Origin of the sequence: Streptomyces sp. NPDC059452, assembly GCF_042750035.1 — a bacterium.
In the GTDB taxonomy this organism is placed as follows: domain Bacteria; phylum Actinomycetota; class Actinomycetes; order Streptomycetales; family Streptomycetaceae; genus Streptomyces.
Genome location: NZ_JBHYVE010000010.1, coordinates 56,325 through 226,183, shown reverse-complemented (window position 1 = coordinate 226,183; position 169,859 = coordinate 56,325). Strand labels below are relative to the sequence as shown.

114 protein-coding genes and 1 tRNA gene (1 of these 115 only partly in view) are annotated in these 169,859 nt (G+C 72.0%); 66 read left to right on the top strand and 49 right to left on the bottom strand.

Annotated features, from left to right (window positions below; translation table 11 throughout):
• Window positions 1-982, top strand: a 982-nt coding sequence (locus ACFW9Z_RS16285; protein ID WP_384640448.1) for a collagen binding domain-containing protein, incomplete at its 5' end; no start/stop codon positions are given.
• A 136-nt stretch (window positions 983-1,118) separates the two neighbouring features.
• Here ACFW9Z_RS16285 and ACFW9Z_RS16280 read toward each other — a convergent pair.
• From ACFW9Z_RS16280 to ACFW9Z_RS16270, 3 genes are read right to left on the bottom strand one after another with little or no spacing between them, the layout of a single operon-like run.
• A complete protein-coding gene (locus ACFW9Z_RS16280; RefSeq protein ID WP_384640445.1) occupies window positions 1,119-1,265 on the bottom strand; it encodes a hypothetical protein in 147 nt (48 codons plus the stop codon).
• A gap of 50 nt (window positions 1,266-1,315) precedes the next feature.
• Complete coding sequence (locus ACFW9Z_RS16275) at window positions 1,316-2,386, bottom strand: NAD(P)H-dependent flavin oxidoreductase (RefSeq protein WP_384640443.1); 1,071 nt, start codon at window positions 2,384-2,386, stop codon at window positions 1,316-1,318.
• Window positions 2,383-3,078, bottom strand: a complete 696-nt coding sequence (locus ACFW9Z_RS16270; RefSeq protein ID WP_384640440.1) for a flavodoxin family protein — start codon at window positions 3,076-3,078, stop codon at window positions 2,383-2,385. Before ACFW9Z_RS16270 ends, ACFW9Z_RS16275 begins: the two co-directional genes overlap by 4 nt.
• Before the next feature lie 112 nt (window positions 3,079-3,190).
• On the opposite strand from ACFW9Z_RS16270, the gene ACFW9Z_RS16265 reads away from it, so the two are divergent.
• Window positions 3,191-3,796, top strand: coding sequence for a TetR/AcrR family transcriptional regulator (locus ACFW9Z_RS16265; RefSeq protein ID WP_384640437.1), 606 nt, complete (start codon window positions 3,191-3,193; stop codon window positions 3,794-3,796).
• Between the two features lie 136 nt (window positions 3,797-3,932).
• On the opposite strand, the gene ACFW9Z_RS16260 is transcribed toward ACFW9Z_RS16265, so the two are convergent.
• Window positions 3,933-5,348 (bottom strand): LPXTG cell wall anchor domain-containing protein, encoded by a 1,416-nt coding sequence (locus ACFW9Z_RS16260; protein ID WP_384640435.1) that lies wholly within the window; start codon window positions 5,346-5,348, stop codon window positions 3,933-3,935.
• A 422-nt stretch (window positions 5,349-5,770) separates the two neighbouring features.
• Here ACFW9Z_RS16260 and ACFW9Z_RS16255 point away from each other — a divergent pair, with 422 nt between their 5' ends.
• From ACFW9Z_RS16255 to ACFW9Z_RS16230, 6 genes are all read left to right on the top strand, one after another.
• On the top strand, window positions 5,771-6,679 hold the full coding sequence (locus tag ACFW9Z_RS16255; RefSeq protein ID WP_384640567.1) for an LLM class F420-dependent oxidoreductase: 909 nt from the start codon (window positions 5,771-5,773) through the stop codon (window positions 6,677-6,679).
• Window positions 6,680-6,692: 13 nt separating this feature from the next.
• Window positions 6,693-7,478, top strand: a complete 786-nt coding sequence (locus ACFW9Z_RS16250) for an SDR family NAD(P)-dependent oxidoreductase (RefSeq protein ID WP_384640432.1) — start codon at window positions 6,693-6,695, stop codon at window positions 7,476-7,478.
• Between the two features lie 122 nt (window positions 7,479-7,600).
• Window positions 7,601-8,728 (top strand): LLM class flavin-dependent oxidoreductase, encoded by a 1,128-nt coding sequence (locus ACFW9Z_RS16245; protein WP_384640429.1) that lies wholly within the window; start codon window positions 7,601-7,603, stop codon window positions 8,726-8,728.
• A 178-nt stretch (window positions 8,729-8,906) separates the two neighbouring features.
• Window positions 8,907-10,646, top strand: coding sequence for an amidohydrolase family protein (locus ACFW9Z_RS16240; RefSeq protein ID WP_384640426.1), 1,740 nt, complete (start codon window positions 8,907-8,909; stop codon window positions 10,644-10,646).
• Window positions 10,643-12,109, top strand: coding sequence for an aldehyde dehydrogenase family protein (locus ACFW9Z_RS16235; protein ID WP_384640423.1), 1,467 nt, complete (start codon window positions 10,643-10,645; stop codon window positions 12,107-12,109). The genes ACFW9Z_RS16240 and ACFW9Z_RS16235 overlap by 4 nt, the downstream gene beginning before the upstream one ends.
• A 227-nt stretch (window positions 12,110-12,336) precedes the next feature.
• On the top strand, window positions 12,337-13,920 hold the full coding sequence (locus tag ACFW9Z_RS16230) for an APC family permease (RefSeq protein WP_384640421.1): 1,584 nt from the start codon (window positions 12,337-12,339) through the stop codon (window positions 13,918-13,920).
• A 174-nt stretch (window positions 13,921-14,094) separates the two neighbouring features.
• Here the strand turns inward: ACFW9Z_RS16230 and ACFW9Z_RS16225 are convergent, their stop codons facing one another.
• A complete protein-coding gene (locus ACFW9Z_RS16225) occupies window positions 14,095-14,823 on the bottom strand; it encodes a siderophore-interacting protein (protein ID WP_384640418.1) in 729 nt (242 codons plus the stop codon).
• Between the two features lie 124 nt (window positions 14,824-14,947).
• Between ACFW9Z_RS16225 and ACFW9Z_RS16220 the strand changes: the two genes are divergently transcribed.
• Window positions 14,948-17,920, top strand: a complete 2,973-nt coding sequence (locus ACFW9Z_RS16220; RefSeq protein ID WP_384640415.1) for a GNAT family N-acetyltransferase — start codon at window positions 14,948-14,950, stop codon at window positions 17,918-17,920.
• Window positions 17,921-18,084: 164 nt separating this feature from the next.
• Here the strand turns inward: ACFW9Z_RS16220 and ACFW9Z_RS16215 are convergent, their stop codons facing one another.
• Window positions 18,085-18,543, bottom strand: coding sequence for a sel1 repeat family protein (locus tag ACFW9Z_RS16215; protein ID WP_384640564.1), 459 nt, complete (start codon window positions 18,541-18,543; stop codon window positions 18,085-18,087).
• Window positions 18,544-18,691: 148 nt separating this feature from the next.
• Between ACFW9Z_RS16215 and ACFW9Z_RS16210 the strand changes: the two genes are divergently transcribed.
• From ACFW9Z_RS16210 to ACFW9Z_RS16195, 4 genes are all read left to right on the top strand, one after another.
• Window positions 18,692-19,537 carry an LLM class F420-dependent oxidoreductase gene (locus ACFW9Z_RS16210; RefSeq protein ID WP_384640413.1) on the top strand — a complete coding sequence of 282 codons (846 nt, stop codon included), beginning with the start codon at window positions 18,692-18,694 and terminating at the stop codon, window positions 19,535-19,537.
• A gap of 146 nt (window positions 19,538-19,683) precedes the next feature.
• Window positions 19,684-21,168, top strand: coding sequence for a peptidoglycan D,D-transpeptidase FtsI family protein (locus ACFW9Z_RS16205; RefSeq protein ID WP_384640410.1), 1,485 nt, complete (start codon window positions 19,684-19,686; stop codon window positions 21,166-21,168).
• A gap of 279 nt (window positions 21,169-21,447) precedes the next feature.
• Complete coding sequence (locus tag ACFW9Z_RS16200; protein WP_384640408.1) at window positions 21,448-22,584, top strand: PQQ-dependent sugar dehydrogenase; 1,137 nt, start codon at window positions 21,448-21,450, stop codon at window positions 22,582-22,584.
• 266 nt (window positions 22,585-22,850) lie between these two features.
• Window positions 22,851-26,351: a hypothetical protein gene (locus ACFW9Z_RS16195; protein WP_384640405.1), complete on the top strand. Its 3,501-nt coding sequence runs from the start codon at window positions 22,851-22,853 to the stop codon at window positions 26,349-26,351.
• Window positions 26,352-26,565: 214 nt separating this feature from the next.
• Here the strand turns inward: ACFW9Z_RS16195 and ACFW9Z_RS16190 are convergent, their stop codons facing one another.
• Window positions 26,566-27,357: an HAD family hydrolase gene (locus ACFW9Z_RS16190; RefSeq protein WP_384640561.1), complete on the bottom strand. Its 792-nt coding sequence runs from the start codon at window positions 27,355-27,357 to the stop codon at window positions 26,566-26,568.
• A 144-nt stretch (window positions 27,358-27,501) separates the two neighbouring features.
• Entirely contained in the window at window positions 27,502-28,341 is an 840-nt protein-coding gene (locus ACFW9Z_RS16185) for an alpha/beta fold hydrolase (RefSeq protein ID WP_384640402.1), read from the bottom strand.
• A gap of 248 nt (window positions 28,342-28,589) precedes the next feature.
• On the opposite strand from ACFW9Z_RS16185, the gene ACFW9Z_RS16180 reads away from it, so the two are divergent.
• Window positions 28,590-31,172 (top strand): bifunctional FO biosynthesis protein CofGH, encoded by a 2,583-nt coding sequence (locus ACFW9Z_RS16180; RefSeq protein WP_384640399.1) that lies wholly within the window; start codon window positions 28,590-28,592, stop codon window positions 31,170-31,172.
• Window positions 31,173-31,660: 488 nt separating this feature from the next.
• On the top strand, window positions 31,661-32,446 hold the full coding sequence (locus tag ACFW9Z_RS16175) for an NPP1 family protein (RefSeq protein ID WP_384640558.1): 786 nt from the start codon (window positions 31,661-31,663) through the stop codon (window positions 32,444-32,446).
• A gap of 52 nt (window positions 32,447-32,498) precedes the next feature.
• Here the strand turns inward: ACFW9Z_RS16175 and ACFW9Z_RS16170 are convergent, their stop codons facing one another.
• Complete coding sequence (locus tag ACFW9Z_RS16170) at window positions 32,499-33,683, bottom strand: LuxR C-terminal-related transcriptional regulator (protein ID WP_384640397.1); 1,185 nt, start codon at window positions 33,681-33,683, stop codon at window positions 32,499-32,501.
• 278 nt (window positions 33,684-33,961) lie between these two features.
• Here ACFW9Z_RS16170 and ACFW9Z_RS16165 point away from each other — a divergent pair, with 278 nt between their 5' ends.
• Together ACFW9Z_RS16165 and ACFW9Z_RS16160 are read left to right on the top strand one after the other, a co-directional pair.
• Entirely contained in the window at window positions 33,962-35,383 is a 1,422-nt protein-coding gene (locus ACFW9Z_RS16165; protein ID WP_384640395.1) for an FAD-binding oxidoreductase, read from the top strand.
• A gap of 17 nt (window positions 35,384-35,400) precedes the next feature.
• Complete coding sequence (locus ACFW9Z_RS16160) at window positions 35,401-36,843, top strand: MFS transporter (RefSeq protein ID WP_384640392.1); 1,443 nt, start codon at window positions 35,401-35,403, stop codon at window positions 36,841-36,843.
• Here ACFW9Z_RS16160 and ACFW9Z_RS16155 read toward each other — a convergent pair.
• Window positions 36,816-37,805 (bottom strand): GlxA family transcriptional regulator, encoded by a 990-nt coding sequence (locus ACFW9Z_RS16155; protein WP_384640390.1) that lies wholly within the window; start codon window positions 37,803-37,805, stop codon window positions 36,816-36,818. The two genes, ACFW9Z_RS16160 and ACFW9Z_RS16155, sit on opposite strands and share 28 nt — an antisense overlap.
• A gap of 132 nt (window positions 37,806-37,937) precedes the next feature.
• Between ACFW9Z_RS16155 and ACFW9Z_RS16150 the strand changes: the two genes are divergently transcribed.
• From ACFW9Z_RS16150 to ACFW9Z_RS16120, 7 genes are all read left to right on the top strand, one after another.
• Entirely contained in the window at window positions 37,938-38,870 is a 933-nt protein-coding gene (locus ACFW9Z_RS16150) for an NAD(P)-dependent oxidoreductase (protein ID WP_384640388.1), read from the top strand.
• A complete protein-coding gene (locus ACFW9Z_RS16145) occupies window positions 38,867-39,526 on the top strand; it encodes a maleylpyruvate isomerase N-terminal domain-containing protein (protein WP_384640385.1) in 660 nt (219 codons plus the stop codon). Before ACFW9Z_RS16150 ends, ACFW9Z_RS16145 begins: the two co-directional genes overlap by 4 nt.
• 41 nt (window positions 39,527-39,567) lie before the next feature.
• Entirely contained in the window at window positions 39,568-40,065 is a 498-nt protein-coding gene (locus ACFW9Z_RS16140) for a DUF2975 domain-containing protein (RefSeq protein WP_384640382.1), read from the top strand.
• Window positions 40,065-40,274, top strand: coding sequence for a helix-turn-helix domain-containing protein (locus ACFW9Z_RS16135; protein WP_384640380.1), 210 nt, complete (start codon window positions 40,065-40,067; stop codon window positions 40,272-40,274). The genes ACFW9Z_RS16140 and ACFW9Z_RS16135 overlap by 1 nt, the downstream gene beginning before the upstream one ends.
• 107 nt (window positions 40,275-40,381) lie before the next feature.
• Window positions 40,382-40,678: a hypothetical protein gene (locus ACFW9Z_RS16130; protein WP_384640377.1), complete on the top strand. Its 297-nt coding sequence runs from the start codon at window positions 40,382-40,384 to the stop codon at window positions 40,676-40,678.
• 78 nt (window positions 40,679-40,756) lie between these two features.
• Window positions 40,757-41,383 carry a hypothetical protein gene (locus tag ACFW9Z_RS16125; protein ID WP_384640374.1) on the top strand — a complete coding sequence of 209 codons (627 nt, stop codon included), beginning with the start codon at window positions 40,757-40,759 and terminating at the stop codon, window positions 41,381-41,383.
• Window positions 41,384-41,564: 181 nt separating this feature from the next.
• Window positions 41,565-42,683 (top strand): ADP-ribosylglycohydrolase family protein, encoded by a 1,119-nt coding sequence (locus ACFW9Z_RS16120; protein WP_384640371.1) that lies wholly within the window; start codon window positions 41,565-41,567, stop codon window positions 42,681-42,683.
• Window positions 42,684-42,718: 35 nt separating this feature from the next.
• Here the strand turns inward: ACFW9Z_RS16120 and ACFW9Z_RS16115 are convergent, their stop codons facing one another.
• The gene (locus tag ACFW9Z_RS16115) at window positions 42,719-43,501 is read right to left on the bottom strand and encodes an SDR family oxidoreductase (protein WP_384640555.1); all 783 of its coding nucleotides are present in this window, start codon (window positions 43,499-43,501) and stop codon (window positions 42,719-42,721) included.
• 106 nt (window positions 43,502-43,607) lie between these two features.
• On the opposite strand from ACFW9Z_RS16115, the gene ACFW9Z_RS16110 reads away from it, so the two are divergent.
• The gene (locus ACFW9Z_RS16110) at window positions 43,608-44,486 is read left to right on the top strand and encodes a hypothetical protein (RefSeq protein ID WP_384640552.1); all 879 of its coding nucleotides are present in this window, start codon (window positions 43,608-43,610) and stop codon (window positions 44,484-44,486) included.
• Between the two features lie 136 nt (window positions 44,487-44,622).
• Here ACFW9Z_RS16110 and ACFW9Z_RS16105 read toward each other — a convergent pair whose 3' ends face one another.
• From ACFW9Z_RS16105 to ACFW9Z_RS16095, 3 genes are all read right to left on the bottom strand, one after another.
• Window positions 44,623-44,829 carry a DUF397 domain-containing protein gene (locus ACFW9Z_RS16105; RefSeq protein ID WP_384640368.1) on the bottom strand — a complete coding sequence of 69 codons (207 nt, stop codon included), beginning with the start codon at window positions 44,827-44,829 and terminating at the stop codon, window positions 44,623-44,625.
• A gap of 327 nt (window positions 44,830-45,156) precedes the next feature.
• Window positions 45,157-46,014, bottom strand: coding sequence for a helix-turn-helix domain-containing protein (locus ACFW9Z_RS16100; protein ID WP_384640364.1), 858 nt, complete (start codon window positions 46,012-46,014; stop codon window positions 45,157-45,159).
• A gap of 343 nt (window positions 46,015-46,357) precedes the next feature.
• Complete coding sequence (locus tag ACFW9Z_RS16095; RefSeq protein ID WP_384640361.1) at window positions 46,358-47,077, bottom strand: GPP34 family phosphoprotein; 720 nt, start codon at window positions 47,075-47,077, stop codon at window positions 46,358-46,360.
• A gap of 193 nt (window positions 47,078-47,270) precedes the next feature.
• On the opposite strand from ACFW9Z_RS16095, the gene ACFW9Z_RS16090 reads away from it, so the two are divergent.
• From ACFW9Z_RS16090 to ACFW9Z_RS16070, 5 genes are all read left to right on the top strand, one after another.
• Entirely contained in the window at window positions 47,271-49,811 is a 2,541-nt protein-coding gene (locus ACFW9Z_RS16090) for a serine hydrolase (RefSeq protein ID WP_384640359.1), read from the top strand.
• A 194-nt stretch (window positions 49,812-50,005) separates the two neighbouring features.
• Window positions 50,006-51,919, top strand: a complete 1,914-nt coding sequence (locus ACFW9Z_RS16085) for an MFS transporter (protein ID WP_384640356.1) — start codon at window positions 50,006-50,008, stop codon at window positions 51,917-51,919.
• A 105-nt stretch (window positions 51,920-52,024) separates the two neighbouring features.
• On the top strand, window positions 52,025-52,966 hold the full coding sequence (locus ACFW9Z_RS16080; RefSeq protein ID WP_384640353.1) for an adhesin: 942 nt from the start codon (window positions 52,025-52,027) through the stop codon (window positions 52,964-52,966).
• 346 nt (window positions 52,967-53,312) lie between these two features.
• Complete coding sequence (locus ACFW9Z_RS16075; RefSeq protein WP_384640350.1) at window positions 53,313-54,173, top strand: aminoglycoside phosphotransferase family protein; 861 nt, start codon at window positions 53,313-53,315, stop codon at window positions 54,171-54,173.
• 205 nt (window positions 54,174-54,378) lie between these two features.
• Window positions 54,379-55,986 carry an alpha/beta hydrolase gene (locus ACFW9Z_RS16070; protein WP_384640347.1) on the top strand — a complete coding sequence of 536 codons (1,608 nt, stop codon included), beginning with the start codon at window positions 54,379-54,381 and terminating at the stop codon, window positions 55,984-55,986.
• 152 nt (window positions 55,987-56,138) lie between these two features.
• On the opposite strand, the gene ACFW9Z_RS16065 is transcribed toward ACFW9Z_RS16070, so the two are convergent.
• A complete protein-coding gene (locus tag ACFW9Z_RS16065) occupies window positions 56,139-58,037 on the bottom strand; it encodes a restriction endonuclease (protein WP_384640345.1) in 1,899 nt (632 codons plus the stop codon).
• Between the two features lie 422 nt (window positions 58,038-58,459).
• Here ACFW9Z_RS16065 and ACFW9Z_RS16060 point away from each other — a divergent pair, with 422 nt between their 5' ends.
• From ACFW9Z_RS16060 to ACFW9Z_RS16020, 9 genes are all read left to right on the top strand, one after another.
• A complete protein-coding gene (locus ACFW9Z_RS16060) occupies window positions 58,460-58,945 on the top strand; it encodes an HIT family protein (protein ID WP_384640343.1) in 486 nt (161 codons plus the stop codon).
• Window positions 58,946-59,096: 151 nt separating this feature from the next.
• The gene (locus tag ACFW9Z_RS16055; RefSeq protein WP_384640341.1) at window positions 59,097-60,485 is read left to right on the top strand and encodes a helix-turn-helix domain-containing protein; all 1,389 of its coding nucleotides are present in this window, start codon (window positions 59,097-59,099) and stop codon (window positions 60,483-60,485) included.
• 339 nt (window positions 60,486-60,824) lie between these two features.
• Complete coding sequence (locus ACFW9Z_RS16050) at window positions 60,825-61,505, top strand: toll/interleukin-1 receptor domain-containing protein (protein WP_384640338.1); 681 nt, start codon at window positions 60,825-60,827, stop codon at window positions 61,503-61,505.
• Window positions 61,502-63,739 carry a hypothetical protein gene (locus ACFW9Z_RS16045; RefSeq protein ID WP_384640335.1) on the top strand — a complete coding sequence of 746 codons (2,238 nt, stop codon included), beginning with the start codon at window positions 61,502-61,504 and terminating at the stop codon, window positions 63,737-63,739. The genes ACFW9Z_RS16050 and ACFW9Z_RS16045 overlap by 4 nt, the downstream gene beginning before the upstream one ends.
• Window positions 63,740-63,876: 137 nt before the next feature.
• Window positions 63,877-64,779 (top strand): hypothetical protein, encoded by a 903-nt coding sequence (locus tag ACFW9Z_RS16040; protein WP_384640332.1) that lies wholly within the window; start codon window positions 63,877-63,879, stop codon window positions 64,777-64,779.
• Between the two features lie 110 nt (window positions 64,780-64,889).
• The gene (locus tag ACFW9Z_RS16035; protein WP_384640330.1) at window positions 64,890-66,083 is read left to right on the top strand and encodes an OmpA family protein; all 1,194 of its coding nucleotides are present in this window, start codon (window positions 64,890-64,892) and stop codon (window positions 66,081-66,083) included.
• A 31-nt stretch (window positions 66,084-66,114) separates the two neighbouring features.
• Window positions 66,115-67,611 carry a hypothetical protein gene (locus tag ACFW9Z_RS16030; RefSeq protein WP_384640327.1) on the top strand — a complete coding sequence of 499 codons (1,497 nt, stop codon included), beginning with the start codon at window positions 66,115-66,117 and terminating at the stop codon, window positions 67,609-67,611.
• Window positions 67,608-68,033: a hypothetical protein gene (locus ACFW9Z_RS16025; protein WP_384640324.1), complete on the top strand. Its 426-nt coding sequence runs from the start codon at window positions 67,608-67,610 to the stop codon at window positions 68,031-68,033. The genes ACFW9Z_RS16030 and ACFW9Z_RS16025 overlap by 4 nt, the downstream gene beginning before the upstream one ends.
• A 188-nt stretch (window positions 68,034-68,221) precedes the next feature.
• Window positions 68,222-69,391, top strand: coding sequence for an acyltransferase family protein (locus ACFW9Z_RS16020; RefSeq protein WP_384640321.1), 1,170 nt, complete (start codon window positions 68,222-68,224; stop codon window positions 69,389-69,391).
• A gap of 76 nt (window positions 69,392-69,467) precedes the next feature.
• Here ACFW9Z_RS16020 and ACFW9Z_RS16015 read toward each other — a convergent pair whose 3' ends face one another.
• The 11 genes from ACFW9Z_RS16015 to ACFW9Z_RS15965 all read right to left on the bottom strand — a co-directional run bounded on the left by ACFW9Z_RS16015 (window position 69,468) and on the right by ACFW9Z_RS15965 (window position 88,491).
• Entirely contained in the window at window positions 69,468-72,044 is a 2,577-nt protein-coding gene (locus ACFW9Z_RS16015; protein ID WP_384640319.1) for an ATP-binding protein, read from the bottom strand.
• Window positions 72,041-75,226, bottom strand: a complete 3,186-nt coding sequence (locus ACFW9Z_RS16010) for a hypothetical protein (RefSeq protein ID WP_384640316.1) — start codon at window positions 75,224-75,226, stop codon at window positions 72,041-72,043. The genes ACFW9Z_RS16015 and ACFW9Z_RS16010 overlap by 4 nt, the downstream gene beginning before the upstream one ends.
• Entirely contained in the window at window positions 75,223-78,942 is a 3,720-nt protein-coding gene (locus tag ACFW9Z_RS16005; RefSeq protein ID WP_384640312.1) for an AAA domain-containing protein, read from the bottom strand. Before ACFW9Z_RS16005 ends, ACFW9Z_RS16010 begins: the two co-directional genes overlap by 4 nt.
• On the bottom strand, window positions 78,935-83,308 hold the full coding sequence (locus ACFW9Z_RS16000) for an AAA family ATPase (RefSeq protein WP_384640309.1): 4,374 nt from the start codon (window positions 83,306-83,308) through the stop codon (window positions 78,935-78,937). Before ACFW9Z_RS16000 ends, ACFW9Z_RS16005 begins: the two co-directional genes overlap by 8 nt.
• A 4-nt stretch (window positions 83,309-83,312) precedes the next feature.
• The gene (locus tag ACFW9Z_RS15995; RefSeq protein WP_384640306.1) at window positions 83,313-84,758 is read right to left on the bottom strand and encodes an esterase/lipase family protein; all 1,446 of its coding nucleotides are present in this window, start codon (window positions 84,756-84,758) and stop codon (window positions 83,313-83,315) included.
• A 334-nt stretch (window positions 84,759-85,092) separates the two neighbouring features.
• Window positions 85,093-85,165, bottom strand: a tRNA-Arg gene (locus ACFW9Z_RS15990).
• A gap of 165 nt (window positions 85,166-85,330) precedes the next feature.
• Window positions 85,331-85,453, bottom strand: coding sequence for a hypothetical protein (locus ACFW9Z_RS15985; RefSeq protein WP_384640303.1), 123 nt, complete (start codon window positions 85,451-85,453; stop codon window positions 85,331-85,333).
• 49 nt (window positions 85,454-85,502) lie between these two features.
• Window positions 85,503-85,841, bottom strand: coding sequence for a hypothetical protein (locus ACFW9Z_RS15980; RefSeq protein WP_384640301.1), 339 nt, complete (start codon window positions 85,839-85,841; stop codon window positions 85,503-85,505).
• A gap of 193 nt (window positions 85,842-86,034) precedes the next feature.
• Window positions 86,035-86,940, bottom strand: a complete 906-nt coding sequence (locus tag ACFW9Z_RS15975; protein WP_384640298.1) for a LuxR C-terminal-related transcriptional regulator — start codon at window positions 86,938-86,940, stop codon at window positions 86,035-86,037.
• A 159-nt stretch (window positions 86,941-87,099) separates the two neighbouring features.
• Window positions 87,100-87,780 carry a 4'-phosphopantetheinyl transferase gene (locus tag ACFW9Z_RS15970; RefSeq protein WP_384640295.1) on the bottom strand — a complete coding sequence of 227 codons (681 nt, stop codon included), beginning with the start codon at window positions 87,778-87,780 and terminating at the stop codon, window positions 87,100-87,102.
• 384 nt (window positions 87,781-88,164) lie between these two features.
• On the bottom strand, window positions 88,165-88,491 hold the full coding sequence (locus ACFW9Z_RS15965) for a hypothetical protein (protein ID WP_384640292.1): 327 nt from the start codon (window positions 88,489-88,491) through the stop codon (window positions 88,165-88,167).
• Window positions 88,492-88,748: 257 nt separating this feature from the next.
• Here ACFW9Z_RS15965 and ACFW9Z_RS15960 point away from each other — a divergent pair, with 257 nt between their 5' ends.
• The 13 genes from ACFW9Z_RS15960 to ACFW9Z_RS15900 all read left to right on the top strand — a co-directional run bounded on the left by ACFW9Z_RS15960 (window position 88,749) and on the right by ACFW9Z_RS15900 (window position 126,373).
• Window positions 88,749-94,220, top strand: coding sequence for an SDR family NAD(P)-dependent oxidoreductase (locus ACFW9Z_RS15960; protein WP_384640289.1), 5,472 nt, complete (start codon window positions 88,749-88,751; stop codon window positions 94,218-94,220).
• A complete protein-coding gene (locus tag ACFW9Z_RS15955; protein WP_384640286.1) occupies window positions 94,217-100,552 on the top strand; it encodes an amino acid adenylation domain-containing protein in 6,336 nt (2,111 codons plus the stop codon). Before ACFW9Z_RS15960 ends, ACFW9Z_RS15955 begins: the two co-directional genes overlap by 4 nt.
• A complete protein-coding gene (locus ACFW9Z_RS15950) occupies window positions 100,549-108,261 on the top strand; it encodes an amino acid adenylation domain-containing protein (RefSeq protein WP_384640284.1) in 7,713 nt (2,570 codons plus the stop codon). Before ACFW9Z_RS15955 ends, ACFW9Z_RS15950 begins: the two co-directional genes overlap by 4 nt.
• 9 nt (window positions 108,262-108,270) lie before the next feature.
• Window positions 108,271-108,492 carry an MbtH family protein gene (locus tag ACFW9Z_RS15945; RefSeq protein WP_384640281.1) on the top strand — a complete coding sequence of 74 codons (222 nt, stop codon included), beginning with the start codon at window positions 108,271-108,273 and terminating at the stop codon, window positions 108,490-108,492.
• On the top strand, window positions 108,492-110,708 hold the full coding sequence (locus tag ACFW9Z_RS15940) for a lantibiotic dehydratase (protein ID WP_384640278.1): 2,217 nt from the start codon (window positions 108,492-108,494) through the stop codon (window positions 110,706-110,708). The genes ACFW9Z_RS15945 and ACFW9Z_RS15940 overlap by 1 nt, the downstream gene beginning before the upstream one ends.
• Window positions 110,701-112,473, top strand: coding sequence for an ABC transporter ATP-binding protein/permease (locus ACFW9Z_RS15935; RefSeq protein WP_384640276.1), 1,773 nt, complete (start codon window positions 110,701-110,703; stop codon window positions 112,471-112,473). The genes ACFW9Z_RS15940 and ACFW9Z_RS15935 overlap by 8 nt, the downstream gene beginning before the upstream one ends.
• A complete protein-coding gene (locus ACFW9Z_RS15930; protein ID WP_384640274.1) occupies window positions 112,448-113,242 on the top strand; it encodes a thioesterase II family protein in 795 nt (264 codons plus the stop codon). The genes ACFW9Z_RS15935 and ACFW9Z_RS15930 overlap by 26 nt, the downstream gene beginning before the upstream one ends.
• A 71-nt stretch (window positions 113,243-113,313) precedes the next feature.
• Window positions 113,314-114,273: a zinc-binding alcohol dehydrogenase family protein gene (locus ACFW9Z_RS15925; RefSeq protein ID WP_384640272.1), complete on the top strand. Its 960-nt coding sequence runs from the start codon at window positions 113,314-113,316 to the stop codon at window positions 114,271-114,273.
• A gap of 5 nt (window positions 114,274-114,278) precedes the next feature.
• Complete coding sequence (locus tag ACFW9Z_RS15920; RefSeq protein WP_384640269.1) at window positions 114,279-119,411, top strand: amino acid adenylation domain-containing protein; 5,133 nt, start codon at window positions 114,279-114,281, stop codon at window positions 119,409-119,411.
• A gap of 39 nt (window positions 119,412-119,450) precedes the next feature.
• On the top strand, window positions 119,451-120,257 hold the full coding sequence (locus ACFW9Z_RS15915; RefSeq protein WP_384640267.1) for an HpcH/HpaI aldolase/citrate lyase family protein: 807 nt from the start codon (window positions 119,451-119,453) through the stop codon (window positions 120,255-120,257).
• Window positions 120,258-120,642: 385 nt separating this feature from the next.
• A complete protein-coding gene (locus tag ACFW9Z_RS15910) occupies window positions 120,643-122,112 on the top strand; it encodes an aminopeptidase P family protein (RefSeq protein ID WP_384640264.1) in 1,470 nt (489 codons plus the stop codon).
• A gap of 137 nt (window positions 122,113-122,249) precedes the next feature.
• Window positions 122,250-123,698: an aminopeptidase P family protein gene (locus ACFW9Z_RS15905; RefSeq protein ID WP_384640261.1), complete on the top strand. Its 1,449-nt coding sequence runs from the start codon at window positions 122,250-122,252 to the stop codon at window positions 123,696-123,698.
• Window positions 123,677-126,373, top strand: coding sequence for a LuxR C-terminal-related transcriptional regulator (locus tag ACFW9Z_RS15900; protein WP_384640258.1), 2,697 nt, complete (start codon window positions 123,677-123,679; stop codon window positions 126,371-126,373). Before ACFW9Z_RS15905 ends, ACFW9Z_RS15900 begins: the two co-directional genes overlap by 22 nt.
• A 119-nt stretch (window positions 126,374-126,492) precedes the next feature.
• Here ACFW9Z_RS15900 and ACFW9Z_RS15895 read toward each other — a convergent pair whose 3' ends face one another.
• The 11 genes from ACFW9Z_RS15895 to ACFW9Z_RS15845 all read right to left on the bottom strand — a co-directional run bounded on the left by ACFW9Z_RS15895 (window position 126,493) and on the right by ACFW9Z_RS15845 (window position 137,694).
• Window positions 126,493-127,845, bottom strand: coding sequence for a hypothetical protein (locus ACFW9Z_RS15895; RefSeq protein WP_384640255.1), 1,353 nt, complete (start codon window positions 127,843-127,845; stop codon window positions 126,493-126,495).
• A 61-nt stretch (window positions 127,846-127,906) separates the two neighbouring features.
• A complete protein-coding gene (locus tag ACFW9Z_RS15890; protein ID WP_384640252.1) occupies window positions 127,907-129,346 on the bottom strand; it encodes an amidase in 1,440 nt (479 codons plus the stop codon).
• Complete coding sequence (locus tag ACFW9Z_RS15885) at window positions 129,339-129,551, bottom strand: hypothetical protein (protein WP_384640249.1); 213 nt, start codon at window positions 129,549-129,551, stop codon at window positions 129,339-129,341. The genes ACFW9Z_RS15890 and ACFW9Z_RS15885 overlap by 8 nt, the downstream gene beginning before the upstream one ends.
• A 17-nt stretch (window positions 129,552-129,568) precedes the next feature.
• Entirely contained in the window at window positions 129,569-130,537 is a 969-nt protein-coding gene (locus ACFW9Z_RS15880; protein ID WP_384640246.1) for an ornithine cyclodeaminase family protein, read from the bottom strand.
• On the bottom strand, window positions 130,534-131,760 hold the full coding sequence (locus ACFW9Z_RS15875; protein ID WP_384640243.1) for an aminotransferase class I/II-fold pyridoxal phosphate-dependent enzyme: 1,227 nt from the start codon (window positions 131,758-131,760) through the stop codon (window positions 130,534-130,536). Before ACFW9Z_RS15875 ends, ACFW9Z_RS15880 begins: the two co-directional genes overlap by 4 nt.
• Window positions 131,760-132,719 (bottom strand): alpha/beta hydrolase, encoded by a 960-nt coding sequence (locus ACFW9Z_RS15870; RefSeq protein WP_384640240.1) that lies wholly within the window; start codon window positions 132,717-132,719, stop codon window positions 131,760-131,762. The genes ACFW9Z_RS15875 and ACFW9Z_RS15870 overlap by 1 nt, the downstream gene beginning before the upstream one ends.
• A complete protein-coding gene (locus ACFW9Z_RS15865) occupies window positions 132,716-133,606 on the bottom strand; it encodes a hypothetical protein (RefSeq protein ID WP_384640237.1) in 891 nt (296 codons plus the stop codon). The genes ACFW9Z_RS15870 and ACFW9Z_RS15865 overlap by 4 nt, the downstream gene beginning before the upstream one ends.
• Before the next feature lie 14 nt (window positions 133,607-133,620).
• Complete coding sequence (locus tag ACFW9Z_RS15860; RefSeq protein ID WP_384640234.1) at window positions 133,621-134,514, bottom strand: HpcH/HpaI aldolase/citrate lyase family protein; 894 nt, start codon at window positions 134,512-134,514, stop codon at window positions 133,621-133,623.
• A complete protein-coding gene (locus ACFW9Z_RS15855; protein WP_384640231.1) occupies window positions 134,511-135,476 on the bottom strand; it encodes an isopenicillin N synthase family dioxygenase in 966 nt (321 codons plus the stop codon). Before ACFW9Z_RS15855 ends, ACFW9Z_RS15860 begins: the two co-directional genes overlap by 4 nt.
• Window positions 135,473-135,976, bottom strand: a complete 504-nt coding sequence (locus tag ACFW9Z_RS15850; protein ID WP_384640229.1) for a MaoC family dehydratase — start codon at window positions 135,974-135,976, stop codon at window positions 135,473-135,475. The genes ACFW9Z_RS15855 and ACFW9Z_RS15850 overlap by 4 nt, the downstream gene beginning before the upstream one ends.
• Window positions 135,973-137,694: a 2-isopropylmalate synthase gene (locus tag ACFW9Z_RS15845; RefSeq protein WP_384640226.1), complete on the bottom strand. Its 1,722-nt coding sequence runs from the start codon at window positions 137,692-137,694 to the stop codon at window positions 135,973-135,975. Before ACFW9Z_RS15845 ends, ACFW9Z_RS15850 begins: the two co-directional genes overlap by 4 nt.
• Before the next feature lie 377 nt (window positions 137,695-138,071).
• Here ACFW9Z_RS15845 and ACFW9Z_RS15840 point away from each other — a divergent pair, with 377 nt between their 5' ends.
• Together ACFW9Z_RS15840 and car are read left to right on the top strand one after the other, a co-directional pair.
• Window positions 138,072-139,469 carry an MFS transporter gene (locus tag ACFW9Z_RS15840; RefSeq protein ID WP_384640223.1) on the top strand — a complete coding sequence of 466 codons (1,398 nt, stop codon included), beginning with the start codon at window positions 138,072-138,074 and terminating at the stop codon, window positions 139,467-139,469.
• Window positions 139,470-139,627: 158 nt separating this feature from the next.
• Window positions 139,628-143,176: a carboxylic acid reductase gene (gene car, locus ACFW9Z_RS15835; RefSeq protein ID WP_384640220.1), complete on the top strand. Its 3,549-nt coding sequence runs from the start codon at window positions 139,628-139,630 to the stop codon at window positions 143,174-143,176.
• A gap of 116 nt (window positions 143,177-143,292) precedes the next feature.
• Here the strand turns inward: car and ACFW9Z_RS15830 are convergent, their stop codons facing one another.
• Window positions 143,293-144,198, bottom strand: a complete 906-nt coding sequence (locus ACFW9Z_RS15830; RefSeq protein WP_384640217.1) for an LLM class flavin-dependent oxidoreductase — start codon at window positions 144,196-144,198, stop codon at window positions 143,293-143,295.
• A 223-nt stretch (window positions 144,199-144,421) separates the two neighbouring features.
• On the opposite strand from ACFW9Z_RS15830, the gene ACFW9Z_RS15825 reads away from it, so the two are divergent.
• Window positions 144,422-146,230 (top strand): class I adenylate-forming enzyme family protein, encoded by a 1,809-nt coding sequence (locus tag ACFW9Z_RS15825; protein ID WP_384640214.1) that lies wholly within the window; start codon window positions 144,422-144,424, stop codon window positions 146,228-146,230.
• A 20-nt stretch (window positions 146,231-146,250) separates the two neighbouring features.
• Here ACFW9Z_RS15825 and ACFW9Z_RS15820 read toward each other — a convergent pair whose 3' ends face one another.
• Window positions 146,251-147,528 (bottom strand): M6 family metalloprotease domain-containing protein, encoded by a 1,278-nt coding sequence (locus ACFW9Z_RS15820; protein ID WP_384640211.1) that lies wholly within the window; start codon window positions 147,526-147,528, stop codon window positions 146,251-146,253.
• Window positions 147,529-147,880: 352 nt separating this feature from the next.
• On the opposite strand from ACFW9Z_RS15820, the gene ACFW9Z_RS15815 reads away from it, so the two are divergent.
• Both ACFW9Z_RS15815 and ACFW9Z_RS15810 read left to right on the top strand, forming a co-directional pair.
• Window positions 147,881-148,543, top strand: a complete 663-nt coding sequence (locus tag ACFW9Z_RS15815) for a TetR/AcrR family transcriptional regulator (protein ID WP_384640209.1) — start codon at window positions 147,881-147,883, stop codon at window positions 148,541-148,543.
• Window positions 148,544-148,705: 162 nt separating this feature from the next.
• Window positions 148,706-150,274, top strand: coding sequence for an MFS transporter (locus ACFW9Z_RS15810; protein ID WP_384640207.1), 1,569 nt, complete (start codon window positions 148,706-148,708; stop codon window positions 150,272-150,274).
• Window positions 150,275-150,319: 45 nt separating this feature from the next.
• Here the strand turns inward: ACFW9Z_RS15810 and ACFW9Z_RS15805 are convergent, their stop codons facing one another.
• Window positions 150,320-150,832 (bottom strand): MarR family winged helix-turn-helix transcriptional regulator, encoded by a 513-nt coding sequence (locus ACFW9Z_RS15805; protein ID WP_384640204.1) that lies wholly within the window; start codon window positions 150,830-150,832, stop codon window positions 150,320-150,322.
• 181 nt (window positions 150,833-151,013) lie between these two features.
• Between ACFW9Z_RS15805 and ACFW9Z_RS15800 the strand changes: the two genes are divergently transcribed.
• On the top strand, window positions 151,014-151,796 hold the full coding sequence (locus ACFW9Z_RS15800) for a dioxygenase (RefSeq protein WP_384640201.1): 783 nt from the start codon (window positions 151,014-151,016) through the stop codon (window positions 151,794-151,796).
• An 85-nt stretch (window positions 151,797-151,881) separates the two neighbouring features.
• On the opposite strand, the gene ACFW9Z_RS15795 is transcribed toward ACFW9Z_RS15800, so the two are convergent.
• Window positions 151,882-153,009 (bottom strand): questin oxidase family protein, encoded by a 1,128-nt coding sequence (locus ACFW9Z_RS15795; RefSeq protein WP_384640198.1) that lies wholly within the window; start codon window positions 153,007-153,009, stop codon window positions 151,882-151,884.
• A gap of 464 nt (window positions 153,010-153,473) precedes the next feature.
• Between ACFW9Z_RS15795 and ACFW9Z_RS15790 the strand changes: the two genes are divergently transcribed.
• Window positions 153,474-154,475 carry an RNA polymerase sigma factor RpoD/SigA gene (locus ACFW9Z_RS15790; RefSeq protein ID WP_384640195.1) on the top strand — a complete coding sequence of 334 codons (1,002 nt, stop codon included), beginning with the start codon at window positions 153,474-153,476 and terminating at the stop codon, window positions 154,473-154,475.
• A 205-nt stretch (window positions 154,476-154,680) separates the two neighbouring features.
• Here ACFW9Z_RS15790 and ACFW9Z_RS15785 read toward each other — a convergent pair whose 3' ends face one another.
• Window positions 154,681-155,664, bottom strand: coding sequence for a helix-turn-helix transcriptional regulator (locus ACFW9Z_RS15785; RefSeq protein ID WP_384640192.1), 984 nt, complete (start codon window positions 155,662-155,664; stop codon window positions 154,681-154,683).
• A 62-nt stretch (window positions 155,665-155,726) separates the two neighbouring features.
• On the opposite strand from ACFW9Z_RS15785, the gene ACFW9Z_RS15780 reads away from it, so the two are divergent.
• A complete protein-coding gene (locus ACFW9Z_RS15780; RefSeq protein WP_384640189.1) occupies window positions 155,727-157,250 on the top strand; it encodes an MFS transporter in 1,524 nt (507 codons plus the stop codon).
• Window positions 157,251-157,296: 46 nt separating this feature from the next.
• Here ACFW9Z_RS15780 and ACFW9Z_RS15775 read toward each other — a convergent pair whose 3' ends face one another.
• Both ACFW9Z_RS15775 and ACFW9Z_RS15770 read right to left on the bottom strand, forming a co-directional pair.
• The gene (locus tag ACFW9Z_RS15775; protein WP_384640187.1) at window positions 157,297-158,043 is read right to left on the bottom strand and encodes a DUF6227 family protein; all 747 of its coding nucleotides are present in this window, start codon (window positions 158,041-158,043) and stop codon (window positions 157,297-157,299) included.
• A 788-nt stretch (window positions 158,044-158,831) separates the two neighbouring features.
• Entirely contained in the window at window positions 158,832-159,947 is a 1,116-nt protein-coding gene (locus ACFW9Z_RS15770; protein ID WP_384640183.1) for a P1 family peptidase, read from the bottom strand.
• A gap of 237 nt (window positions 159,948-160,184) precedes the next feature.
• Between ACFW9Z_RS15770 and ACFW9Z_RS15765 the strand changes: the two genes are divergently transcribed.
• The 6 genes from ACFW9Z_RS15765 (at window position 160,185) to ACFW9Z_RS15740 (ending at window position 165,816) form a co-directional block, all read left to right on the top strand.
• A complete protein-coding gene (locus tag ACFW9Z_RS15765) occupies window positions 160,185-161,324 on the top strand; it encodes an MFS transporter (RefSeq protein ID WP_384640180.1) in 1,140 nt (379 codons plus the stop codon).
• A complete protein-coding gene (locus ACFW9Z_RS15760) occupies window positions 161,321-163,648 on the top strand; it encodes a molybdopterin oxidoreductase family protein (RefSeq protein WP_384640177.1) in 2,328 nt (775 codons plus the stop codon). Before ACFW9Z_RS15765 ends, ACFW9Z_RS15760 begins: the two co-directional genes overlap by 4 nt.
• Window positions 163,649-163,654: 6 nt before the next feature.
• Window positions 163,655-164,257: a 4Fe-4S dicluster domain-containing protein gene (locus tag ACFW9Z_RS15755; RefSeq protein WP_015609150.1), complete on the top strand. Its 603-nt coding sequence runs from the start codon at window positions 163,655-163,657 to the stop codon at window positions 164,255-164,257.
• Complete coding sequence (locus ACFW9Z_RS15750; RefSeq protein WP_384640175.1) at window positions 164,254-165,078, top strand: Rieske (2Fe-2S) protein; 825 nt, start codon at window positions 164,254-164,256, stop codon at window positions 165,076-165,078. The genes ACFW9Z_RS15755 and ACFW9Z_RS15750 overlap by 4 nt, the downstream gene beginning before the upstream one ends.
• The gene (locus ACFW9Z_RS15745; RefSeq protein ID WP_384640173.1) at window positions 165,075-165,470 is read left to right on the top strand and encodes a hypothetical protein; all 396 of its coding nucleotides are present in this window, start codon (window positions 165,075-165,077) and stop codon (window positions 165,468-165,470) included. Before ACFW9Z_RS15750 ends, ACFW9Z_RS15745 begins: the two co-directional genes overlap by 4 nt.
• Before the next feature lie 121 nt (window positions 165,471-165,591).
• Complete coding sequence (locus ACFW9Z_RS15740) at window positions 165,592-165,816, top strand: hypothetical protein (protein WP_384640170.1); 225 nt, start codon at window positions 165,592-165,594, stop codon at window positions 165,814-165,816.
• Window positions 165,817-165,832: 16 nt separating this feature from the next.
• Here the strand turns inward: ACFW9Z_RS15740 and ACFW9Z_RS15735 are convergent, their stop codons facing one another.
• From ACFW9Z_RS15735 to ACFW9Z_RS15715, 5 genes are all read right to left on the bottom strand, one after another.
• Window positions 165,833-166,381, bottom strand: coding sequence for an MscL family protein (locus tag ACFW9Z_RS15735; protein WP_384640168.1), 549 nt, complete (start codon window positions 166,379-166,381; stop codon window positions 165,833-165,835).
• 113 nt (window positions 166,382-166,494) lie between these two features.
• Entirely contained in the window at window positions 166,495-167,307 is an 813-nt protein-coding gene (locus ACFW9Z_RS15730; RefSeq protein ID WP_384640166.1) for a hypothetical protein, read from the bottom strand.
• Between the two features lie 267 nt (window positions 167,308-167,574).
• Window positions 167,575-168,459 carry an S-methyl-5'-thioadenosine phosphorylase gene (locus ACFW9Z_RS15725; protein ID WP_384640163.1) on the bottom strand — a complete coding sequence of 295 codons (885 nt, stop codon included), beginning with the start codon at window positions 168,457-168,459 and terminating at the stop codon, window positions 167,575-167,577.
• A 106-nt stretch (window positions 168,460-168,565) separates the two neighbouring features.
• Window positions 168,566-168,919, bottom strand: coding sequence for an FmdB family zinc ribbon protein (locus ACFW9Z_RS15720; RefSeq protein ID WP_384640160.1), 354 nt, complete (start codon window positions 168,917-168,919; stop codon window positions 168,566-168,568).
• 66 nt (window positions 168,920-168,985) lie between these two features.
• Window positions 168,986-169,859, bottom strand: the 3' portion of a protein-coding gene (locus ACFW9Z_RS15715; RefSeq protein ID WP_384640158.1) for an MFS transporter. The gene runs 407 nt beyond the window's last position; the window shows 874 of its 1,281 coding nt (coding positions 408-1,281); the start codon falls outside the window, past its right edge — the gene reads right to left on this strand; it ends in the stop codon at window positions 168,986-168,988.

Here is a 169,859-nt window from a genome sequence, read left to right as displayed (position 1 = left end):
GTGCACGACTGATGCGGAGGGTGTGTGTTCCCGGACGGTGGAGACGGGGACGTATTACTGGCAGGAGACGGCGGCTCCGGATGGGTATGAGCTGCCTGATCCGGCTGTGTTCGGTCCGTTGGTGTTGACGGAGGAGAACGCGGAGGATGGTGTTTCGGTCTCTGCCGCGAACACGCGTACGCCGGTTGATCCGACGACGGGTGTGGTGGAGGTGGTGAAGACGGACTCGGAGTCGGGTGCGGTGTTGCCGGGGGCGTCGTTCCAGTTGTGGGAGGAGACGAACGGGGTTCCGGGTCTTCAGACGGGTGGTGCTGATCCTGACACGTCGGTCGGTGCTTCGTGCACGACTGATGCGGAGGGTGTGTGTTCCCGGACGGTGGAGACGGGGACGTATTACTGGCAGGAGACGGCGGCTCCGGATGGGTATGAGCTGCCTGATCCGGCTGTGTTCGGTCCGTTGGTGTTGACCGAGGAGAACGCGGACGATGGTGTTTCGGTCTCCGCCGCCAACACCCGTACGCCGGTTCCGCCGGGCACCGGCACCGTCAAGCTGCTCAAGACCGATGCCGACAGCGGCCGGCCGCTCCCGGGCGCGACGTTCGAGCTGTGGGAAGAGACCAACGGGCGTGAAGGCCTCCAGACAGGCGGCAGTGACCCCGACACCCGTATCGGAGCCGCCTGCACCACGAACGGCGCGGGCCGGTGCTCCTTCGGTGACCTGGACCACGGCACGTACTACCTGCGGGAGACCGGCGTACCGGATGGCTACGTCCTGCCCGGCGACCCGGTCGCGGGACCGTACGTCGTCAGCGGCGACCAGGAGGTCGTGATCGCGCGGATCGCCAACAGCCGCGAGGACAAGCCCTGTGAGGACACGGGCTACGGCTACGGCTACGGCTACGGCTATGGATACGGCTACGGAGACGGGGACGACGCGTACGGTTCGTGTCCCGACCGTAAGAGGCACGCCGGGGCCGCCTGACCGCCGTCGGCCCTGCGGTCCGGCTTCGAGTCCGGCGTACCCGGACATGAGCACGATCCCGCGACCGGTGCCACCCCTCCAGGTGGCACCGGTCGCGGCGCGAGCAGGGAGAACCCCCGTGCCGAAGGGACACCGGCTACGGCACAACCGACCAGGCCCCCGGCCTTGTACCCGTCATGACCAGGTCCACGACGCGATAGGACAGGGCCGAGTAGTCCTTGCGCCAGTCCAGCGTCCCGGACTCGATCCGCACGGTGAACACCGGGCGGCCGACGACCAGCACGCGGAGGTCCGCCCGGAGGCGCCGGGGCCGCGGTCCGCAGGGGAGGGGGTTCAGCTCGTCCCGGGGGTGGGCGACTGGCCTGTGAGTGTGGCCAGGTAGGCCTTCGCCGTCAGGGCGGGCCGGGTGAGCGGTGCGGACTGGCCTGCCCAGAGGGCTGCCAGGTCCGGGCGGTTCTGGGCTGCCGCCGCGGCCCGGACCGGTTGCATCAGGAGGCTCTGGAGCGGGTACGGCGCGACCGCCTCCTCGTGCGCCGCCATCTCCCGTACGAAACGGTTCGGGATGCCCCGGGCCGGGCGGCCCGAGTAGAGGCGGGTGAGCACCGTCGTACGGGCCTCGGCGCTGTGCAGGGCCCGCTTGTGGACGGCGGGTGCGCCGGACTCCTCCGTGGCGAGGAACCCCGTACCGACCTGTACGGCGTCGGCTCCCAGTGCCAGCGCGGCGGTCACGCCCCGGGCGTCCGCGATGCCGCCCGCCGCGACCACCGGCACCGCTACCGCGTCGGCGACCTGCGGCACCAGCGAGAACGTTCCCACCAGCGACTCCGTCACCGGCCGCAGGAACGCACCCCGGTGCCCGCCCGCGTCACTTCCCGAGGCCACGACCACGTCCACGCCCGCCGCCTCCAGCGCCACCGCCTCGTCCACCGTGGTCGCCGTCCCGAACAGCACGATGCCGCGCCGCCGCGCCTCCTCGACCACGCGGACGGGCGGCACGCCCATCACGAAGCTGATGACGGGCGGGGCCGCCGCGAGCAGGGCGTCCACCTGGTCGTCGAAAGCGGGATGCTCCGGCGCGGACGCGCTTGTTTCCAGGGCCAGTTCGGCTGCGTACGGGCGCAGTCTTTCGGCGTTCTGCGCCAACTCGCTTGCGTGGAAGGAGAATCGCTCGCCCTCCTGCGGGACCCAGAGGTTCACCGCGAAGGGGCGGGCCGTTGCCGCGCGCAGCTTCCCGACCACCTCCGTGATCGCGTCGGGCGCCATGATGTGTGCCCCGTACGAGCCCAGTCCGCCCGCCTCGCTGACCGCCGCCGCCAGTGCGACGGTGGAAAGGCCGCCGCCGAACGGGCCCTGAATGATGGGGTGTTGGAGGCCCAGCAGCTCGCCGATCCGCCCGGCGCTCATGCCGCGGCCAGACGTGCGGCGGCCTCGCGGCCGTGGGCGAGGTGGAGTGCGGTGCGCGCCACCCGGGCGCCGAGGTGGTGGGCCGTACGGAGGTCGGACTCGCCGGGCGCCCGGTCGGGGCCGAGGTCGGAGGGGGACTGGGCCATGGCGCCCAAGAAGCCGCCCAGGCGGTTGAGTTCGTCCGGGGTGCCGGTGGAGGTGTAGGCCCAGCCGGGCAGCAGTCCGAGGGAGACCCAGTGCATGCCGTGCTGTCCGGCCAGGACGGCCAGGGAGAGCAGCGCGTTGTCCTTGTTCCCGTTGAGACCTGCGGAGTTGGTGAAGCCTGCCGCCAACTTGTCCTGCCAGCCGCGTGCCGCCCAGACCGCACCGCTGGCCTCGGCGAACTGCTGGAAGACGGCGGAGGTCGCGCCCATGTAGGTCGGTGAGCCGAAGATGATCGCGTCGGCCGCCTCCAGGGCCGCCCAGAGGCCGGCGTCGAGCGTGGTCACATCCCGTAGATCCGCTGCCGCCCCGGTTACGGAGGTGACGCCCTCCGCCACCGCCGCCGCCTGGCGGGCCGTGTGCCCGTAGCCGCTGTGGTAGGCGATGGCGACGGAGACGGAGGCGGAGGCGGAGGTGGAGGCGGAGGCGGTGACCGGGGGCTCGGTGGGTGAGAGGGAGGGCTTGGGCCTGGGTGTGGAGTGTTCGGGCATGGGGGCTCCAGGGCTGACGGCGGGCTGGTCCCGCCACCTGTGGAGACTGTAGACGACCGGTCAACTAAAAAGGACCCCCCTTCGGTAGTTGACCGGACGTATACTCGCTGCCATGGGACGTACCAGCACCGCGAAGGAACGACTGGTCGGCGCGGCGGAGGAGCTGATGCGCGGGCGCGGTTACGGCAGCCTCGGCGTCGCCGAGATCTGTGCCAGGGCGGACGTCAGGAAGGGCAGCTTCTACCACTTCTTCGCGTCCAAGCAGGCCCTGACAGTGGCGGTGGTCGATGCCTACTGGGATGCCCAGCGCGCTTGTTGGCAGGGGGAGTTGGGCGGTGGTGGCCCCGCCCTGGACCGGCTGGAGCGGCTGCTGGCCGCGATGGCGGGGGTCCAGCGGCGGACCAAGGAGGAGTCGGGTGCCGTCGAGGGCTGCATGCTGGGGAACCTCGCCCTGGAGCTGAGCACCCAGGAGCCGGACGTGCGGGCCCGGCTGGAGGAGGTCTTCGACGAGCAGATCCGCCTGGTGGAGGCTGTGCTCACGGACGCGGCGGGGGAGGGGAGCATTCCCGCCGGGCGCGCCACCACGGAGGCGGCCCAGGCGGTGATCTCGCAGTTGGAGGGGGCGGTCCTCCTGGCCAAGCTCAAGAACGACCCCGCCGTCCTGGACGCGCTGTGGCCTCATACGTTGCTGCTGCTTCAGGCGGGGGAGCGGGCGTAGGGACCGCTCGGCGGCAGGAGGTCATAGGGGCCGCTCGGTGGCAGGCCGTGGGGCCTGCTCGGAAACGGAGGAGGGGGCCCACCGCAGCACACGCGGTCGGGCCCCCTCCCCTCCCCCCCGGGGAACGCCTCAGGCCTCAGGCGTCGGCGCCCGCCTTGCGGCGGCGTACGACGAACATCGCGCCCGCGCCGAGCAGCACGGCCGCGCCGCCCGCGAGGGCGATCTGCGTCGTGGCGTCGGACGAGCCGGTCGCGGCGAGGGTGCCGCCCGTGGTGGCGACCGGGACGCTCGAACCCGAACCCTGCGGGGTGACACCGGAGCCCGCGGCCGGGGTGGTCGCGGTGGGGGTGGGCGACGGCTTGGCGGCGGGCTCGGCCGCCGCCTTGATGTCGAACTCGTACAGGACGTCGTCGGGCGCGAAGCCGCAGGCGCCGTCCTCGTTGAAGTAGCCACCTGTGATCAAGGTCAGGCCCTGCCCGGCCGGGGCCTTGGCGTCGACGTCCAGGCGCAGCTTGATGTCCGCCTGGGCGCCGGGCTTCAGCGCGCCGACGGCGTCGAAGTAGCTGTCGTTGTCGGCGTCCTTCCACTCCGGTGACGCCTTGGTCGACCACTTCAGCTTCAGGTACTTGCCGATGTCCTTGAGGCCGGCCTTGTCGTCCCCGTGGACACCCGCGTACGTGAGGACCTCGTCCAGTTCCTTGTCGGTGCCGTTGGTCACCCGGACCGAGAAGGTGGTCCTGGTGCCTGCGGTGACCGAGGAGGGGAAGCCGGTCGCGACCGTGGTGAGGCGGGGTTCGTCCACGCACGTCCTGTCGCCGCCCTGGTCCTCCTCCTCCTTGGCGCGGGCCAGCGCCGCGTCGGCGGCCGTCTTGGCGTCCAGCGCGTCCTTCACGGCCGCCTTCACCGCGTCGTACGTCTTGTTCGCCTCGACCCGCGCGTCCTCGGCGAGCTTCCCGGCGGCCTTGGCGTCGGCGTCGGCGGTGGACTTGGCCGTCTCCGCCGCCTTTGCGGCCGTCTCGGCCTCGGCGAGGGTCTTCTCCGCGGCGGTCCTCTCCTCCTCGGTGGCCTCCTCGGTCAGCGCGTCGAGCGCGGCCTTGGCGTCCGTGACCGCCTTGTCGGCGGTGGTCTTCGCCACGGCGGCGTCGTCCGCGGCCTTCTGGGCGGCCTTGGCCGCCACCGTGAGGGGCGCGGTGTCGGAGAGGGCTTCCTCCAGCACCTTGTACGCGATCCTCTCGGCCGCGACGGCGTCGTCGTACGCCTTCTGCGCGTCGGCCGCCGCCTTTTCGAGCTCCTTGAGGGTCGGCTTGCCCTGCGCCTCCTTCTCGGCCTGAGCCTGCCCGGCCTCCGTCTGCGAAGCCGCCCGCGAGTCCGTCTGCGGTACCGGCCGGGCGTTCGGCTCGGTGGTCGGCTCGGTGGCCGGCTCAGCGTTCGGCTCGGCGGCCGGCTGGGTGACCGGCTTGGTGTCGGCGAAGGCCGGGGTGACGGAGAGCATGACGGCAGGCGTCGTCACCGCGACGGCGACGGCCGTGGCGAGAGTGCGGCGAATCTTCACATGGGCCCTTTGGTCCGGAGCAACGAATGAGGGCGGCCGCCCCTGCGACCCCTGCGGCACAGCACGACGCCGGTGGTGCGCAGGGTGTCAGTGGTGCGGGACACACGGGCGGCCTGGGGCGATGTTATGGCGAAAGTCCGGACATCCGGTCGGTTTTTCCTTGGCGAAGCGGCCGGGGAGACGGTGCCGTGAAGGGATATACGGCAGGAAAAGGGGCAGTTGCTCTCTCCCGCTGTGCTTTTCCTGTGATCAAGACCATGGGGCCCCTTGTCTGATGACCCGTCAGGTATGACGATGGCGGCCGTCACCCGGGACGGCGGGGATCGCCCCGGGCCGGGTCGGAGGAGAAGGAGGCCGCCGTGCCGCCACCGCAACCGCTACCCCCACCGCTCCCGTCGCCCGACGGGCCGCTGTCGTACGGAATGCAGCTCCCGGTCCAGTCGCAGAGTGCCCTCTACGCCGAACCCTGGGAGGCGGCGGCGACCCCCGCCGACCTCGTCCGCGTCGCCCGGGCGGCCGACCGGGGCGGCTTCGCCTACATCGCGAGCTGCGATCACATCGCCATCCCGCGCCGGCTCGCGGAGGGGATGAGCACGGTCTGGTACGACCCCGTCGCCACGCTCGCGTTCCTCGCCGGGGTCACCGAGCGCGTGCGCCTGATGAGCCATGTCGCCGTCGTCGGGCTGCGCCACCCGCTGATCACCGCCAAGCAGTACGCCACCCTCGACCACCTCAGCGGCGGCCGACTGATCCTGGGCGTCGGGGCCGGGCACGTACGGGAGGAGTTCGAGGCGGTCGGGGCGGACTTCGACGGGCGCGGGGGTGTGCTGGACGAGAGCATCGACGCGCTGCGGGCGGCGCTCGGGCCGGAGGAGTACCCGGAGTTCGCGGGGGAGCGGTTCTCCTTCGGCGGGCTGGGCCAACTGCCGCGCCCCGCCCAGGAACGGGTGCCGCTCTGGGTGGGCGGCTCCTCGCCCGCCGCCGTGCGCCGGGCCGCCGTGCGGGGGGACGGCTGGCTCCCGCAGGGCGACCCCCGCGACCGGCTGCCCGCGCAGATCGCCCGGGTGCGGGCCCTGCGGGCGGAGGCGGGGGTGGCGGAGCCGATCGTGATCGGCGCGATCACCGAACCGCTGTACGTCGGTGAGCCCGGGTGGCCCGTCGGGCGGCGGACCCTCGCCGGAAAGCCGGAGGAGCTGGCTGAGTCGCTGCGGGAGTACGCGGCCATCGGGGTGCACCAGATCCAGGTGCGGTTCCGGAGCCGGAGCGGGGACGAACTGACCGATCAGATGGCGGCGTTCGGTGCGGACGTGGCCCCGCACCTGGCCGGGTGAGGGAGGGGTGGGCATGGGCAAGCTGGACGGGCGGGTCGTCCTTGTCACCGGGGCGGCGCGCGGGCAGGGCGAGCAGGAGGCGCGGCTCTTCGTGGCGGAGGGGGCGCGGGTCGTCATCGCCGATGTGCTGGCCGAGCAAGGGGAGTCGCTGGCCGAGGAGTTGGGGGAGGAGGTCGCCCGGTTCGTGCGGCTTGACGTGGGGCGGGAGGAGGATTGGGCGGCGGCCGTCACCGTGGCCCGGGACGCCTTCGGCAAGATCGACGGGCTCGTCAACAACGCGGGCATCCTCCGCTTCAACGAGCTGGTCAACACCCCGCTGGCGGAGTTCCAGCAGGTGGTGCAGGTCAACCTGACGGGCGCGTTCCTCGGGATCCGGGCCGTGGCGCCGGAGATCGAGGCGGCGGGCGGCGGGACGATCGTCAACACGTCCTCGTACACCGGTCTGACGGGCATGGCGCTGGTGGGCGCGTACGCCGCGACCAAGCACGCCGTCCTGGGGCTGACCAAGGTCGCCGCCGTGGAGCTGGCGGGCAAGGGTATCCGGGTCAACGCCGTCTGCCCGGGGGCCGTCGACACGGCGATGAGCAACCCGGCGCTGCTCGACCCGGACGCCGACCTGAGCACGTCGGGTGCGGCGCTGGACGCGTACTACCGCAAGCTCGTGCCGATGGGGCGGATCGGGCGGCCGGAGGAGGTGGCCGCGCTGGCCCTCTTCCTGACCTCCGAGGACTCCTCCTACATCACCGGGCAGCCGTTCGTCATCGACGGGGGGTGGCTGGCGGGGGTGAGCCTGTTCTGATCGCGCCCGATCCACGCGGCCTGACGGGTCGTCGGCTATTGACGGGTCGCGGTGGCGGTGGAACAGTCGGTCGCATCACAATCTGACGATACGTCAGAAAAACTTGAGGACGGTGAACCTCCGTGGAATTCGGGCTCTTTGTTCAGGGGTACGTGCCCGCCGCGCGCGCCAAGGTGGACCCCGAGGCAGAGCACAAGGCACTGATCGAGGAGACCGAGTACGTCATCCAGGCGGACAAGTCCGGCTTCAAGTACGCCTGGGCCTCCGAGCACCACTTCCTGGAGGAGTACTCGCACCTCTCCGCCAATGACGTGTACCTCGGCTATCTCGCCCACGCCACCGAACGCATCCACCTCGGCTCGGGCATCTTCAACCCGCTCGCGCCCGTCAACCACCCGGTGAAGGTCGCGGAGAAGGTCGCCATGCTCGACCATCTCTCCGAAGGGCGCTTCGAGTTCGGCACCGGGCGGGGGGCGGGCAGCCACGAGATCCTCGGGTTCATGCCGGGCATCACCGACATGAACCACACGAAGGAGCTGTGGGAGGAGACGATCGCCGAGTTCCCCAAGATGTGGCTCCAGGACGAGTACGTCGGCTTCCAGGGCAAGCACTGGTCGCTCCCGCCGCGCAAGATCCTGCCGAAGCCGTACGGGGGTGCGCACCCGGCCATGTGGTACGCGGCCGGGTCCCCGTCCTCGTACGCCATGGCGGGGAAGAAGGGGCTCGGGGTGCTGGGCTTCAGCGTGCAGAAGGTCTCCGACATGGAGTGGGTCGTCGAGTCCTACAAGAACGCGGTCAAGGACGCGGAGCCGGTGGGGGCGTTCGTCAACGACAACGTGATGGTGACGTCCACGGCCATCTGTGCCGAGACGCATGCGGAGGCGGTGCGGATCGCGGTGGGGGGCGGGCTGAACTACCTCCAGTCGCTGCTGTTCCGCTACCACGACACGTTTCCCCGGCCGGAGGGGGTGCCGGAGTGGCCGCGGCTGCTTCCCGAGTACACCGAGGAGATCGTCGAACTCCTCATCGCGGAGGAGCTGATGATCTGCGGGGATCCCGATGAGGTGCTGAAGCAGTGCCGGCGGTGGGATCGGGCGGGGGCGGATCAGTTGAGCTTCGGGCTGCCGATCGGGATCAGTCCGGAGGACACGATGAGGACGATTCGGTTGATCGGGGAGCATGTGATTCCGCAGATCGATACGGACCCTGTGCATCGGACCTCGCGGTTCCGGGCGGCGGCCACCGGCTGAGGCCCACGTCGGGGCTCCCCCCCCGGGCCGGGGGTGTGGGGCGGAGCCCCCACCGGAGCCGGGCGGCGTCTTCCCGGACCGTCGCCCTGTGAGCCGGGGTACGTACCGCGGCCAAGGCGTGCGTACCCCGGCTGTCCCACCGGGACGGAAGAAGGAACCCACCAGAAGGGACACCGTCATGCTCGACCACCTCATCCGCCGCGCGACCGTCGTGGACGGCACCGGCGGGCCCGCCCACACCGCCGACGTCGGCATCCGCGGCGGCCGCATCGCCGTCATCGCCGAGCCGGGGACCATCAGCGAAGAGGCCGTCACCAGCGAGGACGCCGACGGGCTCGTCCTCGCCCCCGGCTTCGTCGACCCGCACACCCATTACGACGCCCAGCTCTTCTGGGACCCCTACGCCACCCCCTCCATGAACCACGGCGTCACCACCGTCGCCGGAGGCAACTGCGGGTTCACCCTCGCGCCCCTCCACCCCGACCGGCCCGAGGACGCCGACTACACCCGCCGGATGATGTCGCGGGTCGAGGGCATGGCGCTCAAAGCCCTGGAGGAAGGCGTCGACTGGTCCTGGTCCACCTTCCGTGAATACCTCGACGCCCTCGAAGGCCGTATCGCCGTCAACGCCGGGTTCATGGTCGGACACTGCGCCCTGCGCCGGTATGTGATGGGTGCCGATGCCGTCGGCGGACAGCCGGACCCCGCCCAGATGGACGCCATGCTCGCGCTCTTCCACGACGCCATGGACGCCGGGGCCTGGGGGCTCTCCACCACCCAGTCCGCCACCCACTCCGACGGTGACGGCGAGCCCGTCGCCTCCCGGCACGCCCGCCCCGAGGAGCTGCTCGCCCTTTCCCGGGCCGTGGGTGAGCACGAGGGGACCCAGCTCGAAGCGATCGTCGCCGGATGCCTGGACCAGTTCTCGGACGAGGAGATCGACCTCTTCGTCGACATGACCGCCGCCGCCGGGCGCCCGCTCAACTGGAACGTCCTCACCATCGACGCCGCCGTCCCCGAACGCGTACCGCGCCAGTTGATACCGAGTGAGCGAGCCCGCCGCGCCGGGGGCCGGATCGTGGCCCTCACCATGCCGATCCTCACCCCCATGAACATGTCGCTCGGCACCTTCTGCGCCCTCAACCTCATCCCCGGCTGGGGCGAGATCCTCGCCCTCCCCGTCCCCGAGCGCATCGAACGGCTCCGGGACCCTGCCACCCGCGCCGAGATGCTGCGCCGCGCCGACAGCAAGGAGGCCGGGGTCTTCCGGCGCCTGGCCGACTTCGGCCGGTACGTCATCGGGGACACGTACAGCCCCGCCAACGAAGGGCTCAGCGGGCGCGTCGTCGACGACATCGCGGCCGAACGCGGCCAGGACCCCTTCCAGTGCCTGGTCGAGATCTGCGCCGCCGACGACCTGCGTACGGTCCTGTGGCCGATGCCCACCGACAACGACCCGGACTCCTGGGCGCTGCGGCAGCGCACCTGGGAGCACGAGGACGTCCTGCTCGGCGGCTCCGACGCGGGCGCGCACCTGGACCGGATGTGCGGGGCCCCGTACACCACCCGCTTCCTCGGCGACTGCCTGCGCGGGCGGAAGCTCGTACCGCTCACCACCGCCGTCAAGATGCTCACCGACGACCCCGCCCGGCTCTTCGGGCTGCGCGAACGCGGCCGGATCGAGGAGGGCTTCCACGCCGACCTGGTCCTCTTCGACCCCGAGCGCATCGACGCCGGGCCCGCCACCCTCGTCCACGACCTGCCCGGGGACAGCCCGCGCCTGGACTCCAAGGCCATCGGGATCGTCTCCGTACGCGTCAACGGGGTCGAGACCCTGCGCGAGGACAAGGTGACGGGGGCGGTGCCGGGGACGGTGCTGCGCTCGGGCCGCGACACCCGGACGGTGAGTACCGCGTGAGCCCTGCCGGACCGCAGAAGCTGTTCATCGGCGGGGAGTGGGCCGAGCCCGCCCACGGCCACTACGAGGTCATCGACCCCGCCACCGAGGCCGTCGTCGGCCTCGCCCCCGAGGCGAGCCGCGCCCAGGTGTATGAGGCCGCGGCGGCGGCCAGGGAGGCGTTCCCGGCCTGGTCGCGCACCCGCCCCGAAGAACGCGCCGCGATCCTGGACCGTACGGCCGACATCGTCCAGCGGGACTTCCTCGTCCATGCCGAGGTCGCCCGGGCCGAGAGCGGAGCCACCGCCTCCACCGCCCGGGGGATGCAGGTCGGGGTCGGCATCGCCCGCTTCCGGCGGTACGCGCGCGGGGCCCTGGAGCCCGTCGAGGAGGCCATCCCCCCGCAGATCAACGAGGCCGGTCCGATGGGCCGGGCCGGGGTCTTCGGGGCGCTGGCCGTCCGCCAGCCGGTCGGCGTGGTCACCTGCGTCACCTCGTACAACAACCCCTGGGCCAACCCAGCGGGCAAGATCGCGCCCGCCCTCGCGATGGGCAACACGGTCCTCGTGAAGCCCGCCCCGCAGGACCCGCTCTCCGTCTACCGGATGGCCGCCGCCCTCGCGGAGGCGGGCGTTCCGCCGGGCGTCGTCAACGTCGTCACCGGGTCGGGCGCGGAGGCGGGGGAGGCCGCCGTGGACTCCCCGGACGTGGACATGGTCAGCTTCACCGGCTCCACCGCCGTCGGGCAGCGCATCGCGGAGGTGTGCGGGCGCGGGATGAAGCGGCAGCTGATGGAGCTGGGTGGGAAGGGCGCCGCGCTGGTGTTGGAGGACGCGGACCTCAGCTCCGCCGTCGCCGGGATCGGCACCACCTTCTCCTTCTACAGCGGACAGATCTGTACGGCTCCGACCCGCGTCCTGGTCCATCGGTCGCGGTACGACGAGCTGATCGCCGCGCTCGCCGCGTACGCCGACGCGCTCACCGTCGGCGACCCGGCCGACCGGTCCACCGTCGTCGGCCCCGTCATCTCCGCCGCCCACCGCGACCGGGTGGAGGCGTACGTGGAGCTGGGCCGGAAGGAGGGCGCGCGGGTCGTGACGGGGGGCGCCCGCCCCGCCCACCTGGACCGGGGCTTCTACGTGGCGCCCACCCTCCTCGCCGACTGCACCCCCGACATGCGGGTCGTCCGCGAGGAGGTCTTCGGCCCGGTCGTCGTGGTGGTCCCCTTCGACGACGAGGAGGAGGGCGTCGCGCTCGCCAACGACAGCGACTACGGCCTCATCGACTACGTCTGGTCCGGCGATGTGGCCCGCGCCTTCCGTATCGCCCGGCAGTTGCGCGCGGGCGGGGTCGGCGTCAACACGGTGGGCCGGAACATGGAAGCCCCGTTCGGCGGGTTCAAGAAGAGCGGCGTGGGGCGGGACGTGGGCTCGTACGCGCTGCACGCCTACAGCGAGACGCAGGCGATCGTCTGGCCCGGCTGAGGCCGTTCCCAGACGGCGCGGGAAAATTTTGAAACGGGACAAAGCGGACAGTGCTGCGATTACCGTACGTCGTCACCGTCGTGCGAGCGACATGCATTGCAAGGCTTCACGCTCATGTGACCTTGAATTGATGAAGTGTTCATGGAGAATCGGCCGGTGTAACCAAGGGTGAGACGTTCGAGTCTCACGCTCCGGATGTGGATATCGCAGCGCATAGCGTCCTCCTCATGACTCAGCTGGACGCGCGGCCACAGGCCGGAGACACGGTACGGGGAAGCGCCCCGGCCGACGCCGCCGCACGCGGGGGCGTACGCGGCAAGGGGCTCGGCGGGAACTCCGTCGGTCTGACGGGCAGCGCCGTCATCGGCATCTCCACCGTGGCCCCCGTCTACTGCCTGACCTCGACCCTCGGCTCCACCGCCGGGGAGGTCGGCGTGCAGATGCCCGCCGTCTTCCTGGCCGGGTTCCTGCCGATGCTGCTCGTCGCCTTCGCCTACCGCGAGCTGAACAAGGTCATGCCGGACTGCGGCACCTCCTTCACCTGGACGGTGAAGGCGTTCGGCCCGCGCGTCGGCTGGATGTGCGGCTGGGGTCTGGTCATCGCGACGATCATCGTCCTGTCCAACCTGGCGGGCGTCGCCACCTCGTTCTTCTGGCTGCTGGCGGGCGAGGTCACGGGCAGCCCGGCGGTCGCCGCCCTGGACGACAACAAGCTGGTCCACATCGGCACCTGTCTCGCCCTGATCGCCGTCGCCACCGCCATCAGCTACCGGGGGATGACCGCCACCAAGGGCATCCAGTACACCCTGGTCGCCCTCCAGCTCGCCGTGCTCGCGCTGTTCGTGACGATGGCCCTGAACAAGGCGGGCAGCGGCGGCGCGGACTTCGCCACCTCGCTCGACTTCTCCTGGTCCTGGCTGAACCCGTTCGCCGTCCAGTCCTTCGCGGCCTTCACGGCCGGTCTCTCCCTCTCCATCTTCATGTTCTGGGGCTGGGACACCTGTCTGACCGCCAACGAGGAGACCACCGGCAGCGACAAGACCCCCGGCCGCGCGGCCCTCATCGCGATGGTCGTCCTGGTCGGCGCCTACCTGGCCACCGCCGTCGCCGCCCAGATGGCCGTCGGCTCCGGCACCACCGGGCTCGGCCTCGCCAACCCGGAGACCGGCGAGAACGTCTTCGCCGCCCTCGCCGGACCGGTCATGGGCTCCGGGCTCGGCGTGCTGCTCTTCGTCGCCGTCCTCGCCTCGGCCGCCGCCAGCCTCCAGACCACGTTCATCCCGGTGGCCCGTACGGTCCTCGCGATGTCGACGTACGAGGCGATGCCCGCCTCGTACGCGAAGGTCCACCCCCGGTTCAAGACGCCGGGCCGGGCGACGATCGTGGCGGGCATCGGGACCGGCGTCTTCTACGCCGTGATGACGCTGGTCAGCGAGCACGTGCTGATCGACACCATCTACGCCCTCGGCCTGATGATCTGCTTCTACTACGCGCTGACCGCCTTCGCCTGCGCCTGGTACTTCCGCGCCGAACTGACCCGCTCCGGCCGCGACCTGGTCTTCAAGGGCCTCTTCCCGGTCCTCGGCGGTCTGCTCCTCGCCGCCGTCTTCGCCAAGACCCTCTACGACATGTGGGACCCGGCGTACGGCTCCGGCTCCTCGGTCCTCGGCGTCGGCTCGGTCTTCGTCATCGGGGTGGGGCTGCTGCTCCTCGGCCTGGTGCTGATGGTCGCGATGGAGCGCCGCAGCCCGGCGTTCTTCCGGGGCGAGGTACTGACGAAGGAGACCCCGGCCCTCGTGGTCGAGGACTGAGTCCCTGCCGAAGAGCGGCTTCCCGGGCCTGGTGGGCATCGGCGGGGTCCTGGTGCGCAGGTCGCTGCGGTCCCGGAACGCGTAAGGGGCCCGGTGCCCCCGGTGCCACCGGTCCCGGAACGCGTCAAGGGCCCCGGCGCGTGCCGGAGCCCTTCGTGGCGGGGCTGTCAGGTCCTACGGGCGCCAGTAGCCCAGCGCGTTCACCCGGTCCTTGGGCAGGCCCAGCTCCTTGCGGAGGTACGTCGACAGGGTCCGGGTGGTCGACGTGTCGCAGGCGACCCAGACGTACGCGTCCGAGTGGTCGTCGCCCAGCAGTCCCGGCAGGGCCGCCTTCACCTCGGCGATCAGGTGCGCCCCGTCCTCGCGGCGCTCCACGTGGTGGAGGGTGTGGTGGTCCTCGTCGAGCCGGAACGGCAGTTTCCGGTCGTCCTCGTCCGAGGTCTCGAACCAGATCGTCGCCGGGGTCTCCGGGATCGCTTCCAGCAGTGAGTTGATCGCGGGGAGCGCGGCCGGGTCACCGATCACGAAGAGCCGTTTCGGCGCCGGGTCGGGCAGGGTGAAGCCGGTGCCCTGGAGCGTCGCGTCGATCGTCTCGCCGGTCTTGACGGTCCGCGCCCAGTCGCAGGCGGGGCCCTCGTGAAGGGCGAATTCCAGACTGAAGGTCCCGGCCTCGGGGTCCGGGTCGACCAGGGTGTAGGCGCGCTGATGGGGTTTGCCGGCCTTCTCGAACCAGAGCCGCACCCACATCGTGGGGTGCGCCCCGCCGGTCGCGGCCAGCAGGCCCCCGTCGGTCAGGTGCACCCGGCGGAACCGGTCGGTGACTTGCTCCGCGCCGGTCACGGTGAACGTGAAATCCCGCCCCCGGAACAGTTTGAGAACGACGCCTTCCCAGCCATGACCCACGGTGTCTCCCACCTTCCCCTGGTGCCCCGGCCCACTGCCCAAAGGGTCACTTTGGTTAGGCTAACCTAAATTCCCAGGGCTGGGGAGTGGCTGAAAACCACCGGAGCAGGGGATGGGCAGAGCGATGACCGCTGACGTCGGCAGCGAGAGACCGGGCGCGAGCGCCCACGGCGACTTCGAGGTCTTCCGGGACGAGTGGGGGATACCCCATCTGCGGGCCGGCGGCGCGCTCGCGCTCGCCTTCGCCCAGGGCCACAACGCCGCCCTGGACCGGGCCTGGCAGCTGGAGACCGAGCGCCACCGGGTGCTCGGTACGACCGCCGCGTACCTGGGTGCGGAGGCCGTCGACTGGGACCGGTTCGCCCGGCGGGCCCGGCTCGCCGACACCGCCCGCCGCTGCTACGACCGCCTCGCGCCGGAGACCGCCGTGTGGGTGGATGCGTACGTCGACGGGGTCAACGCGGGCCTGGCCGAAGGGGCCGCCCGTACAACGGAGTTCGCCGCCGCCGGGATCGCCCCGGGGCGCTGGCAGCCCTGGACCCCGCTCGGCGTCTGGCTCTCCACGCACATCCTCTTCGCCGGGTTCCCCACCAAACTCTGGCGCGAAGAGGTCGCCCGCAGGCTCGGTGACGACCGCGCGACCCTCTTCGCCACCGACGGCCCCGGCACCTCCGGCTCCAACGGCTGGCTCCTCACCGGCGCCCGCACCACCACCGGGGCCCCGGTCATCGCCGGTGACCCGCACCGCTTCATCGAGGACCCGGGCGTCTACCAGCAGATCCGGCTCGCCTGCCCCGAGTTCGACGTGGTGGGCCTCGCCGTCCCGGGCGTCCCGGGCATCGCCCACTTCGGGCACGCGGGGGGCGTCGCCTGGGCGATCACCAACGCGATGGCCGACTACCAGGACCTGTACCGGGAGCAGGTGCGGCGCGCGGAAGACGGCGGCTGGGTGGAGGCGCTCGGGCCGGACGGCTGGTACCGGGTCCATGCCCACACCGAGACCATCGAGGTCGCGGGGGGAGAGCCGGAGACGGTCGAGGTCGTGGAGACGGACCGGGGGCCGGTGATCATCGGGGACGTACGCGATGGTGACGTACGCGATGGTGACGCAAGCGATGATCCGGACAGCGACGGGGGCCCGGACAGCGACGGGGGCGCTGCCTCGGCCGACGGGGTGCCCGCCGCGCCCGTCATCAGCCTCCGCTACCCGCCCCGCGTCACCGGAGACCTCGGCTTCGACGTGCTGCCCGCGCTGCTCCGGGCCCGTACGGTCGCCGACCTCGACACCGCCCTCGACGGCTGGGTCGAACCCGTCAACGTGGTCCTGGCCGCCGACACCACCGGGGCCACCCTGCACCGGGTCGCCGGGCACGTCCCCGTGCGCCCGCACGAGAACCGGCTGCGGGTCGTCCCCGCGCACGATCCGGCGTACGCCTGGCGGGAGGGCGCCGAGCCCCTGCCCCGTACCGAGGTCGACCGGGCCACCGGCACCGCCGTGATGGCCAACGAGCGCGGGCTCGCGGGCCCCCTCGGCATCGAGTTCGCACCTCCGCACCGGGCCGACCGAATACGGGAGTTGCTCGGTACGGGTGTGGGAACGGGCACGGATGCGGATGCGGGTGCGCGTACGGGAGCGAGCGCGGGCACGAGAACGGGCGCGGCCGCCGGTCCGCGTGCTCTCACCGGTCCCGCCTGGTCCTCCGCCGACATGGCCGTCGTCCACACCGACACCCACCTCGCCTCCTCCCGCCGGCTCCTCTCCCTGCTCGCCTGGGCCCCCGGCCTCGGCCCCGACGCCGAACACCTCCGGGACCGGCTGCTGCGCTGGGACCGTCACATGGACGCGGACAGCACCGACGCGACCCTCTACGCCCGGCTGCGTGCGGAGGTCGTCCACCGGCTGGCCGGTCACTCGGCGCTGCGGCCCGTGACGGGGGACGCCGACCCGTGGCGCTCGGCCGCGTACCCGGCCCTCTTCCGGCCCTGGCTCGCCGCCGTCCCTCGGATCGGCTACGCCCTGGAGACACTGCTCACCGTCGGACTCCTGCCGTACGAGGACCGGCTGGCGGTGGTCGCGGCCTCGGCCGAGGCGGTGGCCGCCGCCCACGCGGAGGGCGGTGACGCGCCGCGCCCCTGGGGCGAGGTCCACCGGGTCTCCCCGTGGCAGGCGCTGCCGGGCGCGACGCCCGAGGAGGTCTGGCCGGGGCTCGCGGGCGACCACGACTGCGTGCTCTCCACCTCCAGCGTTCCCGGGGTCACCGATCTCTTCGCGCGCGGCCCGGCCGCCCGGTACGTCTGGGACCTGGCCCGCCGCGAGGACAGCCTGTGGGTGGTGCCGCTCGGCGCCTCCGGAGTGCCGGGCTCCGCCCACCACCGCGACCAGACGGAGCTGTGGGCGAGCGGCCGGCCGGCCCCCGTGGTCACCGACTGGAACCTGCTGCACCGCACGGAAGACCCCACCGAACGCCGTACCCGGCTCCGTACCGAGGAGAGCACCGCCATGACCCCCGACCCCGACGCCTCCACCCTCCCCGCGCTCCGTCCGGCCGTGTACGAGCAGAAGGTGGAGGGCTTCGGCACCGTCCGCCTGGTCCCGGTCGACCCGGCGGCCGACGTCGACCTGCTGCACGGCTGGGTCACCGGGGAGCGCGCCCGCTTCTGGGGCATGGCCGACCACACCCCCGAACAGGTCCAGGAGACCTACGAGTTCGTCGGCTCGCTCCCCACGCACCATGCCTACCTGGCGCTGCGCGACGGCGTTCCGGCCGCGCTCTTCCAGACGTACGAACCGGACGCCGACCCGGTGGGCGAGTGCTACGAGGTCCAGCCCGGGGACTTCGGCATCCACCTGCTGATCGCGCCCGCCGAAGGCGACGGAGCCGTGAAGGGGTACACGGAAGCCTTCCTGACCGCCTTCATCGGCTATGTCTTCAGCGACCCGGCCCACCTGCGGGTCGTCGTCGAGCCCGACGCCCGCAACGAGAAGGCGATCGCCCGGATGATCCGGGTCGGGTTCGAGCTGGGGCCGGAGATCCAGAAGCCGGAGAAGACGGCCCGGCTGGCGTTCCTGACCCGGGCGGCGGTGGGCCTGGACTGAGGGGCTGTTCGCCCCTGCAACGGGCTCGCGTACGCCGACGCGATCCGTTCAGGGGCCGGCTGGGTCGCGTTCCTCCCGTTCACGAAGGTGGGAGCAACAAGAAGGCCGTCGGCAACAAATCGGTCAAGCCGACCCACGTCTACGGCAAGTTCTGAGCGAGAGCCCTACGGCGGCGGGCTCGTCCCGTCCGGGTTGAGCTCGCCGCCCGCCCGGAAGAGCCGCCGGGCGACGGGGTGACCGCGCCCGGCGGCCATCCGGAACCACGGCTCCGCCGCCGACAGCCCCTCGCGCTCCTGGACCAGCCGGCCCAGCTCCCACATCGACTCCACGTCACCGGCCTTCACCGCCTGCCGCAGCATCCGCTCGGCCGCGTCCGGCCGCCCCTGGCTCCGCGCGTCCAGGGCGAGCGTCCGCAGCCCCCGTACCGCACGGGCGTCCCCGGCCGCCGCGGCGGCGGCCAGTTGCCGCGGGTCCGGCGGGCGGCGGTAGCGCTGGGCGATCAGCAGCAGGACACCGGCCAGCCACATGAGCCAGCTCAGCCGGATGAGCGTGCTGTTGCCCAGGAACACCCCGGTCAGGCTCAGCACGCCCCCGGCGGGCAGCAGGAAGAACCCCAGTCCCATTCCCATTCCCGTCCCACGTCCTTCCCCGCAGCCCTGCCGACGGCCGACCGGCCTCATGCCGTGCCTCAAGCTACGGCCCACATGGTCTCGGATTTCACCGGCGCACGGCATACCTTGGCCCCCCGTACAGACGACGGAGGTGCTCTCGATGCGGATCGCCACAACGATCTTCCTCACCGACGAGACGGTGACGCCCGTGCGGCTGGCGCGCGAGCTGGAACAGCGCGGGTTCGCCGGGCTCTACCTGCCCGAGCACACCCATATCCCGGTGAGCCGCCGCACCCCCTACCCGGCGGGCGGTGAGCTGCCCCGCGAGTACGGCCGCACCCTGGACCCCTTCGTGGCGCTCGGCCAGGCGGCGGCCGTCACCGAACGGATCACGCTCGGCACCGGCATCACGCTGGTGGCCCAGCACGACCCGGTCGGCCTGGCCAAGCAGGTGGCGACCCTGGACCACCTCTCCGGCGGCCGGTTCACGCTCGGCGTCGGCTACGGCTGGAACGTGGAGGAGGCCGCCGACCACGGGGTCGAGTGGTCCACGCGCCGGGAGCTCGCGCGCGACCGGCTGGCCCTGATGCGGGCGCTGTGGTCGGCCGAGCCGACGGCGTACGAGGGGGAGTACGGGTCGGTGCAGGCGAGCTTCGCGTACCCGAAGCCGGTGCGCGGACCGCGCGGTCCGGTCGTCGGCCCGCGCACGCTGATCGGCGGCGGGGCGGGCCCGAAGCTGTTCGCCGCGATCGCGGAGCACGCGGACGGGTGGCTGCCCATCGGCGGCCGGGGCCTGACGGAGTCCGTACCGAAGCTGCGGGCGGTCTGGGAGGAGGCGGGGCGCGATCCGAAGGGCCTCCACGTGGTCCCGTACGCCGTCCTCCCGGACCCCGGGAAGCTCGCCCACTACGCGGACCTGGGCATCGAGGAGGTCGTACTCCAGCTGCCCCCGGCCGCCGAGCCGGAGGTGCTGCGGGTCCTGGACGGGTACGCGGCGTACCTCTAGGGCCTGTCGTCACCCGGGAAGCGCCCGCCCTGTGCAACCGCAGACGCCGACAAGGCATCCTTACCCTCGGGGGGATCGCATACGTGGGCACGGCCCGCACGCGCTTTCGTGCGTGCGGGCCGAGGCCCGCCCTGGTGGGGAGTGGAATGAACAGGCCGTTGCGGCACATAGCCATCTTCTGCGGGCTGCTGGTGCTCGCGCTGCTGCTGCGGGCGAACTGGCTCCAGCAGATCGAGCGCGTGGAGCTGTCCCAGCACGAGAAGAACGTCCGGGTGCGGTTCGAGCGGTTCGCCTCCCCGCGCGGCGACATCATCGTCGGCGGCAAGGCGATCACCGGATCGAAGGAGACGGACAGCAGGGACTACACGTTCCGCCGGACCTTCAAGGACGGCCCGATGTACGCGCCCGTCACCGGTTACGCCTCCCAGGCCCAGGGCACCTCGCTGCTGGAGCGGACGTACGACAGCGTCCTCAGCGGCCAGGACGACCGCTTCGCCTTCCGCCACGCCAAGGACGTCCTGATGGGCGAGCCCCGGCGCGGCGGCAGCGTGGTCACCACCATCGACCCCAAGGCGCAGAAGGCCGGTTACAAGGGGCTGACCGATCTGGGCGCCCGGGGCGCGGTCGTCGCCCTGGACCCGCGCACGGGCCAGGTGCTGGCCCTGGTCTCCACCCCCTCGTACGACCCCGGGGTCTTCGCCGGGATCTCGTTCAAGGAGAGCGACCGCTTCAAGGCCCTCCTGGACGACAAGAGCAAGCCGCTGGCCAACCGCCCGCTGCGCGAGACGTTCCCGCCCGGCTCGACCTTCAAGATCCTCACGGCGGCCGCGGCGCTGGAACACGGTGTGATCTCGGACGTGGACGCCCCGACGAAGGCGGTCTCGCCGTATCCGCTGCCGCTCTCCAGGAACAAGATCGGCAGCGAGGCGGGGGACGCGGTCTGCGGCAAGGCGTCGCTGAAGACCGCCATGCAGTACTCCTGCAACAACGTCTTCCTCGATGTCGCCGCCGAGCTGGGCGAGGACAAGATGCGGGAGACGGCGGAGAAGTTCGGCTTCAACGAGGACGTGTACGCGGAGGAGTTCGGCGACATGCTCGCCACGAAGAGCCTCTACCCGGAGAAGCTCGACAAGCCCGGCACGGCCCTCACCGGTATGGGCCAGGGCAGCCTCACCAGCACCCCGATGCAGATGGCGATGGTGACCGCCGCCCTCGCCAACGACGGCAAGCTGATGCAGCCGTACATCGTGGACCAGCTGCGCGGCCCGGACCTCGCCACGCTGGAGAAGAACGAACCGGCCGAGATGAGCCGGGCGGTCTCCCCCGAGACGGCGAAGAAGGTCCAGGAGATGATGGAGCACACCGCGAAGGAGGGCAGCGCCCAGCGCGCCCTGATCGACGGTGTGACGGTCGGCGGCAAGACGGGCACCGCCCAGCGCGGGGTGAACGTGCGCGATCAGGTCCCGTACGGCTGGTTCGTCAGCTACGGCAAGAAGGACGACGGCCGCTCGGTCGCCGTCGCCGTCTTCATCGACCCGACGGACATGGACATCTCCCGCTCGGACATCTCCGGCGGCCGCCTCGGCGCCCCGATCGCGAAGAAGGTCATGGAGGCGGTGCTGGGGCAGTAGGGGCCGGGCCGGATCCGCCGGGCCCGCACGAGATCCGGTCGAGGTCCGGCCGCGGTTCGGTCGGGGGCCGGTCGGGGGCCGGTCGGAGTTCGGCCGGGTCTTCACGGCATCGGACCGTGCATTGGTCTGGGCCAGGCCGCTCCCGTCCCCGTACCCTCATCCGTAGCCAGTGGCACACGCCCCCCACCCCGGTTGCGTACTGGCGCGGGCACCCCCCATCGCACTCTGCCCCGAGCAGCCAGGGTGAACTCCCCCACTCGCCGCCTCCAGGAGGCCACGGTGAAAGTTCGCACCAGAAGCTCGGCGATCATCGGCGCTCTTGTCCTCGCAGCATCTCTTACGCTGACCACGGCAGCGGCCCAGGAACCCCCGGCCACCGAGCCCCCGGCCGAGGTCGTCCTCACGGAAGTAGCCCGGGCGCAGACCCCGACGGCGGGCGCGGCCGGACCGGACGGCACAGTCTGGATAGCCGAACGGGCAGGCACAGTAAGGGTGTTGGGTGACGGCGGCCTCGGCGCTCCCGTTCTCGACATCTCCGCCGAGACCACGACCGACGGTGAACGCGGCCTGCTGGGCGTGGCGTTCGATCCGGAGTTCGCGCACTTCTACATCTCGTACACCGACCTCGAAGGCACCAGCACCATCGACGAGTTCGCGGTGCGGGACGGTCAACTCCGGCCGGAGACACGGCGTACGGTCCTCACCCAGGAGCAGCCGTACGCGAACCACAACGGCGGTGACATCAGGTTCGGCCCCGACGGCTACCTCTACATCGCGTTCGGCGACGGCGGTTCGGGTGGCGACCCGCACGGCAACGGCCAGAACCTCGGCACGATGCTCGGCAAGCTGCTCCGGATCGACCCGAGGGGCGGGGAGCCCTACGCCGTCCCGTCCGACAACCCGTTCGTGGCCGACGAGAACGCGAAGGACGAGATCTGGGCGTACGGGCTGCGCAACCCGTGGCGGTTCTCCTTCGACGCGGGCACGGGGGACCTGCTCATCGGGGACGTCGGCCAGAGCGAGTGGGAGGAGATCGACTGGGCCCCGGCGGACAGCCCGGGCGGCGAGAACTACGGCTGGTCCTCGATGGAGGGCAGCCACCCCTTCCGGGGCGGCACGGAGCCCGCGAACCACGTACCGCCGGTCCACGAATACGACCGCGGCGGCCTGGGCTGCTCGGTGACGGGCGGGTTCGTCTACCGGGGCGAGGCCGTCGCGGACCTGGTGGGGCACTACGTGTTCAGCGACTACTGCGACGGCACGATCCGCACGCTCCGCATCGAGGACGGCGAGGTGACGGGCGAGGGCGACCTCGGCGTCGAGGGCGGCGAGGTGATCTCGTTCGTGGAGGACGGTGACGGGGAGCTGTACGTGCTCGCCATCGGCGGCACGATCGCGCGCATCGACCCGGCGTGAGCCCCCGGCCTTCCATCTGATTCCGGAGCATTCTGGGCGGCCCGGCCCACCCCGGCTCGCAAGCCGGGGTGGGCCCCGAAATTGACATGCTCCGCAACCGCGCATCTGTGCGATCATCAGTGCGCTCTCTTCACAGGCTTCACAGGCTTCACAGGTTTTGCAGGTTTTGCAGAGCGCACACAACTTGCCGTGCCCAGAGGACCGCTGACCGATCCGTCGGCGGAGACCCGGCGCACACCTTTCACCGCTCCGGGGGGAACGGAACCATGTCACCACGCCCGTGTACGGCCGCGAGATCCGCGGCGTACACCGCTCTCCTGCTCGCCTTCACCGTCCTGCTCTCGCTGCTGGTCCCGGTGGGAACGGCCCAGGCGGGCACACCGGCCGCAGCCCCGGCCGCATCCCTGGCCGTAGCCTCCGCCGCCGAGGAGTGCCCGGTCCTCCCGCTCTCCGCGTTCGGCGAGGCCGCACCGGAGGGGAACACGCTCACCCTCCCCGCCGATGGGACGGCCTGCTACACCTTCACGGTCGAAAAGCCGGGAATGCACCGGCTCGTGGAGTCCGGCCCCGGAGCCCACAACGTGTACACGAGCGTTCGCGACGGCGAGGAGCAGGTCGACTGCTACGACCCGCTCTGGGGCGCCGGCTGGTGCAGGCTGGAGCGTACGGGCGAGTTCACGCTGGACCTGCTGAACAACTGGGCGGACACCAGCACGCTCACCCTCGCCATCGTCCCGCTCGCCACGGACGAGGGGTGCACGACGCAGGTCTCCGCCGACTGGAACAGCCCGCCCTTCGTCGCCCGGGCCGCCGGCCCCACGGCCGTGCAGTGCGCGCGGCTGGAGGCGAAGCCGGGCGAGCGGTTCACCGCCGCCGCCAAGACCACCAAGTACGGCCACGGCATCACCTGGATCACCGACGGGACCGGGGCCCGGATCTGCCCGCGCTCCAACGAGGACGACAGCGACGGCTGCGTACTTCCCGGTGACGGCCCCTACCGCGTGCTGACCTTCATCAGCGAGGCGGAGGGCGGCTTCCCGGCCGAGTACACGCTGAAGGTCCGCCGGATCTCCGACCCGGCCGGCTGCGCCCGCGTCCCGGTCAACACCTACAACTCCGCACCCACCACGGTGACCCCGGCGACCGGCTGCAAGATCTTCACCGTCCCGGGCCCGGGCCGGTACGAGGTGTACGGCGCCGACCCCTCCCGTACGAAGCTCAAGGTGTACGACCGCGCGGGAAAGACGGTCTGCGTCCCCTGGGAGAACTGCGAACTCCCCGCCGCCGGTGACTACACGGTCTACACCGACGACGCCACCCTGATCCTCGACCGCTCCTCGGCCGCCGGCTGCGAGAGCGCCGGACCGGGCCTGTACCGGTCCGCCTTCGCCTCGGCCGGTGAGATCGACTGCGTACTGCTGGCGCTTCCCACCGGAGCCCGGCTGGCCGCGCTGACGCCCCTCGGCGGGCCCCAGCCGCGCCCCGACCTGACGCTGTTCGACGCGGCCGGTGAGTACCGGTGCGACGAGTACAGCCTGTCGGCCGGTACGTGCGAGCTGGCCGGCGCCTCGCCGTTCCGGCTCCAGGTCACCACCGACGACGTCAACCCGGCGACCGGCCCCTACGCCATCGCGCTGCACCGCACCGACACCGCGAGCGGCTGCCCGGCCGCCCCGGCCGGTGACTTCACCGGGCAGGGCGCCTCGGCCCGGATCACCACGGGCGGGGGCACCTTCTCGCAGTGCCTGTCCATCCCGGCGGGCGCGCACAGCGCCTCGGAGACGTTCCAGCTCCAGGCGGCGCCCGGGACGACGGTCCCCGCCCGGTTCTCCGTGCTGGACGCGGACGGCAAGCAGGTCTGTTCCGTCAGCTCCTCGCTCAACACCTGGACGACCTGCGGCCTGACCCCCGGTGTCGAGCACACGGTGCTCGTCACCGGCCGGGACACCGCCGCCACGTACTCCCTGACCCGCCGGGACGTCACCGCCACGGCGAAGGGCTGCACCCCGAACCCCGCGACCAAGGTCGGCGGCGCCTCCTCGGGCGGCCGGACCGGCGCCCCGGGCGACCTGCTCTGCCGCCAGGTGACCACGGCCGACGCCCAGGACACCCTGCACATCAACGCCCGGGACGCCCTGGGCACGGCGGGCATCGTGGTCTACGGCGCCGACGGCACCGCCCTGTGCCAGTCCGCCCAGTCCTGCGCGGTCACCGGGTCCACCCGCTACCAGGTCCTCGTCACCGTACGGACCGGGCTGAAGGCGGCCCCCGAGTACCGCTTCGACGCCGTACGCATCGCGACCGCGACCGGCCCCGCCGAGGGCTGCGTACGGGTCCCCGACGTCAGTTACGGGTACGGACCCGTCACCGGCACCCTCGACGAGGCGCGGAACACCTTCTGCGCGGTGCTGCCCACCGCGTACCGCGACCGCTTCGACATGGAGATCAGCGACACGACCGGCGCCGAGGCGACGGCGGTGCCCGCGCTGTACGACGCGAGCCTCCACGACGGCTGCATGAGGTTCGTCCCCAGCGGCTACCAGTGCGCCGTGAGCGAGCCGTCCACGAAGGAGGTCACGCCGAGCACCCTGGTCCTCTCGCTGCCGGAGACCGCGTCGAAGACCTCGTACCGGGCCGAGGCCGTCTGCTCCGGCATCCGCTGCGGCACCGCACAGGTCACCATCGGCACGGTGAGCCCGGACACCGGTGCCAGCGGCGGCAAGGTCACGGTGAAGGTGACCGGTACGGCCCTGCACAAGGACGACACCGTCACCCTCTACCTCGGCGGCCGGGAGATCGAGGCGCAGACCACCGCCGTCTCCGCCGACCGCAGGACGCTCACGGCGGTTCTCGATCTGGCGGGGGTCCCGGCGGGCACCGGGCGCATCAGCGTCATCACCCACAACGGCTCGGAGTACCAGCGGGGTGCGTTCACCGTCACCACCGCCCCGCTGAGGAACACCGCGCCCCCGGTGATCAGCGGCCCGGCCAAGGTCGGCGCCAAGCTGACCGCGGGCACCGGGACCTGGTCCCCGGCCCCGTCCTCGTACGCGTACCAGTGGAAGGCGGACGGCAAGGCGATCGCGGGTGCGACCGCCGCCACGTACACCGTCCCGGCGAAGCTGCTCGGCACGAAGGTCACGGTCACCGTCACCGCCCGCCGCGCCGCGACCCCGGACGGGCAGAGCACCTCGGCGGCGGTCACGATCGCCAAGGGCGACGCACCGAAGTCGACGGCGAAGCCGGTCGTCTCCGGGAAGGTGAAGGTCGGTTCCAAGCTGACCGCGGGCAAGGGCAAGTGGTCCCCGGCCCCGTCCTCGTACACGTATCAGTGGAAGGCGGACGGCAAGGCGATCGCGGGTGCGACCGCCGCCACCTACACGGTCCCGGCGAAGCTGCTCGGCAAGAAGATCAGCGTCACCGTCACCGCCGTACTGACCGGACACGCCAACGGCAGCGCGACGAGCGCGGCCACCAAGGCCGCCAAGGGTGACGCGCCCAAGGCGACGGCGAAGCCGGTCATCTCGGGGAAGACGAAGGTGGGGTCCAAACTCACCGCGGGCAAGGGCAAGTGGTCGCTGAAGCCGTCCTCGTACAGCTACCAGTGGTACGCGAACGGGAAGGCGATCTCCAAGGCGACCGGTGCGAAGCTGACGCTGAAGGCGGCGCAGCGGGGCAAGAAGATCACGGTCAAGGTCACCGCGCACCGGACGGGCCACGCGAACGGCTCCTCGGTCAGCAAGGCGACGAAGCCCGTGGCGCGCTGACGCCTTCTTCCCTTCCCTTCCCTTCCCTTCGGCTTCGGCTTCGGCCCGCCCGGCATGCATGTCAGCCGGGCGGGCTTCGGCGTTTCGGGCCGGGAGGCCGCCGACCAGGGGGACGGGGTCGGGCGGCGCGGGCGCGGCCGGGCGGGACGGCCGTGGCTGTCTGGGCCTCAGGCCCGTGGGGCCGGACGTGCGGGACCGCAGTGGCCGTCCGGGGCTACCGGACCGACCTCAGCACCCCTCTCCGCACCCCCCGCGCTTCCTTCCCCGTCCCCTCCGCCCCCGCATCCGTATCCGCCCCCGCAGCCGCCCCCGCATCCGCCGTCGACTCCGACGGTTCCGCGGACGACGACGATGGCGCCGCCGGTCCGGCCGGCCTCACCACCCCCACCAGCTCCGTCAGCGCGGTGACCCGGAAGTCCGCCGTCCCCACCACATCGGGGTGCTCCGCCCACCAGTGCCCGTACGGGCCGCGCCGCAGATGCGCCGTCCGCAGGCCCGCCGCCGAGGCGGGGAACAGGTCGTCCGCCGGGTGGTCGCCCACGTACAGCGTCGCTTCCGGTGCCGCCCGCGCCACCTCCACCACCCGGGCGAAGAAGGCCGGGTCCGGCTTCCGTACGCCCCACTCGCCCGAGGTCACCACCAGATCGGCGGGCAGGTCCAGCGCCCGCAGCAGCTCCCCGGCCCGGACCGTCCCGTTCCCCGCCACGACCACCCGCACCCCCGCCGCCCGCAGCTCCGCCAGCGAGGGCCGTACGTCCGGGTAGAGGTCCGACTCGTCGAGGTGCTCCCCGCGCCCGGCGGCCGCCCGCGCGAAGTACGCCTCGTCGACGTCCATGCCGGGCCGCAGCACCCGCAGCGCGTCCGTGGCGTCGCGGCCCTGGGCGACGGCCGCGCCCACCAGGGCGCTGAGCGTGTGCGCGGGCACCCCGAGCCAGTTGGCCCAGGACGCCCAGTGGCGGTCGTCGCGTACGAGTGTTTCGCCGATGCCGAGGACGATCGTTTCCATCACCGTCCCGACCCTACGGGCGCGACCACCGACCGAGGCGGCTCATCCGGCGAGTCGGCCCCGCACGAGTGAGCCTGTGCGAGGGAGAGCACCGACGCGCTACGCCCCGCACTGACGCACTACGCCCCGCCCCGCTTCCACGCGCTACGCCCCGCCCAGGAACGCGACCAGCGACGGGGCGAGCTTCCTGGGCGCCATCACGACCGCCCCGTGGTTCAGCCCCGGCACCACCTCGTGCCGGGCGTCGGGCAGCACCTCGGTGACGGCCCGTGCGGCGTGCCGGAAGCCGTCCGGGCTCTTCGATCCGGTCAGTACGAGCGTCGGCATCGTGGCCGGAGACCACTCCCCGGCCGTGAGCGGCACGCCCCGCCGGGTGTCGCCCATGACGGCGATGTCGTACGGCAGTGTGTGCGCGAGCCCTTTGAGCGTCGGCCAGACCCCCGGCATCAGCCGCATCGACCCGACCAGGAACCCGGGCATCCCCTGGGCCTTCACCATGAACGCCCTGACCGCCTCGGAACGCCGGTCCTCCGCGAGCAGCCCCTCGATCTGCCGCCCGAACCCCTCCGGCGGCCCGAAGTCACCGGCGCCCACCGAGAACGGCGGCTCATGCAGGGCGAGCCGGTCGACGCCCAGCCCGGAGGCCGCCGCCCGCAACGCGAGCACGGCCCCCGACGACGTACCGAACAGTGAGGCCGATCCGCCCGCGTGTGCGATCAGCGCGGCGATGTCCTCGATCTCCCGCTCGACGGCGTACGTCTCCCCGTCGCCGCTCGCGCCCCGCCCCCGCCGGTCGTAGTTGACGACCGTGAAGTGCCCGGCGAGCAGGGCCGCCAGCTTCCTCGCGTCGGAGCGGTCGGCGAGCGCCGAGGAGACCAGGATCACGGCGGGCCCGTGCCCGGACTGCTCGAACGCGATCTCCGTCCCGTCGGCGGACACGACCGTCCCGCTCACGACGGACGCTTTCGCCTGTGCTGGTGACATGGTGGGTTTCTCCGCTTGGTAGTTCCGCGAACGCCTTGTTTCCGTGGGTCCTGTGGGTCCCACGGGTCCTGTGGGTCCTGTGGGTTCTGTGGGTCTCACAGGACCCGTGTTTCCTCGGTGCGTTCCGTGTTCCATGACCCCCGTGGCGGCCCGGACGGCCACCGCACGGGTAGACACTCGTGCGAAGGAAAACTCATCGGTCTCCAGGCCCTGGTCCGGTGCGCGCGCCTCGCTCGTATGCTCGGTTCATGACCGATCTTCAGAGCGGACGCCCCACCTCCAACGCAATGCGGCGCGCGCTCAAACGTGCCCGTGACGGTGTCGCCCTCGATGTGACCGAGGCTGCCGTCCTGCTCCAGGCGCGCGGCGACGATCTGACGGACCTCGCCGCATCCGCCGCCCGGGTCCGGAACGCGGGCCTGGAGGCTGCGGGCCGGCCGGGGGTGATCACGTACTCGCGCAAGGTCTTCATCCCGCTCACCCGTCTCTGCCGTGACAAGTGCCACTACTGCACCTTCGTCACCGTCCCCGGCAAGCTCCGCCGGGCCGGGCACGGGATGTTCCTGTCCCCCGACGAGGTGCTGAAGATCGCCCGTGACGGCGCGGCCATGGGGTGCAAGGAGGCGCTGTTCACCCTCGGCGACCGCCCGGAGGACCGCTGGCCGGAGGCGCGGGAGTGGCTGGAGGCGGAGGGGTACGACGACACGCTGGCGTACGTACGCGCCATGGCGATCCGCGTCCTGGAGGAGACGGGGCTGCTGCCCCACCTCAACCCGGGTGTGATGACCTGGACCGACCTCCAGCGGCTGAAGCCGGTGGCGCCCTCCATGGGGATGATGCTGGAGACGACGGCGACCCGGCTGTGGTCCGAGCCGGGCGGCCCGCACCACGGCTCCCCGGACAAGGAACCTGCCGTACGGCTGCGCGTACTTGAGGACGCGGGCCGTTCCAACGTGCCGTTCACCACCGGCATCCTGATCGGCATCGGCGAGTCGTACGAGGAGCGCGCCGACTCCCTCTTCGAGCTGCGCAAGACGGCCCGCGCGTACCACGGCATCCAGGAAGTCATCGTGCAGAACTTCCGCGCCAAGCCGGACACGGCGATGCGCGGGATGCCCGACGCGGAGCTGGAGGAGCTGGCCGCCGCCATCGCGGTGGCCCGGCACATCCTCGGCCCCTCCGCCCGTATCCAGGCCCCGCCGAACCTGGTGGACGCCGAGTACGCGCTCCTCATCGGCGCGGGCATCGACGACTGGGGCGGGGTCTCGCCCCTCACCCCCGACCACGTGAACCCGGAACGCCCCTGGCCGCACATCGACGAACTGGCTTCGCGCACCGCCGAGTCGGGCTTCACACTCCGCGAACGCCTCACCATCTACCCGGAGTTCATCCAGCGCGGCGAGCCCTGGCTCGACCCCCGCCTCCTCCCGCACGTCCGCGCCCTGGCCGACCCGGAGACGGGCCTGGCCCGCGAGGACGCACTCCCCGTCGGCCTGCCCTGGCAGGAGCCGGACGAGGGCTTCACCTCCTCCGGCCGCACCGACCTCCACGTCACCATCGACACCGAGGGCCGCACCGGGGACCGCCGTAACGACTTCGACGAGGTGTACGGGGACTGGGAGGCGCTCCGCGAGGCGGCGGCGCCCGGTATGGTCCCGTCCCGCATCGACGCCGACGTACGCCAGGCGCTGAGCCAGGCCGCCGACGACCCGACGAAGCTCACCGACGACCAGGCCCTCGCCCTGCTCCACGCGGACGGCCCGGCGCTGGACGAGCTGTGCCGGATCGCGGACGCGCTGCGCCGGGACGTGGTCGGCGACGACGTCACGTACATCGTCACGCGGAACATCAACTTCACCAACGTCTGCTACACCGGCTGCCGCTTCTGCGCCTTCGCCCAGCGCCGCACGGACGCCGACGCGTACACCCTCTCCCTGGACCAGGTCGCGGACCGGGCGGCGCAGGCGTGGGACGTGGGCGCGGTCGAGGTCTGCATGCAGGGCGGCATCCACCCGGACCTGCCGGGCACGGCGTACTTCGACATCGCGCGGGCGGTGAAGGAACGCGTTCCCGGCATGCACGTCCACGCCTTCTCCCCCATGGAGGTCGTCAACGGCGCGACCCGCACCGGCATGTCGATCCGCGACTGGCTGACGGCTGCCAAGGAGGCCGGGCTCGACTCGATCCCCGGTACGGCGGCGGAGATCCTGGACGACGAGGTCCGCTGGGTCCTCACCAAGGGCAAACTGCCCACGGCCACCTGGCTGGAGGTCATCAGGACCGCACACGAGGTGGGCCTGCGCTCGTCCTCGACGATGATGTACGGGCATGTCGACCAGCCCCGCCACTGGCTGGGCCACCTCCGCACGCTCTCCCGACTCCAGCAGGAGACGGGCGGCTTGACGGAGTTCGTCACCCTCCCCTTCATCCACACCAACGCCCCGGTCTACCTGGCCGGCATCGCCCGCCCGGGCCCGACGGACCGTGACAACCGCGCGGTCACGGCCATGGCGCGGCTCCTCCTCCACCCGCACATCACCAACATCCAGACGAGCTGGGTGAAGCTCGGCACGGAGGGCGCGGCGGAAATGCTCCGCTCGGGCGCGAACGACCTCGGCGGCACGCTGATGGAGGAGACCATCTCCCGCATGGCGGGGTCGAGTTACGGCTCGTACCGCTCCATCCAGGACCTCAAGGCCATCGCCGACCTCGCGGGCCGCCCGTCCCGCCCCCGTACGACCCTGTACGGCGAGGTCCCGGCGGAACGCATCGCGGCGGCGACGGCCTCGGACGGTCAACTCCCGGAGCTGTTGCCGGTGTTGCCCAGCTGAGGGGTTACCGGGGGAAGCGGGGCAGGGTGTGTCTTCGAGGGTTCACCGTGTCCTGCTCGGCAGCCCATGGCGGCGAGGCCGATGGGGAGGGGCGACCTGATGAAACGCCTGCCCATCAGTTGGCCTGGCCTGGTGTGGCGCTGTGATGAAGCCCCTGCGTTCATCGGCCGGAGGCGCCGCGCGCGGCAGCGTCGTTGTAGGGGGGGAGTGCCCAAAAGTCGTGCCTTCGTCGGGCCGTCGTCGCGATGTCAGGGGAAATTAGTGACCGTGTACGGACAATCGTCGGGGGTTTCCTCCAGACTGCGGTAGGTGCCCCACGCCGGGGCGAGCAGCCGCCCCGGCCGCCCTGTGATCCGCTCCTCTCCGGACGCCCGGTGCGCCGGAGCGGGGGGCGGGTCCTGCGAGGAGGAGACGAGACCGTGCCGAAGAACCTGCCCCTGTCCGAAGAGCCGGAAGGGTCATCGGAGGCGGCGCCCGCCGCCGCCTCCATCCGCCCCGCCCGCCGCACCGCCACCCGAACCGCCGCCGTCCTCGCCGCCGCCGGGCTCCTCGTGCTGGGGACCGCCTCCGCCGCGCACGCCGATCCGCCGCAGCATCTGCCCCAGAACGCCGGAGGGTACGAGCAGTCCTTCTCGCCCGCCTTCGACTACGACGGTGACGGCTGCTACGCCACCCCCGCCATCGGGCCGGACGGCACCCTTGCCCCCGGGCTGAAGACGACCGGCGCCATCAACGGGAGCTGCCGGGACAAGTGGGACCTGGACAACTCCCAGACGTACGCCCGTGCCAAGTGCAACAACGGGTGGTGCGGCATCGTCTACGCGAGCTACTTCGAGAAGGACCAGGCCGTCCACGGCAGCGGTCTCGGCGGCCACCGGCATGACTTCGAGCATGTCGTCTCCTGGGTCAACCAGGCGGCGAACCAGGTGGATTATGTCTCGACCACCCAGCACCGCACGGTCAAGACCTACCCGCGCTCCCAGGTGCGGTTCGACGGTTCGCACCCCAAGGTCGTCTACCACAAGGACGGGGCGAGCACGCACTTCTTCCGTCTCGCCAACAACAACGACGAGCCGCCCGAGAACCACTACGGCAACTGGCGCTACCCGCCGATCGTCGACTGGAACGGCTTCCCCACCACCGCCCTGCGCGACAGGCTCATGAACGCGGACTTCGGGGCCGCGACCATCAAGGTCACCGACAAGGACGACCGCTTCCGCAACCTCCTCAACAACTCCAAGCCCGCCGGTATCCCCTTCGACCCCTGGGCCTGAGGGTTTCGGCTCGCGGCATGCCTGTGGTGGCAGGCATGCCGGGGCCGGGTCGTCAGCCGTGGCGGACGCGGGTGGTGTTCCGCTCGGCCGGGGGCGCGTAGTACTCGGTGAACAGCCGTCCCACCAGCGCGCCCCTGCTGGAGACGCCCACCTTCTCGAAGACCGCCTTGATGTGGTCCCGGACCGTGTGCGGCGACAGGTGCAGCAGTGCGGCGATCTCCCCGGTGGGCAGGCCGCGCGCGATGCACCGGGTCACCTCCGTCTCCCGGTCGGTGAGCTCGTACGCGTCCACGATGAGCGGGACGATCTCCGAGCTCTTCGCGGGCTCGATCACCACCGCCGAAGCGCCCGGACCGCCGTCCGCCTCGCGCAGGCAGGAGGCGTGGCAGACCAGCCAGCGGCCCGCCCGGTCACGCACCCGCGCCCGTACCGGCCCCCGCTCCCGGCCCTCGGCGACGGCCCGGGCCCTCATCGCGCTCGCCTGCACCCACGCCGGTACCCGCACCCCCTGGGGCGAGGGCACGGCAGGCCCTTCGGGCAGGGCGTCCAGGTAGGCCGGAGCATCGTCGTTGACCGACAACAGCGCTCCTCCGGGACCGAAGAGAAGCAGGCCGGGGCCGAGGGGGAGGGGGCGGGGGAGTGCATCGGGGCCGTACGGGGAGTCCGGTGACGGCGGGCCGTCCGGCGGAGGCGGCAGCGGCGGGGGCTCCGCGAACGACCGCAGCCGCCCGGCGAGCGGCGTGACCAGGGACGCGATCAGCGCCGCCTCCGCGTCGTCGAAGGCCGCCCGCCCCTCGGCCCGGAACAGGCTGATGTGCCCCTGCGGCCGCCCTCCGACGCGCAGGACCGCCCGGAGTTCGTCCCCGAACCCGCGCGGGCGCATGAAGGACTCGTAGAGCGTGCTGCGGGCGGGCAGATCGCCGGTGGCCCGCCGCAACCCGGCCACCGGCACCGGGGCCCGGGCCAGATCGCGGAACAAGTTGACGTTGTCGGTGAAGAGTTCGGCTTCCCAGTACACGGCGCAGCCGCCCTCGTCGAGGTTCTCCGCCCGGATCGGCGCGGTCATCAGGCCGGTCACGGGGTCGGTGACGCGCCACACGGCCGCGTCGTACGGAACGAGCCGCCGCAGCCGGTCCGAGGCCTCGGCGAACAGGCCGAGCGCGTCGGTGGCCTTCGCCGCCCGGGAGAGCAGTTCCGCGCGGCCGGTGCCGGTCCGGGGGTGTGTCGAACGCGTCATCCGACGACTCTCGCAGGACCCGCACCTGGGGCCAACCCCCCATCTGAGGGGGTGGGTTGCTGCCCCGCCCCCCGGCCGGGGGATGGGCGAGGGCCCGTCGCGGGAGAACAGTGCTCCTCACGGCGATGGCGCGTCTCCGGGCCGCCGCCGCACGGAAGCCGAGGAAGGGCGCGATCGTGACGGAACGGACGGCGGGATGGATGGCGGGACATATGGCAGGGCGGATGGCGGGACGGATGGCGGGACGGACGCTGGATCCGGTGGATCCGGTGGGCCCGGTGGAGCAGCGCTATACCCTCAACCGTGCCCTCGGTCGGCTCCTCGCCCAGGTCCGGGGCGAGGTCCTCACCCCCGAGGACGCGGGGTACGAGGATGAGCTCGCGGGGTTCAACCGGCTCGGGCTCGCGGACCACCGGCCTCACGTGGTCGTCGCCGCCCGGGCCACCGACGACGTACGCGCCGCGGTCTCCTTCGCCGCGCAGCTGGGCCTCCCCGTGGGCGTCCAGGCGACCGGTCACGGGATCGCCGCCCCCGCGTGCGGCGGGGTCCTCGTCTCCACGCGCCGGATGAACGCCGTCGCCGTCGACCCCCTCACCCGTACCGCCCACGTCGAGGCCGGAGCCCAGTGGCACCAGGTCATCGCCCGCGCGGCGCCCCACGGACTCGCCCCGCTCAACGGCTCGTCCCCGCTCGTCGGGGTGGTCGGCTACACGCTGGGCGGCGGCCTCGGCCCGCTGGGGCGGCGGTACGGATACGCGGCGGACCTCGTGACGCGCATCGAGATCGTCACGGCCGACGGCACCCTCCGCCACGTCACCCGCGACCGCCACCCGGACCTGTTCTGGGCGCTGCGCGGCGGCAAGGGGAACTTCGGCATCGTCACCCGCCTCTGGTTCGGCCTGGTGCCGGTACGCCGGCTCTACGGTGGCGGGCTCCGCTTCCCCGGGGAGCAGGCGGGCCGGGTCCTGGACGTGTGGCGGCGGTGGACGGCGACCGTTCCGGAGGAGATGACCTCCTCCGTGGCGCTGCTGCGGCTGCCGGACGCGCCGGACGTGCCGGAGCTCCTCCGGGGCCGGCTCACCGCGCATGTGCGGATCGCCTTCACGGGCGGGGCCGAGGAGGGGGAGCGGCTGGTCCGGCCGCTGCGCGCGAGCGGTACGGCCCTGGCGGACACGGTCGCCGAGATGCCGTACACGGAGGTCGCCCACATCCACCAGGACCCCACCCACCCGCTGCCGTACCACGAACGCAACATCGTGCTGCGGGAGTTGAGCGCCGACGCGCTGGACACGCTCCTGCGGGTGGCCGGTGCCGGTTCGTCCTGCGGCGACCTGATGGTCGAGCTGCGCCACCTGGGCGGTGCGCTCTCCCGGCCCGCCGAGGTGCCCAACGCGGTCGGCGCCCGGGACGGCGCGTACACCCTCGCCACGCTCTCGCCCCCCGGCACGCCCGACGGTGTCCTGGGGGCGATGGAGCCGTGGGGCACGGGCCGCCGCTACCTGAACTTCCTCGCGGGCGAGGACACGGCGGGGGTGGCGGAGGAGTGCTTCGACCCGGGGACGGTGGCCCGACTGGCCCGGGTAAAGGCCGAGTTCGACCCGGGGAACGTCTTCCGGCTCAACCACAACATCGCCCCGCGCGTAACCCTCCCGACCTCGCCTCCTCCCTCCTTCCCTCCCTCCTTCCTTCCCTCCCTCTGATCGGAATTGGATCCGACATGACCTCTCGTGAAGCTGCCCCGAGCGCGCCGAGTGCCGGTGAAGCCTCCCCGAGCGCGCCGGGCGCCGTAACGCGGCCCGGCGCGGAGAACCGTTCCGCCGGGCTGCGTTACGGCGCCCTCTTCGGTCCGGTCGTCTTCGGTGTCACCGCCGCCGGGGTCGCCCTCCCGGCCGTGGCGTCCGCCCTCGGCTCGCCGCCCGCCGCCACCGCCTGGGTGCTGACCGCGCACGCGCTCGCCCTGGGCGTCGGCACCGCGCTGGCGGGTCGCCTCGCCGACACCCGCGGCGTACGCGCCACCCTCCTCATCGGCTCCCTGGCACTGGGCGTCGGCGCACTCGTGTGCCTCCTCGCGCCCGGCCTCGGCGTCCTGGTGGCGGGCCGCTTCGTGCAGGCCGCGGGCTCCGGCGCGATGGCGGCCGGTGCCATGGCGCTGACCGCTTCCGTCGCGCCCGCCGGACGGCCCCGGGTGCTCGCGGCGTTCGGCGCGACGATGGCGGTCTTCTCGGCCGGGGCGACCCTCGCGGGCGGCGTCCTCACCGCGTGGCTGAGCTGGCGCCTCGCCCTGGTCCTGCCCGTGCTCTCCCTCCTGGCCGTCCCGTTCTGCCTGCCCGCGGCAACGAAGTCTCCGGAGCCCGGCGACCGGGGCAGGGCCATGGATCTGCCGGGGGCCGCGCTGCTGACGCTGACCGTCGCGGCGTTCCTCGTACTGATCCAGTCCACGGCGCTCGCACTGAGCACCCCGCTCGTGACCGCCGCCGCCCTCGTGCTGCTTCTCTCGGCAGCCGGTCTCACCTGGCGCGTCCGTACCCACGAGCCGTCCTTCGTGCCCCGCGCGCTCGTCACGGACGGGGTCTTCCTGCGGGCCGCGGCCATCGGTACCGGGGTGTACGGAGGTCTGTTCGCCGCGATGTACGCCGTGCCCCAGCTCCTCGTGCGCGACCACGGCTGGAGCGTGCTGTCCGTCGGGGTCTGGCTGCTGCCCGGCGCGGTTGCCGGGGCCGTCCTCTCCCGGCTGGCCGGCCGGCTCACGGCGGGCGACCACGGGAACCGGCTCCTGGGCGCGGTCTCCCTCGCCCTCGCGGCGGTCCTCGCCGGAGGGGCCGCGGCTCCGGGCGTCCTCCTGCCGGTTCTCGGGGCCTCCCTCGGTTTCGCCGCGTTCTCCGTGACCCAGGTCTTCACCACCGCACTGATGGCGGCGCACATCGAACCGGCCCGGCGTGGCGGTGCGATGGGCCTGCTCAACCTCACGTTCTTCGTCGGCGGCGGTATCGGCAGCGCGACGGTGGGGGCCCTGGCCAGGTCCCTGCCCCTGTCCACGGCCCTGGCCGCCGTGGCGCTCTTCCCGCTGGCCGCCGCCCTGACCGCCGTCACCCTGCCCGGGGGCCGGGGCCAAGTCCCGGGTGGTGAGGCCCGTTATGCCAGAGGGAAGGCCCGCCGGTAGTCGCGCGGGGACACCCCGATCTGCTTGAGGAAGTGGTGGCGGAGGTTGTTGGCCGTGCCGAGGCCGCTCAGCTCCCCGATCCTGGAGACCGGCAGGTCCGTCGATTCCAGCAGGCTCTGGGCGAGCCGCAGCCGCTGGTTGAGCAGCCACTGCAACGGAGTCACCCCGGTGGCGGCCTGGAGCCGTCGGTAGAGGGTGCGCGGGCTCATCGCGGCCCGGTGTGCCAGGTCCTCGACCGTGAGCGGCTGGTCGAGGTGGGCCCGGGCCCAGTCCAGGACGGGAGCCAGGCCCCGGTCGTCGGTGGCGGGCATGGGCTGGTCGATGAACTGGGCCTGGCCGCCGGGGCGGTGGGCCGGTACCACCATGCGGCGGGCCAGCTGGTTGGCCACATGGGCGCCGAGGTCGCGGCGTACGAGGTGGAGGCAGAGGTCCAGTCCGGCGGTCAGCCCGGCGCTGGTGAGGACGTCGCCGTCGTCCACGTACAGCACCGAGTCGTCCACCTCCACCTTCGGGTAGCGCTCGGCCAGTTGGGCGGTGTGCATCCAGTGGGCGGTGGCGCGGCGGCCGTCGAGGATGCCGGCCTCGGCGAGCGCGAAGGCGCCCGTGCACAGGGAGACCATGCGGGCGCCGGAGTCGTAGGCGAGGCGCAGGGCCGTGATCAGCTCCGGCGGCAGCGGCCGGCCCTCGTCGACGCAGGCGTCGGGCACCGAGGGCACGATGACCGTGTCGGCGCCGACGAGGTCGGCGAGGCCGTGCCGGGTGCGCAGGGAGAGCCCGATGCCGGGCGCGGGGCCGTCCGGTCCTGGCTCCCGCGTACTGCACAGCCGCAGGTCGTACCAGGGGTCCGCGAGGTCGGGCTGCGGCTTCCCGAACACCGTGCAGGGGATGCTCAGTTCATACAGCTCCCAGGAGGGGAACTCGATCTCGTCGGTCACGACCAGGGCGACGGAACCAGCGCTCATACCCCTCAGCGTATGGCAGGAATTTGGTGGTTGCCGTCACGGCTGTCACTTTCCGGTCCCGTCCGGTGCTGCGAGCGTGGTTCCTACGAGATCGACCGCCCGGAAACGGGTGGGGAGAAAGGGAGTTGAGTCATGGGTACCGAGCTTTCGGCCGTCACCGTCATCGGGCTGGGCCAGATGGGATCCGCGCTGGCCGCCACCTTGCTGGAGCGGGGCCACCCGACCACCGTATGGAACCGTTCGGCGCAGAAGGCACAGCAACTGGTCGACCGGGGCGCCCGGTTGGCCGCGACGCCTGAGGAAGCGGTCGCGGCGAGCCCGCTGGTCATCGTGTGCGTCCTGGACTACGACGCGCTGCACGCCACCCTCGACCCGGTGGCGGACTCCCTGGCGGGCAAGTCCCTGGTCAACCTCACCTCCGGCTCCCCGGAGCAGGCCCAGGAGGTCGAGGCATGGGCCCGCGCGCACTCCGCCGACTACCTGGACGGCGCGATCATGACCACTCCGCCGGGGGTCGGCAGCCCCGAGATGATGTTCCTCTACAGCGGCTCGCAGACCGTCTTCGAAACCCACCGCCCGACCCTGGCGGTCCTGGGCGACCCCCTGCACCTGGGCGCCGAGCCGGGGCTGGCCTCCCTCTACGACGCCGCCCTGCTCGGCCTGATGTGGTCCACCATGACCGGCTGGCTGCACGGCACCGCCCTGGTCGGCGCGGAGAAGATCGAGGCCACGGCGTTCACGCCCGTCGCGATCCGCTGGCTGAGCGCCGTGACCGGCTTCATGGCCACCTACGCCTCCCAGGTCGACGCGGGCCGCTACCCGGGCGACGACGCCACCGTCGACGTACAGATCGCGACCGTCGACCACCTCCTCCACGCGGCGGCGGCCCGGGGTGTCGACAACGCCCTGCCCGAACTCCTCAAGGCCACCATGGAACGGGCCCGGGACGCGGGCCACGGCTCCGACAGCTACGCGAGCGTGATCGAGGTCCTGAGGAAGGGACCGGCCGACGCCCCGAAGCAGGGGACGGACAGCGCCCTGGGGAAGGGGGCGGACAGCGCATGACCCGCACGACCGTGCTCCCCTCAGTAGCCACGGCTCCCCCGCCGCCCTCTCCGGCCCCTCCCGCCTCTTCTCCCGCCGCCCCTTCATGGACGGACCTGCTCGCCACCGCCACCGACGACAGCCTGGCGGCCCTCGGGGAGGTGGCCGGGGCGGACTGGTCGCGCCCCGCCCACTGCCTCGACTGGAGCTGCCGTCGGACACTGGACCACCTCGCCCTCGGCCTCACCGGTTACGCGGGCCTGCTCATCGTCCGCCCCACCGACCGGTACATCACGCTCTTCGCCTCACTCGACCCCCAGGCCCCCGTCCCCGACTGCCTGGACGGCCTCCGCATCGCCGCCACTCTCGCAGGCTCCACCATCCGCGACACCCCGCCGGAGGTGCGGGCCTGGCACCCCTGGGGCCCCTCCGACGCCACCGGCTTCGCCGCCATGGCGATCACCGAACTGACCCTCCACACCTACGACATCACCCGCACCCTCGGCCACCCCCGGACCCCGCCGGACACCACCAGCGCCGCCGTCCTGGCCCGTGTTTTTCCCGACGCGCCGTCCGGCCACGGCCCGTCCGACACCCTGCTGTGGTGCACGGGCCGGGCCTCGCTTCCCGGGCTGCCCCGGCGCGTGGAGTGGCAGTGGGACGGCACCGTACGCTGACATCTATTGACTTTCGATAGCTATCGATCGAAACTCGATAGATGCACAGTCTCCTGGTGGGCATTCTCCGTATCGGCATCGCGGCAGCGGTCCTCTTCGGCCTCTTCGCCCAGGCCGTCATCATCCCGACGACGGCGGCCGACGAAGTGGACCTCTTCCCTCCGTACGAGCCCTACGCCCTGCCCTACGTCATCGCGTCGATCCTCGGCGTCGCCTGCGTACAGGCCGCCCTCGGCGCGATCTGGATGCTGCTCTCGATGGTCGAGCGGGACGCCATCTTCACGCGTTCCGCCTTCCGTTGGGTCGACACCGTCATCGGTGCGGCCGTGGTGGCCACCGTGATCGCCCTGGGGGCGGCGGTGCACCTGACCTTCGACACCATCCCGTCCCCCGACGACGGCATGAACGTGGAGGGTGCGCTGCTCGCCGCCCTGGCGTGCGTGGTGGTGGGGGCGGCGTTCTCGATGCTCATGGTCATCATGCGGACGCTGCTCGGCAAGGCGATGGACATGCAGACGGAACTCGCCGAGGTCATCTGATGGCGATCGTGGTCGACATCGACGTCCTGCTGGCCGAACGGCACATGTCGGTGGGCGAGTTCGCGGTGGCGGTCGGCATCACCCCGGCCAACATCGCCGTCCTGAAGAACGGCCGGGCGAAGGCGGTGCGGTTCGCGACGCTGGAGGCGATCTGCCGCGTACTGGAGTGCCAGCCGGGTGACGTACTGCGGTACGTCCCCGACGAGTGACGCCCGGCCGGGCCCGGTCCGGCCCAGCCCGGTCCGGTTCGGCCGGTGCTCTGCCAGTGGCAGAACACCGGCCGGACCGGGCTCGGCGATGACTACAGTCCGGCCTCATGGCGACGATTGCGGCGCGTACGGTCGAGTATCCGGCCGACGGTTTGACGATGACCGGGCACCTCGCGCTCCCGGCCGGTGTCGACCGCCGGCCTGCGGTGCTGCTCGGACCGGAGGGCATGGCGCTCGACGTGCTGCGCACCGAACCGCGGACCGACCCCGACCGGATCGCCGCCGTCGGCCACCCCACGGCCCCCGGGGTCGGCTACCACCCACGGCACGCGCAGCGAGCCTGGCGCGATGTCGTCGACCTGCTCACCGAGTGCCTGCCCGTGAAGGAGGAGTTGGGGGCATGACCCGGGCGAGGCGCGACAACCAGCGCTGCTTGAGGTCACGATGCCCACGCCGGTGGGGGGGAGCCGTAGGGTCGGGGCATGGGTGAGGTGCGGGTGGTGCTGATCGGCGGGACGTCGAACACCGGGAAGTCGACCGTCGCCGGGGTGGTGGCGGAGCGGCTCGGGTTCGAGTACCGGTCCACGGACGGGCTGGCCCGGCATCCGGGCCGGCCCTGGCGGACGCCGGGGCACGAGGTGCCGCCCCATGTCGCCGAGCACTACGCGACGTTGACCACGGACGAACTCATCGCCTCCGTCCTCGCCCACTACGAACGGCTCTGGCCGCGCATCGAGGAGCTGATCACCGCACACGCGCGGGGCGCCGGTCCGGGCCTGGTCCTGGAGGGCTCGGCGCTCTGGCCCGACCGGGTGGCCCGGCTGGCGGTGCCCCGTACGGCCGCTGTGTGGCTGACCGCCGATGACACTCTCGTACGCGACCGGGTGCGGGCGGCGGGGCGCTACGAGGAGGCCACGGCGGGGGAGCGGCTGCTCATGGACCGGTTCCTGGCCCGTACCGGCCGCTACCAGGAGCTGATGCTGGAGGCCGTCGAGGCGCACGGCCTGGACCGGGTCGACTCCGGCGGCGGACGGTCGGTGGGGGAGACGGTGGACGCCGTGCTCGCCGCCGTGGCGGGTCAGGTGCGCCCCGGCCGGTCCGGCCCCTGATCCCTCGGGGACCCTCGGGCCGGCCTTCCCCCCGGTCAAAAACGACCTGCGGGACGTCCGTCGACATACCCGTACGTACCCCGGTCACCCCCTCTGCCACCCGTTCCCGTTCCATTACAGTGCTTGCGCGGTCGCCCGCAGGGGCTCGCACGGACGTACGGGGTGTCGGGGAGGGGGCGGGGTGAGCACAGGGACCACGGCGGTCTGGGGACGGGCCGAGCAGCAGGACTTCCGCAGCCGGGTGCGCGGGGCCCTGCTCGGCGGGGCCATCGGGGACGCGCTCGGGGCCGGGGTCAGCGGGCTCGCGCTGGAGGAGATCCGGGCGGCCCACGGGCCCGAAGGGGTCACCGACTACGTTCCCGCGCACGGCAGACGCGGGGCCGTCACCGCGCTCACCCAGCTCACCCTGTTCACCGTCGACGGGCTGATCCGCGCCCAGGTCCGCCGCGACACCGGCGCCTGGCACCCGCCCACCGATGTCCACCGGGCCCATCTGCGCTGGGCCGCCACCCAGCACGACTGGGGGCCCGACGAGCGGCGCAAGGACAACGGGTGGCTGGCCGCCGAGGAATGGCTCTACGCCCGCCGCGGGCCCTCCCGGGAGTGCCTGGGCGGCTTCGGCGACCCCGTCATGGGCACGCTGGAGCGGCCCAAGAACCCCGCCGCCCGGGACGCGGGCGCGCTGACCCGGTCCGCGCCGTTCGGGCTGCTCGTGGGGTGGGAGCCGCAGCTCGTGCTCCAGCTCGCCGTCGAGTGCGCGGCCCAGACCCACGGCCATCCCGCCGCCCAACTGGCCGCCGGAGCCTTCGCCGTACTCGTGCACGGGCTGGCGCGCGGGGAGACCCTGGACGGTTCCGTACAGCACGTCCTGGCCCTGCTGGCCGAGCGCCCCGGCCACGAACCGGTGGCCGAGGCCCTTCAGCAGGCCCTCGGGTCCGTACGGCAGGGCATCCCGGGCCCCGCCCTCATCGAGGGGCTGGGGGCGGGCGACGCCGCCGAGGAGGTGCTCGCCGTCGCCGTGTACTGCGCGCTGGTCAGCGAGGACGTACGGCACGGGCTGCGGCTCGCCGTGAACCACGGGGGGCCCTCGCGCGCCACCGGGTCCCTCTGCGGGGCGCTGCTCGGCGCGCTGCACGGGGAGACCGCGCTGCCGCCGGCCTGGCTCGCGGAGCTGGAGGGGCGGTCCACCCTCCTCGAACTGGCCGACGACTTCGCCATGGAGATGACCCAGGGCCCGGCCCTGCACAGCCCGGCCGCCGCCGCCCCGGGGTGGCTGGCCCGCTACCCGCGCGGGGCGTGAAACCCCGTACGTACGTGAAACCCCGTACGTACACGTCAGCGCATCAGCTCGCCCGCGTTGACCAGCAGCGACTGGCCCGTGATCGCCCGCGCCCGGTCGGAGGCCAGGAACGCGACGGCCTCCGCCACATCGCCGTCCGTGGCCAGCTCCGGCAGGGCCATCCGCCCGGTGAGCCGGTCCAGTACCTCGGACTCCGGTACGCCTTCGGTGTGGGCGGCGAACCGGACGTACGCCTGTACCGGCGGGCCCCACATCCAGCCCGGCAGGACCGTGTTGACCCGGATGCGGTGCGGGCCCAGCTCCCTGGCCAGGGAGTACATCGCCGAGGTGAGCGCCCCCTTGGACGCCGCGTACGCCGTCTGCCGCACCTGGGAGGGCGCGGCCACCGCCGACTGCGTACCGATCACCACCACCGAGCCGCCGTGCTCCTTGAGGGCGGGCAGGCAGGCCCGGGTCATCCGGAGGGTGCCGAGCAGGTTCACGTCGAGGACCGACTGCCAGGTGGTGAAGTCCGCGTCCTCCAGGCCGCCGAAGCAGCTGTCCCAGGCGGCCACATGGACCACCGCGTCGATCCCGCCGAACCGCTCGACCGCGAGCGCGGCCAGCGCCTCGCACTGGGCCTCGTCGGTGATGTCGGCCGGGAGGTGGGCGGTGTTCCGGCCCCCGGGGTCGATCTCCGCCGCGCTCTTGGCCAGGTTGGCCGCCGTACGCGCCCCGAGCACCGCGCGGCCTCCGTCCCGTACGACGGTCTCCGCGACCCGGTGCCCGAGTCCCGCTCCGACGCCCGACACGATGACGGTCTTCCCCGCGAGCAACATCGGCGCCTCCCGGCCCTGGAAGTTCATCTGACGGAGCGTCAGATTAGGTGGGGGAAGGGCCTGATGGAAGAGGAAGAGGAAGAGGAAGAGGAAGGGGATGCCGGGCATGGTGGGCGGTGGAGGTGGCGGTGGCGGTGGTGGCAGTGGCAGCGGTGGGGCGCGGAGTGCTGGTTATGCGGAGCTGGCCGCGGTGGGGCCGTACGGGGTGCGGCCCGGGCATGCGCTGATCACCATGGTCGAGCCGCATCCGGGCCATGAGTACGCGTACAACCGCTGGTACGAGGACGACCACTACTACGCGGGCGCCATGGCCATGCCGTGGATGTCCGCCGGGCGGCGCTGGGTGGCCACCAAGGAGCTCCAGGAGCTGCGCTACCCGGAGGAGTCGGCGGTCGCGCAGCCGGTGGGGACGGGGTGCTACCTGTCGACGTACTGGGTGACCGAGGGGCGCTACGACGACCACATGAAGTGGACCGTCGCCATCAACAAGCGGCTCAACCGGGACGGCCGGGTCTACCAGGACCGGACTCATGTCTTCACGGCCTTCCAGGATCACGAGGCCACCGTCTACCGCGACGGGGCCGCCGGGCCCCGTGACATCCACGCGCTCGACCACCCGTACGCGGGCCTCGTCCTCCAGGTCGTCGACGCCGAGGGGCCCGGGCGGCGGGCGGAGCTGCTGGAGTGGCTGCGCGCCCGGCATCTGCCGAAGCGGCTGCACGGGTCACCGGCCGCCATGGTGACCGTGTTCCGGCCGACGCCCCTGCCCGGCGACCGGATGACCTACGTGAAGCAGGTCGAGGGGGTGGGGACCCGGCTGACGCTGCTGTGGTTCCTCCAGGAGGATCCCCGTACCTGCTGGGAGGCGCACTTCACCGGGCTCGACGCGGCGGTCGCGGAGACGGGGCTGGGGCGGGTGGAGCTGGTCGCGCCGTTCATTCCGACCGTGCCGGGGACCGATCGGTACGTCGACCGGTTGCGGTGATGGCCGGTGGGTGGGGTGGCGGTGGCGGCGTGCCGAGCCCCCTCGGCCAGGACGGCGGACCGGTCGAGAGGGCTCCATCAGGTGGTGCGGCCTGCCTTGCGGTCAGGCATCGGCCTCGGCCGTGCGTCGGCCTCGGTCAGGCGTCGACCGGGCTCGTGGCGACCTCGCGCACGAACGCGTTCCACGCACCGGGGACGAAGGTGAGCGAGGGGCCCTCGGGGGCCTTCGAGTCACGCACGGCGATGGACAGAGCGACCGGGGACTTGACCTCGACGCACGCGCCGTTGCCCCCGGAGTACGACGACTTCGTCCACATTTCCGTAGCACCCTGAAGAATAGCCATGTTCACTCCGGTTCAGAGAGTTGGGTGAGTCGCACCAACCAGATTCCGGTTGGCGTGATCGACGCTACTCGCCAAGTCCCGTCCATGAGATGGCCGTTCACTCGACCGGGTGTCATTTAGCCTGGAACTCTTACGCTGTGAGGTGGCGGCGGTGTATTGTGCCGCCGCCACCTCACTCGGTACCCGTTGGCGCGCTTCGGCGCCCATCGCCGTCCGCCGGAGCGGACGGCGCGGTGTCCTGATTCAGCCGGTGATCAGCATGCGGCCGGTGATCAGCTCACTCGGCCCGTCGCTTGGCCTGTCGCTCGGTCTGCTCAGTCGGTCTGCTCAGCTCGTGTACGACTTGGCGATCTTGGTGATGAACTCCCGCGTCTGCTCCACGTTCAGAGCCTGTGCCCGCAGGTGCTCGTACATCACGCTGTAGCGCTGCACGTCGTTCGCCTTCTCCAGATAGAGATCGCTCGTGACGCCCTCGATGTAGACGACGCTGGAGTCCGCGGCGTCCGGGAACTCCAGGATCGCGTACTGCCCGTTGATCCCGGGGTGCGCTCCCATCTCGAACGGCAGCACCTGCACGGTCACATGCGGCAGGTGCGACTGTTCGACGAGGTGCTCCAGCTGGTCGATCATCACCTGGTTGTCACCGACCCGCCGGCGCAGCGCCGACTCGTCGATCACGGCCCAGAGCCGCAGCGGGTTCTCCGGCGCGTTGACCCGGTCCTGGCGCCGGGACCGTACGTTGACGCGCTTCTCGATGTCCGTCGGCGGCGCCTCGGGCAGCGCGCCGCTGATCAGCGCCTCGGCGTACGCCCGGGTCTGGAGCAGGCCCGGGACCATCTGGGGCTCGTACACCCGCAGGGACTCCGCGTCCGTCTCCAGGCCGATGTAGACGCTGTACGGGATGTCGCCGAAGGCGTGCCACCAGCCCTGCTGGCGCGAGTCCTTGGCCATCTGCATGAGCGAGTCGACGATGCGGTGGTCCTCGACCTCGTACACCCCGCAGAGGTCACGCACATCGCGCTGGCTGATGGAGCGGCGGCCGTTCTCCAGGCGGCTGATCTTCGACTGCGAGACGAGCAGGCGCTCCGCCACCTCCTCGGCCGTCATGCCTTTGAGTTCGCGCAGGCGGCGCAGTTCCTGGCCCAACCTGCGTCGCCTGACTGTGGGATTGACGTTGGACGGCACGGAAAGTGCACCTCCGGCTATGTAGCTGTGCGTATCTACTGCTCAGCAGATTGCCACCCCTTGCCCGGGCCGCGCTGGGAAACGGCCACAAGCAGGTGCGTGCGGTATAAGCCCCCGACCGCGCACCGGAGCACGTACCGGCGCGCGAGGCGGCGTGCGCTACGGCGCGCAAGCGCGCGGGGCAGCCGGTCGAAACCGGCTGCCCCGCGCGTGGTGCGGCTCCCGAACCGGGTCCGATGACGACGGTACGGCGGTGTGCGATTGTCCGCGCGGTCCTCTGCGCGGGCCCTGCCCAGGCCCTCTGCTGCGCCTGCCCAGGGTGGTCCGCCCAGGCGGTGCCGGGTCAGCTCGCGGCGGTGTGCGCCATGCTGCCCCGACGTGCCTGTGCTTGCGGCTGCAACGGAACGCCCGCTGCCTGCTGCGTACGGCGTGGCTGGACCGCCACTCCGTTCTGGACGTCCATCACGGCATGCGCCACGAGGCCGCCCATGGGGTCGTGCCTGATCAGGTCCCGGAGCCGGGAGCGCGATGAACGCCCCTCGTTCCCGGGGTACAGATGCTTGCCGAGTCCGACCGCGTGGGCCAGTGCGGCGAGCGCCGCGGTCCGCGGGTCCGGCGGTACGCCGGTGCGGATCGCGCTGTCCAGCCGGGCCCTGATGTCCCGGCTGATGGCCGTCTCCGTCGCCTGGTAGCGCGTCGTCGGCAGCACTCCGCACATCTGGCCCGCCACGGCATGAACCATGCCGCACCGCTCCAGATGAGCGAGGTAGATCTGGCGGAGCCCCAGCCGGGGTCCGCCGATCCAGTGGACCGCCCGTACCGGGCTGCCACGACGGCGCAGCAGCTCCAGTGCGGAGTCCAGTGTCGGATCTCCTGTCGGCCGTGGCATCACCACGGCGATACGATCCCCGTCAGGGGCTATCCGTCCTGCCAGAGCCAGCTCCACTAGCTGTGCCCCGGCCAGGCCGAGGTCGAGCGACTGCGGCTGCGCTGTGGTACCCGTGGCCGGGTCCAGAGCGAGCAACAGAAGCTCCTCCGGGATTGTTCTGCGGCTCCTGCCCATCCATGCCTCCCCGCGTGGATGTCTGACAGGGTGACCCCTCTCACATTCATCTGTCGAGAGCGCCTGACTGCTTTGTACGGGAACCAGTAGGTATGTCGTTCTCGTCTAGCAGCTCGGCCAGGGGTTCACACAGGACACTGGTAGATGGTTCGGACAGCGCGGGGGTTGCCCCGCGGCGCATGAGGAGGCATCGGTGGCGGGCGAGTCCCCCGACAAAACGGAGCAGCGGAAGTCGTCGGGGACGGCTGCGGAGGAACATGACCCGCGCTTCGCGGTGTTCCGTGAACCCGGTGCGGGTGCGGATGTGGACGGGGCTGCGTCGGATACGGCTACGGCTGTTTTCCGGCCGCGGCTTCCGGAGGGCGAGTCTTCTGCCCCCGCTTCGGCTTCTGCCCCTGCTTCTTCTACGGCTGCTTCTTCTTCGACTTCTTCTTCGGCTTCTACGGATTCTGCGGCGGAGGGGCCTTCTTCTGGCGCGGGGAAGCCCGCTTCCGGCGAGGAGGAGCCCGCGAAGGCCTCTGGGGGCGCTGTAACGCCTCAGAAGCTCGCAGGGGACTCCGTCGGGGAACCCTCGGACTCCGAGGGCTCCGAGGGCTCCGAGGCTCTTGGCGTGGCCGCAGAGGCCCCTGAGGGCGATGGCGAGGACCGGGCCGGGGAAAGGGTCGGGGCCGAGCCGGAGCCCGGTGATGTCCGGCTGCGCGCTGCGGTCGCCGCATGGGTCGATGCCGCCGCCGAGGACACGACCGCCGAGGACGTGGCGGCGGAGGGCGACGAGGCAGAGGGCGGGGCCGAGAGCGGGCCGAAGGCCGACGCCGAGTCCAAGCCCGAGTCCAAGCCCGAGGCCGAGCGCGTTGAGGAGTCTGCCGGGAAGCCCGCGGGCGTCGAGGAGCCCGAGCCCGAAGCCGAGGCCAAGGCCAAGGCCGACCAGCCGGAAACCGGCGCCGACTCCAGCTCAGAGGCTGGCACCGCATCCGACACTGGCAGCGACACCCCCTCCGGCACCGGCTCCGACCTGCGAGGAATCGATCAGCCCACGGCCGTTTTCAAGGCCGTCGCGCCCCCCAAGAAGGTCGACCAGCCGACGACCGCGCTGAAGCTTTCGCCGCAGGAGCTCCAGGACCTCAAGGCGGCCGGTGACAAGGCCGGTGACCAGGCCGGTGACCAGGCGCGGGACAAGGCCGGTGACCAGGCGCGGGACAAGCCCGAGAGCACCGTCGAGCGCACGAGCACCTTCGTACCCCTGCGCTCCGACGACGTACGCGAACGCCCTGCTCCGGCCTCCGCTTCCGCTTCTGCTTCCGCCCCCGCGCCCCGCAAGCCGGAGCCCGGGAGCCCGGAGACCAAGGCCCCCGCAGGCGCGCCGGAGGCCACCCCGGCCCCCGCCCCCGCCGCTCCCTCCTGGGCGGCCGCCGAGCGGACCCGGCAGCAGCCGCTGCCGCCCAAGCCGCCGCTCGACCTGCTCGCCGAGCTGACGAACACCCCGCCACCGGCCGAGACCCCGGTCCGTACGGTGGTGCGCCGGATCAAGATCTGGACCCCGCTGGTCCTCCTCCTGCTGATCATCTTTGCGATCGCGCAGATGATGCGCCCGTTGCCGGAGCCGGTCCTGGAGCTGACGGCGAAGCCGACGTACGCCTTCGAAGGCGGCGAGACCGAGCTCTCCTGGCCGGGCCAGGGGCAGTCCGCCGTGATGGTGGACGGCGTCGGGTCGCTCGGTTCCGAGGGGGCGCAGAAGCCGGCGCCCATCGCCAGCGTCGCGAAGGTCATGACCGCCTACGTGATCCTCAAGGACCACCCCCTCAAGGGTGACGAGGAGGGCGAGACGATCACCGTCGACCAGAAGGCCGAGGACGAGTCCCAGCGTCCCGACGAGTCGACGGCCCCGCTGACCAAGGGCCAGCAGCTCAGCCAGCGGCAGATGCTCCAGCTCCTGATGATCCCCTCGGGGAACAACGCGGCGCGGCTGCTCGCCCGGTGGGACGCGGGCAGCGAGGACGCGTTCATCGACAAGATGAACGACGCGGCCAAGGACCTCGGGATGACCGACTCGACGTACACGGACCCGAGCGGGCTGGAGAAGACCACCGTCTCCACCGCCACCGACCAGCTCAAGCTGGCCCAGGCGGTCATGCGCAACGAGGTGTTCCGCGAGATCGTGGACATGCCCGAGGTCGAGATCAAGGGCATAGACGGCAAGATCTACAACAACAACACCCTCCTGCTGGAGCCCGGTGTGAGCGGGATCAAGACCGGTTCCTCCACCCCGGCGGGCGGCAACCTGCTCTGGTCCGCGAACACCGTCGTGGACGGCAAGAGGCTGTGGATCTACGGAGCGGTCATGGGCCAGCAGGCCGGTACCGGCCGGGTCTACGACAGCCTGACGCTCTCCCTGACCAACAGCCTGAAGCTGATCAAGGACGCGCAGAAGGCGGCCACCTCCGCCACGGTGGTGAAGAAGGGGGACGTGGTCGGGTATGTGGACAACGGGTTCGGCGCACGGACCCCGGTGATAGCGACGAAGAACCTCAAGGCGGTCGGCTGGCCCGGCCTGGAGGTCGAGCTCAAGGTCACCGACAGCGGCAAGGGCATCGAGCACGCCGCGAAGTCCGGCAGCGAGGTCGGCATGGTGACCGTGGGCACGGGCACCGGAAAGGTCACGGCACCGGTGGTGCTCCAGGACGACCTGACCGAACCGGCGATCGGCGACAAGCTGACGAGGATCGGGATCGGCTGACCGGCCGGAGTTACGCGGGGTGGGTACGGGACGGTGTGAGCGGCATCGCTGACCCCGTCCCGCGCCGGGGACGCCCTGCTTTTATGTCGGGGGTATGTGTCGGAGGTACGTGTTAGCGTCCCCGGACAACTGGATGACGCCGGCACGCGTCTTATTCGGGTGTACGGGGCCGGCGGATGACGGGGAGAGCCGTAGTGACCACCGCGGAGCCGAGACCCGGCCGCGAGGCGGACAGCACCACAGGGAAGAGCGCGGGAACGGCCGCGACGGCCGGGGGCGACGCCTCGCCCCATGAGGACGTCGTCGGCGGCGCCGTCAGCGCGCCCGCGCGCGTCCTGGTGCCCTCCCCGCGCGCGCCGGAGCCCACCGGGGACGCCGACTCCGCACCGCCGCCCACCCGGGCCCGGCGGCTGCTGCGCCACCCCGTCACCATCGCCACGGCGGCCGCGGCCGTCACCCACGTCCTGTGGTTCCTCTTCTTCGCCAACAGCGGCGGCGACATCGCGGCGCAGGACGCCTGGGCCGAGTTCGTGGGCCGGCACCCGGGCACCGCGTACAACCTCGCCTGGTACGGGGGCATGCACCCCGTCTCGTACAGCGTGGTCTCGCCGTATCTGATGTCCGTGCTCGGCGTCCGGTCGACGATGATGATCGTCGGTACGGTCTCGGCCGGGCTGACCGCGCTGATCCTGGTCCGGGTCCGGGCCGTGCGCAACCCGCTGGCCTGCTCGCTCGCCGGGGTCTTCGCCTACCTCTGCAACGCGCTGTCGGGGCGGGTGACGTTCGGGCTCGGCATGATGTTCGCCGTCGGCGCCGTCGCCGCGGTCTTCTGCTGGCCCCACCGCTGGCGGTACAAGCGGTGGGCCAAGGCGGCCGTCGCGGCGCCGCTCGCCGGTCTGGCGACCGCGTCCAGTCCGGTCGCCGGGCTCTTCCTCGGGGTCGTCGCCGCCGCGCTCTTCCTCCACAAGCGGCGCCCCGGCGCGTACGCGATCGGGCTCGCGCCCGTCGCCGTGGTGGCGCTGTCCTCCCTGCTGTTCCCGTTCTCCGGTACGCAGCCGATGTCGCTCGGGACGGTGTCGCTGCCGTTCGCCTTCTCGGTCCTCGTCTTCTTCCTCGTACCGCGCGACTGGAGCACGGTCCGCACCGCCGCCGCCGTCTACGGCTTCGGCACGGTCCTCACCTACTTCGTCGACTCGCAGATCGGGTCGAACGTGACCCGGATGGCGATGCTGTTCGCCGGGATCGCGTTGCTCGCCGCCCTGCCGTACACGGTGCCGCGCAGCCGCCGCTGGTACGCCCTGGTGCTCGCCTTCGCCGGGCTCAACTTCTGGATCGGGTACAAGGGCGTCGACGACATCGTCCGCACCGCCCCCGACGCCTCCTGGGCCCGTTCGCTGGCCCCCCTGGTCAACCAGCTCCAGCAGGTCGGGGCGGAGCGGGGCCGGGTCGAGGTGGTCCCCGCGAGCAGCCACCGGGAGGCCTCGGCGCTGGCCACGTACAACCTGGCCCGGGGGTGGAACCGGCAGGCCGACATGGAGCGCAACCCGCTCTTCTACGACGACACCCTGGACGCGGTCAACTACCGTCAGTGGCTGGACCGCTGGGCGGTGCACTATGTGGTGCTGCCCACCGGCAGGCCGGACATGGGGGCCCGGCAGGAGGCGGAGCTCGTCGGGCAGGGGCTGCCCTACCTCCGCGAGATCTGGAGCGACGAGAACTGGAAGCTCTACCGGGTCCTGGAGCCGACCCCGCTCGCCGATCCGCCCGCGACGGTGGAGAAGGCGGGGGCGAACGAGCTCACGATCCGGGTCGAGTCGGCGGGCCGGGTGCTGATCCGGATCCCGTACACGCGCTGGCTCGGCCTCGTCGACGAGCAGGGCAAGAGCCTGGAGGGGCCGCAGGAGACCGAGGAGTCCAAGCTGCGGACGCGGGAGGACGAGACCGCTCCGAAGACCTTCGACAACCTCCACGGCTGCCTGAACAAGATCGAGGACGGCACGTACGGGGACGAGTGGATCGAGCTGCTGGCGCCGAGGCCGGGGGTGTACCGGCTGGCCGCCCCGTACAAGCTCCAGCCGGGAACGCCGTGCCCGGAGGAGCTCAGCTGAGCTGAACCGGCGCCTGGGACAAGGGCGTTACGGGCCGGTTGGCTGTACGGACCATCGTTCGCTGGACCTCCCTCTACGGGGGCCGTCCTGGCAAGGTGTCCTGGCATGAGGTGCCAACACTGCGGCGGCGGCCAACGCGGCGCGCTGCCAGGAATGGTCTGCTCCGGATGCGGGGCGGCCCGTTCCCGTACGACGGCCGGCGACGGTTCCTGGATCGCACACGAGACCCTGACGGGCCGCGTCTCCACGCTGCCCCGACGACGTAAGGCCGCCCTGGCGGCGGGAGCCGTGGTGGCCGCCGGAGGACTGGCGGCGGTGGCCACGCTGCTCCTGTCCGGCGGCGGGGGTGTGGGCGGCGCAGGCAGCAGCCGTACGGACGCGGCGGGGATGGCGGGCGCGCTGCCGGACCGGGTCGGGGGCGGGGCGCCGAGCCGGATCGGGCCGGGGGAGGACGCCTCGGGGGTGCCGGAGCCCGCGCCCGAGGTGACCTCCGGGACCCCGGAGACCGAGGAGCCGGATGGGGAGGGGCACCGCTTCACGGGGTGGGCGGGGCCGGGATGCGCGGCGGGGGAGTACCGGGAGGACGGCCGCTTCGAGAGGGGCGAGGCGGGCTGGTACACGGTGGCCTCCGGCGGCTTCACCGGCGGCGGCTGCGACGGCCGGTTCAGCGCCGTCCCGATGTCGGGCAGCCCCACGGAGGACCGGCGCTCCACCGCCACCTGGTCCTGGCACCTGGGCGACGGCTACCGCGTGTGCGCGCTGACCGTGTTCGTGCCCTCGGTGACCGGGGACGGCAGCGACCGCGATGTGGCGGGCGACCCGAGCGTCTACCGGGTGCTCTCCGACCCGGACGACGCGGAGTCGGCGTACACCGGGTTCGCGGTGCGCCAGACGCAGCACCGGGGGCGCCCCGTCGAAGTCGGCGACTATCCGGTCAAGGGCGACACGTTCGCCGTACGCCTCATCGACCGGGGCCGGGACTGGGGCGCGGCGGACCGGGTGGGGGCGCACCACGCGGCGGCACAGATGCGGGTCGCCTGCCGCTGAGGTGCCTGGCCTGCGGGGCGCTTCACGGCCTGCTCCGGGTGAAGTCACGGTCGTACGAGGAGAGTTCGGCGGCCGGACCGGCGGGCGGCCCGCAGTACGGTGTCCAGGGCTCGGTCCGGATCGGCGTCGTAACATCCGCTGGCCCAGGCCGCGTTGGCTTAGGCGACCGCCCACCGCCCACCGCCTCTCGTCGCCGACGCCGACATCGACGACGATCGCGGACGGCGGGGTTTGCTGCGGCGGCCGCGAGCAGATCCCGGGCGAACGCGAGGGCCCCGGGAGCCGCGCGAGCCAGGGGCCCGGAACGGCGTTGTGCCGCCTCGGGCCCGCCTGGTTCACTCACCGTGTGAACCGCGACTCCGCCACTCTCGTACGTACGCTGATCGCCGCCCAGTTCCCGCACTGGGCGGACCTGCCGGTGAAGGCGGTCGACGCGAGCGGGACGGCGAACGCCGTCTACCGCCTGGGCGACGACAAGGCGGTACGGCTGCCGCGTACGGAGGGGAGCGCGGCGGACGTGGCGACGGAACACCGCTGGCTGCCCCGTCTGGCTCCGCGACTGCCCGTGCCCGTTCCGGCGCCGCTGGCCCAGGGGGTTCCGGCCGAGGGCTTCCCCTGGGCCTGGTCGGTGTGCACCTGGCTGGAGGGCGTGAACCCCGTTCCGGGTGAAGGGACTTGGGGGCCGGAACTCCTCGCGGTCGACCTGGCGGAGTTCGTTCTCGCGCTGCGCCGCATCGACACCACGGGCGGCCCGCGCGCCTACCGGGGCGAACCCCTGGCGTCCCGGGACGGCGTGACACGTACGGTGATCGCCGAGCTGGACGGCGTCCTCGACGCGGGGGCGGCCGTCGCGGCCTGGGACGAGGCGCTGGCCGCCCCGGTCTTCACGGGCGCGCCCGTGTGGGTGAACGGGGACCTCCAGCCGGGCAACGTCCTGGTGGCGGAAGGCCGCCTCGCGGGAGTGATCGACTTCGCGTGCATGGGCCTGGCCGACCCGGCCGTCGACCTGATTGCCGCCTGGTACCTGCTGCCCGCCGGGGCCCGGGAGACGTTCCGTACGGAGGTCGGGGCCGACGATGCGAGCTGGGCGCGGGGGCGCGGCTGGGCCCTGTCCATCGCGCTGATGGAGCTCGCGGCCTACCGGGAGTCGAACCCGGTGATGGCGAGGAACGCATGGTGGGTGACCGGGGAGATTCTCGCCCGGTGACCGCGCACAGTCCTGCCTGCCGAGGCTCATTCAGGGCTCGCGCTCAGGGCTTGCGCTCAGGGCTCTTTCAGGGCTCGCTTAGGGGCCGTTCAGGGTTCGTTCGGGGTTCGGTTCGAGGTTCGTCCGGCAAGGGAGAGCTGTCCCCCCTTGAAGAGGGGGGACAGCCGTAGTGAGGGCGAACGCCCGCGCTTCTAACGTCGGATGGGTGAGATACGCAGAGAAGATCACCCACAGCCAGGCGGCCCGCAGTGCCGCAGCCGCAGTGCTCGTGCTCGCCCTGGGCCTCACCGCGTCGCCGGCCCTGGCCGCGCCCTTCGACGGCAGGGCGCCGACGGCGGCGGGCAGCCAGGCCGCCGACCATCGTGCCGGAGCCGGACTCGACCGCTACTACAGCCAACGCCTTGCCTGGGGCAGTTGCCTACAGGCTCCCGACGACACGGTGGGGCGCGAGCTCGACCGGGCGGGCGTGCAGTGCGCGGACGTGACCGTTCCGCTGGACTACTCCGCACCCCGGGGCCGGACGATCACGGTCGCGATCTCCCGGCTCAAGGCCACGGACACCCGCCACCGCATCGGCGCGATCCTCCTCAACAACGGCGGCCCCGGCGGTACGGCCGTGGAGTCCCCGCCGGGCATCCGCAAGGCGATGAAGGGGGTCGGCTCCCGCTACGACATCGTCGGATTCGACCCGCGCTTCGTCGGCCGCAGCACTCCGCTGGACTGCGGCTGGCCCGTCAGCTTCACCTGGTTCTCGGCCGGTGCGGGCCGGGCGGGCTTCGACCGCCAAGTGGCCCTGAGCAAGAGCCTCGCCGAGAAGTGCCGCGCCACCAACGGCTCGGTCCTGCCGCACGTCACCACGCGCAACACCGCCCGCGACATGGACGTCATCCGGGGTGCGCTGGGCGAGCGGAAGATCTCCTACCTGGGCTATTCGTACGGCACCTACCTGGGCACGGTCTACACCCAGATGTTCCCCGGACGCCACGACCGGGTGGTCCTGGACGGAGCGGTGGCCCCGGATGACTACGGCCCCCGGCTGCTGAAGGGCACGGTAGGGGAGAACGAGCGGGCGCTCTCCGCCTGGGCCGCCTGGGCGGCGGACCGTCACACCGCCTACGGCCTCGGCCGCACCCGTACCGCCGTGCTCGCCACCATCGACGGCGTGATGGCGAGGGCGGCGCGCGGCCCCCTGACGATCGGCACCGCACCGGAGGTCTTCCGGCTCGACGACACCCACATACCGCTGTTCCTCTTCATGGGCGTGGCCGACGACACCGACGGGTCCCGGGCGTTCCTGGCCGAGCAGGTCTCCGTACTGGCCAAGGCCGCGAAGGGCCGCCCCGCGAGCCCGTCACCGGAGTTCGCGGAGATGCTCCGCGCCACGCTGAGCGGCGCGGACTCGCCCTCCGGCAGTGTCCAGATGGCGATCATCTGCGGGGACGCGCCGGCCCCGCGCGATCCGGAGGTCTACTGGCGGGACATTCAACGCACCCGCGCCGCGCACCCCCTGTTCGGCCCCCTCACCGAGAACATCGGCCCGTGCGCGTTCTGGAACCCCCCGCGCGAGCACCCCACCCGCATACGCCACGACGCCCCGGCCCTGATAGTCGCCGCCACCGGCGACCCCCGCACCACCTACCGGAGCAGCGTCGCCCTCCACCACCAACTGCCCGGCTCCAGGCTCCTCACCCTCAAGGGCGCCAACCGCCACGGGCTGTACGGGGAGTACGGGAACGCCTGCGTGGACAGGAAGGTCAACCGGTACCTGGAGACGGGCAAGCTGCCCAGGAAGGACGAGGTCTGCGTGAAGTGACGCGGTGAGGTGGCGACGCGGTGAGGCGGCGACACGGCGACACGGCGACACGGTAAGGCGGTGACGCGGTGAGGCGGTGGAGCCCGGGAGCCGTGAAGCCGGGAGCCGTGAAGCCGTGAGTCCCGTGAGTCCTGTGAAGTGAAGCAGGGGGGCTACTCCACCTCGATGCCGTAGTCCTGGACCAGCTCCTCCAGCCCGCCCCGGTAGCCGCGCCCACCGGTGACGAACTCCCAGTCGCCGTTGGCGCGGCGCCGGAAGGATCCCAGGACGAGGGCGGTCTCGTCGTCGCGGCCGTCGGAGACGTCCAGCTGGTCGAGAGGTGTGCCCTCGGCGTCGAGCAGCCGGATTCCGGCGCCGGTGAACCCGGCGAGATCGGCCGAAGGGTTGACGACGGGATCGATCGCGGCGATGACGACCAGGCGGTCCGCGCGTGCGGGCAGGGCGTCGAAGGAGACCTGGATGGCGGCCTTGTCCGGAGCCAGGGGAGTGAGCGCGCGGACCGTGCCGTCGGGTGTCCGGGGGTTGTTGTAGAAGACGAAGTGGTCGTCGTCCAGGACCCGGTTGCCGTGGCACACGAGGGCGCAGACATCCAGGGCGACGCTGCCCGACCAGTACATGCCCAGTACGTTGTGGTCGTCGTCGTTCGCCCCGTTTCCCTTCCCGTTCCCCTTCCCGCTGCTGTTCCTGCTGTCGACCCCGCGGTCGTTCTCGCTTCTGCCGCCGCTACCGCTACCGCTACCGGTCTCGCTGTCCGGTGCTGTCCGCTGGGTGGGCACCGGCCCGTCCGCGCCGTGCCTGTCCGCACTGTGCCCGTCCCCGCTGGTCCCGTCCGCCCTGCCCGCCCCGCCGTCCCCGTTGCCCAGTCGGCCGCGGAGGCCGTGGCGGTGGAGCAGGTCGACAAGTTCGGAGCCCGCGACCAGCTCCAGGGGCTTGCCGTTGGCGAAGGTGTGCGCGCCGGGGCCGAACCGGGAGGTCGTGACCAGTACGCCCTTGTTGGCCCCGGCGTCCTGGACGGTGCCGTACAGGTCGCGGACGGCTGTCGGCGGCACGGTGTTGCGGTAGCGCTTGACCTGGACGACGATCTTGCCGCCGCGGATCGGGGCCGGGTCCAGGGCATCGACGTCCACGCCGCCGTCGTTCGAGCGCTGTGTGGTCACGGCCTGCATGCCCATGGCCCGGAAGAGTTCGGCGACCAGCGTTTCGAAGGCGATGGGGTCCATCTCGTACAGATCCGGCTCTTCGTCGCCCCCATGGGTGACGACCCCGTTGCCGACGCTTTCGGGCAGTCGGCCGGGCCGTACGGGCGCGTACTGGTCGGGGCGCGTCGACAACTGCCCCCGCAACCCGTCCACCAGGCAGTTGACGGCGTTCACCTGTTCCAGATGCAGCGCGGCGAAGGCCGAACGCGACACCATGACCGTACCGAGGAACATGGGCGTCCGACGGCCGGTCGTCGGGTCGTGATCGTCCACGAACCCGTTCAGCGCGACCGACTCCAGCGCACCGAACTCATCGGCCGCGAAGAGATCGCGCAACACCAGCAGGAGGCACTGTGCGAGGACGTCCCGGTAGAGGGTGCGGCGCTGTGTGACCGGCCGGGGCGAGTCCTTCACCTGATCGGCGTTGATCATGTAGCGCGCCGACTTCGCCTCCGGGACGACGTCGTACCGGGGCAGTTCCCAGTTCAGCACGAGCTGCCGCGCTCCGGAGTCGTACGCTGCCGCCACCTGACGGGGCAGGCCCGCCGGCCAGCCGGTCGAGGCGTAGAGGGCGGCGGAGAAGTACTCCACGGCCGCTTCGGGGTCCCCGTTGCGCAGCCCCGTCGTCATGTCCGTGATGGCGGCGTTGTGCCGGTGGATCTCGCCCAACTTGCCTGCGGCCCACTGCTCGTACTGCTGCCGGTAGGCGGCCAACTGCTGCTGCCGCTGCGCCTCCGCGACCTGCGCGGCCTGCCAGTCCCGCTCGAACCGGGACCGCGCTTCCGCCTGGGCCTGAGCCCGTCGGGCGGTGGTCCAGCCTCCCTGCGGCTGGTACTGGTTCTGATCCGGCATACGGATGGGCTGCGCGAGCTGTCCGGGCGCGAACGCCGCGATCTGGACGCGATCTCGCGTTGCCGGGCGCGCTCCTGCCTCTCCAGGTCCCGCTGGTATCCGGCTTGCGCCTCTTGTCGGCGTTGCTGTTGGCGCTGCGCTTCGGCCCAGACACCGACCAACCCATTGGAGCGACGGCTCATGCTCTACAGGCCCTCCCCACCAGCGGCTCGGCGCATGCGCATCGAGTCCTGGCCCCATAACCAGCAGTGATGGAGCGACTCTAGTCGGCAACCTGCCGTGCGCCCATGCCCTTGGCACAGTTGCCCGTACGCAGGAGGCGTGGGCGGGTGCGGACTTGCGCCCGTGGCGGTCCGGGAGAACATGGGCGGACCGCCTGCGCGCGTGTCGCCGACTCCCGTGAGAACGAGGGTATTCCTGCTGTGAGTACAGAATTTCCCGCCGGTCCGCCGGCCGCCGCCCCCTCGTCCCCACGAGCCGGCCGCCCCCTCCGGACCCCCCACTCCGCCGCCCGCCCCACCCGCCCCACCCGCCCCGCCCGTACGTCGGCATGTCCGTTCTGCGCCATCGTGGCCGGTACGGCACCGGCCCACGTCGTCCGGGAATGGCCGGACACGCTCGCCATCGCGCCGACGGACGGGGTGACGGCCGGGCACACGCTGGTGATCCCGAAGACCCATGTGGCCGATGTCGGCGTCGATCCGGAGGTCTCGGCCGCGACGATGCTGCGCGCGGCGGAACTCGCCGCCGAGCTGGGGCCGTGCAACATCATCACCTCCCGGGGGAGGGACGCGACACAGTCCGTGTTCCACCTCCACCTGCACCTTCTGCCTCGTCGCGGGGGCGACGGGCTGGCGCTGCCGTGGTCGCCGGGGACCCGGGGGAAAGATCACGAAGCGGTCAGCTGACAGATTGCAGTCAGCTGACAGATTGTCGGGACATGGCTCACATCTGTTGATCAGATCGAGTTTGGTTCGTCATTCCCGGGATAAGACGTGAATCAGACAGTCCACAGATAGGCTGAATCCGGCCTGTGCGGGCTGAATGAGGGAGCATGCAATGGCGCGTGGTTCAGTGACGTTCGGCGTGGAGTTACGGCGCCGCAGGGAGGCGGCCGGGGTGTCCCTCCGGGCCCTGGCCCGTGCGGTCCGCTTCTCCGCGAGCCACCTGAGCAAGGTGGAGCGGGGGGAGAAGAACGCGAGTGTCGCCCTGGCCCAGAGGTGCGACCACGAGTTGTCGGCAGGCGGCGCCCTCCGTGACCTGGTCCACGCGAAGGCCCCCAGGAAGCCTCCGATATCCGACGGCCCTGTGGATGGGGGAGCGCCGTGGGCGACCCCGCGTCGCTCGACCGGTGGAGTGCACGACCTTCTCGCTCCCGATCAGGCGATGCCTGGCCAACCCGACTCCCAGTCGGTCGAGTTGACCTGGTGCCTTACCTCCGCGCCGGTCGGCAGTGCCGAAGTGGCCCGCGCGCTGGGGCACTTCCGGCGCCTCTACGACGAATGCCGTTCGCTGGGGCAGGTGTTCGGGCCGATGGCGGTCAGGGAGATCCTCGCCTCCTCCATCAACTCCCTGCGCGGCATCGCCGGATCGGCGCATCCGGCCGACCGGGCCGCCGCACTGCGGCTCGCGGCCAGGTTCGCGGAGTACGCGGGGTGGATGACCCAGGAGGCGGACGACGAGCTCGGTGCGCTGTGGTGGAACGGGCGGGCGGCGGCCCTCGCCACTGCCGCCGACGACACGGAGTTCGTCGCCTACACACTGATCCGGCGCGCCGAGATGGCGCTCTACCGCGATGACGCCCGCTCCGTGGTCGAGCTGGCGCGCCGCGCCGACGCCCAGTCACGGAGTGCGCGCGTCCGTGGCCTGGCGGCGCAGCGGGAGGCCCAGGGCCATGCGCTCATGGGCCATGACGCCGCGTGTCTCGGCGCGTTGGGCCGTGCGGCGGAGCTGCTGGCGGAAGAAGGGGCGGGGGAGGCGGCGGGTCAGGCGGCGAGCCGGACGGCGGGTCAGGCGGCCGGGGCCGTCGCCGCTGCCGGGGGTGATCCGGTGCCGGGCAGTGCCCACCTGGCCGGACCGGCGGAGTTCGTCTCCGGCTGGTGCATGCACGACCTGGGCCGGTCGGCCGAAGCGGTGGACGTGCTCGCGGGGGGTCTGGAGACGATCCCGGCCGAGGCCCGGCGGGCGAGGGCGCGCTACGGTGCCCGCCTCATGCTGGCCCTGGCCGAGGCCGGGGAGCTCGCGGAGGCCTGCGCGATGACCGAAGCCGTCACCGCGTCGGTGGTCGTCCTGGACTCGGCCACGATCCGTGCCGACCTCCGCCGGCTGAACCGCGCGCTCAACAGGTGGCCGCGCCACTCCGACGCCCGGCAGGCGTCCCACCACATCGCGGCCGCACTCCATACGGGGGGACATGTGCGGGGACACACCCCGCCGCCCTTCATCTGACCGCTCCTCACCACCACGCGAACCGAGCGAACCACGCCTCGGCCCCTGTCCGCACACCTGCGTACTCGGCCGCTCCTCCGTCGTACCCGGATGTCTTCCGGGTGCGCCCACATGCGCTGTGACGCACCGCCATTGACTGCCCGAGGTGTGTTCCGTTTCCCCGTGAATTGGGCGCGGGCAACTCTTGACCGCTCCTGAACACACTGCGAGTCTCACATTTCCCGGCTCTTCACACGGCCGGCCACAGCCATTCCATCCGATGGCTCCCCTCCCCGAACTCTCGCGGACTCCCGCGACTCTTCTCCGGTTCCCGAGAGTTCCCGCCGAGAAAGAAGGCTCATGATGGCTGGGATTTTCATCAACTACCGGACCGGTGACGGAGATGAAGCCGCAGTTGCCATCGACGGCGAACTCCTCAAGGTCTTCGGAAAGAGCCGCGTCTTCCGTGACCGCCGAAACATGGGCGCGGGCACGGACTTCCCGCCGGAGCTGCGCGCGCAGTTGGAGAAGAGCACGGTGCTCCTCGTGCTCATCGGGTCAAAGTGGCTGCGCCTGAAGGAGAAGGGCACCGGAAAGCGCCGGATCGACCTGGCACACGACTTTGTACGGGAGGAGATCCGGACATCCCTGGAACAGCGGAAGCTCGTCATCCCCGTGCTGCTGGATCTGGATTCCGACCTGCCCGGAGCCGACGAACTTCCCGAGGACATCGCCCGGCTCAGCCAACGTCAGGCTGCGCGGGTGAGGGTGCCGTATACGCATATCGATGTGAAGCCGTTGGTCAAGGAACTCCGGCGGCACGTTCCGGCGAAGAAGGACCAGAAGTCCGGTAAAAAGCGGGAAAGCGGCGGCGGAACGTATATCAGGAAGGCGGAGCGATCGGCCATCGCGCAAGGGGATGCCACCTATTACGAGAACGCCCCGGCGGAGCCCGCCAAGTCCCCCAAGCCCGCCAAGTCCTCTGAGTTCGCCAAGGCCACCAAGTCCCCCAAGGCCACCAAGCGGAAAGGCGCATCATGACCGAACCACCGATGCCGGACGGTGAGGACCCTCCGGACTCAGCGGACCTCCCCGGACAGGAGCCGCTCCCCGCCCCGGCGAGCGGCGGCACCGGCTCCACCGACTCCACCTACAAGAACGAGGCGATGGCGGCCGAGGACCCGTTCGACGGCGGCCAGGTCGACTTCGCCGAGCACCGGGCGGCCCGTGAGCACAGCCTGCTGAAGGCCAGGCGGAGCGCGGTCAGCACCGGCAAGCACGGCAGAGCCTTCTACGTGGAGAACTACCACGGCGAGTCCGCCCCGCCCTCCTCCGAGGTCTGGGCGATCCCCTTCGAGGCGGACGCCCTCCTCGGCGTCCACGAGAAGGTCGCCGGCCATGCCGACATGGCCCTGAGCCTCAAGGAGCACCGCCTCGTGGTCCTTCAGGGGCCGCCCGGCACCGGCCGCTACGCGACGGCCGCCACCCTGCTGGCCGCGTTCTGCGCCCGGTACGCGCTGCACACCCTGCACCGTGACGAGGGTGACGTCCTGCAAGGCGCGTACGAGCAGGCGGAGACGTTGCTCGGTGAGGGCCGGGGGTACGTGGTGGACGTCGGGGCGCAGCCGTACGGCGTCCGTACGCTGGAGACGCTCGCCCGGCGCGCCACGCTCGCGGGGGCGTACGTCGTCGTCATCGGCGAGCTGGCCCCCTACGGGACCGACTGGCCCCAGCACCTGGTGTTCGAGCACGGGCGCCCCGATCTCTCCGCCGTGCTGGAGGCGCATCTGCGGGCCCTGCTGGCCACCCACCGCGGCCACTGCACCGTCGGCCGGGGGTGCCGTCCGGCCGACGTGGAGGCGTACATCGCGCGGCTGGCGGGCGAGCGGCGGATCGAGCGGGCGCTGGGCATGGCGGCCTCCGTGGCGGAGGTCGTACGGCTGGCACGGAAGCTCGCCGGGCACATCCACTCCGACGAAGCCGACATCGCCGGGGCCATCGGTGAGTGGCGTGACCGACTGCCGCTGCTCGCACGGCAGTTGCTCAGCCCGGGTAACGCCTCCGACCCCGATGCGCTGCTGGACCCGCACCGGCAGGCGATCCGGATCGCGTACGCCTGCTTCCACGGCCATCCACTGGCGGACGTCATCGAGACGGGCAACCTGCTGAGCGGTACGGTGCTGCCGCGCTTCGAGACCCGGGACACGGAACCCGTGAACCTCGTCTTCGCCCGGGAGATGGACCGCCTCGTCCCGCGCGAGATGCGGGCGCCCGAGACCTGGGCGACGACCGTACGCGCCGACGGTCCGCGCCGGGCCGCGCTGGTGAACCCGGAGCTGCTGCCCGCCCTGCTGGAGGTCGCCTGGCACAGCTACGGCGACCTCCAGAAGCCGCTGCTGCGATGGCTGGAGGCGATCGTCTCCAGGAACACCACCAGAAAGTCCCGTGTCCCCGAACGGATCAGGGTCCGCGTGGCCGAGATCGTCGGCATCCTCATGCGGTTCGACTTCGACTTCGTCTACCGAGAGACGGTCCACCCCTGGGCCGTCGGCCGTTCGTCGGTGCACCAGCAGTGCGCCGCCCTGGCGCTGGAGATGGCCGCCTCGCAGGAGGCCCTGTCCCGGCGGGTGGCCTCGCGCCTCAAGAACTGGACGGGGGGCCACAACCAGGGGCTGCACAACAGCGCCGCCCGTACGTACGGGACCACCGTGGGGCTCCAGGACCTGCCGGTCGCCCTGCGGGAACTCCGCCGGCTGGGCACCAAGCCCCAGCTGGCGTCCAGCAACGCGGTCGCCTTCTCCATGGCCTCGCTCTTCCTGGAAGGGCCGGTGGACCCGGTCGCCGACGAGCTGGACGCCTGGATCACCTCGGCGGACGACTACCTGCCGCAGCACGCGGTCCGCTCGATGCTCGCGCTGGGCCGGTTCACCGTACGTACTCCCCGGCGCGGCAGACCGGCGCTCGCGGAGCTCGCGCTGGCCGACGAGCGCCGTCGGCACCTGCTGGTGAGCCTGCTGCGCCGGGCCCTGACCACGCAGGAGACATCGGCCCGCACCTGGACGCTTCTGGAGCGGTGGCTGACGGGCGCGGAGGGCGACGAGGGCCTTGAGCGGCTGTTCGAGGAGATCGTCCCCCGGGTCCTCCATGGGCCGCTGCGCGGACGGGCCCTGTTCCACCTGGGGCTGTGGCGTCTGCGGCGGCCGGAATCCGCGGTCCTGCGAACCATCCAGCGGTCCATCACGCTCGGCAGCGCCGGGCCCGGAGAGAGGAAGTAGCCATGGCCGTACGAAAAGGCCTCTTTGCCAGTATCCGTGACTGGTGGCGGGGAGACCCCGGCGCCGCGGAGGGGGAACGCCCCACCCGGACTCGGGCGCCCGGGCCCCCGGCGCCTGACGCCCTGCCCAGTACGTTCGTGGAACCCGTACGGGACGAGGCGATAGCCGAACTGCCCCTCCACGGTGTGCCGATGACGGTGGCCGCGCGGGACGATGTGTTCGAGTTCCACTTGACCCCGCACTTCCGCTGGCGCAGTACGGAGATGTCGTTCGAGGAGCTGGGAGAACGGGCGGCGGCCCTGGAGGAGCCGGCCCGCCGCGAACTGCTCCGGCGGGCCTGGGGCATCGCCCGCTCCTACGACCCGGCCGACCCGGTCGCGGCGGAGGAGGCCATCAACCGCAGGCTCGGCGAGGCGTGGTGCTACACCGAGGACAAGGGCGTGATCAGCTGCCGGGCCTCCGTCCGGGTGCGGAGCGATCCCGCGCTGCGGGACCACGTACGGCCGTTCCGGCTGACCGAGCTGCGGATGAGGGAGGAGCACCGGCTCGGTGAGCTCAAGGCCCAGCACGCGGCGGCCCTCACGGAGATCTGGATCGACGTGGTCACCACGCTGGAGATGACCGACGAACCGGGCGCGGTGGAACGGCAGTTCCTGGCTCCCTTCGTCGCCCCGCTCGCCGACCGCGACTTCGCCGCCACGATGAAGGCGCTGCGCGAGACCCGGCGCACCGGAACCGAGGCGCTGGCCCGGGTGCTCGGCCAGGCGGCCAAGGAGCACGACCAGGTGGGGCTGTACGAGTTCGCCAACGCCTACGACAAGGCCCTCAGCAGCTTCTGCAAGCAGATGGGCGTCTCGCCGTTCGCGTGGGCGATCTCGGAGACGGCAGGGGCGGGGGAGGCGGAGGCGGAGGCCGGTTCGGGATCGGGGTCTGGTTCCGCTTCCGGTACGGGCTCCGGCTCGGGTTCTGCTTCCGGTTCCGGTTCCGGTACGGGCTCCGGTTCCGCTTCCGGCTCCGGCTCGGAAGGGGCCTCCCAGTGAGGGCCCCCGGAGCGGCCCGACGCCTGGCCCCCGTTCTCGTGGTCGCGCTCCTGTCCGCGGGCCTCACGTCCTGTGGCGGGAAGACGCCTTCCGCCGGGAAGTGCGACTGGATGGAGAAGACATCCCCGGGCCGCTCCCACACGGTGATCCTCGCGGACGTCTCGGCGTCCCTGCGCGGTGCGACGGCGGCCGACCGGGGCCGGGACCACACCAAGGCCGTCACCCCGTATCTGGAGAAGGCGGTGCAGGCCAGGAACACCGTCTCGCTGGGGGCCTTCGGCGGCGGGGGAGACGTCGAGTGGCCCGCCCTGAGGCTGTCGACCGACTGGATCTGGAAGAACGACAACCCGGGCAACCGGGACCGGCGCAAGGAGGACGCCCCCGGCTGCCTGGAGAAGCGCCTGTCCCGGGCGCAGCAGACGGTCCCCGGGAGCGGCGGTACCGACATCCTCGCCGCCATCCGGTCGGCCGCCGCCGTCCTGGACGAGGACTCCGGACGCGAGGACTCCGGAAACAGCGACTCCGGAAACAGCGACTCCGGAAACGGGGACGGATCGGGGGTCAACGAGCTGATCGTCCTCACCGACGGCCTCTCCACCGCGGGCTGCGCCGACCTGCGCCCCTCACGGTTCGACGACGACAAGGAGATCGACGCCTTCGCCAACGTCTGCCGTGCCGCCGCCGAGCTGGCGGAGGAGTCGCTGGCGGGTGTGCGGGTCACCTTCGTGGGTCTGGGCCGTACGGCAGGCGCCCAGCCCGCCCCCACCCCGGCCCAGGCGAGCTGGCTGAACCGGCTCTGGCTCCGCCTGTGCGCGGAGACCCACCCGAAGCCGGCGGGGGCCGAGGACTGCCGTGCCGTCGACACCCCCGTACCCGAAACGCTGCGCCGGGCGTCCCAACCGAAGCCGCCCGTGGACCCGGTGGTCCGTTTCGGTGCGGGGCACGCACGGACGTACCCGATCCCCGGGGCCGCGCTGTTCGACCCGGACTCCGCGGTGATCAGGGAGCAGGGCATGGAGAGGGTCACCGAGATCGCGGTGGAGGTGCGGAACAGCCCCGGGGCGGAGGTGCAGGTGCTCGGCTACGTCGATCCACGCGGCGGGTCCGGGAACAACCTGCTGCTCTCCCAGCAGCGGGCGGACGCCGTCGCGGAGGTGCTGACGGCCCACGGGGTGCCCGGTGTGACGGCGTACGGACGCGGGCTGGCCGGCGCCTGCCCCGAGCCGGTCGCCGGGAGCGGCACCCGCAACGCGGACGAGGCACTTCAGTGCGACCGCCGGGTCGACATCGTGGTGACGAAGTAACAGGTGACGAACGGGGAGGCGGTAGCGGTTCATGAGCGTCAATGGGGAGACAGCACCGAACGACACGCGGCCGAACGGCGCGCGCTATCAGGCGGCGAAGCCCTGCGGCCGTGAGTTTCTGACGCTGTCCGTCCGGGGGAGCGGCGATCCGTTCACCGGAACCGGCACCGAGCCCGCCGGGCCGGCCGGGCGGCTGGTCGACCGGACGGACAGCAGGGAACGCGCGGTGCTGATGCGGGCGTTCAGGACCGCCAACACCCAACTGGCCGAGGCTCAGGCGGAGCTCGGCGCCACTGCCGCGAAGGTGCTCGGCTCCGCCGAGCGGGTCCGTGGCGGGATCGAGGCCGTGGAACGCTTCACCATGGGCCGGTCACCGGCCCGGGCCCGCCGGAGCGCCCGGCGGCTGGAGCGCGAGCACGCCACGGACGGCCCCGAGGATCTGAGACGGTCCCCCGTCCTGTGGCGGTGGGTGCTCGGGTTGAGCCTGCTGGCCAGTGCGGTGTTCGAGGCCGCTTTCATCGCGAAGATCGTGCAGGAGGTCGTACTCGCCGGAGAGGGCTCACTGGAGTGGTATCTCGCCTATCTGCCGGGCGTCGGGATCACCGTGTGCCTGCTGGCGGCGGGCACTCTGCTCGCGGACTCCGTGTTCCGGTTCAGGACGCGTGCGGACCGGAAGCCGGAGCGACGGCGTACCGGCCTTCGCACCGCCGTACGCGATCGGTGGAGGCGTGAGGAGCCGCTGACCGAGAAGCGGGCGGACTCGGATCTGCCCTGGCCGAACATGACGGTTCCGGTCCTGCTGACGGCCGGCATCCTGGGAATGGTGGCGGTGTGGGCCTACCTGCGGACCACCTACTCCGCCGATGACCACCCCCACCTGGAGGCCTACCGCCCGGCCGTGGTGGTGCTCCTCCTCACGCTCAGCGCCTCCGCGATCATGGCCAAGATCCTGGCCCACAACCCGTACGCGGACCGGGCCCGGGAGGTCCGGAAGGCCACGGAGAAGACGGAGAGGTCCGCGGGGTCCGTGCTGGAGGCCGCCCGGAAGGAGCTGGCCCTGCACGTCACACCCTGGTCCTCGCTGCGGTCCGCGATGGTGGTCGCGGAGGACCGGGCCCGCCGCACGCTCGACGACGCCTGCATCGCCCTGGTGGAGGAGCGGGCCAGGACGGGGGCGGCGGGCGGCTTCGACTTCCCGCTGGGCATGACGGTCTGGCCGTACCCGGAGGAGGACGAGCGGTCGGGCCTCCCGCCGGCCGACACCTCACCGCGTCTCCGGCTGGAACTGCTCGACGAGATCAGGGAGGTGCTGAACGCCCACGCCCCGTCGAAGCTGCACGACCGCCTCGAAGAGGTGGCCGCGCGGCTGAACAGCCAGTGGGAGACCGAAGACGACACCGCCGTACGGGAGTCGGACGTACAGGAGTCGGGCGTACAGGAGTCAGACGTACGGGAGTCGGGCGTACGGGAGACCGACGTACGGGAGTCGGGCGTACGGGAGACCGACGTGGCCGAGGGCTCCGCGTGAGCGCGCTCCTCGGGGAGGAGCGGGTCAAGCATCTGGAGTTCCTGCAGCACACCATCGCCCGGCTCGGGACCAACTCCTTCCTGATCAAGGGCTGGAGCATGACGCTGAGCGGAGCGCTCGTCGCCGTTTCGAGCAGTAGGCCGACCTGGACGGTGGTGGTGGCCGCGCTGATGATGACCGCGGGCTTCTGGCTGCTGGACAGCTTCTACCTCGGACAGGAACGGCTCTTCCGCTCCCTCTACGAACGCGCGTCCGCTCCCACCGCCGAGGGCCCTGTGCCCCTCTTCACCATGGACGCCGAGCGTCATGGGACCCCGGTGGCCTGGCGGGCGGTGGCGCTGTCCCGGACGATGCTGCTGTTCCACGGGATCCTGGCCCTGATCGACCTGCTGGTGGCCGCCTCGCTGGTGGGGGGCTGGTAGGGCCCTCTCACGCCCCGGCGGGGAGGGCGCCGGGCCCCTGGTGTGCATGTGGAGTTCACCGTACGAACCCGATCCGGCAACCGAGCCCTTCACGGAGATCGGCACGGTGTGTCCTGGCCCGTCGAACAGAACACCAGTGCCGCCGGCCACTTCCGCTGCCGAGCCGCTGTCAGGAGCCTGCCGCCACGATGGACAAGCCACTCCCCGGACAGGCCACCCTCGCCGCCTCCGCCTCCGCCTCCGCCTCCGCCAGCCGTGCGGGCGGGGCGGACCGGGCCAGGAACCCGTGGTGGGACAACGCCCGGTTCCTCTCCGCCACGCTGATCGTGATCCTGCACACCGGCGGCAGCATCATGGCGCGAGAGGACGCGCTCCACTCCTTCCACATTGCCAGCTGGGCCTTCCGGGTGCCCGCCTTCGTCATGCTGGCCGGGGTGTTCAGCAGCGCGGGCCCGCTCGGCCCCCGTTCCCTGCGCACCCTGCTCCAGAGCATCGTGCTGCCCGCCCTCGCGTTCAGCCTGCTCTACTCGCTGGAGAAGTACTGGCTGGGCGACGAGTTCACCGTGCATATCGTCCAACTGCCGTGGACACTCTGGTTCTTGATGTCCCTCTTCTTTTGGCGGCTGCTCCTTCCGCTGGTGGTCCAGCTGCGTCACCCCCTGCTCGTCACCACGGGTGTGGCCCTCGCCGTGGGGTACGTGGACGAGTTCGGGCTGGCCTACTCGGCGAGCCGTACGCTGGTCTACCTGCCGCTGTTCTACCTCGGCTGGCGGATCGGCCAGGGGGGTCTGGGCACCTGGTTCACCAGCCGCTGGAGCCTGTACGCGGCGGTCGCCGGGATCGCCGCCTCCTGCGTCGTGGGGTGGCTCTGGCACAGGGACATCAAGGGCAACTGGCTCTCCATGCGCCACCCCTACTCCGCCGCCGACCCGCTGAGCCTGGAGTGGGCCTGGCTCATCCGGCTGCTGGTGCTGGCCTCGGCCGCGGCCCTGGTGCTCTGCATGCTGCGGCTGATGCCCCGGCGGCGGCTGCCGCTGATCACCACGCTGGGCGCGGGCGGGTTCACGATCTACCTGCTGCACCCGCTGGTCATCCTGCCGTTCCGGGAACTGGGCTGGATAGCGCGGGTGAACACCCCGGTGGAGATCGTCGGCCTGGTGCTGTGCGCGATCCTGCTGACGATGGTGCTCGGCTCCCCGCCCGTACGCCGCCTGGTCCGCCCCCTGACCCGCCCGCCCACCGGCTGGCTCTTCGCCCCGGCCACCCCCGGCCCCCAGCAGCAACGGGACCGGCCCCCCGCCGACGTACCACCGGCACCGCCGCCCGTACAGGAGCCGGAGCCCGTGCGTACGCCGTAACCCGTGCGCACCCCGTAGCTCGTAGCTCGCGCGTACGCCGTAGCCCCCCGACAGTCCCTCCCCGGCGGGCTCCTCGTCACTCCTTCGGGGCGGGGTGTTCCGGCAGGATGAGGCGCAGCGAGGCGCCGGTGAGCGTGGGGTGCGCGGACGCGAAGACCGCCGCGTCCGTCTCGACGGACGGTGTGGCGAAGGCGCGCAGGAACCGCCGGACCCGGTACAGGCCGTTGCCGCGCCCCTCCCCCCGGGACGTCCAGTCGGGCAGGAAGATCCGCCGGCCCTGATGGGCCTCGGCAGGCAGGCCCGGTCCGTTGTCCTGCACCTCGACCAGGACCTCGGGGCTCTCCGACGTCGCCGAGACCTGGATCAGGCCGCCGCCCTCGGCGGCCAGGGCCTCGGCGGCGTTGTCCAGCACCTCGTACAGCACGGCACGCAGGACCGGTTCGGGCACGCCCACCCACGTCCCCGGCGGGCAGCGCAGATCCAGGCGCACCTGCGGGTACTGCTCCTCGCACTGCGCCCCGATCAGACGCAGGACCTGGGCCACCTCCGCGCAGGGCCGGGGCGATGCGGTGGCCAGGTCGTCGGGGGTCTGGGCAAGCAGCTCGGCCGCCGCTTCCGCGGCGATGGACGCCCGTGCGTCGCTCCCGGCGCCCAGGGCCTCGGCCTCCGCATAGCGGGCGTGGGCGGGCACCGTCGCGAAGCGGTTGCGGTGCCAGGCCGTCCACCCGGCGGGAACGGTGTCGTCGCCGGGGGCGGTGACCGGGTGGGCGGGCAGCTCTCCCCGCGCGTGTTCGAGCCGCTCCAGCAGGACCGTCAGCTGTTCCTCGGCGCTCGCGCGCAGGGCCCGGACGACCCCGCTCAGAGGCACGATCACCGAGTCGGTGCCGTTACCGCTGTCCGTGCCGTCAGCGCCATGAACACCGCTCGTGCTCTCCGCGTCCCGTCTGAGCAATCCGCCGGCCACCAGCGTGTCGACGCCCCCCAGCACCTCGGCCCCGGCCCGCTCCCAGGTCGAGCAGATCTCGGCCTGGACACCGATGTCCTCCAGGTCGGCCCGTCCGCTGCCCGCGTCGCAGACCGCCAGCGCCGCCCACCAGGCCGCCTCGGCCGCGGGATCGCCGCAGCGCGTCACGATGTCCTCGCGCAGGGCGTGCACCAGCGCCTCGTCCCGCTGCCAGCCCCCCGTGGCCGCATCCCACAGCCCGGTGGGGGACGCGGTCTCCGCCCGGTGTTCGGCGTACCCCAGCATCACCCGCAGTAGAGCCGGATCCATCCCCGTGCAGTTCTCCATGGCCTGTACGGCGGTGAGGCCGCCGCCCAGTGAGAGGTGGGTGATCCAGCGCAGGGTGCGCCAGGCGGCGTCCGGTTCGGTGCCGAGGATGCCCGCCAGGGCGGGGGCGCTCGCTCCGGTGAGGGCCGTGACGGGCCACTGCCGGGCGATGATGCCGAGCACGGCGGCCGCCCGGTCGTGGGGGAGCACGACGAGACGGAGCAGGTCGCACAGCGACAGTACGGCGGTGGCGCGGCGGTCGGTGTAGGCGGGGGCTTCCAGGCCGGGGCCGACGGCGAGGTGCGGGGCCTGTCCTTCGGCCTGGTCGGGAACGACGGTGGTGCCGGGGCCGCCGACGTACAGGTCGATCCGCCCGGTCGGGTGCAGGCGGGACAGGCCCTCGGTGCCGAACAACCCGTCGAAGAAGGCGAGATGGAAGGGGCTCTCCCTGACCTCCTGGGCCATCGTCCCGCCGCCGGGCGCGCCGAGGAAGCGGCTCAGGGCGTCGGCGAAGGCTTCGGCGGCCCCGGGGGAGGGGTCCCGGGCCAGCCGGTCGTACGTGGCGAGCAGGGTGGTGCCCTGGCTGTCGGCGGCCGCCCAGGAGACGAACTCCGGGGGACGGGGTTTCGTGGGCTCCAGGTGGTAGGCGAGGAACGTCTCCGGAGACCACTCCTCGTTCCACGGAGGCAGCGGGGTGACACCCTCGGGGATGGGCACGCCGAGCGGCTCACGGTTCAGCAGAGAGCCCGCGACCACGAGTTCACCGGCGGCGAGCAGGGCTTTCACCCGCTGCACGATGTGGCGTCCGTTCCGTGCGGCGGGGTCGGCGGTCTGCCGGACCAGCTGCTCCTCCAGCTTCTCGACGATCGGGGCCGCCCGTTCGTCCAGCTCCTCCGCCACCGTGTCCAGCGCGGCGTCGGCATCGTCGGCCCGGGACCGGGCCAGCGCGTCCAGGGTGTCGGCATCGGGCGGGTCGAAGGCCAGTCCGGCGGCGGCCGCGCGCCGTTCCAGGGCGGTGACCCGCTGCCGTACCCCTTCGCAGGCGGCCACCCTGGCTGCCTCCAGCTTCCGGCCCAGGGACTGCTTCTCGTGGCCGTCCAGGTCCGGGCAGTCCCTGAGCGCGTACTCGGCGACGTCGAACTCGCCTCTCTCCAGGAGCTCTTCGCACACCGCCCGGGGCGGTCTGCCGCCGACGTGCGCCAGCACGGCACGGGCGATCACGGCGCTGTCGTACGCCTCGCCGTCCCGGGCGGGCGGCCGTACGAGCGCGACCAGGACGTCCGGGAACCGGAACCGGTCCGGCCACGATTCCAGCAGCCCGCGCTCGACGCCTCCCACCGGCCCGCTCCCGCTCGGCGGACTCCCGCGATCCACCTGGCTCATGCGTCCTCCACCCCGGCCCTCGGCAGCGCCGACAGCTTCTCCAGCAGTGTCCTGGCCGCGAGGCGGGCCGGTCCGCCCAGATCATCCGTCGCGGCGAGCAGCTGGTGCCAGTCGCCGTCCAGGTAGCGGGCGAACTCCCGCTGGTACGTGTTGAGTCCGGGCGACGGGGCGGGGCGGGCGGTGTCGTCCGTGCCGGTCAGGGGCGCTATCGCCCGGGCCTCGGAGAGGAAGTCGGCGACCCGGCGGGCGTACACCATGTGGTGGCGCCACTCGATCTTGCGCAGCCCCAGCTCCCCCGCCAGCTGGTCCATCAGGGCACGGACCTCGCGCTCACTGCGCGGCAGCCCGGCGAGGGCCCGGGGGCCGGGGTCGGCTCCCGGGAGGGTCATCTCTCGGACCCGGGCGAGCAGCCGGCCCGGCTGGAAGAGGGCGCGGTGCAGCTTCTCCCCGTTCTGGAAGGTGAAGTGGTGGCTGACCTGTTCGAAGTCGTCCAGACCGGTGGCCAGCCCGGCCCGCCGGTCGCGGAGCTCGGCCGAGTGTTCCCGGTGCGCCGCCCACACGTTGATGTCGTCCAGGGGCAGCGGGGCCGGTACGGCGCCGAAGCAGGCGAGAGCCGCGCCCGCCAGCCGTAGCCAGGGCTCGGGCAGCCCCTCACCGAGCCCTCCCGGTTCGGTGAGCACCTCGCATGTCTCCTTGCCGGTGCTCCCGCCGTACAGCAGCATCTCGGCGACGGCTCCGACCAGCGCGACCGTGCGGTGCTCCGGCGGGGCCTCGCCCAGTTCGACCGCGCTCTCGTAGAGGCGGTAGCCGAGGGGGCCGTGTTCCAGCGGTACGGCGACGGCGGCCAGCTCCGCGGAGAGCGTCCCGTCGCCACTGCCGAGCAGCGGGGCCAGGGCGTACGCCTCCATGAAGGCGCCCCGTTCCCAGGCGTCGCGCAGCAGCCAGCGTCCCCACTCCTGCCGCTCGGCGCCGCCGTCCGTGGTGCCCAGCAGCAGGGCGGCGGACTCCCGGCGGAGCACGTCCTCGGGCTCCTCCGCGTCCCGGCGGCCGGCCAGCACGGTCCAGGGGTCGTCGCGGACGGGCGTGGCGGCGAGGGCGGGCAGCGGCGGGAGGTACGCGGGCAGCCGGGCGGCGCTGCCGTACCAGTCGGGGATACCCAGCTCCCGGGCGAAGTCGGCGGTGAACCCGGTGCCGACGATGTGCAGAGCCAGCTGGAACGGGGCGGGCCCGCGGGCCGGGTTCACCGCCCTGCTGCCCAGCAGTCGGTGGCTGCCCACCACCACCTCGTGATCGCTGAGCACCGCCCGGGCGCGGGCCTTGTCCCTGCGCAGGGTCTTCTCGGCGTTCAGCCGGGCCAGGAGGGCGGTGTAGGCCGGGTCGGCGCGACGGCTGCCGGTGAGCGGCGGATGCTGGAGGTGGACCACCGCCTCCCGGTCGCGGAGTTCGGTGAGCTGCCGGGCGATCCGGTCCCCGCAGGCTTCGGGCTCGGCCCGGTCGTCGGTGACGGCGAGCCGGTCGGCGGTGGCGGGAATCAGGCGCTTTACCAGGCCGATGTACATGCCGTCCCAGACGGTCCGCACCACGGGGTCGCCCCGGTGGATGTCCTCGACGGCGGTCACGAGGCTCCGCAGCAGCCTGCCCCACCCCGCCGTCCAGCGGGTACGGGCGGCGATGTCGTCGTCGTGCCAGCTCTGCTCGTCCAGTTCCGGCACGGTGAAGGCCCGTCGCCACTGGTCCGGGCGGCTCTCCTCGGCAGCGCGTTCGCGGCGCCCGAAGTCGGCCGGGTCCAGAGCGATGTGCCGGCCGGTCTCCCGGTGCGGGAAGGTACGGCGGGCCCAGCTCAGCAGGTCCGTCACGCACTGGGGCGGTGTGTCACTGCCGTCGGCGGGTTCGACGAGGACCCCTGAGCCGGTGTCCTGCGACAGGACGCTGCGCGAGCCGACGTAGGCGGCCCGGTTGTCGCTGATGATCGCGGAAGCGGCGCTGCGACTGCTGCGGCGCTCCAGCAGAACGTTGTGGCGGTAGCGGGCCTGGAGGTCGAAGAGGGCTGTGGCGACCCGGGGTTCCAGCTTCGCGTTCTCGTGGTCGCCCCAGAGGATGACCAGCCTGACGCCCCGTTTGACGGCGAGCTCCAGGGTGGGCAGCACCGGATGCAGGGCGTCGTAGACAATGTGCGGCAGCGCCAGGACGACCTGGTGCTCGGCCCGCTCGATCAGGTCGCTCACCACCCAGTCCACGCCTCCCTTGGCGGCCACGGGACTGGCCGAGCAGCGGGCGCGGCGGGCCTCCGCGATCTCCTCCACCACCTGGCCGACCCGGGTGCGCAGCGCGTCGTGGCGGGAGGGCACCTCGTCGTCGGGGACGGTGGCCAGCCCCTCGGCCAGCGTCTCCAGTTCCAGGATGAGGGCGCGCAGGCTGTCGGGGCGGAGGTCCTCGGGGTTCTGCTGGGCGACCAGGGCCCGGACGAACCTGCTCTGCGGCCGGTTGTGGACGAGGTCCGTGATCCGGGACTGGAAGAGCTCAAGGCCCCGCCGGCCCCAGCCGGCCGGGACCTCGACGGGGGTCGCGGTGATCATGCCGGTGGCGGGGTCGTGCTTCACCACGGCTTCCACCGTGCGCCAGCGCACCATCTGGAGGGGGCTGAGCACGGGGTTGGCGAAGGAGACGTTCAGGACCCGCTCGCGGACCCCGTGCTTCCGGCGGTCGTTCTCGACGGCCTGCCGTACGGCCCTCAGGAGCTCCGTCTGCGGCAGGTCGTCCTCCGAGATGCCTCGTGCGGGCGGCATTTCGAGGGAACCGTGGGGAGGGTGCTTGGAGCCCTTCTCGGTCAGGACGGTCGCGGTCACCGGGTCGAAGAGGAACGTGCTCGACTTCACCCTGGTGGACACCGCCCGGCTGCTGCCCTGACCGCCGAGGACCGCTTCCGCGGCCTGGGTGCTCTCCAGTGTGTTGGAGGCGAAGTCGACGGCGAGGAACCCTCTGCTCCACAGGCCGTGCACGACGTCCAGCATCAGCCGGTGCGGCAGGGAGAACAGCTCGCCCAGGTCATGGACCGTGCTGCGTTTGCCGGCCACGGCCCTGAGCACGAGCTCCTCCAGGGTCGATGCCCCGGACTCCTTGCCGAGTTCGACCCGGAGGGTGATCACCCGGCAGGGGATGGAGATCATCGTCGTCTCGGTCACCGGACGCCTCCCGCCGTACCGGCCACCGTCCCGGCCGGTCGGCTGATGATCTCTCCGCTCGCCGCGTCGACGACCGTTCCCGCTTTCCGGAAGACCCGGATGATCTTCTGCCACTGGGCTCCGCCGTGCCGTTCGTAGTGGGAAAGATCCCCCACGACCACGAGCAGCTCCTCGGCCCGGGAAAGCATCACGTTCATCACCTCGGGCTGGGCGGTGTGTCCGACGTTCCGCCGGGAGTCCTCGCCGTGGTCGCCACTGCGGACCATGGAGATGATCACCGTGCGCGCCTGGCCGCCCTGGAAGGAGTGGACGGTCCGCACCCGGCCTTCGAGGAAGTCGCTGTCCAGCTCCTCCACCTGGCGGCGGTAGGGGGTCAGGACCGTCAGCTCCGTGGGGTCGCTCCGGTCCTGGAGGCCCAGCTCGCGCACCAGGTTCCGGACCAGGTCGGCCTCTCCGGGGTTCCACCAGAATCCCCGGTCGCCACAGCCTTCGGAGCCGGAGGTGTCGAGCCACACCAGAGGGGCTTCTTTCAGATACGGGGGTTTCTTGAAGCGGTGGAACTTGGCCAGCTGCGGGCCGGGTTGGAGGAAGGTGGCCAGGTGGAGGTCTTCGGGCAGATCCGTGTGGCCGGGTTCCGCGGAGCCCTCGGGTGCCGCGGCGGGGTAGAAGGTGGTGGCGAACGGCAGGGCGATGTCGGGGTGCATACGGAACTGGGTGTCGAGTACGTCGACGGGGTTCGCGCCGTTCGCCGCGTCCCCGGGGGTCCGGCCCTCGAAGAAGCGGCGGAACATGTGGACGAACTTCAGATAGGAGTTACGGTTCTCGTGGTGGAACTCGATCCGCTCGCCCTTGTGGTGGTTGAGGCCGTTCAGGAACGTGTCGATGTCGTCGGCCCGGTGCGGACCGAGTTGCAGGTAGTCGCCGATCAGGGTCCAGCGCACCCCCAGGACGAGAGGCATGACGATCTCGGTGGGCCACGCCTTGGCGGCCTCCTCGATGATCACCCAGTCGAACAGGTCGGTGGGGTCGCGGACGTCGTCGGTGAGGGTGCCCGAGATCGAGCACGTGGCGAGCACGATGTCGGCGCCTGACCTGATGCGCTCGGTCAGCTCCGTCATGTTGGGCCGGGCGACATCGGCCCATTCCTTCATGAGCTTCCGCTCGTCGTCGTCGCGGGCGGCCGCGCAACCGTCGGCGACGCGCTGCTCGATGTGCGCGACCAGGTCCTGGGCGAGGTGTTCGGCGGTGAGCCGCCGCAGGCCGGGCGGCAGTTCGGCAGGGTCTTTGGACGGGGACAGCTCCCTGAGCACCAGGACCGAGCGCTTCTCGATCTTCTCCGTCAGCTCCTTGACGATCTTGTCCCCCAGCTCGTCCAGGGCGCTGTTCGACTGCGCGCTCACCAGCACCCGGGCACCCCGTTCCGTGGCGAGGAAATCCCGGAGCGCCCGGGAGGCCACGGTGCTCTTGCCGGTGCCGGGCGGCCCCTGGAGCGCGTAGAAGGGGTGGAGCCGCAGCATGTCGGAGATGATCTTCGGTGCTCTGCCGTGCAGCTCCTTCTCTCCGGCCACGGCGGTCACCGGCCTGCCCCGGAGCGCGATGGACGAGGGCCGGTGCAGAACGCGCGCCAGGCCCGTTTTGCCGCTGAGCGAGTCGAGGCCACGGGTCTCGCGGTGCAGCTGGATCTCGGTGCCGAGGTCGCTGTGCGGTCGCAGCCAGCCGCGTACGGGAAGGTCGCCCAGGCTGGACGTCCTGCGCACCACGATGGAGTCCGCGTCCAGGCGGTGGTTCTCGACCCGGACCGTCTGGGTGGTGCCCTGCTTGAAGAAGGGGTCGGCGGATCCGGCCTTGCTCCTGCTCTGGGTGAGGTGGTCCGCCACCAGGGAGAGCTTCACCCACTTGTTCTCGAAGAGGAGCTGCTGGACGAAGTCGCCGAGCGGGGGCCTGCGCCGGTAGCGGGGGTCGGCGTACGCCGTCAGCAGCGGATCGCCGTGCAGCCAGGGGAGGTCGCGTTCCTTGTCGTGGACCAGGACCAGCGCGCCGCCCTCTCCTTCCTGGAGGACATAGGGGTACTGCCGGGCCCTGAGGGCGGTGCCCTGGTACTCCAGCATGAAGGCGAACGCGTGCGCCATCTCCTGGAGATCGTTGTCCCGGTCCCCCTGAGGGGCCTTGACCGCATCGGTCAGATCGGTCCAGAGCGGCCGGCCCTCGCGTTCCTTGGCCAGCGACTGGCCGATCCGGAAGGGTACGAGGTCGAACCGGCCGATCCGCCGCCTGGGCCACACCGTCAGAAGGTCGGCGGCATACCGCTTGTCCACGAGGTACTTGATGACCAGCGTGTCGAGGTACGGGTCCGACCGGCGGGCCATCATGTCCTCGTCGAAGAGATGGGCGCAGAACCAGACGGCCTGGTCGCCGATGAGCACCCACTGCGCTTCGGCGAGCGACTGGGGGTCGCCCTTGACGAATCCCTTCGCCCCGCCGGGCCGGTGGATCAGTTCGGCCTCGCGGAGCTCCTCGGCCAGGAAGTTCTGCAGTTCCTGACGGCCCTCCGGGGTGTCGGGCCGGTGGTCGGTCCAGCCCCGGTTCTTATGAATGGTCACCACGGACTGGTCCGGCATGAACGCCACCAGCCGGGGCTTCCGGGCGCCGGTCTCGGGCGCCAGCATGGTGGAGATGGCCGACCAGTGGCGCTGCAGGGCCGCGCTCGCCTCGAAGGAGGAGCTGCGGCTCACCGGCATCCGGTCGAGCATGTCGAGCAGAGCCGTCCGCAGGGGCTGGGGCACCCGGGTGCTGACGCGGAGCTCACGGCGCATCGCTTCGTGCAGGCGGGCCAGCTGCTCCGGCAGCCGGCCGGTCTCGGCGCTCTCCACCGCCGCGCATTCGTCGGGCAGCAGCTCGGTCAGGGAGCCCACGAACAGCTCCCACCCCAGCACGCCCAGCCCGAACACGTCGGTGCTGCCGTGGACCAGGCGGCGGGAGTGGCCGTCGCTCACGACCGCGTGACAGGTCTCCGGCGCCAGGTACGCGAGGTGCTGCGCGCGGCTGATCCCCCGGGGCGGGGTGAGGAACAGGGCACGCGTGGCCTCGCTGTGCTTCTTCCTGGTCTCGGGGCCGCCGACCGAGTGCAGGAGGTTGTTCAGCAGAGCGCTCAGCTCGAAGCGGGTGAGGGAGAGCGTCGCCTGGGCCGGTCTGTCCGCCACCTGGGTGACGCGGATGGCGCCCAGGGTCAGGTTGCGGTGCACGATCCGGGTGCTGTGCATACGGCTGAGGGCATCCACCAGCAGGCCGAACTGCTCGAACGCCGCGACGGGGTAGGCGGTCGCCCACTCCCGTACGGTGGACCACCCCTGCTCGAACAAGAGGGTGCCGGCCACGCGGGTCATGATGAACGCCAGCCGCTTCGTCCGGTCGAACTTGCCGTCCTCGATCTCCGGCAGCGCGGGGTGGCCCAGCATCCGCAGCCGAAGCAGGTTGCGCACCTCGTGCTCCCACAGCTCCCCGACCACCTCGTCGATGCCGGAGAAGAGGGTGACCTCCCGGTCGTCGACGAGATCCTTGTGCCGCAGCCGGAAGCGGACCAGCCGGCCCGCGATGAGGTGCTCGACCTCGCTGATCAGTTCGTACGCGGTGCCGTTGGGCGCGTGCAGCGCCCCGTCGGTCGTGAACAGGTCCTCCAACAGGTCGCTGATGTCCTGGGCCCCCGGTTGGTCAGCCACCGGCTTCCTCCGTCCTCTTGCCGCCCGTGCCCGGCACAGCGGTTCCGATGGCTCCGACGGCGAGGACGAGCACGCCGTCCTTCGTGGCGACTGCCAGCCGTCCGCCGGACAGGGCCGTCAACAGGCGGCACCGCGAGCCCAGCCGGATCCGGTGCACCAGCTGCCAGGCCCCGGACGGACCGTGCCGCCACAGCCCGACGACACCCTCGCGCCCGGCGCTCGCCCACAGCCCCTGGTGCTCGTCGCCCAGAAGCCGCCTCCACCCCTTGACCCGGCGGGTATGGAACCCGCGGACGGCCGGGGGAACGCGACCGTCCGTGGCCTCCTCCTCGGTGGCGTCCGCCATGAGCGGGTGGTCGGGCGGCACTCCGGCGGCCGACTCCTCGCCGTCCGAAGCCCGTAGCACCTTTACGGGGGCCCCGTCCGCCTCGTCCATGAAGACCAGGACCTCCGTGCCGTCGGCCAGGAGATGGCGCCGCATGCCGTCGAACGTGTCCCAGCCCCGCTCACGTACCGCCTCCTCGCCCGCGTCGGCCGCAGGGGCCCAGAAGCACACGCGCGGGTCGCGTACGGCCGCCGTCACGATGACGTGGCCGCCGCTCGGCCCCCGGAGGACGGTGAGGGCGTCGGCCCCGGCGGGTCCTCCCACGTACACCGGGCGGCCGGGACCGGCACCCGGAGCCAGCAGCCGCAGGCCACCGCCGTCCCCGAGCACAGCGGCCTCGCCGCCACCGGACACCGGCAACGCGGCGAGCACCGGGTCGGCATCCTCGGGTGTGCCTGGTGTGCCTGGTGTGCCTGGTGTGGTCGGCGGTACCTCGCCGTCCGTCAGGATCAGGACGGCCCCGCCATCGGGGCAGTCCATACGCCAGAACGCCACCCCGCCGTCTTTCGCGGCGGTGACCAGCCGCACCGTTCCCTTTCCATCCGTGAGCGCGGTGAGCGCGGTGAGCACCTGCCGGGTGGGCAGGGTGGCCAGCTCCGAGGGGGTCTCACCGGTGACGTCCCACAGGGCCAGCTCACCCGACCGGTGGGCCGCCGCGAGCCACTGCCGCCCGTCGGGCCCGGCGACCGGTGCCAGCCCGACCACCTCACCGGAGACGAGGGTGCGCGCCGGCTGTGGCTGCCGCCTGCCCGGGCCGACGAGCGCGAGGTGGCCGGCGTCCCCGGCGACGGCGAACCGCCCGGTCCCGTCCGGCAGGGCCGTGATCACCCGGATGACCTGGGCGGTGGAGACGGTCTGCGGCTCCGGACGGGCGCTGCCGGTGTCCCACAGCTGCACCGTGCAGTCGTCGTGGGCGACGGCGAGCAGGCCGGGCCCGCCGTCCCCTGTCCCGCCATCTCCTCCCCCGGCATTCCCTCCTCTGCCATCCCCGGGCGCGGCATCCCCGGCCTGCTCGTGGTCGCCCTGGGCGGCCAGCGCGCTCACCGGGCTGGTGCGGCCGCGCAGCACGAGGGCGGGCCGGTGGGCGCGCCACGGCTCCCACACCAGCACCGTTCCGTCGAGCGATCCCGTCACCAGCCACGAGGCCGAGGGAAGCGCGGTCACCGCGGACACCGTGCCGTCGGCGCCGCCGAGTTGCAGGTGCAGCGGCACCGGCCGCAGCCGCCCCCAGCACACCTCCCAGGCGGCGTCGGGCCCGGCCGGGTGCCACCGCCCGGTGGCGCGCACTCCGCCGAGCTGACGCAGCCCCGGCCGGTCGGCGGGCAGGGACTCCTCGATGAGATGCGCGGAGACGACCGTACCGAGCACGGGGATCGGCAGGTCGGCGGAGGTGGTCCCGCCGCCCGGCCGGTCGGTCGCCAGAGCCATGGAGGCCAGCGCGGTGGGAGGGAGCCGGTCCAGGACGGCGGGGCGCAGGGCCAGTTCCCGCCAGCCCTCGGTGGAGCAGTCGGCCGCGTACTGGGCGAGCCGGGAGGCGAGGTGGGGGCTGAGCGGCTGCCCGGCGTCGGCCTGGCCCGCCGCGAGGTCCAGCAGCGCGGTGAGCATGCCCAGCCGCTGCTCGTCCGTACTGTCGGCCTGGAGCTGCTCGGTGTAGGTGCGGTGGGCCAGCCGGTACACGCTGCGGCGGTCCTCCCCGTCCAGCAGGACGTAGGCCGCCGCCCGGCTCAGGAACAGCGACAGCTCCCGGTCGCCCATGGACACGCCGGGACCGGCGATGCCCGCCGCCGCATGGGCCCAGATGCCCTCCGCGCGAGGCAGTCCACGGCCCTGCCCGAAGGCGAGGGCCCGCAGGAACGCACCGGCCGTCGGTACGGCGTCGGTGAGGCGGGTGACGGCGGAGCGGAAGAGCCCCGTCCCGTCGCGGCGGAGCAGATGCTCCAGTGCGGTACGGGCCGTGGCGCCGGGTTCCAGCACTTGGGGGCGCTGCTCCAGCTCCTGGATCATCAGGGTGACCTGGAGGAACTGCCAGGATCCGTCGCGTACGTGCTCGTGGACGGCTTTCCGTACCGTACGGACGACGGTTTCCCGCCACACGGGGTCCTGCGCCGGCTGCTTGCGCAGGATGCGCCGTACATGGCCGGCCGCGTGGTCGGCGGCGCCTTCCGGGTCGGGGGCGAGCGGGTGGATCCGGGCGCGGCCGGTGGTGGAGCCCAGCACCGTCGACAGCTCGCCCTCGTCACCGGGTGCTCCGGCACCGTACGCGGAGGTGCGTGTGCCGATGAGCAGCCGGACACCGGGGATGTCCGTCAGGTCCCGGAGGAGAGAGGCGGCCTCGATCGGGTCACGGGCCTCGTCGAGGGCGTCGGCGACCACGAGGGTGCGGTCCGGTGCGGCAGCGGCGGAGAGCGCGGTGAGCCGGCTGCGCACCCGGTCGAGGAGATCGTCGGCCCGAGAGCCCACGGTGTCCTCGCCGGGGGGAATGGTGGGGCGGCCGTCCGCGTCGGCGGGGTGGTCGCCCGGGCGCTCGGCGGGGCGGCTGTGCTCGTCGGCCGGGGGTTCGGCGGGGTTGTCGCCCGCGTCGCCCGAGGGAACGGGGAGGCGGTCGTGCTCGTCGCCCGGGGGCTCGGTGAGGCGGTCGTGCTCGTCGGCCGGTGGCCCGGGGGTGGCCGTTTCCGGCGGGGCCGTGCCGAGTGCGTCGGCGAGTTGCCGTACGACGTCGTCCGCGGTGCTGCCGGTGAGGCGCAGCACCGCGGCGACCCGGATGCCCCCGGGGGCGTCGCCCTCCGCCTCCCGTAACCGGCGCAGGAACTCGCCGAGCAGCGCAGACTTCCCGGTGCCGGGCGGGCCCGTCACGGCGAGGAGGGGCGGTGCGTCGGGGTCGGTGCACCAGGTGGAGATCGCGGCCAGGTCGGCGGCCCGTCCGGTGAACTCCGGTGCCTGCTCCAGGAATCCGCCGCCCGTACCGCTCGGCGGCGATGGCCGGGGTGCCGTCGGGCTGCCGTCGAACTCCCGCTGGAGCCTCAGCTGTTCGGCGACGGTGGTGGCACCGGGCAGCGGTACGCGGTCGCGCAGCCGGAGCTTCAGGTCGAGGGAGGCCTGCCTGCCCAGCAGCTCGGCGTGGTGGCCGCCGTCCTGGAAGTGGTCCTGGAGATCGCGCAGGGTGAAGACCTCGTCCCGGAAGGTCTTCTGCTGGATCCACTCCTCCAGGGCGCCGCGGAACGTCCCCAGATACCCCTGGGCGTTCGGCTTCCCCGTGGCCACGAGCAGGAGGGAACAGGCGCTGGGATTGCTGGAACCCGTGAACCTCCTCTGTACGTCCTCGGCGAAGTTGGCCGAGTTGCAGGCTTCGATGACGACGATCGCCCAGTGGCCCTCCTCCGTGTCGCGCTTCTGCTGCTCGGTGAAGATGTAGTGGGCGAGCAGGTCGGGGGTCATCCGCGCGTTCCCCGTACGCTCCCCGGCTCCGGGGACGAGGAGGGTGGGGCCCATGGCGCCCTGGACACCGTGGCCGAACCAAAGCAGGGCCGAAGGGCGGCCCGCGCGGACGCCCCGCTCCCCGGCCCAGCGGGCCAGCTCCTCATCCACCTCGCCGAGCGACCGCAGGGCCCGCCGGCCACCGCTGTCCGCCCCGCCGGGCTCCTCCGGTACGGGGAGGGCGGGCACGGGGTGCCCGCCGAACCGCTGGAGCACGGCGGCGGCCAGCTCGGCCTCGGCCGCCGTGTCCACGTCGTCGAAACCGATGACGGGCCCCATGGGGAGGGCATACACGTCGAACACCCCGGCGACCTCCGACGCGTCATAGAGGACGTCGACCACGGGTGGATCGACCTCGGCCAGGGGTGGGGCGACGTCGGCCACGGGCGGGGCGGCGTCGCCTCCGTAGGCGTGGTCGTCCGCACCCCCTCCGCCCCCGTCGTACGGGCCCGGGGCCGAGGCCGGGGTCCGGGGCTGGGGCACCTCCGGAACCAGTTCGGTGGTCATGGGGTCAGCCCTGCTGTTCCGCCGCCAGTACGGGGACGAGTCTGCGGACCGGCTCGGCCCCGCCCACCACCTCCACCTCGTAGAGACCGGCCCGGCCGGGGTGGAAGGTCGCGGCCAGGGCGTCCGGCCTCCCGGGCACCGGCTTCGCGGCGAGGTGGTGGACCTCGTCGAGCCCGCTCACCTCACGGACCACGAACGTCAGGTCCGCACCGGGGCCGGCCCCGTTCACCTCGACGCTGAACGGCGTGTGCGGCTCGACCCATTCCGGGGTGTGCAGCTCGAACTCGCCCGCACCGAGCAGGTCGCCCAGCTCGTCGGGGTGACGGAGCCCGCGCAGCAAGCCGCGGGCCATGTCGATGACGCTCTCGCTGCGGATGAGGGCGCCGTGCTCCTGGTGGACGGGGATGGGTCGGGCGTCGGAGCCCGGCAGATGTGCGGCGAACTGGTAGACGGTGCCGTCGCCCTTGCGGTCCTCGCGCCGGGGCCTTCCCCGGTCGTCCAGGAGCACCCTGCCCCCGTCCCGTACGAACATGTACCGCTGGGCGAGGGCGGCACCGTCGTCCAGCCGGTAGCTCTGCCAGGTCCGCTGCCCCATGCCGACCACCATGACGTGCTCCGGCAGCAGGGTGGACCGTCGGCTCGACCGCCAGTCCACGGTGGCCTGGGCCAGGTCGCGCCGGCCGCCCAGCGCCACGATGTCCTCGACGTCCGGCACCCGCATGTCGGCGCCTTCCTCGCAGGCCCGGTAGCCGGGGAGCAGGTCGTACAGCCCCGGCATGGTCGGGGTCACTTCCTGGAGCACCGTGGGCGGCAGGAGCAGCGGGGCGCCCTTGCCGGAGTTGAGCATCACGGCGGCCTTCACCGAGCCGCCGAAGGGGGTGCCGACGGTCATCACCGCACGGACGTCGTCGCGCAGGTCGCCGCGGTGCAGGGCTTCGCGGGCGAGCAGCCCGCCCATGGAGTGGGCGACGAACAACAGCCGCGCCGGTCCTGCCTCGGGGTGCCGGAAGCGGTAGTGCCTGTGTGCGGCGTGGTCGCGCCAGGCGTCGAGATGCCTGCGGGCCGCACGGGCGAGCAGGGCGCCGTTGTGCTCGACGGACAGCCGCCAGTCGTACGGGAAGGCGGAGACCGCGGCCCGGTCGAGCGCGGTACGCCGCAGCTGGGAGATCACCTCGTTGTACGGCTGGGCGGCGCCGAGCCCCGGCATCCAGTCGGCCACATTGAGGACACCGGTCGCCTCGACCCGGCCACTCTCCCCGGCCCGCTCGGCCTCGGTGACGGCGAGGCGCCGCAACCGCCGGGCGTGGGTGCGGGCGGAGTACTGGAACAGCCCCTTGACCCCCCACAACGGCGTGCCGGTCTCGACCTCGCGGAGCTTGCTGCCCATGATGCCGGGCACGACCATCACCGCGTCATGAAGCTGCCGTTCGGGTGCACGTAACCTGCTCATACCTTCGCCCCCCAGCGTTACCGATCGACACGTCCTGCCCCACCCAGCGGCGATCGGGGCCAGGACGTTAACACAGCCGGGTGCACCCCAAACTGGTTTTGATGGGAAATTTCGTCCAGGTGCACATACCGGCCAACGAGCAGCGGAGCCGGATCAGTTCCCAGCAGGACGCGCCACCCAACGACGCCGATGCGCGAGACCGGATTCCCGTGGGGGCCGGACGGGAACCGCCGACGTCCCATCCACGCACGCAAACGGCCCCGGACGAGGAGCCCGAGGCCGAACAGAAGCCCTCCCTGGAGGAGAAACCCCAGGTCAGATCAGTAATGCGCTGTGCCCCCGGCAGGATTCGAACCTGCGACACCCGCTTTAGGAGAGCGGTGCTCTATCCCCTGAGCTACGAAGGCGGGGATCTGCCCGGAAATGTGTCGAAAAGGCGCCATGAATGGAGTCGGTTTTGACACGTTCTGGACAGGCTGGTGATCGACCGGTGAGGGTCTGCTCGCCGCCGCCAGTGTAGCGGGTGGCGTGCTGGACGTAGGGGGTGGCTGGCTGGGGGACTCGCCCGGGGGTCAGGTGTGGCCGAGGTGGATCAACAGGGTTTCCTCGGCAAGCACCTGGTCCGCGTCGGTCAGCTCGTCCCGGCCCTGCTGTACGCGTACGTGATGGATCGCCCGGGCCTCGGCCGCGCACAACGTAGGCCGCGCACAACGTCGGCCGTCAGGACCTCGTCGACGACCGGGATCAGTCGGCCGACTCGACGGCCTCGCGTTCCCCGACCGGCGCGGCCAGCTCCGGCGCGTAGAGGGTCGCCAACGGCTCAGGGCCCGCGTACCGGCGGCAGGGGCACCGCTGGGCCTCGTCTGCCCCCGCCGACGAGGCCGGGACGGAGGCGTAGCACAGGGCGTCACGCGCATCGTGGTACGCAAGGTGATGCCCGCACCCGCACACCGGCTCCGGGCCGCTCAACGCCCGCGCCTTCGCCTTGCGCCGCTCGGCGGTCGCCTTCTTCAGCCGGTCGTACACGCCCCCTGCCACGTAGCCGCTCGCGAGAATGATCAGCGCGATCTCGAACCCCGTCAATGCTCCCCCTGTGGTGATCCGGCTTCTGTACGGGCCGTTCGGTGATCCTCGCATGCCGGTGGAGAGAAGTACCCGGAGCGGGGGTATCCGAACGGGTCTTCACCGTGGCGACCGCCTCGATGACGCTGTGCGCGGGGAAGGACCCCGCGGCGGTAGGCGGGCGGGGACGCGAAAGCGCCTTCGTGGGCCCGGGCTATATCCATCCGCGTCGGACGGCTTCGGCGCCCGCCTGGAACCGGCTCTGGGCGTCCAGCCTCTTCATCAGGTCCGACATGACACGGCGGACCGTCCGGATGGAGACCCCGAGCTTGCGCGAAATGCCCTCGTCCGTCAGGCCTTCCTCCAGCATCTTGAGCAGGGCCAGATCCCGCTCGCTGGGGCCGTCCAGGTCGGGGGCTGCGCTCTCTCCCAGGGGTGTGGCGCGGTCCCAGATGAGATCGAAGAGCTCGTTGAGGGCGGCGACCACGCTCTTCAGATGGATGACATAGGCGCCGGCCTGGCTTGAGTCCTGGTCCAGAGGGAGGACCGCGGCGGAACGGTCGCAGAGGATCAGCCGCATGGGAAGCGAAGGCAGGGTGCGCGTTCGGCCTCCCAGGGAAGAGAACCATGAGGCGTACTCGACTGTGGCCTGGTCGTTGCGCACGCTGTCCAGGTAGACGGTCTGCATGTGAACGCCCCGGGCGAGGGTCTGCTCGTCCAGAGGCTTGCAGGCGTCGAGTGCTGCCGTGCTCAGGGCTCCGCCGGGCATGAAGGCCCGCACCGACGAGCTGGCTTTCTGGGATATTTCGTGCAGCCGGATGCGTACGGCATCCACGCCGTCCAGGCGTTCCACGCCCTCGCTGCCGGCCTGGAATCTGAGGGATGCGTAGTCCGAGGCCAGCGTGGCGAGGGTGGCGCGGTCGCGGGACAGCCGGGCACGCTGCTCGTCGATCTCGGCCTCGATCCGCTGGAGCAGCGGGGCGATGCCGATCTCAGGGCTTACCGGTATGAAGGACTCGGCTCCCGCCGCAGAGTGCAGTAGGGACAACTCGGTCAGCCGGTCGAGTGCCGCCCGGACACCCGTCTCGGTGAGCCCTGTCTGCCGCGCTATATCGGTCAAGTCCCAGTTGGGGCACAGCAGAAGCGCACGGTAAACATCATGTTCCCGTCGTGTGAGACCGAGACTTTCGAGCACTGTTCCCCCATGATCAGTTCATGGTTGAAGCAGTTGGTCCGTCATCCTCAACCACGAGATGCGGATCATAACCCGAGCATCGGATTACTTGGCCTCTACAGCCTGTGCGATGGTGATCACACACCCTTCGGCGACCCGATAGCGTCCGTGGACGGACGTACCTCCCAGTTCGAAGCAAAAGCTGTCGAGGGCGGGATCGAATGTCATTTCTGCCTCCAGGAAATCCCGGAAGCGCCCGGTGAGCGGGTACAGAACTTTGTACGCGCTTTCTTTGGCGCTGAAGATGATCTTTGCTGAGGGTGTCCCGGATGGCAGGTCTTTCAGCCGGCTCAGCTCGGCAGTCGTGCACACGAGGGGGACGATCTCGTCGGGCAGATCTTCCGCGGTCTCCAGATCGATCCCGATGCCGGGCACATGGCCGGACCAAGCCACCGCCGCGGCACAGTACCCCGCGGCGTGAGTGATGCTTCCGACGACGCCCGAGGGCCACAGGGGGCATCTGCCAGGGCCGGACGCGACAGCGACGGGGGCGATACCCAGGCCACGCAGTGCGAGGCGGGCGCTGTGGCGCCCCACGGTGAATTCCCGCCGTCGCTGGGGCCCGGCATTGCGTACCACGTGCTCTTCCTCGGGGAAGAGCGGCGGAACTCCGGTGCTGTCCATGGACAGCACGGCTGTGGACACCCCTGGCGGGGCGAGCTCGGAGAGGTGGCGTTCGACGCGGAAGGCGTCATGGCCGTACCGGGCGGTTCGGCTCAATCCCATGCCCAGTTGTTCAGAACGGCCGAAGGCTTCACTCCCGCGACAGCGGTGGCGGTGGGTGCTGTTTCGTGGGACGCGTAAATCCTGACGGATGAAGGATCGGCATCCCAGGCCTGGGATGCCGGGATCAGGGGGGCGGCGACGAGGAGCGCGATGGACGCTGTCCTGAGGAACGCCTTCTTGGGGAATTTCATTTCACGCCTCTTGGGGATGACACTGCGTTCGGTTCCTTGTTCGGGCCGAACCGGCGAGCGGTGAGGAGGGCATCCGCGAGGGAATCCCCCGCTGTGCGAACCGGTTCGGGTTCCTCCGATCCTGATCGCTTTACAAGGTTGTTGCCAGCCAAATGCGGTGGCCGACAGGTGTCATGGCACCGGGCGGCCATGATCAGTCGGGGCCCGGTGTCAGCGTCGTCCCGGTGGCGGAGACGCCGAGGTAGAGGTCGCCGGCGCAGGAGGCGAGGCGCCAACTGGCCAGCCAGGGCCCCTCCAGCCAGTGTGACCAGGCGGTATGAGCCAGCCTCTCGGCGGCCAGCAGGTTCTCCGTGACCACGAATGTCATCGCCGCGACGTGGGGCGGCACGGCTCTGAGGGTGACGTGAGCGATTCCGGGCTGGGGTGTCTCCTCGATCCGGCCGGATATGTGGAGAAGTGGATTCCGGATGTCCGCGGGGGGCGGTTCACCGGGAATCAGCAGGACTTTGATGGCGTACACGGCAGCACCCTAGGCGGCGGCCCCGGACACCGGGCGACGTCATGCCGTGGCCGTCCGGTGTCATGGCCGGGAGCGGCCATCGGATTCGCTTTCACCGGCGAGATCCAGTCACATAATCGATCTGTGACGTGATGGCGGCCCCATCGGCCCCCGCGTCAGTCGGACCTGTTCAAAGCCAATTACCGGTAGCACGCCTGTGAACGGCGTCCCGGAGGCAGGACCTCGATCTCCTGCCGCCTTCGAGACTGGGTGGGGAAATGTCGCTGCGCGGCGATCACATCGCTATTGTCGGAATGGCCGCAAGGTTCCCGGGTGCCACTTCCGTGGACGAGTTCTGGAAGAACCTCTGCGAGGGGACCGAGTCCGTCGAGTGGCGCACGGCGGATGAACTCGATGAGATGGGGGTCGACGAGAGTGAATACGCATCCGACAGCTATGTCACCGCCTCCTACACGGCCGCCGAACTCGATGGCTTCGACCCGGGGTTCTTCGGTCTGACCCAGCGCGAGGCGGAGATCAAGGACCCGCAGCACCGCCTCTTCCTGGAGCTTTCCAACACGGCGCTCGAACACGCCGGTTACGACTTCCGGCGCATGTCCCGGCGTGTCGGCGTCTTCGGAGGTACTGCCAACAGCACCTATCGCGAGGACTATGTCTTCCGGAATACCGCCATCATGCGTGCGACCGGCGGAATGAGTGTCAGCGTCGGCAACTACCCCGACTACGTGGCCCCGCTCGTCTCGTACAAGTTCGGTTTCCTCGGCCCCAGCATCTCGGTCTACACCGCGTGCTCCACCTCGCTCGTGGCCGTCCACCTGGCCGCGCAGAGCCTGCGCAACGGCGAGTGCGAGGTCGCCCTCGCCGGCGGCGCCCAGGTGGACATGCCCCTGGGGGCCGGCTATGCCCACGTCGACGGCAGCATCTACTCCGCGGACGGTCATGTGCGCCCGTTCGACGCCGGAGCCAGCGGCACCATCTTCTCCAACGGCGGCGGTGTCGTCGTCCTCAAGCTCCTTGAGGACGCCCTCCGCGACGGCGACACCGTCCACGCCGTCATCCGCGGCTCCGCCGTGAACAACGACGGCGACGACCGGGCCGGATTCACCGCACCCGGAGCTCACGGCCAGACCGAACTGATCCTCGACGCCCTCAGCGACGCCGAGGTCGACCCGCGCTCGATCGGCTACCTGGAGGCGCACGGCACGGGCACGGTCGTCGGCGACCCCATCGAGATCAGCGCGATCAGCGAAGCCTATTCCCGCCACACCCAGGAGCGCGGCTACTGCGCACTCGCCTCCCTGAAGGGCAACGTCGGCCACCTCGGCCCGGCCGCCGGCATCGCCAGCCTCATCAAGGCGGCGTACGCGCTGCGTGAGGGCGTCATCCCCGCCAGCATCAACTGCGCGGAGCTCAACCCGGCGCTCGAACTGGAGAAGACCCCCTTCCGGCTCCAGCGGGAGACCACGCCCTGGGAAGCGGACGGCACTCCGCTGCGCGCTGCCATCAGCTCCTTCGGTATCGGCGGCACCAATGGCCACGCCATCCTGGAACGCGCCCCCGAGCCGAAGCCGGCCGCGCCGAGCGCCGAGGGGCGCCCGCATGTGCTGACCCTCTCCGCGCGCACCCCCGAAGCCCTGGAGACTGTCGCGGCGGACCTGGCCGCGCACCTGGAGACCCAGGACGCGGCCCTCGCGGACGTCGCCGCCACGCTGCAGGACGGACGGGGCGGGCACGACTTCCGCCGCGCGGTGGTCGTCTCGACCGCGGCCGAGGCGCCGGCGGCCCTGCGCCGGGAGGGCGATCCCGCCCTTGCCGTCGACGGCCGCGGTACCAAGGTGCACGAGGTCGCGTTCCTCTTCCCGGGGCAGGGCGCCCAGTACCCCGGCATGGGCCTGGGGCTGTACCGCACCCAGCCGGTCTACCGGCAGGCTCTGGACCGCTGTGCCGCCGTACTCGACAAGGTCCTGGACGTCGACCTGCTCGCCCTGCTGCATGCCGAAGCCTCGGACCCGCAGGCCGCGGAACTGCTCGCGGAGACCCGGATCACCCAGCCCGCGACCTTCGCCGTGAACTGGTCCCTTGCCCAGCTGTGGCAGTCCTGGGGGATCAGCCCGGCGGCCATGCTCGGTCACAGCGTCGGCGAGTACGTGGCTGCCGCCCTCGCGGGCGTCATGGACGTGGAGGACGCACTCCGCCTCGTCGCCGGCCGCGGCGCCCTGATGCAGTCCCTGCCGCGCGGAGCGATGCTGGCCCTGCCGCTCGACGCGGAGGCCGTCCGCCCGCTGCTGGAGGACCCCGACCTGAACGGCGAGGTGCAGCTCGCCGCCGCCAACTCGCCCTCGGCCAGCGTCGTCTCCGGCACTGGGGCGGCAGTGGAGCGGCTGCGTGGACTCCTGTCGGACATGGGGCTGGAGGCGACACCGCTGCGCACCTCGCACGCATTCCACAGCCACATGATGGATCCGATCCTGGAGCCCTTCCGAGACCTGGTCGCCACCGTCCGGCTGTCCGCGCCCTCCCTGCCGTACCTGTCGAACGTCACCGGCGACTGGATCACGCCCGAACAGGCAGTGGACCCCGACTACTGGGTTCGCCACCTGCGCGGTGAGGTCCGCTTCACCGCCGGGCTGGACACCCTGGCCCGCCGCGGCGGGCTGGTGCTGCTCGAAGTCGGCGCGGGCCAGGCCCTGTCGTCCTTCGCCCGGCAGCACGCCATGGTCGATGGCGGTCAGGTCACCGCCGCCCAGACCCTGCGCTCGCCCAACAAGTCCGTGGACGACGAGGCGTTCGCCCTCGCGGCCGTGGCCCGGCTGTGGGCGTCCGGCGTGAACGTCGAGTGGGACCGGGTCCGCGGAGCGGGCCCCTACCGTCGCGTCCCCCTGCCCACCTACCCCTACGAGCGCCGACGCTGCTGGGTCGCCCCGGACCCGGTCGACGAGTCCTCCACCGTGTCCTGGAGCCAGGGCGAAGGCACCAGGCCGCCGCTGGAGGCGCCGCTGTACGTGCCGGTCTGGACCGAGGCGCCGCTCCACCGGATGCGGGCGGACCACGCGCTCGGCGAGACCTGGCTGGTGCTCACCGACGATGACCGGAGGGGGCATGAGCTCATCGACGCCTGCCGCGACACCGGTGCGTACGTGGTCCCCGCCGTCGCCGGAACCGGCTTCTCGGACGAGGGCGACGGCTATGTCGTCGACCCCGACGACCCCACCGCCGTACGGGAGCTGCTGGAGGCGGCGTGGGGCGCCGGCCAGGCCCCGGACCGCCTGCTGTACGCCGTAGGCGTCTTCACCGAGGACGAGGCCTCACCCGCACTCGCCCAGCGCACCTACGACCGGCTGCTGCACCTCGCCCAGGCACTGGCCCGGGTGGCGCCGGAGAAGCTGGACCTCCTCGCCGTCACCGACCGGGCGCATGCCGTCACCGGTACCGAGGACGTGGTCCCGTACACCGCCACCGCCCGCGGGCCGATCATGGCGATCACGACCGAGGTCCCCGGAGTGCGCACCCGCCACCTCGACGTGCAGCTCACCGACGAGCCCGTCCGCCTGCACCGCACCATCGTGCGCGAGCTCGGCCAGGACAAGGACGAGCACGTGGCCGTGCGCGGCGCACGCCGCTGGGTCCGCGACTACCGTCCCGTGGCCAACGAGTCCGCTCAGGACGAGCTGCTGCGCGAGCAGGGCGTCTACCTGATCACCGGTGGTCTCGGTGGCCTCGGACTGGAGATCGCCAGGGACCTGGCCGCGCGCTGCCGTGCCCGGCTGGTCCTGCTCGGCCGCACCCCGCTGCCCGCGCGGGAGGAGTGGGACACGGTGCTGGCCGATCCGGCCACCGGCGCCGGGACACGCCGTCGCATCCGCGGCGTACAGGAACTGGAATCGCTGGGCGCCGAGGTGCTGGTGGTCGCCGCGGACGTGGCGGACGAGGCCTCCATGGCCGCAGCCGTGAACGAGACACGTGCGCGGTTCGGGGCCATCAACGGAGTCGTGCACGCGGCCGGCCTGCCCGGTGGCTCGCTCATGGAGATCCATACCCCTGAGGCTGCCGCACCGGTGCTCGGAGCGAAGACGACGGGCACGGTGCTGCTGGACCGTCTGTGCGGGGACGAGCTCGACTTCATGGCGCTGTTCTCGTCGATCATCGCCGTGTGCGGCGACTACGCGCACTCCGACTACGCCGCCGCCAACAACTTCATGGACTCCTTCGCCGCGTCCCGCGACGGATCCGGCCCCTACGTCGTCTCCATCAACTGGGCCGGCTGGAGCGAGGTCGGCATGGTGGCCGACGGCAACCTCTCGCAGGGCGCCCGGGACCTGGCCCGGGCCCACAGCACGTCGCTCGGGCACCCGCTCATGCACCGCCGCTACGACGACGAGTCGGCTCTGCGGGAGTACGAGAGCGAACTGCTGCCCGGCGCCCACTGGGTGCTGACCGACCACCAGCTCGACGGGACGGGTGTCATGCCCGGCACCAGCCTGCTGGAGATGGTCCGCGAGGCGGTGCGGGACACCTCGGGCGCCGAGCAGATCACGCTCTCGGAAGTCATCTTCATCGACCCGCTCACGGTCGCGGAGCACACCGTCATCCGGGTCCGGCTCTCCCCTGACGGCCAGGACGCCTGGACCTTCGAGGTGACCGCGCACGACGGCTCGGGCAGCGGGCCGCGTTCCCACTGCCGGGGCCGGGCCGCCGCGTACCGCGGGACCGAGCCCGCCCGGGTCGACCTGCCGGCGCTGCGAGCCGCGCTGCGGGCCGACGACCTCAGCGATCTCGACGAGTCGGGCGAGGGAGTGATGGCCTTCGGGCCGCGCTGGGACGTGGTCACCTCCTACCACCGGGGAGAGGACGGCCGAGGCCTCGCGGAGCTGCTGCTTCCCCAGGAGTTCCACCCGGACACCGACGGCCTCGCCATCCACCCGTCGCTGCTGGACCGGGCCACCTCGTTCGGCGCCGACGGCTTCGAAGGCCACAACTACCTTCCCTTCACCTACCGTTCGGTCACCGTGCTGCGTCCGATGCCCGCGCACTGCTGGGCGCTGCAGCAGCACCGCAGCGATCCGCAGCGGCCGGACTTCCTCGACGTCGACGTGACGATCACCGATGACGCCGGAATCCCGTGCGTCGTGGTCGAGGGCTACACCATGCGCTCCGTACGCCTGGATTCCGCACAGCCGCAGCAGGACGGGGCCACCGTCAGCTCGCAGCCGTCACAGCCGTCGCAGGTGCCCAGCGACCGGCTCCGTACCGTCGAGGGACAGGAGATCTTCCGACGCATCCTCGCCACCCGGCCCGGCTCACAGGTCATCGTCTGCCCCGAGGGGCTGTTCACCCGGCTGGCCCGGGTCCGCTCGTTCGGCACCGCGGAGCTGGGCAGCGCCGACGCTTTCGCCGACAGCCAGGCGGCCCGCACGCTGGACACCCCGTACATCGCTCCCGAGACCGAGGTCCAGGAGGTCCTCAGCCGTCTGTGGGGCGAGGCACTGGGCGTGGCCGAGGTCGGCATCGACGACGACTTCTTCGCGATCGGCGGATCCTCGCTGGTGGCGGTACAGCTCATCGCCCGGATCGCCGACCGCCTCTCGGTACGCCTCTCCGTGGCGGACCTGTTCGAGTACGCGACGGTGCGCACCCTGGGGGCCTCGGTGGAGGCACGGCTGATCGAGGTCCTCGCGTCGATGAGCGATGAGGAGACGCAGGCGATCCTGGGCGGGGGGACGGACGCATGAGCGTCGATTCCCCGGTCGAACTCTCCCCGGCCAAGAATGCCCTGCTGGCCAGGCTGCTGGCGGGCAAGGGCGCCGGGCTGGCCCGCCCGCAGGGCCCGGTCGCCTCGGGCAGGGTGCCCGGTGAAGTGCCGTTGACACCGGCTCAGGAGCGCATCTGGCTGGCCGACCAGCTGGCCGAGGCCGTGCCGCTGTTTACCCTCGGCTTCACGGCCCGCATGGACCGGGGTACGGACGCCTCCGAGGCCCAGCTGCTGCTGGAGGGCCTGGTCTCCCGGCATGCCGCGCTGCGCTCGCAGGTGGTCGTCACCGAGGGACGGCCCGTCATCCGGTTCCGTCCGGTCGGCGACTTCCGGATCGAGCACATCGCGCTGGGGCCGGAGTCCGACCCCGAGACCGGACGCCGCCTGGCGGAGCTGGAGCACGAGTGGCTCCGGCACCGGTTCGACCTGGCCGCACAGCCGTTGCTGCGCGTGGGGCTGGTGACCTTCCCGGACGCGGCGGCCCGGCTGCTGGTGGCGGTGCACCACCTCACGGTGGACGCCGCCTCCTTGCAGGTCATCCTCTTCGAGGTGCTGCACGGCGCGCCCGCGGCACCGGGGCTCGACTACCCGGACATCGCCCTGTGGGAGGCCGGCGGGGAACGCGTCGCCCTGCGCGGCCGACAGGTCGAGGAGGCCGTCGCCGCCCTCGCCGGAGCTCCGGAACCCGTCCGGCTGCCGCACGATCTGTCCCCGCCGGCCGAGCAGAGCTACCGCGCGGGCATTCACGACATCGAGCTGCCCGTGGCACTCGCGGACCAGGTGCGGGCCACCGCGCGGGCACTCGGCCTGTCGGATCAGATGATCCTGCTTGGCGTGTGGGCCCTGCTGATCGCCCGGTGGAGCGGCCGACGCGAACTGGTGATCGGGCTGCCGGTATCGGGGCGGGAGACCGAAGGCTCCTTCGGCGTGGTGGGACCGTTCATCAACACCCTCGTGCTGCGGCTGACCGTGACACCGGAGGACACAGTCGGCGCCCTCTTCGGCCAGGTCCGCACCCGCGTCGCCGAGGCACTGCGCCGACAGGACGCGCCGTTCAACGAGGTGATGGCCGAAGCGTACGGCCGGTCGGCACGGATCGGAGTGGTCTTCAACAAATACGCCGTCGACCCCGCGTTCTCCGCACTGGAAGGGGGACTTCCGCGCACGGCGGCGGAGAACGGCGTGGCACTGGAGATCGCGGATGACGGACGAGCCATGCGGCCCCGGCTCATCTATCAGCGGGAGCTCTACACCGAGGAGAGCATGGCGGCCCTGGGGCGCCGCTTCACCGAGGTGCTGCGGAACGCCTGCACCCGGCCGGAGAGCTCCGTACGTGAGGTTCTCGCTCTTCCCCGGCCGCTGCCCGGCGGGGTGAGCACCGCGGCAACCGGGTGCCCCGTCACCATGGCTGACCTGCTGCGCCGCAACGCGGGCCGGCCTGCCGTGGAGTCGGACCAGGAGAGCCTGAGCTACGGCGAGCTGAGCGACCGGGTCACGGCGCTGCGCGACCGGCTCCTGGAAGCCGGAGTCCGGCCCGGCCAGACCGTCTCGGTGACGACGACCCGTTCGGTGAACGCCCTTGTGGCGCTGCTCGCGGTCCTCGACGCGGCAGCGGTGTACGTACCGGTCCCGGCCGGCACACCGGACGGGAAGCGGCAGGAGATCCTCGCTTCCGCGCACCCGGCTGTCCTCGTGGAGGAAACCGCGCTGCCCGACGGGTCCGCGGGGCTGTCCGTCCGCCGTACCGGGGCCACGGACGGCGGCGGGCAGGCCGCACCCACGGCCGCGCTGTGTGCGGACGCCGCTGGATACTGCCTCTACACCTCCGGATCCACCGGCCGCCCCCGAGGCGTGGTCGTCCGCCGGGCAGGCCTGCTGGCGCATGCCGCGTCGGCCGCGGCCTCGTACGGCATCACGGACGAGGACCGCTGCCTGCAGTTCTCCGGGCACGGCTTCGACGTGTGGATCGAGCAGGCCGTCGTGGCCCTCACCGTGGGTGCCACGCTGGTGCTCCGGGGGGACGACCTGTGGGACCCCGCCGACTTCGCGGCCGAAGTGGCCGAGCGGCGGATCACCGTCGCCAATCTCCCCACCCCGTACTGGCACGAGCTGTGCGCCCGGGGCGAGCGGGTGCTGGATGCCCTGGCCGCAGGGCCGTTGCGTGAACTCCTCATCGGAGGAGAGGCGCTGGACCGCGGCGCCCTCGACACCTGGTTCGGACGGATCGCGGGCACCCCGCGGCTGAACAACGTCTACGGCCCGACCGAGGCCGTGATCACAGCAGTGCACGGCGGCCTGTCCCCGGCCGACGCCCCCTCGGCCCGGGTCCCGCTCGGCAACGCCATGGCGGGCCGGCACGCGTACGTGCTCGATGCCTGGGGCACCCCCGTCGAGCCCGGGGCGGTCGGCGAGCTGTACCTCGGAGGGCTCCTGGCCGACGGCTACCTGGACGCCCCACGGGCCACCGCGCTCCGCTTCCTGCCCGACCCGTTCGCGGGCGGCGGCCGGCGCATGTACCGCACCGGGGACATCGTGCGGCTGCGTCACGACGGGCGCCTGGAATTCCGGGGCCGCCGGGACGGGCAGGTCAAGCTCTCCGGCATCCGTACCGAACTCGGCGAGGTCGAGGACGTACTGCGCAGGCACCCCCTGGTCAACGAGGCCGTGGTGCTGTTCCGCGAGGAACCGCAGCCCCACCTCGTCGCCTGGGCCAGGCACGAGCGGGGCGTCACCGTGGCGGAGGCCGACCTGCGCACGCACCTCGGCGGTTACCTGCCCGCCGCCGCCGTCCCGCGGCGGATCCACGTCACCGGCGAACTGCCGCTCACCTCGGGCGGCAAGGTCGACCGGGTGGCGCTCAGGCGCGAGGCGGAGCGGGGGACCGAGGTGTCCGTGGCCCGGGCACCGGGCGTCGCCGATCACATCACCGAGGAACTGCTGCGCATCTGGGGAGGGCTCCTCGGCACCGGAGGAATCGGGCCGCAGGACGACTTCTTCACCCTGGGCGGCAGTTCACTGATGGCCACCCGGGTGGCCGCCGCGTGCACCGAGGTCTTCCGTACCCGGGTGACGCTCGCCGCGGTCTTCAACAACCCGGTCCTGGCGGACCTGTCCGCCCACATCCGGTGGCTGCTGGAGCACCAGCCCCGCACCGATGCCGGGGATTCGTCCCTGCCCGGGCCCCGCCGGCCCGAGGAGCAGGCGCGCATCCCGCTGTCGCGCGCTCAGCGCCGTTTCCTGTTCCTCTCCCGGTACGCGAGCGAGGCACAGGTCTACAACGTGCCGCTCACCCTGCGCATCGACGGGCCCGTGGACGTTCCCGCGCTGGCGGAGGCGGTCTGCGACGTCCTGGCCGCGCATGAATCGCTGAGGCTCCGGGTACCCGCCACGGCCGGTGAACCCGAAGGTCTCACCGGGCCGGTGGACCGTGCGCGGGTCCGTGCGGACCTGCGGCCGGTGCCCCTCGACACGTGGGGGCAGTGCCGGGAGCGGGCGGCGGCGCTGGCCGCGCAGCCGATGGACCTGAGTGCCGGACCGGTGCGGCTGGCCCTCATGGCAGGACCGGACAGCCATCTGCTCGTCGTCTGCGTCCACCACATCGCCTGCGACGGCGAGTCGGTCGAAACCATTGTGTGGCAGATCGCCCAGCGATATGCCGAGCACACCGGAGGTGCGGCCGGTCCGCTGCCCGCGATGGTCCAGTACAGCGACGTCGCGGCCCGGCAGGAGGCCGAAGCCGGCCCATCCGCGGGCGAGATGCTGCGCCGCCGCGCCGCGGCCCTGGAGGGCATCCGGCCCCTGGCGGGCCTGAGCCCGCGCGGCAGCGGCTTCGACCGTCGGGGGGCCGTCGTGCGGGTGGCCCTGGACGGAGCGGCGCTGAGCCGGGCCGCCGCCGGGATGGCGGTCACCTCGAACGCGGTCATGGTCGCCCTGTGGCAGCTCGTCCTGCACCGGTGGACCGGCCAGGAGAACTTCGCCGTCGGTCTCCCCGTGTCCTTGCGGACCGAGGAGGAACACCACCGTGTGGTCGGTCCGCTCCTGGGCACCATCGCGGTGCGCGCGGACTTCCCCGCGTACGGCACCCTCGCCGATCACGTGCGCCTGACCCAGCGCCGGCTCGCGGAGGCGTACGCGGACCGCTCCCTGCCCTTCGAGCAGCTGGTGCGGGAGGTCGCACCCGACCGGGAGGCCGCGGCCCTGCCGCTGTTCCAGACGCTGGTGGCCTGGGAGGGCAGCCGCGGCGTCCTGCGGGCGGCCGGGGCCGCCTTCCGCCCCGAACCCCTGGAATCCGGCGTCACCCAGTTCCCGCTGGCCCTGGAGGTGGTCGAGGACGGCACGGACGTCAAGGCCCTGGTGCGGTACAGCACGGCGCTGGTCGGTGACGACGAAGCACGCTTCCTGGCCGGGACGCTCGGCGAACTGCTCCGCGTACTCGCCGAGCACCCGGACCGGCCCCTGCACGCACTCGGCATCGGCGATGAGGCGCTGGTCCCCGGCTACGGCGAAGCCACACAGGCGGAGGACTTCCGCTCGCTGCCCGAACGGATCGCCGCGCTGCCCGGCGTGCGGCCTGCCGTGGCCGACGCGCACCGGGAACTCACCCACGCGGAGCTGGAACACGAGGTCGCCCGGGCGACGGGCCTGCTCCGTGCCTCCGGAGTGGTCCGGGGCGACCGGGTGTGCACGCTGCTGCCCCGGACCGTGGAAGCCGTGGTGGCGATGCTGGCGATCATGCGGTGCGGTGCGGTGTACGTGCCGATCGACCGGCACGCGCCGCGCGGGCGCATCGAACAGATCGTCCAGCAGGCCGGAGCCTCCCTCGTTCTCGTCCACCCTGACGATCCGGACGCGGCGGACGCGACGGCCGGTATCGCCGCGGCTGTCGCCCTGGGAACGGTCTGTGCCCCTGAGGACGTCGTCGCGCCGACGCCCTGGCCCATGCCGCACGACGCCGCGTACCTGATCTTCACCTCGGGTTCGACGGGCACGCCCAAGGGGGTTGTCGTCGGCCATGGTGAACTCACCGCCTTCCACGAGGCGATAGCGCCGGGCTGGGGACCGGACGAGACCCTGATCGCGGTGACGACGGTCGGTTTCGACGTGTCCGTCCTGGAACTCCTCGTCGCACTGTCCCTGGGTGCCCGCGTGGTGCTCCACGACCCGGGCCCGCTCTTCGACCCCGCGGACCTCGCGGCACGGATCGTGCAGGTGCGTGCCACCCGGCTCTACTCCGTTCCCACCCTCTGGGAGCAGTTGCTGACCACCGACGCGGACCTGAGCGGCATGACCGGGGGCTGCGGTGGTGAGGCGCTCTCCCCGGCCCTGGCCGAGCGTGCCCGTAGCCGCGGAGTCCATCTGCACAACCTCTACGGGCCCACCGAGACCGTCATCTGGGCCACCGATCAGCCGGTGGACGAGGTGGACCTCGGTCCGGCGGACGACGCTACGAGGCGCCCCCGCGTCCCGGTCGGCAAGGCCATCCCGGGGGTCGCCACGCATGTGCTGGACCGCTGGCTGAGGGCGGCCCGTACCGGTGCCGAGGGCGAACTGCACATTGCCGGACGCACCGTGGCGCAGGGCTACCACCGTGCCCCGGGGGCGACCGCCCTGCGCTTCGTGCCTGATCCCTTCGGCCCCGCCGGCGCACGGATGTACCGCACGGGCGACCGGATGCGGGAACTGCCCGACGGTTCACTGGAGTTCCTCGGGCGGACCGACGGCCAGGTGAAGGTGCGCGGCTTCCGCATCGAGCCCGGTGAGATCGAAGCGGTGCTCGCCGGTCACCCCGCGGTACGGGAAGCCGTCGTGGTCGTGCGGGAGGGACGGCTGGCCGCCCATGTCGTGCGGGCGGACGTGTCCGTCACGGCGGACGAGCTGCGCGAGTACGCCGCCCAGCGGCTCCCGGCGTACATGGTGCCGGCCGTCGCCGTCATCGCCGCCCTCCCCGTCACACCCAGCGGAAAGGTCGACCGCGACGCGTTGCCGGATCCCGTGCCCGCCGAGCGCCGCCACGGGGAGCCTCCCCGGGACGCGGTGGAGCGTGTTCTCGCGGAGATCTGGCGAGGGGCCCTCTCCGCCCCGGAACCGGGGCGGGAGGAGAACTTCTTCGACCACGGAGGGGACTCCATCAGCGCCCTGCGCATCGTCGAGCGGATCCGGCGGGTGCTGCGCACCGAACTCTCGGTCACCGATGTCTTCGAGGCCCAGACGATCGCACAGCAGGCCGCCATGGTCCGCACGGCCAACCCCCACGTCGACCGCATGGCGGCAGTGGCCGAACAACTGCTCATGTCCGCAAAGGCGAACCAATGACTGACATCTTCGACGACCCCGAGTTTCTGCGCCGGTTCGACGCGGAGATGCGGGCTCACGGCCTGGATCAGGCAACCGCCGCGGCGGCCGGGGAACCGCAGGACCCGACCCTCATGACCCGGGCCGAGACCCGGCTGTGGTTCCTCCACCGGCTCGACCCGCAGAGCCCGGTCTACAACATCGCGGCCGGAGTGCGACTCTCCGGACGTGTCGACGCTCCGCGACTGACCGAGGCCTTCCGCGCGGTCGTGGACCGGCACGACGCGCTGCGCACCGTGTTCGAGGACGACCGGGGCCGCCCCCGGGCCCGGGTCCTGCCCGCCGGTGAACTCCCTGCCCCGGTCACGACGGAGGAGTTCGCCTCGGCGGAGGACGCCCACGCCTGGCTGACCGGGCAGGCGCGGCTGCCCTTCGACCTCGCGGCCGGGCCGCTCGCCCGGCTGGCCGTGGCCCGGCTGGCCGAGGACGAGCACCTGATCTGCCTGAGCGTGCACCACATCACCGGAGACGGCGACAGTCTCGACCTGATCATCGGCGAGATGTTCGGCCGGTACGAGGGCTCCGCCCACGGGGCGACGGTCGCGCGCGTCGTCACCACGCCGGAGCCCGTGGCGGAGGAAGCGGATCTGGAATGGTGGCGTGCCCGCCTGGACGGAGCCCCCACTGTCCTCGACCTGCCGTCCGACCGGCCCCGCCCGGCCGTACGGGCCGGTCACGGCCGGCGCATCGAGCGGGTGCTGGACGAGCGCGCGGCCGCCGGTGTCACCGCCCTGGCCCGCGAGCTGCGCGTCACCTCCGCAGCCGTGCACCTGTCGCTCTACCGCTATCTGCTGCACGTCCTCACCGGCGAGAAGGACCTGCTGGTCGGCTGCCCCGTCACGACCCGCGGGGCCGAGGACGCCCTTCGCGTCGGCAATTACGTCAACATGGTGTGCCTGCGCGGCCCCGTCGGGGACAACCCGCGGGTCCGAGAGCTCGTCTCGCGGGTGCACCAGAACACCACCGAAGCCGTCGCCCACCGCGGACTGCCCTTCGAGCGGCTCGTCGAATCCCTGGACGTCGAGCGGGAGCGCGGCCGGTCCCCGCTGGTCCAGGCCGTGTTCAACCACCGCCGCACCGACATCGCGGCCCGTGAACTGCCCAGCGGCCTCTCCGCGGAGCGGCTCGAAATCGACCTGTCCGTCTCCAAGTTCGACCTGACGCTCACCGTCGAGGAGGCCCCGGACGGAACCCGCCTCTACCTTGAGTACGACAGCGACCTGATCGAGACCGGCACCGCCCGCAGCTGGCTGGGGAGCTACGAAGCCCTGCTCACCCAAGCGGTGACGGCCCCGGAAGCACGCCTGGCAGACCTGAGCCTGGGCGGTGAGCCCCCACGGGCCACGGCCGGTACCCGCAGGCCCCCCGCCCTCGGTCCGCGCGGAGTCGTCGGCTGGTTCGAGGAGCAGGCGGCCGCCCACCCCGAGCGCGAAGCCGTCGTACACGGCCCGCACCGCGTCACGTACGGCGAACTCGACCGCCGCGCCGGGGCGCTGGCGCGGCTCATCGCACGACGGGTCAGCGATCCCCGTACTCCGGTGGCCGTACTGACCCGGCGCGGTGTGGACCTGGTGGTGGCGATGCTGGCGGTGGCCAAAGCAGGTCTGACCTGCCTCCCGCTCGACGAGGAGCACCCGCGGCTGCGTCTGCGGTCGCTGGTGACGGACGCGGGCACCGGCCTCGTCGTCGGCGACTCCGCCCTCGTCGAACGGGCCGGCCTGGGCGGCCTGGACGTCCTCGCGGTCGACCGGCCCGGCGATCAGGACTCCGTCAGCCCCGCCGAAGAGCCCGCTGTCCCGTCCGCCTCATCCCTGTACCGGATCTACACCTCGGGTTCCACCGGCGCCCCGAAGGGCGTCACCGTCACCCATGGGCACCTCGCGTCCCTGCTCGTCGAGGGCCGGTCCGCGCTCGGGTACGGGGAGAACGACCGGTGGACCCTCTTCCACTCGATCGCGTTCGACTTCTCCGTCTGGGAGATGTGGGCCCCCCTCACCACGGGCGGCACGGTCGTCGTCGTCGATCGCGACATCGCCCGTACCCCCGACCGTTTCCTGAAGCTCTTGATCGACGAACGCGTCACCGTCCTCAACCAGACGCCGACCGCGTTCCACTCCCTCGTGCATCTGTGGGCAGGCACCCACGCACCCTTCCCGAGCGCGCTGCGCCTGGTCGTCTTCGGCGGTGAGGCACTCAAGCCGGCCGCCCTGCGACCCTGGTTCGGGCTTCCCGTCAGCGACCGGCCCCGGCTGGTCAACATGTACGGCATCACCGAGACGACCGTGCACGTCACCCAGCGGGAGATCACGCGGGCGGATGCGGAGCGGCCCATGACGGGCAGCCCCATCGGCGTACCGCTGCCGCACCTGAACACGTACGTGCTCGACCCGTGGATGCGTTCCCTGCCACCGGGAATCCCCGGCGAGCTGTACGTCGGCGGCCACTCCGTGGCCCTGGGCTACGCGGGCCGGGAGGCCCTGACCACGACCCGGTTCATGCCGGATCCCTTCGCCGCCGACGGCAGCCGGATGTACCGGACCGGCGACCGCGTACGGCTGCTCCCCGACGGGCAGCTGGAATTCCTCGGCCGGATGGACGCCCAGGTCAAGGTGCGCGGCTTCCGCGTCGAGCCCGGGGAGGTCGAGGCGGCCGTCGCCGCCCACCCGTCGGTCGCCGCCGCTGGTGTCATCGCCGACAGCAGCCGCCTCATCGCCTTCGTCGTCCCCTCGCACGGTGAGCTGAACGCCTCGGAGCTCCGCACCCACCTGGCCGCACGGCTGCCCGCGCACATGGTCCCCGTCCTGGTGGAGGCCGCGGACCTGCCGAAGACCGTCAACGGCAAGCTGGACAGGGCCGCTCTGCGCGAGCGGGCCCGCGGCGCACAGCTCGCCGAGGCCGCAGGCGCGCCCTACCGCGCACCCCGGGGCCGGGCCGAAACGGTGATCGCCGCGATCTGGTCGGACGTCCTCGGACGGGAACGGGTGGGCGCGGACGACAACTTCTTCGAGCTCGGGGGCGATTCGATCAGGGCCGTGCAGGTTGCCGCGCACGCTCAGGAGCAGGGACTGTCCCTCGCCGTGGCGGATGTCTTCGCCGCGCAGACCGTTGCCGAACTCGCCGTCGCGGCAGGTGCGTCGGACAGCGGCCCGCCGGTCGTGACCAGGCCCTTCGAGCTGGTCGACCCGGCGGACCGGGAGGCGCTGCCCAAGGACTGCGAGGACGCGTATCCGCTCACCATGCTCCAGCAGGGCATGGTCTTCCACCAGCTCGACGACGCCGCCTACCTCAACGTGACCGCCGTCGCGGTCCGGGCCGCACTCGACGAGGAACTGCTCCGTTCCGCGCTGGCCCATGTGATGGCACGCCACGCGGTGCTGCGCACCTCCTTCGACCTGTCCTCGTACACCGAGCCGCTCCAGCTGGTGCACCGCGAGGTCGAGCCTCCGGTCACCTTCGTCGATCTGCGCGCCTGCGACGGGACGCCGCTCCCGGCCGACGAGGCGGCGGACCACGTGGACACCTGGATGCGCGAAGAGCGCGGACGGGTCCTCGACCTCACCCGGGCCCCCCTGTTCCGGATCACCGTCCAGCAGGCGGACACGGAGCTCTTCTGGTTCTGCGTGACCGAATGCCACGCCATCCTCGACGGCTGGAGCTTCACCTCGACCGTCTCCGAAATCCTCCGTGCGTACGAGGAGCTGCTGACGGGCGGTGAACTGCTGGCGGGTCGGCCCCCGGCAACGCTCTTCCGCGACTACGTGGTGCAGGAACGGGCCGCCCTCGCGGACCCGGAGGCCCGGGCCTACTGGGCGGAGGCGCTGGACGGCGCCGAGCCGCTGGACCTGCCCCCGCGCCGCGGTGAGCAGCCGGCCGCCGCGGAGCGGAGGGTCGTCCCCCTGCCGCTCGAAGTGCAGCGCGGTCTCGAACGGCTCGGCGACCGGGAGGGCCTCCCCGTCAAGGACGTCCTCCTCGCGGCGCACGCTGCGGTCCTCGCACTCTGGACGGGCCGGGACGAGGTGCTCACCGGTCTCGTCGTCAACGGGCGCCCCGGGACGGCGGGAGCCGAGGACACCCGCGGGATGTACCTCAACACCCTGCCGGTGCGGATCCGAACGGCCGGCACGACCGGGACCACCCTGGTGAAGGAGTGCTTCCAGGCGGAGACCCGGCTGCTGCGCCACCGCGCCTACCCCGGCGCCGCGCTGGAGCGGCGCAGCGCGTACGGGCGACTCGTCTCGGCGGTGTTCAACTACACCCGCTTCCACGCCCTGGGAGAGGTCGGGAAGGGCAAGGACGGGCCGTCGGCCGTCCGTCTCTCCGGAGAGTTCCAGGAGATCGCACCGACCAACTATCCCCTCTACGTGTCCTTCGACCACGGCGCCGACGAACTTCACGGCCATCTCGCGCTGCTGCTCGCCGCGTCTCCGCGCCACTTCGCGGACTGGGAGACCGACCAGCTCGTCGAGCTGTACCGCGCCGTCCTCGGCTGGCTCGCCGCCGAGCCCGAGGAGCCGCTGGCCACCCGGCACCTGCTCACGCCTGCCCGGCAGCACGAGATCGTGAGCGAATGGGGCCAGGGTCCTCGGACCGGCGCCGGGCCGACGGCCGTGCCGGAGCTCGTCCGGGCCCGCGTCCTGGACCGTGCGGAGGCGCCGGCGGTCACCGACGCCCGGGGCACACACAGCTACCGGGCCCTCGCCCGGACCGCTGCCGCCCTGGCCCAGGAGCTCACCGCCGCCGGCGTCACCGCAGGCGACACGGTCGCCGTCGCGCTGCCCCGGCGTATGGAGCTGATCGCCGCGGTCCTCGCCGTCTGGAACCTCGGTGCGGTCTACGTGCCGCTCGACCCGGCCCAGCCCGCGGCCCGGGCCCGGCTCATCGCCGAGGTGGCCCGGCCCCGTGCCGTGATCGCGGACGCCGCCACCGTCGGCATGGTGCCGCCGGGCAGTACGACCATCCGCGCGGACCGGCCGGCCGGGCTTCGGGAGACCGGCCCGGACCACGCGGTCGGTTCCGCCGCCGTCGCCTACGCGATGTTCACCTCGGGCTCGACCGGGCGCCCCAAGGGGGTGGCGGTGCCGCACGGGGCGCTGGCCGCCTTCGCCGAGGCCGCGACCGCCGACTGGAGCGAGCGGGACACGGTACTGGCCGTCACCACGGCGGGGTTCGACATCTCCCTCGTGGAACTGCTGCTGCCGCTGACCGTGGGTGCCCACGTGGTCCTGCACGACACCGGAGGGGTACTCGACCCCGTGGCTCTCGCCACTGCCCTGCGCCGGTCGGGTGCGACCCTGCTGCAGGCGACGCCCACCGTCTGGGGGGCCTTGGCGGAGACGCCGGGCGACCTGGCCGGACTGCGCGGCTGGTGCGGTGGCGAGGCCCTCCCCGCTCCGGTGGCGGAGGCCCTGCTGAAGCGCGGCGTACGGCTCCGGAACTGGTACGGACCGACCGAGACCACGATCTGGTCGACCGCACTGGAGGTGGGAGAAGGCCTGCTGGACCGCGGTGTGGTGCCCATCGGCCGACCGCTGCCCGGCGAGCAGGTGTACGTCCTCGACGCGGCCCTGCACCCGGTGCCCCCCGGCGTCGTGGGTGACCTCTACATCGCTGGCCGCGGACTGGCGCAGGGGTACACCGGCCGGCCGGACCTGACATCCCGGCGGTTCGTCCCCGATCCCTTCGCCGACGGTGGCGCCCGCATGTACCGCACCGGCGACCGCGCGCGTTGGCGTACCGACGGCCTGCTGGAGTTCCGGGGCCGGGACGACGGCCAGGTCAAGGTGCGGGGGGTACGCGTCGAGGTGGCCGACGTGGAGTCCGTGGTCCACTCCCACCCGTCGGTCGGCCAGGCCGGGGCGGTGCTGCGGGACGACCGGCTCATCGCGTTCGTCGTCGCCCGGCCGGGCGACGACGGGACCTTCGACGCGGCTGCGGTACGCCGCCACGCCGCGCTGACTCTGCCCGCGCCCGCCGTTCCCCTGATCGTCCCGGTTCCGCGTCTGCCGCTGAACGCCAACGGCAAGGTGGACCGCAAGGCCCTGCGGGACATCCCGGTGCCCGACGAACGCCCCGCCGACGCCGCCCACGCCGAGCCACGGACACCGCTGGAGGAAGACCTCGTAAGAATCTGGCAGGAGGTGCTCGGCACCGAACGCGTCGGCAGGACGGACGATTTCTTCGACCTCGGCGGTGACTCGCTGCGCGCCCTGCGCGTGTCCGCGAAGGCCGCCGGCAAGGGGCTTCGGATCAGCCCCGCCGATCTGTTCCGCACCCCGGTGCTCGGCGACCTCGCGGCGGCCCTCGAAGCCGCGCGGCCGGCGCCGGTCACCGTCTTCGAAGAAGGTCCGGGATCCGTTCCGATCCCGCCCCGAGCCCGTGTCTTCCTCGACCGGCTCGGCGACGACCCCGCCCTGGAACACCTCTTTCACTACCTGGACCTGGACACCGACCTGGACCCCGGCACCGTGCTGGCAACCCTGAACTGGATGGCGCGCCGCCACAGCGCGCTGCGGATGCGGTGGCGGCGTACCGCATCGGGCTGGGTGCAGGAACTGGCCGACCGGGCGGAGCTGGTCACGTTCCGGACCCTGGACCTTCGCGAGGCCGGACCGGACGAACAGGCCGCACGGCTCGGGGAACTCGAACGCACCGCCCGCGCCGTGACCGATCTCGGGACCGGTCCGGCCTGGTCCGTGACGCTGGTACGGCTCGGGCCGGATCACTGCCGACTGCTCTTCGCACTGCACCACCTCGTCGTCGACGGGTACTCCTGGCAGCCGCTGCTGGAGGACTTCGCCCTCGGGTACGAGCACCTCTCCGCAGGCGTGGAGCCGGATGCTCCCGCGGGCGACGGATTCGTGGCCTGGGCCCGCGCGAGTGAGAAGGCCGCCCGGCACCCCCGGGTCCAGGAACTCGCCGACCACTGGGCACACGTACTCGATGGCTTCGAGCCCGTACCCGTGGACCACGACCCGGGGCCGCCGACCCGCGGAGAGCAGTACCGGGTGTCCCTGGCCCTGGACGTCGCGCGGACCGCGCGGCTGCGCGAACTGCGCGACCGACAGGGGCATGTGGCGATGGAGGCGGCCCTGGCCACCGCGATGGCGCGGGCCTATCACCGCTGGGCCGACGGCCGACCGCTGCTGCTGGGCATCCGCACCCAGGGCCGGGACGGCTTCGGCGGGGTGACGGGCCCCGAGCCCGACGTGAGCGCGGCCGTCGGCTGGTTCACCGGCATGTTCCCCGTACACATCGGCGGGGAGCCGGCCGAGGAACCTCTGGCGACCCTGCACCGTGTCGGCCGGCTGATCCCCACCGAACCACTGCTGCGCAACTCCTTCGGGCTGCTGCGCTATCTGGCGGAGGGCACGCCGGGCGCGCAGCGGCTGAAGGATCTGCACCAACCCCCGGTTCATCTCAACTACTTCGGGGAGCGCACACGCGGTGCGTTCTTCGGGCACGAGTCGTACGTACGGCTCCTGGACCCGCCGTCGGCCCCGCTTCACGACCCCGGGGCACAGCCGGAAGCCGTCGTCGAAATCGAATTCGAAATCGTCGGCGGCGCCCTCGAAGGCGCATTGCTCTACAGCGGCCGGCATTTCACCCGTCGGCGCGCCGAGCAGTACGCGGCGCTCATTCGGCAAGAACTCACATTGCTCGCACAACTCTGAGAAGGTGCCATGCCCCTCTTCGACGAAGACGACCTGACCATCACCTACCACGTCGTGGTCAACCACGAGGACCAGTATTCGGTCTGGCCCCAGGGCCGGGATATCCCGGACGGCTGGAACACCACTGGTTTCACCGGACTGATCGACGCCTGCATGGCGGAGATCGAACGCGTCTGGACCGATATGCGTCCGCGCAGCCTGCGCCGGATGATGGACACGGCAGCCAACTGATGCGCGATACACATCTCCTGCCCCTGGGCACCGGCGACGAGTGGGGCGTCTGGCCCGGCTTCGTCGTCCGCACCACGGGCATGCCCTTCGACTGGCTCTCCGCAGCTGCCGCGGACTCGTTCGCGGACGCCCACCGGGCGGCCATGGAAAACCTGCGGACAGCCGCCGAGGACGGCCTCTTCCAGGGGGCGCTCGCCTGGCAGAATCCGCTGCTCGGAGAACAGGTACGCAAGGGAGCGTTCCTGTCGGGCAAGCGACGGCGCTATCTGCGCCGGTCCCTGGCCGCCTACCTCTCCCGCTACTGCGCCAAGAACGACACCATCGGTTTCTTCGGCCCCTCGGTGTGGGGCTCGTTCACCTCCCGGCCGTCCCGGACGACGCCTGCCGGCCGTTCGCCGCGATCACGTGAGGTGTACCTGGAACTCTGGGCGGTCCGTACGCTCGCCCGTGCCCTGCGGGTGCGGCACGGCCTGGACCCATGGGTGGTACCCCGGATCGCCCCCAGCCTCGACATCACGCCGCGGGGCATCACCCTCCAGGACGGCTCGCGACTGCCGATGACGTCCCTGCGGCACCGTGTGCTGGAGGCGTGCGACGGCAGCCGCGGAGCCTACGAGATCCCGCTCGCCTGCCCGGACGCGACCGCGGCCGAGGTGCGGGCGGAGGTCCGACGGCTCCAGGCCATGGGCGTCCTCAGCGGGGACTTCGCCATCCGGCAGGCGCGCCGGCCGGAGCGGCAACTACGGGGGCAGCTCATGCGGGTCAGCGATCCGCTGCGCCGCGCCGCGGCCCTGCGGGACCTCGACGAGGTCACCCGTGCCGTGGCGGCCCTCAAGGAGTGCGCCGACGATCCGCGGCGGCTGGCCGCCGCGCTGACCGCGGCCGAGGAGGTCTTCGTCCAGGTCACCGGCGAGGAGGCCCAGCAGGGAGCCGGGCAGTTCTACGCGGGCAAGCGCATCGCCTACGAGGACTGCGTAGCCGATCTCGACGTCGAACTCGGTCCGGAGGTGCTGGGAAAGGCAGGCCCGGTACTCGAACTGGTTCTGACCGCCTCCCGCTGGTTCTCCCACGCCATCGCGGCCGAATACACCCGTGCGGCACGGGAGATCATCGAGGCGGACGGTGGTGGCGGGGCCGAGGGCTATCCGTTCCCCCGGCTCCTCGCCGAGATGTCCACGACCTTCTGGGACGACGCGGTGCGGCCGGTCGACGCGGCCCGTGCGGAGCTGCGCCGACGCTGGACGAAGATCCTTCAGCCGCACGGGGACGGTTCACCGACCGTGCGCACCGTCGCGGAACTCGCCCCGGTGGTCGCCGAGATGTTCCCGGCGAGCGGTCCGGCGTGGACCGAAGCGCGCTGGCACAGCCCCGACCTGATGATCGACGCCGTGTCGGCCGACGCCGTCCGGGCCGGTGAGTTCCAGGTGGTGCTCGGCGAGCTGCACTCGTGCATCAACACGGTCAACGCGCTTCTCTTCCTGGACACGGCGCCGAATGCCGAGGAGGTACGCGGCTGGATGGACCGGGAGATCGCCGGTGCGGTCTACCCGCTCTATCCCTTCGGCACCGGCCACGTGAACTCGCGTACCGCACCGCCTGACGCGCACCTGTCGACGCTGTGCCGGTACATCGGCATCGGCAACGAGCCCTCCTACCACCCGGCCGGCGCCGAGCTCGTCCCCGCCGCCTCCCTCCGCGTCCACCCCAGCGGGGAGGGCTTCCGGGTCGTGTCGGCCGACGGACGCTTCGACGAGAGCCTCACGGAGGTGCTGGGCGACTACCTCAGCAGCGCCGCCGCCCAGTCCTTCAGCTTTCTCGAACCGGCCGCACACCAGCCCCGCATCACCATCGACGATGTCGTGGTGTGCCGTGAGACCTGGCGGGTCCCCTTCGCGGAATTCCCGGAACCCGGCGCGAAGGAAGAAGCCGTCTTCGACTTCTTCCAGCGGCTGCGGTCCGGGAAGGGAATTCCGCAGAACCTGTTCGTCAGGGTGTCGGGCGAAGTGAAACCCATTTACGTGGATCTGGGCAACCCGCTGATGGTCGACATGCTGTGGTCGAAGATACGACGCGGCCGTGAACGAGTCCCCGACGGCGAGCTGACCTTTTCCGAAATGCTCCCCGGGCCGGCTGGAATGTGGCTGAGGGACGATGCGAACCGGCGCTATCCGGTGGAATTCAGAATCGTTGCAACAGACAGGAAGACCCATGGCTGAGAGTGCGCAGTCCCTCGCGAACCCCGTCCTCCCCACCGAGGTGCGGCCCGCCGTACGGATGGAAGGGCTCACCAAGTCGTTCGGCGACCTCCAGGCGGTCGTGGACGGACGCATGGAGGTACTGCCCGGTGAGGTGGTGGCGGTGCTGGGGCCCAATGGCGCGGGCAAGACGACGAGTCTGCACTGCCTCCTGGGTCTGCGGCAGCCCGACTCCGGAGTGGTGGAGCTCCTGGGAGGCTCTCCGGCCTCCCCGAAGACCCGGGAGAAGTGCGGAGTCGTCCTGCAGAACTCCGGGCTGCCCGGCTCGCTCAAGGTGCGCGAGCTGATCGACCTCTTCCGTGCCTACTACCCCGAGCCGATGAGCACTGAGGAGGTCCTGGACCTCGCAGGTCTCGCGGACCTGAGGGAGCGCTTCTTCGGAGAGCTCTCCGGTGGACAGCAGCAGCGGGTCTACCTCGGGCTCGCGCTGTGCGGCAGGCCGAGGGTGCTGTTCCTCGACGAGCCGAGCGTGGGCCTCGACAGCACAGCACGCCGTCAGCTCTGGGCCGCGGTACGGCGGGTCGCCGCCGAGGGGACCGCCGTCCTGCTGACCACGCACTACCTTGAGGAGGCCGACGCCCTGGCGGACCGCGTCGTTCTCTTCGCCTCGGGCCGCACGGTCTTCGAAGGCTCCACCGCGGAGATGAAGTCCCACTTCAGCCGCCGACGCGTCACGTTGAGGCCGACGAGCGCCGCCTCCGTCGAGGCCGTGCGGGCCGACGGTGCGCAGGACGTGGAGTACGTCGACGGCGTGCTCTCGCTCACCACGGCGCACACGGCGGACGTGCTGAAGTCGCTGCTCGGCACTGAGCCGGACCTCGACGGCATCGAGGTCCGGGGCGTCAGCCTGGAGGAGGCTGTCGAGGAGGTGCTGCGGTCCAGCACCAGCGACCTTTCCTCCGGGATCCCGGCCGCTCCCGCGAGCCGGGGCACGGCGACCGGCCCCCGCGCCGCGAAGGAACGGCTGGACGCACGGTCCTGGACGAGGATCGTGCGTGCGCAGACGAAGGCCGAATTCCTCAAGCTCAAGCGGGACATGGCCTTCATCCTGACGACCTGTCTGCTGCCCACCATCTTCTTCGCGTTCTTCGGGCTCTCCCAGGGCCGCAGCGGTGACCCGGAGGCCATGGCGTACACCGTGGCGGGATTCAGCGCCTACGGCGCCGTCGGAGTCGGCCTGTTCGGGTTCGGTGTCGGCATAGCGGCGGAACGAGGCTTCCGCTGGGACCTGCTGATCAGGGCGACCCCCATGCCGCCCAGCGCCTATCTCTCCGCACGTGTCGTCCCGGCCGCCGTCTTCACACTGTTCACGCTCGCCCTGCTCGGTGCGTTCGCCACCGCTGTCGGAGGAGTGAGGCTCGATCTCGCGCAGTGGGCCGGCCTTGTGGGCGGACTCACGCTCGGCAACATCGTCTTCGTCGCGATGGGGCTGGCCATCGGCTACAACCTCTCCCCCAAGGCCGCAGGTCCCGTCTCGACCATCGTGTACCTCCTGATGTCGTTCGCCAGCGGCATGTTCGTCCCGCTGAACCAGCTGCCGGACTTCGCCGAAACGATCGCCCCGGCCCTGCCCACCTGGCACTTCGCCCGAATCGGCTGGGACGCGGTCGGTATCGAACCGGGCTTCGGCCTCCCCTCCGTGCTGGTGCTCCTCGCCTACGCCGCCGCCTTCACCGCTCTTGCCGTCCTGGGGTACCGCCGTGAACTCAAGACCCGTTTCCTCTGACGGCCGCCGTGTCCCGACGAGCCGCGAGGGGGCGTTCCTGCGCGGCCTCCCGGCTCCGGACGACCCGCGACCTCTGCTCATCGCCTTCCCGTACGCGGGCGGCGGAGCCGGTGCCTTCACCGAGTGGCAGGCGCTCCTCGCCGACCACTGCGCCCTTCTCCCCGTCCACCTCCCGGGCCGCGAACGCCGCTTCCACGAGCGCCCCTACCGGCGCGTCACCCACCTGGTCCGCGACCTCGTCCAGGAGATCGGCCCTCTCACGGGCGACCGGTCCGTGCTGTTCTGGGGCCACAGCATGGGGGCATCGGTCTCGGTGGCCCTGACGCTGGAACTGTCCGTCCAGGGCTACCCGCCCCCGGCACACCTCCTGCTCTCCGGAGCGGGATCCCCGGACCGGCGGGTCGCCAAGGACCTGGTGCACGTCCTCGACGACGAGCGGCTGACGGCGCGGCTGCGGCAGTACGAGGGGACCCCGGCGGAGGTCCTGGACAACCCTGACCTGCTCCAACTGGTCCTGCCGGTCCTCCGGGCGGACTTCGAGCTTCTGGAGACCTGGCCGCGGCCCCTCCCGCAGCCGCTGCCCGCGCCGCTCACCGTGCTGTACGGCGAGGACGACCGGTCGGTCAGCGCCCATCAGGTGGACGGCTGGCATGCCTACAGCGACCGGCCCGTCACGATGCGCCCCTTCCCCGGCGGCCACTTCTTCATCCGCTCCCATGCCGAAGAGATCGCCGCGGTCATCCGCGATCTCGTCGGCACCGGCGCCTAGCGCGGCCGCGTTCGGCCCGCACCCATCACAGACAACAGACCACAGACAACAGACCAGATCAGGGGAGAACCATGAAAGCCATCGTCATCAAGGAGTTCGGCGGACCCGAGGTCGTCCAGGTCGAGGAGGTCCCCGACCCCCGGGCCGGAGACGGTGCGCTGCTCATCGACGTGGAGCAGTCGGGTCTGAACTTCTCGGACCTGCACCAGATGGCAGGCAGCTACCTCAAGAAGAACGACCTGCCGTTCGTTCCGGGAACCGAGGTCTTCGGTACGGACCCCTCCGGACGCAGGGTCCTCGGCATCATCTCCTCCGGCGGACACGCCGAACGAGCCGTCGTGCCCGCCGGATCGGCGATCCCCGTACCGGACTTCGTCACCGGGCAGGAGGCCCTGGCCCTCGGAATCCAGGGCTTCACGGCCTGGCATCTGCTGCGTACCTGCGCACGGACCGTACGAGGTCAGTCCGTCGTCGTGCACGCGGCCGCCGGCGGTGTCGGCTCGATCGCCGTACAGCTCGCCAAGGCGTGGGGCGCGTCCCGGGTCATCGCGGTCGCCTCCACGCCGGACAAACGGGAGCTGGCACTCTCGCTCGGGGCGGACGCCGTGGCGGACTCGCACGCCGCGGACATGACCGCCGCCCTGCTGGAGGCCAACCGGGGGCGGCCGGTCGACGTAGTCCTGGAGATGGCCGGTGGACGCACCCTTGATCAGGGCCTCGCCGCGCTGGGCACCCACGGCCGCATGGTGGTGTACGGCACGGCCTCGGACGAGCCCTCCACCCCGGTACGTCTGGAATCGCTGATCGGTGCCTCGCGCTCCGTGATCGGCTTCTGGGCCGCCGACCTGATGCGAACGACCCCGCGCGCGCTGTCGGACACCCTCACCGGCCTGTTCGGCATGGTGAAGAACAAGCAGCTGAAGCCCGTGAACGGTGGTTCGTACCCCCTGGACCAGGCTGCCCATGCCTTCAGCCTGTTCGCCGGCCGGTCCACCACGGGCAAGGCCGTACTCCGGATGACCGAGAACTGAGAGCGATGCGACGCGACGAGACGGTGGCCTCCACCCGGGGCCGCGGCGGCCACACCACCGCCGGCCATCTGATCCACCACCGGTTCGAGGCGCGAGTCCGGGAGGATCCGGACTCCGCGGCCCTGGTCCACCGAGGGCGCACGGTCAGCTACCGCGAGCTCGACCGGCGGGCCGAGGACCTGGCGGCGTCCCTGCGTGGCGCCGGGGCGGGGCCCGAGACACTGGTGGGCATTCATCTGGACCGTTCGCCGGAGGCGGTCACCGCGGTGCTGGCGGCCTGGAAGGCCGGTGCCGCCTACGTGCCGCTGGACCCGGCACAGCCGTACCAGCGCCTGGGCCACATCCTGGAGGACAGCCGGCCCGCTGTCGTCGTCACCGCTTCACACCTCGCCTCCGTCCTGCCGCCGCATCAGGCCCGGTCGGTCCTGGTCGACAGGCCGTTGCCGGGGGCTCCCGCCGGGCGCTCCCCGGCAGGCCCGGTGACCGTGCTGCCCGACAACCTGGCGTACGTCATCTACACCTCGGGATCCACCGGCCGCCCCAAGGGCGTCGGAGTGGCCCACCGGGGCCTGGTCACCTCGTACGAAGGCTGGGAAGAGGTGTACGCCCTCAGGGAGAACGTGCGCAGCCACCTCCAGGTCGCCGGCTTCTCCTTCGACGTGTCCACCGGGGACTTCGCCCGCGCGCTGCTGTCCGGGGGGACGCTGGTCCTGTGCGACCGGGAGGACCTGCTCCGGCCGGATTCCCTGCACCGGCTGATCACCGAGCACGACGTGCACATGATGGACATCACCCCGGCGGTGCTACGGCTGCTGATGGACCACCTCGAACAGACGGGCGGCAGCCTGGAGAACATGCGGCTGATCACCGTCGGCGGAGAGGCGTGGCCGCACCAGGACTATCTCCGGCTCAGGCGCCTCGTGGGCCCGGAGACGAAGGTCTTCTGCTCCTACGGTGTCACCGAGTCGAGCGTGGACAGCACCTGCTTCGAAACCACCCCCGGGTGGCGGCCCAGCGGAGCGACCCTGCCCATCGGCCATGCCTTTCCCGGCACCCGGACCGTCGTGACCGGCCCCGCCCTCGCGGAGGCGGTGGACCCCGAGGAGGGCGAGCTGTACCTCGACGGGCCCGGACTCGCCCGCGGCTACCACGGCCGTCCCGCCCTGACCGCACTGCGCTTCGTACCGGCCGAGGGCGGGCAGCGCCGGTACCGCACCGGAGACCGGGTCCGGCGGCTGGCCGATGGGGCCGTGGAACATCTGGGGCGCATCGACGACGAGATCAAGATCAACGGGGTGCGCATCCAGCCCGCCGAGATCGAAACGGCTCTGCGCGGCCACGCCGCGGTCGGCCATGCGGTCACTGTGACCCGGCGTGGGGAGGGCGGGATCCGGCTGCACGCCTACGTCACACCGGCCGGTGCCACACCGGTCACCGCCGGAGAGGTCCGCCGGCACGCGGAACTGGTCCTGCCGACGGCCATGGTGCCCACCACGTTCACGGTCCTGGACCGGCTGCCGCTCAACGCCAACGGAAAGGTGGACCGCCACCGTCTTCCCGATCCGGTGGCGGCTCAGGAGCCCGCCTTCCACGAGGCGCCCAAGGGGAGAACGGAACTCCGTATCGCCGAGATCTGGCAGCGCGTCCTGGGTCTCCCGCGCGTCGGCGCTCTCGACGACTTCCTCGCGACCGGAGGCGATTCCCTCACCTCGGCCCGCGTCTGCGCCCGGATCCGGTCGGACTTCCGGGTGGACATCCTGCCGAGTGCGGCACTGACGCATCCCACCGTGCGTGAGCTCGCCGCCCAGGTGGAACTGCTCGCTCCGGAAACCGATCCGCCCGCGGTGTTCCCCGCGCCGGACGGCCGCTACCCCCTGTCGCCCACCCAGCGACGGCTGTGGCTGCTGAACCTGATCACGGGCCCGGACGCGACGTACACCATCCCCCTCGCCTTCGGCGTCGAGGGCGCCCTCGACCGCTCGGCGCTGAGGACCGCCGTCAACCGGATCGTGAGCCGGCACGCCCCGCTGCGCACGCGTATCGCCCACCACGACGGCGGGCCCGTACAGGAGGTGCTCCCGCACCTCGATGTGGAAATCACCGAGGTCGATCTGCGGGGCGGGGGAGACCCGGAGAGCCTGGCCGTGGACGTCATGGCGGAAGAAGTGCGACGCCCCTTCGACCTGACCACCGCGCCGCTGATCCGTGTTTCCGTGCTGCGCGTCGGAGACCGCGGCCACCAGGTGCTGGTGACGGTGCACCACATCGTCTTCGACGGTTGGTCGGCCGCGATCCTGCTGCGGGAGATCGGCGAGGAGTACGCGGCCGCGGTGCTCGGCCGGATGCCCGAGCCGCGTACCCGGACCTTGTCCTACGGGGACATAGCCGCGTGGCAGGACCGCAGGCACCGGGCCGGGGAGCAGGCCGGCCAGCTCGACTACTGGAAGCAGAAGTTCCGTACTCCGCCGCCGGCACTGGACAATCTTGCCGACCGCCCGCGCCGGTCTTCCGCCGAACCCGCTGTGGCGGGGAGGGCCACGCACCTTCTCGGCCCCGATGTCACCGCGGCGGTCAGGGCGTGCGGTCAGGCACACTCCAGCACCCTCTTCGTCACTCTGCTCAGCGGCTTCATGGTGCTGCTCGGCAGGTTGGCGGGGGAGCACGACATCACGGTCGGAACCCCCATCTCCGGGCGGGATCGTGACGAGACCCAGGACCTCGTCGGGTTCTTCATCAACACGGTCGCCATGCGCGTGGATCTCAGCGGGACTCCGACGTTCGCCGAGGTGCTGCACCGGGTGCGCGACACCGTCCTGGAGGGCCACGCCCACCAGGACCTCCCCTTCGAAGACGTGGTCGCCGGTGTGTCCGCCGCCCGCGAGCTGGGCCGCAACCCGCTGTTCCAGACCTGGTTCAACCTTCTGGGCGCCCCCGACGAGCCGCCGCGGATGCCTGGACTGGACACCTGGATCACCGAACTGCCCGCCCATGCGGCCCTTTTCGACCTGGGGCTGTACGTGACCGACCACGGCGACCGGCTGCGCCTGGATCTCGCCTACGACCGGTCGCTGTTCGGCGATGCCCGTGCCCGGGTGATCCTTGAGCAGCTGACGTGGCTTCTGGAGGAGGCCACCGCGCGGCCCGGCCGCCCGGTCGGCGAGATCTCCCTGGTGCCACGGACCCACCAGGAGGTGCTTCCGAACCCCGCCGCGGTGCTGCGGGCCGAGCCGGGGCAGGCGCTGGCCACCAGGGTGCGTGCCGGTATGGCCTCCGCCCGCGTCCACGACTCCTCGGGCACGCTGGACGGGCCGTCTCTCGGTGCCGTGGCCGCCCGAGTCGCGCGGGCGCTGGCGGGGGAAGAGGTCCGCCGAGGGGACGTCGTGGCCGTGTACGCGGCCAGGAACGCGGCTCTCGTCGGCTTGCTCCTGGGCGTGCTGGAAGGCGGCGCGGCCTTCCTGATCCTCGACCCGGCGCATCCGCCCGCCCGTCTCGCGGCCCAGGTGGCCGCCGCCGGTCCGTCGCTGCTGGTGCACTGCGAGGAGGCGGGACCGCTACCGGCGGAACTCGTTGTCCCGGGAGTTCGGAGGACCACGGCGAGCAGGCTGCTGCGGTCTCCGCACCGGCCGGGGGCCGCCCTGAACCCCACCGCGGAACCGGTCGTGCCCCCGGACACCGCGGACCTCGCCTACGTGATGTTCACCTCCGGTTCGACCGGTCCGCTGCCGCGGGGAGTTGCCGGAGGACCCGCTCCTGTCGCCCACTTCCTCGACTGGTACACAGCGGCCTTCGGCCTGGGTTCCGACAGCCGCTTCGCTCTTCTGTCCGGCCTGGGACACGACCCCTTGCTCCGCGATGTCCTCACACCGCTGTGGGTGGGCGGCGAACTGTACGTACCGGACGGCGATCTGCTGAGGAATCCGGCATCGCTCCTCCGCTGGCTGGCCCGGCACCGCGTCACCGTGCTCCACCTCACCCCGCCCCTGGCCCGCCTGCTCGCCCTCGCGAGCGCGGACACCGGCGTCCGGCTCCCGGAGGTACGCCTCGTCTGTTACGGCGGTGACGTGCTGCGTCACCCCGATGTGGCGGCCTTCGCGCAGGTGGCGACGGGCGCACGGCACGTCAACTTCTACGGATCCACCGAGACACCCCAGGCCATGGCCTACCAGGAGGTGACACCGGAGGAGGCGAACACCGCCGGAGAGGCCGGCCTCTCGGTGCCGATCGGCACCGGGATCGACGACGTCCAACTGCTCGTCCTCGGCGAGACCGGCGTCCTGTGCGGTACCGGTGAGGTGGGTGAGATCGTCGTACGCACTCCCTACCTGGCGCACGGCTACCTGCCGCGGACCGGTGAAGGGGGCTTCCACGACGATCCTGTGCCCGGGGTGCGCCGCTACGCCACCGGTGACAGGGGACGCTTCCTTCCCGACGGCAGCGTCGAGATCCTCGGCCGTGCCGACAGCCGGGTGAAGATCCGAGGCTTCCGTGTGGATACCGCGGAGGTCGAAGCCGCGTGCTGCCGCGTTCCGGGAGTGACCGCGGCGGCCGCCCTCGCCCGAGACCATCCGGGCGGAGACACCCGGCTGATCGCCTACGTCGTACTGGCCGGGAACACCGGAAGGACAACCAGCCATGTCCGCAGGGCTCTTGAGGCCGCGCTTCCGCCGTACATGATTCCCTCCGAGCTGATGGAGATCAGCACCATGCCCCTCACTCCCAACGGCAAACTCGACAGCCGTGCCCTGCCCGAGCCCGCGTCCGCACCCGTCCGGGAGGACTGGCGAACAGACGGCGCCGAGCCGGAGGAGACCATCCGGGCCATCTGGAGCGAGCTGCTCGGGACGGGCTCGGACATCGCCCTCGGTGACAACTTCTTCGACCTGGGCGGTACGTCCCAGCTGATGGTCCAGGTACAGGCGAGGCTGCGTGAGCGCCTGGGCGACGACATCCCGCTGGTCTCGCTCTTCCGGTACGCCAACATCGGCGCCCTCGCCCGGCACCTGCGCGGAGACGATGCCCAGGAGCCCGATGCCACCGTCCGCAGGCGGGCGACACGCCGCGACAGCGCCGCGGCTCGCGCCCAGCGCCTCGCCCGCCGCGGAAACGGAGTGGGCGAACCCGCCCCGTACCGCGGATGATGGCGCCCTTGAGCCAGTCGTCGAGGAGAGGCTGTCCGTATGAGCATGTCCGTGAGCAGGCTGGAGACGGCCCGCGCTCTGTTGTTCGTGCCCGGGGACCGGCCGGACCGGTTCGACAAGGCCGTTGCCAGTGGGGCGGACGTGGTCATCATCGATCTGGAGGACGCGGTCGCGGAGCCGGACAAGCGGCGGGCGCGCGATCATGCCGCCGCCTGGCTCGGGGCGGGCAACAGCGCTCTCGTCCGGATCAACGCGCCCGGGACGGCCTGGTGCGAGGGCGATCTCGCGATGGCGGCCGGGTGCGGGATGCCCGTGATGGTGCCCAAGGCCGAGGATCCCGCCGTGCTCGCGGAGCTGGGGTCCCGTGCGGGCGGGGTGCCGGCCCTGGTTCCGCTGGTCGAGACGGCGGCCGGGATCGAGCGGGCCGTGGAGGTGTGCGCCACCCCGGGGGTGGTGCGTGTCGCCCTCGGCAACGCGGATCTGGCCGGGCAGCTCGGGGTCGCCCACGACGACCACCTGGCGCTCGCGTACGCCCGCTCCCGGCTGGTCTCGGCGTCGGCGGCGACGGGGCGGTGCGCTCCGGTCGACGGGGTCACGACCGGGGTGCGGGATCTCGACGCGCTGGCCGCGGACATCGCCCACGGCCGTCGGCTCGGCTTCACCGGGAAGCTGTGCGTCCACCCCGCACAGGTCGCCTTCGTGGCGGAGCGGTTCGCGCCGACCGCGAGCGAACGTGAGTGGGCCCGGGCCGTGATCGCCGCCGGTGACTCCGTCACCGTGGTGGACGGTCAGATGGTCGACAAGCCCCTGCTGGAACGCGCTTGCCGGATTCTCGCCGCGGGGTAGGGCTTGAGGGAAAAGGTGGGGAGCTTTTTGGAGAAACCTAGGGCAGCGGGCGCAGTTGGGCCATCGACAAATGACGCAAGAGCATCCGCGAGATTTCATACGAATGTATGACGTGGGGGTGCGAGGGTGCTGCGAGAGTGCCGTCTACGGCAAGAAGCCGCACTGCCTGGGGAGTTGAGGATGTCCGGGCAGGTGCTGTCCGGACCGTGTGTGGCCTGCGCGGCAGTGGTGCGGATGGCCGGGTTTGTCGTACGCCGGTGTCGATATCGCCGCCGCCCCGGATCACGTGCCTTATCCGGCACAGCGGTTGCCAGGCGGCTGTACTTCCCTTGAGATGTTCCGGTCGGTTGCCCGAGGGGACGCCGACTTCTGCGATGGAGGAGGAATGCGCGTGACGGATTCGCTTCAGGAGGCCGTGGTGGCAGACGAGTCGGACGAGAACAGGAAGCGGAAGAACGGACTTTACGGGGACGTGAGTTCCGAGCTCGCCGAGAACATGAAGCAGGGCTGGGCGGACACCGAGCGCCGGGATCTCGAACCCATCGCACAGGCGGCGTACACCGCGCGCCGTCGGGCCGCTCTCTCCGCTCGGTTCCCCGGTGAGCTGCTGGTGATCCCGGCCGGCAACCCGAAGGTCCGCGCCAACGACACGGACTACCCGTTCCGGCCGTCCTCCGACTACGTCTACCTGACGGGTGACCAGTCGCAGGACGCCGTACTGGTCCTGGAGCCCGGTCAGGACGGTGAGCACCGGGCGACCGCCTACCTGCTGCCCCGGTCCGACCGCGAATCCGGCGAGTTCTGGCTCGATTACCACGGTGAGCTCTGGGACGGCCGTCGCAACAGCCTCACCGAGAACGAGCGGCTCCTCGGCCTGCCCTGCCGGGACGTCCGCACGCTGACCGAGCGGCTCGCCGCGGCCACCGGCCCGGTCCGGCTGCTGCGCGACTACGACGCGGGCGTCGACGCCGCCCTGCACGACAAGGTGACCGCCGAGCGGGACACCGAGTTCCGGGTCGCGCTCTCCGAAATGCGGCTGGTCAAGGATGAGTTCGAGATCGCCGACCTGCGCCACGCCTGTCAGGCCACCGCCCGTGGCTTCGAGGACGTGGTGCGTCTCCTCGGCGCGGAGTCGTCCACCCTGGAGCGGGCCATCGAGGGCACGTTCTGGATGCGTGCCCGGATCGAGGGCAATGACGTCGGCTATGCGTCGGTCTGCGCGGCGGGGCCGCACGCCACGACCCTGCACTGGGTCCGCAACGACGGCGAGGCCCGGCCGGGCGATCTGCTGCTGCTCGACGCCGGGGTGGAGAGCCGCAACCTCTACACCGCCGACGTCACCCGCACCCTGCCGGTCGACGGCCGCTTCACGCCCATCCAGCGCAAGGTGTACGACGCGGTGTACGAGGCGCAGTCGGCCGGTATCGCCGCCGTCAAACCCGGCGCCAAGTACCGGGACTTCCACCATGCCGCCCAGCGCGTCCTGACCGAACACCTCGCCGCCTGGGGCCTGTTCGGGGACCGGTCGGTGGACGAGGCGTACGAGCTCGGGCTCTACCGGCGCTGGACGCTGGCCGGTACGGGCCACATGATCGGCCTGGACGTCCACGACTGCGCGAAGGCCCGCACCGAGCTGTACGTGGAGGGCACGCTGGAGGCGGGCATGGTGCTCACCGTCGAGCCGGGCCTGTACTTCCAGGCGGACGACCTGACCGTGCCGGAGGAGTTCCGCGGCATCGGCGTCCGGATCGAGGACGATTTCCTGGTCACGGAGGACGGCAACGAGAACCTTTCCGCCGACCTTCCCCGGGCCGCCGACGAGGTGGAGGCCTGGATGGCCCGGCTGCGGGGCTGACGGCGACCGCCGCGGCCCGTCAGGGCCGCGGCCTGGGCAGTCCCGTTCTCAGTGAGACCGATGGCAGTCCCGTTCCCAGTGAGACCGAACAGCCGCGTTCTCGATGAGCGCGGACCACCACATGACGGAGGCGTGCGATGGAACGGCAGGACGGCTTGCGCGGGACGCGGAGTCATGACCGTCGAGTACCGGCCCCGGTGGCCGAGGTCTTTCGGCATGGGTGGGCGGACACGGATCCGGGGCTTCCACCCGTCTCCGGAGCGGCCTGGGCGGCCAAGCGGCGGGCGGCGGTGTCCGAGCGGTTCCCCGGGGAGCGGATCGTCGTCCCGGCGGGCGGGCTCAAGGTCCGCAGCAACGACTTCGACTACGCCTTCCGGCCGCACTCCGCCTTCATCCACCTCACCGCCGAGCAGGGGACGCAGGCGGTACCGGACAGCGTGCTCGTCTTCGAGCCCACCGGCAGCGGGCACGAGGTCACCCTGTTCACCCGGCCGCGCTCACCCCGCGACGCCGGTCCCCACGGGGCGGAGTTCTACAGCGACCGGCAGCACGGCGAGTTCTGGGTCGGCCGACGCCGTACGCTCCCCGAGACCGCCGACGCCCTCGGCGTGCAGGCGGCCCACCGGGACGCCCTGGAGCGGGCACTGGGCGGCTCCGGTGTCCCGACCCGGGTGGTGCGCGGCGAGGACGTCACCGTAGACGCGCTCGTACCGCCGTCCGCGCCGGACGCCGATGCCGAACTGCTCGCCTTCCTCTCGGAGTTGCGGCTGGTCAAGGACGAGTGGGAGATCGAGCAGCTGCGCGCCGCCGTCGGGCACACGGTCGCCGGCTTCCACGACGTCGCCGCCGAACTGCCCCACGCCACCCGCCTCGCCCGGGGTGAACGCTGGATCGAGGGCACCTTCAACCGCCGTGCCCGGCTTGAGGGTTACGGTCTGGGGTTCGACACCATCGCGGCGGCCGGGGCCCACGCGTGCGTCCTGCACTGGATGCGCAACGACGGCCCGGTGCGGGAGGGTGATCTGCTCCTGCTGGACGCGGGCGTCGAGGCCGACTCGTTCTACACCGGGGACGTCACCCGTACGCTGCCGGTCGGCGGACGCTTCACGGATGTCCAACGCCGGGTATACGACCTGGTGTTCGCCGCCCAGTCGGCGGGCATCGCCGCCCTGCGCCCCGGTGCGCCGTACAGCGCCTTCCACGACGCCGCGACCCGCGTCATCACCGAGGGGCTCGACGCCTGGGGGCTGCGGCCCGGTGGAACGCGGGTTCCGCACGAGGACGCCCTGTACCGCCGGTACACCGTCTGCGGTACGGGCCACATGCTCGGCCTGGACTGCCACGACTGCGCCGCCGCCCGCAGTGAGACGTATGTGGGCGGTGTGCTGGAGGAGGGCCATGTCCTCACCGTCGAGCCCGGTCTCTACTTCCAGCCCGACGACCTGACGATCCCCGAGGAGCTGCGCGGCATCGGCGTCCGGATCGAGGACGACTTCGTCATCACGGCCGACGGCGCGCACTGCCTCTCCTCGGGTCTGCCGCGCGGTGCGGACGAGGTCGAGGCGTGGCTGGACGCGGTGCGGTGAGGGCGCGCCGCCCTCTGGTCGACCGGGTCTCCGGAGAGCTGCGGCAGGCCGGTGCGGTGGCGGTGGTCGGGCCCACCGGGTTCGGCAAGTCCGCGGTGCTGGACGCGGTGTGCACGGTGTGGCAGTCCTCCGGGGACCCCGTGGTCAGGCTCAGCTCGGCGCCCGCCGACGCCCACCTGCCGTACGTACCCCTGGTGGACCTGTTCACCGTCTGCCCGGCGGACGTGAGCGGCGAACTGTCGGACGTCCAGCGCTCGACGATGGACTGGGTGCTGCGCCGGGTCACCGGGCCCGAGCCCGATCCCGCGATCCTGCGCGTCACCGTCCTGTCGTGCCTCCAGGCCTGGGGGCGCAGGGCGCGGCTGCTGCTGGCCGCCGACGACATGCACTGGTGGGGCCCGGACAGCCTGGACGTCTTCGGCTTCGCGGCCCGCCGCAGCCGGGGCAGTGTGTCGCTGCTGGCGGCGCTGCGGCCCGACGGACCGCTGCCGCACGACGTCCTGGGCGGTGACGCGGTGGAGATCGCCGTGCCCGCGCTCAGCCCGCAGGAGTCGGCGGCCGTCGTACGGTCCTTCGGGATCCCGCTGCGGACCGCCGCGCGCATCCACACGGCGACGGGCGGCAACCCCCGGCTGGTCTCGGACCTCGCCGCCGGAGTGGCCCGGGCCGGGACCCCGGCGGTCCTGGACGCCCAGCCGCTGGCCCCGTACGCGCGCAAGGCGCTGAGGAGCTGGCTGGCCGGGCTGGCGGCCCCCGTCCACTGGGTGCTGCTCCTCGCGGCGCTGGCGGCCGATCCGTCGCCCGACACCGTCCGCCGGGCCGCGGGACCCTCCGCCGACGTGGCCCTGGCGGAGGCCGAGGCGGCCGGGCTGATCCGGCTGGCCGGTGCCGTGTGCTTCCCGGCCCCCGTCCTCCGCGAGTGCCTGCTCGCCGAGGCCAGCGGCGAGGCGGTGCGGCAGGCACACCTCGCCCTGGCCGCCGCCTCCGAGGGCGACGACCGGGTCTGGCACGAGGCGTCCGCCCTGACCCCGGCCGAACTCCCCGCGCGGCTGGTCCCCGCGCTGGCCGACGCCGCCACCGCCGCCCGGGAGAGCGGCGACCACACCCGGGCCGCCGAGTTCGGGCTGCTGGCGGGCGACGTCCGGCACGATCTGCTGGTCGCGGCCGCCTGGGACGCCGAGGCGGCCGGGCGGTTCGATCTGGCCCGTACGGCGCTGGAGCAGCTGGAACGCAGACGGGCCGTGCCCGCGGTCCGGGCCCAGGCGCGGCTCGCCGTCGTCGACGCGGCGGGCCGGGGCGCCGCACTGGTGGAGCATGTGGCGGCGCAGGCCCTCACCGAGGCCCTGGCCGCCGACGAACCGGCGCTGGCCTCGGCGGCGCATCTGCGTCTGGCCCGGAGCCTGCGGGTCAACCGGGGCTCCCACGCCGAGGCGCTGGCGCACGCCCGGTCGGCCGCCGAACTGGCCGAGCGGGCCGGGGACGCCGCGACCCACGCCTCCGCCCTGGCCCTGACCGCCCGGATCGAGCAGGCCCGCGGTTCGCCGGGCCATGCCGAACTGCTCCGCCGGGCCCTGGCGGCGGACACGGCGGCCGGGGCCGGGCGGCCGCCCGGAGAGCCACGCCGGATCGGGGTCGGATTCGCCCTGCTCGACGACCGGCTGGAGGAGGCCGGGCGGCTGCTGGACGCGATGCGGCCACCGGCCCGCCCCGCCGACCGGCTCTGGCTGCTCAGCCGCGCCGTCCGGATCCACGCCCACCGGGGCGAGGGCCCGCTCGCCCGCGAGGAGGCCGACCGGCTGCTGGCGCTCGCCCGGGACCTGGGCGCCTCGCCCGGCCCGCCGTGGTACGCGGCGGCGGTCGCCGAACTCGCGGGCGGCACCCTGGAGCAGGCGCTCGCCTACGCGGACCTCGGGCTGACGGCCTCGCAGGAGGACGGCGACACCCTCCTGGCCACGCACTGCCTGCATCTGTCCGGGACGACCCGGCTGCTGGTGCGGGACGTCGGCGGAGCCCTGGCGGATCTGCTCAGGGTCCGGGACCTGGTGCAGGACCTCGGTATCGCGGACCCGGCGGAGGTCCGCCACGACGCCGACCTCGCCGAGGCGCTGGCCGCCGCCGGGGACCTGCCCGCCGCCCTGCGGACGGTCGCCGACGCCCGGCGCCGGGCCGAGGCACTGGGACGGCGCGGGGTGCTGGCCGCGCTCGACCGGGCCGAGGCGCTGTGCCGTACGGCGGCGGGCGAGTACGGACCGGCCGAGGAGCTGCTCGACCGCGCCCTGCGCACCTTCGACCGGCTCGGATACCCGTTACAGCGCGGCCGGGTGCTGCTGGCGTACGCCTCCGTCGAGCAGCGGCGCCGACGCCCGGCGCGGGCCAGGGAGCTCCAGGCGGCGGCGGACGCGGTGTTCCGCCGGGCGGGCGCGCCGCTGTGGGAGCCGACCGGGCCGGAGCGGACCCAGGTGCGGGACTGGCCGGCCGGTCTGACGGACGCGGAGCGGCGGATCGCCGAGCTGGTCACCGAGGGGCGCGGCAACCGTGACATCGCGGCCGCCCTGTACGTCAGCGTCAAGACCGTGGAGGCGGCCCTCACCCGGATCTACCGCAAGCTGGGGGTACGGTCCCGGGTCCAGCTGACGGCCCTCGTCCAGAAGAGCGCGCACTCCGTACGGCGGTGAGCGGGGCGTCCGGCGGGGTGCCCGGGCCAGGTGTCAGGCCGTGCCCGGTCCTTGACCGCCGGTGCGCGAAGGCGGTCAAGGCCCGCGCACGGCCGGGACAGGCCCGTACACGATCCGGGTCAGCCCGCCTGCCAGCCCACCGACCCCAGGATGCTCGATCCCGCCGCCCCCGGCCCGGCGCCGCCCGGGGCGGGTACGTCGTAGCGCACCCCGCATCCGGTCATGCGGCCGCCCATGAACAGTGGCCCGAACACCGCGCGCGTCGAGATGCCGAGGTAGGAGTCCCGGTCGCGGTCGAGGACGTCCGCGTGGATCTCCGTACTGTGCACGGTCTCCTGCGCTATCCACGTACCGGCCTCGCGGGCCTTGGCGATGACGTCCTCCCAGGCGGCCGCGTCGGTCAGAGAGCCGATGTGGACGTCGAAGTTCTGGTCGCCGTCGGAGCGCTTCAGGACGAAGTCGGCCCGCCGTTCGCGCAGCAGCTCCTCCAGTTTCCAGGACTCGCCCCCGTACGTGACGGTCTCCTCCCGGACCGAGCGCGACCAGGGGATGTACCGTTGGACGAACTCCCGGTCCTCCTCGCTCATCCAGTCCTGGCCCTGGGACAGCAGGGCGAAGAGCTGTTTGTTCGCCGCCTGGTAGGAGCTCTGCGGCGTCAGCACGGCCGAGCCGCACTTCCGGATCGTCAGCAGCGGGCCGAGCTCCCGGCCCGCGTCGATCCACTCCTGCGGCACGGTCCGCTCCAGGACCAGGGGGAACTCGCCCCGGCGGGAGCCGAGGGCCTCGATGAACTCGTCCGTCTCGAAGTACTCCGCCCTGATGCCCGACTTCCGCAGGGCGTCGGCCTCGATCTCGTAGTACCTGCGGTTCCCCTCGGAGCTGGAGAGGAAGACGTCCGGGAGGTAGCCGACGAGCGCCACGTACGGGTCGAGGCCGAGCTCGTCGAGGACGGTGCGCAGCAGGTCGCCGCGGGTCTTGAGGGGGTCGGCGAGCGTGAGGGTGCGCAGGGTTTCGTCGGGCAGCAGTTGCCGCCACAGCTCGTTGAGGAGGTGTACGTAGACCTGACCGCCCGTGGACGAGCAGAAGTTGAACTCGATGAACTTCCATCCGGAGTCGGTGAGGATCACGTCCGGGCGGCCCATGACCGTCGCGTAGGCGTTCTCGAACTCCTCGTCCCCGTAGAACTCCGTCAGCCGCTCATCGAGGCCGAGCGCCCGGTGCCGGGAGACGCAGTCGTCGCCCAGGTGGTGCACCGCCCGCCGCAGCAGACCGGCCAAGTAGGCGATCGCGCGCTCCAGTTCGGAGCCCTGCGCGGCGGGCAGGACGACGGGTCCGGCCGGGGCGATCCGGTCGAACCAGAAGGTCCGGAACCCCCGGAGCTGGTGGTCGAAGGCGTTGAGGAGCCGCCGGGGGTCCGTCACATACGGCCCCCGCGCGCCCGTCGCCCGTGTGGTCGTCGAGGTGTCTGCCATGTCTTTCCACTCCTGCTAGAGGGCTGGGCGGGCTGGAGGGGTTGTGCAGTGACCCGCGTTCTTATGCCAGTGCGGGGCGGACGTCCCGTCGGCCGAACTCGGCTTCCAGGGCGAGCCCCGCCCGGAACAGGCCCGCCTCCCCGAACGCGGGCCCCACGAGCTGCACCCCGATGGGCAGCCCGTTGTCGGCGAACCCGAGGGGCAGGGACATGGCCGGGTGTCCGGTGACGCCGAACGGGATGGTCTGCATGTCGTTGGCCAGCTTCGGCGGCGGCCAGTCGGTGCCGAAGGCGTCGACCCGGGCCGCGGTGGTCTGGCCGCACGCCGTGATCAGCAGGTCGTGGGAGGCGAAGACCCGCCGGTCGAGCGCCGCCCTGAGACTGTCGCGCACGTCGTGGGCCCGCTGGAGCTCGTCCGTGGTGACTCCCGCGCCGGGCATGAGCTTCTGGTAGGTGAAGCGGCCGAACGACCGGGGCGCGCGGCGCAGGTTCTCCTCGTGCGTGGCGAACCCCTCCGCCATCAGGATGACCCGGCCGCAGGCGTCGAACAGTTCGTACGGGGGCAGTTGGCACTCCTCGACGACGGCGCCGAGCTTCTCCAGGTGGGCCAGGGCCCGGTCGATGCTCTCGGTGATCTCCGGGAGGGTCGCCGGATCGTCGGCGTACCAGGCCTTCGCATACGCCACGCGCAGCCCGCGTACATCCCCGGTCAGCGGGGAGAGGAAGTCGGGCGCCGGGGCCCGGCGGGTGCGGGGGTCCCGGGGGTCGGGGCCCGCCACCACCTGGAGAGCGGCGGCGGCGTCGGCCACCGTCCAGGCCAGGGGCCCGAAGTGGTCCATGGTGGGGGCCAGCGGGGTGGCCCCGTGGCCGGAGACGCTGCCGTAGGTGGGCTTGAGGCCGACGGCCCCGCAGTGGAAGGCCGGGCCGCGCAGCGAGCCCGCGGTGTCGGACCCGAAGGCGATGCGCAGGAATCCGGCCGCCACGGCGGCGCCCGCCCCCGAGGACGAGCCGCTGGGGATGTGGTCGCGGTGCCAGGGGTTGCCCGCCGGGGGGAAGGGCAGGTCCGTGCTCGGCCCGCCGAACGCGAACTCGTACGTGGCCAGCTTGCCCAGCAGCACCGCGCCCCCGGCCCGCAGCCTGGCCTCCATGGTGCTGTCCTCGGTGGCGATGTCGTTGAGGGTCAGCCGCGAGTGGTTGGTGGTGGGCAGGCCCTCGGCGGCGAGGATGTCCTTCAGCGCATAGGGGATGCCGTGCAGCGGGCCCCGGTCGATGCCCTCGCGCAGCTCCCGGTCCGCCTGCGCCGCCCGCCGCAGCGCGAGGTCCCGGGTGACCAGGACGAACGCGTGCAACTCGGCGTCGTACGCGTCGATGAGGCCCAGGGAGTGTTCCACCAGCTCCACGGAGGTGAGCGTTCCGGCGCGCAGCCGCGCTCCGGCCTCCGCGACGGACAGCGCGGACAGGGGGCCGGACAGAGGGGTGCCGGACATCGGTGTGTCAGACATCGGTGGTCTCCGCTTCCGCTTCCCGCAGCAGTCGGTTCATCGCGCGCAGCGAACGGTTCCCGGCCAGCACCCCGGGCGCCAGGTCCGGCGGCATCTCGATGCCGCGGCGGGCGAGGGCCGCGACGAACTCCCGGTCGGCGGCGGCGCTTTCCGTCTCCCCGCCCTCGTACGGCCCCGTGGTCTCTTCCGTGCCGACGTGTGCCACGTACGGTTTTCCTTTCGTTACGTTGAGTGCCGCGACTGTGACTGCCCCACCAGATGGGCACAGGTGATCAGGTCCAGCGAGGCGTGCCCGGTGGAGCTGAAGACGGTCGGGCGGGCGTCGAGTCCGGTGTGCGAGCCGGTCTCCAGGGACTCCAGGTCGATCGCCGTACGGTGGATCTCCCCGGCCTCCGCGACGGCGATCGCCCGGTCCTCGACGACGAGCGTGGCGGCGGCCAGCAGCGGGCGGGACAGCTCCCGCGACTCCGTGGTGTGCGCGCCCATGCAGTTGATGTGCACGTGCTCGGGCAGGTGGGCGGCGATCGGGAGCGGCTGTACGGAGGTCGTCGCCGTCGAGATGACGTCCGCCCCCGAGGTGGCCTCCTCGGCCGACGCGCTGACCCGGGCACGTACGCCCGGATCCGCGCGCCGGATGCGCTCGCACAGGATCTCGGCGTGCTCGGGGGTGCGGGAGTGGACCCGTACCTCGGTGATCCCGCGTACCGCCGTCACACCGAGGTACTGCTGCCAGGCCTGCACCCCCGATCCGACGATCCCGAGGACGGCGCTGTCCCGGGCCGCGCAGTGGTCGGTGACCAGCGCCGTCACGGCCGCGCACTTGAGGTTGGTGACGGCCGCGCCGTCCAGCACGCCGAGGAGTTCCCCGGTCGTGGTGGAGAAGACCGGGACCACGGACGTCACGGTCGGGCCCGGGCCGTCGGTGATGGTGGCGGTCTTGTTGACGCACAGCCCGTGGTCGGCGCTGACGGCGGGCATGGACAGGAAGCGGGCGCTGCGGCCGTCGTCGACGACCTGCCGCAGCGGTACGGCCATCCGCCGCACCGCGCCGCTGCGCAGGCTCGCGCGCATCAGCCCGGCCACGGCCACCACATCGGCCACGCCGTGCTCCGTGCCGGTGCCGGTGCCGGTGCCGGTGCCGGTGCCGACGATGGTGGCGGCGGTGGTGGTGCCGGTGCCGGTGACGGTCATACGAGCTCCGTCAGTACGTCGAGGAGGTCGGAGGCGAACCGTTCGGTCAGCTCCGTCTCCATGTCGCCGCGCAGCATCATCCGTACGCCCGCCTGCCCCTGCGCCACGATCGGGAAGAACATCGCGGAGCAGTAGTAGCCGCGCCGGTAGAGCTCGGTCGACAGCCGGACCGCCCGGTCGTTGTCGCCGACGGTGACGAACTTGATGTGTGATCCGGCGCCCCGGAGGGAGTGGTCGCGCAGCCGCTCGTCGAACAGGGCGATGTTCTGCGCGAGTTGGCGTTGTCGTTGGCCGAGTTCCGGGGTGCGGTGGACCTCCAGGGCGCCGAGGGTGGTGCCGACCGCGGCGGTCCGCAGCCCCTGGGACCAGGCCAGCGGACCGGAGCGGTAGAGGAGGTCGAACACCTCGCGGTCGCCGACCATGGCGATGCCCCCGGTGCTGCCGAACGCCTTGGCGATCGAGGCGACGATGACCGTACGGGAACCGAGGGCGTCGAACGCGGTGCGCGCGTACCCCTCGCCGCGCTCACCCACGGCCGACAGCGCGTGGGAGTCGTCGAGGTAGACGAACAGGCCGTAACGGTCCTGGAGTTCCTTGATGCCCTTCAGGTCCGCCTGCCCGCCGGTGGAGTAGACACCTTCGGCGACGTAGGCCACCCGCGGGTACCGCTTGCAGACGTCCTCCAGGAACTGCATGTCGTTGTGCGGGCAGGTCAACACCCGTGTCTCGTCGGCGAGTACGGGTTTGAGGAAGTTCAGCGAGAAGTGCGCGAACCGGTCGAAGACCACGACGAGCGGTTCGCCGTCGGTCAGATGGCCGGAGGCGAGCAGCGGCAGGATCGCCGAGCTGAGCACTCCGCAGGAGACCGAGGGCAGCACATGGGCGCCGAAGTGGGCGGACAGCTCCTCCTCCAGCCGTTCCATGATGCCGAGCCGGATCCGGAACTCGCCCATGGACAGCCCGGTGATCCGCTCCTGGTCCAGCGCGGCGCGCCCGGCCTCGATCACCGTGGGGTGGCTGTTGAGGCCCAGGTACGAGCAGGAGGACAGGTTGGCGAACTCGTGCCCCGTACGGGTGTCGCGCAGCCGGTTCTGTCCGTCGACGGCCTCGACCACGAGGCCGAGCATCCCGTGCTCGCGGGACAGGCCCCACGCGGCCTCGCTGGCGGGCACCATCTTGCGGTTGTTGCGGTACCGGTGGGGCCCGGTGATGTCCTCGGTCATCACACCCCCGCCGCCTGCGAGCGGAGCCAGCCGCCGAGCCGGGTCACGGCCTCGCGGGCCTTGGCGAGGCGCGCGTGGTGGAGGTGCCAGACGTGCACCATGCCGGGCCAGACCTCCAGCTCGGCGGTGCCTCCCGCGCGCCGCAGCCCCTCCGCGAACCGTTCGGCGTCGCTGAGCAGGATCTCGCGGCTGCCCACCTGGAGGAGGACCGGGGGCAGCCCCGCGAACTCCCCGAAAAGCGGCGACACGTACGGGTCGGTGGGCGCGGTGCCCGCCCGGTACGACGCGGACACCAGGTCCACGACCGGCTTGCTGAGCATGGGGTCCTCGTGCTCCAGGGCGTCGTAGCTCTCCCCGCTGCCCGTGAGGTCGGTCCACGGCGAGACACAGGCCGCCGCGGCGGGCAGCGGCACCCCCGAGTCCCGCAGCTTCAGCAGCGTCGCGAGGACCAGGCCGCCGCCCGCCGAGTCGCCCGCGAGGACCACGTCACGGGCGTCGAGCCCGTCGATGAGCAGACTCCGGTACGCGGCCACGGCGTCGTCGAGCGCCGCCGGGTAGGGGTGCTCGGGGGCCCGCCGGTAGTCGACGAAGAACATCCGGCAGCGGGCCGCGCGGGCGATCTCCCCGACCATGTGGCCGTGGCTGCGCAGCGAGCCGTACACGTATCCGCCGCCGTGCAGGTAGAGCCCGGTCAGGGCGCCCTCGGCGTTCGGCGGGGTCAACAGGTGGCCGCCGTCGCGCTGTTCGACCGTGATGTCGTCGGCGATCGGCATGCCCCACGACTCGTAGAACAGCCGGGCGTCGTCGATGTCCGTGGGCCACTCGTCGGCGGCGAGGGCGGTGAGGAGGGTGCCGAGCTCCTTGTGGTCGCCCTCGGACATGACCGGCACGCTGAACTCTGTGTGCTCGGTGGGCTCGGTGTGTTCCTTGCGCTTCGTGTGTTCCGTGGACGTCGTCACTGGTCCGTCCCGACCGGGGCGACACCGCGGTGGTAGCGCTCGCGGGCGGCCTCGTCCGGCACCTGGAGGCTGGGCTGCGGGATCTCCAGCCGGTAGTGCCGGTACCACTTAGCCAGCTCGACGCCCTCCGCGAACTGGTACTCCAGGTGCCGGATCGGGCGGCGCGCGGGCCGGGTGGGGTCGGCGGGCCGGGGCTCGGATCCGGCGTGCGCGAGGCCGCCGTCCACCTCGTTGAGCAGGACGACCATGACCAGGTCGGCGGAGAGGTCGGCGTCCACGGCGGAGGCGTACCGGGCGAGGACCGGCTCGGCGTGTTCCTCCTTGACCGCCACGTTGTAGCTGTGCGGCATGAGTTCGAGCAGGTCGGCGGGGGCCACACCGTTGTCCTGGCAGTAGGCGCGGGTGTCGCAGACCATCGGGGTGCCGTCGGTGATGTTGGTGTTGGGCCCGTAGATGTTCCCGATGAACGGGGTGGCGGCGTCGAAGTGCACGCACTTGGTCGTCAGGAACTCGCGCTCGGTGGTGTGGTCGCCGTTGGGCGTGAAGTGGGTGTTCTTGTTGTACCCGTCGACGTCCATACCGGCGATGCGGTCGTAGTCCATCGCGACGGGGCTGAACCGGGAGACGTCGACGTGCTCGCCGAAGCCGCGGAACAGGGACTCCAGGTAGTCGCGGCCGATCGCGGCGTCCTGCTCCTTGTGGACGTCGAGTCCGTGGTGAGCCAGCGTCTTGGCGACACCGTGGCAGACGGCGACGCCGTCGCCCTCGGCGACCAGCCGCACCAGTTCCCGGACGAGCCCGTCCCCGACGGCCTGGAGGCGGCCGTCGGTCAGCTCGGTGCGGTGGGCGGAGACGTCGATGACGGCGTGCTGCGGAAGCTTCTTCATGATGATCCCCCTGGTTACTTGGTGCGGGCGCTCTGGGCGTTGGTGCGGGTGTTCTGAGCGGCGGTGTCCGTGGTGGGCGCGTGGAGCTGGAGCATGCGCTGGGCCCGCAGGACGAAGGGCGGGGCGAGCACCCGGTCCTCCTCGACCGCGAAGCCGTAGGGCGTGGAGTTGTAGTCCTCGACCACGCTGCGGTACTCGGCGATCTGCTCCGGGCCGACGGTGAACGTCTCGGCGATGGTGCCGACCTGCCGGGGGTGGATGGCCGCCTTGCCGGTGAACCCGGCGTCCCGGGCCGCCCGGCACTGCGCCGCGACCACGTCGAGGTCGTGCAGTTCGAACGAGTTGGTGTCGATGGCGGGCACGCGGTACTTGGCCGCCGCCGCGCAGAGCCGGGCCCGCGCGTGGTCGAGGTAGAAGGCGTTCTCGGCGTACAGGTCGGCCGTCAGGTCCGCCTGGCCGAAGCACAGCCCGTCGCTGACCGCGGCGATCTCCATGGCGTTGTCGACGGCATCGACGGTCTCGATGAAGCTGCAGATCTGCGGCGGGTTCGAGGTGTGCGACAGCAGGGACCGGTAGATGGCCACATCGCCCGCGCCGGAGATCTTGGGGATGAAGACCACGTCGACCGGTACGCCGCCGATGGTGGCGTCCATCTCGATCAGCGCCCGCAGGTCCGCCAGCCCGTCGGGTGTCGCGATGGTGGTCACCCGCAGGCCGAGCGCGGGCAGTCCGGCCCCGGTGAGGTCGAGGTCCGGCTGCGCCAGCAGGGCGCGGGCCTCGGCCTTCCTGGCCGGGTGGATGGAGTCCTCCAGGTCCAGGACCAGCATGTCGGCGTGGACCCGGCCGGGCCGGGCGACGGACGCCAGCAGCAGGGCGGGGGTGTAGAGCAGACTCGCGTACGACTTCACTGCGCATCGTCCCTTCCGAACAGCAGGTTCATCTTCTGGAGGGAGTAGTCCTCGTAGCGGATGGGCTCGTACTTCGCGGGGCGGTCCGCCGCGAACTTGGGGAAGCACTCGATGACGGTGTCGTCGTTGGCCAGCTTGAAGAAGACGATGGACTGCCGCTGCCGGTCGGCGAGCCGGACCCGGTGCGGTGTCGACACGTACTCGTCGTTCGACCAACGGGCCATCAGATCACCGATGTTGACGATGAAGCTGTCCCGTTCCCGGACGTCGATGTCCAGCCAGCGGCCGGCGCGGTCCTGGAGCTGGAGGCCCGGTCCGTCCTGGGTGAGCAGCGTGATCAGCGTGCCGTCGGTGTGCTGCCCCATGCCCTGGTCGTTGAGGAACTCGGGGGCGACCCCGGGGTAGAGGTGCGAGCGGAGGGAGTCGTTGGAGGTGTTGGTCCGGGTGGCGAAGAAGTCCCGGGGCAGGTCCAGGGCGAGGGCCAGCAGCTCGGCGATCCGGCCCGCCACGGTCTCGCAGGCGGCGAAGTACTCCTTCAGGGACGCGCGCAGTCGCTTCCCCAACTCGTCCTCCGGGAAAGGGAGTTCTTCCTCGTCGTCGAGGATCAGCCGTCCGGTGCTGAACTTCTCGACGTAGTCCGAGGGCATCCCCGGCTTCCCGGTGTAGGCGTAGGCGTTCTCGGAGAGCAGGGCGCTGTACCCGTACGGGCTGTAGTCGTTGTCGCCGCGCGCGGTGGAGGTCCGCATCGGGAACGCGTGCTTGGTCTCCAGCGGGAGGCGGAAGAAGCGCAGCGAGGCGTCGTAGGCGTCGTCGAAGACCTCGCGGGCGATGCCGTGTCCACGGACGACGAAGAACCCGGTGCGCCGACAGGCGTCGGATATCTCCTCGGCGGTCCTGTGCTCCCCGGCGGTCCTGTGCTCGTGGCCGGACCGCTCCGGGGCCAGGTCGATGACCGGAATCATTGCTCTGCCTCCTGCTTGGGGACGAGGATCGTCCGCTCGAACTCGATGACCGCCACGTCGTCCTGGTTCCGGCCGGTGGTGTGGACGGTCACGATCCCCTGGTCGGGGCGGGTGGTGGACTCGCGCCGGGAGACGATGCGGGTCTGGGCGTAGAGCGTGTCGCCCACGAAGACCGGGGCGGTCAGCCGCACCTTGTCCCAGCCGAGGTTGGCGACGCACTTGGCGCTGATGGTCGAGACGGTCATCCCGTTCACGATTCCGAAGGTGACCAGACTCGAAACGACGATCTTGCCGAACTGGGTCTGCTCGGCGTAGACGGCGTCGATGTGCAGCGGGTGCTGGTTCAGGCAGAGCAGGGAGCTCCACACGTTGTCGGTCATGGTGATCGTCCGGCCGGGCCGGTGTTCGACCACTTCGCCGGGTACGTAGTCCTCGTAGAGCATCCCGCTGTCCTCCCGGTAGATACCGGGGCCGACGGTGCGGAAAGAGTTGTTCTTCACCGGTCTCCTCCGTGCAGGCCCGCCCGTAGCAGCGCGGAGCGGGCTGATCTGTGTGCCGCGTCGGCGGCGGTGGCCGCCTGGCCGAGTCCCCAGACGGTGCGGCCGCCCGTCTCCAGTGCCACGAGGCAGGTGACCGGCGCGCCGGTCGCCGCCGCTGTGCCGGTGAACCGGGGCGGGGTGAACCCGACACCGTGGTCGGCGGCGAGCCGCGCGAGGATCTCGGCGCCGTCCCCGCCGTCGTGACCGCTACCGATGTCCCCGCCGTCGTGACCGCTACCGCCGTCCCCGCCGTCGTGACCGCTACCGCCGTCTCCGCCGTCCCCGTCCCCGTCCCCGCCACTGCCGTTCCTGTTGTCCCCGGCGGGCAGCGGGGGTGAGTCGTCCAGGCAGTAGGTCTCCCGGAGGAGCCGCCAGATCTCCGCAGGCTCCAGTTCGCGCCCCAGGGTGTCGGCGGCGGACTGGACCACGGCCGCGAAGTCCCGCCGCAGTCCGGCCGGGAGGTCGACCCCCCAGCCGGCCTTGAGCACGTAGGCGATGCCGCCCTTGCCCGACTGGCCGTTGACCCGGATGATCGCCTGGTAGTCGCGGCCGACGTCCTTCGGGTCGATGGGCAGATAGGGCACCTGCCAGGGCAGTTCGCCGACCTCCTTGCCCTCCCGTTCCGCCTGGTCGGCCAGTGTGGCCAGGCCCTTGGCGATGGCGTCCTGGTGGGTACCGGAGAAGGCGGTGTAGACGAGGTCCCCGGCGTAGGGGTGGCGGGGGTGCACGGGGAGCCGGTTGCACTCCTCGACGATCTCGCGGACGGCGTCGATGTCGGAGATCTCCAGCTGGGGATCGACCCCGCTGCTGAACAGGTTGAGCGCGAGGGTCACCAGGCAGACGTTCCCGGTGCGTTCGCCGTTGCCGAAGAGGGTGCCCTCGACCCGGTCGGCCCCGGCGAGCAGGGCCAGCTCCGCCGAGGCGACGGCGGTGCCCCGGTCGTTGTGCGGGTGGACGGACAGGATGATCGCGTCGCGCCGGTCGAGGTTGCGGTGCATCCACTCCACCTGGTCGGCGAAGACGTGGGGCGAGTGGGTCTCCACGGTGGTCGGGAGGTTCAGCACCAGCGGCCGGTCGGGCGTGGCGTCGACGGTCTCCGCGACCCGGTTCGCGATCTCCAGGGCGAGCTCCGGCTCGGTCAGGTTGAAGGTCTCCGGCGAGTACTCGAACCGGATGTCGGACCCGGGCTCACGCTCCGCCAGCCGCACCAGATGCCGTGCCCCGTCGACGGCCATGTCCAGGACCTCGCGGGACGACATGCCGAACACGACCTCGCGCCACAGGCAGGCCGTCGCATGGCACAAATGCACCACGGCCCGGTCGGCCCCGCGAATCGCCTCGAAGGTCCGCTCGATGAGTTCCGGACGGGCCGGCGTGAAAACCGACACCGTGACGTCGTCCGGAATTCCCTCCTTGGTCACCAGCTCGCGGACGAAATCGAAATCGTGCGCACTGGCCGCCGGATATCCGATTTCTATGTCTTTGAAACCGGTCGCCACGAGCAGGTCGAACATCCGCTGCTTCCGGCGCATGTCCATGGGATCGGCCAGCGCCTGGTTTCCGTCCCGGAGATCGACGGATGCCCAGGTCGGAGCGCGGTCGAGCGTACCGTCCGGCCACCGCCGTGACCAGCCTGAAGTGGGAGAAACGGCGTCCCGAGCATAGCGGTGGAACGGCATGGACGACGGACTTTGCTTAATTCTCCGGAACTCTTTGGAAGAAGACAATGGTGTTGGCCCCCCTGTACTTCCAGGCTGCGTCCTCGTGGGTTTCTCAGCGCTCCGAGGCTAGGGAGCGTCCGGCGCCGCGGGGAAGTGGACCGTCCTCTATACCTGACCCTGGAATCCGACTATTCGGACATCGGGGAAGGTTCGGCGGGCCGCGTGGTTGACGCCGTATGTTTTGTCACTAGGGTTTCGCAGTATTGCCCGGCATCAATTCACCGCTTCACGTGCGTTCACGCGAACCCGCAAGAAGTGAACCCGCAAGAAGCGAACCCGTGAGAACCCGTAAGAACCCGTACGCACTCATGCGAACTCATGCGAAATGGCAGGCCATGGCCGAATCCACCAGTTTCGACAACCGCACGTCGGACAGCGGCGGTGCGATGCTGCGGCCGGGCCGGGTCCTGGCGGTGGCCTGCATGGCGCACGGGATGATCGTCGTCGACACCAGCATCGTCCACGTGGCGATCCCGGCGATCCGGGAGAGCCTCGACGCGAGCCTCCCGACGATGCAGTCCGTCGTCACCTCGTACGTGGTCGTCATCGCGGGTCTGATGCTGGCCGGGGCCGCGGCGGTGGCGCGCTACGGCGCGGTGCGGATGTTCCGGCTCGGGGTCGTGCTGTTCGGGGTGACCTCCGCGCTCTGCGGCCTCGCCCCCAACGGCCCCGTGCTCGTCGCCATGCGGGCGGCCCAGGGGCTGGGCGCGGTGCTGGTCATGCCCGCCACCCTGGTGATGCTCACCGACACCTACCGGGAGCCAGGCAGGCGCGCCAAGGCCATCTCCATCTGGTCGATGGTCGCCGGGAGCCCGGTCGCCTTCGGTCCCACGCTCGGGGGCGCCCTGGTCGAGACGGTGGGCTGGCGGAGCATCTTCTGGATCAACGTGCCCATCGTCCTGGTCGTCCTGGTGCTCTCGGCCCGGCACATGCCCCGGGTCGAACGGTCCAGCTCCAAGGAACCGCAGGACGTGCCGGGCCAGTTGCTCTCCGTCGTCTTCCTCGGCGGGCTCGCGCTGGCGCTCGCCGAAGGTCAGGAGGCGGGCTGGACCCGGCCGCTGCCCCTGGTGGCGGCGGCGGTGGCCCTGGTCGCGTTCGCCGCCTTCGTGGTCCGGCAGAGGAGTTACGCGTACCCCATGATTCCCGGGGACCTGTTCCGGGCCCCCGGGTTCCGCAGCTACGTCACGGTCGGCCTGCTGCTCTTCGTCGGCTACAACGGGCTGATGTTCACGCTCAGCGTGTTCCTCCAGCAGGTGCGCGGCTACGACCCGGTCACCGTCGGCCTGTTCTTCCTCTCCTCCGCCCTGCCGATCACCTTCATGCCGCTCGCGGCGGGGCGCTTCGCCACCAAGTACGGCGCCCGGGCGGTGCTGGGCACGGGCATCCTGCTCTCCCTGCTCGGCGCGGTGGTGCTGGCCGCCTTCGGTGGCGACACCCCGGTGGGCACCTGCGCCGGTCTCGCGCTGATCGGGCTCGGCTTCGGCCTGGTGACGGTGCCTCAGATCACCCTGACCCTGGCGGCGGCCCCGGAACACCGCTCGGCCATCGCCTCCGGGCTGATGTCGGCGGGCCGGTCGACCGGCTCCCTGATCGGCGTCGCCCTCCTCGCCGGGCTCCAGTCCGGAGGCGGCATCGCCGCACCCGCGTTCGTCCTCGTCGCCGTCTACGCCCTGATGGGCCTGGCCGCCTTCCTCGGCGGCCGGGCCCGCCCCGCCGACGCGACCGCCCGCTAGGGGCCGCCAACTCCCGCTGGATCCGCGCCGTTTCCCTCGTGCGCACTCCACACACGTACGCACTCCACGCACACGTACGCACTCCACACGCGCATATGCACTCCGCACGCATACGTACTCCACGCACGCATACGTACTCCACACACACCGGAGCATTCATGTCGGAGCAACAGGCAGGTCACGACGTCGTGTCCAGGATCGCGGCACTGCGCGCGGGCGATCCCGAGTTCGCCCGGGCCGTCCCGTCACCCGACGTCGCCGACGCCATCAGCAGGCAGGAAGGCCTGGTGGGGGTCATCGCGGCCGCCATGCACGGGTACGCCGACCGCCCGGCCCTCGCCCGCAGGTCCAGCCGTATCGTCCGCGACCCCGCCACCGGCCGTCGCACCCGTGAACTCCTGCCCGCCTTCGAGACGTTGACCTACGCGGAGCTGTGGCAGCGGGTCGGCCGGCTCGCCGCCGCCTGGGCCGACGGCACGGACGGTCTGCGGGCCAAGGAGTTCGTCGCGACCCTGGGGTTCACCGGGGTCGACTACGCCGTCATCGACCTGGCCTGCATGTACCTGGGGGCGGTGTCGGTGCCGCTGCCCACCGGTTCGTCCGCCGCCCGGCTGGCCCCGGTCGTCGCCGAGACGGGGCCGAGGATCCTCGCGGCCGACACCGGTTCGCTCGACGCGGCCGTCGGCGCCGTCCTGGCCTCCGACACCGTCGAGCGCCTGGTGGTCTTCGACTACGACCCCCAAGTGGACGACGAGCGGGAGGCGTTCGAGGCGGCCCGCGCGCGACTGAGCGGTCGGGCCGAGGTGGTCCCGCTCGCGGCCGAGGTGGAGCGTGGGGCCCGGCTGCCGGACCTGGAACCGTACGAGGACGGGGACCCGGACCGGCTGGCCGGGCTGATCTACACCTCCGGGAGCACGGGCACACCCAAGGGCGCGATCTTCACCGCCGCCATGATCACGCGGATGTGGCAGAACGCCCGGGGCGGGCTCAACGCCGGGGGCGGCAGCGCCACTCCGGTGCTCGTCGTGCACTACATGCCGATGAGCCACGTCAACGGCCGCGCCTGGCTGGTCAACGGCCTCGCCGCAGGCGGCACCGGCTACTTCGCGGCCCGTAGCGACATGTCGACGCTGTTCGACGACATCCGTCTGGTGCGGCCCACGGTGCTCAGCCTCGTGCCGAGGATCTGCGACATGGTGTACCAGCGGTACCTGCTGGAGGCCGACCGCATCGGCCGCACCGGCACCCCCCGCCCGGAGGCCGAGGCGGCGGCATCGGCCCTGGTCCGCGACTCCATGCTCGGCGGCCGCATCGTCTTCGCCCTGTGCGGCAGCGCACCCCTGTCCGAGGCGATGCACACCTTCACGGCCGCGCTCCTCGGCACCCGGATCATCGACTGCTACGGGTCCACGGAGACGACCCGGGCCATCGTCGTCGACCAGGAGATACGCCGCCCCCCGGTGACCGGCTACCGGCTGGCCGACGTCCCCGAGCTCGGCTACTTCAGCACCGACAAGCCCTACCCACGCGGCGAGTTGAGGGTGAAGTCGGTCGGGCTGTTCCCCGGCTACTACCAGCAGCCCGAGACCACCGCCCGCGCCTTCGACGAGGACGGCTACTACCGCACCGGCGACGTCTTCGCCGAGACCGCGCCCGGCCGTCTGGTCTACGTCGACCGGACGAACAACGTGGTGAAGCTGTCCCAGGGCGAGTTCATCGCCGTCTCCGGCCTGGAGGCGCTGTACGCGACCAGCCCCGACATCGCGCAGATCTACGTGTACGGCAGCAGCGAGCAGGCGTTCCCGCTGGCGGTGGTGGTCCCCGACGCCGAGCGCCTGGGGCGGGCCGACGACGACACCGTACGGTCCACGGTCCTGGACTCCCTGCGCGAACTCGCCCATGGCGCGGGCCTGCACGCGTACGAGATCCCGCACGACGTCCTCGTGGAGCGGCAGCCGTTCACCGTCACCAACGGGCTGCTGTCGGGGGTCGGCAAGCCGCTGCGGCCCGCGCTCAAGGAACAGTACGGACCGCGACTGGAGCGCCTGTACGCGGACATCGCGGCCGGGCGGGCGGGCCAGATCGCGGCGCTGCGGGCGGCGGGCCGGGAGGTCACCCCGCTGGAGGCGGTCCGCACCGCCGCGCAGATCACCCTCGGCTGCCCCGCGTCGCTGGTGCGGGCGGAGGCCGCCTTCACGGACCTGGGCGGCGACTCCCTGTCGGCGCACACCTTCTCGACCGTCCTGGAGCAGATCCTCGACGAGGAGGTGCCCATCCAGCTCATCCTCCGGCCCTCCTCGACGCTGGCCCGCATAGCGGAGCGGCTCGGCGCGGCGCGGGACGCCCGGGAACCACGCCCCACCTTCGCCTCCGTACACGGGGGCGGCGCACGAGAAGTGCGGGCCGCCGATCTGGCTCTCGACCGCTTCGTCGACGCCCGGCTCCTGGCCGCCGGGCGCGGAGCGCGTACGGCCCCGGCCGCCGCCCGGAACGTCCTGCTCACCGGGGCGACCGGCTACCTCGGACGGTTCCTCGCCGTCGACCTGCTGCGGCGCGCCGCCGGTACGGGCGGGCGGCTGACCTGCCTGGCCCGGGCCGCCGACGACGCGGCCGCACGGCAGCGTGTGGTGGAGTGCCTGCGCGCGGCGGCGGCCGACGACCCCGCCGACTGGTTCGATGCGGCCGCCGAGCGGCATCTGACGGTCCTGGCCGCGGACGTGTCGGCGCCCCGGCTGGGGCTGGCGGAGGCGGAGTGGGAGGCGCTGGCCGACCGGACCGACGAGATCGTGCACGCGGCGGCGCTGGTCAACCATGTCCTGCCGTACCAGCGGCTGTTCGCGCCGAACGTCACCGCGACGGCGGAGCTGATCGGGCTGGCGCTCACCGGCCGGGCGAAGCGGTTCGCCTATGTGTCGACGGTGGCGGCCGCGCTGCTGCCCGACGGCTCGTTCCTCGACGAGAGCGCCGACATCCGTACGGCGTCCCCGGTGCGGCCCCTGGACGACTCCGACGCGAACGGATACGCCACGAGCAAGTGGGCCGGTGAGGTCCTGCTGCGCGAGGCGCACGAGCGGACGGGCCTGCCGGTCACCGTCTTCCGGCCGGACATGATCCTTGCCCACAGCACCCTGCCCGGCGGGCTGAACCTCACCGACCGGTTCAGCCGACTGCTCCTGAGCATCCTCACGACCGGCATGGCACCGCGCTCCTTCTACGAGCTCGACGGGGACGGCGGCCGTCGGCGGGCCCACTACAGCGGACTGCCGGTCGACTTCACCGCGGCGGCGATCGCGTCGCTCAGCGCAGGCAACGAGAACGGGAACGCGAACGGGGAGGACGGGTACGTCACTTACAACACGGTCAACGCCCACGACGACGGGATCTCCTGGGACGCGTTCGTGGACTGGCTGATCGACGCGGGCCACCCGATCACCCGCTTCGACGACCACCACCAGTGGCACATGCGCGCCGAGGCGGCGCTGCGCGGCCTGCCCGACCATCAGCGCCGGCTGTCGCTGCTGCCGCTGATGCGGGCGTACGCCCGGCCGGGCGTGCCGAGGGCGGGCTCCGCCGTACCGGCCTCACGGTTCAGCACGGCGGTCGCGGGCCTCGGGGCGGGGGAGGGGAGTGAGGGGGGCGTGCCGTCGCTCTCTCCGGCGTACATCGCCAAGTGCGTGGCGGACCTGAGGCTGCACGGCCTGCTCTGAGCGGCGTTCGTAGGGCCTCGGCCTCGGCCCCGGCCCCGTTCACGGATCAGGGATCACGGATCAGGGATCACGGTGAACGGGGCCGGGAAGGTCTGAAGGGCTGACGAGGCGGGCGCTCAGCGGTTCACGGGCGCGATCTCCTCGATGACATGGCGGGGAGCGGCGAAGAAACCCGACTCGCGCGGGTAGTGGACCACGATGTCGGTGAAGCCCAGCTCCGCGCACCGCCCCGCGACATCCGCGAACGCCTCAGCGGACTCCATCGTCGGCAGCAGGGAGAACCCGGTCAGCAGCGTACGGCCCAGGGACTTCGGGTCGCGGCCCGCCCGCTCGCACGCCGCGTCCAACTGCTCCAGACGCCGCGCGAGCACGGACCAGGTCCAGGCAGCGGTCCGCTCGTGCCTCGGCACGTCCCCCTGGTCGGTGACGACCCACGACGCCCCGTACCGCGCGACGGTCGCCATCCCCAGCGGACCGTTCCCCGCCAGTACGAAGGGCACCCTGGGCCGCTGCACGCAGCCCGGCTCCAGCCGGGCGTCGACCGCCTCGTAGTGGCGGCCGTGGAAGGTGGTCCGCCTGCGGCCGTCGGGCGTTCCGGTCAGCAGCCGGTCCAGGAGCTCCACGGACTCGCGGAACCGGCTGCCGCGTTCCCGCGCCGACCAGCCCTTGCCGCGTTCGCCCTGGCCGAGCACGTAGGAGTCGTTGTCCGGCGAGCCCGCGCCGAAGCCGAGGACGAAGCGGCCCTCGCTGATGGCGTCCAGCGTGATGACGTCATGGGCGAGGGGTACCGGGTGCCGGAAGTTCGGCGAGGTCACCAGCGTGCCGAGCCTGATCCGCGAGGTGATCCCGGCGGCGGCCGTCAGCGTGGGCAGCGCCCCGTACCAGGCGCTGTCCGGCAGTCCGGCCCAGGTGATGTGGTCGTAGCTGTAGGCGGCGTGGAAGCCCAGCTCCTCGACGTGCCGCCAGGTCGCGGCCGCCTCACGGAACGGACGGTCGGGCAGGATACAGACGCTGATACGCACGACGGACTCCAGATTCCTTGCTTCCAGCTCCCCGGGCGCTCCCTGGGCGCTCCGACAGTACTGACCCCTCACCCCGGCGCGGAGCCAGGAAATCACTGGACCGCACCCTTGAATCCGGCCAATGCGACACGCTGCCGCGACCGGCCGCCGGAGGCCCGCCTTGGCCCCCGGCTCCCGCCCGCATAACGTCACGCGTACCGAGCCAGCGCGAGAAAGGCCCCCCGTGCCGCACACAGACGAGCGTGCCCGACGCATCCACGCCCTCCTCACCGCCCCCGGAGCCCCCTTCGCCGTGGTGCGGGGCGAGCGGGGGACGCTGGAGTACGCCGACGGGCCGCGCACGCTGCGGGAGTTCGTCGAGACGACCTGGGCGTACGGGGACTCCGTCTTCCTGATCGCGGGCGAACGGCGTTATTCGTACGGGGAGTTCTTCGCCGCCGCGTCCGCCCTGGCCGTCCGGCTGGTCGAGGAGTACGGGCTGCGCCCCGGCGACCGGGCCGTCGTCGCGATGCGGAACCACCCCGAGTGGCAGATCGCCTTCTGGGCCGTCCAGCTGGCCGGGCTCATCGCCGTACCGCTCAACTCCTGGTGGACCGAGGACGAGTTCCGTCACGCCCTCGACGACTGCGAGCCCGGGGTGCTGCTCGTGGACGGGGAGCGGCTGGAGCGGGTGGCGGGGTGGGCGGCGCGGCGGGGCGGGACGCGGGTGGTGCTGTTCCAGGGTTTTCAGGGGGACCAGGGTTTCCATGGGGGCCAGGGCTTCCGCGGGGTCCAGGGCTTCCACGGGGAACGTGAACTCCCCGACGGCGTACGCATGGAGCGGTACGAACTCCCCGACGGCGTACGCGTCGAGCGGTACGAGGACTTCCCCGCGCCCGACCCCCTGGCCGCGCCCCCGGACGTCGAGCCCCGGCCCGAGGACGACGCCACGATCATCTACACCTCCGGCACCACCGGCCGGCCCAAGGGTGCGGTGGCCACCCAGCTCGCCCAGGCCGGAGCCGCGCTCAACCCCCGTTACCAGGCGGCCTATTCGGCGCTGGGGAGGGACGCCGTCCCGGGGATGGGGCCCGCCCCGGTCTCCCTGATGACGTTCCCCTTCTTCCACGTGGCCGCGTTCACCAGCTTCTACGGGGTGATGGCGGCGGGCGGCACGCTCGTGCTGATGGAGAAGTGGGACGCGGACGAGGCTCTCCGGCTCATCCGCGCCCATGGCGTCACGCACTTCGCGGGCGTGCCGACGACCGCCCTCCAACTGCTGGACGCCGCCGGGCGGACCGGGGACGAGCTGGCGAGCCTGACCCTGTTCAGCACCGGAGGCGCCCCGGCCCCGCCCGCCCTGGCCGCCCGCCTCACCGCCCGGTACGGCGAACGCGTCGAGCCCCGCAACGGCTACGGCCTCACCGAGACCGGCGGCGGCGTGCTTGCCAGCATCGGCGCCGAGTACCGCGCCCACCCCGGTGCCGTCGGCCGCCCGACCCCCGTGACCGAGACCAGGATCGCGGGAGCGGCGGGGGAGGAGCTGCCCGAGGGGGAGGTGGGGGAGCTGTGGCTGCGCGGGCAGTCGTTGTTCCGCGGCTACTGGCGCGACCCGGCCGCGACCGGGGCGGCGTTCCGGGACGGCTGGTTCCGTACGGGGGACCTCGCCGTGCGGCGTGCGGGGCGGGTCGAGGTCGTCGACCGGCTCACGGACATGGTGATCCGGGGCGGCGAGAACGTGTACTGCGTCGAGGTCGAGGGCGTCCTGCACGACCACCCCGATGTGCTCGACGCCGCCGTCCTCGGCCTCCCGCACCCGGTGCTGGGGGAGGAGGTCGCCGCCGTCGTCCGGCTCCGCCCCGGCGCGGGGGCCACCGCCGACGCCCTGCGCGAGCACGTGGGCCGCACGCTCGCCGGGTTCAAGGTGCCGGCCCGGGTGCTGTTCACCGATGAGCCACTGGAACGCAACGCCGCCGGGAAGCTCCTCAAGCGCGAACTCCGGGCCGCCGTGCTCGCCGCCCCACAAGGGGCGGACCGCCTAACGGCCGGGTGACCCGCGGCCGGTGGATCACTTCACGGCCGGGTGATCCGCACCCGGTAGTTCCCGTCCCCGTCCTCCTCCAGCACGGATATCCGTACGCCGTTGGCCCGGTCGGTGAACGTCTGGCCGGGCCGGAACGGCGCGTCCGACAGCTCCGCGTGCACGTTGGGACGCCGGGTGCAGCCGCCGCTGTCCTGGGTGGCGTCGGCGACGGACACCGGCCCCTGGCCGGTGTCCACGTCGGAGCTGACCTTGTAGATCAGCACCCCCGGGCGGCAGACCGCCTCGTCGTTGCCCGCCGCCGTACGGACCTCCACGGCGTAGCCGGACTGGGCGCTCAGCGGGACGAAGGCGAGCTTCGTGCCCCCGGCGGTGGCCAGCGGGCCGAGGGTGTGTTCGCTGACGCCCGGCTGGGAGGCGCAGCTGATCTGCTCGTTGTCGAGCCAGCCGAGCTTCCACTTGTGCCAGCCCAGGAAGTCGTTGTTGGCGCCCCAGTCCTCGGACATGATGTCCCAGTGCCCCACCGAGCCGCCGCCCTCCATCGTGTAGAGGTCGGGCAGGCCGAAGACATGGCCGTTCTCGTGCGGCAGGACGCGGTAGCCGGTCTGTGCGTACGACCCCGAGCCGTCGTCCTGGCGGCTGTAGACGAAGGACGTGTTGGAGAGCGGGACGCCGTCCGCCTGCGGGGCGTCGTCGTTGCCGGAGAAGGTCACCGAGAGCACGGTGTCCAGGGCGGAGGGCCCCGCGTTCGGGGTGACCAGCACGTTGACCAGGTCGTACGCCGAGAAGTCGACCTCCGGATCGGCGGCCTCCACCAGGTCCTCGACCAGTTGCCGGTACCCCGGTTCGAACGGTGAGCCGCGCTCTATCCCGTACTCGGCGAACGGCATCGGCATCCGCAGCCACTCCTTGACGGGGGCCTCGGGGCGGTAGTCGAGCCGGCCGTAGGAGCTGGTCGTGAACCAGTCGGAGGTCTGCGGGAAGAACTCCGCGAACCGGTCCTCCGCCGGTTCCGTGCCCTCCGCGTCCGGGAAGTCGATCATCAGGTTGAGCGCCCGGACCTCACCGGTGGAGCGGGCGTAACCGGGCGGGGTCGGCATCCCCAGCGACATCTGGACGCCCATCGCCGCGGCGATCCGGCAGGGGGCGACCGCGGAGTCCTGGGCGGTGGCCGCCGGGCCCGCCGTGGCCCGGCCGGTCCCCGGGAGCGTGGTGCTCGCCGACGCCATGGCCGCTATGACCAGGGCGGTCGCCCCGGTCAGGGCGATGGGGCGGCGGTGTCTGCGTATCCGGTGGCGGGGCTGCTGCATAGGGGCGCCTTCGGGTCCGCGGCAGCCGGCCGACCCTGACTGCGCTCTGGCGATCAGCCTGTGCCGGGTGGTCGGGGGGCGCTCGCTGGGTGCGCCGATCGGAGGATTTCCGCCGCCGGGTGGTGTGACCCAGGTCACGACCCGAGGGGGAAATAAGCGGGGAGCCCTTCCCCGTTTGCATCGGTGTCCCCATGAAGCGGGGAGATGGTCCCCGGTTACGGGTGGGGGTCGTCCAGCTACACATTGGTGCATCGCCCAGCCGCACAAGCAACACAAGCCATACGTGCGACATCCGCGATACACGCGACACACGCGATACATCTGTGCATCCGGAGAGGGAAGGTCCACAGCCGTGGAGACCGTCGACGACACCACCACACCGGCAGCCCCGCGCCGCACGCCCCGGCCGAGGGCCGACGCGCTGCGCAACCGGGAGCGGATCGTCTCGGCCGCCCGTGAACTGTTCGTCGAGTTCGGGCCGGACGTGCCGCTCGACGACGTCGCGCGGCGGGCGGGCGTCGGCAACGCCACGCTCTACCGGAACTTCCCCGACCGGGCCGCCCTGATCCATGAGGTCGTCCTCGCGGTCACCTCCCGCACCACCCTGAGGGCCGAAGAGGCCGCCGCCACGGAGACCGACCCGTTCGCCGCGCTCAGCCGTTTCGTGCACGCGGCCGCCGACGAACGGATCGGCGCCCTGTGCCCGATGCTCTCCGGCGTCTTCGACCGGGAACACCCCGAACTGCTCGCCGCGCGCGGGCGCCTCGAAGAGGCCATCCAGGGGCTCATGTCGCGCGCCGTGTCGGCGGGGCGGCTCCGTACCGACATCGCCGTCGGTGACGTGCTCGTCGCCCTCTCCCAGCTCACCCGGCCGCTGCCCGGCACCGCCTGCCTGGACATCGACCGCTTCGCCCACCGCCACCTCCAGCTGTTCCTGGACGGGCTGGAGGCCCCGGCCCGCTCCGTACTGCCCGGATCGGCGGCAACCCTGGAGAACCTGCGGCGCTGCGACTGACGCCCGCCCCGACTCCGTAACCCCATAGCTCCGAAGCCCAAATCGATGCCTTCTTAAGTTCACACGTTCACGTACTCCATCACGCGTACGCCGACACGTACGGGCGGCGGCTCTCCTCGCCATGCCCTCGGCGCCCTCATATGTCCCTAGGTGGCTACTCCCATGTCAAAAACCGCTGACGCCCCGCTGTCGAGAACGGCCGGCACCGGGCTTCCCGACCCCAGCCGCTGGAAGGCGCTGGCCTTCATCGCGCTCGCCCAGCTGATGGTCGTCCTCGACGCGACCATCGTGAACATCGCCCTGCCCTCCGTCCAGACCGACCTCGACATCTCCGAGGGCAACAAGCAGTGGGTCATCACCGCCTACGCGCTCGCCTTCGGCGGTCTCCTCCTCTTCGGCGGCCGGATCGCCGACCTCTGGGGCCGTAAGCGCACCTTCGTCGTCGGACTGATCGGCTTCGCGCTGGCCTCCGCGCTCGGCGGGGCCGCCCAGAACGAGGCGATGATGTTCGGCTCCCGGGCCCTGCAAGGTGTCTTCGGCGCCCTGCTCGCCCCGGCGGCCCTCTCGCTGCTCGCCGTGATGTTCACCGACGCCAAGGAGCGCGCCAAGGCCTTCGGTATCTACGGGGCCATCGCCGGTGGCGGTGGCGCGGTCGGGCTGATCCTCGGCGGCTTCCTCACCGAGTACCTGAACTGGCGCTGGACGTTCTTCGTCAACATCCCGTTCGCCGTCGTCGCCGCTGTGGGCGCGTACTTCGTCATCCGTGAGCCCTCCGGCACCCGCAACCGCTCGCCGCTCGACATCCCCGGCGTCGTGCTCTCCACGCTCGGCCTGGTCGCCCTGGTCTACGGCTTCACCCGGGCCGAGTCGGCCGGCTGGTCGAACGGGCTGACGGTCGCCATGTTCATCGCCGCCGCCGTGCTGCTGATCGCCTTCGTCGTGACCGAGGCGCTGGTGAAGTCGCCGCTGCTGCCGCTGCGCGTGCTGACCGAGCGCAACCGGGGCGGGGTCTACCTCTCGCTGGGGCTCGCCGTCATCGCGATGTTCGGGCTGTTCCTCTTCCTGACCTACTACCTCCAGATCGTGAAGAACTACTCCCCGGTCACGACCGGCTTCGCCTTCCTCCCGATGATCGCGGGCATGATCACCGGCTCCACCCAGATCGGTACCCGGCTGATGACCCGGGTCCCGCCGAGGCTGCTGATGGGCCCCGGCTTCCTGGTCGCCGCCATCGGCATGCTGCTGCTCACCCAACTGGACCTGAACACCAGCTACACGGCCGTCATCCTGCCCGGCATGCTGCTGCTCGGCCTCGGTATGGGTACGGCGTTCATGCCGGCCATGTCCCTGGCCACGCACGGCATCGAGCCGCGTGACGCGGGGGTCGCCTCCGCGATGGTCAACACCTCGCAGCAGGTCGGCGGCGCCATCGGCACCGCCCTGCTGAACACCATCGCGGCGGGTGCCACCACCGCGTACATCGCCGACCACGCGGCCCGCGCCACGGACCCGGAGCTCCTGGAGCTCCAGGCCATGGTCAGCGGCTTCGCCGGCGCGATCTGGTGGGCGGTCGGCATCCTCGTCGCCGCCGCCGCGATCGCGGCCGTAATGATCAACACCGGCCGCCCGGGAACGGGAACGGGTGCCGTCGGCGGCGGTACGGGGGGCGCGTCCGGCGGGAACGCCGAAGGCGCCGAGGACGAGTTCCGGATCCCGGTCGTCGCCCACTGACGCCTCTGACGCCACCGCACGGCCCCTCTGCCCTGGTTCCGCCGCTCAGCGGAGCCAGGGCAGATCCGCGTCCGTACCCTCCGGTTCGAGCCCGTTGGCGAGCACCCGCATGATGTCGCCGAGGCTGCGCACCTGCTCGGGGGTGAGCCGGTCGAACATCGCCTGCCGTACGGCGTCGACATGGCCCGGTGCGGAGCGGCCGAGCATCGCGTACCCGTCGTCGGTGAGCACCGCGTTCTGGCCGCGCTTGTCGGACGGGCACTCCTCGCGCCGCACCCAGCCGTTCTTCTCCAGCCGGGCGATGGCGTGCGAGAGCCGGGAGCGGGTGATCTTCACGTTCCGGGCGAGCTCGGTCATCCGCATCCGGCGCCGGGGGGCCTGGGAGAGCTGGACGAGCAGCCCGTAATAGATGTGCGGCATGCCCGCGTCCCGCTGCAACTGCCGGTCGAGATGGTCCTCCAGCAGCGTGGTGGCATGCAGATAGGCGCGCCAGACGCGCTGCTCCTCGTCGGTGAGCCAGCGCGTGGCGCCGGTGGATGCCGTGGTCATGGACTCCACTGTACGACCTTTTCTTGAAAGTTTAACTAGATAGGGCTAAGGTCTCCGGAGGTAGGAACTTGAAGCTTCAAGAGAATTGGGCTTCAGGAATCCTTCCCGGTGAGATCGCGCAGGCCCGGTCCGGCAGGGCCTCCGATTTCGCAGGACCCTTGGAGAACGATCCCAGCGGATGGGGAGTGCCATGACAGCCACCGTGGAGCGCATGCCCGCCCTCTACCTCTCGCACGGCGCCCCGCCGCTCGCCGACGACCCCGTCTGGCCCGGCCAGCTCGCCGCCTGGTCCGCCGGACTGCCCCGGCCCCGCGCGATCCTGATGGTCTCCGCCCACTGGGAGGAGGCCCCACTCGCGCTCGGAGCCGTCGAACCGGCCCCGCTGGTCTACGACTTCTGGGGCTTCCCCGAGCACTACTACCGGGTGCGGTACGACGCCCCGGGCGCCCCGGAGCTCGCCGACAGCGTCCGCAAGCTGCTGCGCGGTGCCGGTACGCCGGTCCAGGACGTCCCGGACCGGGGGCTGGACCACGGGGCCTACGTCCCGCTCGTCGAGATGTTCCCGGACGCCGACATCCCCGTACTCCAGATCTCCATGCCGACCCTGGACCCGCAGAAGCTGATGGCCATCGGGCGCAGGCTCGCCCCGCTGCGCGACGAGGGCGTGCTGATCGTCGGCAGCGGCTTCTTCACGCACAACCTGGCCGCCCTGCGGCACCCCGGCGGCGGGGTCCCCGGCTGGTCGGCGGAGTTCGACGACTGGGGCGACCGCGCGCTGCGGGCCCAGGACATCGACGCCCTGCTCGATTTCGAGCACACGTCCCCCGCCGGAAAGCTGGCCCACCCGCGCACCGAGCACTTCGCCCCGCTCTTCGTGACGCTGGGCGCCGCCGAGGGGGAGCTGGACCGGGGGCGGAGCGTCATCGACGGCTTCTGGATGGGGCTGGCCAAGCGGTCGGTGCAGTTCGGCTGAGAAGCCCTTGCGGCTGCCGCGCGTCTCACCGGGCAGGTGGGTTCAGCTCGGTGTTTCACCGGGTCGGCGGGTTCAGCTCGGTGCTTCACCAGACCGGCGGGTTCAGCTCGATCGCGCGGCCGGCGGCGGCGAGTGCGGTCGCGTCACCGATGTCCAGCGCGGTGTCGGTGAACTTGATCGTGTGGTCGTCGCCGTGCGCCGCGGCCCGCGCGAACACCTCCCGCGCGTCCGGCTCCGCGAGAGGTTCCGCGACCGGGGCCGCCTCGCGGGGCGCATAGGCGGCGGTCACCGCGGCGCTGGCCGCCCAGGCCGCGTGCAGGCTCGGCGCCCACAGGGCCTCCGGGAGCGCGGGCAGGGTGCGCAGGACCGCGTTGGGTGCGGTCGCCGCGTGGACCAGCATGACCGGTTCGCCGTACCCATGGGTCGCGTACCGGTGGGTGGAAGCCCGGACGAGCTCCCGGAGCGCGGTACGGGCCGCCTCCGGCCCCTCGGGCTCCCGTCCGGGCCAGTCGGGGAAGCCGGTGAGCTGGTCGAACCGGCTCACGATGCCGCCGTCCTGCTCGGGGATGAGGGGCACCCGGTCCAGCGCGGCCGCCGCGTCCGGGGCCGGGGCGAGGCGCTCCAGGGCGGGCAGCGGCTGGTGGCGGGCGGCCCAGTAGCCGAGGGCGTGGGCCAGTTCCCGTACGCGCGGGGCGGTCTCCTCGCCCTCCAGCAGCGTGCGTACGGAGTGGCCGACCCGGATCACCGCATGGGTGGCGCCCGCCGCGATGCCGGGCAGCAGCCGGGGCCACCACTCGGCGAGGACGGTGCGCCAGGGGCGTTCGGCGGTCTCCCGCTCGAAGTACCGCGTCCAGTCGGCGACGCGGCGGGGGTCGCCGAGCGCCTCGTGCCAGTTCCGTCCGGTGACCGGGGCGGTGGAGCCGGGCATCTCCTCCAGCTTGGGGCGGTACTGGTCGAGCCAGAGGTGCACGGCCGCAGACTGCCCGTGCCGTACCAGTGCCTCGACCGCCATCGGGGCGTGGTTGCTGAGCCAGCCGTCGCGCTCTGGCCCGGACAGATGGATGCGCTCCAGGGCTTCGTCGAGGGTGCCGTCGAGGGTGTCGGAGATACCAGAAATGCCAGAGGTGCCAGAGGTGCTGGAGATACCAGAGATGCCGGAGTCATCCGTGAGGTGGTGTTTCGCGTCCGTGGGGTTGCGCTCGGTGTCCGTCATGCGGCTCACGCTAGGGGTGCGGGCCGCCCGGGCGGATCGGGCGGAGGCCCCGGTCGGCCGATGAGCCGGGCCTCCTCCTCCGGTCCTAGGACCCGTCCGGAGCTCGCGGCCGCGGGCCCGGCCGCGTGGCGACAATGCGGACATCGCGAGCAACCCCGAGGCGATACGGGCCGTCTACCGGGGTAGACGCGGGATCGGAACGATCGTGGTGACGTCCACCGGGCGAATCGTCGAACGCCGGACAACTCGTCGGACGGCTCGTCGGAACCTCCACGACACCCACTCTGACCTGCGCGTACGTGGGTATCCGACCCGGGTTTCCGGTGGTCGGCGCCGGACAGGGTACTGCATGATCGCGAAAATGAATGGGCGGCATGGGAATTCTGTCCGGATTCCAGTCGTTGTTTCCATCGGATGCAGGGCACCCGAAAGGGTGTCGCGACCTACTCAGCAAGGGAGCACGCATGGCAACCCGTGCCGTCGCCCGTCGTTCGTCCGCCACTTCCGGTGGGACCGACCGGGCAAGCAGTGTTCGCGCCGTGGGCGGGGAAATCGCCGATCGCGACCTGGTCGGCATGTACCTGGACGAGATCGCTCGTACACCGCTGCTCGACGCCGCCAAGGAAGTCGACCTCTCCCAGTCCATCGAGGCGGGCGTCTATGCCCAGCAGATCCTCGACGGCGAGGTGGAGAGCGATGCCCGCGGTGCGACGCGTGAGGAGCTGGAGGCGCTGGTCGCCGAGGGCGAGCGCGCCAAGGACATATTCATCCGTTCCAACCTCCGCCTCGTCGTCGCCGTGGCCCGCCGCTACCCGCGCGCGGGACTGCCCCTGCTCGACCTGATCCAGGAGGGCAACGCGGGCCTGGTGCGCGCGGTCGAGAAGTTCGACTACGCGAAGGGCTTCAAGTTCTCCACGTACGCCACGTGGTGGATCCGGCAGGCCATCACCCGGTCCATAGCGGACCAGTCCCGCACGATCCGGCTCCCCGTCCACCTGGTGGAGGAGCTCGGCCGGATCCGCCGGGTCCAGCGCGAGTTCAACCGGGAGAACGGGCGCGATCCCGAGCACGCGGAGATCGCCGCCGAGCTCGACTCCAACGCCGAGCGCGTGGGCAACGTCCTGGACTGGGCCCGCGACCCGGTCAGCCTCAACATGTCCGTGGACGACAACGGCGACACCCAGTTCGGCGACCTGCTGGAGGACACCTCCGCCGTCTCGCCGGAGCAGTCGGTGATGACCCTCCTGCGCAGTGAGGAGCTGGAGGACCTGATCGGCAAGCTCGACAACAGGACCGCCTCCATCATCAAGATGAGGTACGGGATCGAGGACGGCCGCGAGCGGACGCTCACCGAAGTGGGCAAGCAGCACGGCCTCACCCGGGAGCGGATCCGCCAGATCGAGAAGCACGCACTGCTCGAATTGAAGCGAATGGCTCACGACACGGGCTTTGACGCTGCGGCGTGAGCCAATAACCCGTAATCTCCCCATCAAGCCGGTTCGCACCGGCACACCGACCGGCGCATGCCGGTCACCCGACCGGTTTTCCCACCGGTCCCCGGAACTGAGTCCCGGCGCCCACCCCCCCCGGCGCCGGGGCTCATCCATGTACGGGCCGACCTCCTCGGCCATCCAGTGGCCCAGGCCCAGGCCCAGGCCCCGGCCTCGCCCCCTATCCGGCCGCGCGGGTCAGTCGGGCGCCCAGGTTCTCCACGTACGCCACCAGCTGTGGCGGCCCCTGCACGGTGAACTCGCAGTCCACCAGTGCCAGCCGCAGCGCCGCCCACTCCAGGGAGTCGGTGGACGAGGACCGCAGTCGGCAGGCGCCCTCCCCGTCCGGCTCCGGCGCGCCGAGCGTCGGCGGCAGCCGCGCCGCCACGAACTCCGCGGGCGCCCCGAACCGCACATCGAGCTGGAGCTCCGGCTGCTTGCCCGCCATCGACCGGGCGAAGTAGCGCGCCGCGTCCTTCGGCTCCCCGGACCCGTCCTCCTCCACAGGGAGCGGCCGGGGGGTGAAGCGGGCCCCGGTCGCGAACGGCTCGGTCACCCGGTCCACCCGGAACGTCCGCCAGTCCTCCCGCAGCAGGTCGTACGCCATCAGGTACCACCGCTGCCCCGTGCTCACCAGCCGGTACGGCTCGACCTGCCGCTTGGTCTCCGTACCGGAACCGCTGCGGTACGAGAACCTCAGCCGCTCCTGCCCGGTGGCCGCCGAGGCCAGCGTGGTCAGGGTCTGCGGATCGATGGTGGCCCCGTCACCCCTGGTCAGCGCCACCGTGGCGGTCTGCAACGCGGAGACCCGGTGCCGCAACCGGGACGGCAGCACCTGTTCCAGCTTGGCCAGCGCCCGTACGGAGGCCTCCTCGACGCCCTCGATGGCGTGCCCGGCCCCGGCCCGCAGCCCCACCGCGATGGCGACCGCCTCCTCGTCGTCGAGCACGAGCGGCGGCATGGCGGCCCCCGCGACCAGTCGGTAGCCGCCCACCGAACCGCGCGAGGCCTCGACCGGATAGCCCAGTTCGCGCAGCCGGTCGATGTCGCGGCGGATGGTGCGCGGGCTGACGTCGAGCCGTTCGGCGAGCTCTCCGCCCGGCCACTCGCGCGGAGTCTGGAGGAGCGACAACAGCTTCAGCAGTCGTGCCGGTGTGTCGGTCATGGAAACCAGGATGCGCCCTTAATGGGTCACCTTCTGGCCTAATGAGAACGTAGTTTCTTCTCATGTCTTCTTCCGCACCGCTGCCGGACACGGCACCGCCTCCGCCCGCCCCTGCCGACCGGCGCCGCTGGTTCGCCCTCGCCATCGTGATGACCGCGGCCTTCATGGACCTGGTCGACGTCACGATCGTCAACATCGCGATCCCGAGCATCACCGGCGACATGAACGCCTCCGTCTCCGCGATCCAGTGGATCACCGCCGGGTACGCGCTCGCGTTCGCGGCCGGGCTGATCACGGGCGGCCGGCTCGGCGACATCTTCGGGCGCAAGCGGCTCTTCCTCATCGGCATCGCCGGATTCACCGTGGCCTCGGCCCTCTGCGGCTTCGCGCCCACCCCGGAGATACTCGTCGCCGCCCGCATCCTCCAGGGTGCGACGGCGGCGCTGATGGTGCCCCAGGTGCTCTCGATCGTGCACGCCACCTTCCCGGCGCACGAGCGCGGCAAGGTCTTCGGCCTCTTCGGCGCGGTCGTCGGTCTCGGCGCGGTCTCCGGCCCGCTGCTGGGCGCGCTGCTCACCGAGTGGGACCTCTTCGGTCTCGGCTGGCGGCCGATCTTCCTGATCAACCTGCCCGTCGGCATCGCGGGACTGATCCTCGGCGCCAAGTTCATCACCGAGTCCAAGGCCCCCAAGGCCATGCGGCTCGACCTGCTGGGCGTCGCCCTGGTCACCCTCGCCATGCTGATGCTCATCTACCCGCTCACCCGGGGGCACGAGCTGGACTGGCCGCTCTGGGGCCATGTCTCCATGGTGGGCAGCCTGTTCGTCTTCGGGATCCTGGTCCTGCATCAGCGGCAGAAGGCGATCATTGACGGGTCACCGCTGATCGAGCTGTCCCTGTTCCGGGTCAAGAGCTTCGCCGCGGGCATCGCCGTGCAGCTCACCTTCGGCATCGGCCTCGGCATCTTCTTCCTGGTCTGGACCCTCTACATGCAGATGGGCCTGGGCTGGAGCGTCCTGCGGGCCGGTACGACGGGCATCCCGTTCTCCGTCGCCGTCTCGGTCGCCGCCGCGATCTCCGTACAGAAGCTCGTGCCCCGCTTCGGCCGCAAGGTCCTCCAGTCGGGCGCGCTCCTGATGGCCGCCGGGCTGCTGATCTACCTCTGGGAGGCCGAGCACTACGGCATGGCCATCACCTCCTGGCAGATGGCGGTCCCGCTGGTCGTCATGGGCGTCGGGATGGGCCTGATCGTGGCCCCGCTGACCGACGCGATCCTCTCCGAGGTGCCCAAGGAGCACGCGGGCTCGGCGTCCGGGCTGATCAACACCGTGCAGCAGATGGGCACCGCGCTCGGCCTCGGGCTGGTGTCGGTGGTCTTCTTCGGCGCGATCGGTGACCAGTTGGCGCCGCAGGAGCTCGGTCCGGCCTTCGTGGAGGCGTTCCAGCAGTCGCTGTGGTGGGTGACCGGGGTGCTCGGGGCGATCTTCCTGCTGATGTTCGCGCTGCCGGCCAGGCCGAAGGCGCACGTGGAGGGCGAGGCGGCCGGTGACGGCCCGCTCACCAAGGAGCCGGCGCTGAACGGCTGAGCGCAGGCACGGGGGTGACGGGGTTACGGGAGTGATGGGGGCGGGCTCAGCAGATCCTGGTACGGCTCTCCATCGCCGTACGGGCGGTGAGCTCGTCCTCGTACACCTCGCACATGTGGCGGCCGTCGGGCGTCGCCGTGTGCTCGACCTCCCACAGGCTCGTCTCGCTGCCGTCCAGCAACAGGAAGGCGTGCTCGTAGAGCGTGAACCCGGCTTCCTTCCCGTCCACTTGGCGCTGACGCCCGAAGATCTGGGTGATGTGGTGGGCGAAGGCGGACCGCAGCAGCCGCGCCTTCTCCGCGCCCGGCCGGTCCTCGTTCTCCGCGCGGCGCAGGACCCGGCGGGCGTGGTCCGCGGAGTTGTCGGGGGCGTACGTCCTGGGCACCGGGGCCGGGGGCGCGGCCATCAGGAGCGTCAGGATCTCCAGGTCCCCCGGGCCTCCCTCGTCACCGAAGGCCGGTGCGTCCGAGAGGCTTCCGGCGAGCCGGGCGGCGGCGACATGGGCATCGCCCTCGTCGTCGTACAGCTCGTGTCGGCGGGGCGCCTGGTCGTCCCGGCCGCCGCTGTGCACCAGCTCCCACAGGGCCAGGGCGGAGCCGTCGGCGAGGAGGTAGGTGTGGCGGTAGGTCTCCCGGTGCAGGACGGGGCTGTGGTGCGAGGAGTGCAGTGCACTGCTGTGCGCCAGCGCCGAACCGAGCAGGTCGACGGTGCTGTCGGGAAGGTCGAAAGAGTTCAGGGCGCGTCGCAGGAGTCGGTCGAGGTGCTGCTCGGTTGTCTCGTACGGATCGCTCAAGGTGCTGTCTCCAGGCCGTCGCCGCGTGTTACTTGATGCGTGCTTAACGTAGTCCCTGGGTCTGACATCGTGACCGGGGTTCGTAAAAACGTAGGGCGCACGCAGAAAGTTCCCCGGCTGTTCCCGGCGCATTTCGGGCGCTTGGGGGTGAACTGCCGCGCCCCGGTTGCGAGTAGAGCCCCCGCACGCCCCGTTGCCGGGCCGCACGCCCCCACGTCGTGGCCGGGAGCCCTCCACGCCGAGGCCGCGCGGCCTCCATACCAGGGCCGGGACCCCGCCCGCGCGCTCCCGGGGCCGGTAGCGCGCCCGCGCCCCCCCCACAGCGGGGGGCCGCACGTTCCCGGCCCCCGCTGTGGAGCGCGCTCCCGGCTCTGGTTCCGGCCCGGGTCCCGTGGCGCGGCCACTGTGGGGCCGCACGCCCCCGGGGCCCGCCCCACACCGGGGCCGCGCGCTCCCGGCCCCGCTACCGTGGCGCGTCCTCCCGTCGGCCGCGCACCTTGCCTCCGGCCGCGCCGCGCCGGGCCGGGCCGCGGTGGCGTCCAGGCCTTGCCCCGGTCGCGCCGCGCCTCGCCGTGGTGGCGTCAGGCTTCGCCCCGGAGGCGTCGGGCCTCGCCCGGTCGTGCCGCGCCTCGCCGTGGTGGCTTCAGGCATCGCCCCCCCGCCCGGGTCGGGCCTCACCCCGGCCTCCCTGTCGGGCCCCGCCCCCCTGCCCCGGCCTCGCCGTCAGGCTTTGCCCCCGCCCCCGCCCCGGCCCCCTGCCAGGCCTCGCCCCTGCCCCTGGCCCCCCGTCAGGCTTCGCCCTCGCCGTCCGGCCGGTCCCCGTACAGGTCCGTGTACGCGAGGAACGTGCCGCCCGGTCCCTCGGTGCTCCGGGCCGCGCGCACCGCCTTCACGATGGCGCGGGCCAGTACGTCGGCGCCCGCCGCGAGGATTTCGTTGACCGCGACCGGGTTCCCCGCGTCCACCCGCACCCGGCCCGTGGCGAGCGCGAACACGGTGTCCCCGTCGGTCAGCAGGTGGACCGGGCGCACGGCGCGGGCCATGCCGTCGTGCGCGGTGCCCGCCAGCTTCTGCGCCTGGGCCCTGACGAGATCCGCGTCCGTCGCGACGACCGCGATCGTGGTGTTGAACGGCGGTACCCCGCCCCCGGCCGCCTCCCTCGCCTCCTGCTCCCGCGCCAGCCGCCGCAGCGCCGCCGCATGGGTCCCGGCCGCCGGGTACGCGGGCGGCTCCCCGGCCCCGTACTCCCCGAACAGCACCCCCGTACGGGGATCGAGCACCGAGCCCGACGCGTTGACCGCGACCAGGGCGGCGACGGTGACCCCGGAGGCGAGCCGCACGCTCGCCGTACCGATACCGCCCTTGAGCTGCCCGGCCACCGCCCCCGTGCCCGCCCCCACACTCCCCTCGGCGACCGGGGACCCCGGGGCGGAGGCGGCCGCCGCCTCCACCGCCGCGCGGCCGGTCGAGGCATCGGGGCGGGCCCGCCACTCGCCGCCCCGGCCGAGATCGAAGAGGGCGGCCGCCGGAACGACGGGGACGACGTGGGCGGGCCCCGCGCCGACCCGGACGCCCCGGCCCCGCTCCTCCAGCCAGGCCACCACCCCGGACGCGGCGTCGAGCCCGAACGCGCTGCCGCCCGTGAGGACGATCGCGTCGACCCGCTGCACCAGGTTGCGCGGGTCCAGCGCGTCCGTCTCCCGGGTCCCCGGCCCGCCACCCCGCACATCGACGGCGGCCACCGCCCCGCCCTCCGGCGCCAGCACCACGGTCGTCCCGCTCAACGCCCCGGCCCCGGCCACCCGCGCGTGCCCGACCCGGATCCCGGCCACATCGGTCAGCGCGTCCAGCAATGGCGAGTGCGGGGCATCCAGCAACGGCGGGTGCGGGTCCTCGGCGGTCATGGCGCGCTCCTCGGGTCGGCGCCCACGAGCCCCGGACGCCTCGGTCGGCGCCCACGAGCGGACCGCGGGCTCGTACGTACGCACTCGTGTACGTACGCACTCGTACGTACGCAGGCCGTACGTGTACGCAGGCTTGCACATACGCAAGCACGTCCGCTGCGCCTGTCCGGGCGACGCACTCACCCCCTTACCGCCCAAAACGGGTCCCATTGCCGTAAACGGTCCTACGGTGGCCGAGTGACCGAGCCGCCAGAAGCCCCTGCACCCTCCGCAGCCTCCTCGGCCGCCTCCTCCGCAGCCGAGCCGCGTCCCTCCACCGACTCCGCAGGCGCGCCCCCCGCCGCCACCGGCCCCCGGTCGGTCACCACCCGGGCGACCCTGGCCGGAGTGGTGGTCTCCGCCCTGCTGATCCTCGCGATCGTGCTCGGCAGCCGTATGCTGCGCAACTTCGACTCGGCCCTCCTCCCGTACGCCGTGGCCACGGTCTTCCTCGCCTTCGGTGTCGCCTACCGCTACACCGTCTGGATCTCCGCCCCCGGTGCCCGACGCCTCTTCAAACAGGGGTGGCGCAGCCTCTTCTCGTACGAGAACTTCCGCCGGGCCCCCACCGCCCTGCCGAAGATGATCGCCACCTATCTGGGCTTCCAGAAGTTCCTCGGCGCCCGGTCCCACGCCCGCTGGGCCGCCCACCAGCTGATCTTCTGGGGCTGCATCCTCGCCGCCCTGATCACCTTCCCGCTCACCTGGGGCTGGTTCACCTTCACCTCCGGCAGCGGTTCGGGGCCCGGCTACGAGATGCGGATCTGGGGCATCAAGATCCTCGGCTTCGATTCCCTCTCCGTCCTCGGCTGGCTGATGTTCCATGGCCTCGACATCGCCGCCGTCCTCGTCATCCCCGGCGCCTCGTACTTCCTGTGGCGGCGGATGAAGGACCGGGGCGCCTCGACCGGCCAGCGGTTCGCCTACGACCTGGTGCCGCTGATCGCGCTGATCGTCATCTCCGTGACCGGGCTGCTGCTCACCTTCTCCTCGATCTTCCTGCACGGCGGCGGCTACCAGTTCCTCGCGATCCTCCACATGGTCTCGGTGGTCTTCACGCTCATCTACATCCCGTTCGGCAAGTTCTTCCACATCGTCCAGCGCCCGGCCGCCGTCGGCATGCAGCTGTTCAAGTACACCGGCCGCCAGGACGACCAGGTCTTCGCCTGCCGCCGCTGCGAGGAGCCCATCGACACCGGCCCCTACGTCGAGAACCTGCGGGGCACCATGCGGGACCTCCGGCTCGACTTCGACGCCTGGGCCGAGTACTGCCCGCGCTGCAAGCGGGTGCTGCGCGGCAGCGCCTACCTCTCCCATGTGAAGAAGGGCTTCAAGTGACCGCGGAACCGCGAGCCGCCGCCGACCGCCGCACCTTCATCCCGCTCGACCCCTCCCTCGCCCCGCCCGGCACCCGCGCCTTCCGGGACGCGGGCGGCATCCCGGCCGACCAGTGGCACGCCGACCAGAACGGCGAGACCCTGGTGCCCACCCACTGCTGCTTCTGCGGTGTCCAGTGCGGGATGTATCTGCGTGTGGACCGGGGCGGCAAGGTGTTCGGCGTCGAACCCCGCAACCACGACATCAACCGGATGCGGCTCTGCCCCAAGGGCATCAACGCCTACCAGCAGGTCAACCACCCCGACCGGCTCACCGCCCCGCTGCTGCGCCGCTCCCGCGACGAGGAGTTCCGGGAGGTTTCCTGGGAGGAGGCGCTCGACTTCACCGTCTCCGAGATCAAGCGCATCCAGCAGACCTACGGCAACGACGCCTTCGGGCTGCTCGGCGGCGCCAGCCTCTTCTCCGAGAAGACGTATCTGGTGGGCAAGTTCGCCCGGGTCGCCCTCAAGTCCCGGCACGTCGACTACAACGGCCGCCTCTGCATGGTCAGCGCGGCGGGCGCCAACAAGCTCGCCTTCGGCATCGACCGGGCCGGTAACCCCTTCTCCGACATCCTCCTCACCGACTGCCTGCTCATCGCCGGGTCCAACGTGGGCGAGTGCTTCCCCGTGATGACCCAGTACGTCTGGGGAGCCCGGGACCGCGGGGCCAGCCTCATCGTCATCGACCCGCGCGAGACCGCCATCGCCCGGACCGCCGACATCCACGTCGCCCTCAAACCCGGCACCGACTCGGCCTTCTTCACCTCCGTACTGAACGTCGTCATCGCCGAAGGACTCACCGACGAGAACTTTCTCGCCGCCCACGCCACCGGCTGGGAGGAGGTCAAGGCCAAGGCCGCCGAGTACCCGCCGTCCCGCGCCGCCGCCATCTGCGGCATCCCCGCCGAGCAGATCGTCCAGGTCGCCCGCGCCTTCGCCCGCGCGCCGAAGGCCATGGCCTGGCACGCCCGGGGCATCGAGCACCACTCGCAGGGCGTCGAGAACTGCCTCTCCGTGATCAGCCTCTGCGCCGCCACCGGCCACATCGGCAAACCCGGCGCCGGTTACGGCACCATCACCGGCCAGGGCAACGGGCAGGGCGGCCGCGAGCACGGCCAGAAGTCCGACCTCCTCCCGGGCGGACGCTCCATCACCAACCCCGAGCACCGCCGTCAGATCTGCGAGATCTGGGGCATCGAGGAGTCCGAACTCCCGCCCGCCGGGACCTCCATGATGGAAATGGTCTGGCAGATGCAGCGCCGCGAGATCCGTGGCCTGATCGGCATCTGCAACAACCCCTTCGTCTCCCTCCCCAACTACGGGGTGGTCAAGGAGGGGTACGACGCCACCGAGTTCCACGCCCAGTTCGACTTCTTCCTCTCCGAGACCGCCGCCAACGCGCACGTCGTCTTCCCCGTCACCACCTGGGCCGAGGACGAAGGGGTGATGGCCAACGCCGAGGCCCGGGTGGTCAAGCACAACAAGGCCCAGGACCCGCCCCCCGGGGTCCGCACCGACACCTGGGTCATGTGCGAACTCGCCCGCCGCCTCGGCGCCGGAGACAAGTTCGACTTCCCCGACTCCCGGGCGGTCTTCGAGGAGCTGCGCATCGCCTCCGCCGGCACCGTCAACGACTACTACGGCATCACCTACGAACGGCTGGAGGAGACCGGCGGCATCGCCTGGCCCTGCCCCTCCACCGACCACCCCGGCACCCCGCGCCTCTTCGAGGACGGCAGGACCTATCACCCCGACGGCAAGATCCACCTCCAGGTCGTCGAGTGGCACCCGCCGATGGACCCGTACGACGACGAGCACCCCATGTCGCTCACCACCGGCCGGACCGTGGCCCACTTCCTCTCCGGCAACCAGACCCGCAGGCTCGGCGCCCTCGTCGAACAGACCCCGCGCCCCTGGGCCGAGATCCACCCCTCCCACGGCTTCCGGAACGGCGAGCCCGTACGGATCGTCACCCGGCGCGGCAGCGAGGTCTTCCCCGCCCTGGTCACCGAGGCGATCCGCCCGGACACCGTCTTCGTCCCCTACCACTGGCCCGTCCCCACCGCGGCCAACGCCCTCACCATCGACGCCCTCGACCCCCGTTCCAAGATCCCCGAGTACAAGGTGTGCGCCTGCCGCATCGAGCACGCCGAGCGGATCGACGAGGTCCCCGCACCCCCGGTCGCCCCCGGCCATGTCGCCTATCCGGAGACCCAGGTCTCCCGTACCGACCCGCTGCCTCCCACGGCCCCGCAGGGCCGTGGCACCTCGGAGAGGAGCTGATCCCCCGTGATGGGCAGAACGATCTTCATCGACCCGGGGCGCTGCATCGGCTGCCAGGCCTGTGTCTCCGCCTGCCGCGAATGCGACTCGCACCGGGGCAAGTCGATGATCCATCTCGACTACACCGACGAGGGCCATTCCGTCGCCTCCCTTCCCACCGTCTGTATGCACTGCGAGGACCCGGTCGCCCCCTGTGCCGAGGTCTGTCCCGCCGACGCGATCCTGGTGACCGCCGACGGTGTGGTGCAGCAGGCCGACACCACCCGCTGCATCGGCTGCGCGAACTGCGTCAACGCCTGCCCTTTCGGCGTACCGAAGATCGACCTCGGCGCCAAGCTCCAGCTGAAGTGCAACCTCTGCTACGACCGCACCGCCTACGGCCTCGCCCCCATGTGCGCCACCGTCTGCCCGACCGGGGCGCTCTTCTACGGGACCGTCGAGGAGCTCCAGGCCGAGCGCCCCGGCGTCCAGGTCGCCGACACCTTCGTCTTCGGCGAGACCGAGGTCCGCACGGGCGTGGCCATGGTCGTTCCCGCCGAGAAGGTGCAGTGGCCGGTCCCCGGCGGTCTGCCCGTCGTCGAGATCAACGGGAAGGACGTCCGCCGATGAGCGTTACCGAACAGCAGCCGGGCGGCGACCACCCGGCCGGGGGAGACCCGCGCGAGGCGCTCCAGGACCGGATCGCCGCCGACTCCCTCACCACCCGGCGCGACTACCTCCGGATCGTCACCACCGTCTCCGGCGGCCTCGCCGTCGGCGGCATCGGCGTGGCCGCGGGCATCCTCCACCGCCACGGCGACGGTGAGGAGGGCAGGGCGCCCGAGGCCAAACGCATCGCCCAGCGGCTCCCGCCCGGCGAGTCCATCGCCTTCCGCTACCCGGGCGAGGAGGACCGGGCCGTCGCCGTCCGGCTCGACGACGGCACCCTCGTCGGCTACTCCGCCGTCTGCACCCACCTCGCCTGCGCCGTGCTCTGGCGCAAGGACCGGGGCAGGGAGGGCGAGCTGTACTGCCCCTGCCACGAGGGCGTCTTCGACGCCCGCTCCGGTGAGGTCACCGCCGGTCCGCCCCCGCGCGGACTGCCGAAGGTCGTGGTCATCGAGGAGGAGGACGGCAGCATCTGGGCCGTCGGGACCACCCGCTCCGGCGAGAGCGTCGAGGCGGGCCTCTGCCGTCAGCTCGGCGGCGAACGCCCCGACCTCGCCGCCCGTATCGGCTGCCCCGACATCGGCTCCGGCGCCGAAGCACCACCCCGGGGCGCGGGGACCGGACCCGCCCCCGGAGGCAGCGGTGCGACAGCCGCTCCGAGCCGTACGGGGGTATCCCCGGCCAACAGGACCGCCCCGAGCCGCACCGGGGCACCCCCCGCCTTCGATCTCCCCGTGACCCCCGCCCCCGGTCCCACCGACACCCCCGGCAGGCGGGCATGAGCGACGCCCCGCGCCCCGAGCAGCCGCTGCCGCCCCCGGGCAGCCACTACCCCACGTACCACCCGGGCAGCGCCGACCCCGCGCTGAACCGGCCCGTCCACGAGCGGTATCCCCAGATCCGCCCCACCAGCGGATACGGAGACCCGCGCGTCCGCCACACCGGGCCCGGCCCCGGCGCGGGCACCGACCAGGAGCCGGAGCGCTCCTCGAAGCTGACCGCCCGCCTCGCCCTGGCGATGACCGTGGTCGTCGGCCAGCTCTGGGGGCTGACGGTGCTGATCGACGAGTGGATGGAGGGCAACACCGGAACGGCCTGGTGGGGCGCCGGCTTCCTCTGCCTGTCGTTCCTCGTCGTGCTCGGCCTGTGGCTCATCGACCCGAAGGACCGCTGACGGCCACACGGCCCGGGGGCCGCCCGTGCCCCACCGTGCGAGCCGCCGGGCGTCCCACCGTGCGAGCCGCCCGGCCCGGCGGTGGCCCGTACCCCGTGGCCCGCCGCCGTACCCTGGAACCATGAGTGCCGCCCCCGCCCCCGGTCCGCGAGACGTGAAGCAGCAGCAGCCACAGGCACAGCCGCCCGAGGGACCGAAGCCCAAGCCGGTTCTGATCTTCGACGATCCGCTGGACCAGCAGTCCGCGGACGATACGGACCGGGGATGGGGCGAGCGGCCCTCCGGCGGCTCCGGGGCCGCCGACCTCGCGCGCTTCCTCGACGAGAAGCCGCCCCACCACATCTGAGCCGTCGGCCGCCCGGCTACCGCTCCTCGTCCCGGCCCGGCAGCGCCCCGCCGCCCTCGCCCGGCCCACCGGGGGAGCCCGTGTCGAACCCACCGGCCCCGGCCGCTCCACCACCGCGCTGTGCGACCAGGGCGTCGCGGATCTCCTTGAGCACCTCCAGCTCGCTCACCTCCAGCGTCTCCTGCACGCCGTCCTTGGCGGCCTGCATCGCCGCCCGCTTGGCCAGGTACTTGGCCATCGGCAGCACCATCAGGAAGTACACGACGGCGGCAGTGATCAGGAAGCTGAGGGTGGCGCTGAGCACCGAGCCCCACAGGATCTCGATCCCGTCCATCTCGCCGGTGGCCGGGTCCGTGGTGCAGGGGCCCTGGAGGCAGGAGCTGTAGTTGTCCAGGTCCTGCGTGCCGAACGCACCGACCAGCGGGTTGATGATGCCCTTGACGACGGCGTTCACGATGTTCGTGAACGCGGCGCCGATGACGACAGCCACCGCGAGGTCGATCACATTGCCGCGCGTGAGGAAGGCCTTGAAGCCCTCCAAGAGACTGACCTTCTTCTCGCTCACAGGTGAGCCTTCTTTCGCATGTGCGGTGACGGGAGCAGAGTGCTCCGCCACTCAAGGCGGGAGAAGGCGGCACTGTCCAATCCCGTAATGCGCACGGGTGACTTGAGAGAGCGTCAGTTCGCATCGGACACCGCCACGGCCAGTCGGCCCGAAGCGCCCGCGCCCAGCAGCGCCGTGGCGGTGGACCGCTCCACGGACAGCATCACCAGAGCGCCCTCCGGTGCCGGGTCCGCGCCGATCGTCCCCGTACCCCCGCTCCGCAGGCCGCCATCATCGGCGGCCGGGACCGGCACCTGGGCGACGCGCACCCCGCGCGCCACCAAACGGGCGTCGTCGCCCGGCCCGCCGACCGCGATCACATCGACGCGGTCCCCGGGACGCAGCAGCCGTACCGTCGCCGCGTCCGCGATCCGTACCGGCGCGGAGACGAGACGCGCGGCCGGCCGACCGGCCTCCGCCCCCGCGTCCGGTGCCCCCGCGTCTGGTGCCCCCGTGCCCGACGCGGCCGCGTCCGGGACGGCCGCATCCGAAGCCGCCGTGTCGCCCTCGGCGCTGCTCAGCCCCGTGGTCCCTGCACCCGTGGCCCCCACACCCGTAGTGCCCAGTCCCGTGGTGGCCAGCGCCGCACCCGCCAGCGCGAGCCCCGCGGCCAGGGCGCGCCGCTGCCTGCGCAGCATCCGCCGCAGCCGGTATGCCCCGCCGCCCCGCACCCGCAGCGGCGCGAACGGCCCCACCCCGTGCGGGGCGGGCGGCGGCGCCGGGGGCCGGGGAAGCGGCTTCACATGGTCGGCGGCGCGCGGCGGAGTGTCGGGGGTGTGACGCGCGGGGGCGTGGCACGCGGGGTGTGCGGAACGGCTGCCGGAGGGCCGGGGTGCGGGGAGGCCGGAGGGCGGGGGCGGAGAGGGAGGGAAGGGGGACGAGGACATGGCGCCACCTGACATCGGACGAGGGGAGCCCGGCCGGAGGTCCCGGCCGAACTCCCCTCACGATCCACCGTCCGTGCCGATCCCGCTGGGCCCTGTGGACAACCCCGGGATTGTGGACAACTTCGTCACCCGATCCGGTGGACCGCCCGCCGCCCGCCGCCCGCCGCCCGCCGCCCGCAGACCACTGGCCGAAGGTCACTGGCCGTCGGCCGTCCGACCGATCCAGTCGTGGACGCCCGCCGAGAGGCGCCCCTACCGCCGCGCGGCCTACGGCAGCGCGACCCCCGTGTCGATCCCGTCCAGCGCATGGGCACAGGTGCAGTTGCGGGTCTCCGTGGCGGGCAGCCCGCCCACCGCGTCGAACAGCACCGACCGGAGCCGGTCCACGTTGGCCGCGAACACCCGGAGCACCTCCTCGTGGGAGACGCCCTCACCGGCCTCGGCGCCCGCGTCCAGGTCGGTCACAAGGGTCAGCGTCGTGTAGCAGAGCCCCAGCTCCCGGGCGAGCACGGCTTCCGGGTGCCCGGTCATCCCGACCACGGACCAGCCCATCGCCGCATGCCAGCGGGATTCCGCCCGGGTGGAGAAGCGCGGCCCCTCGACCACCACCAGGGTGCCGCCGTCCACCGGTTCCCAGTCGCGTCCGCGCGCCGCGGCGAGCGCCGCCCGGCGGCCCTCGGGGCAGTACGGATCGGCGAAGCCCAGATGGACGACGTTGGGTACGGTCCCGTCGGCCCGGGTCTCACCGTCGTAATAGGTCTGTACGCGGTTCTTGGTGCGGTCCACCAGCTGGTCCGGGACGAGCAGGGTGCCCGGGCCGAACTCCGGGCGCAGCCCGCCGACCGCGCACGGGCCCAGCACCTGGCGGACCCCGACGGAGCGCAGGGCCCACAGGTTGGCCCGGTAGTTGATGCGGTGGGGCGGCAGATGGTGACCGCGGCCGTGGCGGGGGAGGAAGGCCACCCGGCGGCCGCCGATCTCGCCGAGGAAGACCGAGTCGCTGGGCTTCCCGTAAGGGGTGTCCACGGAGACCTCGGTGACGTCCTCCAGGAAGGAGTAGAAGCCCGAGCCGCCGATGACCCCGATCTCCGCCCCCGCCGCCGTACCCGCGATGTCTGTGCCGGAGCCCGTGTCCGTATGTGCGTTCACCATGCGGTCACCGTATCGGGGTGAGCGTGCGGCGTTGCGGGCGGGAAACGCGCGGACCCCGCCGAGCGGTTCGGCGGGGTCCGGTGAAGCGTGTGGGGCGTACGCGGGCTCAGGCGGCCGACGTACCGCTCGACGACGAGGCCGGCGCGGGGGCCGACGACGAGGAGGAAGCGGAGGACGAGGCCGACGACGAAGCGCTCGACTTCGCGTCCGAACCCGTCGACGAGGACGAACCGGAGTCGGACGACTTCGGGGTCGTCGAAGCCGGCGTGCTGCTCGACGAGGAGCCGCGGCTGTCGTTCCGGTAGAAACCGGAACCCTTGAAGACGATGCCGACCGCAGAGAACACCTTCTTCAGGCGTCCGTCGCAGCTCGGGCACACGGTCAGGGCATCATCGGTGAACTTCTGCACCGCCTCAAGGCCTTCGCCGCACTCGGTGCACTGGTACTGATAGGTCGGCACTTGCTCCTCCTGGCACTCTCACTCAATGAGTGCTAACGACGGTCCATACTGACGTATTCCGCGGCATCAGTCCACCGTGACCGGCTCGCGGTGACCGATCCCACGTGCGACGGTCCGGCCCGCGGACCTCGGCGCCAGCCGCGAGCGCAGGGCCAGCAGGGTCGCCAGCGCCAGTACGGTACCGGCCAGCGGGACCAGGAATCCGGTGCTCGCGCCACGGGCGTCGGCGAGCTGTCCCGCCACGGTCACGGCGGCGGCCTGGCCCAGTGCCACGGCGCCCGTCAGCCAGGTGAAGGCCTCGGTGCGGGCGGTGGCGGGCACCAGCGACTCGACCAGCGTGTAGCCGCTGATCAGGGCCGGGGCGATGCAGAGTCCGACCAGCAGGCCGAGTCCGGCCAGCAGCGGCACGGAGTGCACGGCCCAGAGGCCGGAGGCCATGAGGGTCAGGGCCACATAGCCGACGACGAGCCGGCGCTGCGGGCTGCTCTTCCAGGCGATGGCACCGCAGACGATGCCGGCCAGCATGTTGCCCGCGGCGAAGATCCCGTAGAGGAGGCCGTTCATGCCGGGGTGGCCGATCTCCTGGGTGAACGCCGTCAGCGAGACCTGCATGCCGCCGAAGACCGCGCCGATGCCCAGGAAGGCGACGATCAGCACCCGGACGCCCGGTACGGAGAGCGCCGAGGTGTGCGGCCGGTCCGCCGTTGCGGCGGGGCGGGGAGCGGGCTGGGTGGCGCGCTGCGCCGCGAAGAGCAGGCCGCCGATCAGGGTGAGCGCCGCTTCGGCGATCAGCCCGGCCGCCGGGTGCACGCCGGTGCAGAGCGCGGTCGCGATGACCGGTCCGAGGACGAAGGTGAACTCGTCCGTCACCGACTCGAAGGCGGCGGCCGTGGACATCAGCGGGGAGGCGGGCCGGTCGGGGGTGGCCCCCAGCATCGCC

Coding starts and splice junctions, on each gene's coding strand:
- ACFW9Z_RS16275 (WP_384640443.1), bottom strand. CDS start 2,386: ATGAGCGCCGGGCGGATCGGCGAGCTGCTGGGCCTCCAACACCCCATC.
- ACFW9Z_RS16270 (WP_384640440.1), bottom strand. CDS start 3,078: ATGCCCGAACACTCCACACCCAGGCCCAAGCCCTCCCTCTCACCCACC.
- ACFW9Z_RS16265 (WP_384640437.1), top strand. CDS start 3,191: ATGGGACGTACCAGCACCGCGAAGGAACGACTGGTCGGCGCGGCGGAG.
- ACFW9Z_RS16255 (WP_384640567.1), top strand. CDS start 5,771: ATGCAGCTCCCGGTCCAGTCGCAGAGTGCCCTCTACGCCGAACCCTGG.
- ACFW9Z_RS16250 (WP_384640432.1), top strand. CDS start 6,693: ATGGGCAAGCTGGACGGGCGGGTCGTCCTTGTCACCGGGGCGGCGCGC.
- ACFW9Z_RS16240 (WP_384640426.1), top strand. CDS start 8,907: ATGCTCGACCACCTCATCCGCCGCGCGACCGTCGTGGACGGCACCGGC.
- ACFW9Z_RS16230 (WP_384640421.1), top strand. CDS start 12,337: ATGACTCAGCTGGACGCGCGGCCACAGGCCGGAGACACGGTACGGGGA.
- ACFW9Z_RS16220 (WP_384640415.1), top strand. CDS start 14,948: ATGACCGCTGACGTCGGCAGCGAGAGACCGGGCGCGAGCGCCCACGGC.
- ACFW9Z_RS16215 (WP_384640564.1), bottom strand. CDS start 18,543: ATGGGACTGGGGTTCTTCCTGCTGCCCGCCGGGGGCGTGCTGAGCCTG.
- ACFW9Z_RS16210 (WP_384640413.1), top strand. CDS start 18,692: ATGCGGATCGCCACAACGATCTTCCTCACCGACGAGACGGTGACGCCC.
- ACFW9Z_RS16205 (WP_384640410.1), top strand. CDS start 19,684: ATGAACAGGCCGTTGCGGCACATAGCCATCTTCTGCGGGCTGCTGGTG.
- ACFW9Z_RS16195 (WP_384640405.1), top strand. CDS start 22,851: ATGTCACCACGCCCGTGTACGGCCGCGAGATCCGCGGCGTACACCGCT.
- ACFW9Z_RS16190 (WP_384640561.1), bottom strand. CDS start 27,357: ATGGAAACGATCGTCCTCGGCATCGGCGAAACACTCGTACGCGACGAC.
- ACFW9Z_RS16185 (WP_384640402.1), bottom strand. CDS start 28,341: ATGTCACCAGCACAGGCGAAAGCGTCCGTCGTGAGCGGGACGGTCGTG.
- ACFW9Z_RS16180 (WP_384640399.1), top strand. CDS start 28,590: ATGACCGATCTTCAGAGCGGACGCCCCACCTCCAACGCAATGCGGCGC.
- ACFW9Z_RS16170 (WP_384640397.1), bottom strand. CDS start 33,683: ATGACGCGTTCGACACACCCCCGGACCGGCACCGGCCGCGCGGAACTG.
- ACFW9Z_RS16160 (WP_384640392.1), top strand. CDS start 35,401: ATGACCTCTCGTGAAGCTGCCCCGAGCGCGCCGAGTGCCGGTGAAGCC.
- ACFW9Z_RS16155 (WP_384640390.1), bottom strand. CDS start 37,805: ATGAGCGCTGGTTCCGTCGCCCTGGTCGTGACCGACGAGATCGAGTTC.
- ACFW9Z_RS16150 (WP_384640388.1), top strand. CDS start 37,938: ATGGGTACCGAGCTTTCGGCCGTCACCGTCATCGGGCTGGGCCAGATG.
- ACFW9Z_RS16145 (WP_384640385.1), top strand. CDS start 38,867: ATGACCCGCACGACCGTGCTCCCCTCAGTAGCCACGGCTCCCCCGCCG.
- ACFW9Z_RS16140 (WP_384640382.1), top strand. CDS start 39,568: ATGCACAGTCTCCTGGTGGGCATTCTCCGTATCGGCATCGCGGCAGCG.
- ACFW9Z_RS16135 (WP_384640380.1), top strand. CDS start 40,065: ATGGCGATCGTGGTCGACATCGACGTCCTGCTGGCCGAACGGCACATG.
- ACFW9Z_RS16130 (WP_384640377.1), top strand. CDS start 40,382: ATGGCGACGATTGCGGCGCGTACGGTCGAGTATCCGGCCGACGGTTTG.
- ACFW9Z_RS16125 (WP_384640374.1), top strand. CDS start 40,757: ATGGGTGAGGTGCGGGTGGTGCTGATCGGCGGGACGTCGAACACCGGG.
- ACFW9Z_RS16115 (WP_384640555.1), bottom strand. CDS start 43,501: ATGTTGCTCGCGGGGAAGACCGTCATCGTGTCGGGCGTCGGAGCGGGA.
- ACFW9Z_RS16110 (WP_384640552.1), top strand. CDS start 43,608: ATGGTGGGCGGTGGAGGTGGCGGTGGCGGTGGTGGCAGTGGCAGCGGT.
- ACFW9Z_RS16105 (WP_384640368.1), bottom strand. CDS start 44,829: ATGGCTATTCTTCAGGGTGCTACGGAAATGTGGACGAAGTCGTCGTAC.
- ACFW9Z_RS16095 (WP_384640361.1), bottom strand. CDS start 47,077: ATGGGCAGGAGCCGCAGAACAATCCCGGAGGAGCTTCTGTTGCTCGCT.
- ACFW9Z_RS16080 (WP_384640353.1), top strand. CDS start 52,025: ATGAGGTGCCAACACTGCGGCGGCGGCCAACGCGGCGCGCTGCCAGGA.
- ACFW9Z_RS16065 (WP_384640345.1), bottom strand. CDS start 58,037: ATGCCGGATCAGAACCAGTACCAGCCGCAGGGAGGCTGGACCACCGCC.
- ACFW9Z_RS16055 (WP_384640341.1), top strand. CDS start 59,097: ATGGCGCGTGGTTCAGTGACGTTCGGCGTGGAGTTACGGCGCCGCAGG.
- ACFW9Z_RS16050 (WP_384640338.1), top strand. CDS start 60,825: ATGATGGCTGGGATTTTCATCAACTACCGGACCGGTGACGGAGATGAA.
- ACFW9Z_RS16045 (WP_384640335.1), top strand. CDS start 61,502: ATGACCGAACCACCGATGCCGGACGGTGAGGACCCTCCGGACTCAGCG.
- ACFW9Z_RS16035 (WP_384640330.1), top strand. CDS start 64,890: ATGGAGAAGACATCCCCGGGCCGCTCCCACACGGTGATCCTCGCGGAC.
- ACFW9Z_RS16030 (WP_384640327.1), top strand. CDS start 66,115: ATGAGCGTCAATGGGGAGACAGCACCGAACGACACGCGGCCGAACGGC.
- ACFW9Z_RS16020 (WP_384640321.1), top strand. CDS start 68,222: ATGGACAAGCCACTCCCCGGACAGGCCACCCTCGCCGCCTCCGCCTCC.
- ACFW9Z_RS16015 (WP_384640319.1), bottom strand. CDS start 72,044: ATGAGCCAGGTGGATCGCGGGAGTCCGCCGAGCGGGAGCGGGCCGGTG.
- ACFW9Z_RS16000 (WP_384640309.1), bottom strand. CDS start 83,308: ATGACCACCGAACTGGTTCCGGAGGTGCCCCAGCCCCGGACCCCGGCC.
- ACFW9Z_RS15995 (WP_384640306.1), bottom strand. CDS start 84,758: ATGAGCAGGTTACGTGCACCCGAACGGCAGCTTCATGACGCGGTGATG.
- ACFW9Z_RS15970 (WP_384640295.1), bottom strand. CDS start 87,780: ATGGGATTGAGCCGAACCGCCCGGTACGGCCATGACGCCTTCCGCGTC.
- ACFW9Z_RS15960 (WP_384640289.1), top strand. CDS start 88,749: ATGTCGCTGCGCGGCGATCACATCGCTATTGTCGGAATGGCCGCAAGG.
- ACFW9Z_RS15955 (WP_384640286.1), top strand. CDS start 94,217: ATGAGCGTCGATTCCCCGGTCGAACTCTCCCCGGCCAAGAATGCCCTG.
- ACFW9Z_RS15950 (WP_384640284.1), top strand. CDS start 100,549: ATGACTGACATCTTCGACGACCCCGAGTTTCTGCGCCGGTTCGACGCG.
- ACFW9Z_RS15945 (WP_384640281.1), top strand. CDS start 108,271: ATGCCCCTCTTCGACGAAGACGACCTGACCATCACCTACCACGTCGTG.
- ACFW9Z_RS15940 (WP_384640278.1), top strand. CDS start 108,492: ATGCGCGATACACATCTCCTGCCCCTGGGCACCGGCGACGAGTGGGGC.
- ACFW9Z_RS15935 (WP_384640276.1), top strand. CDS start 110,701: ATGGCTGAGAGTGCGCAGTCCCTCGCGAACCCCGTCCTCCCCACCGAG.
- ACFW9Z_RS15925 (WP_384640272.1), top strand. CDS start 113,314: ATGAAAGCCATCGTCATCAAGGAGTTCGGCGGACCCGAGGTCGTCCAG.
- ACFW9Z_RS15920 (WP_384640269.1), top strand. CDS start 114,279: ATGCGACGCGACGAGACGGTGGCCTCCACCCGGGGCCGCGGCGGCCAC.
- ACFW9Z_RS15915 (WP_384640267.1), top strand. CDS start 119,451: ATGAGCATGTCCGTGAGCAGGCTGGAGACGGCCCGCGCTCTGTTGTTC.
- ACFW9Z_RS15910 (WP_384640264.1), top strand. CDS start 120,643: ATGCGCGTGACGGATTCGCTTCAGGAGGCCGTGGTGGCAGACGAGTCG.
- ACFW9Z_RS15905 (WP_384640261.1), top strand. CDS start 122,250: ATGGAACGGCAGGACGGCTTGCGCGGGACGCGGAGTCATGACCGTCGA.
- ACFW9Z_RS15895 (WP_384640255.1), bottom strand. CDS start 127,845: ATGGCAGACACCTCGACGACCACACGGGCGACGGGCGCGCGGGGGCCG.
- ACFW9Z_RS15890 (WP_384640252.1), bottom strand. CDS start 129,346: ATGTCTGACACACCGATGTCCGGCACCCCTCTGTCCGGCCCCCTGTCC.
- ACFW9Z_RS15880 (WP_384640246.1), bottom strand. CDS start 130,537: ATGACCGTCACCGGCACCGGCACCACCACCGCCGCCACCATCGTCGGC.
- ACFW9Z_RS15875 (WP_384640243.1), bottom strand. CDS start 131,760: ATGACCGAGGACATCACCGGGCCCCACCGGTACCGCAACAACCGCAAG.
- ACFW9Z_RS15865 (WP_384640237.1), bottom strand. CDS start 133,606: ATGAAGAAGCTTCCGCAGCACGCCGTCATCGACGTCTCCGCCCACCGC.
- ACFW9Z_RS15855 (WP_384640231.1), bottom strand. CDS start 135,476: ATGATTCCGGTCATCGACCTGGCCCCGGAGCGGTCCGGCCACGAGCAC.
- ACFW9Z_RS15845 (WP_384640226.1), bottom strand. CDS start 137,694: ATGCCGTTCCACCGCTATGCTCGGGACGCCGTTTCTCCCACTTCAGGC.
- ACFW9Z_RS15840 (WP_384640223.1), top strand. CDS start 138,072: ATGGCCGAATCCACCAGTTTCGACAACCGCACGTCGGACAGCGGCGGT.
- car (WP_384640220.1), top strand. CDS start 139,628: ATGTCGGAGCAACAGGCAGGTCACGACGTCGTGTCCAGGATCGCGGCA.
- ACFW9Z_RS15820 (WP_384640211.1), bottom strand. CDS start 147,528: ATGCAGCAGCCCCGCCACCGGATACGCAGACACCGCCGCCCCATCGCC.
- ACFW9Z_RS15810 (WP_384640207.1), top strand. CDS start 148,706: ATGTCAAAAACCGCTGACGCCCCGCTGTCGAGAACGGCCGGCACCGGG.
- ACFW9Z_RS15800 (WP_384640201.1), top strand. CDS start 151,014: ATGACAGCCACCGTGGAGCGCATGCCCGCCCTCTACCTCTCGCACGGC.
- ACFW9Z_RS15795 (WP_384640198.1), bottom strand. CDS start 153,009: ATGACGGACACCGAGCGCAACCCCACGGACGCGAAACACCACCTCACG.
- ACFW9Z_RS15790 (WP_384640195.1), top strand. CDS start 153,474: ATGGCAACCCGTGCCGTCGCCCGTCGTTCGTCCGCCACTTCCGGTGGG.
- ACFW9Z_RS15785 (WP_384640192.1), bottom strand. CDS start 155,664: ATGACCGACACACCGGCACGACTGCTGAAGCTGTTGTCGCTCCTCCAG.
- ACFW9Z_RS15780 (WP_384640189.1), top strand. CDS start 155,727: ATGTCTTCTTCCGCACCGCTGCCGGACACGGCACCGCCTCCGCCCGCC.
- ACFW9Z_RS15770 (WP_384640183.1), bottom strand. CDS start 159,947: ATGACCGCCGAGGACCCGCACCCGCCGTTGCTGGATGCCCCGCACTCG.
- ACFW9Z_RS15750 (WP_384640175.1), top strand. CDS start 164,254: ATGAGCGTTACCGAACAGCAGCCGGGCGGCGACCACCCGGCCGGGGGA.
- ACFW9Z_RS15745 (WP_384640173.1), top strand. CDS start 165,075: ATGAGCGACGCCCCGCGCCCCGAGCAGCCGCTGCCGCCCCCGGGCAGC.
- ACFW9Z_RS15740 (WP_384640170.1), top strand. CDS start 165,592: ATGAGTGCCGCCCCCGCCCCCGGTCCGCGAGACGTGAAGCAGCAGCAG.
- ACFW9Z_RS15730 (WP_384640166.1), bottom strand. CDS start 167,307: ATGTCCTCGTCCCCCTTCCCTCCCTCTCCGCCCCCGCCCTCCGGCCTC.
- ACFW9Z_RS15725 (WP_384640163.1), bottom strand. CDS start 168,459: ATGGTGAACGCACATACGGACACGGGCTCCGGCACAGACATCGCGGGT.